This is a genomic window from Streptomyces sp. NPDC005648, assembly GCF_040605395.1.
In the GTDB taxonomy this organism is placed as follows: Bacteria; Actinomycetota; Actinomycetes; order Streptomycetales; family Streptomycetaceae; genus Streptomyces.
In genome coordinates this window covers 1-177,246 of the sequence record NZ_JBEXCS010000007.1, presented here as the reverse complement: position 1 = coordinate 177,246, position 177,246 = coordinate 1, and the positions used below count along the sequence as shown (strand labels likewise).

The window sequence follows — 177,246 nt, the reverse complement described above, 5'->3', positions numbered from 1 at the left end:
GTCTCGGGGAGACCACGGGGATTCGGATGGTGTCCGAGGGGGGACTTGAACCCCCACGCCCGATAAAGGGCACTAGCACCTCAAGCTAGCGCGTCTGCCATTCCGCCACCCGGACAAGGTGTCTGTCGTGCGGGGTTTCCCCCGCGGCGACGAAGGAAACATTACCAGGCTTTCGAGGGGCCCCGATCACCCCCTGTCGCGCCGCCGTCCCCGCGTGAACGGCGTGTGACGGGCCTGTCCCGGTCTTGGGGCGCGGCCCGGGTCGGGGAGAGGATGAGGGCAAGCACCAGCAGTGACAGCGGGAGGAAGCAGCGTGAGCGACACGGACACGACCAGGGGCGTCACCGGCGAGGACGAGGTCGTGGACCTCTGCAGCGAGCTGATCCGCTTCGACACCAGCAACTACGGCGACCACTCGGGCCCCGGCGAGCGCAAGGCGGCCGAGTACGTCGCCGAGAAGCTCGCCGAGGTCGGCCTGGAGCCGAGGATCTTCGAGTCGCACCCGGGGCGCGCCTCCACGGTGGCCCGTATCGAGGGCGAGGACCCGTCCCGGCCGGCGCTGCTGATCCACGGCCACCTGGACGTCGTACCGGCCCATGCCGACGACTGGACCCACCACCCCTTCTCCGGCGAGGTCACCGACGGGTGCGTGTGGGGGCGAGGCGCCGTCGACATGAAGGACATGGACGCGATGACCCTGGCAGTCGTCCGCGACCGGCTGCGCAGCGGGCGCCGGCCCCCGCGCGACATCGTGCTCGCGTTCCTCGCCGACGAGGAGGCGGGCGGTACGTACGGCGCCCGTCACCTGGTCGACCACCACCCGGACCTCTTCGAGGGCGTCACCGAGGGGATCAGCGAGGTGGGCGGTTTCTCGTTCACGGTGAGCGAGGAGCGGCGGCTCTATCTGATCCAGACGGCCGAGAAGGGCATGCACTGGATGAAGCTGACCGTGGCGGGGACCGCCGGGCACGGCTCGATGATCCACCGGGACAACGCGATCACCGAGCTGTCGGAGGCCGTCGCCCGGCTCGGCCGGCACCGGTTCCCGGTCCGCGTCACCAAGACCACCCGCGCCTTCCTCGACGAGCTCGGCGACGCGCTCGGCACCGAGCTCGACCCGGAGGACATGGAGTCGACGCTCGCCCGGCTGGGCGGGATCGCCAAGTTGATCGGCGCGACCCTCGGCAACACCGCCAACCCGACCCAGCTGGGCGCCGGTTACAAGGTCAACGTCATCCCGGGCGAGGCCACCGCGCATGTCGACGGACGCTTCCTGCCGGGGTACGAGGAGGAGTTCCTCGCCGACCTCGACAAGATCCTCGGCCCCAGGGTGAAGCGCTCCGACGTGCACTCCGACAAGGCGCTGGAGACCTCCTTCGACGGCGCCCTGGTCGAGGCCATGCAGTCCTCGCTGCTCGCCGAGGACCCCACCGCGAAGGCGATCCCGTACATGCTCTCCGGTGGCACGGACGCCAAGTCCTTCGACGACCTCGGCATCCGCGGCTTCGGCTTCGCGCCCCTCAAGCTGCCCCCGGAGCTGGACTTCGCCGGCATGTTCCACGGTGTCGACGAGCGGGTGCCGGTCGACGGCCTGAAGTTCGGCGTACGGGTGCTCGACCGCTTCATCGACGCGTCCTGACCCGTCCTGACCCATCTTGTCGTGTCGTGATCTCGGTAATCGGCTGCGTGTGCGGAACCGACTGAGAAGAGTGAATGCGCTCATAAGCTCGTAGCTCCATTACTCCCTCCTCGTTACAGGTGATGCGATCCGCTGCTTGGGGTCGCATTGCCAACAAGGAGGAATAATGATCAAGAAGGTCGTCGCTGCTGCGGCTGCCACCGGTGGTCTGGTTCTCGCGGGTGCGGGCCTCGCCGTCGCCGACGCCGGCGCTCAGGGTGCCGCGGTGCACTCCCCGGGTGTCGCTTCCGGCAACGTCGTTCAGGTTCCGGTGCACATCCCGGTGAACGTCTGCGGCAACACGGTCTCCGTGATCGGGCTGCTGAACCCCGCCTTCGGCAACACCTGCATCAACAAGTGACGCCGGCCCGCTGAGGCCGTCCGTTTTCACGCCCGTCGGCTCCGGAGCGCGCGCCATGCGCTCCGGGGCCGACCGGGCTTTTCACGATGATTCCAGGTCAGGAACGAAGGCAGGGGGGATTTCAGGAATGCGACAGGCAACCCGCAAGGGCCTGATGACGGTGGCGGCCGCGACCGGGGTGCTCGCCGCCGCGGGCGGCGCCGCGCACGCCGACTCCGGGGCGAGCGGCAGCGCCTCGGACTCACCCGGCGTGCTGTCGGGCAACACGGTGCAGGCGCCGGTGCACGCGCCGGTGAACGTCTGCGGCAACACCGTCAACGTGGTCGGCGTCCTCAACCCGGCCGTGGGCAACAGGTGCGTCAACACCGGCGGCGGCAGCTCGTCCCACGGTGGCCACGGTGGCCACGGCGGCTCGGGCCACGGCGGCTCCGGCGGCTCGCACGCCGGCGGCCACAGCACCGGCTCGCCCGGTGTGGGCTCCGGCAACCATGTCCAGGTGCCGGTCGACGTACCGGTCAACGCCTGCGGCAACAGCGTCGACGTCGTCGGTGTCGGCAACCCCGCCACCGGCAACGACTGCGCGGGCGGCGGCCATTCGAGCGGCGGGCACTCCACGACGCCGGGCGGCGGCCACGAGACGCCACCGGGAAGCGGGACGCCGGGACAGCCGGGGCAACCGGGGCAACCTGGACAGCCGGGCCACCCCGGTCAGCCGGGTACGCCGGGCGGTCCGGGCACGCCTTCCCAGCCCGGCCACCCCGGTGGCCCCGGTACACCGCCCGGCGCGGGCGGCCACACCCCGGGCGGCTCCTCGCACACCAACCACCCGGGCACCCAGTCGGTGAGCCGGCCCACGGCCGTCGCGCAGCTGGCGCACACCGGCAGCGACCTGCCGCTGGGCATCGTGCTCCCGGTCGGAGCCGGGGCGCTGCTCGCGGGTGCGGTGCTCTACCGCAAGGCGCGGGCATCGGCGTAGCACCGAGTGACACGCATCACGGAGCGGGCCCCGTCTCGGCGGGGCCCGCTCCGTTTCCGGCGATCATGTCGCCGTCTCAGCTCACCACGTGGCACGCACCTGGCGGATGATCCGCCGGCGCAACCGCACCCTGCGGCTGCCGTCGCGCATCAGACTGAGGCGGTCCAACTCCCAGTGTCCGTACTCGGCATGGTCCGTCAGCAGGCGTGTGGCGTCCTTGCGGGAGACCCCGCGCGGTACGTACACGTCGACAAATTCGTATTCCGGCATCGCATCTATTGTGCGGGCTGGGGCTCGGTACGGATAGCGTCTGCACTATGTCTGATGCTGCGCAGCCCACCGCTGCCGAGGTACGCGCCGCCGCCGAGGCGGTCAAGACCGCGCTCGACCGCCACCTGGCGGCCGTCGAACGCCGGTCCGGGGAGGACGACCCGGCGGTCTACGAGGCGTTCAACCTGCTGGCGGCGGCCGCCGAGGCGTACGACGAGCTGCTCTACGAACGCTACGACGAGGTCACCCCCTTCGAGATCCCCGGTGCGGAGGACGCGCTGCCGCCGTACACGGGCCCCGAGGAGCCGCACGCGGTGAGCGTGCTGATCCGTCGTGACTACGCCGTGGTGGAGCCGCAGCGGTTGCTGGCACAGGCACAGCGGGTGGAGGCGGCGGACGCGGACGACGGCGAGACGGCGGGGACGGTGCCGGGGGCGCTGGGCGTGCTGTTCGGTGAGTTCGAGCCGGACGAGATCGCCTCGCGGCACAAGGAGTTCGGGCTGGAGGAGGGGGACTCCACGCTGTGGGTGACGGCGGCGGACGATCCCGCCGAGGCGGGGGAGTGGCTGGAGGCGCCGTTCGAGGGGGTCGATCCGCAGCGGGTGGTGTGCCGGTTCGACGTCAGCGCGGTGTTCGACGACGAGCTGGACGACGACGAGGTCCTCGAGGACGAGGAACTGGAGCCACTGGACGCCGAGAGGTAGGACGGGTGTCTCGGGCGGCGGTCACGGAGTCCGGTCCGTGACCGCCGTTTCGCGTGCGGCGCGCGGTGTCCCGCGCCTCTCAGAGGTCGGCGGCCACCAGGGTCGCCAGACGGGTCGTGCGGGGCTTGGGCCCGGTCTCGGCCACCGCCCTGGGGAGGGCCTGCTCCACGCCGTGGACCACCGAGAGATGGCGGTCCGCGCGGCTGAAGGCCGTGTAGACCCAGGGGCGGGTCAGGGACTGGCCGGCGTCTGCGGGCAGCACCACGACCACCGCGGGCCATCTGCTGCCCGCCGCCTGGTGCGCGGTGAGGGCCCAGCCGTGCCGCAGCGACTGCTCCACCCGCTCCTTCGGTACGACGACGTCGGCGCCGGCGCAGGACAGGTGCAGGCCGGTCGCGTCGGCCTTCACCACGTGCCCGGAGAGGGTGCGCCCCGGGGCGGGGGAGTAGGCGACGCGGTCGCCGGGGTCGAAGCCGGCGAAGCGGCCGGGGCCCGGGTTGAGGCGTTCCTTGAGGGCCGCGTTCAGGGCGCGGGTGCCCGCGGCGCCGCCGTGGCCCGGGGTGATCACCTGGGTCTGTTCCGGGGGGATGCCGATCGCGCGCGGCACCGAGTCGGCGACCAGCTGCACGGTGCGGTGCACGGCCTCGCCCGCGTCCCGGACGGGCACGATCACGACCTCCTTGCCGGGGGCGTCGACCTGGTTCAGCTCGCCGACGCCGATGCCGGAGACCAGCTCGCCGAGGGGGCCGGGGTCCGGCACGCGTGAGGCGATCTGCGGGCAGACCCGGGCGGCCAGCAGATCCGCGAACACCCGGCCGGGGCCGGCCGACCACAGCACCGCAGGATCACCGGCCAGCACCAGCCGAACCCCGTCGGGCAGCGACTCGACGACCGACGCGGCCGTCTCGACGTCCAGTTGAGGCGCGTCGAGCACGACGAGGAGATCGAGGGCGAGTGCCCCGTCGGCGTCCCGCCCGGGACCTTCGGCGCCGGAGAGAAGGCCGGCGACGGTGGCGACCGGGGCGGCCGTGGACCCGCCCGGTCGGTCCGCCCCGCCCAGCAGCCCCGCGAAGCGCTCCCGGCCCACCGGACCGTGCGTCGCCGCCCAGGCCCGCAGTCCCAGATCGGCCGCCACCCGCAGCAGCGTCGCCGGTTCCGTCAGGGACGCCTCGCCGCCCGTGTGCAGGGTGACGCCGTGGCCCCCCGTCGCACGGATCAGCTCCGCCGTGGAGCCCTTCGCCGACTCCGCCGCCCGCTCCCACTCCTCCGCCGAACCGTCGTCCTTCGGCACCGAGTTGATCAGACGGGCCAGACCGTCGGCGAGGCTCTCCTCGGCGAGGGCATGGCGTTCGAGGCCGACGAGGACGCGGACGGGCCGTTCCTGGTCCTCCCCGGCGTCCTCGGTGTCCCCGGTGTGCTCGGCCGCCGGGGCACGGGGGTCGAGGGCGTCCTGGAAGACCAGCGCCTCACCCTCCGCGACCGCGTTCTGTACGGCCTCGTCGGCGTCCGGCACACCCCGCTGGGCCAGGGCGGCCGTGAGCGCCGGCATCTCCAGCGCGGTGTGCCCGGCCAGGGCCGCCTGCTCCAGCAGCCAGCCCGTCAGCGCCCGGCCCCGCCGCTCGTCGTCGGGAGCGGCCTCCCCGCCGAGCAGCGCCCGGGCGAAACCGTCGGCCTGCTCGGGCCGTACTCCGCCGACCCGCAGCAGCAGCCAGGGGTCGGCCCGGAGCCGTTCGTCGGCCCCTTCGCCCAGTGCGGCGGCGACCTGCGGGGCGAGCGAGTCCGGTGCGCCGCCGTCGGTCAGCACGCCCCGCACCGCGTCGACGGACTCCGCCGCGGGAGCCGCGGGCACGACGGCCTCGGGCGTCGGCCGCGGTCGCCGTACCGGCTCCGGAGCGGGCCGGCGCGGAGCGGGCTCGGGGTCGGCGAAGACGGTGGCCATCGGCTTCGTGCCGCTCTCCACGGCTCGCACGGCGGCCAGCAGATCCGCGGCCTTCCCGCTCAGCTTGCCCCCGGCCTCGACGGGCCCCTGCTTCTCGGCCTTCCGCCGCTCGATCCGCTCCCGCTCGACCCGCTGAGCAGCCAACTCCGCCTCAGCCTCCGACTGCCCGGCCGCCCCCTCACCACCCCCACCTTCGGCCCTGTCGCTCCCGCCACCCGAACTCCCGGCATCCGCGCCTCCGGTGCCTGCGCTCTCGGCACGTGCGTCGTCGGCATCTGCGCTATGGGCACCCGCGCCCTCGGCGTCTGCGCCTTGGAAGCCCGCGTCTTCGGCACCCGTGCCTCGGGGGCCCGTGCCCCTGGCCGTTGTGGCGGGCTTGTCGCTTTTCGTGGGTGTGTCCGCGGCGGTCTCGCCGGCCGGCGCCGTGGCTGCGGCTTCGGTGCGTGCGGTGTCAGGTGTGGGTCTCCCGCCGGCGTCCGCTCCGGCGACCTCGTCGCTCCCGGTCCGCGCTGTCTCGCCGGTGCCACGTCGGGCTCCGGCCGTGCCGTCGGCCTCCCGTGCGCCCCCTTCGGCGGTGTCGCCCTCCGTCGCGGCTTCCGGCGTCCCCGGCTCCGTCTCCTCAGGCTCCGTGCTCACAGCGTGCTCCAGTCGTGATCGGGATAGCGGTGCACGGGCGCCGACACATCGTCGAGCGCCCGGCAGATCTCGTCAGGAAGACTAAGGGCCTCCACTGACAATGCCGCCGTGAGCTGCTGCGCGTTGCGCGGACCGATGATGGGCGCGGCCACGCCGGGGCGGTCGCGGATCCAGGCGAGGGCCACCTGAAGGGGCGTCACGGCGAGGCCGTCCGCGGCGGTCTGGACGGCTTCGACGATGTGGCTCGCGGTGTCGTCGAGGTACGGGGCCACGAAGGGCGCGAGGTGTTCCGAGGCGCCGCGCGAGTCGGGCGGCATGGCGTCGCCCCGGTACTTGCCGGTGAGGACCCCGCGGCCGAGAGGGGAGGAGGGGAGCAGGCCGATGCCCAGGTCGAGGGCGGCGGGCAGCACCTCGCGTTCCACGCCCCGCTGCAGCAGCGAGTACTCCAGCTGCGTGCTCGCGAGGCGGGTCCGTATGCCCGGTGCCGCCAGCTGCCAGGTCCCCGCCTTGGCGAGCTGCCAGCCGCAGAAGTTGGAGACACCCGCGTAGCGGGCCCGCCCGCTGCTGACCGCCAGGTCGAGGGCCTGAAGGGTCTCGTCGAGCGGGGTGGAGGGGTCGTAGGCATGGATGTGCCAGACGTCGACGTAGTCGGTGCCGAGGCGGGCGAGCGAGGCGTCGAGCGCGGAGAGGAGATGGCCCCGGGAGCCGTCGAAGCGGCGGTCGGGGTCCGGCACACTGCCCGCCTTGGTGGAGATCACCAGATCCCGGCGCGGGACGAGGCCTTCCATCAGGCGCCCCAGCAGGTACTCGGCCTCTCCGTCGCCGTACACGTCCGCCGTGTCGACGAGGCTGCCGCCCGCCTCCCAGAACGTCTTCAAGAGGTCCGCGGCGTCGTGCTCGTCGGTGTCCCTGCCCCAGGTGAGGGTGCCGAGTCCGATGCGGGACACACGAAGACCGGTCCGACCGAGATGCCTCTGCTCCATGAACGCCGACATTACTGGCCTGAACCAGCCGTGTGGGGGCCTGTGGACGAGCAGTTTCCCCACGGGGCGGCCTGGTCGGCGGGCCTGGTCACACCGTGCCGACCGGCGCTGTGCGCAACGCGACTGCCCGAGGTCGGGCGCCTCGCGCTACTGTCGTGACGACAGGGACGTTACTGATCGGTAAGGGGATCGGCATGCAGCTCGGGATCAACCTCGGCTACTGGGGTGCCGGAATGGACGCGGACAACCTCGCGGTCGCCAAGGAGGCCGACCGCCTCGGGTACGCCGTGTGCTGGGCCGCCGAGGCCTACGGGTCGGACGCGGCCACCGTGCTCAGCTGGGTCGCCGCCCACACCGAGCGCATCGACGTCGGCTCGGCGATCTTCCAGATCCCGGCCCGGCAGCCCGCGATGACCGCGATGACCGCCGCCACCCTCGACTCCCTCTCCGGCGGCCGCTTCCGCCTCGGCCTCGGCGTCTCGGGACCCCAGGTCTCGGAGGGCTGGTACGGCGTCAAGTTCGACAAGCCGCTGGCCCGCACGCGTGAGTACGTCGAGATCGTGCGCAAGGCCATGAGTCGCGAGCGGCTGTCGTACGAGGGCGAGCACTGGACGCTGCCCCTGCCCGGCGGCCCCGGCAAGCCGATCAAGCTGACGGTGCACCCCGAGCGCGAGTACATCCCGCTCTACATCGCCGCCATCGGCCCCAAGAACCTGGAGCAGACCGGCGAGATCGCCGACGGCGCCCTGCTGATCTTCCCCTCCGCCGCGCACCTGGAGGAGACGACCCTCCGGCACATCCGCGCGGGGCGTGAGAAGGCGGGCAGGACGATGGAGGGCTTCGACGTCCACCCGACGCTCCCGCTCGCGGTCGGCGAGGACAAGGACGTCACCACGCTCGCCGACGCCTTCCGCCCCTACACCGCCCTGTACGTCGGCGGAATGGGCAGTGCCAAGCAGAACTTCTACAACCAGCTCGCCCAGCGCATGGGCTTCGAGGCGGCCGCCGCCGAGGTCCAGGAGAAGTACCTGGCCGGCGACAAGCAGGGCGCCGCGGCCGCGATCCCGCACGACCTGATCGACCAGACGACGCTGCTGGGATCCGTGGACCGCATCGCGGACCGGATGAAGGAGTACGCGGCGGCCGGGGTCACCACCCTGAGCCTCAACCCCGCGGGCTTCACCCTGGAGGAGCGGATCGCCTCCCTGCGCGCCGGCACCGAGGCCCTGGAGCGCGCCGGCCTGGCATGACGTCTCTACGGCCGTGGTGGGGGCTCGGGGGTCTTCCCCGCCACGGCCGTCATGGGGAACAACGCGCCGTCGCGCGCGCGGTTACGCCTGCGAGGTGACTCCGTCGCTCCCTCTTTTGGCGGATTTGCCCCCGATACCTGTTGCGATGCGCCGGTTGGGCCATTTGACTCTTTCCATGCTTTCGGCCAAGAGTCTGTTCCAGGAGATCCTCGACGACGACCGGTCCTTCGCGCTGTTCTGCTCGATCGCCGCCAGCGGGGAGTCGCAGGGCGGCTGGGAGAACGGCCGGATCGCCGCACTCGTACCGGAGAGCGAGCGCGCCCTCGCCCCGAAGATCGCCCGCCACGGCGCCGACGAGGACAAGCACGGCCGGATCTTCAACGCCCTGATGAAGAAACGCGGTCTGGAGCCCGTCCCGGTGCCACCGGAGACCGACTACACCATGCTCCTGGAGCGGCACGGCATCGGCCTCGCCCACGAGAAGCTCAAGAGCGACGAGGCGCTGACCGCGCGGGACATCGTCACCTACCTCGCCCACAGCAGGGTCACCGAGCAGCGCGCCGCCGAGCAGATGGAACTCCTGCGCAGGCACTTCGCCGACCATCCCGACCTCGGCCGCGCGGTCAGGATGATCTCGAACGACGAGGACAACCACCTCGCCTACTGCCACGAGGAGCTGCTGCGCCTCGCGCACGCCGGTCACGGGCGTGCCATCCAGCACACCCTGCGGGAGTGCGCCCTCGCGGAGATCCGCGTCTACCGGGATGTCAGCCTCGCCGTCATGGACCACATGGGCCGCATCCTCGGCTGGCCCCGGGCCAAGTCGGCCGTCCTCGCCGCGGGCATCCACGCGGTGTACGCCTACGAGCGGTGCGCGGGCTGGCGGCGCATGGTGAGCCTGCGGATGCCGGAGCGGCGCGACGCCCTCAGCGGACCGGCGGGCCCGGCGGCCGAGTTCGCCTGAGCCGGACTTCCGAACAGGAGCCCGAGCCCACACCGGACTCCCGGCCGTCCCCGGACTCCCGGCCGTCCCCGGCCTACAGCCAGCCCCTGCGCTTGAACAGCCGGTACAGCAGCACCTCCAGGCCGGCCATCGCCAGGATCACCGCCGGGTACGACCACAGCCAGTGCAGCTCGGGCATGTGGTCGAAGTTCATGCCGTAGATCCCCGCGATCATCGTGGGGACCGCGGCCATGGCCGCCCATGCGGAGATCTTCCGCATGTCGTCGTTCTGCCGCACGCTCATCTGCGCCAGGTGCGCCGACAGGACGTCCGAGACCAGCCGGTCCAGACCGTCCACGGACTCGTTCACGCGCGTGAGGTGGTCGTTGACGTCCCGGAAGAAGGGCCGCGCCTTGTCGTGCACGAACGGCACCCGGACCCCGAAGACACCACCGCCCGCCAGCCGGTCCAGCGGCTGGGCCAGCGGGCCGGTCGCCCGGCGGAACTCCAGGATCTGCCGCTTGAAGGCGTAGATGCGCGACGCCGTGAGCCGTGAGCCCCCGGCCGTCGGCGAGAACACCTCCGCCTCCAGCTCCTCCAGGTCGGTGCCCAGTTCGCCGGCCACCTCCACATAGTGGTCGACCACGGCGTCGGCGATCGAGTACAGCACCGCCGTGGGGCCGTGCCGGAGCATCTCCGGCTCCTCCTCCAGCCGATGCCGTACGGCCGCGAGCGGCGCCTCCTCGCCGTGCCGTACCGTCACCACGAATGAGTCGCCGACGAACACCATGACCTCGCCGGAGGTGACGATGTCGTTCTTCGCCTCGTACCCGACCGGCTTGATGACCATGAACAGGGAGTCGTCGTAGACCTCCAGCTTGGGCCGCTGGTGGGCGGTGAGGGCGTCCTCGACGGCCAGTGGGTGCAGCCCGAACTCCTTGGTGACCCGGGCGAACTCGGTCTCCGTCGGCTCGTACAGGCCGATCCACACGAAGGCGTCCCGCCCACGACGGCACTGTGTGAGGGCGTCGGAGAGATCCGCCGGACCCTCCGTCCGGTGCCCGTCCCGGTAGATGGCGCAGTCGACGATCACGGAGCGTATTCTCCCGCCGTACACGCGTGGGCGCACCCCGCCGTGCGCCTACCCTTGGCCGCATGCCCACGTTGATCCTGGTCCGGCACGGACGTTCCACCGCCAACACCGAGGGGCTGCTCGCCGGGTGGACGCCCGGGGTGGCGCTCGACGAACGAGGGGCCGCGCAGGCCGCCGCGCTGCCCGGACGGCTGGCGGGGCTGCCCGTCGCCGAGGTGGTCAGCAGCCCGTTGCAGCGCTGTCAGGAGACGATCCGGCCGTTCCTGGACGCCCGGCCCGAACTGACCGCGCACACCGACGAGCGGATCGGGGAGGCCCACTACGGCGACTGGTCCGGCCGCAAGCTCGCCGAACTCAAGGACGAGCCGCTGATGGAGGTGGTCCAGGCCCATCCGTCGGCCGCGGCCTTCCCCGGCGGCGAGTCGATGCGGGCGATGCAGACCCGTGCCGCCGAGGCGGTCCGTGAGTGGAACGCGCGCGTGGAGCGTGACCACGGCGCCGACGCCGTCTACCTGATGTGCTCGCACGGCGACATCATCAAGTCCCTCGTCGCTGACGCACTCGGACTTCATCTCGACCTCTTCCAGAGGATCTCCGTTGAACCGTGTTCCATCACCGCGATCCGTTACACACGCCTGAGGCCGTTTCTCGTACGCCTCGGCGACACCGGTGACTTCGCGTCACTGGCGCCCCGCGAGGAACCCCCGGCCGGCGACGCGACGGTCGGGGGCGGTGCGGGCGCACCGTGATCGTCGGGAGCAGTAGGGTGAAGCGGTCGCAGTAGCGGCGTACCCATCCACGACTCCAGGAGACAGGACGTGTCCCGTCAGGTGTTCCTCTACGACCCCCCGGACCGTTTCGTGGCCGGTACGGTCGGGCTGCCCGGGCGCCGTACGTTCTTCCTCCAGGCCATCGCAGGCGCCCGGGTGACCAGCGTGGCCCTGGAGAAGACCCAGGTCGCCGCCCTCGCCGAGCGGATGGACGAGCTGCTGGACGAGGTCGTCCGGCGCAGTGGCGGCAATGCCGCGGTCCCGGCCGTGGCGCCCACCGAGATCTCCGACAGCGACCCCCTGGACACTCCCGTCGAGGAGGAGTTCCGGGTCGGCACCATGGCCCTCGCCTGGGACGGCGAGGAACAGCGCATGATCGTCGAGGCGCAGGCCCTCGTGGAGCTCGACGCCGAGTCCGAGGAGGACCTCGCCGAGGCCGAGGAGCGCCTGCTGCAGGACGAGGAGAACGGACCCCCGATGCTGCGGGTCCGGCTGACCGGCGCGCAGGCGAGGGCCTTCGCCAAGCGCGCCCTGGACGTCGTCAACGCCGGGCGGCCGCCGTGTCCGCTGTGCAGCCTCCCGCTCGACCCGGAAGGACACGTATGTCCGCGCCAGAACGGATACCGCCGCGGGGCGTGACGACCGACGAACCGCTCGCCGGTCTGCTCACGCACGGCGAGCTCACCGTCCGCGGCCGCATCCGTGAGGCGTCCAACGCGGCCCTGTACTGCACCGTCGCGCACGAGGGCCGCGAGGCGGCCTGCGTCTACAAGCCCGTCGCCGGCGAGCGGCCGCTGTGGGACTTCCCCGACGGCAACCTCGCCCGGCGGGAGGTGGCCGCCTACGAGGTCTCCGAGGCGACCGGCTGGGGGCTCGTACCGCCCACCGTGCTGCGCGAGGGGCCGTACGGCGAGGGCATGGTCCAGCTGTGGATCGAGGTGACCACCGAGGGAGACACGGCCGAGCTGCTCGCCCTGGTCGACGGCGAGGAGCCCGAGCCCGGGTGGAAGGCGATCGGGTTCGCCGACGTCGGCGACGACAGGACGGCACTACTGGTCCACGCCGACGACGAGCGGCTGCGCCGGCTCGCCGTCCTGGACGCCGTGATCAACAACGCGGACCGCAAGGGCGGCCATCTGCTGCCCACCGCCGAAGGCCGTCTCTACGGCATCGACCACGGAGTGACCTTCAACACGGAGAACAAGCTCAGAACCCTCCTGTGGGGCTGGGCGGGCGAGCCGCTGACCCCGGAGGCGCTGGAGGTACTCAAGGGCCTCCAGGACGCCCTGGGAGCCGAAGGAGCGCTGGCCGGCAGGCTGAGCGCCCTGATCACGGGCGCGGAACTCGACGCCACCCGGGCGCGCGTCGCCGTACTCCTGGAGACGGGCAGGCACCCGGAGCCGAGCGGTGAGTGGCCGGCCATTCCGTGGCCGCCGGTGTAGGAGCACACTGTGCCGTAGTGCGCAAGAACGCCTTACCGGCCATCCGGCCCGGTCCGGTTCGTATACGGAACATCCGTCCGGTTAGGCTCATGACATGCATGCCTGGCCCGCTTCCGAGGTCCCCGCCCTGCCTGGTCAGGGCCGCGACCTGAGGATCCACGACACCGCGACCGGCGGTCCGGTCACCCTCGACCCCGGTCCCGTCGCCCGTCTCTACGTCTGCGGCATCACGCCGTACGACGCGACCCACATGGGTCACGCGGCGACCTACAACGCGTTCGACCTCGTTCAGCGCGTGTGGCTCGACACCAAGCGCCAGGTCCACTACGTCCAGAACGTGACCGACGTCGACGACCCGCTCCTGGAGCGGGCCGAGCGTGACGGCGTCGACTGGGTCGCCCTCGCCGAGCAGGAGACGGCCCTCTTCCGCGAGGACATGACCGCCCTGAGGATGCTGCCGCCCCGGCACTACATCGGCGCGGTCGAGGCGATACCCGGCATCGTGCCGCTCGTCGAGCGGTTGCGGGACGCCGGCGCCGCCTACGACCTCGACGGGGACATCTACTTCTCCGTCGAGTCCGACCCCCACTTCGGCAAGGTCTCCCGCCTGGACGCGGCCGCCATGCGCCTCCTCTCGGCGGAGCGCGGCGGTGACCCGGACCGCCCGGGCAAGAAGAACCCGCTCGACCCGATGCTGTGGATGGCCGCCCGTGAGGGCGAGCCCAGCTGGGACGGCGGCTCGCTCGGGCGTGGCCGCCCCGGCTGGCACATCGAGTGCGTCGCCATCGCCCTCGACCACCTCGGCATGACCTTCGACGTCCAGGGCGGCGGCTCCGACCTCGCCTTCCCGCACCACGAGATGGGCGCCTCGCACGCCCAGGTGCTCACCGGTGAGTTCCCCATGGCCAAGGCGTATGTGCACGCCGGCATGGTCGCGCTCGACGGCGAGAAGATGTCCAAGTCCAAGGGCAACCTGGTCTTCGTGTCGCAGCTGCGCCGCGACGGTGTCGACCCCGCCGCCATACGGCTCTCCCTGCTCGCCCACCACTACCGGGCCGACTGGGAGTGGACCGACCAGGTGCTGGCCGACGCGGTGGCCCGGCTCGGCCGCTGGCGCGCCGCGGTCTCCCGCCCCGACGGCCCGCCCGCCGAGGCACTCGTCGAGGAGATGCGCGAGGCCCTCGCGAACGACCTGGACGCCCCGGCCGCGCTCGCCGCCGTCGACCGCTGGGTCGCCCGGCAGGACGCCGAGGGCGGTACGGACACCGGCGCGCCCGGCGTCGTATCGCGCGCCGTGGACGCTCTGCTGGGCGTGGCCCTGTAGCGAGGACGGACACACAAGAGGGGCGCTTCCCTCGCGGAGAAGCGCCCCTCTCGTGCGTCCCGGCGTGTGCACCGCCGCCGGTCAGATCCGCTGGATCCGCACGCTGCGCACGATGTTGGGGGGAAGTCGTCCGGGCGGCGCTCGTAGAGGGCGTCGTCCAGCGACTCGGCGCCGTTGCCGGCGCGAGATCCGGCACGGGGGCGGCGCTCGACGCGAGGGCCGACTGCCGCAGCCGCTCCTCGCTGCCGAACAGCGGTTCCAGGGAGAGCTGTTCGTCGCCGAGGAACATGTCGGGTCTCGGGGCGGCCGACGACGATCAGCTCCTGCTCCGGCGGTGCCCAAACCGGCCGGAAACTCCCGACACGCGAAGGGCGGTGCGCCGTGTTCGTCAGTCCTCGGACGACTCGTCGTCCTCCGCGTCCGGCTTCGGGGGCTTGGACGGCTTCGCCCGGGGGCCGGGGTTGTCCCGGAGATAGGACGTGCTGTCGCTGCCGTCCGCGGTGGCGTGCCCGCCGCCCGCCGGACCCGATCCGTCCCGCCGTCTCAGATACCGCTCGAACTCGCGCGCGATGGCCTCACCCGACGCCTCCGGCAGCTCCGCCGTGTCGCGGGCCTCCTCCAACGTCTGCACATACTCGGCGACCTCGCTGTCCTCGGCGGCCAGTTGGTCCACGCCCACCTGCCACGCGCGCGCGTCCTCGGGCAGCTCGCCCAGCGGGATGCGCACGTCGATCAGGTCCTCAAGGCGGTTGAGCAGTGCCAGCGTCGCCTTCGGGTTGGGCGGCTGCGACACATAGTGCGGTACGGCGGCCCAGAGACTGACCGCCGGCACGCCCGCGTGTGTGCACGCCTCCTGGAGGATGCCGACGATGCCCGTGGGCCCCTCGTACTTGGTCTCCTCCAGGTCCATGCGCTGCGCCAGGTCCGGGTCGGACGTGGTCCCGCTGATCGGGACCGGACGGGTGTGCGGGGTGTCGCCCAGCAGGGCGCCCAGGATGACCACCAGCTCCACGCCCAGCTCATGGGCGAAGCCCAGCAGCTCGTTGCAGAACGAACGCCACCGCATGGACGGCTCGATACCCCGGACGAGCACCAGGTCGCGCGGCTTGTCACCGCCGACCCGGACCACCGACAACCTGGTCGTCGGCCATGTGATCTTCCGCACCCCGCCGTCCAACCACACCGTGGGGCGGTTCACCTGGAAGTCGTAGTAGTCCTCGGCGTCCAGCGCCGCGAACACCTCGCCCTTCCACTCCCTGTCCAGATGCGCGACCGCGGTGGAGGCGGCGTCGCCGGCATCGTTCCAGCCTTCGAACGCGGCCACCATGACCGGGTCGATCAGCTCGGGAACCCCCTCGAGCTCGATCACCCAGGCCTCCTTCCGACGTGCCCTCGCTTGACCCACCAACCTTACGGCGTCCGGCGGGGGCGCCCGCAGCCCCCTTGCACGGGGGAGTGAACGGATCACTGCCCCGTCCGGGCCCCGCGAACACACAAGATCGCCACCCCGGACCACCCCCCGGCGCCATGATCCTCAGAGCGACGCCCTGAGCCACTGCTCCACGCTCGCGATGTGCACCGTCGCCCATGAGCGGGCGGCCTCCGCGTCCCGGTCCCGCAGGGCCGACAGGATCGCCCGGTGCTCGCGCAGGGTGCGGCTGACCGCGTCCTCCTGGGTCAGACCGCGCCAGATACGAGCCCGGGTGGTGGGGCCGGAGAGACCGTCGAGAAGGGAGCAGAGCACCGAGTTGCCGGAACCCTGCACGATGCCCCGGTGGAAGTCCAGGTCGCAGGCGACCAGCTCCTCCACCGACGGGGCCTCGCCGAGCTTGTCCAACTGGGCGGCGAGCGCGTCCAGTTGCTGCTCGCTGATCCGGGTGGCCGCCATCGCGGTCGCGGCCGGCTCCAGGATGCGGCGCACGGCCAGGAACTCCAGGACCGTGTCGTCGCGGTGGAAGTCGACGACGAAGCTCAGCGCTTCGAGCAGGAGCTGCGGGTCCAGGCTGGTGACATAGGTGCCGTCGCCCTGCCGTACGTCCAGGATCCGGATCAGCGACAGGGCGCGCACCGCCTCCCGCAGGGAGTTGCGGGAAAGGCCCAGCTCGGAGGCGAGCTCACTCTCCTTGGGCAGCCGGTCGCCGGGGCGCAGGGCACCGGAGACGATCATGCCCTTGATCTTCTCGATCGCCTCGTCGGTGACTGCCATGGCCGGCCTCCCTGTGGTTCACGTTTGCCGTAGAACATATGCCGTAAAGACATCCGATGTCTTACGTCATTATGGGGGTTCAGTCGGCTGACCGGGACGGCGAACGCTCAGGTCAGACGAGCGCCTCCAGTTCCTGGACCACCGCCGCCTCGTCCAGCGTGGTCAGCGCCCGGTCCCGCATCAGCACCCGCCCACCGGGCAGCACGAGACAGCCCGCCGCGTCGATGACGTCCGCGGCCGTGAACCGGGCCCGCACCTCCTCGGCCGTCCCCACGGCGACGATCTCGCCCTCATGGACGGCGACCGCCCCGTCCCGTACGACGGTCCCGGCCTCGTCGACGGTCAGTACGTCCCCGCCGTGCACCAACAGGTCGATGCTCATGCCGGACACTCCTCGGCCAGCAGACGCAGCGCCTCCAGCGACACCACCGCGCCGCGCTCGACGCCCGCCGCGACGACCTCGCGATGCGGGTCGTAGCCGCCGGTGCTCTCCTCGTCGACCAGCTCGTCCGCGTTCGCCCCGTCCACGACCAGCACGCCACCGGCGACCAGCCCCCGCAGCGAGGCCGTGACCAGCAGCGCGGACAACTCCATCTCGATGGCGGCCAGTCCGGCACCGTCGTAGGAGAACAGCGGGATCAGGCCCGGCTGGAAGGCCGCCCGTGTCCACACGATGCCCCGGTGGTGCGGTGCGCCGGCCGCACGGGCCGCGCGCAGCAGCGCGAACACCGCCTCGGGGGAGGAGACCGCCGGGTACTCCGGGGGCAGCAGCTGAGGGGTGACACCGTCGTCGCGGACGGCCGCCTCCGCGATGACGAGGTCGCCGTCCCCGATGCCCGGCTTCATCGCGCCCGCCGTCCCGAACCGCAGAAAGGTGCGCACCCCCGCGTCCGCCAGCTCCTGGAACAGCAGGATCGCGCCCGGCGCCCCCACCCCGTGCGAGGCCACGGTGACCGGCAGCCCCTTCCAACTCCCGCTGAACACACGGTACTCACGGTGGTACGACACCTCTTCGGCACCGTCGAGCAGCGCGGCGACGGCCGCCGCGCGCGCCGGGTCGCCGACGACGACCGCGCGCTCGGGCAGCCCCGAGCGCGGTATCCGGGTGATGGGCAGCAGGTCCTGCGTCATGAGGCGACTCCGATGGAAGGACGGGTACGGCGACGGCGCGCCGTCGAGAGGAACAGGGCGCCGAGCGTGACCACGTACGGCGCGGCATCGGTCGCCTGCTGGGGCAGACCGAGGCCCTGGAGACGGAAGCCGGCCGCCTCGGCGAGACCGAAGAGCAGCGCGGCCAGCAGCACCCCGACCGGCGCGGCACGGCCCAGCATGACGGCCACGACCGCGATCCAGCCGCGCCCCGCCGTCATGTTCTCGGTGAACAACGTGACGTTCCCGAGGGCGAGTTGGGCGCCCGCGAGACCGCACAGCACACCGGACACCAGTACGGCGGCGTACTTGTACTTCGCGGGGCCGACCCCGAGTGTCGCCGCCGCGTCCGGAGCTTCGCCGACCCCGCGCAGCCTCAGGCCCCACACATGCCGCGACAGCATCACCGCGGCCACCGGGACCGCGATCCACGAGAGATACGCGAGCGGGGTGAAGCCACCGACCAGCGGGAGCCCGGCGAGAGACGGGCTGTCAAAAGTGCCCTGCACACCGAAGACCGTACGCAGGAGGAAGCTGGTGAGGCCGACCGCCAGGAGATTCATGGCGATTCCGAGCACCACGGCGTCCCCGCGCAGCGTCACGGCGCCGACGGCCAGGATCAGCGAGTAGGCGGCGGCCGCGAGCGCGGCGGCCAGAACACCGAGCCAGGGGCTGCCGGTGAACCAGCTCGTGGCCACCGAGGTGAAGCAGCCGAGCAGCATCATGCCTTCGAGGCCGACGTTGAACACGCCCGCCCGCTCGCAGACCGCACCGCCCAGCGCGGCCAGCAGGATCGGGGTCAGCGCACGCAGCGCCGACATCAGGAGATCGGAGTCGAAGAACATCACACCGCCTCCTCGGGACGGCCGGGGCGACGGACGAACCAACGGCCGGGGAAGCGCAGTCGGGCCGCCAGGAACACGATCACCACGGCCTGCAGCACCTGCGTCAACTCGCGCGGCACCTCGGTCGTCCGCTCCATCGCCAGCCCGCCGACCTGGAGGACGGCGAAGAAGAAGGACGCGACGACCGTGCCGAGCGGCGCGGCCGCGGCGAGGAGCGCGGCCGTCAGGCCCGTCCAGGTGTAGCCCGGCGCGGTGAGCGAGCCGTCGACGAAGCGGTACGGGAAGCTCAACACCCCGACGGCGCCCACGAGTCCGGCCAGAGCGCCCGAGACCGACAGCAACTTCAGCGTCAGGACCCGGCGTTCGACACCGGCGTAGGCCGAGAAACGGGAGTTGAGACCGGTCATCCGGATCTCGTAGCCGAAGGCGGTGCGCCTGTCGGTGAACCAGTACGCGGCGGCCGCGAGGAGCACCAGCAGCAGTCCCACGGTCACCGTCGACTCACCGAAGGCCGGGAGCGCCACCCCGTCGGGCAGGGCACGGGTCTGCGGAAGGCTGGACCCGGGCTCCTTGAGGGGGTAGCGGGCCAGGTAGGAGGCGAGCGACACCGCCGGATAGCTGAGCAGAAGGCTGCTGACCAGGAGCGGAACGCCGAAGTGGTTCTGGCACAGAGCGGCCAGGACGGCGTATCCGGCGCCGGCCGCCATGCCCGCGAGGAGCGCCAGGACGACGGTGAGGGGTGCGGGCAGGGGTGAGTAGAGGCCGGTCACGGCCGCGGCGATGCCGCCGAGGACCATCTGGCCGTCGCCGCCCAGATTGATCAGCCCGGCGCGCAACGGGATCGCCAGCGCGAGGGCCATGCCGAGCACACTGGTGCCGGTGGTCAGCGTGGAGCCGATGCCGTCGCCGCCGAGCGAGCCGGTGAGGACCGCCTCGTAGGCCGAGACCGGGTCCGCGCCGGTGCCGACGAGGAAGAGCGCGCCGATGAGCACGCCGGCGAGGACCGAGAAGGTGATGGGGGAGCGGAGCGCTCCGAGTATGCGGTCGGTCATGTCAGTCGACGGCCTCCACGGTCGCGGTGGCGCCGGCCATCGCCAGCCCCAGCACCCGCTCGTCCGCCTCGTCCTTGCCGTAGGACGCCGTGATCCGCCCCTCGTACATCACCAGCACGCGGTCCGCGAGGCCCCGGATCTCGCTCAGTTCGGCCGAGACGAGCAGGACCGCGTGACCGGCGTCGCGGTAGGCGATCAGCTGGTCGTGGATGTTCTGGATGGCGCCGATGTCGACCCCGCGCGTGGGCTGCTCGACGAGCAACAGCGGTGCCTCATGGGCGAGTTCACGGCCGATCAACAGCTTCTGCAGATTGCCGCCGGACAGCGCCGAGGCGGGCACCTCGGGCGAGGAGGCCTTGATGCCGAAGCGTTCGACCAGCGTGCGCGCGTGTGCGCGGACGGCCGCGGGCGCGAGCAGACCGCGGGACGACAGCCTCGTACGGTGGTGTCCCATCGCGAGGTTGTCGGCGACCGAGGCCGCGGGCGCCGTACCGACCGCGTGACGGTCCTCCGGCACGTACGCCAGCCCGCGCGCCCGGCGTTCGGCGGCCGAGGCGTGGGTGATGTCCCGGCCGTCGAGCGAGACGCGCCCGGCGGTGACCGGCCGCAGTCCGGCCAGTGCCTCGATCAGTTCGCTCTGCCCGTTTCCGGCGACGCCCGCGACACCGACGATCTCCCCCGCCCGCACGGTGAGCCGGACATCGTGCACGGCGCCGGTCGACAGACCGCTCACGTCGAGGACGACGTCACCCGGTGCGCCCGGCGCGTGGACGCGGTCCAGCTCGACCGCGCGGCCGGTCATCGCGGCGGCGATCTCGTCCGCCGTCGTCTCGGCGGTGACCAGCCGGGCCACGACCCGCCCGTCCCGCAGGACGGTCACCCGGTCGCTGCCCTCCAGCACCTCGCGCAGCTTGTGCGTCACGAGGACGACCGAACGGCCCTGTGCGGCAAGAGACTTGAGGACCGTGAACAGGGCGTCCGCCTCCGCGGGCGTGAGCACGGCCGTCGGCTCGTCGAGGATGAGCGTACGGGCGCCCCGGTGCAGCAGTTTCAGGATCTCCACACGCTGCCGCAGACCGACCGGCAGCCCACCGACCCGGGCGTCCGGATCGACCGCCAGCCCGTGCTCCCGGGCCAGTTCACGCACCCGGCGCCGGGCCGCGGCCCGGTCGACCAGACCGAAGCGGCGCGGCTCGGCGGCGTAGACGACGTTCTCGGCGACCGTCAGCGAGTCGAACAGCTTGAAGCTCTGGTGGACCATGCCGAGCCCGGCGGCCATGGCGTCGGACGGGCTCGCGAAGTCCACCTCACGCCCGTCGACGCGGATCGAGCCGGCGTCGGCGCGCTCCATGCCGTAGAGGACCGACATGAGGGTGGACTTGCCGGCACCGTTCTCGCCCATCAGGGCGTGGATCTCACCGCGGCGGACGGTCAGGCCGACGGCGTCGTTGGCGAGCGTGCCGGGGAACCGCTTGGTGATTCCCCGGAGTTCGACGGCGACGTCGGCCTGACCGGCGCCCTCCGCGGCCTCAGCTCGCGGCGGGGTCATCGACCTTCAGCTCTCCGGAGACGATCTGGTCGCGCAGCGCCTTCACCTTCGTCAGCACGTCCTGGTGCTGGGCGATCACGCACTTCGAGGAGTCCACGCCGGCCTCCAGGCCGGTCAGGCTGATGCCACCCTCCTTCAGGCCGTAGGAGACGGTGGTGCCCGCCTTGCCCCCGAGGACCGCGTCGATGCCCTTCTCCACGGCGATGTCCGTGCGCTTGATCACATTGTCGACGACCGTGCCGGGCGACGAGGGGCACTGGTTGACGTCGACGCCGTACGCGAAGGCGCCCTTGGCCTTCGCGGCCTCGAAGACGCCGTAGTTGCCGGCCGCGGCCGCCGCCATGATCTGGTCGTAGCCCTTGGAGAGCAGCGAGCTCGCCTGTTCCTTGGCGCGGGCCGAGTCGTCGAAGGGGGACTGGCCGCCGACGAAACGCGTGGAGGTCTGCGTCGTGGCGGCGACCTTCTTGGCGCCGGCCGCGAACGGGTCGCTGTAGCGCCGGAACTGGGGCGTGTCGAGGACGTCGACCGCGCCGACCTTGCCGGACCTGCTGAGCAGGCCCGCCTCGGCGCCCGCGAGGTAGACGCCCTCGTGCTCTCGGAAGACCGCGCAGCTGACGTTCTTGAACGCCTTGGCGGTGCAGGCGTCGATCACCAGGAACTGCTGCTTCGGGTGTGCCTTGGCCTGCTGGGCAACGATGTCGGCGAACTCGAAGCCGACCAGCACGACGACGTCCGGCTTGGCGTCCACCGCGGCCTGCACGTTCTGCTGCTGGGAGGCGGTGTCCGTCGACTCGTAGACCTTCTGCGTCCCGTGGTGCCGCTCGGCCGCGTTCTCGACGCCGGTGACGGCGAGCTTCAGGAACTCGTTCTGACCGACCGCGTCCGGGGTGACCAGCGTGAACGAGGTGCCGCCGCTCTTGGCGGAGTCGGCGGACGTGTCGTTCTTGGCGGCGGCGTTGCAGGCGGTGGCGAGGAGCGCGGTGCCCGCCGCGAGGGCGGCGAACTGCAGGGCACGACGGTTTCTGCGGTGCATCGGGGACCTTCCGGAGGTACGGCGAAACACGCTCGGCAGTGAGCGCGTGAGAGAGGGATGCGACGGGGCGGTGGGGGAAGGCTCAGCGTCGACAGCCGTCACCGGCACAGCGGCCGAAGTCGAGGAACCGGCGCTTGGTGAGCAGCACGGGCTTCCTCCTTCGTCTCGGTGTGCGGACTGGGCGCTGGACTGTAACACCCGTTTCCAGACACCCGCCCGACTGTCTCGAACTGTGGTTCCCCCAGGTCATGTAGCGTGTTGGACACCATCGGAACATCAGGAGTGTCCCGTTATGTCCCAGGAACTGCGCGCCGTCGACTGGACCGGAACCGGCCTTGCGCTGATCGACCAGACCCTGCTTCCGCACCGCAACGAGACCATGATCGTCCGCGATGTGGACACTCTGGTGGACGCGATCCAGCGCCTCGTCGTGCGGGGCGCCCCCGCGATCGGGGCGGCGGGGGCGTACGGAGTGGCGCTCGCCCTCCTTCAGGGCGAGCGTGAGGGCTGGTCCGAGGCCGAGACACGGGCGGCCGTCGCCCGGATACGTGAGGCCCGGCCCACCGCGGTCAACCTGATGGTGTGCGTGGACCGGGTCATGACCCGTTTCTCCGAGGGCCTGGACGCCGTCGTCGAGGAGGCCGCGGCGGTCCAGCGCGAGGACGTCGAGGCCAACCGCGCGATGGGCGCGTTCGGTGCGGACTGGCTGCTCGAACGGGTGGGCGTGGAGCGGCCGTTGCGCGTCCTCACGCACTGCAACACGGGCGCGCTCGCCACGGCGGGCTGGGGCACGGCACTCGGCGTCATCCGCGAACTGCACGCCCGCGGCCGCCTGGAGGTCGTCCACGCCGACGAGACGCGCCCCCTGCTCCAGGGTTCCCGCCTGACCGCCTGGGAGCTGGTCCAGGAAGGCATCCCGCACTACGTCCAGGCGGACGGGGCCGCCGCCGGCACCATCCTGCGCGGCGAGGTCGACGTGGCGATCGTGGGCGCGGACCGCATCGCCGCCAACGGCGACACCGCGAACAAGGTCGGCACCGTGGGCGTGGCCCTCGCCTGCGCCGACGCCGGCATCCCGTTCCTGGTGGCGGCGCCGACGACGACCGTGGACCTGTCCACGAAGACCGGCGACGACATCCACATCGAACTCCGCGCCGAGGCCGAGGTGCTGGAGTGGGGCGGGGTACGGGTGGCTCCGGCCGAGTCTCGCGGCCACAACCCGGCGTTCGACGTCACCCCCGGCCGGCTGGTGACGGGGCTGGTGACCGAGCGGGGCGTGCTGGAGGTGTCGGCGGGGCAACTGCCCGGCGACCACCTCAAGTAGACGAAGAGATCAGGCGACGGCAAGGCCCCGAACCGGGGTGGCCCCTTGCCGTGTCTCAGCCCTCTGTGAGCTCCAACTCCAGGAGCCACTCCACGACTTCGGTGTGGTGCCGGGCCTGGCGCGGATCCGCACCCCACACATACAGCCCGTGGCCCGCGACGACCACGGCCGGCATCCGGGGGTTGCGCGCCTCCTCCAGCCGGTCGCCCAGCACCTTCATGTCCTGGCTGTTGGCGATGACCGGCAGGATCACCTCGACGTCGTGGGCCGGCTGCCCGACCCCCTTGAGCATCTCCACGTCCTTGAAGACGATCCCGCCCGGCTCACGCTTCCCCATCGCCACCGAGGCGACCGTGTGGACATGGACCACGGCCCCCGCCCCGGTCAGCGCGGCCACGCGCGCATGCAGCTCGGCCTCCGCGGACGGCTTGCCTCCCTGCACGGCGGCGCCGTCCTCGTCCACCAACACCACGTCGGCGGGCGTCAGTTCCCCCTTGTCGTGCCCGCTGGCCGTCACCGCGAGCCGCAGCGGTTCGCGGGACAGCACCACGGACAGGTTCCCGGAGGTGCCCCGCATCCAGCCGAAGGACGCGAAACGCGCTGACTCGGCGGCGAGGACCGCCCCCGCCTCCTCGAGGTCGATCGTGCTGATCTCGGCGGTCACGTGCTGCTCCTTGAAACGGTGATCTCGTCGAACGTCCCCGCCTCCGCGTGGTCGCCGACCCCCTGCTCGAAATACGGCTCCCCGGGCCGCCGGATCCCGACCGTGTGCCAGCCGGCCGCACGGGCCGCGTCCAACTCGCCGGGCCGGTCGGAGAGGAAGAGAAGACGGTCCGGCGCATGGCCGACCGCCTCGGCGATACGGCCGTACGACTCCGGTTCCTGCTTGGGCCCGGCGTTCTCGGTGTCGTACCACCCCGAGACCAGCGGCAGCAGATCGCCCTCCGGGCCGGCGGCGAACCACGCCCGCTGGGCGGCCACCGAGCCGGACGAGTAGACGTACAGCCGCACGCCGGCCGTGTGCCAGGCGCGCAGCCGGGGGACGACGTCGTCGTAGAAGTGCGAGACGAGGTCGCCGCGGGCGAAGCCCTCGGACCAGATGACGCCCTGGAGGGTCTTGAGCGGGGTCGCCTTGCGGTCCTCGTCGAGCCAGGCGTTGAGCGTCTTCTCGACACGGGCGTCGTCGGCGTCGGGGTCGCCGATCTCCGCCCGCACCTGCGCGACCGCCCGCGCCACGTCCGGATCACCGCTCCGCTGGGAGAGCAGTGCTCCGAAACGAGAGCGGGAGTACGGGTAGAGCACATCGACGACGAACCCCGTGGCGCTCGTGGTGCCCTCGATGTCGAGCACCACCGCGTCCACGTCGAACGCCAGGCCCCGCAGGCTCACTTGGCGGCCCGATCGGCCTGGTACCCGGCGGCGATCGTGTCGTAGTCCGGGAAGCGGCCGGCGATGGTCGAGCCGGTGAAGTTGCCGATCCAGCCGTCCTCCTCGTGGAAGAAGCGGATCGCGGTGAACGAGGGCCGGGTGCCCATGTCGAACCAGTGCGTGGTGCCGCGCGGGACACCCAGCAGGTCGCCCTTCTCGCAGAAGACCGCGTGCACCTCGCCGCCGACGTGGAGGTAGAAGATGCCGGAGCCGGAGACGAAGAAGCGGACCTCGTCATCGTCGTCGTGCGTGTGCTCCTGGAGGAACTTCTCGCGCGCGGCCTTGGCCTTGGCCGGGAACTCCGGGTCGTCGCTCGGGTGCAGACCGAGGACGTCGACGGTGGTGAAGCCCTCCTCGGCGTTCAGCTTGTCGATCTCGGGGCCGTAGGCGGCGAACACCGTGTCGCTGTCGGCGTCGAACGGGACGTCCTCGCGGACCGGCCACTGCTCGTAGCGCACACCCAGCGGCTTGAGCGCCTCGGCGATCTCCGCGGGATCCGAGGTGCGGCGCACCAGGCTCTCCGGGCCGGACTCGGGCCAGGTCGTCAGCAGGGTCATGGCAGCAACTCCAGTCGACTGGAAGGGAAGTCCGGATACCGGGACGAGCACCGGACGGGCGGGGAGGAAAGGGCGACGGCGGCGAACAGGGATTCAGCCGTGACACAGCGCGCCGGGACAGCGGCGCATGCGGGGCATGAGCAGCGCGGTCGCGCGAGTGGTCATCATCGGGGCCTCACTGTGCCGGGTCGGGTGCCGGTCCGGTGATGGTAACTCGGGCGACCGCCGCGACCAGGTGTGACGTAGTCGTCGTCTCAAGGATTGAGAAAGCGCGTTCATTCCTTTGACGCATGGCTGAAAACGTTCTCATGATCTGACCATGAAGACGCTGCTGCTTGTGCGGCGGCTGTACGTGGACCTGCTCCGTTCGACCACGGCCAGCTGTCGCTGACCCCCTCCGGAGCCCCGCCGTGCCCTGTCCGGGCACGTGTCCGCCACCCCTTCGCGTGCTGGCGCTCTTTTCGCCCTGCTCCGGTTCAAGCATCCCCTCCTCCCTTCTGCGCCACCCCTTGCACCTGGAGCCCCTCATGTCCCGTTCCCGTGTCCCCCTCGCCGCGCTCTCGCTGGCCTCCGCCTCCGCCCTGCTCCTGGCCGGCTGCTCGCAGTCCACGGACGCCTCCAAGGACACCGGCAACGCCGCCGCCTCGGCCTCCGCCGCCACCGGCAAGAAGCCCGCCCCCTTCGACAAGGGCGCCGTCAAGGTGGCCCTGGTCCGGCAGAGCGGCGCCGGCGACTACTTCGAGCAGTGGGGCAACGGCGCCAAGGCCCAGGCCAAGGCCCTCGGCATCGACCTGACGGTGTACGACGCCCAGGCCGACAACGCCAAGCAGGCCACCGACCTCTCCTCCGCGATCAACTCCGGCGCACAGGCGATCATCATCGACCACGGCTTCCCGGCGACCATCCAGCCCGAGATCGACCAGGCCGTGAAGAAGGGCATCAAGGTCGTCGTCTACGACGTCGAGACCAAGACCCAGGGTGTCGTCTCCACCGAGCAGGACGACGCCAGCATGGCGCAGGCCGTCCTCGACGTGATGGCCAAGTCGGTCGGCAGGAACGCCAAGGTCGGCTACGTCAACGTGGCCGGCTACGCGGCCCTCGACAAGCGGAACACCGTCTGGGCGAAGGAACTCGCCGCACAGGGCTGGAAGCAGCAGTTCAAGGTCGGCAAGGTCACCGACTCGACCGCCACCGACAACGTCCCCCTGGTCTCCGCCGCCCTCACCCAGCACTCCGACGTGACCGGCGTCTTCGCCCCCTACGACGAACTGGCCAAGGGCACGGTCCTCGCCGTCCAGAACAAGAAGCTCCAGTCCAAGGTGAAGGTCTTCGGCGCGGACGTCTCCAACGCCGACATCCAGAACATGACCGCGGCGAACAGCCCCTGGGTCGCCACCGCGGGCACCGACCCGTCCGCGGTCGGCGCGGCCGTCGTCCGTACCGCCGCCCTGGAGCTGGCCGGACAGCTCGACCAGGACACCGTCTCCTTCCCGGCCGTCGCCATCACCCAGGACTTCCTGCGCAAGAACAAGATCGAGAACATGGACCAGCTGCGCACGGCCCTGCCCGCGCTGAACCTCTCCAAGGTCAGCACCGCGGACTGGATCCCCAATGTCGCCCACTGAGGCTTCCCTCCAGGAGGTGCCGGCCGTCGCCCTGTCCGACGTCAGCATGGCCTTCGGCGGCAAGACGGTGCTCGCCTCCGTCTCGCTGGACATCGCGCCGGGCAGCGTGGTCGCGCTGCTCGGCGCGAACGGCGCCGGCAAGTCCACCCTGATCAAGATCCTGTCGGGCGTGCACACGGACCACGGCGGGCAGGTGCGGGTCGACGGGGAGCCCGCCGCTCTCCAGTCGCCGCTGGCCGCCCGCCAGTTGGGCATCCAGACGGTGCACCAGCGCATCGGCGAGGGCATCGTGCCCGGCCTCACCGTCGCCGAGAACCTGGTCTTCGAGGAGCTGGCCCAAAGGCGCGGCAACCCGTTCCTCAACGGTCGCCGGGTCCTCGCCCGGGCCCGCGAGATCCAGGCGGGCCTCGAACTGGACTGGAGCGACGCGCTCCTGAAGCAGGACGTGAGCGAACTCGGCATCTCCGACCGCCAGTTGCTCATCCTCGCCCGCGCCCTGGCCACCCGGCCCCGGCTGCTGATCCTCGACGAGCCGACCTCCGCGCTCTCCGCCGCCGAGGCGGAGCGCCTGTTCGCGCTCGTCGAGAAGATGCGCGAGGACGGCATCGCGGTCCTCTACGTCTCCCACCGCCTCGGTGAGATCGACGCGCTGGCCGACCGTCTGGTCGTCCTCCGGGACGGCCGTCTCACCGAGGACCAGACCAGGCCCTTCGACTGGGACGCGGCCCTGCGCGCCATGCTCGCCCAGGCGCAGGAGGCGGCCACGGCCCGCCCGGTGCGCGAAGGCGACTCGGGAGACGTCGTCCTGTCCCTGCGGGGCGTACGGCTCTTCGAGGGCCGCGCCCCGCTCGACCTCGATCTGCGCACCGGCGAAGTCACCGGCGTCGTAGGCCTGTTGGGCGCCGGGAAGACCGAACTGGCCCGCGGTCTGTTCGGCGCCGAGCCCTTCACCGCCGGCACGGTCGAACTGGACGGCAGGCCCTACGCGCCGCGCCGCCCCTCCGACGCCATCCGCGCGGGAATCCATCTGGTCCCCGAGGACCGGCACGCCGACGCACTGGTCCCCGGCTGGTCGCTGGCCCAGAACATCTCGCTGCCGTTCCTGAAGTCCTTCTCCCGGCTCGGGCTCGTCGACACCGCGAAGGAGGACGCGCTCGGCCGCGACACCATCCAGGCCCTCGGTGTCGTCACCCGCGACGAGCACAGCGCCGTCGAGGAGCTGTCCGGCGGCAACCAGCAGAAGGTCGTCGTCGGCCGCTGGCTCGCCGAGACACCGCGCGTCCTCATCCTGGACGAGCCGTTCAGAGGGGTGGACATCGGCGCCCGCCGTGACATCGGCCGTCGCGCCCGCGGGCTCGCCGCCGAGGGCTCGGCCGTCCTCGTCCTGTCCGCCGACGTCGACGAGATCCTCGAGATCGCCGACCGGGTCGTCGTCCTCGCCGGCGGTGAGATCCACCTCGACGCGTACGGCGAGGACGCGGAGCGCGACCGCGTCATCCAGACCATCTCCGCGTCCGTCTGAGTCCCTCCGACACCGGCCGCCGAAGGAAGCAGGCACCCATGACCACCAGCCAGAGCACCGAGGTCCCCGCCAAGGCGGCGATCCCGCCCGTGACCTCCGCCGCCGTACGCGTCCAGAACGCCGTCATCAAGTACGGATTCATCTTCGTCACGGTCGCGCTCTTCCTCTACTTCGCGCTGAGCGAGGGCTCCTTCCGCGAGTCGGCCACCCTCCTCGACACCCTGCGCTATGTCTCCGTGGCCGCCATCCTCGGCCTCGGCGTCACCCTCACCATGGCCGTCGGCGGAATGGACATGTCGGTCGGCGCGGTCGCGGGCCTCGGTGTCTCGGTCGCCGCCCAGACGATGGTCGTGCACAACCAGATCGGCACGGTCGCGATCGTCGCGGTCCTCGTCGCGGGCGCCCTCGCGGGCCTGCTCAACGCGCTGCTCATCGTCGTACTGAAGATCCCCGACATGCTGGCCACCCTGGGCACCATGTTCGTCATCCAGGGCAGCAAGCTCATCCTGGTCGACGGGCAGTCCATCACCCCCGGCATGACGATGTCCGACGGGCGGACGGCCCCCGGCACGTTCACCGCCGGCTTCCTGAAGATCGACCGCGGCACGGTCCTCGGCATCCCCGTCTCCGTCCTGATCTTCGGCGGACTCACGGTCGCCGCCTGGGTCTTCCTCGCCCGCACCCGCTGGGGCCGCGTCCTGTACGCCATCGGCGCCAACCCCGAGGCCTCCCGCCTGGCCGGCATCCGCGTCGGCGCGTACCGGGCCCTCGCCTACGTCATCTCCGGCGTCCTCGCCTCGATCGGCGGCCTGATCCTGGCGTCCCGCATCGGCCAGGGCGATGTCTCGGCCGGCACCTCCCAGCTCCTGGAGGCGGTCGCGGTCGCCCTCGTCGGCACGTCGGTCCTCGGCCGGGGCCGCCCCAACGTCTGGGGCACCGCCCTGGGCGCCGTCCTGATCGGCATCATCACCACCGGCCTGACCATCAAGGGCCTGCCGTACTACACCCAGGACGTCGTCGAGGGCGCGGTGCTCATCCTCGCCCTCGTCTTCAGCTTCACGTTGTCCAAGCGCCGCACCGCATAAGGAAGTTCGAGGAGTTCACCCGATGGGCTACCGCATCCTGGAGACCGACGACATCCCGGCCTACCTGCGCGAGCGCGGCCACTGGGACGATGTGAGCGACATCCACGTCCGCGAGGTGTCGGACGGCAACGTCAACCGTGTCTTCCTCGCCTCGAACGCCGCCGGCACCCGCAGCCTCGCCCTCAAGCAGGCGCTGCCCTGGGTCCGGGTCGCCGGCCCCTCCTGGCCGCTGAGCCCCGACCGCGCCGACGCCGAGGCCCGCGCCTACGAACAACTCGCCAAGGTCGCCCCCGACGAGATCCCGGCGATCCACGGCTACGACCGTGAGAACCACGCCCTCGTCATGGAGGACCTCTCCGACCTGGAGGTCCTGCGCACCCTCCTCAACGAGGGCGCCTCCTACGGCCCCCACACCTCCCCGCAGATCGGCCGCCTGGTCGCCCGACTCTCCTTCTCCACCAGCGACTTCGGCCTCGCGTCCGCCGAACGCAAGGCGCTGATCGCCACCTCGGTCAACCCCGAACTCTGCAAGATCACCGAGGACGTGGTCCTCTCCGAGCCGTACATCGAGCACGAACACAACCACTGGCACGAGGGCCTGGACGACCTGGCGGCGGAGTTCCGCGCCGACAGCCGGCTCCGCACCGAGGTGGCGGACCTCCGCCATGCCTTCATGACCGGCGCCCAGGCCCTCCTCCACGGCGACCTGCACTCCGGCAGCGTCATGGTCGGCACCCGCGAAGGCGCCCCCGTGGTCCGTGTCTTCGACCCCGAGTTCTCCTTCGTCGGCCCGATCGGCTTCGACCTCGGCCTCTACTGGGCCAACGCACTGGTGTCGGAGGAACGGGCGCGGGCACTGGGCACGTTGACCGACCACGGCGACCAACTCCGCCTCTCCTGGGAGGCGTTCGAGACGGAGTTCCGCCGGCTGTGGCCGACCCGCGTCGACACCTTCTTCGACGACGCCTACCTGGACCGCTTCCTGCGCCGGGTCTGGACGGATTCCCTGGGCTTCGCGGGCACGGAGATCATCCGCAGAATCATCGGCTTCGCCCATCTGACCGACCTCACGACGCTGCCCGATCCGGTACCCGCATCCCGTCGGGCCCTGCTGCTGGGGCGCGAACTGATCCTGCGGCGCGAGGAGTTGGCGGACGTGGACGCCGTACGCGCGGTCGTGGCCGCACTGGGCTGACCCGACGTCGCACCACCGAATGCGAAAGGGGCGGCTCCGTCTGCACGGAGCCGCCCCTTTCATGGGGGTCCCGGCCCCTGGGGGAGAGGGGCCGTTCCTCGGCGCGGTCGGCCCTGGTCGGGGAAGGGGCCGGTGCGCGGTCTACTTCTTGTCGAGCAGGTCCTGCACCCCGGCCCGGACCTCGTCCGTCGCCAGACCCCGGATCGTCAGCGTCGTACGGCGGCGCAGCACGTCGTCCGGCGTCTCGGCCCACTCGTGGTCCCGGGCGTAGACGACCTGCGCCCAGATCTCCGGGGCGTCCGGGTGGACGCGCTCGCCCAGCTCGGGGTTCTCGTTCGCCAGGCGGGCGATGTCGAAGGCCAGCGAGCCGTAGTGCGTGGCGAGGTGCTTCGCCGTGTCGGCGGCCATCCGCGGCCCCGGCGCCGGGTTGTCCACGAGCAGCCGGTGCGCGACCGCGCGCGGGTTCGCGACACCGGGCAGCGGCAGCTTCTTCGGCAGCGAGGAGATCGGCTCGAAGTCCTCGCCCAGGGGGTGCCCCGGCAGGGCCTCCAGCTTCTGCATCACCGTACGGCCGATGTGCCGGAAGGTCGTCCACTTGCCGCCCGCGACGGACAGCATCCCGCCACGGCCCTCCGTGACCACGGTCTCGCGCTTGGCCTTCGCCGTGTCGCCCGGCCCGCCCGGCAGCACCCGCAGACCCGCGAAGGAGTAGGTGATCAGGTCACGGCTCAGCTGCTGGTCGCGGACCGAGAAGGCGGCCTCGTCCAGGATCTGGGCTATGTCCTTCTCGGTGACCGCGACATCCGCCGGGTCGCCCTCGAACTCCTCGTCGGTGGTGCCGAGAAGGAGCATGTCCTCCCAGGGCAGGGCGAAGGTGATGCGGTACTTGTCGATCGGGGTGGCCAGCGCGGCCTTCCACGGGGAGGTGCGCTTGAGCACCAGGTGCGCGCCCTTGGACAGACGGATGGACGGCGCCGCGTTCGGGTCCTCCATCCTGCGCAGGTGGTCGACCCAGGGGCCGGTCGCGTTCAGGACCAGGCGGGCGTTGACGCCGAACTCGTCACCGCTCGTACGGTCCTTGAGGTCCGCGCCCGTCACCCGGCCCTTGGTGAACCGCAGCCCGGTCACCTCGGCGTGGTTCAGGACCACCGCACCCGCCTCGACGGCCGCGCGGACCGTCATCAGCGCCATCCGGGCGTCGTTCATCTGGTCGTCGCCGTACACGGCGACGGCCCTGAGGTTGTCGGTGCGCAGCTCGGGCACGTCCTGCGCCGCCTTCGCGGGGGACAGGAGGTGGCCGACGCCGTCACCGAACGCGGAGAGCGCGGAGTAGGCGAACACGCCCGCCCCGAGCTTCGCCGCGCCGTGCGGCCCGCCCTTGTACACGGGGAGGTAGAACGTGAGCGGGTTCGCCAGGTGGGGAGCCACCTGACGGGAGACCGCACGGCGCTCGAAGTGGTTCTCCGCCACCAGCTTCACCGCGCCGGTCTGCAGATAGCGCAGACCGCCGTGGAGCAGCTTGGAGGAGGCGGAAGAGGTGGCGCCGGCGAAGTCACCGGCGTCGACCAGAGCCACCCTGAGGCCGGACTGCGCGGCGTGCCAGGCGGTGGAGATGCCCAGGATGCCGCCGCCGATCACGAGAAGGTCGTACGACGCCTTGGAGAGCTGCTCCCGGGTCTCGGCCCGGCTCGGGTGGGAGCCGGAGGCCGGGTGCGTACCCAGGGCAGGCACGGACTGCAGGGTGGTCTGACTGGTCATTTCGGGTTCTTACTCCTCATCAGAGCTCTGTCGGAGCTCGCTCAGAGCCTGCCGAGCTCGGCGAGGGCCCGGTGAAGCCCTCGCCCGGCCCTCGTCAGCTCTCTTCGTCCTCGAGCCAGCCCATCGTCCGCTCGACGGCCTTGAGCCAGCTCTTGTACTCACGGTCGCGCTTCTCTGCGGCCATGTTGGGGGTCCACTCGGCGGCCCGGCGCCAGTTGGCGCGCAGGTCGTCGGTGCTGGTCCAGAAACCGACGGCGAGACCGGCGGCGTAGGCGGCGCCGAGGCAGGTCGTCTCGGCGACCATCGGGCGGACCACGGGGGCGTCCACGAAGTCGGCGAGGGTCTGCATCAGCAGGTTGTTGGAGGTCATACCGCCGTCGACCTTGACGGCCGCGAGCTCGACACCGGAGTCCTTCGTCATGGCGTCGGTGATCTCACGGGTCTGCCAGGCCGTCGCCTCCAGGACGGCGCGCGCGAGGTGCGCCTTGGTGACGTACCGGGTCAGGCCGGCGATCACACCGCGGGCGTCGGAGCGCCAGTACGGGGCGAACAGACCGGAGAAGGCCGGCACGAAGTAGGCGCCGCCGTTGTCCTCGACCGAGAGCGCGAGCGTCTCGATCTCGGCGGCGGTGGAGATCAGGCCCATCTGGTCGCGCATCCACTGCACCAGCGAACCGGTGACGGCGATCGAGCCCTCGAGGGCGTAGACCGCCTTCTGGTCGCCGATCCGGTAGCCGACGGTGGTGAGCAGGCCGTTGTACGAGTTGACCGGCTTCTCGCCGGTGTTCATCAGCAGGAAGGTGCCGGTGCCGTACGTCGACTTGGCCTCGCCCTCGGAGAAACAGGTCTGGCCGAACAGGGCCGCCTGCTGGTCGCCGAGCGCCGAGGCGACCGGGATGCCGCCGAGCAGGTCGCCCAGCTTGCCGCCGGTGACCTCGCCGTAGACCTCGGCGGAGGAGCGGATCTCCGGGAGGATGGCCAGCGGGACGCCGATGGACTCGGCGATCTTCTCGTCCCACTCCAGCGTGTGGAGGTTCATCAGCATGGTGCGGGAGGCGTTGGTGACGTCGGTGTAGTGCTTGCCGCCGTCGACACCACCGGTCAGGTTCCAGATGACCCAGGTGTCCATGGTGCCGAAGAGGATGTCGCCCGCCTCGGCGCGCTCACGCAGACCCTCGACGTTGTCGAGCAGCCAGCGGGCCTTGGGGCCGGCGAAGTAGGAGGCGAGGGGGAGACCCGTCTCGCGGCGGAAGCGGTCCTGGCCGACGTTGCGGCCGAGCTCCTTGCACAGGGCGTCGGTGCGGGTGTCCTGCCAGACGATGGCGTTGTGGACGGGCTCACCGGTGTTCTTGTCCCACAGCAGCGTGGTCTCACGCTGGTTGGTGATACCGATGGCCTTGATGTCGTCGCGGGTGATGCCGGCCTTCTGGATGGCTCCGGCGACGACTTCCTGGACGTTGGTCCAGATCTCGTTGGCGTTGTGCTCGACCCAGCCCGGCTTGGGGAAGATCTGCTCGTGCTCCTTCTGGTCGACGGAGACGATACGGCCGTCCCGGTCGAAGACGATGCAGCGGCTGGAGGTGGTGCCCTGGTCGATGGCGGCGATGAAGGGGCCGGCGGTGTGCGCGTCGGTCACTGTGTGCTCCTGGGGTTCCGTAAGTGAAGGGGACTGGTCTACCGGTGCTTCAGGCGAAAGCGACGTTGTAGATGCCCGCGGCGATGGCGCCGCCGATCAGCGGACCGACCACCGGGACCCAGGCGTAGCTCCAGTCGGAGCCGCCCTTGTTGGGCAGGGGCAGGAGGGCGTGCACGATACGCGGACCGAGGTCACGGGCCGGGTTGATCGCGTAACCGGTCGGGCCACCGAGGGACAGACCGATGGAGACGACGACCAGCGAGGTGATCAGGGCGCCCAGGACGCCGAGGCCGTTGCCGTTGTCGTTCAGGCCCTGGGTGAGGACCGCGAGCACCAGCACGATGGTGCCGATGACCTCCGTGGCGACGTTCTGCCAGGCGACGCGGACCTCGGGGCCGGTGGAGAAGATGCCCAGGACCGGGCCCGCGCCCTTCTCCTGCGCCTCGACGGCCTTGGCCGTGGTGGCCTGCGCACCCGGACCGCCGACGATCTCCTTGTCGGTGAGGTGGGCGTGGAACTGGCCGTAGTAGGCGACCCAGACCAGTGCCGCACCGATCATGGCGCCGAGCAGCTGCCCGCCCCAGTAGACCGGGACGTCGCTCCAGGAGATGCCGTTCTTCTTGAGCGCGAGCGCCAGCGTCACGGCGGGGTTGAGGTGGGCGCCCGAGAGGGGCGCCGAGGTGTAGACCGCCGTCAGCACGGCGAAGCCCCACCCGAAGGTGATGGCGAGCCAGCCCGCGTTACGAGCCTTGGAGGCCTTCAGCGTCACGGCGGCGCAGACGCCGCCGCCGAGCAGGATGAGTATGGCGGTACCGATGGTCTCGCCGATGAAGATGTCGGAGCTGGACACCCGCGACTCCTTTGTCCTTCGTCCAGGGGACCGAACCCCGGGTCCCTCCGGTGGTTCGAGCTGCCCTCGGGGGTGAGAGCGATGCCGGCCCTTGGCGTTGTCACACTCTAACGCGTATTGCCGGTAGGTGTTCGACAATGCCGACCGATGGACGGGAGTCTTGCCGGGGCGTTACACGCGCGTCAAGAGTTCTGTTGTCGAAAACACGATCGTTATTGATGGCTGTGAGCTGTCGATCTTGCTGGTCAGACGCGTACTGCCGGGTAACAAGCGCGTTCCGTACCGGCCGGATGGTTCGCCCGTTATGTCAGGGTACGGAGAAGGCCGGGACGCGCCACCGCGCCCCGGCCCTTCACGTCTGTTTCTCGGACTCCGACCCCGCTGCGACACGTCCGCCGCGATACGGCCCTCAGAACCGCCCCGCGCCCAGGTCCCGTGACACCGCGCGGGCGCAGTCCCGCACCGCCGCGATCAGCTCCGGGCGCAGCGCGTCCCTCTCGTCGGGCCGGCACAGCCGCTCCACCGCGCCCGTGATGCCCACCGCGCCCACCGGCATCCGCCGCCGGTCGTGGATGGGCGCGGCCACCGAGGCGACGCCCTCCCAGGTCTCCTCGACGTCGGCCGCGTACCCGCGAGCCCGGGTGATGTCGAGGATGTGCTCGACACCCTCCAGCTCGCACGTGGTGCGTTCGGTGAAGGGCTTGCGGTCGGCCTCGATCACCTCGCTGTGGGCGACCGGGTCGTAGGCCGACAGGACCTTGCCCAGGGCCGTGGAGTGCAGCGGCTGCATGGCCCCTATCTCCAGCACCTGCCGGCTGTCGTCGGGCCTGAAGACGTGATGCACGATCAGTACGCCCTGCTGGTGCAGGACGCCGAGATAGACGCTCTCGCCGCTGGAGCGGGCCAGGTCGTCCGTCCACACCAGGGCACGCGCGCGCAGTTCGTGGACGTCCAGATAGGTGGTGCCCAGGCGGAGCAGTTCGGCACCCAGCTGGTAGCGCCCGGAGGCGTCGTCCTGCTCGACGAAGCCCTCCTGCTGGAGCGTGCGCAGTATGCCGTGGGCGGTGCCCTTGGCGAGGCCCAGCGACGAGGCGATGTCCGAGAGGCCGAGCCGCCGCTCGCCGCCCGCCAGCAGCCGCAGCATCGCGGCCGCCCGTTCGAGCGACTGGATGTTCCGTGCCATCGCCGTACTGCCTCCGTCCCCTTTGATCCGCCGACGGGACTTCGTCATGCTGACGACACCGTCGTTCGGCAATGTCGAACACTACCGGTCCATGCCGACCCACCGCTAATACTCGTACGGCATCTGTTGTGTCACGTGTCTCCCGCCGGGTGTCCGTACGCCATCCAGGTCCGTCTCGTGGACGGCCCGACCGCCGGGTGGCGGACCCGGTTACCCTGGCCAGGTGCGCCCACCGCGGAGAGTTCCACGGGCCGCGCAAAGCCGACAGCCGTCGCACCATAAGGGAGCCCCTTTCATGGCCTCGTCGCCACTGACCCCTTCCGCCGACAGCCGGACCCGTGCGTCCGCGCTCCGGGACGCGCTCGCCACCCGAGTGGTGGTCGCCGACGGAGCGATGGGCACGATGCTCCAGGCCCAGGAGCCGACCCTGGAGGACTTCCAGCAGCTGGAGGGCTGCAACGAGGTCCTCAACATCACCCGTCCGGACATCGTCCGTTCCGTGCACTCCGCCTACTTCGACGCGGGCGTCGACTGCGTCGAGACCAACACGTTCGGCGCCAACCTCACCGCTCTGGGCGAGTACGACATCCCCGAGCGCGTCCACGAACTCTCCGAGGCCGGCGCCCGCATCGCCCGCGAGACAGCCGACGAGTACGCCGCCCGGGACGGCCGGCAGCGCTGGGTGCTGGGCTCCATCGGCCCCGGCACCAAGCTCCCCACCCTCGGCCACACCACGTTCACCGCGATCCGCGACGCCTACCAGCAGAACGCGGAGGGCCTCCTGGCCGGCGGCGCCGACGCGCTGCTCGTGGAGACCACCCAGGACCTCCTGCAGACCAAGGCCTCGGTCATCGCCGCCCGCCGGGCGATGCGGACCGCGGGCTACGAGGTCCCCCTGATCGTCTCGGTGACGGTGGAGACCACCGGCACCATGCTGCTGGGCTCCGAGATCGGCGCCGCGCTCACCGCGCTGGAGCCGCTCGGCATCGACATGATCGGCCTCAACTGCGCGACCGGCCCCGCCGAGATGAGCGAGCACCTGCGCCACCTCGCCCGCCAGTCCCGCGTCCGGCTGTCCTGCATGCCGAACGCGGGCCTGCCGGTCCTCGGCAAGGACGGCGCCCACTACCCGCTGACCGCGCCCGAACTCGCCGACGCCCAGGAGACCTTCGTACGCGAGTACGGACTCTCCCTGGTCGGCGGCTGCTGCGGCACCACCCCGGAGCATCTGCGCCAGGTCGTCGAGCGCGTCCGCGAACTCGCCCCGACCGAGCGCCACCCGCAGCCCGAGCCGGGCGCCGCCTCCCTCTACCAGACCGTCCCGTTCCGCCAGGACACCTCGTACCTGGCCATCGGCGAGCGCACCAACGCCAACGGCTCGAAGAAGTTCCGCGAGGCCATGCTTCAGGCCCGCTGGGACGACTGTGTGGAGATGGCCCGCGAGCAGATCCGCGAGGGCGCCCACATGCTGGACCTCTGCGTGGACTACGTCGGCCGTGACGGCGTCGCCGACATGGAGCAGCTGGCCGGCCGCTTCGCCACCGCCTCCACCCTGCCGATCGTCCTCGACTCCACCGAAGTCGACGTCCTCCGGGCCGGGTTGGAGAAGCTCGGCGGCCGCGCCGTCATCAACTCCGTCAACTACGAGGACGGCGACGGCCCGGAGTCCCGCTTCGCGAAGGTCACCCAGCTCGCCCAGGAGCACGGCGCCGCACTGATCGCGCTGACCATCGACGAGGAGGGCCAGGCCCGCACCCCCGAGAAGAAGGTCGAGATCGCCGAGCGGCTCATCGACGACCTCACCGGCAACTGGGGCATCCACGAGTCGGACATCCTCATCGACACCCTGACCTTCACCATCTGTACCGGTCAGGAGGAGTCCCGCAAGGACGGCATCGCCACCATCGAGGCGATCCGCGAACTCAAGCGCCGCCACCCGGACGTACAGACCACCCTGGGCCTGTCCAACATCTCCTTCGGCCTCAACCCGGCCGCCCGCATCCTCCTGAACTCCGTCTTCCTCGACGAGTGCGTGAAGGCCGGCCTGGACTCGGCGATCGTGCACGCGTCGAAGATCCTGCCGATCGCCCGCTTCAGCGAGGAGGAGGTGCAGACCGCCCTCGACCTGATCCACGACCGCCGCGCCGAGGGCTACGACCCCCTCCAGAAGCTGATGGCCCTGTTCGAGGGCGCGACGGCCAAGTCCCTCAAGGCCGGCAAGGCCGAGGAACTGGCCGCCCTGCCCCTGGAGGAGCGCCTCAAGCGCCGCATCATCGACGGCGAGCGCAACGGACTGGAGGCCGACCTCGACGAGGCCCTCCAGGACCGCCCCGCGCTCGACATCGTCAACGAGACCCTCCTCGACGGCATGAAGGTCGTCGGCGAACTCTTCGGCTCCGGCCAGATGCAGCTGCCGTTCGTCCTCCAGTCCGCCGAGGTCATGAAGACCGCCGTCGCCCACCTCGAACCGCACATGGAGAAGGTCGAGGGCGACGAGGCCGGCAAGGGCACCATCGTGCTCGCGACCGTCCGCGGCGACGTCCACGACATCGGCAAGAACCTCGTCGACATCATCCTGTCCAACAACGGCTACAACGTCGTCAACCTCGGCATCAAGCAGCCGGTCTCCGCGATCCTCGACGCCGCAGCCGAGCACAGGGCCGACGTCATCGGTATGTCCGGGCTCCTGGTCAAGTCCACGGTGATCATGAAGGAGAACCTGGAGGAGCTCAACCAGCGCGGCCTCGCGGCCGACTACCCGGTCATCCTCGGCGGCGCGGCCCTCACCCGCGCCTACGTCGAGCAGGACCTGCACGAGATCTACGAGGGCGAAGTCCGTTACGCCCGCGACGCGTTCGAGGGCCTGCGCCTGATGGACGCCCTGATCGGCGTCAAGCGGGGCGTGCCCGGGGCGACGCTGCCCGAGCTCAAGCAGCGCCGGGTGCGCGCCGCTGCCGCGACGGTCGAGGAGGAGCACCCCGAAGAGGGGCACGTCCGCTCCGACGTCGCCACCGACAACCCGATCCCCGCCCCGCCGTTCTGGGACACCCGCGTCATCAAGGGCATCCAGCTCAAGGAGTACGCCTCCTGGCTGGACGAGGGCGCCCTGTTCAAGGGCCAGTGGGGCCTCAGGCAGGCCCGCACCGGCGAGGGACCGTCGTACGAGGAACTCGTCGAGACCGACGGCCGCCCGCGCCTGCGCGGACTGCTGGACCGGCTGCAGACCGAGAACCTGCTCGAAGCGGCCGTGGTCTACGGCTACTTCCCGTGCGTCTCCAAGGACGACGACCTGATCATCCTGGACGAGCAGGGCAACGAGCGCACCCGCTTCACCTTCCCGCGCCAGCGCCGTGGCCGCCGGCTGTGCCTGGCGGACTTCTTCCGCCCCGAGGAGGCGGGGGAGACCGATGTCGTCGGCCTCCAGGTCGTCACCGTCGGTTCGCGCATCGGCGAGGAGACCGCCAAGCTCTTCGAGGCGAACTCCTACCGCGACTACCTCGAACTGCACGGCCTGTCCGTCCAGTTGGCCGAGGCGCTCGCCGAGTACTGGCACGCGCGGGTGCGTGCGGAACTGGGCTTCGCGGGGGAGGACCCCGGCGCCATGGAGGACATGTTCGCCCTGAAGTACCGTGGCGCCCGGTTCTCCCTCGGCTACGGAGCGTGCCCGAACCTGGAGGACCGCGCCAAGATCGCGGACCTGCTCCAGCCGGAGCGCATCGGCGTCCAGCTGTCCGAGGAGTTCCAGCTGCACCCGGAGCAGTCCACGGACGCCATCGTGATCCACCACCCCGAGGCGAAGTACTTCAACGCCCGCTGACCCCGGCCCCTCGGGGGCGGACAGGCACACATCGGCGCACGTCAGGGCGGCCCCCGGCGGTACACACGGTGTGCCCCGGACCGCGCCGGATAAACGAGGCGCTTCGCTCGCGGGCGACGTACACTGGTCGGTCCACTGCAGGCCGGTTCCCCAGCGGGAACCGGCCTGCTCGTCCCTCAAGGAGGTGCGTCGGATGACCAGTACGGTCCCCGCGCTCGGAACCCGTACGGCCGAAGGCTCAGCCCTGCAGGCCGTGCTCCTCGACATGGACGGAACCCTGGTGGACACCGAGGGCTTCTGGTGGGACGTCGAGGTCGAGATCTTCGCGTCCCTCGGCCACGCCCTCGACGACTCCTGGCGCCATGTCGTGGTCGGCGGTCCCATGACCCGCAGCGCGGGGTTCCTGATCGAGGCCACCGGCGCGGACGTCACCCTCGCCGAGCTCACGGTCCTGCTCAACCAGGGGTTCGAGGACCGCATCACCCGCGCCCTGCCGCTGATGCCGGGCGCCGCCCGGCTGCTCGCCGAGCTCTCCGAGTACGAGATCCCGACCGCCCTGGTCTCCGCCTCCCACCGGCGCATCATCGACCGGGTCCTCGGCTCGCTCGGCGCCCACCACTTCGCCCTGTCGGTCGCCGGCGACGAGGTGCGCCGCACCAAGCCGCACCCCGACCCCTATCTGTTCGCCGCCGCCGGACTGGGCGTGGACCCGGCCAGATGCGCGGTCGTCGAGGACACCGCGACCGGCGTCGCGGCGGCCGAGGCCGCGGGCTGCCATGTCGTCGCCGTGCCCTCGGTGGCCCCCATCGCACCGGCCGCCCGACGCACCGTGGTGACCTCCCTGGAAGAGGTCGACCTGGCTTTTCTGCGCGGATTGATCACCGTCTGATCACCGCCTGATCGGTCCGTGCACAGGGGGAATTGGCGTCCCGTCGTACGAAAGAATTCGAACCGCACAGGACGACCGAATTCCGGTGCCGATACGCGTCTTTGGGCGTGTGAGGTTCCCCACTTGCGCGAAGCTCGACAGCCCGGGGGAGGTGTGCTGCCCGCGCCCGTTTCGGGGCCCGCGGCGTGCCCTTGTGTCCCGATTGATGGAACGCTGCACTAATCCTTCCCCTGTCGGGTTTTCGGTCTGTCCACACCCGGTTTCACTGCGTGATGGCATCTCAACTCCGGTGACCTCGGGCCCCCGTGCAGGTGCGGACTAATCTCGTCGCGAGAACCACCGCCCTTACCCCCGTGTTCCGCCGCGACACCCCTGCATGCCGGATACACGGACCTGATCAGCTCTGGAGAAACACGAGCATGAACCGCAAGACTTTGGTGCTGCCGGCCGTCGTCGGCCTGCTCGCGCCCGTGCTCGCCGCCTGTGGCGGCTCCGGCAGCGGCAGCGGTGGTGGAAGTGCGATCGTCGTCGGTACGACCGACACGTTCACCGCGACCAAGGACGCCCCGGCTCCGCTCGACCCCGCCTACGCCTACGACGTCGGCACCTGGAACATCCTGCGCCAGACCGTGCAGACCCTGATGATCCAGCCCAAGGGCGAGGGCGACCCGGTGCCCGAGGCCGCCCAGAAGTGCGGCTTCACCGACAGCGGCAACGAGCGCTACGCCTGCACCCTGCGCGACGGCCTGAAGTTCTCCAACGGCGACAAGATCACCGCGGCCGATGTGAAGTACTCCATCGACCGCGCGCTCCGCATCAACGCCGAGGGCGGTCCGGTCGGCCTGCTGTCGACCATCGACACCATCGAGACCCAGGGCGACAACCAGGTCATCTTCCACCTCAAGACCGCTGACGCCACCTTCCCGTACAAGCTGTCGACGCCGGTCGCCGGCATCGTCAACCCCGACGACTACGAGAAGGACAAGCTGCGCGACGGCTTCGACGTCGACGGCTCCGGCCCCTACACGCTGTCGGCCGACGTCAAGGACGACTCGATCGTCAAGGCCACCTTCACCAAGAACCCCAACTACAAGGGGACGCTGACGGTGAACAACTCCAAGGTCGAGATGGTGTCCTACAAGGACGCCGCGGCCATGGGCGCCGCCCTGGACAAGGGTGACATCGACGTCATGACCCGCACGATGTCCCCGGAGCAGATCCAGAAGCTCTCCGAGGGCACCAACGACAGCGAGGACCTGGTCGAGATGTCCGGCCTGGAGATCCGCTACCTCGCCTTCAACACCGACGCCGCGTCGGTCAAGGACAAGGCCGTCCGCCAGGCGATCGCCCAGCTGGTCAACCGCGCCGAACTCGTCTCCAAGGTCTACGGCACCCAGGCCGAGCCGCTCTACTCCCTGGTCCCGGCGAGCATCACCGGCCACTCCAACTCGTTCTTCAACAAGTACGGCGACCCGTCCACCGCCAAGGCCAAGGCGCTGCTGACGAAGGCCAACATCACCACCCCGGTCAAGCTGACGCTGCACTACACGACCGACCACTACGGCTCCGCCACGGAGAAGGAGTTCAAGGTCCTGCAGACCCAGCTCAACAGCAGCGGGCTGTTCGACGTCAGCATCAAGGGCGACCCCTGGTCCACCTTCGTGCCGGCCGAGCGCAAGGGCCAGTACGACGTCTGGGGCATGGGCTGGTTCCCCGACTTCCCGGACGCCGACAACTACCTCGCGCCGTTCCTCGACACGGACAACTTCCTCAAGCTGCCGTACAAGAACAACAAGATCATCAACACCCTGATCCCGGAGTCCCGCCGCGAGGCCGACCGGCTCGCCGCCTCCTCCAGCCTCACCACGATCCAGGACCTCGTCGCCGACGACGTCCCGATCCTTCCGCTGTGGCAGGGCAAGCAGTACGTGGCCGCCCGCGACGACGTCACGGGCACCGCCTACGCGCTGAACTCGTCCTCCACCCTCCAGCTGTGGGAGCTCGGCCGGGGCGCGAGCTGATCTCCCTGCCCGGGGCCCGGGACGTGGCCCCGGGATCCAGATAACCGACGACAAAGGCATATGCATGCGTTTGCGCAACCAGTGGCCAGTCCTGCCCATCGTGGCGGGGCTGGCCTCCGGCCTGTTGACCGGGTGCGGGACGAACAGTGGCGATTCCGGGGGAACCGGCTCCAAGGTGGTCATGGGGATGTCCGACGACGTCCTCGCCACCGACCCCGCCTCCGGCTACGACCCCGGCTCCTGGCTGTTGTTCAACAACGTGTTCCAGTCGCTGCTCAGCTTCCCCGACGGAGGCACCGAGCCCGAGCCGGAAGCCGCCAGGGCCTGCGCCTTCACCGATGCCTCGACCAAGGTCTACCGGTGCACGCTGAAGGACGGCCTGACGTTCAGCAACGGTGACTCGCTCACCGCGCAGGACGTCAAGTTCTCCTTCGACCGGATGCTGAAGATCAACGACGACGCCGGACCGGCGATCATGTTCCCCATGCTGGACAAGGTCGAGACCCCGGACCAGAAGACCGTCGTCTTCCGGCTGAAGGTCCCCGACGCGACCTTCCCGAGCAAGATCGCCTCCGGTGCGGGCTCCATCGTCGACCACCGCCAGTACGACGGCGGCAAGCTGCGCGAGGACGGCAAGGCGGTCGGCTCCGGACCCTACAAGCTGGACTCCTACGGCGACGACGAGGCCGTCTTCTCCGTCAACGGCACCTACAAGGGCAACGCCGAGCCGAAGAACTCCGGCGTCACCCTCAGGTTCTTCCACGGCGACCAGGCCAAGCTGAAGAAGGCCCTCCAGGACGACAAGATAGACATCGCCTACCGGGGCCTGACCGCCAAGGACGTCGCCGACATCCAGAACGCCGACAACAGCTCCGCCGTCGAGGTCGTCGAGGGCAGCAGCGCCGAGGTCCAGCACCTGGTCTTCAACATGAAGGACCCGGTCGCCGGAAAGCTCGGCGTACGCAAGGCCATCGCCTACCTGCTCGACCGCGACGCCCTCATCAAGGACGTCTACCAGGGCACCGCCACCCCGCTGTACTCGATCATCCCGGCGGGCATCGCGGGCCACAACACGGCCTTCTTCGACACCTACGGCGCCAGCCCCTCACCGGCCAAGGCCGCCGCCGCCCTGCGGAACGACGGCATCGACGGCAAGGTCAAGCTGACCCTCTGGTCCACCCCGTCCCGCTACGGCCCGGCCACCGACCAGGAGTTGAAGGCGATCGCCCAGCAGCTCAACGCCAGCGGCCTGTTCGACGCCGACGTGAAGTCGGTCGCCTTCGGCCAGTACGAGAAGGACATCGCCGCCGGCAAGTACGGCGTGTACGTGAAGGGCTGGGTGCCGGACTACCCCGACGCCGACAACTTCACGGCCCCCTTCTTCGGCAAGGGCAACGTACTGAGCAACAACTACAGCAACAGCACCATCACCAGCACCCTGATCCCGCGCACCGCCGCCGAGAGCGACCGCGCCGCGACCGACCAGGACTTCGCCCAGCTGCAGGACATCGTCGCCGACCAACTGCCCGTCCTCCCCGTCTGGCAGGCCAAGCAGTACGCGGTCACCCGAGACAACGTCTACGGCCTCGAGTACTGCCTCGACGCCTCGACGGTCTTCCGCTTCTGGGAGCTCAGCAAGGGCTGACGGACCCCACCGAACGACGCACTCCTCTACCGCGCCCTCCCTCGTACGACGACGGAGGGCGCCCCCTTGAGACAGGGGCACCCTCCGCCGTCGTGGACCCTCAGGCGCTCACTGCGCGCCGGGGCGCACCAGTCCGCTCTCATACGCGTACACCGCGGCCTGCACCCGGTCGCGCAGCCCCAGCTTCGTGAGCACATGCCCGACATGCGTCTTGACCGTGGTCTCGCTGACGAACAGATCGGCCGCGATCTCGGCGTTGGACAGCCCGCGCGCCACCAGCTTGAGCACCTCCACCTCGCGCTCGGTGAGCGTGTGCAGCGTGTCCGGCACGGGCTCGTCACCGGACGGCAGATGCGTGGCGTACTTGTCGAGGAGGCGCCGGGTGATGCTCGGCGCGAGCATGGCCTCGCCGGCCGCGACCACCCGGATCGCCTGGACCAGCTCATTGGCCGGGGCGTCCTTGAGCAGGAAGCCGCTCGCCCCCGCCCGCAGGGCCTCCACCACGTACTCGTCGAGGTCGAACGTCGTCAGCACCAGCACCTTCGCCGGGCCGTCCCGCCCCGGCCCGGTGATCTGCCGGGTCGCCTCCACGCCGTCCATCCGGGGCATCCGGATGTCCATCAGCACCACGTCGGGCTGCAGCGCCCGCACCTGGTCCAGGGCCTGGAGGCCGTCTCCGGCCTCGCCGACGACCGCGATGTCCTGCTCCGCCTCCAGAATCATCCGGAAGCCGGTGCGCAGCAGCGGCTGGTCGTCGACCAGTAGGACGCGGATGGCCACGTAATTCTCCTTCGCTAGTCCGGCCCCATTCTGCCCTGCGCGACGTCATCGGACCCGACCGCCCTCACCGTCACCGGCAGCGGATAGGGCGGGGGAGTGCCGCCGAACTCCGGGCAGTGCGCCTGGTGGTCGCACCAGCCGCACAGCTTGGTCGGGCGCGGCCGCCAGTCGCCGGACTCGGTGGCCTGCCGGATCGCCTCCCACAGCGCGAGCAGCTTGCGCTCGACGCGCTCCAGGTCGGCCAGGACGGGGTCGTAGGTCAGCACCTCCCCGCTGCCCAGATACACCAGCTGGAGCCGGCGCGGGATCACCTTCTTCAGGCGCCACACCACCAGGGCGTAGAACTTCATCTGGAACAGCGCGCCCTCGGCGTACTCCGGCCGGGGTGCCTTGCCCGTCTTGTAGTCCACGATCCGCACCTCGCCGGTGGGCGCCACGTCCACCCGGTCGATGATCCCCCGCAGCCTCAGCCCGGAGTCCAGGTCGGCCTCGACGAACAGCTCCCGCTCGGCGGGCTCCAGCCGGGTCGGATCCTCCAGCGTGAACCAGCGCTCGACGAGCCGCTCGGCCTCGCCCAGCCAGCGCGCGAGCCGCTCGCCCCCGGGATCGTCCGCGAACAGCTCCTCGACCTCCGGCCGGTTCTCCCGCAGCCGGTCCCACTGCCCCGGAATGAGCGACTTGGCTCTCGGCGCCGTCCGCTCCACGGCCGGGGCGTCGAAGAGCCGCTCCAGCACCGCGTGCACCAGGGTGCCCCGGGTCGCCGCCTCGCTCGGCTTCTCCGGCAGCCGGTCGATGACGCGGAAACGGTAGAGCAAGGGGCACTGCATGAAGTCACTGGCCCGCGAAGGAGAAAGACTCCCAGGCACCCCACCCCCACCCCGCCCCGAGCCCCGCACACCCACGCCCCCGGCTGCCGCCCCCGTCTCCGCCCCGGCCCCCGGCTCCGTCACAGCCGGCGTGAGCGGTGTCGGCCCGGCCGCCGTCTCCGCCCCGGCTGCCGCCGGCTCCGTCCGGGTTGCCGTGGCCGGTTCCGCAGCCTCTGGCTCTGCCCCGGTTGTCACCGCGGGTACTGCCCCGGCCGCTGCCGGAGCCCTCACCGCGGACGTCGTTCCCGGCTCCGGCGCGGCGGGTGTGAGCCGCGTCGGCTCGGGCGTCACTGTCGCGGCCTCCTCCGTGGCTGCCGGCAACGGCTCCGCCCCGGACGTCCCCGCCGCTGCCGTCGGCGTTGTCGTCTTCGCCGCCGGGGCGGGCACGACCGGTGGGGCCGGCTCCGTCGTACCCCCGTCGTGGGCCTCCGCCACGCCCTCCGCGCTCGTCTCCATGTCCCAGACCTTACGGCCCGCCACTGACAGTGACCCGCACTCGTGGCCGGGACGCCCGAGGCGGCTGGTGAAACACAGGGGGTGCCGGGGCGGAACGCGGTGCGACGGCCGCATACCATCGACCCCAGACCCTTCCGCCCGTCAGGCGCGGGAGACGCTTCGAGCGAGGGGACATCGTGGACGAGAGCGGCGGGAGCGGGCGACCACGCCCCGGCACCGACGAGCCGACGCCGGCCGACGCGCAGTCCACGGACGCACGACGGACCACCCCGACCAGGGACGCCGCCAAGGGAGACCCCTCCATGGGCAACGACACGGACGCGCCGACCACACCCACCGACGAAGCCCCCGAGACCGCGGACACAGGCAACTCCGACCGCCATGACCGCGTCGTAGAAGGCGTGGACAGTACGCATGCCGGTGAGGCGGTCTCCCGGGAGGAAGACGAAGAGGGCGGCCTCGCCTCCGACGCCGGTCACCGGCACGGCGACGCGCGCCCCGACGACGGCTCGGGCCCGACCGGCCCCGCACCCGCACCCCAGTCCGACGACACCTCCTCCGGCAACCGCCCCGAGCCCCCCACGGCCGACACCCACCCCGACCGCACCCTCGCCCACTCCGGCGCCAAGCCCCAGCCGCCGCAGCGCCCCGAATCCCCCCGAGGCGGCCTCCTCATGGGCCGCCCCTTCGGTGTGCCCGTCTACGTCGCCCCCAGCTGGTTCCTCGTCGCCGCCCTGATCACCTGGGTGTTCGGCGGCCAGCTCGACCGTGTGCTGCCCGAACTCGGCGCCGCCCGCTACCTGGTCGCCCTCTTCTTCGCGGTCGCCTTCTACGCCTCCGTCCTCGTCCACGAACTCGCCCACACCATCGCCGCCCTCCGCTTCAAGCTCCCGGTCCGCCGCATCCAGCTCCAGTTCTTCGGCGGCGTCTCCGAGATCGAGAAGGAGGCCGAGACCCCCGGCCGCGAGTTCTGGCTGGCCTTCGTCGGCCCCCTCCTCTCCCTCGTCCTCGCCGGGATCTTCTACGTCGCCATGCAGCCCGTGGAGCCCGGCACGGTCCCCGGCGTCCTGCTGGCCGGCCTCATGATCTCCAACCTCATCGTGGCCGTCTTCAACCTCCTGCCCGGCCTCCCCCTCGACGGCGGCCGCATGCTCCGCGCCGTCGTCTGGAAGATCACCGGCAAGCCCATGAGCGGCACCATCGCCGCCGCCTGGGTCGGCCGCGCCCTCGCCGTCTCCGTCCTGATCGGCCTCCCGCTCCTCACCCAGTCCGGCGCCCTCGGCTCCACCGCCGAGGACAGCGTCGGCATGGACACCGTCACCGACGCCCTGCTCGCCGCGATCCTCGCCGCGATCATCTGGACCGGCGCCGGCAACAGCCTCCGCATGGCCCGGCTGCGGGAACACCTGCCGGAACTGCGCGCCCGCAACCTCACCCGCCGCGCCGTCCCCGTCGAGACCGACACCCCCCTCTCCGAGGCCCTGCGCCGTGCCAACGCCGCCGGCGCCCGCGCCCTGGTCGTCGTCGACTCCGAAGGCAACCCCCTCTCCCTCGTCCGCGAGGCCGCCATCGTCGGCGTACCGGAACACCGCCGCCCCTGGGTCGCCGTCAGCGGACTCGCCCAGGACCTCACCGACGGCATGCGCGTCTCCGCGGAACTGGCGGGCGAGGACCTCCTGGACGTACTCCGGGCCACCCCGGCCACCGAGTACCTGGTGGTCGAGGAGACGGGCGAGATCTACGGCGTCCTGTCCGCGGCCGACGTGGAACGAGCCTTCGTCAAGGCCATGGCCCGCCCCAACTGACCCCCGCTCTCCTGAAGCCGTGCTCCATCCTGTTGGTCGGCGGCCTCCGCAAACCCCGGTAGGCTGGTCACATGTCCGAACCGACCGGTGCCGCCCGCAGGCGCGGGCCCTTCAAGGTCGGGGACCAGGTTCAGCTGACCGACCCCAAGGGCCGCCACTACACGTTCACGCTCGAGGACGGGAAGAACTTCCACACCCACAAGGGTTCCTTCCCGCACGACGAGCTGATCGGCGCTCCCGAGGGCAGCGTTGTCCGCACCACCGGTAACGTCGCCTACCTCGCGCTGCGCCCCCTGCTCCCCGACTACGTCCTGTCCATGCCCCGCGGGGCAGCCGTCGTCTACCCGAAGGACGCGGGGCAGATCCTCGCCTTCGCCGACATCTTCCCCGGCGCGCGCGTCGTGGAGGCCGGCGTCGGCTCCGGCTCGCTCAGCAGCTTCCTGCTGCGCGCCATCGGCGACCAGGGCATGCTGCACAGCTACGAGCGCCGCGAGGACTTCGCCGAGATCGCCCAGCAGAACGTGGAGCGCTACTTCGGCGGCCCGCACCCCGCCTGGCAGCTCACCGTCGGCGACCTCCAGGACAACCTCTCCGACACCGACGTCGACCGCGTCATCCTCGACATGCTCGCCCCCTGGGAGTGCCTGGAGGCCGTCTCCAAGGCGCTCGTCCCCGGCGGCATCCTCTGCTGCTACGTCGCCACCACCACCCAGCTCGCGCGGACCGTCGAGTCCATCCGCGAGATCGGCTGCTTCAACGAGCCGACCGCCTGGGAGTCGATGATCCGCAACTGGCACATCGAGGGCCTCGCCGTCCGCCCGGACCACCGGATGATCGGCCACACCGGCTTCCTGCTCACCGCCCGCCGCCTCGCCGACGGCGTCGAGCCGCCCATGCGCCGCCGCCGCCCCGCCAAGGGCGCCTACGGCGAGGACTACGCCGGACCCAACGCCGACGGAGCCGGCCGCTGACGCGGCCGCACACGCAGCCAACGTAAGGGCGCTGCGGCCGAGTTCCCGGAACCCACCGGAACTCGACCACAGCGCCCTTCGGTTGACACCCCGCCACAAACCGGACCAATCCGGGAGTGCCGTGTCCGTCACCCCGTACCCCGCCGTTCCACCTCCCTGTGACGTGTGGCACGATGCGTGCCACCCCCACCGGCACAGCCCTCACAGGAGACACTCCTAGTGCAGCAATCCGCCGTTCCGGAACTGGCACACACGCACACCCGTCCGATCCACTGGGTCGCCACCGCCACAGCCGTGGCCGGAGTGATGGCCCTGTCGTCGGTCCTGCAGCCCAACCCGGCGACGGCAGCCCAGACGGCCGGCCACCAGACCAAGACCACCACCCGCCCCGCGGCCGCACCCGGCACCGCCGGCGTCGACTTCCCCATCACCTGCGGACCGGTGAAGGCCGTCGTACAGAAGAAGGCCACCGGCGACCTCGACGGCGACGGCAACCCGGAGACGGTCGCCGTCGTCCACTGCGACGCCCCCATGGGCACCCCGCCCGACGGCCTCTACGTCATCACGCGCGCCTCAGACGGCAAACCCCGCGTCGTGGCCACCCTGATCGCCCCCAAGACCGGCGACACGGTCAGTGACTTCGCCGTACGCGACGGAGCGGTCACCGCCACCGTCCTCGGCTACTCGACCGAGGACATCCCCCGCTGCTGCCCGGACATCACCGACCACGCTAAGTGGCAGTGGAGGAACGGAGCGTTCGTCCGCACCACACCCGCCGGCACCCACAGCGTCTGAGGAACGTCCGCGTAACGCCCCCAGGGCATGTGAGAAATCAGACAGTCGTAACGCGTCGCACTCGACAACTCACTCCGTGTCAGGACCGTAGACCTCGACCCTGTCCGAAACTCGCCGTACATGAATGCAGTCGCCCGGACACTCCTTCGCCGAGTCCACCACATCCGTGAGAAGCGCCAGCGGCACGGGCGTTGTCGCGCCCCTGTCCTGCAACAGCTCGTCGTCCGCGCTCTTCACATAGGCCAGACCGTCCACGTCGAGCTCGAACACCTCCGGCGCGTACTGCGCGCAGATACCGTCGCCGGTACAGAGGTCCTGATCGATCCAGACCTCCAGCTCCTCGGCACCGATTCCGGCCTCCTGCTGCACGCTCATGTCTCCTGCCGTTTACAACTCGAGCCGACGGGAATCCCGCCAGCTCTGACGGGTGTTGAACAGTTCGACCCTACCTCCGGCAGCTTTCCAATCATGTTCGGTGGGTATTGAGCTGGCGTGAGGGAGAGCGCAAGGGTGAAGATCGGACACACCTCTACAGTCTTTGTGATCTAGGGGTTTCAATCGACACCCACCCAGGTAGGGTCTGGAAGCGTCCAGCTCCCCTTGGAGGAGGTGAGGACCGTGGCAGCCCACGACGACGACATGAACCGCGGCATCCGCCCGGGACGAGGGTCCGACGACCCGGCCGGGCAGATTGCCTACCTTGAGCAGGAGATCGCCGTCCTGCGACGCAAGCTCGCCGACTCTCCGCGACACACGAGGATTCTCGAAGAGCGGATCGTCGAGCTGCAGACCAACCTGGCCGGCGTGTCCGCCCAGAACGAGCGACTCGCCAACACGCTCCGTGAGGCCCGCGACCAGATCGTGGCCCTCAAGGAGGAGGTCGACCGGCTCGCCCAGCCGCCGGCCGGCTTCGGTGTCTTCCTGCAGGCCAACGAGGACGGCACCGCCGACATCTTCACCGGGGGCCGCAAGCTCCGGGTGAACGTCAGCCCCAGCGTCGACCTCGAAGAGCTCCGGCGCGGCCAGGAACTGATGCTCAACGAAGCGCTCAACGTGGTCGAGGCCATGGAGTTCGAGCGCGTCGGGGACATCGTCACCCTCAAGGAGATCCTCGAGGACGGCGAGCGCGCCCTGGTGCTCGGGCACACCGACGAGGAACGGGTGGTACGGCTCGCCGAGCCGCTGCTGGACGTCACCATCCGCCCCGGCGACGCCCTGCTGCTCGAACCCCGCTCCGGCTACGTCTACGAGATCGTTCCCAAGAGCGAGGTCGAGGAACTCGTCCTCGAAGAAGTCCCCGACATCGGCTACGAGCAGATCGGCGGCCTCGGCGGCCAGATCGAGGCCATCCGCGACGCGGTCGAGCTGCCGTACCTCTACCCGGACCTGTTCAAGGAGCACGAACTGCGCCCGCCCAAGGGCGTCCTGCTCTACGGGCCCCCCGGATGCGGAAAAACGCTCATCGCCAAGGCCGTGGCCAACTCGCTGGCCAAGAAGGTCGCCGAAGTGACCGGCCAGGCCGCAGGCAAGAGCTTCTTCCTCAACATCAAGGGCCCCGAGCTCCTGAACAAGTACGTCGGCGAGACCGAGCGCCAGATCCGGCTCGTCTTCCAGCGCGCACGGGAAAAGGCCTCCGAGGGCACCCCCGTCATCGTCTTCTTCGACGAGATGGAATCCCTCTTCCGCACCCGCGGCTCCGGCGTCAGCTCCGACGTGGAGAACACCATCGTCCCCCAGCTGCTCGCCGAGATCGACGGTGTCGAAGGCCTGCAGAACGTGGTCGTGATCGGCGCCTCCAACCGCGAGGACATGATCGACCCCGCCATCCTGCGCCCCGGCCGCCTCGACGTGAAGATCAAGATCGAGCGCCCCGACGCCGAAGCCGCCAAGGACATCTTCGGCAAGTACCTCACCGAACGCCTCCCGCTGCACGCCGACGACCTCGGCGAACACGGCGGCAGCAAGACGACCACCGTCGAAAGCATGATCCAGACGGCCGTCGAGCACATGTACGCGGAATCCGAGGAAAACCGCTTCCTGGAGGTCACCTACGCCAACGGTGACAAGGAAGTCCTCTACTTCAAGGACTTCAACTCCGGCGCCATGATCGAGAACATCGTCGGCCGCGCCAAGAAGATGGCGATCAAGGACTTCCTCGACCACAACGCCAAGGGCCTCCGGGTCTCCCACCTCCTCCAGGCCTGCGTGGACGAGTTCAAGGAGAACGAGGACCTGCCCAACACCACCAACCCGGACGACTGGGCCCGGATCTCCGGAAAGAAGGGCGAACGGATCGTCTACATCCGTACCCTCATCACCGGAAAGCAGGGCGCCGACACCGGACGCTCCATCGACACGGTGGCGAACACCGGTCAGTACCTGTAAAAGCAGGGCGGCTGCGGGTGCCCTAACCGGGGTACCCGCAGCCGACTGTTTTCCAGGCAACCAACCGGAACCAAGGCGAGCAAGGCAATGACGCAAATGATCTCCCCACCAGCGCAAAGCCGTTCTAGGCTCTTCGGTACCGCCGAGTCGCGCAGTGCGGGGACGGGCACCGCACACGCACCGGAGCGCCAGCGGTACTTGAGCGCCGCCCCCGACCGAGGGCGCCGCCGGGCAAGGAGGGCCGCATGACCGTACGGCGAGTAATGGGCATCGAGACGGAGTACGGCATCTCCGTCCCCGGCCACCCCAACGCCAATGCCATGCTCACCTCGTCCCAGATCGTCAACGCCTACGCGGCGGCGATGCACCGGGCCCGCCGGGCCCGCTGGGACTTCGAGGAGGAGAATCCGCTACGGGACGCGCGGGGCTTCGACCTCGCCCGCGAGGCCGCAGACTCCAGCCAGCTCACCGACGAGGACATCGGCCTCGCCAACGTCATCCTCACCAACGGCGCACGCCTCTACGTCGACCACGCACACCCCGAATACAGCGCCCCCGAGGTCACCAACCCCCGCGACGCCGTCCTCTGGGACAAGGCCGGCGAACGCATCATGGCCGAAGCCGCCGAACGCGCCGCCGCACTGCCCGGCGCGCAGCCGATCCACCTCTACAAGAACAACACCGACAACAAGGGCGCCTCCTACGGCACACACGAGAACTACCTGATGAAGCGGGAAACCCCCTTCTCGGACATCGTGCGCCACCTCACGCCCTTCTTCGTCTCCCGCCAGGTCGTCACCGGCGCCGGCCGCGTCGGCATCGGCCAGGACGGCCACGAACACGGCTTCCAGCTCAGCCAGCGCGCCGACTACTTCGAAGTCGAGGTCGGCCTCGAGACAACGCTCAAGCGGCCCATCATCAACACCCGCGACGAACCCCACGCGGACGCCGAGAAGTACCGCCGCCTGCACGTGATCATCGGCGACGCCAACCTCTCCGAGATCTCCACCTACCTCAAACTCGGCACGACCGCCCTCGTCCTGTCCATGATCGAGGACGGCTTCATCGCCGTGGACCTGGCCGTGGACCAGCCCGTCCGCACCCTCCACCAGGTCTCCCACGACCCGACCCTGCAACGCCTGGTCACGCTGCGCAGCGGCCGCACACTCACCGCCGTCCAGCTCCAGATGGAGTACTTCGAGCTCTCCCGCAAATACGTCGAGGAGCGCTTCGGATCGGACGCCGACGAACAGACCAAGGACGTCCTCGCCCGCTGGGAGGACACCCTCAACCGGCTCGAGAACGACCCGATGAGCCTCGCCGGCGAACTGGACTGGGTCGCCAAGCGCGAGCTCATGGAGGGCTACCGCCGCCGCGACGGCCTCGACTGGGACGCCGCCAAGCTGCACCTCCTCGACCTCCAGTACGCCGACGTACGGGCCGAGAAGGGCCTCTACAACCGTCTGGCGGCCCGCGGCCGTATGAAGCGGCTGCTGGACGAGACGGACGTCGAGCGGGCCCGTACGAAGCCGCCGGAGGACACGCGCGCGTACTTCCGCGGGCGCTGCCTGGAGCAGTACGCCGACGACGTCGCCGCGGCCTCCTGGGACTCGGTCATCTTCGACCTGCCCGGCCGGGACTCCCTCCAGCGGGTCCCAACCCTGGAACCGCTACGCGGAACGCGAAATCACGTCAAGGAGCTCCTGGACCGCTGTCGCACGGCGGAAGACCTGGTCAGGGTGCTTTCCGGCGGCTGACCGGGTACCCGGGCGGTCCCTCCCGGTCAGGGTGGAAAGTCCGCCGTCCGGGAATCATCGAGGTGGTCCTCGTACGTTGGAGAAACTGCAGGGCCATTGTCAGACCCGGCTTGTAGGGTCTGATCACCACCGATCGGCAGGAATGCCGACCTGCCGACCATGTCGGGCGAACTGAGCGGGGTGAGGGTTATGGCAACCAAGGACACCGGCGGCGGCCAGCAGAAGGCGACGCACTCGACCGAACAGGTCGAGGAGGAGACCCAGGAGGCACAGGGCTCCGAAGACCTCAAGGAGCGCCACGAGAAGCTGAGCGACGACGTGGACTCGGTTCTGGACGAGATCGATGATGTCCTCGAGGAGAACGCCGAGGACTTCGTTCGAAGCTTCGTTCAGAAAGGCGGGGAGTAGCCTTCGAATCGAAGGTTGCGAGGGTTACGGAGTTGGCAAACGAAGAGGGTGTGAAGCGTTGCTCGCGGTGCACATCAGTCAAGCCGCGAGCGGCCTTCGCCAGTAACAGGTCCGCCCGCGATGGGTTGCAGGCCTACTGCAAGGAGTGCTGGTCCGCCTATCACCAGGCTCGGCAACTAGCCAAAGGGAAGAATGTCCGACCCAGGGTCGAGACACCGGAGGGGCACAAGCACTGTCGTGGCTGTGGGGAAACCAAGCCGCACAGTGAATGGCATCGCAATGCCACAGCGTCGGACGGTCTTGCCACGTGCTGCAAGGCGTGCAAGGCCGTGCGGGGCAGGCAGGGGCATCTCAAGCGCCAGTACGGCATGACCGAAGCCGAGCGTGACGGAATGGTCGCTTCTCAGATGGGGCTCTGTGCGATCTGTTTGAAGGCTCCGGCTGTTCATGTGGATCACTGCCACAAGACGGGTAAGGTCCGTGGCGTACTGTGCTTCAACTGCAATTCGGCCATCGGCAAGTTGGAAGACGATCCCGACGTCGGCCGGCGTGCTGTTGCCTACCTGGAGGGAAAGACGTGGAAGCCAACACTCGTAGCACCGGGCGTCTACCAGCTGCCTTCCTGACGCCTGGGTCCTCCTCCTTCATGGACTTCCTGTCCGAGCACCAGCCCGAGATGCTCCCGGGGAAGCGGCAACTGCCGCCCACCCAGGGTGTCATCGAGGCGCCGCACGGCACGACGATCGTCGCCGTGACGTTCCCGGGTGGTGTGGTCCTCGCCGGTGACCGGCGGGCGACCATGGGGAATGTGATCGCCCAGCGGGACATCGAGAAGGTGTTCCCGGCGGACGAGTACTCGGCTGTCGGGATCGCCGGCACCGCCGGTCTCGCCGTGGAGATGGTGAAGCTGTTCCAGCTGGAGCTGGAGCACTTCGAGAAGGTCGAGGGCGCGCAGCTGTCCCTGGAGGGCAAGGCGAACCGTTTGTCGACCATGATCCGTTCCAACCTCGGCATGGCCATGCAGGGCCTGGCCGTGGTTCCTCTCTTCGCCGGGTTCGATGTGGACCGGGCGAAGGGCCGCATCTTTTCCTACGACGTCACGGGTGGTCGCAGCGAGGAGCACAACTACGCGGCGACGGGTTCCGGCTCGATCTTCGCGCGGGGTGCGATGAAGAAGCTGTTCCGTGACGACCTGACCGAGGACCAGGCGACCACGCTGGTGGTGCAGGCCCTGTACGACGCGGCAGACGACGACTCGGCGACCGGTGGTCCCGATGTCGCGCGCCGGATCTATCCGATCGTCACCGTGATCACCGAGGACGGCTTCCGTCGGTTGACGGAGGAGGAGTCCTCCGAGATCGCCCGCTCGATCCTGGAGCGGCGGCTGGAGCAGCCCGACGGCCCGCGGGCCGCGCTGCTGTAGCGGCGACCGGTCTTATCAAGGTGATCCAGTTGACTTCGACAGAAAGGGACGGATAACCGGTGTCGACGCCGTTCTATGTCTCCCCCCAGCAGGCGATGGCCGACCGGGCGGAGTACGCCCGCAAGGGCATCGCGCGCGGTCGCAGCCTGGTCGTGCTCCAGTACGCCGACGGCATTGTCTTCGTCGGTGAGAACCCGTCCCGTGCGCTGCACAAGTTCAGTGAGATCTATGACCGGATCGGTTTCGCGGCCGCCGGCAAGTACAACGAGTACGAGAACCTGCGGATCGGTGGTGTGCGGTATGCCGATCTGCGTGGTTACACCTATGACCGTGACGATGTGACCGCTCGTGGTCTGGCCAATGTCTACGCTCAGACGCTGGGCACGATCTTCTCCTCGGCGGGTGAGAAGCCGTACGAGGTGGAGCTGGTGGTGGCGGAGGTGGGGGAGACGCCGGACGGCGATCAGATCTACCGGCTGCCGCACGACGGTTCGATCGTGGACGAGCACGGTTCGGTCGCGGTGGGTGGCAATGCCGAGCAGATCAGTACTTATCTGGATCAGCAGCACCAGGAGGGCATGAGTCTCTCGGAGGGGCTCAAGCTGGCGGTCAAGGCGTTGTCCCGTGACACGAACGGCACGCAGCGGGAGATTCCCGCGGAGCGCCTGGAGGTCGCGGTGCTGGATCGTACGCGTCCGCAGGCCCGTAAGTTCAAGCGCATCGTGGGTCGGCAGCTGGCTCGTCTTCTGGAGGAGGGCGGGGCGGCCACGGAGGCCGAGAGCAGTGCCGAGGAGGAGGGTTCCGACGGGGAGTAGCCCGTTCGGTTCCGTCTCGCTTCACCCTTTCTGTGCCCCGGCCGCCGACGCGGCTGGGGCACAGGGGGTTCAGGAGGCGCTGGGCGGGGCTGTGGAGCCCCGTACGACCAGTTCGACGGGGATGTCCCCGGCGTCGGGTGTGCGGCCCTCCAGGACGGCGAGCAGGGCTTGCATGCCGCGTTCGCCGACTGCTTCCGCGTCGAGGCGGACGGTGGTGAGTTCGGGGTCGATCGCGGTGGCCAGGGCGAGGTCGTCGAGGCCGGTGACGGAGATGTCGTCGGGGACGCGCAGGCCTAGGCGGCGGATGGCCTTGTAGGCGCCGGCCGCGAGTTTGTCGTCGTCGCAGACCATGGCGGTGGGGTGGGGTCCGGGCTGTGCGAGGGCGGCTTCCACGGCGGTGAGGGCGGCTTCGATGGAGAGCGGGGCGTGGATCGTGCGGACCGAGGTGCCGGGGACGGCTGCTGTTCTGGCCGCGAGTTCCCGGGCGCGTACGTCGAAGGTCCAGGAGGCGACGTCGGCGGCGACGTGGAGGAAGCGGCGGTGGCCGAGGGTGAGGAGGTGTTCGGCGATCTGGCGGACGCCGTCGGTGATGTCGAGGTTGACGGTGGCCGCGCCGGGGCTGCCGTCGGGGTCGCTGTCGAGCATGACCAGGGGGAGCTGGTCGCCGCGGATCTCGTCGACGGCGTCGGCGGCCATGGAGGAGGCGATGACGCCGTCGAGGGCTGCCTGGGCGGAGGCGAAGGGGTCGCGGGCGGGGCCGATGCCGGCGGGGGAGGGGTAGAGGACGACGCCGAAGCCGTGGTCGGCGGCGACGCGGGCGGCGCCGGTGTAGACGCCGGCGAAGAACTCGTTGGTGAGTGCGGGGACCACGAGCAGGACGGTGCGGGTGTGGCCGAGGCGGAGGTTGCGGGCGGCGAGGTTGGGCCGGTAGCCGAGGTCGCGGGCGGCCTGTCGTACGCGCTGGGCGGTGGTCTCGGAGACGCGGCCGCGCCATTTGTCGCCGAGGACGAGGGAGACGGCGGCCTGGGAGACTCCCGCGGCCTGTGCCACGTCGCGGCTGGTCGGGCGCGTGCTGCTGCGTGCCACCGGTGGACCTGCTCCTTCGTCTGGACGTGTAACAGCGCACATGGTACGTATGGGAAGCGAAGTTATACGTAACACTTCATAGGGGAGGCGGGGCCATGGCCGCGGGGTACGCGGAGATCCTCAGGACCAGGCATGCCGCGCGTCTGCTGGCCGGCACGCTGGTGGGCCGGCTGCCGTGCGCCGTGGCCGCGATCGCCGTCGTGCTGTTCGTCCGCTCGGAGGGCGGCACCTACAGCCTCGCCGGCGCTCTCGCCGCGGTGTACGGGGTTGCCAACGCCGTCGGGCAGCCGCTGCTGGGCCGGCTGGTGGACCTGTACGGGCAGCCGCGCGTCCAGCTGCCGGCGGCGGTCGTCTCGGCGCTGGCCATGTCCGCCTTCGCCTTCGCCGGTACGGGCCCGCTGCCTCTGGCGTACGTGTGCGTGGCGCTCTCCGGGCTGTTCACACCGCCGCTGGAGGGAGGCCTGCGGGCGCTGTGGTCCTCGGTCCTGAAGAGCGAGGGGCAGGTGCAGACGGCGTACGCGATGGACGCGGTCGCGCAGGAAGTCATGTTCACCGTCGGCCCGTTGCTGGTGACCCTGTGCGTGTCGCTGTGGTCGGCGCAGGCGGCGCTGGTGCTCGTCAACGTGGTCGGGGTGCTGGGGGCGCTGTCCGTGGTGCTCTCGCCGCCCTCGCGCGCGTGGCGTTCGGAGCCGCGGGAGGCGCACTGGCTGGGCGCGCTGCGTTCACCGGGGCTGCTCGTCCTGCTGGGCGCGTTCCTGGCGGTGGGGATGGCGCTGGGCTCCATCGCGGTCGCGGCCGTGGCGTACGCGGACGACCATGGTGGGGACGCGGTGTACGGCTGGCTGATGGCGGCCATCGGCCTCGGCGCGCTCGTCGGCGGTACGGCGTACGGGGCGCGGCGGTGGAGCGGTGCGCCGGAGCGGCGACTGCGGGTGCTGGTCGCGCTTCTGGCGGTGTGTTACGTGCCGCTCACGCTGACGCCCGGTCCGGTGGCCATGACGGCGCTCACGGCGGTCGCCGGTCTCTTCCTCGCGCCCTGTCTCGCCTGTGCGTTCGTGCTCGTGGACCGGCACGCGCCGCGGGGGACGGTCACCGAGGCGTTCTCCTGGATCGTGACCACCTTCACGGTGGGTTCCTCGGTGGGAACGGGCCTCGCGGGGCCGGTCGTCGAGGCCGGTGGCGCGGTGTGGGGCTTCGCCGTGCCGGGTGTCGCGGGCGGCGTGTCGCTGCTGGTTGTGCTGGCCACCGGGCGGGTCCTCGCAGCTCCCGCCGCGCGGCGCGTCGTTGCGGCTTCATCGGAAAATGATCCAAACCGTGCTGCCGAACCCCGTTTCAGGTCAGGGGATCGGGCGTAATGTTCACTCATGGACCGCCGCATTTTCGGGCTGGAGAACGAGTACGGCGTCACATGTACGTTCAGGGGACAGCGCCGCCTGTCTCCCGACGAGGTGGCGCGGTACCTCTTCCGCCGTGTCGTGTCATGGGGCCGCAGCAGCAATGTCTTTCTGCGAAACGGCGCCCGGCTGTATCTCGACGTGGGCTCACATCCGGAATACGCGACACCCGAATGTGACAACGTGACCGAACTGGTCACCCACGACAAGGCCGGCGAACGCATTCTGGAAGGACTCCTGGTAGACGCCGAACGACGCCTGCACGAGGAAGGAATCGCGGGCGACGTCTACCTCTTCAAGAACAACACCGACTCGGCGGGCAACTCCTACGGCTGTCACGAGAACTATCTCGTCGCCCGCCACGGGGAGTTCTCCCGGCTCGCGGACATCCTCATTCCGTTCCTGGTGACCCGCCAGCTCCTGTGCGGGGCGGGCAAGGTGCTGCAGACGCCGCGCGGTGCGGTGTACTGCGTCAGCCAGCGGGCCGAGCACATCTGGGAGGGCGTCTCCTCGGCGACGACCCGCTCCCGGCCCATCATCAACACGCGTGACGAACCGCACGCGGACGCCGAGCGCTACCGCCGGCTGCATGTCATCGTGGGCGACTCGAACATGTCCGAGACGACCATGCTGCTCAAGGTCGGCGCGACCGACCTGGTGCTGCGCATGATCGAGGCGGGCACCGTGATGCGTGACCTGACCCTGGAGAACCCGATCCGGGCGATCCGCGAGGTCAGCCATGACATCACCGGCCGGCGCAAGGTGCGTCTGGCCAGTGGCCGCGAGGCCTCCGCCCTGGAGGTGCAGCGCGAGTACTACGAGAAGGCGGTGGACTTCTGCGAGCGCCGGGGCATCCGCACCGGCACCGTCGAGCAGGTCCTGGAGCTGTGGGGCCGCACGCTGGACTCGATCGAGGCCGAGGACCTCGACCGGATCGGCACCGAGATCGACTGGGTCATGAAGTACAAGCTCATCGAGCGGTACCGGGCCAAGCACAACATGACCATGTCCCACCCGCGGGTCGCGCAGATAGACCTCGCCTACCACGACATCCACCGTCGTCGTGGCCTGTACTACCTGCTCGAGAAGAGGGGTCAAGCAGCCCGTATCTGCAACGACTTGAAGATCTTCGAGGGCAAGTCCGTTCCCCCGCAGACCACTCGGGCCCGGCTGCGCGGCGACTTCATTCGCAGGGCCCAGGAACAGCGCCGGGACTTCACCGTCGACTGGGTCCATCTCAAGCTCAACGACCAGGCGCAGCGCACGGTGTTGTGCAAGGACCCGTTCCGGTCGGTGGACGACCGGGTGGAGAAGCTCATCGCGGGAATGTGAGCAATGTGAGCAACGCGTTCCGGTGAAACACCAGAACGCAACGCGGGCGCCGTACGTTTTCCGTGCGGCGCCCTTCTCACGCCGTAGAGTTGCGCGCACGCCAGTCCACAAGATCGACCGATACGAGGCCCCAACCGTGCGCCGACGCTCCCTACTCATCGCCGTACCCGCAGGATTCGCGACGCTCGCCGCTTGCGGCGACGACAAGAAGTCCGACTCGGCCAAGGCCAGCGACAGCGCGTCGCCCTCCGCCCAGGCCACCTCCGCCGCGCCACCGCCGAAGATCGTCGACGGTCCGCTGCCGGCGATCACCGCGGGTACCCGGTTCGGCGAGAAGCCCACCGTCGCCAAGGGCAGCGGCGATCCGTCGAAGAACCTCGCGGTGAAGACGGTGATCGCGGGCAGCGGCCGGACGGTGGCGGAGAACGACTACATCCAGGCTCACTACCTCGGCCAGGTCTGGGACACGGCGAAGGTCTTCGACAACTCCTACGACCGCAAGACGCCGCTGCTGATCCAGCTCGCCCAGGGCAGCATCATCGACGGCTGGCGCTATGCGCTGGCGGGCAAGAAGGTCGGCAGCCGCGTGGAGTTCTCCATCCCGCCCACCTGGGGCTACGGCACGGAGGGCAACGCGCAGGCGGGTATCAAGGGCACCGACACGCTGGTGTTCGTGGCCGACATCCAGGGCACGTTCAACGCGACGAGCTCCGCGAAGGGCACGAACGCCGCGCAGAGCGACGCGAACCTTCCCAAGGTCGGCACCAACACCGACGGCAAGGCGCCGTCCATCGACGTCCCCAAGGCCACCGCGCCGACCAAGCTGGTGGCGGAGTACGTCATCGAGGGCGACGGCGACGTGGTCGCCGCGAAGGACACCGTGCTCGTGCAGTACAAGGGCGTGCTGTGGGACGGCGGCAAGGAGTTCGACTCGACGTACAGCCGCAAGGCCCTGACGTCGTTCTCGCTGCAGCAGGTCGTCAAGGGCTGGGCCGACGGCCTGACCGGCAAGAAGGTCGGCAGCCGCGTCCTGATCGTGATCCCGCCGAAGCTGGGCTACGGCGACAACCCGCCGGCCGGCAGCGGCATCAAGAAGGACTCCGTGCTGGTCTTCTCGGTCGACATCCTGGCGAAGATGTAGCGCCCTCGGGGTGTAAGACTGTCGGTGTTGCCTTTCCGCAGACAAGCAGGAGCTAGAGACGTGAGCATCGAGAAGCCCGAGATCGACTTCCCCGAGGGCGAAGCCCCGAAGGACCTCGAGATCAAGGACATCTGGGAGGGCGACGGCGCTGTTGCGCAGGCGGGCCAGACCGTCACCGTCCACTACGTGGGCGTGGCCTTCAGCACCGGCGAGGAGTTCGACGCCAGCTGGAACCGCGGTACCCCGTTCCGCTTCCCGCTCGGTGGCGGCCGGGTCATCAAGGGCTGGGACCAGGGCGTGCAGGGCATGAAGGTCGGCGGCCGCCGCCAGCTGACCATCCCCGCGCACCTCGCCTACGGCAACCAGAGCCCGACCCCGGCGATCAAGCCGGGCGAGACCCTGATCTTCGTGGTCGACCTGATCGCCGTCTGATCACCTGATCCGACCGGACCCGATCATCCGGGGCCCATGCCTGCTCGGGCATGGGCCCTCGGCTTTTGCCGGGCCACCGCGGGGCGGTACGGTCATCGTTCGTAAGCACATAGGGAGGCGAAGGGCGTCGATGGCCATTGCCAAGGCCGAGCGGCTGATGAACCTGGCGCTGTGTCTGCTCGGGACGCGAAGGCCGCTGAGCAAGCGTGAGCTCCGCGAGTCCATCGAGGCCTATCTGGAAGCGAACTCGGATGACAGCTTCAGCCGTATGTTCGAGCGCGACAAGGACGATCTGCGCGAACTCGGGCTGGTCATCGAGACGGTCGAGAACCTGGACGGCGAGATGGGCTATCTCGCCCGCCGCGACAGCAACCGCCTTCCGCCCATCACCCTCGACGCCGAGGAAGCCGCCGCCCTGGGCCTCGCCGCCAAGGTGTGGCAGCAGGCCCGGCTGGCCGGCGCGGCCAGCGGCGCCCTTCAGAAGCTGCGTGCCGCCGGGCTGCCCGAGGACGTCGACCCGTACGAGGCCCACGGCGCCCTGGAGCCCCGTATCCCCGTCCACGAGGTGGCGTTCGAGCCGCTGATGCTCGCCTGCCGCGACCGCCGCCCGGTCGTCTTCGACTACCGCAAGGCCACCGCCGCGCACCCCGAGCCCCGGCATGTCGAGCCATGGGCGCTGGAGTGCTGGCGCGGGCACTGGTACCTGGCGGGCTGGGACCGCGACCGGGGCGCCGAGCGGGTGTTCCGGCTGTCGCGGATCACCGGCAAGGTGCGCAGCCGCAGCGGGCAGTTCACCGCTCCGGTCCCCGATGTGGTCACCGTGCGCGAGACCGTCGCGGGCTGGGCGGGGGAGACCGCCGACCGCTCCGCGCTGATCCGGCTGCGTTCCGGGGCGGGGTACCCCCTTCGGGCGAAGGCCACGGCGGTGCGGGAACTCGGGGACGGCTGGGACGAGTTGGAGATTCCGTACGGGCACGGGCTGGACGCCTGGCTGGTGGAGTTCGGGCCGGACGTGGTGGTCCTGGAGCCGGCCGAGCTGCGTGCGGACGTGGTGGACCGGCTGCGTGCCGTGGCCAAGGACTGAGGGGGAGCGGAGCAGGACAGTGGCAGGCAAACCGGTCAGGCCCGTCAACGCCATCGACCAGACCCGGCGGATGCTCAGCCTGGTGACGTATCTGAAGGAGCGCCCCGGGGCGCGGGTCGAGGACGTCGCGCGCGCCTTCGGCATCACCGAGGACGAGCTGGTCTCCGACCTCGATGTGCTGCCCATGTGCGGCACGAGTTTCCGGGGCGGTGATCTGCTGGACATCGACACCGACGGCGAGCGCATCTGGTGGCACAACCCCGCCGCGCTCGGCGAGGAGACCGCCGAACCGCTGCGGCTGGCCGCCGACGAGGCGACCGCGCTGCTGGTGGCCGCGCGCGCGGTCGCCACCCTGCCCGGGCTGCGCGAGGGCGACCGGCAGGCGCTGCTGCGCGCCACCGCCAAGGTGGAGACGGCGGCGGGCGAGGCGGCCGGGGCCAGCGCGCGGCTGTCGGTCACCTTCGAGGCCGAGGGAGGCGTCTTCGCCGACGTCGACCGGGCCATCTCCGAGCGGCGCCGGCTGTGGATCCGCTACTACTCGCCGGCCCGTGACGAGGTCACCGAGCGCGAGATCGACCCCATCCGCCTGGTCAGCGTCGGACACACCTATGTCGAGGCCTGGTGCCGCCGCTCCGAGGCGCGCCGCACCTTCCGGCTCGACCGGGTCGCCGAGATCAAGATCCTGGACGAGCCCTCCGCGCCGCCCGAGATCGAGCTCAGGGACCTGTCCCAGGCGCTGGTGCAGCCCGCCGCCGAGGATCCGGAGGTCGTCGTCGAGGTCGGTCCCGGTGGCCGCTGGGTCGCCGAGTACTACCCGCACGACAGCGCGGATGAGCTACCGGACGGCGGACTGCGTATTACCCTGCGCACCCCCGACCCGGCCTCACTGCGCCGTCTGGCGCTGCGGCTCGGACGCGACGGCCGTATCGTCTCGCCGTCCGATCTCGCCGACAGCGCCCGCCAGGCGGCCCGCGAGGCGCTCGCGGCCTATGACGGGGTCGAGGTGCACGCGGTTCACGACAGGCAGGAGCAGGAGCTTTGAGCGAGTCGTCGGTGTCTGGTGTGCAGGGGATCTCCGTGGCGGCCGCCTTCGCCGGGATGAGAAGCGTGGCCCCGGTGGTGTTCAAGGCCGGCTGCCCGGACTGCCGCAGCAGCTTCGAGCTCACCGCCGCCGCCCTGCGGCTGGCCATCGGCGCCACCAGCAAGAGCACCTTCTACTCCTTCACCTGCCCCGACTGCGGGGTCCTCGTCCGCAAGCCGGCCGGGGAGCGGATCGTCGAGCTGCTCACCGGCGGCGGGGTGCGCACCCTGCGGCTGCACTCGGCGACCTAGGGCGTGTTGCGAAAGTCCCGCCGCCCGGCCTGCCCTCCGGGCGGACGACGGGACTCTCGCAACACGCCCTAGCGGCCACGCGGAGGGTCTAGGCTCGGCGTCATGTTCTGGCCGATGTTCGCGGTAGCTGTGGGTTTTCTGGGCCTCGCCGTTCTCGGGGTGCTCGCCGTGCGGGTGTTCCTGGAGGCGCAGCGCCTCGGCAGGCAGGTCAGCGACTCGGCGCGCCGTATCAACAGGGCCGCCGAGGACCTGGAGCGCGCGGCCGTGAGTACCGCCCGCTCCGTCGACTCACTGTGACCGCCGCTGTGCGAGACGTGTGAGTCCTGGGACGCAGGCGTTTTGGGTCACTTCGGCCTGTCACCCGGACCACGGGGGCAGGTACGCTGCTGGTCGCGGCCCGGAGAACGAGGCCCGGACCGCGGACCGGGAGTACGCACGGGGATTGCCTCACGTTTACCCCTGAGCGTTACGATCGCTGACAACACGATCGATCGGACAGGTGTCCGACCGGTCGGACAGCATCCCACCCCCAGCCGCCTCGGTGAGAAGGTAAAGACTTATGTTCGGAAGGCTCGGCGCCCCCGAGATCATTCTCATCCTCGTCGTCGTCATCCTGCTGTTCGGCGCGAAGAAGCTTCCCGACATGGCGCGCTCGCTCGGCAAGTCCGCTCGCATCCTCAAGAGCGAGGCCAAGGCGATGAAGGAAGAGGGCAGCAGCACGGCCACCCCGGCCGGCCCGCCGAACACCGGTGAGCAGACCCCCGCCCAGCGCACCATCCAGGCCTCTCCCGGCGACGTGACCAGCTCGCGCCCGGTCACCGAGCCGACGGACACCACCAAGGCCTGACGCAGGGCCGGACCCGTCCGGCCTGCCGCATGAGATGAGGACGTGGGTTGCCCAAGTCTGCCCGCAAGCAGGAGAAGGATCCCGAGGGGCGGATGCCCCTTGCGGATCACCTTCGTGAGCTCCGCAACCGGCTCGCGAAAGCGATGCTGGCCATCGTCATCGTGACGATCGTCGCCGCCTTCTTCTACAACGACATCATCAACTTCCTCACCAAGCCGATCCTCGACTCGGTCGGCTGCGGGAAGTCCTTCGAGGAGCTGGCGAGCGCCGCCAAGTCCAGCGACACCGGCCAGCAGTGCGCCCGGATCACCATCAACGGTCTGCTCGCGCCCTTCACGCTGGCCCTTCAGGTCTCCCTGATGGCCGGTGTCGTGTTCGCCTCACCGATCTGGCTGTACCAGCTGTGGGCCTTCGTCGCCCCCGGTCTGCACCGCAACGAGAAGAAGTACGCCTACGGCTTCGTCTTCACCGGCGTCCCGCTGTTCCTGGGCGGTGGTTTCTTCGCGTACAAGGTGCTGCCGACCACCGCCAAGGTGCTGATCGACTTCACCCCGCACGGCGTGGACAACCTGCTGCCGCTGGACGACCTGCTGCAGCTGGTCACCCGCATGGTGATCGTCTTCGGTCTCTCCTTCGAGCTGCCCCTGCTGCTGGTCATGCTGAACCTCACCAGGGTGCTCACCGGCAAGCGGATGCTCGGCTGGTGGCGCGGCATGATCATGGGCATCACGGTGTTCGCGGCGGTCGCCACGCCCAGCACCGACCCCATCTCGATGCTGGCCCTCGCCGGACCGATCTGGGTCCTGTACTTCGGCGCGGTCGCGTTCTCGCTGACCAACGACAAGCGCAGGCGCCGCCGCGAGGAGGAGGGCCCCGCCGACGACGAGGCCTCCGACCTGGACCTGACCCCCGAGGACATCGGCGAGGTCGAGACCGTCTCCGCGAGCCGGGCGCTGCCCGAGCAGGCGAGCACGGACCGGGTCAACGGCTATGACGACGTGACCTGAGACCCCAGCGCGCCGGACCCCGCCGCGACAGACGGCGAGAGGTGCCCATGTCCCCCGTGACGTGGGCACCTCTCGGTGTTTGAGAGCCCGTCTTCCGGATAATGATCGTCCTGTTGTCAGTGGGGCCCGGTACGCTCGAAAGCACGATGACAGAGGACCTCTCTCCGGCCGAGCGGTATGCGGCTGCCCGTCAGCGCGCCGCCGAGCAGGCCACCGCGCTCGCCTCCTTCCGCGAGATGTACGACTTCGGCCTCGACCCCTTCCAGATCGAGGCCTGCCAGGCACTCGAAGCGGGCAAGGGAGTGCTGGTCGCGGCACCCACCGGCTCCGGCAAGACGATCGTGGGCGAGTTCGCCGTCCACCTCGCCCTGCAGCAGGGCAAGAAGTGCTTCTACACGACGCCCATCAAGGCGCTGTCGAACCAGAAGTACGCCGATCTGTGCCGCCGTTACGGCGCGGACAAGGTGGGCCTGCTCACCGGCGACAACAGTGTCAACTCCGAGGCGCCGGTGGTCGTGATGACCACCGAGGTGCTGCGGAACATGCTGTACGCCGGCTCGCAGACCCTCCTCGGACTCGGGTACGTGGTCATGGACGAGGTGCACTACCTCTCCGACCGGTTCCGGGGTGCCGTATGGGAAGAGGTGATCATCCACCTTCCCGAGTCGGTCACGCTGGTCTCGCTCTCCGCGACCGTGTCGAACGCCGAGGAGTTCGGCGACTGGCTCGACACCGTCCGCGGTGACACCCAGGTGATCGTCTCCGAGCACCGGCCCGTGCCGCTGTTCCAGCATGTGCTCGCCGGGCGGCGGATGTACGACCTCTTCGAGGAGGGCGAGGGCAGCAAGAAGGCCGTCAACCCGGATCTGACGCGTCTGGCGCGGATGGAGGCCAGCCGGCCCTCCTACCAGGACCGGCGGCGGGGCCGGGCCATGCGGGAGGCCGACCGGGAGCGCGAGCGCAGGCAGCGGTCCCGGGTGTGGACGCCCGGGCGGCCCGAGGTCATCGAGCGGCTCGACGCCGAGGGCCTGCTGCCGGCCATCACCTTCATCTTCAGCCGGGCCGCCTGCGAGGCCGCCGTCCAGCAGTGCCTGTACGCGGGGCTGAGACTGAACGACGACGAGTCGCGGGAACAGGTCCGTGCCCTGGTCGAGGAGCGCACCGCCTCGATCCCGACCGAGGACCTGCATGTCCTCGGCTACTACGAGTGGCTCGAAGGGCTCGAGCGGGGCATCGCGGCCCACCACGCGGGCATGCTGCCGACCTTCAAGGAGGTCGTGGAGGAGCTGTTCGTACGGGGCCTGGTGAAGGCCGTGTTCGCGACCGAGACGCTGGCGCTGGGGATCAACATGCCCGCCCGTTCGGTGGTGTTGGAGAAGCTCGTCAAGTGGAACGGCGAGCAGCACGCGGACATCACCCCGGGCGAGTACACGCAGTTGACCGGACGTGCGGGGCGGCGCGGGATCGACGTCGAGGGCCACGCCGTCGTGCTCTGGCAGCGCGGGATGAGTCCCGATCATCTGGCGGGGCTCGCGGGCACCCGCACCTATCCGCTGCGCTCCAGCTTCAAGCCGTCGTACAACATGGCGGTCAACCTGGTGGAGCAGTTCGGGCGGCATCGGTCGCGGGAGCTGCTGGAGACGTCGTTCGCGCAGTTCCAGGCCGATAAGTCGGTGGTCGGCATCTCCCGGCAGGTACAGCGCAACGAGGAGGGGCTCGAAGGCTACAAGGCCTCCATGACCTGCCACTTGGGCGACTTCGACGAGTACGCGCAGCTGCGGCGGGATCTGAAGGACCGGGAGACCGAGCTGGCCCGGCAGGGGGCGGCGCAGCGGCGGGCCGAGGCCGCGGTGGCGCTGGAGAAGCTGAAGCCGGGCGACGTCATCCATGTGCCCACGGGCAAGTACGCCGGTCTCGCACTGGTGCTGGACCCCGGACTGCCCGCCGGGCGGTCCAACGGACATCGTGGCTTCGAGCATCACGACGGGCCCCGCCCGCTGGTGCTGACGGCCGAACGGCAGGTCAAGCGGCTGGCCTCGATGGACTTCCCGGTGCCGGTCGAGGCCCTGGAGCGGATGCGGATCCCCAAGTCCTTCAACCCGCGCTCCCCGCAGTCGCGCCGGGACCTGGCCTCGGCGCTGCGGACCAAGGCCGGGCACATCCCGCCGGAGCGGGCGCGGAAGCAGCGGTCGCAGGCGGCCGACGACCGCGAGATCGCCCGGCTGCGGACCGCGCTGCGGGCGCACCCCTGCCATGGGTGCAGCGACCGTGAGGACCACGCCCGGTGGGCCGAGCGGTATCACCGGCTGCTGCGGGACACCTCGCAGCTGGAGCGGCGGATCGAGGGGCGCACCAACACGATCGCGCGGACCTTCGACCGGATCGTGGCGCTGCTGACCGAGCTGGACTATCTGCGCGGCGACGAGGTCACCGAGCACGGCAAGCGTCTGGCCCGGCTGTACGGAGAGCTGGACCTGCTGGCGAGTGAGTGTCTGCGGGCCGGGGTGTGGGAAGGGCTCGCACCGGCCGAACTCGCCGCCTGTGTCTCGGCGTTGGTGTACGAGGCGCGGGTGGGCGACGACGCGATGGCGCCGAAGCTGCCGTCCGGGAAGGCCAAGGCCGCGCTCGGGGAGATGGTGCGGATCTGGGGTCGGCTGGATGCCCTGGAGGAGGACTTCCGGATCACCCAGAGCGAAGGTGTGGGACAGCGGGAGCCGGATCTGGGCTTCGCCTGGGCCGCCTACATGTGGGCCTCCGGGAAGGGGCTCGACGAGGTGCTCCGGGAGGCGGAGATGCCCGCGGGGGACTTCGTGCGGTGGTGCAAGCAGGTGATCGATGTGCTGGGGCAGATCTCGGCGGCGGCGCCGGTCTCCGCCGAGGGCCCGACCGTGGCCAAGGCCGCGCGCAAGGCTGTCGATCTGTTGCTGCGGGGGGTTGTCGCCTACTCGTCGGTGGGGTGAGGGTCTGCCGGGCGGGCGCGGGTGAGCTGCGGTTCCGCGCGGTCCCCCGCGCCCGCCGACCAGGCCTTGCGCCCGCCGAGAGGGCTTGCGCCCGCCGAGAGGGCTTGCGCCCGCCGAGAGGGCTTGCGCCCGCCGAGAGGGCTTGCGCCCGTCGAAAGGGCTTGCCGCTAGCGTTCGTTCACGTAGGTGCGCCAACTGCCGTACGACGTGATGTCCTCGGCGTTCGTCAGTGCGCTCGGTTCGCACAGGAAGCCAGGGACGCTGGTGCCGTCCGCCAGTTCGACGCTGCCCAGGGCCATGGGGCGGGGGAGCGCCGTGAGGAAGCGGCCCAGCCCTTCGGCCGGCAGACGCCACACCTCTGCCTCTATCTCTGCGCCGCCTTCTCCCACGTGGACGAGGCCGGGCTTCGGCGGGTCCGTGCGCAACGCGTGCAGGCGGTAGAGCGGGGCCGTCGTGGTCGTTCGGTCGAGTCGGGCGCCCAGGGCCAGCAGCTGTGGATTCAGCGGCTGGCCGGTCAGATGCGCGCCCACCACCGCCAGCCGGGTCTCCGGCTGGAGCAGGGCCGCGATCCTCGCGAGACGCTCGTCCGTGAAGGCGGGGCCGATCAGCATCACGCCGAAGGGGAGCGCGTTCACCTCGCCCCCCGGTACGGCCACCGCCGCCAGGTCGAAGAGGTTGGTGGAGTTGGTGAAGCGGCCCAGGCGGGCGTTGGCGCCCAGGGGGTCGGCCGCCACATCGGCGAGGGTGGGGTGGCCGGGGGCCGTGGGGAGCAGCAGGGCGTCCGCGTCCGACAGTTCGGCCAGGGCGTGGGCGCGCAGGGCCGCCAGGCGGTCGGTGTCGGCGTAGAGCTGGTGGGCGGGGATGTCACGGGCCCGGGTGATGATGCCCGCGACGGTGGGGTCCAGGCCCTCGGCGCCGTCGGTGATCGCCTTGTCGACAAAGGCACCGACCGCCGTGTAGCGCTCGGCGACGAAGGCTCCCTCGTAGAGCATCGCCGCGGCCTCGGTGAAGGGGGTCAGGTCCAGGGTGTGGATGTCGGCGCCCGCCCGGCGCAGCCGGTCCACCGCGGCCTCGTACGCCTCCGCCCAGCCTTCGTCGAGCTCACCCAGCTGACCTGGGCGGGGGACGGCTATCCGCCAGGGGCCCGGGGCGCGTTGAGGCAGGGGCGGGAGGGCGCGGGCCGGTGGGGCCGTCATATGGGCGAGGGCCTGTTCGGCCTCGGGGAGGGTGCGGGCGAAGACGGTGACACAGTCCAGGGAGGCGCAGGCCGGGACCACGCCGGTCGTGGGGACCAGGCCCCGGGTGGGTTTGAGGCCCACGATGCCGTTGAAGGCGGCCGGGACCCGGCCCGAGCCCGCCGTGTCCGTGCCCAGGGCGAAGTCGACGAGGCCGAGGGCCACGGCGACCGCCGAGCCGGAGCTGGAGCCGCCGCTGATCCGGGTCGGGTCGTGGGCGCCCCGGACCGCCCCGTACGGGGAGCGGGTGCCGACCAGGCCCGTGGCGAACTGGTCGAGGTTGGTGGTGCCCAGGACTGTCGCGCCCGCGGCCCGGAGGCGGGCCACCACCGGTGCGTCCGCCTCGGGCTCGTAGGCGTACGACGGGCAGCCCGCCGTGGTGGGCAGGCCGGCCACGTCTATGTTGCCCTTCGCGGCGAACAGGCGTCCGGCGAGGGGCAGTCGCTCGCCGGCGGCGACCCGCTCGTCGATCGCTCGTGCCTCTGCCTCGACCTCGGGCCGAGGGCGCAGGTCGATCCAGATCTCGGGGCGGTCCACCGCCTCGATACGGGCGTAGGCGGCGTGGACACGGGTGAGAGCGGACATGGGGTGTTCCTCTTTCAGTTCGTCGCCGGGGCGAGGACCAGCAGTGCCGTTCCCGCCTCCACCTGGTCGCCCGGTCTGGCCAGGATCTCCGTCACCACGCCGTCCATCGGCGCGTGCACCCTGGACTCCATCTTCATCGCCTCCAGGGCGAGCAGGGGCTGGCCCGCCGAGACCGAGTCGCCGGGTTCCACGTTCAACTGCCATACGGAGGCGGCGAATTCGGCCTCCACCAGGCGGCCGCCCGCCGGGACGCTCACATCGGCGGGGGGCGCCGGCGGTGCCGAGGCCGCTTCCGCCCGGGCGAACTCGCCCGCCGCTTCCCAGGCGTCCCGCTCCGCCGAGAAGGCGGCCTGCTGGCGGGACCTGAACTCGGCTATGGAGTCAGCCTGTTCGGTGAGGAAGGTCTGGTAGCCGGCCAGCGAGAACGTGCCCTCCTCGATGCGCGGGACGAAGCGGCCGGAGGTGATGTCGGCCCGGAGGGAGAGGAGTTCGTCCGCGTCCACGGGATACCACTTGATGCGGTCGAAGAAGCGGAGCAGCCAGGGGGAGCCCGGCTGGAAGGCGCCGCGCTGCTGCCAGGGGGACCAGACCTGGGTGGTGCGGCCCACGAACTGGTAGCCGCCCGGGCCCTCCATGCCGTAGACGCACAGATAGGCGCCGCCGATGCCCACCGAGTTCTCGGCCGTCCAGGTGCGGGCCGGGTTGTACTTGGTGGTGACGAGACGATGGCGGGGGTCGAGCGGGGTGGCCACGGGGGCGCCCAGGTAGACGTCTCCCAGGCCCAGTACGAGGTATTCGGCGTCGAAGACCGTGCGATGCACGTCGTCGACGGTGGCGAGGCCGTTGACCCTGCGGATGAACTCGATGTTCCAGGGGCACCAGGGGGCGTCGTCGCGGACGCCCGCCATGTAGCGGGCCGTCGCCTCCCGGGTCGCCGGGTCGTCCCAGGAGAGCGGGAGATGGACCGTGCGGGAGGGCACGACCAGCTCGTGGGTGGGAGGCAGCGCGGCCGCCATCTCCCTCACCGTGGCGAGGAGTTCGTCCAGGGGGAGGCGGGCGGGGTCCGTCTGGATCTGCAGGGAGCGGATGCCGGGGGTGAGGTCTTTGACGCCGTCGGGGGCGTCCGCCGCGACCGCTTCCATCAGGGCGTGCACCCGCATGCGCAGGGCCAGGTCCAGCTGCATGGGACCGAACTCGACCAGCAGGTTGTCGTCGCCGCTGCGGCGGTACGTCACATCGCCGTCGCGGGCCAGGATGCCGCCGTCGACGATCGCGGGACGGGGCGCGCCGTCGGTCCGGACCGGGGCGAACTTCACGGTGTCGCCCGGGCGCAGCTGGCCCAGCTTCCAGCGCTCGGTGCTGAGCACCGTCGCCGGACAGACGAAGCCGCCCAGCGACGGGCCGTCCGGGCCCAGCAGGACCGGCATGTCGCCGGTGTAGTCGACGGCGCCGACGGAGTACGGGGTGTCGTGGATGTTGGACGGGTGCAGGCCCGCCTCGCCGCCGTCGGTGCGGGCCCAGCGGGGCTTGGGGCCGACGAGGCGGACACCGGTGCGCGCCGAGTTGAAGTGGACCTTCCAGTCGGCGGCGTAGAAGTCGTGGACGTCCTGTTCGGTGAAGAACTCCGGTGCCGCGTGCGGGCCTTCGGCGGCGCCGAGGTGCCAGACGGCACCGAACGGCGGGCGGTCCTCGGCGGGCACCGGGGAGCCGGCGGCGACCGTACCGCCGTGCAGGACGTCGCCGGTGCGCAGGGCCCGGCCGCCGTGGCCGCCGAAACGGCCGAGCGTGAAGGTGCTCGCGCTGCCCAGGAAGGGCGGGACGTCCAGTCCGCCGGCGAACAGCACATAGGTCCGCAGGCCGTGTTCGGTGGGCGCGCCGATCTCCAGTACGGCGCCCGCGGGCACGGTCACCGGCTCCCACTGGGGGACCGGTGTGCCGTCGACGCTCACCGGTGCCGGTGCGCCCGTCACACAGACCGTCGTCGGATGCGTGAACCTCAACGTCGGTCCCTGGAGCGTGCATTCGAGACCCGGGGCGCCCTCACGGTTGCCCAGCGCGCGGTTGCCGAGACGGAAGGAGCGGTCGTCCATCGGGCCGCAGGGGGGTACGCCGACCTGCCAGTAGCCGGTGCGGCCCGGCCAGTCCTGCACGGTGGTCAGGGTGCCGCCGGACACGACCTCGACACGCGGGGTGGGGTCGGTCACCGCGGCGAGCGTCGCGGTGGAGTGGGCGGCGGCCCGGAACGCCTCGTCGTCGAGGGCCGCGCGGACCAGGCCCAGGTTGGTCTCGATGCCGTCCACCCGGGTGCGGGACAGCGCCTCGTCCAGGCGGCGCAGGGCGTGGGCGCGGTCGGGGCCGTAGGCGATGACCTTGGCGAGCATGGGGTCGTAGGAGGTGGTGACCTCGGTGCCCGTCTCTACCCAGCCGTCCACGCGGACGCCGGGCGGGAACTCGACCCTGGTCAACAGGCCCACGCTGGGCCGGTGTTCGCGTGAGGGGTCCTCCGCGTAGAGGCGGGCCTCCACGGCGTGGCCGCGCGGGGCGCCGGGGTCGGTCACCACGTCGCGCTCACCCCGGGCCAGACGCAGCATCCAGGCGACCAGATCGACGCCGTAGATCTCCTCGGTGACCGGATGTTCCACCTGGAGGCGGGTGTTGACCTCCAGGAAGTAGGCCTCCTCGCGGGCGGCGTCGTAGACGAACTCGACGGTTCCGGCCGAGCGGTAGCCGACCGAGGCGCACAAGTCGCGGGCGGATGTGGCGAGTTGGTTCCTGATGCGGTCGGGCAGGCCGGGTGCCGGGGCCTCCTCCAGGACCTTCTGGTTGCGGCGCTGCAGGGAGCAGTCGCGGTCGCCGAAGGTGACGACCCTGCCCTCGCCGTCGCCGAAGACCTGTACCTCGACATGGCGGGCGTGCTCCACCAGGCGTTCCAGGAAGACTCCGGCGGAGGAGAAGGAGGCGGCGGCGACGCGTTGGACGCGGTCCCAGGCGTCGGTCAGTTCGTCGGCCGATCGACATGCCGACATACCGATGCCACCGCCTCCGCCGGTCGCCTTGAGCATGACGGGATAGCCGATCAGCTCGGCCCGCGCGAGCGCCTCGTCCAGCGATCCCAGCAGTCCGGTCCCCGGGGCCAGCGGCACTCCTGCCGCCTCGGCCGCCGCGCGGGCCGTGTGCTTGGCGCCGAAGAGTTCGAGCTGGTCCGGCGTCGGGCCCACGAAGACGATGCCGGCCTCCTCGCAGCGGCGCGCGAACAGCGCGTCCTCGGAGAGGAAGCCGTAGCCGGGGTGGATCGCCCCCGCGCCGGTGTCCTTGGCCGCCTTCAGGACCAGGTCGGCGTCGAGGTACGACTCCTTCGCGGGCGCCGGGCCGAGCCGGACCGCTTCGTCGGCGAGCCGGACGTGGGGGGCGGAGCGGTCGGGGTCCGAGTGGACGGCGACGGTGCGCAGGCCCAGTTCGCGGGCGGTGCGGATGATCCGTACCGCTATCTCACCCCGGTTGGCGACCAGGAGGGTGTCGAAGCTCATCCGGCCGCCCCGATCGTCATCTTCACCGCGGTCGGGTCGAAGCCGTTGCAGGGGTTGTTGATCTGGGGGCAGTTGGAGACCAGGACCAGTACGTCGCGTTCGGCGCGCAGGGTCACTTCGAGTCCCGGGGCCGAGATGCCGTCGACGATGCCGAGGGTGCCGTCCTTCTCGACCGGTACGTTCATGTACCAGTTGATGTTGGAGACCAGGTCGCGCTTGCCCAGGCCGTGGCGGGAGCCCTCGGCGAGGAAGTTGTCCACGCAGGCGTGCTGGGACCAGGTGTGGTGACCGTAGCGGAGGGTGTTGGACTCCTTGGAGCAGGCGCCGCCGACCGTGTCGTGGCGGCCGACCTGGTCGTCGACGACGGTCATGAGGGGGGTGTGCTCGTTGGAGAGCAGCACACTGCCCGTGGTCAGGAAGATGTTGCCCTGCGCGTGGATGGTGTCGGGCGCGCTGTAGCGGACCGATGTGTCGTGGGCGTCGTAGACGAGGAAGTCGACCGCCTGGTTGCCGTGCAGGTCGGCGATGGTGAGGGTCTCGCCCTCGCGGATCACGGACGACCAGGCGGCGCGGGCCGCGACGACGGTGGTACGCCCGGGCAGCGGTGTGTTCGTGCTCATGCGAGCCCCCTCGCGGCAAGGAATTCGGCGGTGTTGAGGAACGCGCGGCGGCCCTCGGGAGTGGCCTCCCAGAGCGGGTCGCCGGGTGGTGTCGGTGCCGCGCGCCAGGCCAGGACCTCCAGGGGGGTGCTGGTGTAGTCGGGGCGCGGGTCGGCCGGGTGCGGGACGTTGGCGATCAGCACCGTCAGGTCCTGCTCGGCGCGGAGCGTGACGCTCGCGCCGGGGCCGGCCGAACCGGTGAAGTCCAGGGAGCCGTCGTCGCGGACCTCGACGCCCTGGAAGAAGGAGAGGGACGGGGGCAGGTCGCGGGGCTCCAGGCCGTTCTTCGCCGCGGCCAGCTTGAACAGCTCGCGGCCCGCGGGGGACGGGGACTGGGGGGTGCCGTCGCCGTAGCGCTCGGTGTTGCGGACGAGGGTGGAGGTCCCGCACAGCGTGTCATGGCGTCCGGAGGTGTCGGCGGTCACCGACGCCAGAACGCGGCCCTGGTCGGACAGGAGCAGCCGGCCCTCGGACAGGTAGGCGTTCCACTGGACCTTGACCGTGTCGGCCACGTTCAGGCGTTCCCAGGGCCGGTCTGCCACGAAGAGGACCAGATGGGCGCAGGCGTCGCCGCGCAGGTCGGTCAGGCGCAGCTCGGTGCCGCGGGCCAGAACGCGGTGGGTGTAGTTGCCGCCCGCGACCGTCTCCGCCCAGACCAGATGGCCCGCCTCGCAGGGTGGGGCCGGCCAGTCGGCGGCCGGGACGACCGGCATCGCCTCCGCACGGGCGCCCTCCTGGGCGCGGGCGTGGTCTCGGGCTCCGTATGTGGTCGCTGTCGCCATCGCGGACCTCCGGCTGCGGGGTCGATTCGTCGATTCAGGTGCCGGGTTGGCTGTTCGCTCCCAGCGCCGTATTTCTGTCGCTCGACAGAAATTAGGAGCCGGGCGGGTCGGCGGCATTGCCCACGCGTTGCCGGTCGGTTACCGAGCCCTCACCGTGGCGGGTGCCGGGCTCTCGGCGGGTCGGTTGCTGAGCCCTTGCTGTGCCGGGTCCCGGGCTCTCGGCGGGTTGGTTGCTGGCCCTTGCTGTGGCGGCTGCCGAGCGCTCGCCGTGCCGGTTGCTGAGCTTTTGCCGTGCCGGGTCCCGGGCGCTCGCCGTGTCGGTTGCCGAGTTCTCGCCGGTTGGTCGCTGAGCCCTTGCCATGCCGGGTGCCGGGCGCTCGCTGTGCCGGTTGCCGAGTCTTCGCCGTGTCGGTTGCTGAGCTCTCGGCGGGATCGTCCGGAGATCGACGTGCGGGGCGGTGTGCGAGGATCGAACGCATGGGGACGACAGGTGGGCGCCGGGTCGGCCGGCCGAGGGCCGCGCAGCGGCCGGACAGCGGGCTCTCGCCGCGCGACGAACTCCTCGCGGCGGCCGCCGAGTTGTTCACCACCCGCGGCTACGCGGCCACCACCACACGGGCGGTCGCCGAGCGTGCGGGCATGCGCCAGGCGTCCATGTACCACTACGTCTCCGGCAAGGAGGAACTCCTCGCCGATCTCCTGGAGTCCACGGTCACGCCCTCGCTCGCGTACGCGCGCGAGCTGCTCGCCGACGACGCGAGCCCGGCCGAGGAGCGGCTGTGGGAGCTGTGCCGGACGGACGTGGAATTGCTGTGCGGCGGCTCGCACAACCTCGGCGGGCTGTACCTGCTGCCCGAGGTGCGGGCCGACCGGTTCGCCGGGTTCCATGCCGTGCGCGCCGAACTCAAGGACGCCTACCGGCAGTTGCTGGCCGCCACTGCGGCGGGCGGAGGGCTCGCCAAGAGCGAGCTGGAGCTGCGGACGGATCTGCTCTTCGGGTTGATCGAGGGCGTGATCCTCGTGCACCGATCCGACCCCGAGCGTTCCGTGTCGGTGTTTGCGGAGGCCACGGCGGACGCCGCCCTGCGTATCGCGGGCGTCTGAGGCGCCGTAGAAGTTACTGCCTGAAGGCGGTCTTCACCCGTCACAGCGAGTGAGTTTCGTACACCCATTCTTCGTGACGCAGTGTGTGCGAGTGAGGGCGCAGCGTGTAAATGGAGCTGAGAGTACTCGCTTCGCGCGCCCCTTTTCAGGTGCTTGCTGAATATGACACGGCGATGATCCGGTCGGACTAAGCTCGCCCGCAGCGCACCGAGTTGAGGTGTATTCGTGCGCTTGTTCCCCATATGTGATACTCCCAGCCGATTCGTTCAGAGGGCCTACATGGTGAGTGTTCAGTCCCCGCCCGGGCGCCGTGAACTTCCGTACGCGCGCGTGCTGTTGTTCCCCGCCATACTGATGGCCGCGGCGACCGGAGCCGCCGTCGCGGCGGTGGCCGAGCCGGCCCGTGCGGCCGTCGGCTGGTGCGGCGCCGTAGCGACGCTCCTGGTCATCGCGACGGCGGCCGAAGCGGTACGACGCGGCCGCGCCCTGCGCACCCTGCGTGACGAGAACGCCCGTCACACTGCGTATCTGGAACGGCGCATCGCGGGCCACGACCAGGAGATGCTCCGTCTCGCGGAGGAGATCACGCCGGCCGCGCTGAACTGGTTGCGCGCCGGAAATTCCCCCGGAGAGGTGATTCGCCGAATCGCCGACATCGACCCGAGCTACGGCCAACTTTCCCAGGGACAGCTCCGGTTGCTGAGGAAGGTGCTCGACATCGTCGACACCGAGGAAGCCCTGCGGGACTCCTCCCAGCGCTCCTTCGTCAGCATCGCCCGGCGCGTCCAGGCGATCGTCCACCAGCAGAACAAGGAACTGCGGGAGATGGAGGAGGACCACGGGCGCAACCCCGAGGTCTTCGACGACCTGCTCCGCATCGACCACGGCACCGCGCTGATCGGCCGCCTCGCCGACTCCATCTCGGTGCTCGGCGGTGGCCGGCCCGGACGCCAGTGGCCGGCGCCCGTCCCGCTGTACAGCGTGCTGCGCGGCGCCATGTCCCGCATCCTGGAGTACCGGCGCATCTCGCTCGACAACATCGCCAAGGTCAACATCGCCGGCATCTCCGTCGAGCCGGTCATCCACGCCTGCGCCGAACTCCTCGACAACGCCACGCGCTACTCGCCGCCGCAGACCAAGGTGCACGTCATCGCCAGTGAGGTGCAGACCGGTATCGCCATCGAGATCGAGGACGCCGGCGTCAGCCTCAGCGAGGAGGCGCGGGCCAAGGCCGAGCGGATGCTGGAGCAGGCCATGGCCGGTGTCGACCTCCAGGAGCTCGGCGACTCCCCGCGTCTGGGCCTCGCCGTCGTCGGCCGTCTGTGCAAGGCGTACGACATGCAGATCTCGCTGCGCTCCTCGGCGTACGGCGGCGTCCGCGCCGTCCTCGTCGTGCCGCGCGCGATGATGACCACCGATCCCGCGCCCGGCCTCGCCCACGGCGTCGGCGCGGCAGCGGCACCCAAGGTCGAGTTCGGGGGTCCGGAAGGTCCCAAGCGAGCCCCCAAGCGACGCCGCCCCACCAGCCCGCGCATCCCGGCAGGGGTGTCCATGGAGGACGAGGTCCCCGTCGTCACCGAGTGGACCGCGGGCGGACTGCCCCAGCGGCGCAGTCGGGTCAAGACCCCGCTCAGCGTGCGGATCGCCGAACAGGCCGCCGCCGAACGCGCCGAGCGGGAGGCCCGGGAAGCCCGTGAGGCCCGCGAGGCGCGCGAGGGGCGGCCCGCCTGGGCGACGCCCGCGCCGGAGCCGGAGCCCGAGAAGCAGGACGAGCCCGAACCGGGGCTCTGGGTCGAGGCGTTCTGGAACGGCCTGAAGGGCACGCCCGACCCGTTCGACACCCCCCAGCCGAACAACGAGCCGGCCCGCGTTGAGGCCGACGACGAGAGGGACCACAAGTGATCCAGCAGCGAGCCAACTTCGACTGGATGCTCAAGGATCTCGCCGACGGAGTACCGGGCATCGAGATGATCGTGGTGCTCTCCGCCGACGGCCTGCGCATCGCTCGCTACGGGGGCGATCCGGACGCGGCCGACCGCGTGGCGGCGGCCTGCGCCGGCCTGCAGAGCCTGGCCGGTGCCGTGGCCCATGAGATCCCGGACAGCGACGGCCGGATGAAGATGGTGCTCATCGAGATCAACGGCGGCTACTTCTATCTGATGGCCGCGGGCCCCAACGCCTACCTCGCGGTTCTCTCCGACGTGGTCGCCGAACCCGGGCTGATGAGCAACCGGATGCGCGACCTCGTCGTCAGAATCGGCGCCCATCTCACCAGTCCGCCGCGGCGCAACGGGCAGACCGTATGACTCCTCCGCAACGCCGACGGCGATTCGCCAAGGAAGTACCACCCCCGACACCTCTCGTCGCGGAAGGCGGAGAGGTCAAAGCCGGCAAGGAAGCCAAGGAGGCCAAAGAGGGCGATCCGAAGGCCCCGGAGCGGCTCTACGTGGTCGCCGGGCCGGACGGACAGCGAGCCGACCTCGACCTGGTCACCTTAGTCGTGGCCGGCGCCGACCCGCCGCCCTCCGCCACGCCGGAGCAGTCGGCGATCCTCCGGCTCTGCACGGCCCCCCTGTCGGTGGCCGAGCTCTCTGCCTATCTGAACCTGCCGTTCAGTGTGGTGACCGTGCTGCTCACCGAGATGCTGGCGGCCGAACTGGTGCAGGCGCGCGCCCCGGTCGTCCGGCAGGCGACGCTCCCCGACCGTTCCCTTCTCGAAGCGGTGATGCATGGACTTCAAAGGCTCTGACACCATCCCCGGACCACGCACAGAGGATCATCTGCCGCAGACGGCCCAGGCGGCGGTGAAGATCGTGATCGTGGGCGGCTTCGGAGTCGGCAAGACGACGATGGTCGGCTCGGTCAGCGAGATCAGGCCGCTGACCACCGAGGAGACCATGACGCAGGCCGGGATCGGGGTCGACGACAACTACGGCTCCGACACCAAGACGGCCACCACCGTGGCCATGGACTTCGGCCGTATCAGCATCACCGACCAACTGGTGCTCTACCTCTTCGGCACCCCCGGCCAGGAGCGCTTCTGGTTCCTGTGGAACGGCCTGTTCGAGGGCGCCCTCGGCGCGGTCGTACTGATCGACACGCGTCGTCTGGAGGTCAGCTTCGACGTCATAGGGCGCCTGGAGGAGCGTGGTGTGCCCTTCGTGGTCGCCGTCAACTCCTTCCCGGACGCGCCCCGTTACCCCGTCGACGACCTGCGCACCGCACTCGACCTGCCCAAGGAGATCCCGATCATCGAGTGCGACGCCCGCCGCCGCGCCTCCAGCCGGGACGTCCTGATGACCCTGATGCACTTCCTCCATTCACTGGCTACGGCTCGGGCGAACGTCTGAGCGACGGGGGAGAGGACATCAACTTTCGTGCCGACGGGGCCGATCCTCGCTCGTGCCAACGGGCCCGATCCGCTGTCGTCGTGCCAACAGGACCCCAATCCCTCTCGTACCACCCGGATCCACTTCATCTTCGGAACCTTCGGAGCGACCATCGTGAGCCGAGAACCCCTCTTCCCACCCACCACCCACGAACCCACCACCGCCCCACCCCCCGGCTGCCCCGCCCACGGCACCGGCCCCGGCGGACTGCGCCGGCTGTACGGGCCCGATGCGGAGGATCTGGGGGCGGTGTACGAGGAGCTGCGGGCGGAGCATGGGAGTGTGGCGCCGGCGTTGTTGCATGAGGACGTGCCCATCTGGGTGGTGCTGGGGCATACCGAGAACCTGCAGATGGTGGCTACACCCACCCGGTACACCCGTGACACCCGGCTGTGGACGTGTCTGCAGGACGGCACGGTCAAGCCCGACCACCCCCTCATGCCGATCGTCGCCTGGCAGCCCATCTGCTGCCATGCCGAGGGCGAGGAGCATCTGCGGCTACGCGGCGCGGTCACCGGTGCCATGTCGACCATCGACCACCGAGGCATCCGCCGCTACATCAACCGCGCCACCCAGCACCTCGTCAACAAGTTCTGCGAGGAGGGCCGGGTCGATCTGGTCAGCCAGTTCGCCGAGCACCTGCCGATGGCCGTGATGTGCGAGATCCTCGGCATGCCGGACGAGTACAACGACCAGATCGTGCATGCCGCCCGCGACATGCTCAAGGGCACCGAGACCGCCATCGCCAGCAACGCGTACCTCATGGACGTCCTGATGCGGCATGCCGTGCGCCGCCGGGCGCAGCCCGAGGACGACTTCACCAGCCACCTGATCAACCACCCGGCAGGGCTCACGGACGAGGAGGTCGGACACCACCTGCGCGTCGTCCTGATCGTCTCGTACGAGGCCACGGCGAACCTGCTCGCCAACGTGCTGCGCGTGGTACTCACCGACCCGGGATTCCGCGCCCAGCTCAACGGCGGTCAGATGACGGTGCCGCAGGCGGTCGAGCAGTCCCTGTGGGACGAGCCGCCGTTCAGCACCATTCTCCCGTACGTCGCCAAGCAGGACACCGAGTTGGGCGGCCAGCGCATCCGCAAGGGGGACGGCCTCATCCTGGGCATGGCGCCGGGCAACGCAGACCCGCGCGTCCGTCCCGAGCCCAACGCCAACATGTACGGCAACCGGTCACACCTGGCCTTCAGCGGCGGCCCCCACGAGTGCCCGGGTCAGGACATCGGCCGAGCCATCGCCGACGTCGGCGTCGACGCGCTGCTGACCCGACTCCCGGACGTCGAACTCGCTTGTGACGAGGATGAGTTGAGGTGGCGGGAGTCCATTTCCAACCGCCACCTCGTGGAACTCCCGGCGAAGTTCGCGCCGAAGCCCCAACAGGACGTCATGCAGCGGCCCTCCATCAACCCGTTGCCGCAGCAGCGCCCGAACGACTGGGAAGTCAGCAACGTGCAGCCGTCGGCCGCCACCGAACGTCCCGCAGCCTCGAAGCCCGCCGCTCCGACGCCGACGGCGATGCCCGAACCAGCTGCCCGACAGAACGTCTTCCGACGCCTCCTGCGCTGGTGGCGCGGCGACTGAGCCGACCGCACTCCGCACGTCTGCCCGGTACGTGACATCTACCCGTACCGGGCACGCTCGTTACTTGGGGCCTGGTGGCTCGATCCGGCTGACGGTATCGGGCCACCAGGTTCACGATCAGACGTACGAGGAATAGACTCCTCGCGGATCGAGCCTGCCCCACGTTCGCCCACCGGCCGGCATCGATCATTGCCTTGCCCCCTTTCTGTTCACCACCCCTCGTCACCTGTGCGCCGGCTCATTGCCACGAGCTCCGGCGCATCGGCGCGTTGAGCGGTGTGTGCGGCGAACGGACCGTTCGATGTGCGTGCGCGATCGCTTTTGCGCCCTCATGCGCCCCCTGTCGATCGCTTGCCTCGCGTGGTGGCCCTGCGTCTACTGATGACGTGGACCTCGTGAGAGCCGCCATGGGCACTGTTCACCGGGTTCTGAACCAACAACCGTCTAGGGGGCGTTCAAAAGCGTTCATGACTCGATCAATGGCGCCCACTACCGGTGCGGACCCAACTGCGATGTGATTAAAGGGCGTACCAGCAATGGCGGTACGACGCGTTCGCGCCATCACGGAAGGGGGAGGACCACAGCTCGTCAGCCGCAAGCACTCAGGCGCCGCAGACCTGGAGGAACTCGTGCACGCTGTGATCCCGACGTATCCGGAACCCGCCACCCCGAATCTGAGCCCGTACACCGAGAAGATCGAGGAGTACGTCCGCTCGCTCGGCGAACGGCTGGGGCTGGCAGAGACTCAGGGGGGCCGGGAACGGCTGGAGGCAGGCTACGGGCGCTTTGTCGCCTGGACCTATCCGGAAGCCTCGTTCCGCGATCTATGCCTCTGCGCGGAATGGCTCTTCTTCACTTTCATCCTGGACGATTTGCACACTCTGAAGGTCTACGACACTCCGGAGGCGTGGGCACCGGTCCACCGCCGCCTGATGGACATCATCGACACCGGGGAAGACCGGGCCCCCGCCAGGGAGCGAACTCCCTTCACGCAGGCGCTCACAGACCTTTCCGTGCGTACCGCTGAGAGGCTCTCACCCGCGCTGCTCAGGCGGTTGAACCGCCACCTGGACCTGTTCTTCCAAGGGTTCGCCGAGGAATCCGAGAATCGGTTCCGCGGTACTCCGCCGGGGATCGACAGCTTCACTCACACCAGGCGACTGTCCGTTGGCATGGAGTTCGGCTTCGACCTTGTCGAACTCAGCCTCGACACGGAGGTACCCGACGGCATATACGAGACAGGCCTGTTCCGCGAGATCATCGACGCCGCGAGCGATGTGGTCGCCTGGCAGAACGACCTGCATTCGGTGCACCTCGACAACAAGCGTGGCGATTTCCACAACGTTGTCATCGTGACCCAGCATGCTGTCGGCATTTCGCTGCAGGAAGCCATCGAATCGACCGTTGCGAAGGTGCGGAGGCGAGTGGCCGATTTCCTGGCAGCGGAAGAGCGACTCGTGCCCTTCTTGACGAGCCGTGGTGTGCCGTCCGGAGTCCGCCAGGAGATCCTGCAGGTCACTGCCGGAATGAGGCAGTGGACCAACGGATGTCTGGAGTGGTACGGGAACACCACCCGTTACGCAATGCCCTCGACCTTGGGTGAGGCGGATCAGCAACACGCTCACCTGCAGGTGCTCCTTCCGAGTCAGGAGCATGCATCGGCGTAGTGCGGCTCGGTGCACTGATTCGCCGACATCCCGGATCGACAAGAAGGGCCAACGCGCCATGGCAATGGACCATGAAGGCATCACACAGGCTCCAGGGGCACTGCCGATCGTCGGGCATCTGGTCCCCCTGCTCCGCGACCCGCTGCACTTCCTGAAAACCCTCGGCTCCCACGGTGACCTGGTACAGATACGGTTAGGTCCCCAAACGGCTGTCGTGGTGTGCCGCCCCGAGCTCGTGCAGGAGGTCCTTCTGCACGACCGCGTCTACGACAAGGGCGGACCCATCATCGAACGGATCGGGAACGCGCTCGGGGAGGGGCTCGCCTCGTGCCCCCACAGCGCCCACCGGCGACAGCGGCGCACCTTGCAGCCGGCTTTCTCACGCTCCTGCCTGCATGAGTACGCCGCCATCATGACCGAGCAGATCGAAACACTCACCACCGGCTGGAGCGAAGGACAGACTGTTGACGTAGCCACTCAGCTGTACACGTTCGCCAGTGGCACCATCGCTCGGACACTGTTCACCGCCAAAGCCGCGGAACCCGCGATAGACACCGTGAAGGAGTGTCTGCCGGACATCTTCCGAGGCATCTACCAGCAGGCCGTTCTCCCTCCCTGGCTGAACCGACTGCCACTTCCGTCGAACCTGCGCTACAAACGGGCCCGTAACCGCGCCTGGGCAGAGGTCAGCAAGACCATCAGCCTGTACCGGCAGGACGACGAGACTCACGGCGACGTGCTGTCGATGCTGCTCAAGACGCGTGACGACGCGGGAGGCGCCCTCGGCGATGCCGAGATCCACGCGCAGATCATGACCCTGCTGGTCGCCGGCATCGAATCCACCGCAGTGGCTCTCACCTGGGCGGCGCATCTCCTGTGCCAGTACCCCGACATCCAGGAGCGGCTGCGCACCGAGACGACCAAGGCTCTCGGCACCCGGACCGCCACCTGGGACGACCTCCCCCAGCTCGACCTCGCGCGTCGGGTCATCACCGAGACCCTGCGCCTGTACCCGCCCGGATGGATATTGACTCGGACGACCGCCACGGAAGCTCGGCTGGCGAACGCCGTGATCCCCCCGGAGACCACCCTGGTCTACAGTCCGTACCTCATTCACCACGACGAACGGTTCAATCCGCGCCCCGGCTCATTCGATCCCGATCGGTGGCTTCCGGAGGAGCAACACATGCGCGGCGCCTTCATTCCCTTCGGCGGAGGGGCGCGGAAGTGCATCGGCGACAACTACGCGATGACCCTGGCGACGCTGGCCCTGGCCACGATCGTGACCCGATGGCGGCTCTCGCCCGTCGACAGCCGACCCCCGAAGGTGGAACCCCGCATGACCCTGGCTCCGCACGACCTTCACGTACGGGTCGAGTGTGTGGAGCGCGAGCCCGCCCAGTCGTCGTAGGAGAACCAGGCCTGAAGTGCCCGCGCACTGCGGAACCGGTGCTCCACCCCGGTGACCGGATCGGTGAACTCCAGTGCCCGTGCCAGTAGTTGGAGCGGGCGCCGGAAGTCACCAGCCGGCACGGCGGCGGCCACCACCGGGTAGAGCGGATCACCGAGGATGGGCAGCCCGAGGGTGTTCATGTGGACGCGGAGCTGATGGGTCTGCCCGGTGTGCGGAGTCAATCGGTACCGGCCCAGACCGCTTTCCGCCCGGTGCCCGATCAACTCGACACGGCTCACGGCGTTCGGCTCGCCGGCCACCTCGTAAGCAGCGAGCACCCCTCGGTCCTTCACAATCCGGCTGCGCACGGTCCGAGGCAGAGCAAGAGCGGGATCGTACGGCGCCACCGCCTCGTACTCCTTCCGCACCCGCCGATCGGCGAACAGGGACTGGTATGCGCCCCGCTCCTCGGGCCGCAACGTGAACAGCACCAGTCCGGCTGTGAGCCGGTCCAACCGGTGCGCCGCGCCCAGCGTCGGGATGCCGAGCTCCCGGCGCAGTCGGGCGACGGCGGTCTCCCTGACGTGGCTGCCGCGCGGGATGGTGGACAGGAAGTGTGGCTTGTCGACGACCACGATGTGCTCGTCCCGGTGGACGACCTCCAGCGGGAACGGCACCGGTACCTCGTCGGGCAGTTCCCGGTGGAACCAGACGAACATGCCGGGTTCGTACGCCGCGTCGGATGCGACGGCGCGTCCGTCGACGCCGACTATCTCGCCCGCCTCGAACATCCTGTCGACCACCCCGACCCCGGCTCCACTCAGTCGCTCCACCAGGTAGGTGCGGACGGTGGCCCACGGCCCCTCGGCCGGCAGCCTGACTCGCACGGGATCCACTCCGTGCCGTTGAGGCAGCGGAGAGGGCGGGGTCCGTCGTCTGCGTGTCATCGCGATCAAGCCTACGGCCCCGGAAAACCCGTTGGACCGTCCGAGTACTCCCGGCAGGATGCGCACCATGCCCTACACCACCGCCCCCGTCCTGCCCCCGGGAACCCTCTCCCGTAGCCCCCAGCCCGTGCTCCCCACCGGTGACGGGCTGGTTCTGCGGCCCTGGCGGGGGCGGGATGTCGCTGCTGTGCATGAGGCCTTTCAGGATCCGTTGATGCATCAGTGGCACATCCGGCGCAGCGACTCCGAGGCGGAGGTCGCCGGGTGGATCGAGGGGTGGGAGAAGGAGTGGGAGGGGGAGCGGGACGCCCAGTGGGCCGTGGTCGACGCGGACAGCGATCGGCTGCTGGGCCGGGTCGCGCTGCGGAGCATCCACCTCGTCGACGGTCTCGCCAAGGTGGCGTACTGGACCACGGCGGCGGCCCGGGGCCAGGGTGTCGCCACTCGTGCGACGGCAACCCTGACCCGCTGGGCCTTCGAGGAGATCGGATTCCATCGCCTCGAACTCCTGCACGCGGTGGCCAATGAACCGTCCTGCCGGGTCGCCGAGAAGGCGGGGTTCGCCCTGGAGGGCGTCAAGCGCAGTGCCGCCTTGCACCAGGACGGATGGCACGACATGCATCTGCACGGACGGGTTCGGGGGGACTGATCACTGACCCCGTAGGGGAGGAGGGGGCCGGATTTCTAGGCCGCCGCCTCCTGCACCGGCCTCTCCGGCGACGTCGTTCCGGCGCCGGTCCGGTTTCGGTACAGCCTGAATGCGGCGCCCAGGATCAGCGTCGCCGCCAGGAACAGCACCGTGAACCACTGGAAGTACCAGTGCCCGCCCGCCGGGTCGTACACCGTGGCTCGGGGCCAGGCCAGGTTGAGGGTCATGAGGAGGCCGTAGAGGAGGGCGAGGGCGTTGACGGGGATGCCCCAGCGGCCGAGGGAGAAGAGCCTGGCGCCCGTCTCGTCGGTGCCCTCCGAGGTGAACTCGCCGCGCAGACGCCGTAGGAGAAGGGGGCCGGTGACCATCGCGTACGCCAGGTACAGCATCACGATGCAGGTCGTGCCGATGGCCAGGAACGCGTCCGGTGAGGCGAAGTTCAGCAGGAGCAGGGCCGCCGCCAGGACGCCCACCACCACGGCGGGGGCGCTGGGCATACCGGTACGCGGGTTGACGTGGGCGAGGCGCCTGGAGAACGGGAGCTGGCCGTCGCGGGCCATCGAGAACAGCATGCGGCAGGCCGCCGTCTGGATGGCCAGGGTCGCCACCGCGATCGCCACGACCACGTCGGCGAGCAGCGCCTTGCCCACCCCGTCGCCGAGGCGGCTGGTCAGGACGTAGCTCAGGCCGTCGACGCCGAGATGGCCGTCGGTGAGGCTGGGGGCGGCGAGCAGGCCGCCGAGGATGACCAGGCCGCCCAGGAGGCCGGCCGCGGCGAGCGCGGTGAGGATCGTGCGAGGCGCCGTACGCCTCGGGTTGTGCGTCTCCTCGCTCATCTCGCCCGCGCTGTCGAAGCCGATCATCACGTACGCCGCCGTGAACGAGCCGATGAGCAGGGCGCCCAACAGGCCCGAGCTCGCGGCGCCTTCGGTGTGGAAGGTGATGCCGGGCGAGCGCTTGGAGTGGGTCAGCAGAAGGACGATGATCAGGATCGCGCCGATGATCTCCGCGGTCACTCCGACCCGGTTGATCACCGACATCACCCTGTTGTCCACGATGTTCACGATCGTGGTCAGGACCAGCAGGATCACGCCGAGTACGGCCGCGTTGGCCGCGCCGTCCTGAGAGGTCACCGCCGAGTCGGTGCCCACGAGTTGGAAGCCCGACCAGATCGCCGGCAGCACCATCTGGAGGGCGAGCGCCGCCGCGGCCACCACCACGATCTGGCCGATCACCATGATCCAGCCCGCGAACCAGCCGAAGGTGACGTTCGACAGGCGCGACGACCACTGGTAGATGGCGCCCGAGATCGGGTAGCGGGCGGCGAGTTCCGCGAAGCACGCGGCCACCAGCAACTGCCCGACCAGTACCGCCGGCCAGGCCCAGAAGAAGACGGGGCCGCCGAACGCGTACCCGAAGGCGAAGAACTGGAAGACGGTCGTGAGGACCGAGATGAACGAGAAGCCGGCCGCGAAGGAGGCATAGCGGCCCAGGCTGCGGTGCAGCTCCTGGCGGTAGCCGAACTCGGCGAGAGAGCCGTCGTCCGGTGCGTGCGGGGGGTCGGGGCGTACGTCGGAGGGGGCGGTTGTCGTCACGGCGGCACCTGCCTTCGGCGCGGATCCTGAGTGGATTCCTGTCAGGCGACAGAAATTAGGGAGCGGCTGTTTCGCGCGCGTCACGCCGGTATGTCGGGGGCGGGCCCAAGTCCTCACGTGCTTGCTATGCACATCAAAACGCGATACATCGTGAGTGTTGACGAGCCTCGATGGATCGCGATATGTTCGGCTACGGATATTCGTGAGCGAGGTAATGGGTAAGGGAGGTGGCCCGTCGTGGTGATGAAGCGCCGCAAGCTCGGCAATCCGCTGGCGCTCGCCGTGCTGGTCACCCTCTGGCAGAAGCCCATGCATCCTTACGAGATCGCCCAGACCCTGCGCCGGCAGGGCAAGGACTCCAGCACGAAGATCAAGTACGGCTCGCTCTACACGGTCGTGCGGAACCTGGAGAAGCACGGCTTCGTCGAGGTCGCCGATGTCGAGCAGCAGGGCAACCGCCCCGAGCGCACGGTCTACCGGGTGACCGAGGCCGGTCGCGAGGAGACGACCGAATGGATGTCCGATCTGCTGGCCGAACCGGCCAAGGAGTTCCCGATCTTCGAGACCGCGCTGTCGCTCATCGGGGTGGTCCACCCGGACGACGTCGTGCGCCTGCTCGCGGAGCGGGTGAAGGCCCTGGACGTGCAGGCGGCCGGCGCCCGCGGGGCCCTGGAGAAGCTGTACGAGACCGTCCCCAGGCTCTTCCTGGTGGAGGTCGAGTACCAGTTGCACATGACCGAGGCGCAGGCGGAGTGGGTCCGCGGCTTCCTGGAGGAGATCAGGAAGGGCTCGCTGCCCGGCGTCGACGGTTGGCGGCACCTGCATGAAACGGGGGAGCTGCCACCCGAGTTCACCCAGTGAGGAACGACCCCGGACGAGCTGTTGCAGCAGCCCGGCCGGGGTCTCGAACCCCGAACTGACTCCGCCGTGCGGCAGGCCAGGCGATCGAGGTGCGGCACACCCAGGATAGCCCGGCGCTCCCCACGCGGATCAGTTGTCATCCGCTCACTCAGGAGCTGTCGTCATGAGTAGTACCCGTGCGCCCGCCGTGGAAGCGCGCCGCCTGATCAAGACCTACCCGGGCGATGTCACCGCCCTCGCCGGCATGGACGTCACCGTCGAACCGGGCACCGTCTTCGGCCTCCTCGGTCCGAACGGCGCCGGCAAGTCCACCACCGTCAAGATCCTCACCACCCTCGCCCGCCCCGACTCGGGCACCGCCACCGTCGCCGGGCACGATGTGCTGCGCCACCCCGACCGGGTGCGCCGCGCGATCGGAGTGGTCGCCCAGAACTCCGGAGCCGACCCCGTCGCCACGGGCCGCGAGAACCTCCAACTCCAGGGCAGGCTCTACGGCGTGAAGGGCGCCGCCCTCGGCGTCCGCGTGGAGGAGTTGCTCGACCGCTTCGGCCTCGCCGAGGCCGCCCGGCGTCCGGTCAAGACCTACTCCGGTGGAATGCGGCGCCGCCTGGACGTGGCCCTCGGCCTGGTGCACCGGCCCGAGGTGCTGTTCCTCGACGAGCCGACGACGGGGCTCGACCCGGAGGCCCGCACCGCCATGTGGGACGAGATCGACCGGCTGGCGGGGGAGGAGGGGCTGACGATCCTCCTCACCACGCACTACCTCGACGAGGCCGACCGGCTCGCCGAGCGCATCGCCATCGTCGACCGGGGCCGGGTCGTGGTCGAGGGCACCCCGGACTCCCTCAAGGGGGAACTCCGCGGTGACGCCGTCCACCTGGAACTGGGCGAGGCGGTCGGCGAGGCCGGGCGGACCCTGCTCCAGGGCGCCATCGGTCAACTGCCCGGCATGCACGAGGTGCTGATCGACGGCCGCCGGATCAGTGTCCGCGCCGACGACGGTGCGACCGCCGTGCCCGCCCTGCTCGCGGCCCTGGAGCGGGCCGGGGTCGGGGTCGCCGCCGCGACCGTCGCCCGGCCCTCCCTCGACGACGTCTACCTCCGTTACGCGGGCCGCCGTTACTCCGAGGCGGACACCGAAGCCACCGGGAACCTCGTCCTCGCCGGAGGTGCGCGATGAGCACGGCCGTCTCCCAGACCTGGTACATGACGCAGCGTCAACTCATGGTGTTCACACGCCAGCCGGCGTACGCGATCATCACTCTGATCCAGCCGGTGATCTGGCTCTTCCTGTTCGGCAACCTGTTCAAGAAGGTCGTCGAGCTGGGCGGCTTCGGCACCACCACCTACCTCACCTATCTCGTCCCGGGTGTGGTGGTGATGAGTGCGCTCAGCTCCAACATGTGGGCGGGCATGGGCACGCTGGAGGAGATCCAGCGCGGCACCCTCAACCGGTTCCTGACCACACCGGTCAGCCGGGCCGCGCTGATGAACGGCAACGTCGTCAACAACGGCCTGGTCACCGCGTTCCAGTCGGTCGTCATCGTGCTGCTGGCCCTGGCGGGCGGTGCCGACTACCCGGGTGGCGTCGGCGGTGTCGCGATCCTGGTCCTCGCCGCCGTGCTGCTCGGCACCGTCTTCGGGGCGCTGTCCAATGCGCTGGGGATGCTGGTGCGGGAGCGGGAGTCGATCATCGGCATCAACACCTTCCTGCTGCTGCCACTGACCTTCCTGTCGAGCGCTTTCATGGCGCCGTCGCAGATGCCCTCCTGGATGCGACACATCGCGGACTTCAACCCGCTCAACTGGGCGATGGTCGCGGGCCGTTCGGCCCTGTCCGCGCACCCCGACTGGGGCGACGTGCTCAGCCGGGGAGGGGCGCTGCTGGCACTCGCGATCGCGGCGGTGTGGCTGTCGATCCGGACGTTCCGGTCGTATCAGCGGTCGGTGTAGGCGCGAATCAGCGGTCGGTGGAAGCGCGACTCGGGGGTCGGTGCAAGCGTGACTCGGCGGTCGCCGTAGGCGCAACAGAAAGCGGCCCGCGCCGGTGCGCGGGCCGTAGTGCCGTGCCCGGGACTCCGAGCTGCGGAGGGCGGAGCCCGGGTCAGGCCGCCGGGGCCCCCTCCTGCTCCGACTCGATGCGTGCGTTCCACTCCCGCTTCGACGCCTGCCAGCCGTCCTCGTTGTGGCCGAGGCGCCAGTAGCCGGAGATCGACAGGTCCTCGCGGGGGATCTGCAGCTCGACACGCAGCAGTTGGCGCAGCTCCTTCACGAAGTGCGCCTCGCCGTGGACGAAGGCGTGCATCCGGCCCTCCGGGAACTCCAGCGCCCGTACGGTCTGGGCGAGCAGATCGCCGACGGGCCGGTCTCCGCGGTGCAGCCAGACGACCTCCACGTCGGAGTCGATCTTCTGCTCCTCCTCGGGGCCGGACACCTCGATGAAGGCATGGGCGACGGCACCCCCGGGGAGCGACTCCAGGGACCGGGCGATCGCGGGTAGAGCGCTCTCGTCACCGGCGAACAGATGCCAGTCGGCGCTGAGATCGGGCGCGTAGGCGCCGCCCGGGCCCATGAAGCGCACGGTCTCGCCCGGCTGGACGCGCGCCGCCCACGGGCCGGCGAGGCCCTCGTCGCCGTGGACCACGAAGTCCAGGGTCAGTTCGAGGGACTCCGGGTCGAAGGCCCGCACGGTGTACGTCCGCGTCACCGGCCACTGCTCGCGCGGGAGTTGTTCCCGGATGCGCTCCATGTCGAAGGGCTCGGGATAGGTCACGCCCTCGGCCGGGGGGAACAGCAGCTTCACATAGTGGTCGGTGCAGGTGTCGGCCGTGAAACCGGCCAGCTCCTCGCCTCCGAGGACCACGCGCTGCATGTGCGGGGTCAGCCGTTCTGTGCGGACGACCTGCGCGGAATGGGGCTTCCGCGGCCTCCGAGCCGGACGTTCTGCCATGACGGCCTCCCATGCTTTCTGGCTTAGGCTTACCTAAGTTAGCACCCCTCCCCCGGGTAACACTTTAAAGAGAGTTATATTTCCGGAAACGAGAACGTCGTTTACGTGCCGAGCGTGCTCAGTAGCCGGTGCAGTGAGCCGCCCAGCCCCCAGCGCGCCCCCAGCTCGGCCAGCCCGGACGGGTCGCGCGGAGTGTGCGGCAGGGCGGTGTCCACGTCCGGCAGCGGGACGTCGTCGGCGACCTTGACGACCTTCGGGGCGACCGCGACGTACGGCCGCGCCTCGTCGAGCCGCTTGCGCTGCGACGGTGTGAGCTTCGCCTTCGGATCGTCCACCGCGGCCATGATCCCGGCCAGGTCCCCGAACTCGGCGAGCAGTTTCGAGGCCGTCTTCTCGCCGATGCCCGGCACACCCGGCAGACCGTCGCTCGGGTCGCCGCGCAGCAGCGCCAGAGCCGCGTACCCCGGCCCGTCGACCCCGTACTTCTCGCGCAGCCACGCCTCGTCGGTCAGCTGCAGCGAGCCGACGCCCTTGAGGGGGTAGAGGACGCGCACCCCCCGCTGGTCGTCGACGAGTTGATAGAGGTCGCGGTCGCCGGTCACGATGTCGACCGGGATCTTCGCGCGCGCCGTGAAGGTGCCGATCACGTCGTCCGCCTCGTACGGCTCGACGCCCACCCGCGCGATGCCGAGCGCGTCCAGCACCGCCTCGATCACCGGCACCTGTGGCGACAGCGTGTCCGGCACCTCCTCCTCGTCCGGACCCGCCTCGTGCTCCTCGGCCACACGGTGCGCCTTGTAGGAGGGGATGAGGTCGACCCGCCACTGCGGGCGCCAGTCGGCGTCCATGCAGGCCACCAGATCGCTGGGGCGGTGGTCCTTGACCAGGCGGTCGATGAATTCCAGCAGTCCGCGCACGGCGTTCACCGGAGTGCCGTCCGGGGCCTTCACGGACTCCGGGACGCCGAAATAGGCGCGGAAATAGAGCGAGGCGGTGTCGAGGAGCATCAGTCGTCCGGTCACGTCTCGCATCATGCCGTACAGGACTGACAGTCACCCGTCGGTGAGCAGCCGGCGTCCGCGCGGCTCGGCCCGTCGCCGCCCGGCTCCGCCGTAGCGGGCGCCGCGGTTCGTGTCCACGACACGAACGGAATCCGGCCAACCACACAGCGCTACACCAACCCCCGAGGTCGGCCGGCCACATCACCGTCCCCGCTGTTCACGCTCTTCGGAACCGAGGAGAAATGCGGACCCGAAGCGTCCAGGGAACTGGTCTACTGACGAGAGTTGGCGAATTGACCGCACGCGCTGTTTACGGGTGTGTGACGGTCGCATGAAACAGTTTGCCGAACCTGCGTAAGGTGCAGAGAACTCTTCAGAAGCAGAGCACTCCTCAGGAGTGCCGGGACCGACGAGCGAGGGAGGGAGCCGGAGCGATGGGCGACCACAAAGACGACCACAAGGAACAGCCGCTGCGCGTGGGCGCGGCCGTACGGCGCAGGCGCCGCGCGCTGGAACTCACCCTGGCCGCCGTGGCCGAGCGCAGCGGTCTGTCGGTCCCCTTCCTGAGCCAGATCGAGAACGACCGGGCCCGCCCCAGCCGTACCTCCCTGGAGAAGGTCGCCGACGCCCTGCGTACGACGGCCGTGGAGCTCCTCGCCGCCGCCGACCCGGCGTGCAGCGTGGACGTGGTGCGCGCGGAGGGTCCGGAGCCGGGTCCCGAACCGCGTGTGCGCTCCCTGGTGCGCGGTCACCACCAGATGCACGCCTCGGAGTTCATCGGCGACCATGAGGCCGGCCGTGAATTCCAGTACCGCAACGACCAGTTGATGTTCGTCGCCGAAGGCGCCGTGGAGATCGAGGCGGAGGGCCGCGCCTACCGGCTGGGCCGCGGCGACACCCTGTACCTGACGGGTGGCGTGCGCCACCGCTGGCGCGCGACCGTGCCCGACACCCGCCTGCTCGTGGTCGCGGTGGCCGAGCACGTCGAGGCGGTCCAGGACCGGCAGCGGTAGTGCCGCCGCGGGTCGTCTCGCTGGTCCCGTCCCTCACGGAAGCCGTGGCGGTGTCGGTCCCCGGCGCCCTGGTCGGCGCCACCGACTGGTGCACGCACCCGGCCGGCCTGGACGTACCGCGCGTCGGCGGCACCAAGAACCCGAAGCTGGACCGCGTCCTCGCCCTCGCGCCGGACCTGGTGGTGGCGAACGCGGAGGAGAACCGCGAGGGCGATGTGGAGGCGCTGCGAGAGGCGGGCGTCGAGGTCCTGGTGACAGTGGTATGTGACATACCACAGGCATTTCACCAGCTCAGCGAGGTCCTCGACGCCTGCGGAGCACCCTCCCGCCCCCGCTGGCTGGACGAGGCCGAAGAGATCTGGACGACGCTGCGGCCCCCCGAGCGCCGCAGCACCGCGGTGGTCCCCGTCTGGCGTCGGCCCTGGATGGTCCTGGGGCGCGACACCTTCGCGGGTGACGTCCTCTCCCGCCTCGGCGTGGAGCACGTGTACACGACGCACCCCGACCGCTACCCCCGCGTCCCGCTCGAAGAGCTGCGGGCGGCCGCCCCCGACCTCGTGGTCCTCCCGGACGAGCCGTACCGCTTCACGGCCGAGGAAGGGCCGGAGGCCTTCCCCGGGCTGCGCTGCGCGCTCGTCAGCGGACGGCATCTGACGTGGTACGGGCCGTCGTTGACGCAAGCACCACACGTGCTGGGCGAGGCCCTGCGAGCAGCTCTCCGCTGAGCAGACCCCGCGCGGTGTGCAGGGCGGCGACGGCCCAGGCGGCGACGAGGACGCCGTACAGCCCGACCGCCAGCCAGTCGTACACGAAGAGGTCGAGACGGCGGGCCAGGCTCTCCGCCCCCGTGACACAGGTGCCCACCGGGAAGGTGAACGCCCACCAGGTCATGGCGAACCCCATTCCGTCCCGGCGGGCGCGTACGACATGAGCGGTCGCGAACGCCAGCCAAAGCAGGGCGAAGCCCATGACCGGCACGCCGTACAGCACGGCGAGCACACCGAAGCCCTCGCCGTACGGCGCCGCTACGACGCCCGGTGCCACGTCCGCGAACCTGCCGACGGCGGTGGTGGACTGCCCAAGGGGGCCCAGCACCAGGAACAGCGTCGGCGTGAGGGCGAGCGGCAGGGGCCCGCCGGTGACCAGCCGGGCGAAGACCAGCGGCAGCATCAGCAGCGTCGCGAACAGACTCAGCCCGAACAGCGCGACACACGCGAGAAGCAGGGTCTGACGCGGCTGCCCCGGCGGCAGATACGGCACCAGCGAAGGACCGAGCGCCGCGGACACCATGGGCGCGACCAGCGGCAGCAGCCACACGGGCGTGGCCTGACGGGGCTCCACCCTGTGTCGTACGGCCATGAGGTACGGGACCGCGACGGCGGCCGCCAGCCCCACGACCGTCCCGGCGGTGAACAGCACGGCGTCGAGCGCGAGGGCCGCGCCGAGTCCGATCCAGGGCCGGCCGGCGGTGAGGGCGCCGCCGCCGACGGCCAGCAGGGCCATGGCGAGGCAGCCGTAGAAGGGAGCGGTCGCCGGGTCGAGGAGGTGGGCGCGGGCCTGGTCGCGGTGGTGGTGCCAGTGCAGGGCGCGGGCGACGAGGAGGGTCAGCAGAAGGGCGAGGGAGAGCGCCCAGACGGCCGCGCGGACGGTGCGCAGGCCGGGGACGCCGAGGGGGAGGGTCGCTCCCGCGGTGGCGACTACGGCGGTGCCCATGACGGTGGCGTACCAGTTGGGCCCGAGGTGACGGACGGCGGTGACCATGTGTCCACCGTCTCGCCGGGGGGCCGCGGCGACCAGGGACTCTGTCTCTATGGGGACATAAACTGGGGTTATGAGCGAGGCGGAGGAGCGATCGGACACCGCGCGTCCCGTGCCCGGCGGGACGCTGGCGCACCGGGTGCCCGATCTCGGGGCGCTGGAGCTGCTGCTGGCGGTGGCGCGGCTGGGGAGTCTGGGCGCGGCGGCTCGTGAGGTGGGGATCACCCAGCCGGCGGCGAGCAGCCGGATCCGGTCGATGGAGCGGCAGCTCGGGGTGGCGCTGGTGGACCGTTCGCCCCGGGGGTCCCGGCTGACCGACGCCGGGGCGCTGGTGACGGACTGGGCGCGGCGGATCGTGGAGGCGGCGGAGGCCTTCGACGTGGGCGCTCAGGCGCTGCGGGACCGGCGGGACTCGCGGCTGCGGGTGGCGGCGAGCATGACGATCGCGGAGTACCTGCTGCCGGGGTGGCTGCTCGCGCTGCGGGCCGGCCGGCCCGACACGGCGGTGTCCCTGCTCGCGGGGAACTCGGCGGCGGTGGCGGAGCGGTTGCTGTCCGGGGAGGCGGATCTGGGGTTCGTGGAGGGGGTGAGTGTGCCGCCGGGGCTGGATTTCGCGGTCATCGCCCATGACCGGCTGATCGTGGTGACGGCGCCCGGGCACGCGTGGGCGCGGCGCCGACGGCCGCTGGAGGCCTCGGAGTTGGCGGCCACCCCGCTGATCCTGCGGGAGGAGGGCTCCGGGACCCGGCAGGTGCTGGACGCCGCGCTGGGCGGGCTCGCCCGGCCGCTGATCGAGCTGTCCTCGACGACGGCGGTGAAGGCGGCGGCGGTGAGCGGCGCCGGGCCTGCGGTGCTGAGCGAACTCGCCGTGGGGGAGGAGCTGGCGATGCGGCGGCTGGTGCGGGTGCCGGTGGAGGGGGTCGCGCTGGCACGGGACCTACGGGCCGTGTGGCCGACGGGGCATCGGCCGGTGGGGCCGGCCCGAGAGCTGCTGTCCCTGACCCGGGGTTAGCCGAACCGCCTTGGGGGCTGCGCCCCCAGACCCCCGCTTCGGCCTGAACGACCTCGTCCTCAAACGCCGGACGGGCCGGGTGGTGCGGGCTCGGCGTCGAGTCGTGCCGTCCCCGGGGGTGGGTGGCGGTTGGGAGGTGCGGCTGGTTGTCGGGCGTCGGGCGTCGGGCGGGGTGGGAGGTGTGGGGCTCGGTGGTGAGCGGTGCCGTTCTGCGGCGGGTGGGTGGGGTTCGGGATGCCGGTGGCCGTATGGGTCGGCGGTGGCCAGTCGGGCCCGAGACTCCGCTGGTGTGGCGCTGTCGACGTCGGGGTGAGCCGTGCGAGTTCGGCCTCGGTCTCGGGCGGGGCGAATCGGGTTATGAGGGCTTGTCGTCGAGGTAGGCGCGGATGATCGACTCGAAGTCGGGGTCGGGGTGCAGGCCCAGGCCTGCCGCTCGGGTGTGGTCCACCGCCGCCGGCCAGGAGCCGACGATGGACTCGGTCGTGGGGTCGGGGGCGATCGTGACCAGGTCGGCCACTTGCGAGCCCGCGACGCGGCGCAGGGTGGTCAGCATGTCGGCCACCGTGACCGAGAGGGCGGGCAGGTTGACGGGGAGGGCGCCCTCCAGGCGGCCGGGGCCCGTGCCGCGTTCGACCTCGGCCAGGCGGAGCAGGCCCTCCACCGCGCGTCGCGGTGAGGACAGGGCCACCCGGAGGCCGGGGCGGACGGGGCAGATCGCCGGGACACCGGCGAGGGGCTCCCGGACGATGCCGGACAGGAACCCCGACGCGGCGGCGTTCGGCTTGCCGGGGCGGACCGTGACCGTCATCAGACGGGCCACCCGCCCGTCGACGAACCCGCGCCGCGTGCAGTCCGCGATCAGCTGCTCGCAGATCAGCTTCTGGGTGCCGTAACTCGTGCGGGGCAGGGGGAGCGTCGACTCGCTGACCGTCGCGGGCAAGGGGAGGGCCGGGTCGCCGCCGTAGACCGCGACGCTGCTGGAGAAGACGAGACGCGGCACCCGGCCGCCGGACGCCGACTGGGTCCTGGCTGCCTCCAGGAGGGCGCGGGTCGTGTCCACGTTGGCGCTCATGCCCAGGTCGAAGTCCGCCTCGCACGCCGCCGACACCGCCGCCGCGAGATGGATCACCAGGTCGACGGGGTCCGCGAACACCTCGTCGAGACGGTCGGCCAGCGCGCCGTGCACCACCTCCACCAGCGGGTCGGCCCACACCGGCGACTCGGGCCGTACGACCTGGTCCACGAGCACCAGACGGTCGATCGCCTCCCCACCGAGGGCGCGCCGCGCGAGCAGCGCGGCGGCGACCCGCCCGCCCAGAAAACCGAAGCCGCCCGTGACGACGATCCTCATCCGCTGTCTCCTACGCGAGTGTCCGACGCACCACAGCCTGGCCCCCGAGGCCGTCGGCGTCCACACGTCCGTGCCGGCGAAAAGCGGTGGCGGGGCCTGTCCTGCGGCCCCCACCATGACGTCCATGAACCCCACCGCCCCGCCCGCCACAGGCGTCCGCGTCCCCTGGGAGCGGCTTCCCGCCGAGGTGCGTGACGCGGTCGCCGGCGTGCTGGGCGGACCCGTCGTGCGTGCCGAGACCCAGTCCGGCGGTTTCTCGCCCGGCGTCGCCACCCGCGTCGCCACGGGCGACGGCCGCCGTGCCTTCGTCAAGGCGGTCAGCGCGCACGCCAACCCCCAAAGCCCGGACATGCACCGCGCCGAGGCCCGTCACACCGCGGCCCTGCCGCCCACCGTCCCGGCACCCCGTCTTCTCGGTACCTACGACGACGGCACCTGGGTCGCGCTCGTCCTGGAGGAGGTCGACGGACGACAGCCCCACGTCCCTTGGCGGCGAGCGGAGTTGACGCGAGTGCTCGACGCGGTGGCGGAGCTCGGCCGTACCCTCACACCCTCACCCGTGGCCGCCCCGCCGGTGGCCGAGGACCTGGCCGAGGCCTTCTCCGGCTGGCAGCGGCTACGGGACCGGCGGACAGGGTCCCCGCCCGGGCGCCTCGACGACTGGACGCTCACCCACCTGCCGCTGCTCGCCGAGCTGGCCGCCGGATGGGCCGACGCCGCCTCGGGCGACACGCTCGCCCACGGCGACCTGCGCGCCGACAACATGCTGCTCACCGCCGGCGGCCGCGTCGTGTTCGTCGACTGGCCGCACGCGGTGCGCGCCGCCCCCTGGTTCGATCTGCTCCTCATGCTGCCCTGCGTCCGGGCCCAGGGCGGACCGGACCCGCAGGAGCTGTTCACCGCGCACCCGCTCGCCCGGGACGCGGCCCCGGACGCCGTCACCGCCACACTCGCGGCGCTGGCCGGCTACTTCGTGGAGCACTCCCTGCTGCCCCCGCCGCCCGGCCTGCCCACCCTGCGCGCCTTCCAGCGCGCCCAGGGAGCGGCGGCGACGGAGTGGCTCAGGACGCGGCTCGGACGAGGGCCTGCATGACGCGGAGGTCCTCGCCCATCTCGGGGTGCCACTGGACGCCGAGCACCCAGCGGTCCGCGGTCGGGACCTCCACCGCCTCCACCGTCCCGTCGGCCGCGTAGGCCGACGGCATCAGACCGCTGCCGAGCCGGTCCACGGCCTGGTGGTGGTACGTCGGTACGGAGACCTCCTCCGGGGCGATCTCGGCGTAGCGCGTGCCCGGGACCGGCTTGACGGAGTGCCGGCCGAAGACGCCGACGACCTCCGCGTGGCCGTCGATGTGCTGGACGAGGGTGCCGCCGAGGGCCACGTTCAGCAGCTGCATGCCCCGGCAGATGCCGAGCAGCGGCACCCGCGCCGCCAGGGCCGCGTCGATCAGCGCCAGCTCCCAGGCGTCCCGGGCCCGGGCCGGCGGACCGGTGCGGGGATGGGGTTCGGCGCCGTAGTGGACCGGCTCCACGTCCGGGCCGCCCGCGATCACCAGGCCGTCGAGCCGGGCGACGGTCGCCGCGGCCAGTTCCGGAGCGTCCGGCGGAACCATCGCGACCAGCCCTCCGGCCCGCTGGACGAGGCGCGGATAGCCGACCGGCAGCAGCGCGGCCTCCAGTTCCCAGGCACCCCAGCGCGCCCCGGCCTCCAGATATGTACTGACGCCGATCAGCGGTCTGCCCGCCATGCGCCCTCCCGAACTTTAATGGACTGAAATCATACCTTTTCTCAGGAGTGCCCTGCGGGGCAAGGCGCGGCGCAGTGACGCCTCGCACGCCGGGGCCGCGTCCCGACGCACCGGGTACCCTCGCGCGCCGGGGCCGCCGCCCCCGGTCACGCCAGAAACCCCCGCAGGAGTGCCGCCGTCCCCGAGCAGTGCTCCCGCATCATTTCCCGTGCGCCGTCCGCGTCCCCGTCGAGGACCGCCTCGACCAGGGCGATGTGCTGGCGCTGGGAGTGTTCGAGGTTGCGGACGAGGAGGGGGATGCAGTCGAGCAGGTCGTTCACCGAGGCCCGTACCGCCGCGTACTGGGCGGTGAGCGTGGGTGAGCCGCAGAGCTCCGCCAGGGTCAGGTGCAGCAGGGTGTCCAGGCGGCGGTAGTCGGCGAGCGGCGCGTCATGGGTGCGGGCCAGCGCCTCGCGCAGCCGGTCCGCCTGGTCGTCGGTCAGCCCGTGCGTCGCGCACAGACCCGCCGCCCCCACCTCCAGCACCTCCCGGAAGCGCAGCACGTCCTCGATGTCGACCTCGGTGATCCGGCGGCGCAGCTCGTCCTCGCCGCCCGCGTCCGTGCGCGGCAGGACGAACGTCCCGCCGTAGCGCCCGCGACGGGACTCCACCAGGCCCTGGTCCTGGAGTACCTTGAGGACCTCGCGCAACGTCACCCGGCTGATCCCCAGCCGCTCGGCCAGTTCCCGCTCGGCCGGCAGCCGCTCGCCGCCCGGTACCAGGCCCAGTCGTACGACCTGGAGGATCTGCTCCAGCGCCTCCTCGAAGCCGTTGCCCGCCCGCACCGGCCGCAGCACCGGCGTCAGCCGGTCGTCGAGACTGCCGTCCTGATCGAGCGACATCCCGCCGCACCCCCTTCCCAAGCAAAGGTTCTCCCGAATACCTTATGGCTTCCGGCTGACCGTAGAAGCCGAAGGAGGCTTTCCCGTGGCAGACCGCACACCCCCGCTCTCCGTCGAGGAGCTGCACGCCCTGGTCGCGAGCGGTGAGATCGACACTGTCGTCCTGGCCTTCCCCGACATGCAAGGGCGCCTCCAGGGCAAGCGGTTCGCCGCGCGCTTCTTCCTCGACGAGGTCCTCCACCACGGCACCGAGGGCTGCAACTACCTCCTCGCCGTGGACACCGAGATGAACACGGTGGACGGGTACGCCATGTCCTCCTGGGACCGCGGCTACGGCGACTTCGCCATGCACCCGGACCTCAGCACCCTCCGGCGGGTCCCCTGGAACGCCGGTACGGCCATGCTCATCGCGGACCTCGCCTGGAACGACGGCTCACCCGTGGTCGCCGCCCCCCGCCAGATCCTGCGCCGCCAGCTCGACCGTCTCGCCGAACACGGCTTCACCGCCAAGGTCGGCACCGAGCTGGAGTTCATCGTCTTCAAGGACACCTATGAACAGGCCTGGGACGCCAACTACCGAGGGCTGACGCCGGCGAACCAGTACAACATCGACTACTCGGTGCTGGGGACCGGGCGCATCGAGCCCCTGCTCCGCCGTATCCGCAACGAAATGGCGGGCGCCGGGCTCACCGTCGAGTCCGCCAAGGGCGAGTGCAACCCCGGCCAGCACGAGATCGCCTTCCGCTACGACGACGCCCTCGTCACCTGCGACCAGCACGCCATCTACAAGACCGGCACCAAGGAGATCGCCGCCCAGGAAGGCGTGTCGATCACCTTCATGGCCAAGTACAACGAGCGCGAGGGCAACTCCTGCCACATCCATCTCTCCCTCGCGGACGCGGCCGGCAACAACGCCATGCCCGGGGACGGGGAGGGCGGCATGTCGGACGTCATGCGGCACTTCCTCGCCGGACAGCTGGCGGCCCTGCGGGACTTCTCGCTGCTCTACGCCCCCAACATCAACTCCTACAAACGCTTCCAGCCGGGATCCTTCGCCCCGACCGCCGTCGCCTGGGGGTACGACAACCGCACCTGCGCGCTGCGGGTCGTCGGCCACGGCCGCTCGATGCGCTTCGAGAACCGCCTGCCCGGCGGTGACGTCAACCCGCACCTCGCCGTCGCCGCGCTGATCGCGGCCGGGCTGCACGGCATCGAGCAGAAGCTGGAACTGCCCGAGCCCTGCGCGGGCAACGCCTACGCGGCGGAGTTCGAGCACGTCCCCACCACCCTGCGCGAGGCCGCCGAGCTCTGGGAGAACAGCCCGATCGCCAAGGCCGCCTTCGGCGACGAGGTCGTCGCGCACTACCGCAACATGGCACGCGTCGAACTGGACGCCTTCGACGCCGCGATCACCGACTGGGAGCTGCGCCGCTCCTTCGAACGCCTGTGAGGCCCTTCTTGTCTGCCGAGCACCAACTCGCCGAGCACGAACTCGTCGTACTGAACCCGGCCACCGAGGAGGTCGTCGCCACCGTCCCCGCCGCCGACGCGGCCGAGGTGGACGGCGCCGTCGCCCGCGCGGCCGTCGCCCAGCGGTCCTGGGCGGCCGCCGCCCCCGCCGACCGGGCCCGGATGCTGCGCCGCTTCGCCGACGTCGTCGACGCGCACACCGAGGAACTGGCCCGGCTGGAGGTCCGCGAGGCGGGCCATGTCCTGGGCAACGCCCGCTGGGAGGCGGGCAACGCCCGCGACCTGCTGCTGTACGCGGCCGGCGGCGCCGAGCGCCTCCTCGGCAAGCAGATCCCGGTACCCGGCGGCTGGGACGTCACCTTCCAGGAGCCGCTCGGCGTGGTCGGCGTGATCGCCCCCTGGAACTTCCCGATGCCCATCGCCGCCTGGGGCTCCTTCCCGGCGCTCGCCGCGGGCAACGCGGTCGTCCTCAAGCCCGCCGAGACCACCCCGCTGACGGCCCTGCGGCTGGCCGAACTGGCCCTGGAGGCGGGCCTGCCGGAGCATCTGTTCCAGGTCGTCCCCGGGTACGGCCACATCGCCGGCCGTGCCCTCGTCGACCACTCCGACGTGGCGAAGATCGTGTTCACCGGCTCCACCCGCACCGGCCGCGAGGTCATGGAGCGCTGCGCCCGGCTGGTCAAGCCGGTCACCCTCGAACTCGGCGGCAAGAGCCCCAACATCGTCTTCGCCGACGCCGACCTCAAGACCGCCGTCGACCCCTTCTCGTTCCTGGACAACTCCGGCCAGGACTGCTGCGCCCGCACCCGGATCCTGGTCCAGGAACAGGTGTACGACGAGGTCCGCGAGCTGCTCGCCGACGCGCTGACGTCGGTGGTGGTGGGCGACCCGGCCGACGAGAAGACCCAGATGGGGCCGCTGATCAGCCGTCAACAGCTGGACCGGGTGCGGTCGTTCGTGCCGGACGAGGCACCCGCCCTGCGGGGCGGCGCCCCCGACGGACCGGGCTTCTGGTTCCCGCCGACCGTCCTCACCGGGGAGCGTCACGACTCCGACGCGGCCCGCGAGGAGATCTTCGGTCCGGTCGCCGTCCTCCTGCCCTTCACCGACGAGGCCGACGCGATCCGCCTCGCCAACGACACCCCGTACGGACTCGCCGGCTCCCTGTGGACCCGCGACCTGGGGCGCGCCCTGCGTGTCTCGCGGGCCGTCCGCGCGGGCAACCTGTCCGTCAACTCCCACTCCAGCGTCCGCTACTGGACCCCCTTCGGCGGCTTCAAGCAGTCCGGCCTCGGGCGCGAGCTCGGCCCGGACGCCCTGACCGCCTTCACCGAAACCAAGAACGTCTTCATCAGCACGGAGGCCTGAGCCGCTCATGAGCGACAAGACCGAGCAAAACATCTGCCGCCGTCTCGTCGGCCGCACCGCCGTCATCACCGGAGCCGGCAGCGGCATCGGCCTCGCCACCGCGCGCCGGCTCGCCGCGGAGGGCGCGCACGTCGTCTGCGGCGACGTCGACGACACCCGTGGCAAGGCGGCCGCGGACGAGGTCGGCGGGATCTTCGTGAAGGTCGACGTCACCGACCCCGAGCAGGTCGAGGCGCTGTTCAGGACGGCGTACGACACCTACGGCAGCGTCGACATCGCCTTCAACAACGCGGGCATCTCGCCGCCCGACGACGACTCCATCCTGGAGACCGGCCTGGAGGCCTGGAAGCGCGTCCAGGAGGTCAACCTCACCTCCGTCTACCTGTGCTGCAAGGCCGCCATCCCCTACATGCGGCGGCAGGGCAAGGGCTCCATCATCAACACGGCGTCCTTCGTGGCCCGTATGGGCGCGGCCACCTCCCAGATCTCCTACACCGCCTCCAAGGGGGGCGTCCTCGCCATGTCCCGCGAACTGGGCGTCCAGTTCGCCCGCGAGGGCATCCGGGTCAACGCCCTGTGCCCGGGCCCGGTCAACACCCCGCTCCTCCAGGAGCTGTTCGCCAAGGACCCCGAGCGGGCGGCCCGCCGCCTGGTGCACATCCCCGTCGGACGGTTCGCCGAGGCCGAGGAGATCGCCGCCGCGGTGGCCTTCCTGGCCAGCGACGACTCCTCCTTCGTCAACGCCACCGACTTCCTGGTGGACGGCGGGATCTCGGGCGCGTACGTCACACCCCTGTAGGCCGGATCGGGCGGAACGGTGCGGTCCACGCGTGCGCGGCAACTGCTCGCGTGGACCCCGGGGCCCTCGAGCGAAGGACTCAGAGGAACGTGTGGCCTTCGCCGCGGTAGGTCGGGACGGTCGCCGTCACCGCGTCCCCCTCCACGAGGTGCAGCAGCTCGAACCGCTCGCACAGCTCTCCGGCCTTGGCGTGCCGGAACCACACCTTGTCGCCGAGCAGCAGATCGTCGGCGGGGGAGCCGAGCAGGGGGGTCTGGACCTCGCCGGGCCCCTCCTGGGGGTCGTAGCGGAGTCCCTCGGGCAGGTGGGGGACGGGGAGCCGGTCGCGTCCGGGGGCGCCGGAGGCGGTGTAGCCGCCGCCGAGGACGGTCACCACCCCTACCCCCGGCCTGCGCACCACGGGCTGGGCGAAGAGGGCGGCCGGACGCCCGCTGAAGGACGTGTAGTTGTCGAACAGCCGAGGGACGTACAGGCCGGAGCCCGCGCCGATCTCGGTGACGGCGTCCTCGGCGGCGGTGGTCTGCACACTGCCCGTGCCACCGCCGTTGACGAACTCCAGATCGGGCACGACGGCCCGTACCGCGCGCACCACCTCACCGCGGCGCTCGGCGAGTTCGCGGCGGGCGGTGGCCTGCATCAGCCGTACGGCACGGGACCGGAGGGGCTGTCCGGCGACGGAGTCGCCCACACCGGCGATATGGCCCTCGTAGGCCATGATCCCGACGACCTTGAAGCCCGGGCGGCGGGCGACCGTACGGGCGAGGTCGGCGACCTGGGCGGGCGAGTGCAGCGGCGAGCGCCGGGCGCCGACCCGTACCCGTCCCCCGAACAGCTTCAGTGAGGTGTCCAACTCCAGGCAGACACGGATGACTTCACGCCCGCCGTCACGGGACTCGTCGATGAGGCGGAGCTGGGCGGGGTCGTCGATCATGACGGTGACGGCCGCGGCGAGCTTGGGATCGGAGGCCAGTTCGGCGAAGCTGGCCCGGTCGGCGGAGGGATAGGCGAGCAGCACGTCCTCGAACCCACCGCGCGCCAGCCACAGCGACTCGGCCAGGGTGAAGGACATGATGCCGGCGAAGCCGTCCCTCGCCAGCACCCGCTCCAGCAGCGCCCTGCAGCGCACGGACTTGCTGGCGACGCGGATCGGCTTGCCGCCGGCCCGGCGGACGAGGTCGTCCGCGTTGGCGTCGAAGGCATCCAGGTCGACGATGGCGAGAGGGGCGTCGAGGTGGGCGGTGGCCCGGTCGTAACGGGCCCGGTCGGCGGCGCGCGCAGTCATGAACGAAGCCTGCCAGACAGGATTACCGCAGGGTAGGGGGACGTTCCGGGCAGATGCCCCGGGGGCGCGGACCGGTTCCCGTTCTGACAGCGGCAAGCCGTAGAGTGACGCGCACGTACGGCGGAACGGATGCGGTCGCAAAGTCCGTGCCGGGATGCCGGTCCGTCCGTGCGGGTATGCCTGCCCGGGACGGACCGACCACGCCGGTCCGGCGCAGATCGATTGAGCGCAGGGACGACGGCCCGCGTACGAGTAGTCGGCCTGGGGGTAAGAGGAAACGGGGGGCGCATGAGCACGGAAGCGCAGCACGCCTCCTTTCCGCCTCGACCGTCCCGGCCGCCGACCGTGGGAGACGGTACGGAGAGCGGGGCGCCGGGTGCCGGGGCCGCCGCATCGGCCGACCGACCGGGAACCGAAGCCGAGGGAACGAACGCAATGACCGACCGGCCGTCGCCGGAGGCTTCGACGCCACGGGGTGCGGGCGCGTCGGCGCCCGCGGGGGGTGCGGGTGGAGCATGGTCCCCCTGGAGAACCGCCAAGCCCTTCGACGCCTTCGGAACCCGCCCCGCTCCGGCGGGTTCCCGCACGGGCGCAGACACGCCCCCCGAACCCCAGCCGGCCTCGGGCACGGAGCCGAACACGCCCCCGAGAACAGCCGACACCGCCGCACACACCGGTTCGGGCACACGGCAAGGCGCGAACGCACACGCCGGTTCGGGCACACAGCAGGGCGCGAACGCACACGCCGGTTCGGGCACGGGGCAGGGCGCGAGTGGGCCCGCCGGGTCGGGTACAGGCGCGGGCGCGGGCGCACGTAACGGCGCCCCCGGTGCGGGGACGACCGCGAACGGGTCGGGAGTCAACGCCCCGGGCGACCAGCCCCGCGTTCCCCGCCGCCCCGCGCACATGCCCGGCTCCCCGGCCCCGCAGACCCCGCCTCCGCCTCAGGCCTCGGCGCGTTTCCCGGACACACCGCCGCCGGTGCGCCGCGAGCCGCACACCGACAGCGCGGCTGCGGCGCGGCCGTCGGGCACCGCCGTGCCCCCGCGCCCGTCCCACCGCCCGACGACGCCCCCGAGCGACCCCGCACAACACCGAAGCACCCCGACCCCGCCACCCCCGAGCACCCGCCCGACTCCCACCCCCACACCTCCCATGCCGACCACCCCCCCGCCCTCCGCCCGGCCCGGCTCGACCCACCGTCCGGGCCCGGCCGTGCCGCCGGGGGAGTGGCCCGCGCCGGGGATGGCCGAGAAGAGCGGTGAGCGTCCGGGTGCTTCCGGCTCGGCCGCCCACCCGGCTTCCGGCTCGGCCGCCCACCCGGCTTCCGGCTCGGCCGCCCACCCGGCTTCCGGCCGGCCCGGTTCGACCCACCGTCCGGGGGCGGCTGTGCCCCCGGTGCCGGAGGAGCGGCCTGGTCCCGGAGGTGGGGAGCGTCCGAGTGCTTCTGTGCCGGGTGCCCGCCCGGGCTTCGGTCAGCCCGGCTCGGCCGCCGGTCCCGCTCCTGCGGGGGTGGGCTCCGGTGGTCGTGCGGATGGGGTGAGGACTTCCATGCCCCTGCCGCGGACGGGCTCCACGCCGTCCGCCGCGGGCACGGCGGTGTCCGCGCCGGAGGGCCGTTCGGTTTCCGCCGGCCCCGCGGCCGGCACCCGCCCGGGGGCCGTGGGGGGTGGTCCCGGCGGGATCGGGATGCCGGCCGGGCCCGTGGGGGCGCCCGACGCGCGGGGTGTGGCGCCCGATCCGGCTCTGTCCTGGAGTGCCCCTGGGCCCGGTGGCACCAGGCCCGTCGTGTCGTTCGGGGAGCCCGAGGTGTACGACGAGCGGGCCCGCTCCCGGGTGCTCGGGGCGCGCCTGCGGTCGCGAGGGGCCGGGATCGCCGCCTGTCTCGTGCTCGGGCTGGGGCTCATCGGGGGCGCCGCGACCGGGAGTTGGCTGGTCGGAGGAGACGGGGACGGCGGGGAGCAGAACGCGTTCGCCGCCGCGCGGGGCCTCTGGCACAGCGTGCCCGTCGACGACCTGTTCCCGAGGACCGTCGCCGGACAGGGCGCAGGCCCCGGTGGCGCCGACCGGACCTGGATCCGCGTCGCCGTCGCGCCCGACAGCGGATGCACGGGCGCCTTCGATCCGCTGCTGAGCAAGGCGCTCGCGCCCGTGGGCTGCCAGCGCCTGGTGCGGGCCACCTACACCGACGCCACCCAGAGCTTCGTCACCACCGTCGGCCTGGTCTTCACCAAGGCGGACCAGACCGCCATGTCCTCCCTCGCCAGACGCTTCCAGGACGAGAACCTCGGCACCCGCGCCGACCTCATGCCCCGCCCCTTCGCCGCGAAGAACACGACCGCCGCCCGCTTCGGCACCAAACAGCGCGCCTCCTGGACTCTCTCCGTCCTCACCGACGCCCCCGTCGTCGTCTACGCCGTCTCCGGCTGGGCCGACGGCCGTACCGTCGACACCCCCCAACCCGCCGAACAGGCGGAGCAGTCCGGCGCCACCACACCCCCCGCCCAGGCCGGCCTCGGCAACGAGGCCCAGGGCCTCGCCGACCGCATCGAACGCGCCCTGAGGAAAGACGTGAGCACCCCGCCCTCGGAGCGGCCGTCATGAGACGCCGTTCCGCCGCCCTCAGCGCCCTCCTCGCCGCGTCCCTCGCGCTCGTCCCCAGCACCGCGGCGCACGCGGACGGCATACGCGCCCAGCAGTGGGCCCTCGACGCCCTGCGCGCCCAGCAGGCCTGGCAGATCACCAAGGGGAGGGGCGTCACCGTCGCCGTCCTGGACACCGGCGTCGAGGCCGACCACCCCGACCTCGTGGGCAACGTCCTGCCGGGCAAGGACATGATCGGCTTCGGAGCCACGGAGGGGCAGCGGGCCTGGGCCCGGCACGGGACCGCCATGGCCGGCATCATCGCCGCGCACGGCCACGGTCCCGGCGACGCCGACGGCGTGATGGGCATCGCCCCGGAAGCCAAGATCCTGCCTGTCCGCGTGATCCTGGAGGACGAGGACGCCGCCCGCGGCAAGGCCCGCTCCACACGCGGCAACGCCCTCGCCGAAGGCATCCGCTGGGCCGCCGACCACGGGGCCGACGTCATCAACCTCTCGCTCGGCGACGACTCCGCCTCCGCCCACCCCGAACCCGCCGAGGACGAGGCGATCCAGTACGCCCTGAAGAAGAACGTCACCGTCGTCGCCTCCGCCGGAAACGGCGGCGAGAAGGGCGACCACGTCTCCTACCCGGCCGCCTACCCCGGCGTCATCGCCGCGACCGCCGTGGACCGCTTCGGCGTCCGCGCCTCGTTCTCCACCCGCCGCTGGTACGCCACGGTCACCGCCCCCGGCGACAAGATCGTCATCGCCGATCCCGACCACAGGTACTACCAGGGCTGGGGCACCAGCGCGGCCTCGGCGTTCGTGTCGGGCGCGGTGGCCCTCGTCAAGTCCGTCCGCCCCGGCCTGACCCCGGCCCAGATCAAGCAGCTCCTGGAGGACACCGCCCGGGACGCCCCGGTCGGCGGCCGTGACGACTCCCGCGGCTACGGCATGATCGACCCGGTCGCCGCCCTGAAGGCCGCGGTCCGGATCGAGCCGAAGCAGCTGCAGCCGGCCGCGTACGGGCGGAAGTACTTCGGCTCCGGCCCGGACACCCCCAAGTCCGAGGCGGGCACCAGCGACTGGGCGGCCCCGGTCGCGGGCGGCCTCGGCGGTGTACTGCTGGTGGCGGCCGTGGTGCTGTGGCGGGGCCGCCGCCCGCGCCACGACGGTTTCTAGCGGCTGTTTCCGTTACGACGAGGCGGTGGCCGAGGGGGAGGCGGACGAGCGGTCGCCTTCCCCCGCGAAGACCGAGACCGCCGCCTTCGCCGCCGCCTCGACCAGCGAAATGCCCTTGGCCTGGGTCGAGTTGCCTTTGGAGAGCACCGCCACCAGACAGTCGTGGCCGTCGACCGTCACCCGGCCGATGCTGTTGATGTCCCACAGCCCGGTGGTGCTCCGCGCCAACCAGCCGTTCTTCAGGGCCCACCGGGAGCCGTCCGCCGCCGCGGACACACCCCAGTGCTGGTCGGCCTCTATCCGCCCCATCAGCTCCTGGACGTACGCCCGCGAGGCCGCGCTCAGCTTCGAGTCGTCCCCGAACACCTGCTTGAGCAGCGTGAGTTGATCGGCCGCCGTGGTCTGGGTGAGCCCCCACAGCGCACCGTCGCCGCCCTGCGTGTGCGTCAGCCCGAGCCGCTTGTTCGCGGCGTCCAGTCCCGCGGCCCCGCCGATGACGTCCCACAGCGCCGACGCGGCCGTGTTGTCGCTGTTCTCGATCATCGTGGTGGCGTACGACGTCTCCGTCGCCGTCAGATGCCGGCCCTCGTCCTGCGCCCGCAGCAGCAGCGCCGCCAGGATGTCGACCTTGACGATGCTCGCCGTGTCGAAGGAGCCGCTCCCGTGGCCGGCGCTGTCGCCGGAGGCCAGGTCCAGCACCGCCACCGAGACCTTCGCCCGCCCCGCGACGGGCACCGCGTCCATCGCCTCGGCCAGCAGCGCGTCGTGGTCGACGGCGGCGGGCTGTGCCACGGGTTCCACCGATTCCTCCCCGTCGGCCGTGGCCGAGGAGGAGGCCGACGTCGCCGACGATACGGGGCCCGCACCCGAGTGCGCCCGCGCCTTCACATACACCGTCCCGGCGGCCGTACCGCCCACGACGGCGACCACGGCGAGGGCAGTGGAGAGCAGACGGCGCGTCCTGGACGGACGAGCACGGCGGCTGAGACGGGCTCTGGAGGACTCCATGCCCGCGATGCTCGGGGCGGTGACTGTGCGCCCCGTTAGACGGACGTTAGATGTGTGTCAGGGAAATCTGAGAAAGCCGTGAAGGCGGTGAACCACCGGTTTCCGGCACCGCACAAGCCCAGCAGCATCCCCCCGATATCCGCCCGATAGGGTCGGTGACCGTGGCGAACAAGAACATTCCCGACCCCGGCTTCTCCGACGACGACGGCTCCGCCGACCCCCGGCTGAGCGCCGCGCTCGCCGCCTGGGCCGAGGACCGCACCGCCGTCGGCCCGGTCCTGGCGGCCCTCAAGGGCGCCCGGCTGCTGGTCCCCGTGGTCGCCGTGCTCGGCGAGGTCGAGGAGGACGAGAACGGGCTGCGCCGCGAGAAGACCAGCGACATGGCCGTGCCGACGCTGAAGGCCGGATCCCGGACGGCCCTGCCGGCCTTCACCTCCACCGACTCGCTGGCCCGCTGGGACCCGGCGGCCCGCCCCGTCGCCGTACCCCTGCACCAGGCGCTGCAGGCCGCCGCGCACGAGAAGGCGGACACGGTGGTGCTCGACCTGGCCGGGCCGGTGCCGTTCGAGCTGGCGGGACCGGCGCTCCTCGCGCTCGCCGAGGGCCGTACGACGACCGATCCGCTGGCCGATCCGGCCGTCCGGGAGGCGGTACGGGCCGCGGTCGCCGCCGAGTCCGCCGTACTGCGCGCGCACCTCGGGCCCGGAGAGGCCGACGGCACCCTGGCCCTCGTACTCGATCCGCGGGCCGTTCCGGGAGAGGCGGCGCAGTCGGTCGCGCGGCGGCTGGCCGCCGACGAGACACTGAGGGCCCGCCTGGTGCGCGGCCTCGACCTGGCACTCCTGCCGGCCGGGACGACGCCTCCGGGCGAGCCCTTGTACGTACGCGGCTGATCGATCCGGCCGGTGGAGCCGGCCACGCCCTAGCCGTAGACCGGGCCCGTGTACTTCTCGCCCGGGCCCTGGCCCGGCTCGTCGGGGACGATCGACGCCTCGCGGAAGGCCAGCTGGAGCGACTTCAGGCCGTCGCGCAGCGGGGCCGCGTGGAAGGAGCTGATCTCGGTCGCGGAGGCGTCGAGCAGACCGGCGAGGGCCGTGACCAGCTTGCGGGCCTCGTCCAGGTCCTTGTACTTGTCGCCCTCCTCGGTCAGACCGAGCTTCACGGCGGCGGCGCTCATCAGGTTTACGGCGACCGTCACGATCACCTCGACGGCGGGGACCTCGGCGATGTCGCGGGTCATCTCGTCGAAGTCGGGAGAGCCGGCGGAGTCGGTGGCGGCGGGAGGGGTGTCACTCATGCCTCACACGATAGGCCCCGGTGCACGCCGGTTCGCACCACCCCCGGAGTGCTGCTAACCTTGTGTGACGACCGGCTGGACACCCGTATGCGGAAGTGCGTGTGCCCGGCCCACAAGTGGAGGCTCCGATCTCCCACCCGACCGCCCCCAGGGACGGCGGGTCACCCCGGTCAGGCGGCCACCATCGTTCCGTACGGACGATGGAGTCGCCCGAAAGCGCGCCCCGCGGCTTCGCGGCGGTGCTCCGGCAGTGTATTTGGAGCCCCGTCTGTGATCGTCCGGGGCATTTTTTGTGCTTCGGCGCGGTTAGGTCTGTCGAAAAGAGACAAACGCGGCTGTCCGCCAGACCGCCGTGTGGTGCTAACCGAGGAGGATCCATCAGCGCCGAGCCCCGCATCAACGACCGGATTCGCGTTCCCGAGGTGCGACTTGTCGGTCCCAGTGGCGAGCAGGTGGGCATTGTCCCGCTGGCCAAGGCACTGGAGCTTGCGCAGGAGTACGACCTGGACTTGGTCGAGGTCGCGGCGAACGCCCGTCCGCCCGTGTGCAAGCTCATGGACTACGGGAAGTTCAAGTACGAGTCGGCCATGAAGGCCCGTGAGGCGCGCAAGAACCAGGCGCACACGGTCATCAAGGAGATGAAGCTCCGGCCGAAGATCGACCCGCACGACTATGACACCAAGAAGGGTCACGTCGTCCGGTTCCTCAAGCAGGGCGACAAGGTCAAGATCACGATCATGTTCCGTGGTCGCGAGCAGTCCCGGCCGGAACTCGGCTACCGACTGCTGCAGCGTCTCGCGGAGGACGTCCAGGACCTCGGTTTCGTGGAGTCGAACCCGAAGCAGGACGGCCGGAACATGATCATGGTTCTCGGTCCGCACAAGAAGAAGACCGAGGCGATGGCCGAGGCCCGCCAGGCGCAGGAAGCCCGCAAGGCAGAAGCGAAGGCCAACCCCGGCAAGTCGCAGAACGCCGCGGACGCCGAGATCTCCGACGAGATCGTCGCCGAGGACACGGTCGAGGCTCCTGCCGAGGCTTCCGCCGAGGCGTGATCCACGGGGCGCGAGCCCCAGGACGTAACCGATACAACAGCGACGTTCCACCGTGCCCGGTTTTCACGACCGGGCACCGGAACGCCACCGACGAGGAGAGAACGGCGCTATGCCGAAGAACAAGTCGCACAGCGGTGCCAGCAAGCGCTTCAAGGTCACCGGCTCCGGCAAGGTGCTCCGTGAGCGCGCCGGCAAGCGCCACCTGCTCGAGCACAAGTCGTCCCGCGTGACGCGTCGCCTCACCGGCAACGCCGAGATGGCCCCGGGCGACGCCGCGAAGATCAAGAAGCTTCTCGGCAAGTGACGTACCCGGCGCGTGATCAGTAGATCTCCTCGCGCCGTACGTCTGGACCGGGACCCCATCGATTCCGGGCCGTGTGAGTCCAACCACGGCCCCGCTACAAGGAGTTAAACAAGTGGCACGCGTCAAGCGGGCAGTCAACGCCCACAAGAAGCGCCGGGCGATCCTCGAGCAGGCCTCCGGCTACCGCGGTCAGCGTTCGCGCCTGTACCGCAAGGCCAAGGAGCAGGTCACCCACTCGCTGGTCTACAACTACAACGACCGCAAGAAGCGCAAGGGTGACTTCCGCCAGCTGTGGATCCAGCGCATCAACGCCGCTGCCCGCGCCAACGGGATCACGTACAACCGCTTCATCCAGGGTCTGAAGGCCGCGAACGTCGAGGTCGACCGCAAGATCCTGGCCGAGCTCGCCGTCAACGACGCCACCGCGTTCGCCGCGCTGGTCGAGGTCGCGCAGAAGGCGCTTCCGGCCGACGTGAACGCCCCGAAGGCGGCCTGACGCCGGGCTCAGAGCCGACGTGACATGAGGGACCCGCAGGCTTTCGGGCTTGCGGGTCCTGTTGTGTAGTTGTGTAGTTTCCGAAAGCGAGCCACAGCCCCATGCCTGCAGCCAGCCCCGAGCTGATCTCCCCCCGTTCCCCCCGTGTGTCCGCCGCCCGGCGGCTCGCCCGGCGGAACTTCCGGGGGAAGGAGCGGCTGTTTCTCGCGGAGGGGCCGCAGGCCGTGCGGGAGGCCGCCGGACATGGGCTGGTGGAGCTGTTCGCCACCGTCGAGGCCGCCGAGCGCTACGCCGACATCGTGGGGGAGGCCCGGGCCGTCTCCGCCCGTGTGCACCTCGCCTCCGAGGACGTCATCGCCGACATCTCGACCACCGTCACCCCGCAGGGGCTCGTCGGGATCTGCCGGTTCGTCGACACGCCCTTCGAGGAGATCCTCGCCGCCCGGCCCAAGCTGGTCGCCGTCCTCGCCCATGTGCGCGACCCCGGTAACGCCGGGACCGTCCTGCGCTGCGCCGACGCCGCCGGGGCCGAGGCCGTCGTACTGACCGACGCGTCCGTCGATCTCTACAACCCCAAGGCGGTACGGGCGTCGGTCGGGTCGCTGTTCCATCTGCCGGTCGCCGTGGGGGTGCCGGTCGAGGACGCGGTCGAGGGGCTCAGGAAGGCGGGGATCCGGGTCCTCGCCGCCGACGGCGCGGGCACCGACGACCTCGACGACGAGCTCGACAAGGGGACCATGGGCGGGCCGACCGCATGGGTGTTCGGGAACGAGGCGTGGGGGCTTCCGGAGGAGACCCGCGCGCTCGCGGACGCCGTGGTGCGCGTTCCGATCCACGGGAAGGCCGAGAGCCTGAACCTCGCCACCGCGGCCGCCGTATGTCTCTACGCGTCGGCCCGTGCACAGCGCGCCTCCGGAGGGTGCCGCTCCGTCACCGGCAGCTGAGGGGCTAGTAGGGTGACCAGCTCAGGGGGCCACCCGCACCGTCTGAGAGGTGGGGTTTCGGGGATGAGCGTCGGCACGAGCAGGCCACGGGGAGCACAGGACGTGCCGCGTGTGCCCGCGGCCCGGCACGGTGATCCCACCGGGTTGGGCATCGACCCCGACGAGCTGCCCGACGGTCTCGTCGTCGCCGACGAGCACGGGCAGGTCATCTGTTTCAACGCCGCCGCCGAGCGCATCACCTCCCTGCCCGCCGAAGGGGCCCTCGGACAGCGGCTGGAGAAGGCGCTGCCATTAGAGGACCTGGAGGGCCGGCGCTGGTGGCAGCTGACCGACCCGTACGGAGGGCTCGCCATCCGAGTGCGTCAGCCCGAGCGGAACCTCCTGCTGCCCGGCGGCCGGGAGGTTCTCGTGTCCGCGCGGTACGTCCGGGGTGAGCCCACCGGGCCCGTCCGCCGTGTCGTCGTCTCCCTGCGCGACACCGAGGCCCGGCGGCGGACCGAGGGCTCGCACGCCGAGCTGATAGCCACCGTGGCCCATGAGCTGCGCTCGCCGCTGACCTCCGTCAAGGGCTTCACCGCGACCCTGCTGGCCAAGTGGGAACGGTTCACCGACGACCAGAAGCGCCTGATGCTGGAGACCGTCGACGCCGACGCCGACCGGGTCACCCGGCTCATCGCCGAGCTGCTCGACATCTCGCGGATCGACAGCGGACGGCTGGAGGTGCGGCGCCAGCCGGTGGACATCGGCGCGGCCGTGGGACGGCACATCCAGGCGTACGTCGCCGCCGGGCAGCCCGCCGACCGGTTCCTGCTCCGGCTCGAACAGCCGCTGCCCGCCCTGTGGGCGGACCCCGACAAGATCGACCAGGTGCTCAGCAACCTGCTGGAAAATGCGGTGCGGCACGGCGAGGGAACCGTCACCATCGACATCACGGCCACCGAGTCCCCCCGCGAGGGCGAGGACACCGGCACGTCGGTCACGGTGAGCGACGAGGGGCCCGGCATCCCGGAGGAGTCCATGAACCGCGTCTTCACCCGCTTCTGGCGGGGCAGCAAGCGCGGCGGCACCGGCCTCGGGCTCTACATCGTCAAGGGCATCGTCGAGGCCCACGGCGGCACCATCACGGTCGGCCGAGGCTCCCAGGGCGGGGCGGAGTTCCGATTTACGTTGCCCGTGGCGGCCCCGGCGTATCTCACCTGAGAGCCGGAGAGCGGCCACGGGCGCATTCGCACACCTCCACCCCGTTAGACTCGGCCTTTGGCACCTTTGTGTCCTGCACACGGCCCTGTGAGTGAGTCGGTGACGGGACCTCCAGCCAGCCAATCGGAAGCACGGGAAGAGATGTCGGCACCGAATAAGTCGTACGACCCGGTAGAGGTCGAGGCCTTGAAACCGGAAGAGATCGAGCGCATGCGGGACGAGGCGCTCGCCGCCTTCGCCGCAGCGAGCTCCCTCGACGCGCTCCAGGAGGCAAAGGTCGCCCACACCGGGGGCGCCTCCCCGCTGGCCCTCGCCAACCGCGAGATCGGCGCCCTGCCCCCGCACGCCAAGGCCGCCGCCGGCAAGCTGGTCGGCCAGGCCCGCGGCGCCGTGAACAAGGCCCTCGGCGCCCGCCAGACCGAGCTCGAGGCCGAGCGGGACGCGCGGGTGCTGGTCGAGGAGTCGGTGGACGTCACGCTGCCGTACGACCGTGTACCGGCCGGCGCCCGCCACCCGCTGACCACCCTGTCGGAGCGCATCGAGGACGTCTTCGTGGCCATGGGCTACGAGGTCGCCGAGGGCCCGCAGGTCGAGGCCGAGTGGTTCAACTTCGACGCCCTGAACATCGGCCCGGACCACCCGGCCCGCGGCGAGCACGACACCTTCTTCGTGCAGGGGCCGGACGGCGGCACCGAGTCCGGTGTCGTGCTGCGCACCCACACCTCGCCCGTGCAGATCCGCTCCCTGCTGGAGCGTGAACTGCCGGTCTACGTGATCTGCCCCGGCCGCGTCTACCGCACCGACGAGCTGGACGCGACCCACACCCCCGTCTTCCACCAGGTCGAGCTGCTCGCCGTGGACGAGGGCCTCACCATGGCCGACCTCAAGGGCACCCTGGACCACATGGTCCAGTCGCTGTTCGGCGAGGGCATGAAGACCCGGCTGCGGCCGAACTTTTTCCCGTTCACCGAGCCGAGCGCCGAGATGGACATGCTCTGCTACGTCTGCAAGGGCGAGTCCGTCGGCAACCCCGACCGCCCCTGCCGGACCTGCTCCTCCGAGGGCTGGATCGAGCTCGGCGGCTGCGGCATGGTCAACCCGCGGGTGCTCACCGCCTGTGGTGTCGACCCGGAGAAGTACAGCGGCTTCGCCTTCGGGTTCGGCATCGAGCGGATGCTGATGTTCCGCCACAACGTCGAGGACATGCGAGACATGGTCGAGGGTGACGTCCGGTTCACCCGGCCGTTCGGGATGGAGATCTGATGCGGGTCCCGCTTTCCTGGCTGCGGGAGTACGTCGACCTGCCGGCCACTCAGACCGGGCGTGACGTCCAGGCCAAGCTCATTTCCGCGGGCCTCGAGGTCGAGACCGTCGAGCACCTCGGCGCCGACCTCAAGGGCCCGCTCGTCGTCGGCCAGGTGCTGACCATCGAGGAGCTGGAGGGCTTCAAGAAGCCGATCCGCTTCTGCACGGTCGACGTCGGGCAGGCCAACGGCACCGGTGAGCCCCAGGAGATCGTCTGCGGCGCCCGCAACTTCGCTGTCGGCGACAAGGTCGTGGTCGTCCTCCCGGGCGCCACCCTGCCCGGCGGCTTCTCGATCGCCGCGCGCAAGACCTACGGCAGGACGTCCCACGGCATGATCTGCTCCAGCGACGAGCTGGGCATGGGCGACGACGGCACCCACGGCATCATCGTGCTGCCGCCGGAGACCGAGGTCGGCAAGGACGCCGTCGAACTGCTGGAACTGGTCGACGAGGTCCTGGACATCGCCGTCACCGCCAACCGAGGCGACTGCCTGTCCATCCGCGGCGTCGCCCGCGAGACCGCGATCGCCTACGGGCTGACGCTGCGCGACCCGGCCCTGATCGACGTACCCGGCCCGAACGCGTTCGGCTACCCGGTCCAGGTCTCCGACCCGCACGGCTGCGACCGCTTCACCGCCCGCACGGTGACCGGGCTCAGCCCCGAGAGCCGCTCCCCGATCTGGCTCCAGCGCCGTTTGCAGAAGGTCGGCGTCCGCCCGATCTCGCTCGCCGTCGACGTCACCAACTACGTGATGATGGAACTCGGCCAGCCGCTGCACGCCTACGACCGCTCCCTGGTCCAGGGCACCATCGGGGTGCGCCGCGCCGAGCCCGGCGAGAAGCTCGTCACCCTCGACGGCGTGGAGCGGAAGCTGGACGCCGAGGACCTGGTCATCACCGACGACCGCGGCCCCATCGGGCTCGCGGGCGTGATGGGCGGTGCCAACACGGAGATCGCCGACCACGCGGAGGGCGAGGGCACCACCGACGTGGTGATCGAGGCCGCCCACTTCGACGCGGTGGCGATCGCGCGGACGTCCCGCCGGCACAAGCTCTCCTCGGAGGCCTCGCGCCGCTTCGAGCGAGGGGTCGACCCGCAGGCCGCGGCCGCCGCCGCACAGCGCACGGTCGACCTCCTGGTGCTGCTCGCGGGTGGTACCGCAGAAGCCGGCGTCACCGAGGTCGTCGCGCCGTCCGCCCCGCACATCATCACCGTCGCGGCCGACCACTCGGACAAGGTGGCCGGCGTCGATTACGGGCGCGAGACCGTCGTACGGCGGCTGCAGGAGATCGGCTGCGACGTGTACGGGCAGGACGAGCTGATCGTCACCGTGCCGTCCTGGCGCCCCGACCTCCAGGAGATCAACGACCTCGCCGAGGAGGTCATCCGCCTGGAGGGCTACGAGAACCTGCCCTCCACCCTGCCCAAGCCCCCGTCGGGCCGCGGCCTGACCCACCGGCAGCGGCTGCACCGCCGCGTCGGACGGGCGCTGGCCGGAGCCGGCTACGTCGAGGCGCCGAGCTACCCCTTCGTCAGCGAGCAGGTCTTCGACCAACTGCTGCTGGAGGCCGACGACCCGAAGCGACGCGTCGTCAGGCTCACCAACCCGCTGAACGACGAGGAGCCCGCGCTCCGTACCTCGCTGCTGCCGGGCCTGCTGGGCGCGCTGCGGCGCAATGTCGGCCGGGGCTCGCACGACCTGGCGCTCTTCGAGACCGGGCTGGTGTTCCACCCGCGCGAGGGGCAGCGGGTCGCCGTCGCCCTGCCCGTCGACCGTCGTCCCACGGACGAGGAGATCGCCGAGCTGGACGCCGCGCTTCCGGAGCAGCCGCGGCACATCGCCGCCGTGCTCGCGGGCGCCCGTGAGCAGGCCGGCTGGTGGGGCCGGGGCCGTCCCGCGGACTGGGCCGACGCCGTCGAGGCGGGGCGGGCCGTCGCCCGTGAGGCCGGTGCCGAACTGATCGTGCGCAAGGGCCAGTACGGGCCCTGGCACCCCGGCCGCTGTGCCGAGCTGGCCGTCCTCGTCGACGGTACGGAGACGGTCGTCGGGCATGCCGGTGAGCTGCACCCGCGTGTGGTGAAGGCGCTGGGGCTGCCGGAGCGGACCAGTGCGGTGGAGCTGGACCTGGACGTCCTGGAGTCCGTCGGCAACGACACTCCGCAGGCACCCTCCATCTCCACGTTCCCGGTGGCCACGCAGGATGTCGCCCTCGTCGTCGACACGTTCGTGCCGCAGGCCGAGGTCGAGGCGGCGCTGCGGGAGGGGGCCGGTGAACTCCTGGAGGGCATCCGGCTGTTCGACGTGTACGAGAACGCGGAGCAGCTCGGTGACGGTCGCAAGTCCCTGGCGTACGCGCTGCGGTTCCGGGCTTCCGACCGGACTCTCACGGTCGACGAGGCCTCTGCCGCGCGTGACGCGGCGGTGGCCCTCGCGGGCGAGCGGACAGGAGCCGTGCTGCGCGGCTAGATGAGCGGTTCGCCACGCCCCTGGGGCGTGGGCGTTCCCTCGTTCGAGTGACAACTGCGGGTGATCTGGTCCTGCCAGGCCATGCGCTCGACAGAATCGGACCGGCCTCTCGGGGTCGGTCCGATCTGTGCTTTCGGGGCCTGTATGGGGGGCCATCGGCATGATCCGCGTCAGGGCTGGGCTTTCCTGCAAGCGCTTGTTCTCCTTGGGGCTGCCCATGGTGTGGGGGGCCATGGCGATCACCTACAAGCTGGCCTGTCCGCTGGCCCGGGAGAACGGGCTGGGGGCGCGGATCCTCACCAGTGCCGTGTTCTTCGCCGTGGGGACCGGGCTGATTCTGCAGGTGCGGCACGCGTTGACGCGCGAGCTGCGGGAGATCCGGGAGGTCGCCGGGGCCGCGCAGCGGGTGCTGCTGCGGCCGGTGCCGGCGCGCGTCGACGGGCTGAATCTCGCCGCCGCCCAGCTGTCCGCCGACCGGGGCGCGGTCATCGGCGGCGATCTGTACGAGGTCATCGCCACCGAGCACGGGGTGCGCGTGGTGATGGGCGATGTCCGCGGGCACGGGATCGCCGCCCTCGGCACCGCGGCCGCCGTACTCGGAAGTTTCCGCGAGGCCGTGCACGACGAGGCCGAGTTGGGGTCGGTGCTGCGGCGGCTGGAGCGGGCGCTGGGCCGGCATCTGCGCGAGCGGGCGCGCGGCGAGCATCCCTCCGCCGGAGGGGAACCGGACAATCCGGTCGCCGAGGAGTTCGTGACCGTACTGCTGCTGGAGATCCGGCCGGACGGCGAGGTGCGGGTCCTCAACTGCGGGCACCCGTGGCCGTATCTGCTCAGCGGGGCGCGGGCGGAGCCGCTCGCCGCGGTCGAACCGCTGCCTCCCCTGGGGCCGTTCCCGTTGCCCGCCGAGCTGCCCGCCGTCTCCTGCGGTCAACTGCTTCCCGGCGACTCGCTGTTCCTGCACACGGACGGTGTCGAGGACGCCCGCGACGCACGTGGCCGGTTCTTTCCCCTGTCGGCCGTGCTGGCGAGGGCGGTCGCCGCCGGCCCCGTCTCCCCGCAGTCGGTCCTGCGAGCCGTCCTGGGCGCGCTGCTGCGCCACACCGGAGGACGCCGTCCCTCCGACGACGTCGCCGTGCTCGTCCTGCGCAACGACCGCCGCACCGTCCCGTGCCCGCCCGGCGAACCGGTCGGACACCGGGCGCACCGCCTCACCTGACCGGCCCCCACGGCGCACCCGGCGCTCCCGCATGGCCCACTGTCACGCGCCCCCGAGGGGCGCGGGGAACTGCGCAAAACCACCGTCGACCCGCAGCCGACAGCGCACCCGCGGGCCCCGGCGCCCGGTCGCTCGGTCCTGCAAGCGCAGCGTCGGCGCGCCGTCCGCTCGCCACGGAGTGTCGGGCAGGCAGCGAGGCGGACGGCGCGGAAGCGGGCCGCCGCACTGTACGAGGGGGAGCCGGCGGCCCGGCCGGCCTCTTGCGAGGCATTTCAGTCAACCGGCTGGAAACTCTCCGCGACAGTGCGCGCACGCTGCGGATTCTGGTACTCCGTTCACACCCCGTGTGAAGCCGCTCGCACTAGTCTGACGGCACCGAGGTTCCCGGGGGGCATCCATGCAGCCCAACACTCTGCTCGACGCGATTCTGGACGAAGCCGGGATCTCGCACGCGGGGCTGGCGGCACACGTGAATCAGGCGGGCCGGGCACGCGGGCTCGCGCTGCGCTACGAACACACCGCCGTGGCGCGGTGGTTGAAGGGGCAGCGGCCGCGCGGGCAGGTGCCCGACCTGATCTGCGAGGTGCTGGCCGGGCGGCTCCATCGGCCGGTCACCCTGGACGACATCGGGCTGGGGGTGCCGGGGGAGCCCGCCACCCCGCACGGCACCTCCCTCTCCGGCTTCGTCGAGCGGGCCACCGCCCTGTGGCGTTCCGACGAGCAGCAGCGCCCGCACATCCTGGGCGCGCCCGCGGTGACCGGTACGCCCGCGGTGATGCCCGTGTGGGAGTGGGAGAACCCGCCCGAGGACGTGGATGTGTCACGCGGCGGGCGGCACCGGGTCACCCCGGCCGATCTGGAGATGCTGCGGGCCGCCCGGACGCACTACGAGCAGATGTACCGGAAGGCCGGCGGGATCGCGACCCGTACCCGGATCGTGGGGTTCCTCAACGCCGAGGCCGCCCCCCTGCTGCGCGGCAGCTACACCGACGCGACGGGGCGTCAATTGCACCGCGCGACGGGTGGGTTGGTGGCGATCGCCGGCATCTGCGCCTACGACTCCGACGCGCACGGGCTCGCCCAGCGCTACTTCCACCAGGCACTGCGGCTCGCGAAGGCCAGCGGGGACCGGGGACTGGGCGCCTATGTGATCGCCCTGCTGGTCAACCAGTCGCTGTTCATGCGGGAGTACCGGCAGGCCGTCGCCTTCGCCGAGGCCGCGCTGCGGGCCGCCGGCAAGCACATCACCCCGGCGCTCGCCTGTGACCTCTACGCGATGCAGGCCAAGGCGTACGCCCACCTCGGCGACGGCACGACCGCGCTGTCCTGCATCCGGCGTGCCGAGCAGGCCGCCGAACGCATCCGGCGCGGGTACGAGCCCGACGAGACCGGCTATGTCCAGCCGGGGCTGGTCAACGTGCAGGTGGCGGAGGCGCTGCTGAGCCTCGGGGAACTGGTGGCGGCGGGGGAGCACGCCGCGGCCGCCGTGGACAATCCGGCGCACGACCGGGGGCGTGTGCACCGGCTCGCCATGCTCAGCACGATCGAACTGCGCCGCGGCAACGCGGACAAGGCGGTGGCCACCGCGGTGCAGATGGCCGAACAGGCCCGCGGAATGGAGTCGCAGCGGCTGCGCGACAGACTCCGGGCGGTCCGCGAACACCTGGTGCGCAGTGGCTGCGCGGGCACCGCCGAGGCCGCCGAACTCATCGACGGCGCCCTGCGCGTACCGCTGTAGACCGGTTTCGGGCGCCGCCGTACCACAGTCCCTGCTGCGATATTGCCACTTACTCGACGGAAGGTGGCAGAACCGTGCAGTGGACGAAACAGAACGAACAAACTGTGTACGCAAACCGCTGGTTCACCGTCAACCTGGCAGATGTGGAACTGCCGGACGGGCGGCACCTGGACCACTTCCTGATACGGCTGCGGCCCGTCGCCGTGGCCACGGTGGTGAACGAGGCCAATGAAGTCCTCCTGCTGTGGCGCCACCGTTTCATCACCGACAGCTGGGGGTGGGAACTCGCCGCGGGCGTGGTCGAGGACGGCGAGGACATCGCCGCGGCGGCCGCCAGGGAACTCGAGGAAGAGACCGGATGGCGGCCGGGACCTCTGCGGCACCTCATGAGCGTGGAGCCGTCCAACGGCCTCACCGACGCCCGGCACCACATCTTCTGGTCGGACGAAGGGGAGTACGTCGGCCACCCCGTGGACGACTTCGAGTCCGACCGCCGGGAATGGGTCCCCCTCAAACTCGTCCCCGACATGGTCGCCCGCGGCGAGGTCCCGGCCGCCAACATGGCGGCCGCCTTACTGCTCCTGCACCACCTCAGGCTCGGCCAGGACGACCAGCCCTGATGCTCCCCCACACCGTCCTGGTCCTGCCCTCTAGCGGCCCAGGACCTGCCAGATCGTCGTCACGAGCGCGCCCACCGCGGTCAGTGTCGCTATCGCGGGCAGTGGCCAACGGGCGTGCTCCAGCGCGACCATACGTGCGCTCAGGTCGTCGATCTCCTTGTCCGTCTCCTCCGTACGATGGTTGAGCAGGGCCAGTCCTCCCTCGACGCGCGCGTAGGCGACATCGAGACGACGGCGTAACTCTGCGAGTTCTCCATGGACCACGGGATGCTCGGGGTCGGCGGTCACGAGTCCGCTCCTTTCCGTAGTCGACACATCCCTTGCATGCGCATGAAGAGTCAACTCGCCTGGTGGGTGCGTGGGGAGCGTGTGCGAGCGGCATATGCGGGCCCGGCGCGCACACGGGGAGTGAATGCCGCGGGCCCGGAGCTCCGAAGAGCGCCGGGCCCGTGCCGGTCGCACTGTGTAACCGGCACTCTGGAGGATGCGGGGTGCGGTCAGCCGTAGGTGTAGAACCCCGAGCCGGTCTTGCGGCCGAGCCGGCCCGCGTCGACCATGCGCTGGAGCAGCGGGGGAGCGGAGTAGAGCGGCTCCTTGTACTCCTCGTACATCGAGTTCGCGATGGAGACGATGGTGTCCAGGCCGATCAGGTCGGACAGCCTCAGCGGGCCCATCGGGTGGGCGCAGCCCATCTCCATGCCGTTGTCGATGTCCTCGCGGCCCGCGATGCCCGACTCGAACATCCGGATCGCGGAGAGCAGATACGGCACGAGCAGCGCGTTGACCACGAAGCCGGAGCGGTCCTGGGCACGGATCGCGTGCTTGCCGAGCAGCTTCTCGGCGAAGGCCTGGGCGCGGCTGATGGTGCCCTCGGAGGTGGTGAGGGCGGGGATCAGCTCGACCAGCTTCTGCACCGGGGCCGGGTTGAAGAAGTGGATGCCGATGACATGGTCCGGGCGGGAGGTGGCGACCGCCAGCTTCACCAGCGGGATCGAGGAGGTGTTGGAGGCCAGGATCGCGTCCGGGCGGGTCACCACCTGGTCGAGGACCTGGAAGATCTCCGTCTTGACCTGCTCGTTCTCCACGACGGCCTCGATCACCAGATCGCGGTCGGCGAACTCGCCCAGGTCGGTGGTGAAGCTGAGCCGCGCCAGCGTCGCGTCCCGCTCCTCGTCGCTGATCTTGCCCCGCTCGGCAGCTTTGGCCAGGGAGTTGAGCAGCCGGGTCCGGCCGATCTCCAGGGCCTCCCCGGTGGTCTCGGCGACCTTGACGTCCAGACCGGACCGGGCGCACACCTCGGCGATGCCCGCTCCCATCTGGCCGCAGCCGACCACCCCGACGCGCGAGATGTCTCCCGCTCGGAAGTCCGTCACTTCGTCCCCTTCGCTGATCCACGAATCCGGCAGGTCCCCCGGTGGTTCGGTGCCTGCCCCAAACCTGCACGTTACCTCCGGCGATCGTTGATCGATCGTTCGGGTACCGCGTGGCAGGCTGACGCGGGAGGTGGCCCGGGTCGAGAATCGCGCGCGGGCTTCGTACATCGGCACTTGGAGGTAGGGGAATGCTGCACCGGAGGTCTCGGCTGTCGCGGCGGGCGTTCGCGGTGACGGCTCTGTCGGCTCTCGCGGCGGGGGGCGGTGCGGTGGCGGCGAGCGAGGCGATGGCGGGCGGCGCCATGGGCGGGCCCCGACGGGTCCCGAGGGCGATGCGGGGCGTGTGGGTGGCGACCGTCACCAACCGGGACTGGCCCTCCAAGCCGGGGCTGAGCGTCTCCCAGCAGAGGGCCGAGCTGATCGCCATCCTCGACCGTGCCGTCAAGGACCGCCTCAACACCGTGGTCTTCCAGGTGCGTCCGACCGCGGACGCGCTGTGGCCCTCGCCGTACGAACCCTGGTCGCAGGTCCTCACCGGCACCCAGGGCAAGGACCCGGGCTGGGACCCGCTGGGCACGGCGGTCAAGGAGGCCCACGCCCGCGGCCTCGAACTGCACGCCTGGTTCAACCCGTACCGCATCGCGAACCACACCGATCCGACGAAGCTGGTCGCCACGCATCCCGCGCGCAAGCACCCGGACTGGGTGGTGACGTACGGCGGGAAGATGTACTACAACCCCGGGCTGCCGGCCGTCCGCGCCTTCGTGGAGAAGGCGATTCTCGACGCGGTGCGCAAGTACCCCGTCGACGCCGTGCACTTCGACGACTACTTCTACCCGTACCCGGTGGCCGGCCAGACCTTCGACGACGACGCGGCCTACGACCGCTACGGCGCCGCGTTCGCGAACCGGGCCGACTGGCGCCGCGACAACATCGACAAGCTGGTGCGCGAGACGGCGGCCGGCATCAAGCGGATCCGTCCGACGGCGCAGTTCGGCATCAGCCCCTTCGGCGTGTGGCGCAACAGCGCGAGCGACCCTAAGGGCTCCGACACGCGGGCCGGTGTGCAGACGTACGACGATCTCGGCGCGGACACCCGCAAGTGGGTGCGGAAGAACTGGATCGACTACATCTGCCCGCAGATCTACTGGAACATCGGCTTCGCCGCCGCCGACTACGCCAAGCTGGTGCCCTGGTGGGCGGAGGTCGCCAAAGGCACGGCGACCAGGCTGTACATCGGCGAGGCCCTCTACAAGGCCGGCGACCCGGCGCAGCCCGCCGCCTGGCAGAACGCGGCGGAACTCTCCAGGCACCTCGCCCTGGCCGCGACCCATCCCCAGGTGCGCGGACACATGTTCTTCGCCGCCGCGGACGTGGCGACGGACCGGATCGGCGCGATGGCGAGGGTGATCGCCGACCACTACCAGCAGCCGGCGAAGCCCCCGAGCTGATCGCTACTGCCGGATCTCCCTGTGGCGGATCTCGGTGTCGGGGCCGGGGGAGCAGATGCCCGTGTGCCCGTCCTCGAATCGGACACGGTACGGAGGGTTGCCCTCCTGGCCCATGACTTCGACGATCTCGCCGACCTTGTCGTTCTGGCCGACCACCCTGCCGTGCTGGACAAGCTGGTCACCCACGGTTGCACGCATCTTCGACGCCTCCTCACCAGGTGCGGGAGCAGCGGTCCGTGGCCTTGAGTCTACGGCGCTCAGCGGGGGTGGGAAGTGGGCCCGGCAAGGCCCCTCACCCCCGCGCCCGCTGGGTGACGGCGATGCACACGAGCACCGCCGCGGCCGTCAGCGGAGCGGCCACCGTCAGGTGCTCGCCCAGCAGCAGCACCGACCACACCAGTGTGAGCAGCGGCTGCGCCAACTGCAACTGGCTGGCCTTCGGGATGCCGATGGCCGCCATGCCCCGGTACCAGACCACCAGCCCCAGGAACTGCGAGCCGGCCGAGACCCACAGCAGCCCGGCCACGCCGTGCGCGGTCAGCCGTACGGGCTCGTACGACAGCGCGACCGCGGCGGCCGGCACGGCGAGCGGCAGACACAGCACCAGCGCCCACCCGATGACCTGCCAGCCCGGCATGACCCTGGCCAGCCGGCCGCCCTCGGTGTAGCCGGCCGCGCACACCAGCAGGGCGCCGAACAGAAAGAGATCGGCGGACGTCAGCGCCCCGCCGCTCTGCTGCACGGTGAAGCCGACGACCGCGGCCGCGCCCGCGAGCGCCGCCGTCCAGAAGGTGCGGGAGGGGCGGCTGCCCGTGCGCAGGGCGGACAGCAGCGCGGTCGTCAGCGGCAGCAGGCCCACCACCACGGCGGCATGGGCGGTGGTGGAGGTCCGCAGGGCCAGAGTGGACAGGAGCGGGAAGCCGACGACCACTCCGGCGGCGACGACCGCGAGCCCCGCCCAGTGCCCGCGCTCCGGCACCGGGACACGGAGCCCGAGCAGACAGGTGCCCGCGATGACCGCGGCGAGCACACAGCGCACCGCGACCAGCGACCAGGGACCGAAGCCCTCCAGCCCCCACGCGGTGGCGGGAAAGGTGAGCGAGAAGGCGGTGACCCCGAGAGCGGCCTGAAGAGTGCCGGTACGGCGACCGGCAGCCACGGCGGCCGGGCCGGCGCCGCCGTGGCCCGACGAGGTGACCGCGCCGTGGGAGTCGGTGGTGACCGCTATCGATGTAGCGGTAGTAGCGCTACTGTGTGCTCTCATGCAAGAGCGTAGCAGTGTCGACGAACTGGCGAACCAGCTGAAACGAGAACTGAACCGCTACTCTCCAGGTGGAAAGCTGCCGTCCAGCCGTGCCCTGGTCGAACGCTTCCGGGTGAGCCCGGTGACCGTCGCGCGGGCCCTGGCCCAGCTGGCCGCCGAGGGCCTGGTGGTGACCCGGCCGGGAGCCGGCGCCTTCCGTGCCGAGCCGCGCGGCACCGCCGCCCCCGCCGGCGACACCTCCTGGCAGGAGGTCGCGCTGACCGCCGACGGCGCAGGCGATCTCGTACCGCGCACGGTCGACGCGGCGGGCGTCGTGGTGACCCTCGCCGCCCCCGCGCCCGGCGTCGTCGAGTTCAACGGCGGCTATCTGCACCCCTCGTTGCAGCCCGAGCGGGCGATGGCGGCCGCGCTGTCCCGCGCCGGCCGCCGCCCCGGCGCCTGGGGCCGGCCGCCACTGGACGGCCTGCCGGAGCTGCGGGAGTGGTTCGCCCGGGGTGTCGGCGGCGGAGTCTCGGCCGCCGGGGTCCTGATCACGGCGGGCGGCCAGTCCGCGCTGACCACGGCGCTGCGCGCCCTCGCCCCGCCCGGCGCTCCGGTGCTGGTCGAATCGCCCACCTACCCCGGGATGCTGGCGATCGCCCGCGCGGCGGGACTGCGTCCCGTCCCGGTGCCGGTGGACGCGGACGGGGTCAGACCGGCCCTCCTCGCGGACGCCTTCCGTGCCACCGGCGCCCGGGTCTTCGTCTGCCAGCCCCTGTTCCAGAACCCGACCGGAGCCTTCCTCGCGCCCCACCGGCGCCCGGAGGTGCTGCGCATCGCCCGCGACGCCGGCGCGTTCGTCGTCGAGGACGACTTCGTACGGCGGCTCGTGCACGAGGACGCCGGACCGCTGCCGACACCGCTCGCCGCCGAGGACCCCGACGGAGTCGTCGTCCATGTCTCCTCCCTCACCAAGGCGACCTCGCCCAGCTTCCGGCTCGGCGCCCTCGCCGCTCGGGGGCCGGTCCTGGAGCGCCTGCGCGCCATCCAGATCGTCGACACCTTCTTCGTCCCCCGCCCGCTCCAGGAGGCGGCCCTGGAACTCGTCGGATCGCCGGCCTGGCCGCGTCATCTCCGGGCGATCTCCACGGAGTTGAAGACCCGCCGCGACACGATGACGGCGGCCCTGCGCCTGCGTCTGCCCGACCTCGCGCTCCCGCACATCCCGTCGGGCGGCTACCACCTCTGGCTCCGCCTCCCCGACGGCACCGACGAGCCGGCCCTCACCGCCGCCGCCCTCCGAGCGGGCGTCGCCATCACCCCCGGCCGCCCCTACTTCAGCGCCGAACCCCCCGCCGCCCACGTGCGGTTGAGCTTCGCGGCGGTGGCGGGTGCGGGGGAGATCGAGGAGGGGGTGCGGCGCCTGCGGACGGCCTGCGAGGAGGTCATGCAGCCGGTCTCCGGCCGGGTGGCACCGGTGTGGTGACACCCCGGCTCCCACCGAAAACCACTCGACGACCCACCACCCCACCTGCGAGCCTCCCGCCATGAACGACACCAGCGCCCCGCCCCTGCCCGACGGCTACGAGCTCTCCACCGACCCCGGACGTCTCGACGTCGACCGGGTGCACCGGTGGCTGTCCACCGACGCGTACTGGGCGATCGGACGGGCGCGGGAGAAGCAGGAGCGGGCGATCGCCGCGTCGGTCAACTTCGGGGTGTACGAGGTGGTTTCCGGGGATCAGGTGGCGTATGCCCGGGTCGTCACCGATCAGGCCACCTTCGCCTGGCTGTGTGACGTCTATGTCGATCCGTCCGTGCGGGGCAAGGGTGTCGGCACCGCCTTGGTCGCGGCCGTGCGCGCGCACCTGGAGCCGTTCGGGATGCGCCGCGTCATGCTCGCCACCCGGGACGCCCACGGTGTGTACGAGAAGGTCGGCTTCAAGGCCCTGGCGCAGCCCGACATCTGGATGGCGCTGGAGTTCGGGTGAGGCGGGGGCGGGTGGGGCGGGTTGGGTGAGGCGGTTCGGGCGGGTTGTCCGGCAAGGTCCTGACCCTGAAGTAAGTTTCCGGCAACCCTCGGTGACTCCTAGGTAACGCCCCTTGACCTGCCTACCTGTACGACCCACCATCACCGCATGCAACTCAGGGCCACTTTCGTCGCCGCCGCGCGCAGCTCCCCGCTGCTCGCCGAGCGCTTCGAGGACGACCGTCCACTGGACCAGGCCGGCTGGGACGAGGTGCAGCACGTCGCCCATGAGCTGATCCCGCTCGCGGCGGCCGAGCTGCGCTACTGCTCGCCCACGCCCCGCAGCCGTGCCACCGGCGACGCCCTCGGTTACCAGCCACTGGTCCAACTCGCCCTGCGCGACTGCGACATGGGTCGCTGGCGCGGGCTCACGCTGGGGGAGGCGATGGCCCGGGAACCGGAGGCGGTGGACGCCTGGCTCACCGACGCGCGCGCCACCCCGCACGGCGGTGAGTCGCTGGTGGCCTTCATCACCCGCGTCGGCGAGTGGCTCGACACCCGGCCGGACGACGACGGGGGCCGGATCGTGGCGGTGGCGGAGCCGTCCGTCATCCGCGCCGCCCTGGTGTACGCGCTGAAGGCGCCGCCCGCGACCTACTGGAACATCGACGTACGTCCGCTGTCGACGACCACCGTCACCGGGCACGCCGGCCGCTGGAACCTCCGCTTCGACGGCTCCCCGGCTCATCGCACACGCGCGTAGCCGGTCGTCAGCACCAGGTCCTTGGCGGGCCCGCACACCCGCCACACCGTCCGCCGGCGATCGCCGTCCAGGACGGTGAACTCGCCGCGGTAGAGGTCGGCCGAGCAGGGGTGGTCGGCGACATGACGGCCGGTGGTGAGATCCAGGTCGTGGAAGGGGCGGCCGTCGGCGAAGCGCACCTCGGCCGTGCCCGGTGAACCGCCCGGCAGGAAGCGCAGAGTGCGCTCGGCGGGCCGCGCGACGCCCTGCCACGTGAACATGCCGGACTCCTCGTGCAGCAGCCCGCCACCCGGCCACGGGCTGAAGACGGTGGCGCCCTCGAAGCGGCCTTCGGCGCCGCTCGCGAGATCCCGCACGACACGCTCCACCCGCCACCGCCCGGCGAGATGCGCCAGCACGTCGGGGACGGGCCACCAACCGCCCGTCCTCAGGCCACGATCCATGCCGTCGACCCTGCGCGCTCCGAGTTCACCGTCAAATTACGCATCGGGTAATTTCTGTTTCCCGGCCGTTCATCATCGTTTCGAATTAGAGCTCGGGTGTTATTCGGAACAGGCATTACCACTTCCTGTGGGCGGCGCAACCGATGGGAAACTCGATCCGTCTAACCCCGCGAATCGATAACCCGCGGGGAGCAGCAAGAAATGAATGGGAACGCACCGTCACGTCCGGACAGGAACAGGACGTGAGAAGAACGAGCTCCCCGATCCGGCCGAGGCCGGCCGCGGCGCTACTCGCGGCCGCCGTGACGGCCGTCGTGTTCTGCGCCGCCGACGTGCCGGCCCGCAGCTATCCCTTCGGCCCCCGCACCCGCGACGTCAACGACCTCGGCAACCAGTACGTGCCCTTCCACGCCCACCTCTGGGACCTGCTGCACGGCAGGGCCGACGGCGGTCTGTTCGTCAACTGGCAGTCCGGGTACGGCTCCAGCTTCCTGCCGGACCTGGGCACCTATGTCAGCAGCCCCTTCGCCCTGCTCGTCGGGGTGTTCCCGCGGCACGAGATCGACCTCGCCGTGTATGTGATCACCCTGCTGAAGACGGCGACCGCGGGCGCCGCCATGGCCTGGCTGCTGCTGAGTCTGCGCCGCGGGCGCTGGTGGGCGGCCGGGCTGCTCGGGGCGTCGTACGCGCTGTGCGGGTGGAGTGTCGCGGACGCCGCGTACAACCCGATGTGGCTGGACGGGCTCGTCGCGCTGCCGCTGCTGTGCCTGGTCGGCGAGTGGACGATCCGGCGACGCCACCCGCTGCTCGGCGTGCTGGTCGTGGCCCTCGCCTGGATCGCCAACTTCTACACCGCGTACATGGCCACCCTCGCCGCCGGTCTCGTGCTCCTGCTCCGCCTCCGGCTCACCGACCTGCCGACCCGGCGGCGGCTGCGGGCCGCGGGCCGGGCCGCGGTCACCGTCGCCCTGGGCATCGGTCTGGCCGCGCCGCTGGTGATCGTCGTCTACTTCGGCACCCGGCACGCCTATCCGGGCCGGGTCGTGCGGTTCAGCCCGGTGCCGGCCCAGGACCTGCTCGCCCGTCTGCTCCCGACGACGTACAGCTTCGGCAGCCCGGCCCTCTACACCGGCACCGCCGCGCTGGTGCTCGCCCTCGCCCTGCCCTTCCACCGGGCGGTCCCGCGCCGGGTGCGCGTCGGCTGGACCGCGCTGGTCCTCGCCGTCACCCTGTCGCTGCAGTGGGCGCCGACCCATCTCCTCTGGCACGCCTTCGCCACCCCGCAGGGCAGCCCGTACCGGCAGGCCTTCGTCCTGTGCGCGCTGCTGGTGATCGCCGCCTGGCACTCCCTCTCGTACGGCGTCCCGGACCGGCGGGCGCTGGGGGCGGCCGGTGCGCTGCTCGCCGTCATCGCCCTGGTGGCGAGCCGGAGTTCGCTGGTGAAGCCCGTGGGGTGGCCGGTGGTGGTGCTCGCCGCGGCCGGCGCGGTGGGCGGCCTGGTGCTGCTTCGGGCGGCGGACGCCGGCCGGCCCGCGAGCGCCCTCGTCCCCCTCCCAGCCCGCCGCCGCGCGCTCTTCGCCTGGCTCGCCGTGGCCCTGCTCTTCGGCGGTCAGTTCGGCGAGGCCGTCACCACCTCCGCCCTCGCCACCCGGGTCCGCTACGGGCGCATGGACGACTACGCCACCTGGGGAGCCCGGCAGGAACAGCAGGCGGAGGCGATCGCGCGGGCCGACGGCTGGCCCCGCTACCGCACCGACCCCGGCCGTGAGCAGACCGTCGGCAACGACCCCCTGATGGTCGGCGGACAAGGCGCCCAGTACTACAGCAGCCTCACCTCCGACGTCCTCAGCCGCACCCTCACCGCCCTCGGCGGCGGCTGGACCTCGCGGGGCCGCAGTGTGCAGAGCCTCGACAACCCCGTCACCGACGCGATCTTCTCGGTCGGGGCGCGGGTGCGCTCGCCGATCGACCCGCACCAGACGTATCTGCCGCAGATCGGCGACCGGTTGAGCGTCACCCGGCAGGATGTCCCGCCCCTGGTGACCGTACGCAGCGCCCCCGAGCAGGCGCCCTTCGGCTCGTCGCCCTACCGGAACCAGGAGTCGCTGCTCGGCAGTCGCGTCTACACCGTGCCCCCGATCAGGGTGTACGACGACAACGGCAACCCCCTGACCGAGAAGGACTGGATCGGCTCCGGGAGCGCCCTCACCAAGCCGTCGATCACGGCCGACTGCCCCGCCGGCAGCGAGGTCTTCCTGTGGGCGCCGCGCTACTCCGGCGTGGTCCGCCTCGCGGACCGCGCCGTGCTGTTCCGCTCCAAGTACCCGCGCAACCGCGCCGCCATGGCATCGCTCGGCCCCGCCCCGGCCTCCGGACGGGTGCGCATCCGGCTGACCCCCGACCGCACCGGCCGCGTCCCGCGCGGAGCCGTCGGCTGTCTCGACACCGCCCGCCTCCGCACCGCCGTGGCGCGTCTGGAAGCCACCGGCGCGACCCGGGTGACCGTCTCCGGGGCCACCGTCCGGGCCCAACTGCCCAGCGGCAGCAAGGGGCTTGCCGTCGTCGCGGCGCCCCGGATCTCCGGCTGGCGGTGTGCCACGGGGGGCGGGGACGCCGTACCGGCGAAGAGCTACCACGGTCTGATCGCCGTACCCCTCGACGGCTCGTCGACCAGTCTGACCTGCACCTTCCATCCGCCCGGGCTGCGGCTCGGCCTGACCGTCGGGGCCGGCTCGCTGCTGGCCCTGCTCCTGCTCGGCGTCCTTGGCGCCGTCCGCCGACGGCGGGTGACGCAGCCGCCGCCCACCACCACTCGACCGCTCGAACGCGTGACCGTCTCCCGGGGGGAACTCCCGTGCTGATATCGATCGTCGCACCCTGCTACAACGAGGAAGCCGTCCTCGAACGCTTCCACGGCCAGGTCCAGAAGATCGCGGACGAACTGCTGCCGCTCGGCCACGACATGGAGTTCGTGTACGTCGACGACGGCAGCGCCGACCGTACGCTGCCGGTCCTGGAGCGGCTGGCCGACCGCGACCAGCGGGTCCGGTACGTTTCCTTCAGCCGCAACTTCGGGAAGGAGGCAGCCCTGTTGGCCGGTCTTCGGCACGCCTCCGGTGACTGCGTGGTCGTCATGGACGCCGACCTCCAGCACCCGCCCGAGCTGATCAAACGCATGGTGGAGCTGCGCGGCCAGGGCTACGACCAGGTCATCGCCCGCCGCACCCGCACCGGCGACAAGCTCACCCGCACCCTCACCGCCCGCCTCTACTACCGGCTCGTCAACCGTCTCGTCGACGTCGAACTCGTCGACGGTGTCGGTGACTTCCGGCTGCTGTCGCGCCGGGTGGTGGACGCGGTGGTGGACCTCACCGAGTACAACCGCTTCTCCAAGGGGCTGTTCGCCTGGGTCGGCTTCCCCAGCACGACCTTCGAGTACGAGAACGCGGCCCGCGAGGCCGGCCGCAGCTCCTGGAGCCTGCGCAGCCTGCTCAACTACGGCCTGGACGGGCTGCTTTCCTTCAACAACCGCCCACTGCGCGCCGCGCTCCACCTCGGCATGGTGCTGCTCACCATCGCCGGGCTGTACACGGCGTGGATCGTCGGGGCCGCGCTCGTCAACGGCGTACAGACACCCGGCTATGTCACGATCATCACCGCCGTCACCGGACTCGCCGGTGTGCAGATGGTGATGCTCGGTGTGATCGGGGAGTACACCGGCCGGATCTACTACGAGGTCAAGGGGCGCCCGCACTTCCTGGTGAAGGCGACGAACGTCAACGACGGCGAGCGAGCGAAGGACCTCATTCCCTGATGTCCCGGCAACTGCTCACGTTCGCCGTGATCGGTGTCGTGAACACCGGCACGTATTACGGCCTCTACCTTTTGTTTCTCCTATGGGTGCCGTATCTCGTGGCGCATGTCCTCGCGACCGCGCTGAGTATGGTCGGTTCCTTTTTCCTCAATGCCAGGTTCACCTACCGGACACCTCCCACCTGGCGGAAATTCCTGTTGTTCCCCCTCTCCAATGCCACCAATTTCGTGGTCACCACGATCGGCCTGTACGTCATCGTCGACATCCTGCACGCGGGGAGCCGCTTCGCGCCGCTGCTCGCCTCCCTCTGGGCCATTCCGGCGACCTTCGTCGTCTCCCGCTGGGTGATGCTCCCCAAGGGCGCTCCGTACAATTTGGATCCGAACGACGTCTGAGGTCCGATGTGCCCCTGTGGCGCGAAGGAGTGTGCCCGTGCCCGGCCGGCAGTCCATCACCCAAGCCGAGAAGCTGGCGGAGGCCAAGCTCGGCGGCATCCCCGTCCGCCATGAGCAGATGGCCGCCGTCGCCAACATCTACCGGGCCGCCTCCGCCGTCCGCCAGCACCTGGAGAACTCCGTGCTGCGCGGAGCGGACCTGACCTGGACGGCGTTCGTCGTCCTGTGGGTGGTCTGGATCCGGGGCGAGTCGGAGACCCGGCACGTGGCCGAGGAGGCGGGGATCTCCAAGGGCACGCTCACCGGGGTCGCGCGGACACTGGAGAAGCGCGGCCTGGTCACGCGGTCGGGCCACCCCACCGACGGCCGGCTGGTGCTGCTCAGCCTCACCGAGGAGGGCGAGGAACTGATGCAGCGGGTCTTCCCGGCCTTCAACGAGGAGGAGGCCTTCGTCACCGCCCGCCTCGACGACGAGGAGTGCCGTGGCCTCGCGGCGAGTCTGCGGCGCGTGGTGCTCCAGGTCGAGGAGGACGGCGAGGAGCGCCGCCGTCTGCTGCTGGACGGTGCCGAGCCCGCGCCGCGGCGCAGCGGGCGACGTCCCAAGAGCTGAACGTCAGGCGCGGGCCGCCCGCACGACCGCGTCGAAGAGGCCCTGCTGGGCGGGGTTCGGCCTGACGCAGGGGCGCTCCGCGTCAGGCCGGGCCGAGGACGCAGAACTCATGACCCTCCGGGTCTGACAGGCACGTCCACGGGACGTCGCCCTGGCCGAGGTCGAGATCGATGGCCCCGAGCGCGCGCAGCCTCGCCACCTCCGCCGCCTTGTCGTCACCGGGATACGGCAGCAGGTCGAGATGGACGCGGTCCGGCACGCCCTTGCCGCCGGGCGTGCGGAGGAACTCCAGAAACGGACCGTCACCCTTGGCGGAGCGCAGCGACGCGTGGTCGTCGGCCACCTCGTGCACGGCCCAGTCCGTCGCCTCGCCCCAGAACCGGGCCATGGCCCGCGGATCGTCGCAGTCGACGACCACCGCGGCGATCGGCCCGGTGTCCCGGTAGATCTCCCGTGGCTCCAGCACACAGAACTCGTTGCCCTCCGGATCGGCGAGGACTGTCCACGGCACCTGGCCCTGGCCCACGTCGACGGGCGTCGCGCCGAGCGCCCCGAGCCGCGCGACCAGCTCCGCCTGATGGGCCGCGGAGGTGGTGGCGAGATCGAGGTGCGCTCGGTTCTTCACCTCGCTCTTGGGCTCCGGCACGGGGACGACATCGATCCCCACACCGACCGGCTCCGGCCAGACCAGCCCGCCGCCCGGTCCCGTGTAGGTGGTCACCCCGGGGCTGTGGACACTCCAGCCGAGCGCCTCGGCCCAGAACCGGCCGACCGCCGGCGCGTCGAGGGCCTTGATGTTCACCTGAACGGGTCGCAGTGCCATGCGGGCGATCTTATGGGCCCGCTGCATAGTGATCCATGGGATTGCATAAAACTGCGGCGAAACGTATAGTCATGCCATCCAGAGGAGGATGACATGGCGGTACGTGCGGCAGTGGCCGGAGCGAGTGGATACGCGGGCGGTGAGGCCCTGCGGCTGCTCCTGGCGCACCCGGAGATCGAGATCGGGGCCCTGACCGGCAACTCCAACGCCGGCCAGAAGCTCGGCGCGCTCCAGCCGCATCTGCTGCCGTTGGCCGACCGGGTGCTCCAGGAGACGACCCCCGAGGTCCTCGCCGGACACGACGTCGTCTTCCTCGCCCTGCCCCACGGCCAGTCCGCCGCCGTCGCCGAGCAGCTCGGCCCGGACGTCCTCGTCGTCGACATGGGCGCCGACTTCCGGCTGAAGGACGCCGGCGACTGGGAGAGGTTCTACGGCTCCCCGCACGCCGGGACCTGGCCGTACGGCCTCCCCGAACTGCCGGGTGCCCGCGCCGCGCTGGAGGGGTCCAAGCGCATCGCGGTGCCCGGCTGCTACCCGACGGCCGCCACCCTGGCCCTCTTCCCGGCCTACACGGCCGGCCTCGCCGAGAACGAGGCCGTGATCGTCGCCGCCTCCGGGACCTCCGGCGCAGGCAAGGCCGTCAAGCCGCACCTCCTCGGCAGCGAGGTCATGGGCTCCATGTCGCCGTACGGCGTCGGTGGCGGCCACCGGCACACACCCGAGATCATCCAGAACCTCGGCGCGGCGGCCGGGGAGCGGGTCTCCGTCTCCTTCACGCCGACCCTCGCGCCCATGCCCCGCGGCATCCTCGCCACCTGCAGCGCGAAGGCGAGGCCCGGCGTCTCCGCGGAGTCGGTCCGCGCCGCCTACGAGAAGGCCTTCGCCGACGAGCCGTTCGTCCATCTGCTCCCCGAGGGCCGGTGGCCCGCCACGGCGTCCGTCTACGGTTCCAACGCCGTTCAGGTGCAGGTCGCGTACGACGAGGCCGCCGGCCGCATCATCGCGATCAGCGCCATCGACAACCTGACCAAGGGCACCGCGGGCGGTGCCGTACAGAGCATGAACCTCGCCCTCGGTCTCGACGAGACCACCGGGCTTTCCACGATCGGAGTCGCACCGTGAGCGTCACGGCAGCCAAGGGATTCACGGCGGCCGGCATCGCCGCCGGGATCAAGGAGAACGGCAACCCGGATCTGGCCCTCGTGGTCAACAACGGCCCGCGCCGCGCCGCCGCCGGTGTCTTCACCTCCAACCGTGTGAAGGCCGCGCCGGTGCTGTGGTCCGAGCAGGTGCTCAAGAGCGGCGAGGTCTCCGCCGTCGTCCTCAACTCCGGTGGCGCCAACGCCTGTACGGGCCCCAAGGGCTTCCAGGACACGCACGCCACCGCCGAGAAGGCCGCCGAGGTGCTCGGCCGGGGAGCGATCGAGGTCGCGGTCTGCTCGACCGGTCTCATCGGTGTGCTGCTCCCGATGGACAAGCTGCTCCCGGGAGTCGAGACGGCCGCCGCCCAACTCTCCGAGCACGGCGGCGAGAAGGCCGCCATCGCCATCAAGACCACCGACAGCGTCCACAAGACGTCCGTCGTGACGAGGGACGGCTGGACCGTCGGCGGCATGGCGAAGGGCGCGGGCATGCTCGCCCCCGGCCTCGCCACCATGCTGGTCGTCCTCACCACGGACGCGGCACTCGACGACGACGTACTGGACAGGGCACTGCGGGCCGCGACCCGTACGACCTTCGACCGCGTCGACTCCGACGGCTGCATGTCCACCAACGACACGGTGCTGCTGCTCGCCTCGGGCTCGTCCGAAGTCACCCCGGAGTACGAGGAGTTCGCGGAGGCCGTGCGTGCCGTCTGCGACGACCTCGGCCAGCAGCTGATCCGGGACGCCGAGGGCGCCAGCAAGGACATCAGGGTCGAGGTGGTCAACGCGGCGAGCGAGGACGACGCCGTGGAGGTGGGCCGCTCCATCGCCCGCAACAACCTCCTCAAGTGCGCGATCCACGGCGAGGACCCCAACTGGGGCCGCGTCCTGAGCGCCATCGGCACGACGAAGGCCGCCTTCGAGCCCGACCGGTTGAACGTCGCCATCAACGGCGTCTGGGTCTGCAAGAACGGCGGAGTCGGCGAGGACCGCGAGAAGGTCGACATGCGCTACCGCGAGGTGCACATCGTCGCCGACCTCGCGGCCGGCTCCGAGACCGCCACCATCTGGACCAACGACCTCACCGCCGACTACGTCCACGAGAACAGCGCCTATTCGTCATGAGCACCACGCGTAAGCACACCGCGCTCCCCAAGGCCCAGATCCTCATCGAGGCGCTGCCCTGGCTGGTCAAGCACAACGGCAAGACGGTCGTCATCAAGTTCGGCGGCAACGCCATGATCGACGAGGACCTCAAGGCCGCGTTCGCCCAGGACGTCGTCTTCCTGCACCACGCCGGGCTCCGGCCGGTGGTCGTGCACGGCGGCGGCCCGCAGATCAGCGCCGCGCTCGACAAGCACGGCATCGTCAGCGAGTTCAAGGCCGGCCTGCGCGTCACCACCGAGGACGCGATGGACGTCGTACGGATGGTGCTGGCCGGGCAGGTGCAGCGTGAGCTGGTCAATCTGCTCAACCAGCACGGGCCGCTGGCCGTCGGGCTGACCGGCGAGGACGCGCACACCATCACCGCCACCAAGCACCAGCCCGAGATCGACGGGGAGTTGATCGACATCGGGCGGGTGGGCGAGATCACCGCGATCGACACGGGCGCGATCGAGGCACTGCTCGCCGACGGCCGTATCCCGGTCATCTCGTCGATCGCCCGTAGCCAGGACGACGGACATGTCTACAACGTCAATGCTGATACGGCGGCTGCGGCACTCGCTGCCGCGCTGGGCGCGGAGACCCTCATGGTCCTCACCGACGTCGAGGGTCTCTATGAGGACTGGCCGCACAGCGACGAGGTGATCAGCCGCCTCACCGCTTCCCAACTGGAGAAGCTGCTGCCGGAGTTGAGCTCCGGCATGGTGCCGAAGATGGAGGGCTGTCTGCACGCCGTGCGAGGCGGCGTGACCACCGCCCGGGTCATCGACGGCCGGGTCCAGCACTCGATCCTGCTGGAGATCTTCACCGATGAGGGCATCGGCACGATGGTCGTGCCGGACGCCGTGGAGGGGGACGACGCCGAATGACCGCCAACGAAGAGCTCACCCAGCGGTGGCAGGGCTCGCTGATGAACAACTACGGCACCCCGCTGCTGCCCCTGGTGCGCGGCGAGGGCGCCAAGGTGTGGGACGCCGACGGCAAGCGGTACCTCGACTTCGTCGGCGGTATCGCGGTCAACGCGCTCGGCCACGCCCACCCGGCCGTCGTCGAGGCCGTGAGCAGGCAGATCGGTTCGCTCGGCCATATCTCCAACTTCTTCATGGCCGACCCGACGGTGACCCTCGCCGAGCGGCTGCTCCAGCGCTTCGGCCGGGACGGCAGGGTCTTCTTCTGCAACTCCGGCGCCGAGGCCAACGAGGCCGCCTTCAAGATCGGCCGGCTGACCGGGCGGACGCATGTCGTCGCCACCGAGGGCGGCTTCCACGGCCGCACCATGGGCGCCCTCGCGATGACCGGCCAGGAGGGCAAGCGCACCCCGTTCCTGCCGCTGCCCGGTGACGTCACCCATGTGCCCTACGGCGACCCGCAGGCGCTGGCCGCCGCGGTCACCGAGAACACCGCGCTGGTGATCCTCGAACCGATCCAGGGCGAGATCGGCGTCGTCACCCCGCCGCCCGGCTACCTCAAGGCGGCCCGCGCGATCACGGCAGCGAACGGTGCGCTGCTGGTCCTCGACGAGGTGCAGACCGGGGTCGGACGCACCGGGCACTGGTTCGAGTACCAGGCCCACGAGGGTGTCCTGCCGGATGTCGTCACCCTCGCCAAGGGCCTGGGCGGCGGGCTGCCGCTGGGCGCGACCGTCGCCTTCGGACGCGCCGCGGAACTGCTGCAGCCGGGCCATCACGGCTCGACCTTCGGCGGCAACCCGGTCGCCTGCGCGGCCGGACTCGCCGTTCTCGACACGATCGCGAACGACGGGTTGCTGGAGAACGTCAAGCGGCAGAGCGAGAAGTTGCGGGACGGGGTGGAGGCTCTGGGCCACCCGTTGATCGGCCACGTCCGGGGCGCGGGTCTTCTCCTGGGTATCGTGCTCACCGAGCCGAAGGCGCCCCAGGTGCGCCAGGCGGCTCAGGAGGCCGGGTTCCTGGTGAACGTGCCCGCCGCGGACGTCGTACGGCTGATGCCGCCGCTGAATCTGGGCGACGACGAGGTGGAGGCGTTCCTCGGGGCGCTGCCCGGAATCCTGGACGCGGCCCACGGGGACGGATGAACACCGGAGAGATGAGACGTCGATGACTCAGGCGCAGGACGACGCACAGCACGCCGGACCTGCCGTGCCGCAGACGCGGACCGCGCGGCACCGCCGGATCGTGGACATCCTCAACCGCCAACCGGTGCGGTCCCAGAGCCAGTTGGCGAAGCTGCTGGCCGACGACGGTCTGACGGTCACTCAGGCGACGCTGAGCCGCGACCTCGACGAGCTGAACGCGGTGAAGATCCGCAACACCGACGGTGACCTGATCTACGCGGTGCCGAGCGAGGGGGGTTTCCGGACCCCCCGCGCGCCGCTGGGGGAGTCGGCGAAGGAGGAGCGGATGCGGCGGCTCTCCCAGGAGCTGCTGATCTCCGCCGAGGCGTCCGCGAACCTCGTGGTGCTGCGGACACCTCCGGGGGCCGCGCAGTTCCTGGCGTCGGCCATCGACCAGGCCGAGTTGCACGACATCCTCGGCACGATCGCGGGTGACGACACACTGCTGTTGATCAGCCGCGACCCCACGGGAGGCCACGCGCTGGCCGACCATCTGCTGAGGCTGGCTCAGAACGGCCACTGAGCGGGCATCAGCCGAGCCGGGATGCCAGGCCCCCGGTGCAGCGCACCTCGTCGCCCGCCGTGATCAGCAGGGCCTCCACGTCGGGCAGCGACTCCAGCCAGCGCAGGCCCTCCCGGGAACCCATCGCGAAGGCGGCCGTCGCCCAGCAGTCCGCCCAGGTGAGCTGCGGGGCCACCACGGTCACCGCCACGAGGTCGGTGACCGCCGAGCGGCCGGTCCTCGGGTCGACGATATGGGCGCCGCGTTCCGCCGTGCCCGAGGTGGCCACCGCCAGCTCGTCCGCGCCGGCCGCCGAGACCACCGCGGCCAGACCGCCGGGGCGCAGCGGGTCCGAGACGCCCACGCGCCAGGGACGGTGGGCCTCCGGTGAGCCCAGGAGCTGGACGTCACCGCCCCCGTTGACGCTCACCCCGCTCGCGCCCGCAGCCCGGATCCGCCGTGCCGCGCGCTCCGCGGCCCAGCCCTTGACGATGCCCGTCGGGTCCAGCCGTCTCTCGTAGCGCATGCTGAACCAGCCGTCGCTCACCCGCTCGGCCTCGGCGCCCAGTTCGAGCACCTCGGCGACCTCGGGGTCGCACTCCTGGACCGTCAGCTCACCCCGCGCCAGCCGGGAGACCTGGCTGTCGTCGCGGTAGGTGCTGAACACCTCGTTCACCCGGTGCAGCTCGGCGATCGCTTCACCGAGCGCCGCCTGCACCGCACCGGGCTCCCCGCCGCGGACGTCGAAGGAGAAGACGGTCCCCATGACCTCCTCCGCGTGCCGACGCACCGCGACGGGAGTCTCCGCCGGCTCGGCCACCGCCTCAGCCACCGGCCTGGTCCAGCGCCGACTGCAACGACTGCTTGTAGCCGCCGCTGGTGTAGGTGGCGCCCGAGACCGAGTCGATCTGCGCGCTGCCCGCCGCCACCGCTTCCTGGTTGAGCTTGGGGATGGCCAGCGCCGTCTTCTGGTCGCTCAGACCGCCCTTGGGCGCCTGCACCGCCTCCGCCTTGGTGATCTTGCCGTTCGCGACCGTGATACGGACCTGGACCGGGCCGTACTCGGTCTGCGCCACGCTGCCGGTCACCGTCTTGGCCTGAGCGGCGCCGGAACCGGTCCCGGCGCCGGAGCCCGAGGAACCGGAGCCGGAGCCCTGGGAGGCTCCGGCGGAGGAACCCTGCGCCGGAGCACTGGCCTTCATCTTGTCCAGCGCCGACTGCAGCGACTGCTTGTAGCCGTTGCTCGTGTACGTCGCCCCGGACACCGAGTCGATCTGCGCGCTCTGCGCGGCGACCGTCTCCTGGGTGAGCTTCGGGATGGACAGGGCCGTCTTCTGGTCGCTGGTGCCGCCCTTGGGCGCCTGGATCGCCTCCGCCTTGGTGATCTTGCCGCCCGCGACGGTCAGCCGGACCTGCACATTGCCGTACTGCGTCTGGGCCACGGCACCGTCGATGGTGCCGTTCGCGGAACCGGTTCCCGAGGTGCCGCCCTGCGGCGACTCCTGGCCGGCGACCGTCTGCTGCGGTGCCGCGCCGGCCGCCTGGGCGTTCGGGTCGGACGCCGGCTTGAGCGACAGCATCAGGACGACACCCGAGACGGTGGCGGCGGTGGCCAGCACGACACGCCGGATGGGGTGACTCTTCTTCATTGCTACCCAAACTCCTGAAGTCCCGTCGCTCACATCTCGAACGACTCGTGATGGATGCGGCGGGCGGGCACTCCCGCGCCGCGCAGTGCTTCGTACACGGACTGCGCGAACCCGGCCGGGCCGCACATGAACACGTCGTGCTTGTCGATGTCCGGCAGCTTCTGCCGCAGCCGGTCCGCCGAGATGTCGGGGCGCTCCCCGTCCGGGCTGTTGACCGCGTACATCAGCCGGGCACCGCGGTCGTCGGCGATGGCGGCGAGCTCGTCCCACAGGGCCAGGTCCTGCGTGGTGTTGGCCCGGTAGAGGAGGGTGATGTCACCGGCCGCGCCGGGCAGCGTCTCGAACAGCGCCCGCATCGGCGTGATGCCGACACCGCCCGCCACCAGCAGCACCTTGCCGCGGCTGCGCCGCTGCGCGGTCATCGCGCCGTACGGCCCCTCGGCCCACACCCGGGTGCCCGGCGTGAGCTCCCGCAGCCGCTCGCTGTGGTCACCGATCGCCTTCACGGTGATCCGCAGCATGTCCGGACGGGGCGCCGCCGACAGCGAGTACGGGTGCGAGCTGAACCGCATGCCCGGCGCGAGGAACCGCCACCGGAAGAACTGTCCGGCCTGCGCGCCCATCCGGTGCAGCTTCCGCCCGCCGATGAGGACGGACACGATGCCCGGCGCCTCCTCGATGACCGCCTCGACGCGCATCCGGTGGCGCATGTTGAGCCGGATCGGGGTGAGGATGCGGTACCAGATCACCAGTGCGGTGACCGACCCGTACAGCGCGTACCAGAAGGTCTTCGCGGCGGGTTCGAGGGCGAAGTCGTTGCCGGTGGTGATCTGGTGCCAGAAGGTCAGGAACACGGCCCCGTACGTCAGCAGATGGACGTGGTACCAGGTGTCGTACGGCAGCCTGCGCCGCACCGGACCGATCGAGGTCAGGCCGATCAGCACGAACAGACCGGTGCCGATGGCCGCCTTGCCCATGTCGGGCAGCTGGTTGATGGAGTCGATGGTCTGCTGGACGATGTCGCCGAGCGACTTGCCGGCCTGCAGCGCGTAGCCCCACATGATGAGGAAGACGTGCGCGAAGACCAGACAGAGCGTGTAGCGGCCGCTCATCGCGTGCCAGCGGGCCACCCGGTCGGAGCCGACCCGGCGTTCGAGGGCGGGCACCCGGGCCATCTGCAGGACGACCAGTGCCATCAGGTAACCGGCCAGCAGACCGGTGATCCGGCCCGCGTTGAGGATCTTGCCGTTCTGGTCGGCGATGGACGGTGTGTTCATCCACCAGAGCCACAGCACGCCGACCGCGCCGGCGAAGACGGCGAGCAGCAGGACGGTCGCCGGGGAACGGCGCGGGCGGATGCGGCGCATCGTCTGGCGGCGGGCGGCGCGGCCGCCTGCGAGCGTGGTGGTCACTGTTCCTCCGGGGCGGGGGCAAGGGGGTTGGCGTGGTCCCTTGGCCCTGAGATACGTGCCGCGCCGCCCGTGTGTTCAGCTGCCCGCCGAGTCCAGCGCGGACTGGAGTGACTGGCGGTAACCGTCACTCGTGTAAGTCGCCCCGGAGACGGTGTCGATGCCGGCGCTCTGGGCCTGCAGGGCCTCGCTGCGCAACTGGGGAAGGGCGTAGCTGTTGATCTCCTGGTCGCGCGGGTTGTCCGTGGGGTACTGCACCGCCGTCACGTCGGTGAGCTTCCCGCTCTTGATGGTGATCTTCACCTGGACGGGACCCCACCGGGTCTGGATCGTGCTCCCGGTGACGGTCTTCGTGCCGGTGGTGGTCGACCCGCCAGAGCCACTTGAGCCACCTGTGCCACTTGAGCCACCTGTGCCGCCTGAGCCGCCGGACGCGCTCGAACTGCTGGAGGGCGCCGGCACCGCCAGGGCGGCCGTCGGCGTGGTGTGCGGCTTCAGGGACAGCAGCAGCACCATCCCGGAGACGGTGGCGGCGCTCGCCAGCACGATCCGGCGCAGGGGGCGGTTCTTCTTCAGCGCGTGCACTTCTACGGCCTCACAGGTCTCAGAATTCGAACGACTCGTGGTGGATGCGGCGGTCCGGGACCCCGGCGGCGCGCAGCTCCCCGTACAGATCCCGGGCGAACCCGTGCGGACCGCAGATGTAGACGTCGTGGCCGGCCAGGTCGGTGACGCTCGCCCGCAGGGACGCCGCGGTCAGGCTCGGGCGCCGGCCGTCCGGCCCGTTGAGGGCGTACAGGACCCTCGCGCCGCGCCACTGGGCGATGGCCTCCAGCTCCGCGCCCAGAGCCAGGTCCTCGGCCGTACGGGCCCGGTAGACGAGCGTGACCTCGCCGGGCAGGGTCTCGAACAGGGCCCGCATCGGCGTGATGCCGACACCGGCGGCGATCAGCAGGGACCTCGCCGAGGTCTGCAGGTCCTCGGTCATCGAGCCGTACGGCCCCTCCGCCCACACCCGGGTGCCGGGCCGCAGCAGGGAGATCGCCGCGCTGTGGTCGCCGAGCGCCTTGACCGTGATCCGCAGCAGGTCCGGGCGGGGCGGCGCCGACAGCGAGTACGGCGTCGACGTCCAGCCCATGCCCTCGCCCAGGAACCGCCAGCGGAAGAACTGCCCCGGCCGCGCCCCCATCTCGTCCAGCCGCCGTCCGTGGACGACGACCGAGAACACGCCCGGCGCCTCCCGGTGCACGGACCGCACCCGCATCCGGTGGCGCAGGTTCAGCCGCACCGGGGCGAGGATCCGGAACCACAGCACCAGCGCGGCCACGCCGAGATACAGCGCGTACCAGGCGGCCGTGGCGAGCCGGTGGCCGTTGAACTCGTTGCCCAGCACCAGCTGGTGGCTGAAGGCCAGGAACACGGCGCCGTAGGTGAGCAGGTGGACGTAGTACCAGAACTCGTAACTGGTCCGGCGGCGCACGGCGCGTGCCGAGGTGATGCCGACCGCGAAGAGGATCACCGTGCCGGCGGTGGTCCTGAGCATCTCCGGATAGTCCGTGACCACGGTGACGGCCTCGTGCCAGAACGTGGCGTGGTCCTGGGCCGCGTACCCGAGCAGGATCAGCACGACGTGCGCCACCAGCAGGCAGACCGTGTAGCGGCCGGCCATCGCGTGCCAGCGGGCCACCCGGTCCGAGCCGACCCGGCGCTCCAGCAGCGGCACCCGCGCCATCAGGCCGACCAGCACCGCGCAGGCGTACCCGCACAGCAGCCCGGCGATCCGCCCGGCCCCGGTCAGCCAGCCCGCGGCGCCGACCACCGAACCGGTGTCCGCCCACCACATCGCGACCACGGCGGCCGCACCGGCCCACAGCAGCGCGAGCACGGCGCCCGCGGGGGAGCGCCGCACGGGCGGCGCGACCTGCGGTGCCGCCCTCCGCTCGTACACGGTGGTCATATATGCGTCCTTTCACCTGTCCGGGACGCAACTGTGCCTCCACAACCTCTGAGCACCCTCTGAACGGGACCCTCACCGAGCCCACTCAGAGGAAACTCAGAGCCTCGCCCGGTGTGTGACGCGGGCGCGAGGGGCGATCCTGGGGAGGAGATGAACACCACCAGATCCGGCCGTCCCGCCCTCACCCGCCCCGACGGCACCCCCCTGCGCGTCCTCGTCGTCGACGACGACCCCGATCTCGCCGAGGTGCTCTCCGGCGCCCTGCGCTACGAGGGCTGGCAGGTCCGCGCGGCCGGCGACGGCGCCTCCGCCCTCACCGAGGCCCGCGAGCTGATGCCGGACGCGGTCGTCCTGGACGTGATGCTCCCGGACACCGACGGCTTCTCGGTGCTGCGCTCGCTGCATGCCGTGAAACCGGATGTCTGCGTCCTCTTCCTCACCGCCCGGGACGCGGTCGAGGACCGTATCGCCGGTATCACCGCGGGCGGCGACGACTACGTCACCAAGCCCTTCAGCCTGGAGGAGGTCGTCGCCCGGGTCCGCGGTCTGCTCCGGCGCGCGGGCATGGCCCGCCGGCTGGAGGAGGGCCCCCGCCTCACGGTGGGCGATCTGGTCATGGACGAGGACTCCCGTGAGGTCACCCGCGCGGGTGAGCTGATCGAGCTGTCGCCCACCGAGTTCGAACTCCTGCGCTTCCTGATGCGCAACCCCCGCCGCGTCCTCAGCAAGGCCCAGATCCTCGACCGTGTCTGGTCCTACGACTTCGGAGGCCGCGCCCATGTCGTCGAGCTGTACATCTCCTACCTCCGCAAGAAGGTGGACGCGGGCCGTGAGCCGATGATCCACACGGTGCGCGGCGCCGGGTACGTGCTCAAGCCGGGGGCGGCATGAGAGTGCCGTGGCGGCGCCTGCCCCGGCCGCGCACCCTGCGGGCCCGGCTCACCTTCGGCCTGGTCGTGCTGCTCGCGGTCAGCTGCGCCGCGGTCGGGGTGGCCGCGGTGCTCGAGCTCAACGGGTTCCTCCTCAGCCGGCTGGACCAGCAGCTGACCGAGGCCGGGAACCGGTTCGCCGTGAGTCTGGAGCACAAGGGTCTGCCCGACGACCACGACGGCGACGAAAACGGCGACACCCGGCGGCAGTCCACCGGCACCCTGGGCGCCCGGCTGGTCGACGGGACCGTCACCGACGCGGCGGTCGTCCGGTCCGACGGCATCCAGCACGTCCCCCTGAGCGCGGAGGACAAGGAGAAGCTCGCCGGGATCGCCCCCGACGGCAGGGGGCACACCGTCCGCCTCTCCGCCCTGCACGCCTACCGGGTCGTCTACTCCCGAGGCGCCGACGGAGACGTACTGCTCACCGGCCTGCCCCTGGAGCCGGTGGAGGCCGCGGTCCACCGGCTGGTACTGGTCGCGGCGATCGTCTTCGGCGCCGCCCTCACCGTCACCGGCGTGGCGGGCGCCCTCTGGGTCCGCTGGTCGCTGCGTCCGCTCAGCCGGGTGGCGGCCACCGCCACCCGGGTCAGCGAACTCCCGCTGGCCAGCGGCGAGGTGGCGCTGCCGCCCCGGGCCCCCCGGGCCGACCCGCGCAGCGAGGTGGGCCAGGTGGCGGGCGCCTTCAACCGGATGCTGGGCCATGTCGAGGACGCCCTCACCAAGCGGCACGCCAGTGAGGAACGCCTGCGCAGCTTCGCGGCCGACGCGAGTCACGAGCTGCGCACACCGGTGGCCTCGGTCCGGGGCCACGCGGAACTGGCCCTGCTCCACCCGGGCCCGGTTCCCCCGGAGATCACCAGAGCCCTCGAACGCATCGCCGCGGAGTCCTCGCGCATGGGCGAGATGGTCGACGAGATGCTGCTCCTCGCCCGCCTGGACGCGGGCCGTCCGCTGGAGCGTCACCCGGTCGACCTCACGATGCTGGTCCTGGACGCGGTGACGGACGCCCGCGCGGCGGGCCCCGAGCACCGCTGGACCCTGGAGCTGCCCGAGGAACCGGTCACCGTCCCCGGCGACGCCCACCGCCTCCACCAGCTGCTGGCCAACCTGCTGGCCAACGCCCGGCTGCACACACCCGTCGGCACGAAGGTCACGGTGACCCTGGAGCAGGCGGAGAGTTCGGCCGTGCTCAAGGTCCACGACGACGGCCCGGGCATCCCTCAGGCCCTTCAGCCGGGAGTCTTCGAACGCTTCACCCGCGCCGAACACCGCCGCCGCCCCGGCGCGGTGGGCGGCGGGGCGGGGCTGGGGCTGTCGATCGTGGCGGCGGTGGCGGAGGCCCACGGGGGAGAGGTGGTCCTGGACAGCCGCCCGGGGTCGACCACGTTCACCGTCCGGCTCAGTACCGGGTGATCGCGGTGCTGCCGCCGGTGGTGCCGATGGCGATGTGCGGCTTCTTCCCGGCGGACGCCCACTTGAGGATGGCCTGCATGGCGGAGCCGGGCACCGAGACACAACCGGCCGTCGCCCCGCGCCCGTTGACATGGAGGAAGATCCCGGCGCCGCGCTGCCGCACCGGCCTGTGGTAGTTGAACCCGATGACCATCGCGTGGGCGTACTGCGTCTCGTACGAGGCGAGGCGCTCCGACTCGGACGCCCGGCAGTCGGCCGGCCGCGGCTCGGTCCAGCGGTTGTAGGACTTCGAGGCGTTGTCCTCGCACCACCATGAACGCGCGTGCACGGGAAGGTACTTGTACGACGTCCCGGTCGGCGCTGCCTTGATGCCGAACGCGAAGGGCAGGTCGTACAGGCCCGTGGGGGTCGTCGAGGTGTTCTGCCTGCGTGCGGTTCCCTCGACGAGGCCCTTGGCCCCGAACCGCGCGCCGGCCGAACCGGCCTTCACCCACTGCCCGTCGCGCAGGCTCCACCAGGTGAGCGTCCCGGTCGTCGCGCTCGTCCCGGCGGCCACGGCGGTGATCAACTGGGTACCCCCGCCCGTGTCGGCCATCCGGGCGGGCAGCGGGGGGCTCGCGGCGGGCGCCGCGGAGGCGGCGCCCAGCACCAGCACGGAAGCACACACCGACGCACCGGCGCCCAGAAGCGATCGCATGGCTCAGACCGTAGACGGCGCGACCGGCGACGGCAGCCGGGTTGGCCCATCCGGGCCCGTCTCCTGCCGTGGCCGCCCCGGCCGGCGCTCCTTCGGGGCGGCCACAGCGCCTGTCACGTCACTTGGTGAGCGTGCAGGCGGCCAGGGAGTCGAGGCCGGTCGGCTTGGCCGCCGTACGGCCGATCGCGATGGCGATCCGGTCGACGGTCGACTTCCGCTTGTCCGCCAGCGGGCCGAGGATCGCGTTCTGCACGAAGTTCGGTCCGCCCTGGCCGACCGTGTCGACCAGGCGCTTGTTGGCCTCGTCGATCTGGGTCTGCAGCAGGGTCAGGTTGCGGGTGACCTCGGCCTGGGCGGAGGCCGGGATCGCCGGAAGCTTGGAGGCGACGTCCGGGCAGGAGATCGTCCCGACGGCGGCGGCACCGGTGCCGGACGCCCCGTTCGCCGCGGTGGAGGCGCTCGCGCCGGCCGTGGCGGCCGCACCGGAGTTGGCGTTGCCGGTGTTGGCGTTGCCCTTGCCCGTGTTGCCCTTGCCCGCGTTGCCCGCGGCCGCACCCGCCCCGTTCAGCGCGCAGGGCGCCAGGGAGTCGAGGCCGGTCGGCTTGGCCGCCGTGCGGCCGATGGCGGTGGCGATGCGGTTGATCGTGGCCACGCGCTTGTCCTTGAGGGGGCCCAGGATGGCGTTGTTCACGAAGTTCGGTCCGCCCTGGCCCACCGTGTCGACCAGGCGCTTGTTGGCCTCGTTGATCTGCGTCTGCAGCAGGGTCAGGTTGCGGGTGACCTCGGCCTGGGCGGAGGCCGGGATCGCCGGAAGCTTGGAGGCGACGTCCGGGCAGCTGATGGTGCCGGGGGACGCGGCCAGGGTCCGCGCGTTGTTCGTGCTGCCCTTGGACGGCGTACCGGCGAGGGCGGTACCGGCGATGATCGCCCCGGACAGGGCCACAGCGGCGGCGCCGCCGAGGATCACGACGCGACGCTTGTTGTACTTCGGAAGAGCCCTGGACATGCGGCTGCCTCACTCGGGTGTCGGGTGACAGGTGTGTCACTGCTGTGTGGCTGGGGTGTACAAACGCGGCGCCTGCGTTCGGCGAGAGGTACGGGAAAGCGGTTACGCATGTTCAAGCGCTCCTTAAATTGACGATTCATGCAACACTCTGCATACTCATGCATAGCTAGTCTGTCGTCGGAGATCCGAGCCACCCACCAACCCTCCCTAGGAGCGACGCAAGTGAGCAGCAACAGCGGTGACGTAAGGCTCTGGGGCGGCCGTTTCGCCGACGGTCCCGCCGAGGCCCTGGCGAAGCTGTCCGCGTCCGTCCACTTCGACTGGCGGCTGGCGCCCTACGACATCGCCGGTTCGCGCGCCCACGCCCGCGTGCTCAACAAGGCGGGTCTGCTCACGGACGACGAGCTGACCCGGATGATCGAGGGCCTGGACCAGCTGGAGGCGGCGGTCGCCGACGGCTCCTTCGTGGGCACGATCGCCGACGAGGACGTCCACACCGCGCTGGAGCGGGGTCTGCTGGAGCGCCTCGGCCCCGACCTCGGCGGCAAGCTGCGCGCCGGCCGCTCCCGCAACGACCAGGTCGCGACCCTGTTCCGGATGTACCTCCGCGACCACGCCCGCACGATCGGCGGTCTGATCGCCGACCTCCAGGACGCCCTGGTCGGACTGGCGGAGGCCCACCCGGACGTGGCGATGCCCGGCCGCACCCACCTCCAGCACGCCCAGCCGGTCCTCTTCGCCCACCATGTCCTGGCCCACGTCCAGTCCCTGTCCCGGGACGCGGAGCGGCTGCGGCAGTGGGACGAGCGCACGGCGGTCTCCCCGTACGGCTCGGGCGCCCTCGCGGGCTCCTCCCTCGGCCTCGACCCGGAGGCGGTGGCGAAGGACCTCGGCTTCGAGCACGGCAGCGTCGGCAACTCCATCGACGGCACGGCGTCCCGCGACTTCGTGGCGGAGTTCGCCTTCATCACCGCGATGATCGGCGTGAACCTCTCCCGGATCGCCGAGGAGGTCATCATCTGGAACACGAAGGAGTTCTCCTTCGTGACCCTGCACGACGCGTTCTCCACGGGTTCGTCGATCATGCCCCAGAAGAAGAACCCGGACATCGCCGAGCTGGCGCGCGGCAAGTCCGGCCGGCTGATCGGCAACCTGACGGGCCTGATGGCCACCCTCAAGGCCCTGCCCCTCGCCTACAACCGCGACCTCCAGGAGGACAAGGAGCCGGTCTTCGACTCCATCGACCAGCTGGAGGTCCTCCTCCCGGCCTTCACGGGCATGATGGCCACCCTCACCGTCCACCGAGACCGTATGGAGGAACTGGCCCCGGCCGGCTTCTCCCTCGCCACCGACATCGCCGAGTGGCTGGTCAAGCAGGGCGTCCCGTTCCGTGTCGCCCACGAGGTCGCCGGAGAGTGCGTCAAGGCGGCCGAGGCCGAGGGCAAGGAACTGGACGAGCTGACGGACGACCAGTTCGCCAAGATCTCCGCCCATCTGACCCCGGAGGTCCGGTCGGTCCTCAACGTCCCGGGCGCGCTGGCTTCCCGCGACGGCAGGGGCGGCACGGCCCCGAGCGCGGTCGCCGTCCAGCTGGCGGAAGTGAAGGAGAACCTGGCGGCTCAGCACCGGTGGGCGGAACGCCCCTAGGAGCGCGGGGCTGTAGTGAATTCGCGGCTACCGCCGCGTGGGCGCGACAAGCCACCACGCACCCGCACTCGCCGGAAACACCTTGTCCCGCACCCGCCAGAAACACCTTGCCCCCACCCCCTGAGGCGAAAGGGCATCCCGAGTTACGTTGTCGGTATGCCCTTCGCCCGCCTCGCCACCGCCACCACCCCCACCTGCCACATCGGCCTGGGCCTCGCCGCGGTCGGCCGCCCCGGCTACATCAACCTCAACCGGGACCACGACCTCGGACTCGCGGAGAACCGCAGCGTCGAGACGCTCCGCGCCCGCACCCACGAACTCCTCGACGCCGCCTACGCCCAGGGCGTCCGCTACTTCGACGCGGCCCGCTCCTACGGCCGCTCCGAGGAGTTCCTCGCCGACTGGCTGAACGCCCGCCCCGACACCACCGACATCGTCATCGGCAGCAAGTGGGGCTACACGTACACCGCCGGCTGGGCCACCGACGCCGAGAAGCACGAGGTCAAGGACCACAGCCTCGCGACCTACGAGCGCCAGCGCGGCGAGACCGCGGACCTCCTCGGCGACCATCTGGACCTCTACCAGATCCACTCGGTGACCCCGGACAGCCCGGCCCTGACCGACAAGGACCTCCACGCGAGGCTCGCGGAGACCGCCGCCGAGGGCGTCACCATCGGCTTCTCCACCAGCGGCCCGGCCCAGGCGGACGCGATCCGCGCCGCCCTCGCCGTGACGGTCGACGGCGAGCCCCTCTTCCGTGCCGTCCAGTCGACGTACAACGCCCTGGAGACCTCGGCCGCCCCCGCCCTCGCCGAGGCGCACGACGCCGGCCTCACGGTGATCGTCAAGGAGGGCATGGCCAACGGCCGCCTCGCCGGCCCGAACGCCCCGCAGGCCCTGAAGGCGGTGGCCGAGGAGACATCGCTGGGCTGTGACGCGGTCGCCCTCGCCCTGGTCCTCCGTCAGCCCTGGGCGGGCGTGGTCCTCTCCGGCGCCGCGACCCTCGGACATCTCTCGTCCAATCTGCACGCGGCGGTCGTGGACCTCGACGAGGACCAGCTGAGCCGCCTCGCGGCGCTGGTGGAGGAACCGCAGGTGTACTGGCGGACGCGAGCCGGCCTGCCCTGGCACTGACGATCAGCTGCTCGTGCCCACGTCCATGAGTCAGGCATGCCCAGAGTGAGACATGAATGTCTCACATGGGTTACTGTTGTCTCATGGCTGTCGATCGCGACCACGTACTGCGCACCGCCGCCGCCCTGCTGACCCGCAAGTCCACCGCCACGATGGACGAGGTCGCCAAGGCGGCCGGCATCAGCCGTGCCACGCTGCACCGCCACTTCGCGGGCCGTGACGCGCTCGTACGGGCGCTGGAGTCGCTCGGCATCGCCGAGTGCGAGGCGGCGCTGGACGCGGCCCGCCTGGACGAGGGCCCCGCACCCGAAGCGGTACGGCGGCTCGTCAAGGCCCTGGAACCGGCCGCCGCCCTGCTCGCGTTCCTCTACACCGAGAACCAGCTGTTCGAGGGCGAGGGGCAGCACGAGGGCTGGACCAGGATCGACGACCGTATCGCCGCCCTCTTCCGCCGCGGCCAGGCGGCGGCCGAGTTCCGTATCGACCTCACCCCCGCCTGGCTCACCGAGGCGCTCTACGGCCTGCTCGCCTCCGGTGCCTGGGCGGTGATGGAGGGCCGGGTGGCCCCCAAGGACTTCACCCACATGATCACCGAGCTGCTGCTCGGCGGCGCACTGCGACAGCACACCCCCCAGAACCCTTCCCGAAGAGAGGAATCATGACCAGCACCCTGCAGCCGGCGTCCACGACCGAGGCGGTGAAGCGCCCGGGCCGCTGGCTCGCGCTCTCCGTCCTCGTGCTCGCCGTGCTGCTGGTGGCCGTCGACGCGACCGTCCTCGGCCTGGCGACCCCCTACATCAGCGAGGACCTGAAGCCCTCCGGCACCCAGCTCCTGTGGATCGGGGACGTCTACTCCTTCGTCATCGCCGGTCTGCTCGTCTCGATGGGCAGCCTCGGCGACCGCGTGGGACGCAAGAGGATCCTCCTCGTCGGCGCCACCGCGTTCGGCGCGATATCGGTCCTCAACGCCTACGCGACGACACCGGAGCTGATGATCCTGGCCCGCGCCCTGCTCGGCGTCGCGGGCGCCACCCTCATGCCGGCGACCCTCGCCCTGATCCGCAACCTCTTCCCCGACCCGCGCGAGCGCAGCCTCGCGGTGGGCATCTGGGGCGCGACCGCCTCCGCGGGCACGGCCATAGGCCCGATCGCGGGCGGCTTCCTGCTCGAACACTTCTGGTGGGGCTCGGTCTTCCTGATCAACCTGCCCGTGATGGCGGTCCTGGTCCTGGTGGGCGTCCGCACCCTCCCGGAGTCCCGCAACCCGGACCCCGGCCCCTGGGACCTGATCAGCGTCACGCTCTCCCTGGTCGGTGTCATCGGCGTCGTCTACGCCGTCAAGGAAGCGGCGAGCCACGGGTTCACGTGGCCCACACTCGCCGCGGGCGCCGTGGGCGCGGCCGCCCTGATCCGGTTCGTCCGCCGCCAACTCACGCTCCCCACCCCGCTGCTGGACATGCGCCTGTTCCGCCACCGGGGCTTCAGCGCCGCGGTCCTGGCCGACCTGCTGACCATCCTCGGCCTGTCCGGACTGGTCTTCTTCCTCTCCCAGTACCTGCAACTGGTCCAGGGCAGGCGGCCGTTCGAGGCCGGTCTCGCCGAACTCCCCGCCGCCGTGGGCGCGGTGGCGGCGGGTCTGATCGCGGGCCGGGCGGCCCGGCGCCTCTCGGTCCGCGCGGTGGTCGCGGGCGGGCTGGCCGCGGTGGGCGCCGCCCTGGCGACCCTGACCCTGATCGACGAGTCGACCGGCTACCCGCTCCTGGGCGCCGCGCTCCTGGTCGTCGGGGTCGGCGCCGGCTTCTCCTTGACGGTGACCTCGGACGTCATCCTGTCCTCGGTCCCGAAGGAACAGGCGGGCGCGGCGGGCGCCGTCTCGGAAACGGCGTACGAACTGGGCGCGGCCCTCGGCATCGCCGTACTGGGCTCGATCGTGACGGGTGTCTACCGCGGCTTCGCCGCTCCGGCGGGCACGCCGGCGGGCGCACACGAGTCACTCGGGGGAGCGGTGGAAGCTGCGTCGGGCATGCCGACGGCCGCGGCGCGGGACCTGCTGGCCGCAGCCCGAGAGGCCTTCGTCGACGGCCTGTCGATCGCGACGGGCGTCGGAGCGATCGTCCTGCTGGTGACGGCGGTCGCCGCATGGTTCATGCTGCGAGGTCAACGGCTGGGCGACGCCGCTTCCTGAGGGGCGCGGGGCTGTGCCGATGTGTCGCTGCGCCGGGTGGGCGCGACCAGCCACGACGGACCCGCACCCGGCATACGGCCGAACCGCGTTGAGGTGCTACGCCGCCTTGGCCTTCGTCGCATACATGTCGACGTACTCCTGCCCGGACAGCCGCATGACCTCGGCCATCACGGAGTCCGTCACGGCCCGCAGTACATACCGGTCCCGGTCCATCCCGTCATAACGGGAGAACTCCATCGCCTCGCCGAACCGGACGGTGACACGCCCCGGACGCGGCATCCCCGCACCCCCCGGCTGCAGCTTGTCCGTGCCGATCATCGCGAACGGGACGACGGGCGCCCCGGTCATCATCGTCAGCCGGGCGATCCCGGTGCGACCCCGGTACAGCCGTCCGTCGGGCGACCGCGTGCCCTCGGGGTAGATCCCGAAGACCTTCCCCTCCTCCAGCACGCGGCGCCCGGTCATCAGGGCCGCCACCCCGCCGTTCGCACCGTCCCGGTCCACGGGGATCATGCCGACGCCGGTGAAGAACCAGGCCATGAGCCGGCCCTTGAACCCCTTGCCGGTGACGTACTCGTCCTTGCCGATGAAGAACACCTGCCGGTCGCACACGAGCGGAAGGATCATCGAGTCGATGAAGGTGAGGTGGTTGCCGGCGAGGATCACGGGGCCGTCCCCCGGGATGTGCTCCACACCCTCCACCCGTGGGCGGAACATCAGGCGCATGATCGGTCCGAGCACTGCCTTGATGAGCGCGAAGCGGGACAACGGGCCCTCCGGTGTCAAGGGTTTCGATTGAGTCTGTGCAGGTGAGGACGATACTCCCGGTCCCCGGGGTCTCGCACATCGGGTTCACCCAGGTCTTACGCACTGTTGACGTACGTTTACCTGCGGTGACGTGCCGTTGCCCGCCGGTAACCGGGCCGGAACGATGTGACGGACGTCGCGTCCACCGAAACGGACGTCGCGTCCACCGAAAGGGTGAGCCGACCACACGTCAAAACCTGCCTCCTCATACGACATCACGCGTCACCCGCGTGTTCCGGCCAAGGCCTCCCTCGCGTCATGTCCACCCACCTACGATCGGCCCGCATCCAGAAGCCGACGTCAGGGGAGGCGCTCATGGCAACGCAGGAGAACGAGCAGACAGGCGGCACCGGGCGACGCGCGCTCCTCGGCGCGGCGGTGCTGGGCGCGGGCGGAGCCGTACTCGGCCTGTCCGGCACGGCGAGAGCCGCGGGCACCGGGCACGGGGGCCAGGGCGGGCTGAAGAGCCTGCCCAGGCCGACGATCATCGGTCACCGCGGCGCCAGCGGCTACCGGCCCGAGCACACCTTCGGCTCGTACGAACTGGCCCTGGACCTCGGCGCGGACGTCGTCGAGGCCGGCGACCTGGTGCCCACCAAGGACGGCCATCTGGTCTGCCGCCACGAGCCGGAGATCGGCGGCACCACGAACGTCGCCGACCACCCCGAGTTCGCCGGGCGCAGGACCACCAAGCTCCTGGACGGCGTCTCCACCACCGGCTGGTTCACCGAGGACTTCACGCTCGCCGAGCTCAAGACCCTGCGCGCGATCGAGCGCATTCCGGCCAATCGCCCGCACAACACGCTCTACAACGGCCGCTGGGAGATCCCCTCCTTCGAGGAAGTCCTCAAGTGGCAGGACGAGCAGACCCGCAAGCGCGGCAAGCAGGTCTGGATCTACCCCGAGACCAAGCACCCCACCTACTTCCGCAAGCTGGGCCTGGGCCTCGAGGAGCGGGTCGCCAAGCTGCTGCACAAGCACGGCAAGGACAAGCGGAACTCGCCGGTCATCCTGCAGTCCTTCGAACCGAGCAGCATCCAGCGCCTCAACACCCTCGTCGACAACCCGCTCGTCGTGCTGCTCTCGGCGGCCAACACCCGCCCCTGGGACTTCGTGGAGGCGGGCGACCCGCGCACCGTCGCCGACCTGATCACCCCGAAGGGCCTCAGGGAGATCGCCGGTTACGCGCAGGGCCTCGGCCCCACCCTCGACCTGATCATCACGAAGAAGGCGGACGGCAGCCTCGACCAGGAGACCACCCTCGTCTCCGACGCGCACAAGGTCGGCCTGATCCTGCATCCGTACACCATGCGCAACGAGAACCCCTTCCTGCCGGCGGAGTTCCGCAAGGGCACCGACGCGGACGGCTACGGCGACCCCTTCGGCGCCTTCAGGAGGTACTTCGCCACCGGCATCGACGGCGTCTTCACCGACAACGCCGACACCGGCGTCCTCGCCCGCGCGGACTTCGTCAACGGCTGAGCGGCCGACGCCGGTTGGGGTGATCATCGGCCGCCCGGGCAACCCACGGCCCGGGCGGCCGCGTCGTGCCGCGTATGACACACGAGCTAGTCGCCACCCTGCGCCCCCTGCTCACCGCCGAGGCCTCCGCGGAGGCACATGCCTCCGGAACCGAGTCCGCCGACCTGGAACAGGCGGTCTGGCTACGGCTCCTGGAGCGCCTGGACGCGGACGGCCCGCCCGTCGACCCGCCCGGCTGGCTGCGCCGCGCCGTCCGCTCCGAAGCCCGCCGCAGCCGCCGTTCCGCCCGTCATGAACGGCCCTACGCCACCGAGCCCGCCGCCGACACCGACGGTGACCCGGCCCATCTGGCCCTGGCCGCCGCCCGTCGCCGCGCGCTGCGGGACGCGGTCCGCCGGCTGCCCGGCCGCTGCCCCGGTCTGATGGAGGCCCTGCTCTCCCCGAAAGACCTGACATACCGGGAAATCGCGGGGGAGTTGGGTATGTCACAGGGAAGTCTGGGTCCGGAACGTTCCAGATGCCTGGGATGTCTCCGTCGTTTGCTCACACCGGAGGTTGCGGCGCGCGAAGGGCGGGGATAGGAGTGAGGGACAACGTGGCGATCAGGTGAGCGGGAGGCGTGCGCACATGGGCATGAGCGTGACCATCTCGGTGGCGACCGAGCAGGATGCAGAGCAGATCTTCAGGCTCCAGTACCTGTGCTTCCAGAGCGAGGCGGCGCTGTACGGCAACTACCGCATCGACCCGCTCGTCCAGACCCTGGACTCGGTCCGCCAGGAGGTGGCCGCCGACTGCGTCTTCGTGGCGCGGCTCGGCGAGGAAGTGGTCGGCTCGGTGCGCGGCCGGGTCACCGAGGACGGCTCCGCCGCCATCGGCAAGCTCTGCGTCCACCCGCGACTGCAGGGCCACGGCATCGGCGCGCGACTGCTGCGCGCGGCCGAGACGGCGCTCGTGGAGGAGCGCGGCGCCACCAGCTTCCGGCTGCACACCGGCCACCGCAGCGAGGGCAACCTCCGGCTGTACCGCCGGGTCGGCTACCAGACGGTGGGCACGTCCCAGGGCGCGGACGGCGTACCGATGATCGTCCTGGAGAAGCCGGCCGGGGCGTACGTCACTACGGCGTGACGGTGCGGTTTCTGCGCAGCCAGTACAGCGCGGAGACCGGCAGCAGCACCGGGATGAAGACGTACCCCATGCCGTAGTCGGACCACACCGTCGCGTCCGGGAAGGCCGACGTGTCGACCAGCGTCCAGGTGCCGACGATCAGCACACCCGCGAGTTCGGCGGCGCAGCAGATCTGCGCCGCCCTGCGGGCCGTCTCCCCGCCCCGCACCAGCGTGTACGTGATGAACCCGTAGACGACACCGGCGACCGCGGACAGCGAGTAGGCGAGCGGGGCCCGGTCGAACTCGGTGGCGATCTGGTAGACGGAGCGCGAGAGCGCGCCGACGACCATCACGCCGTAGAACCAGAGCAGCAGCATGCCCGGCCCGCTGATCAGCCGTGTCCTGGTCGGCTTCTCCTCCGTCACGGCCACCTCAGCCTCCCCAGATGTCATAGAGCCGCACCTCCAGCACGGCCAGCACCACACCGCCGGCGGCCACCGTCACCGAACCCCAGCGGGTGCGCTCCGCGAGCGACATGAAGCCCGCCGCCGGCACGCACGCGAACGCGCCCAGCAGATACGCCACGAAGATCGTCGTCCCCTGCTCCGGCTTCTCGCCCCGCGCCAGCAGCACGATCCCGACCACCAGCTGCACCACGGCCAGCAGCGACACCACGGCCATGCCGATGAAGTGCCAGTCCTTGGTCGGCTGGTCCCGATAGGCGGCCCAGCCGCACCAGGCGGCGAGCAGCAGCGCGGCGACCCCGGTCACCAGGGTCAGGACGGTGAGCATGTCGTGACCTTATTACGGCGGAAATGGTCCACCGCCGCCGACCCCTGTCCAGCGCTGTCCGCCATGTGGACAGCGCGTTCTTGGTCGCTTCGATACGTCTGCTTTACTGATCGCATGACCACGACGAGCTGCCGCACCCTTGCGACCGAGGCGACCATGACGCCCGGTGCTCGTTGTATGTGTCGAATGCGCGCCTTCTAGAGGGCCCCCGCACCACCCCTGAGCCTCGCGCCCCGAAGCGAGCCGCCGCGGCATGTCCGTACGGCATGGACCCGTACGAGACCGGGCCGCCCGCGCATGACTCTCCTCCCGTACCGGGGCACACCCACGCCCGCGTACTCGACAACGACGGAAACCCCTGTGATCACGACAACGGACCTGACCAAGGTCTACCGCTCGCGCGGCCGTGAGGTCACCGCCCTCGACGGCGTCGACCTGCACGTCCGCGAAGGCGAGGTGTACGGCGTCATCGGCCGGTCCGGCGCCGGCAAGTCCTCGCTCATCCGCTGCGTCAACCTGCTGGAACGACCCACGTCCGGGACGGTCACCGTCGCCGGACAGGACCTCACCGCCCTCGCCGGGCGCGGCCCCCGGGCCGGCAAGGAGCTACGGCAGGCGCGCAGCCGTATCGGCATGGTCTTCCAGCACTTCAACCTGCTGTCCTCCCGAACCGTCCAGGACAACGTCGAACTGCCGCTGGAGATCCTCGGGAAGTCGGGGAAGGAGCGGTCCCGCAAGGCTCTGGAGCTGCTCGACCTCGTGGGGCTCGCCGACAAGGCGGGCGCCTACCCGGCGCAGCTCTCCGGCGGCCAGAAACAGCGTGTCGGCATCGCCCGCGCCCTGGTCGGCGACCCCAAGGTGCTGCTCTCCGACGAGGCGACCAGCGCCCTCGACCCGGAGACCACCCGCTCCATCCTCCAGCTGCTGCGCGACCTGAACCGTCAACTCGGCCTGACCGTCCTGCTCATCACCCACGAGATGGACGTCGTGAAGTCGATCTGCGACTCCGCCGCGCTGATGGAGCACGGCCGGATCGTCGAGTCCGGGACGGTGAGCGAACTGCTCGCGACCCCCGGTTCCGAGCTGGCCTCCGCGCTCTTCCCGGTCGACGGCGAGGCCACCGCCGACGACCGCACCGTCGTCGACGTCACCTTCCACGGCGAGGCCGCCACCCAGCCGGTCGTCTCCCGCCTCTCGCGCACCTACAACATCGACATATCGATCCTTGGCGCCGCCATCGACACCGTCGGCGGACTCCAGATCGGCCGGATGCGCATCGAACTACCCGGCCGCTACGAGGACAACGTCGTGCCGATCGGCTTCCTGCGCGAACAGGGCCTGGGGATCGACGTCGTGGGCCAGGAGCCCGTTCTGCTCGTGGAGGGCGCCAAGTGACCTGGTCGGAAATGTCGCCGCTGCTGTCCGAGGCGTGTGGGGACACGCTCTACATGGTCGGCTGGTCCACGCTCGTCGCCGTCGCCGGCGGGCTTCCGCTGGGCATCCTGCTGGTCCTGACGGACCGGGGCGGGCTGCTGCAGAACGTCCTCGCCAACAAGGTGACCGGACAGATCGTGAACGTCGCCCGGTCGATGCCGTTCATCATCCTGATGGTCGCGCTGATGACCTTCACCCGCTGGATCACCGGCACGACCATCGGCCGCGAGGCCGCGATCGTGCCCCTCGCCATCGGGGCGATCCCGTTCTTCGCGCGTCTCGTCGAGACGGCTGTCCGCGAAGTGGACGGCGGGCTCGTGGAGGCCGTGCAGTCGATGGGCGGCAACACCTGGACCATCGTGCGCAAGGTCCTCGTACCGGAATCGCTGCCCTCGCTGATCGCCGGCACCACCACCACGATCGTCGCCCTGATCGGCTACTCCGCCATGGCCGGCACGGTCGGCGCCGGCGGACTCGGTGACATCGCCATCCGCTACGGCTACCAGCGCTTCGAGACCGAGCTGATGTGGATCACGGTGGCGATCCTCGCCGTCGTCATCTCGCTGATCCAGTTCGCCGGCGACTTCGCGGCCCGCTCCCTGCACCGGCGGGGCGGCAGCTCCGGTCCGGCACCGAGGCTGCGGCTGCTGAAGGCCAAGGCGTAACCCCTTCGCGGACTCTCCGCACCCCTTCACAGACTCCCCGCACCACCCATCGCGGGGTCGCTGCACCCATATGGAAAGGCACTTTTCGTGCGTAACACCACAAAGCTCAGCACCGCCGTCCTCGCCGCCGGGGCCCTCACCTTCGGGCTCACCGCGTGCGGCTCGGGCTCGGACTCGGCGTCGGGCTCCTCCGGCCACACCGGACCGCTGGTCGTCGCCGCGAGCCCGACCCCGCACGCCGAGATCCTGAACTACGTGAAGGACCACCTGGCGAAGAAGGCCGGACTCGACCTGGAGGTCAAGGAGTTCCAGGACTACATCGTCCCGAACACCGCCACCGAGGACGGCTCGGTGGACGCCAACTACTTCCAGAACCAGCCCTACCTCGACGACTTCAACAACAAGCGCGGCACCCACATCGTGCCCGTCGTCACGGTCCACCTGGAGCCGCTCGGCCTCTACTCCCACAAGGTCAGGAAGGCCGACGCTCTCAAGAGCGGCGCGACGATCGCCGTCCCCAACGACGCCGTGAACGAGGCGCGCGCCCTGAAGCTGCTCGCCGCCGACGGCCTCATCACGCTCAAGGACGGGGCGGGCAGCGAGGCGACCCCGCAGGACATCGCCGAGAACCCCAGGAACCTCGAGTTCAAGGAGGTCGAGGCGGCCCAGACCGCCCGCTCCCTGGACGACGTGGACGCCGCCGTCGTGAACGGCAACTACGCCATCTCCGCCGGCATCAAGCCCGCCAAGGACGCCCTCGTCCTGGAGTCCGCGAAGAACAGCCCCTACGGCAACTTCCTCGCGGTCAAGAAGGGGAACGAGAAGGACCCCCGGGTGAAGAAGCTCGCCGCGCTCCTGACGTCCCCCGAGGTCAAGAAGTTCATCGAGGACACGTACCAGGGCTCGGTCATCCCCTCGTTCTGAGTCTCGGTCCACTGCACGTATACGGCGTATCGCCACGCACGGGGTCCACTTGCTCACCGGCCGTGGACCCCGTCGTGCGTTTCGGCGGCCTCATGCTGCATGCTGGGCAGTTCAGCAGGACTTGAAGGTTTTCCGAAGGTTACGGAGCGGCGCATGAGTAGCACCTTCCCCAACATCTCCATCAGCACGGAGCGGTTGGTGCTGCGTCCCCTCGACGAGGACGATGTGCCCGCCCTGACCGAGATGATGAACGACGAGCAGGTCGGCGCCTGGACGGACGTGCCCCAGCCCTACTCCCAGGACCAGGCCCGCGCCTGGATCACCGAGCACGCGCCCGCCGAGCGGGCGTCCGGCCGCGGCCTCGACCTCGCCGTCACGGAGTTCCTCACCCAGCGCCTGGTCGGCGTCGTCCGGCTCACCAGGACCAACTGGCACGTCCGGTCGACCGAGTTGTCGTACATCATCGCCCCCTGGGCCCGTGGCGAGGGCTATGCCTCCGAGGCCGCGCTCGTCACCGCCCAGTGGCTCTTCGGCGACCAGAAACTCGAGCGCGTCGAGCTGCGCACGGCCGCCGACAACACCGCCTCCCAGCAGGTCGCCCAGAAGATCGGCTGTATCAGCGAGGGAGTGCTGCGCAACGCCTGCATAGCGCGCGTCCGCGCCGAGGACGGCACCTGGAGCGACGTGCGCACCGACTACATCGTGTGGAGCCTGCTCCCCGAGGACCTGGACGGGGCGGGCGAGCAGCTCGCCGACTCCGGTGGTTTCACCTTGTTCACCGACTGGAACTGAACCCAGGTACCCTCTCGGAGCCCGAGCTGCGCAAACCCCCTGGAGACCGACGACTATGGCCGACCGCGTCACGGTGATCGGCTGGGACGGCTCGCCGCTGACCGCCGCGGCGTGCTCCGCCCTGGGCGCCGCCACCCTGGTGGCCGGTGCCGCCCACCACCTGGCGCTGCCCGAGGTGCCGCCCACCGCCGAGCGCATCCGCCTGGGCAGTGTCGCCCTCGCCGCCCGCCGGATCGCCGGCCACCGCGGTACCGCGGTGGTGCTCGCGGACGGCGACCCCGGGTTCTTCGGAGTCGTACGGACCCTGCGGGCGCCCGAGTTCGGCCTGGAGGTCGAGGTCGTCCCCGCGGTCTCCTCCGTCGCCGCCGCCTTCGCCCGCGCCGGAATGCCCTGGGACGACGCCCAGGTGGTCGTCGCACACCGACGCACCCTGCGACGCGCGGTGAATGTGTGCCGCGCCCATACCAAGGTCGCCGTCCTCACCTCACCCGGCGCCGGCCCCGCCGAACTCGGCCTGCTCCTCGAAGGCGTCCACCGCACCTTCGTCATCTGCGAGGAACTGGGCACCGAGCGGGAACGGGTCACGATCCTCACCTCCGACAAGGTCGCCGACCACACCTGGCGCGACCCGAACGTCGTCATCGTCATCGGCGGCACCAGCGGCGCGGCCGACGGCGGCGGATGGATCGCCGGCCGCGACCCGGCCGTCGCACCGCGCGGCTGGACCCTGCCCGCCGAGTCCTACGGCGGCCTCATGGGTGAAGGGGAACTGGAACCGCTGCGCGCGGCCCAACTCGCCCGGCTCGGACCACGCGTCGGCGACCTCGTCTGGGACATCGGCTGCGGCAGCGGAGCCTTCGCCACCGAGGCCGCCCGGGCCGGTGCGGCCGTCATCGCCGTCGACAGCGACCCACGGGCCTGTGAGCGCACCGAGACCAACGCACGGGCCTTCGGCGTCCAGCTGCAGACCGTCCGCGGCACCGCCCCGCACGTCCTGGAGATCCTCCCCGAACCCGATGTCGTCCGCGTCGGCGGCGGGGGAGCCGCCGTGCTCTCCGCGGTCGCCGACCGCCGCCCGCAGCGCATCGTCACCCATGCCTCCACGCGCGACGCCGCCGAACTCCTCGGCCGCGACCTGACCGAGCACGGCTACGACGTCGAGTGCGCTCTCCTCCAGTCCGTCGAACTCGACACACGGGCCTGGACGGAGAAGGAGCGAAGCGTGGTGTTCCTGCTCAGCGGCGCACTCCCGGAGCGCGGGGCATGACACCGTCCGCGTCCCAGTGATCCTGTTTTCTGCCGTCCCGGTGATCCTGTAGTCGTACCGCTCGCGGTAGGCTGGCCGACCGTTGTACCGCACCCGGTGGCCCGGCACTTCGTTCGCCAATGTCCGGAAAACGCGCCCCTTTTGGGGTGGGTGTGGTACGGCAGAACCGGAGGACGCGCAACGTGGCGCAGTCCACAGCGGGCCGTCGCGGATCAAGCTGTCGCGAGGGTGGGACGACCGGGACAATGCCACTGAATGGCTTTGTCGCCTTTTATGGGCGGGTCGTTCGTGCCGCTGGGCACGCATGCTCGTTCTTCACTGCGGGGGCGGTCGGTGCGCCGTTCCCGGTGGGCTCGACCGAGAAGCACTAACCGATGGGCGAGGGGTACGCATGACCGACACCGGCCAGGTCCCGGGCGAGGGACTGCCGGAGAACTCAGGCATGGTGGAGCAGCCGGGCGTTCCCGCGCACGGTGCGTACACCTACCTCTCCGAGACCACCGCCGAGGACGAAGACCTGTTGCTGCTGCCGGGTGCGCAGAGCCCCTGGGGCAACGAGGTCGCCCCGCCCGCGCCCGAGCCGGTCGTCGAGACCGTGCACGAGCCGGGCCCGCACGAGATGGCCGGCCGCGACAGCGGCTCCGTCGACCTCGGCGGCGTCCGCCTCCCGAGCGCGCCGACCACACCGATCCCGCCCATCACCCCGCGCCGTCCGCTCCACCTCGGCCCGCCCCTCCCCGACACCTCCGCCAGCCCGGTCCGCTCCCTCGCCGACCGCGGCCCCGCCGGCGCCCCGGTCCGACACCCCGGCCCGCCGACGGTCGGCACCGAGTACCTCGACGCCACCCAGGTCCGTGAGATGCCCCCGCAGGGCGCGGTCCCGTGGAGCGCCCAGGCGCCGGGCGCGGTACAGGCCCCGGTGAGCACCGAGGCACAGGCTGCCGAAACGGTTGTTCCGCAGCAGCAGCATGGCGAGCCGGTGGGCGCGGCCCAGGCCGTCATGGCCCGCATCGCGACGGAGGCGGAGGCCGGCGCGGCATACGGCGGCCCCGAGAGCACGGAGGTTCCCGCCGGGGCGTCTGCTGTGGAGGGCGACCAGGTTCCTGTGGGGGTGTCCGCCACGGAGGGCGCGCACGCCGCTTGGGCCGGGGAGCAGGCCGGGGCCGCTGTCGGCGGGCTGCCCGCGGCTGCCGGGCATGTGTCGGGCGGGTTCCCCGCGGATTCCGCGCATGCGGTCGGTACGGTCGCCACTGCGAGCGCGTCCGTGGCGCCGGGCGATGCGGGCGGCTTCCCGGTGGAGGCGGGCCAAGCGGTCGACGCCGCTCTCGCAGCACGGTCGGGCCATGCCCCGCAGCCCGGACACGATCCCGCCGCAGCCTCCGGCCTCCCCGCGGACAACGGCTCCGTCGCCGATGGCGGACAGACAGTCGCGGGCGGGTTCGCCGGGGAGGGCGGCGAGCAGGTCGCGCAGGGCGCCGTCGACGGCCCGGCGCGGCCGACTCCGGATGCCGGGCTCGCCCCGGACGGCGGGCTTCCCTCGGATGCCGGGCTCCCTTCGGATGCCGGGCTCGCTTCGGAGCCCGGCCCGGTCGAGGCGCCGCTCGCTGCCGAGTCCGGTGCGGTTGCTGTGACGGAGGCCGACGCCCACCCTGCCCACGGCGCGGACACGGGTTCGCTTCCTGGAGCCGCACACGCCACTGAGGGCGTGTCGTCAACTGAGAGCGCGCAGTTCACCGAGGCCGTCGTACCCGGCGAGGGGGTCGCCTCCGGTGACGCCCCGGTCGCCGACGGTTCCGCGGCAGGTGGTGCGCGGGTCGCCGGAGGTCTCGTCCCCGGCGGTGTTCAGACCGCCGAGGGTCTTGTCCCCGGTGGCATCGTGGCCGGTGGCGCGCAGTTCGTGGAGGGCGCTGGGCCCGAGGGCGCGGAAGTCGTCGCGGTCGCCGCTCCCGAGTCCGCCGCGCTCGCCGATGCGGGGACGCCCGAGTCGGGGCAGTTGCCCGGGGCCGGGACGCCCGAGTCGGGGCAGATGCCCGGGGTCGGAGCGATCGAGCCGGGGCAGATGCCCGAGGCCGCGGCGCCCGAGTCGGGGCAGATGCCCGAGGCAGGGGCGCCTCAAGCGGTGCGCCTGCCGGAGACCGTTGTGCCTCAGGTCCCCCAGCCGACGGTGGCCGCCGGGGCCGAAGCCCCGCAGCCGCACGAAGCCCTTGCTCCCGAAGCTCCCCAGGCGCCGGGTTCTGCCGCACTCGACCCCACCGGTGCCGACCACCCGGCCACTCCGGCCGATCAATCCGTCGTCGGCGTCGGCCCCATGGCCGCTCCGGCCGATCATTCCGTCGGCGGTGTCGGCCACCCGGCCACTCCGGCCGGTCTCCCCGGCTCGTACGCCGACCACCTGGCCACCCCGGCCGACCAACTCGCCCCCGCCCACGCGTCCGGCGCAGACTCCGCCGAGGTCGCCGACCCGGCCGTACCGGTGCACGCGGCCGGCCTCGCCGTACCCCCCGAGTCGCCGGAAGCCGGCCTCTTGTCGGCTCACCGTGTGACACAGCCCCCGCAGCCGACGGACGCCTCCGCGGCACCGACCGGAGACGCCACCATCACCACCGATCCCTCCTTCCCGCCGGCCCCGCAGGTCCAGAGCCCGCACGGGATGCCCGGCGCCGACGCCGCCGCCCCACACGGCGACGCGGGCGCGCACGCCGGCCCCCTGGCGGAGCAGGCGGAAGCCGTCCAGTCTCCGGCCGACGCCCCCCAGCCGCTCGCGGCGAACGCAGCGGAGCCCGCGCCGGGGGACACACCGGAGGGCGCCACCGGCGTCGACCCGGCCGGACCGCCCCCGCAGCCCCGACCCGACGAGCCGCTCGGGCAGTTCGTTCCCGTGGAGGGTTCGGTCCCGACCACCCCCCATCTCGCGCCGACCCCGCCCCACGCGCTCGTCCTCCCCACGGATGAGGCGCAGGCGGCCGGCGCCACGGTCCCCGCCCCCCGCGAGGCCGACCCCGAACTCGTACAGCGTGCGGACGACCTGGACACCCGGGCCGCCGACCAGGAAGAAGAGAGCACGGCCGCAGTGGAAGACGTACGCCAGTCCACCGGTCCGGCCGCCCCCGCCTACGACGAGGCGGAGCGCGAGGCCGTGATGAAGGTGATGCGCGAGCGCCGGGACATCCGCAACGGCTTCCGCAGCGACCCCATTCCGCACGAGGTGCTGCTGCGGGTGCTGGAGGCGGCCCACACGGCGCCCTCCGTCGGCCACTCCCAGCCCTGGGACTTCGTCGTCATCCGCTCCGCCGACACCCGGCGCAACATGCACGAACTGGCCATGCGGCAGCGGGACGCCTACGCCAAGTCCCTCCCCAAGGGCCGGGCCAAGCAGTTCAAGGAACTGAAGATCGAGGCCATCCTCGACACCCCCGTGAACATCGTCGTCACCGCCGATCCCACCCGCGGCGGCCGGCACACCCTCGGCCGGCACACCCAGCCGCAGATGGCCCCGTACTCCGCCGCCCTCGCCGTCGAGAACCTCTGGCTCGCCGCCCGCGCCGAAGGCCTCGGCGTCGGCTGGGTCAGCTTCTTCGACGAGCGGGAGATGGTGCGGGCGCTCGGGCTGCCCGAGCACCTCGAGGTCATCGCCTACCTGTGCGTCGGATACGTGGACGAGTTCCCGGACGAGCCCGAGCTGATCCAGGCCGGCTGGTCCAAGCGCCGCCCGCTGTCGTGGGTCGTGCACGAGGAGACGTACGGCCGCCGCGCGCTGCCCGGCGAGGAGCCGCACGACCTGCTCGGCGAGACCGTCGCGCAGATCCGCCCGCTGGACGCCAAGGCGCTCGGCGAGGCCTGGGAGCGGCAGAAGCGGATGACCAAGCCGGCCGGCGCGCTCGGCATGCTGGAGATCATCTCCGCGCAGCTGTCCGGGCTCTCCCGCCAGTGCCCGCCGCCGATCCCGGAGCCCGCGGCCGTCGCGATCTTCGCCGGCGACCACGGTGTGCACGCCCAGGGCGTCACCCCCTGGCCGCAGGAGGTGACGGCCCAGATGGTCGCCAACTTCCTCGGCGGCGGCGCGGTCTGCAACGCCTTCGCCGGCCAGGTCGGCGCCGAGGTGTGCGTGGTGGACGTCGGTGTGGCCACCGAACTCCCCGCGACCCCGGGCCTGCTGCCCCGCAAGATCCGCGCGGGCACCTCCGACATGACCACCGGCCCCGCGATGACCCGTGAGGAGGCCAAGCTGGCCATCGAGGTCGGCATCGAGACCGCCCGCGACCTGGTGGCGGCGGGCAACAAGGCCCTGCTCACCGGTGAGATGGGCATCGCCAACACCACGGCCTCGGCTGCCCTCATCTCCGTGTTCACGGACACCGACCCCGCCGAGGTCACCGGCCGCGGCACCGGCATCAACGACGAGACGCTCGCCCGCAAGACCGATGTCGTCCGCCGCGCCATCGAGCTCCACAACCCGGACCCGGCCGACCCCATCGGGGTACTGGCCGCGATCGGCGGCTTCGAACACGCGGCGATGGTGGGCCTGCTGCTGGGCGGCGCCTCCCTGCGCACCCCCGTGATCCTGGACGGCGTCAGCGCCGGAGCCGCCGCCCTGGTCGCCCGCGCCATCGCCCCCGAGGTCCTCGCGGCCTGCATCGCGGGCCACCGCAGCGCCGAGCCCGGCCATGTGGCCGCGCTCAACAAGCTCGGCCTGCGCCCCCTGGTCGACCTGGACCTCCGCCTGGGCGAGGGCACGGGCGCCCTGCTGGCCCTCCCGCTGGTGCAGAGCACGGCCCGGGCCATGCACGAGGTGGCCACCTTCGACTCCGCGGGCGTGACCGAGAAATGACTCCGTACCGGGGTGGGGTACGCGCCCCCGCGTGCACCCCACCCCGGCCGTACGCTGAATCCCCACCGTAAAATTCGCACGTCAGGGCTGCTCCAGCGCCGTAGCGCCCATCGCATTGCCAGGACGAGGAGCCGCACCTCATGGCCGAACACCCCGCCTACCCCGTAGGCCTTCGCCTCACCGGCCGCAAAGTGGTCGTCCTCGGCGGTGGCCAGGTCGCCCAGCGCCGCCTTCCGGCCCTGATCGCGGCGGGCGCGGACGTCCTTCTGGTGTCTCCGCAGGCCACCCCGTCCGTCGAGGCGATGGCGGACGCGGGCGAGATCACCTGGCACAAGCGGCCGTACGACGACGGTGATCTGTCGGACGCCTGGTACGCGCTGATCGCCACCAGCGACGCGGAGGCGAACGCCCGGGCCTCCGCCGAGGCGGAGGCGCACCGCGTGTGGTGCGTTCGCTCCGACGACGCCGACGCCGCCACCGCGTGGACCCCGGCCACCGGCACCAGCGAGGGCGTGACGGTCGCCGTCCTCACCACCGAGGCCCGTGGCCGCGACCCCCGGCACACCGCCGCCATCCGCGACGCGGTCGTCGCGGGCCTGCGCGACGGCACCCTGGTCGCCCCGCACCACCGCACCCGCACCCCCGGTGTCGCCCTCGTCGGCGGCGGCCCCGGCGACCCGGACCTGATCACCGTCCGCGGGCGCCGTCTGCTCGCCGAGGCCGACGTGGTCATCACCGACCACCTCGGCCCGCGCGACCTGCTCGCCGAACTCCCCCCGAGCGTCGAGGTGATCGACGCGGCGAAGCTGCCGTACGGCCGCTTCATGGCCCAGGAGGCCATCAACAACGCCCTGATCGAGCACGCCAAGCAGGGCAAGTCGGTCGTCCGTCTGAAGGGCGGCGACCCGTTCGTCTACGGCCGGGGGATGGAGGAGGTCAACGCGCTCGCCGAGGCCGGCATCCCGTGCACGGTGGTGCCCGGGATCTCCAGCTCGATCTCGGTGCCGGGCGCGGCCGGTATTCCGGTCACCCACCGCGGTGTCGCGCACGAGTTCACCGTCGTCAGCGGGCACATCGCGCCCGACGACGAGCGCTCCCTGGTCGACTGGCCGTCCCTCGCCAAGCTCACCGGCACGCTCGTGATCCTCATGGGCGTGACCACGATCGGGAAGGTCGCGGAGACGCTCGTGGCGCACGGCAAGTCGCCGGAGACCCCGGTCGCCCTGATCCAGGAGGGCACCACCGCCGGCCAGCGCCGCGTGGACGCGACCCTCGCCACCGTCGCCGAGACCGTCCGCACGCGGGAGGTCAAGGCGCCGTCGGTCATCGTCATCGGCGAGGTCGTGAGGGTGGGCCCGGGAGCGTCGGCGTAACCCCGGGTAACCCAACCCGTTCCCAGCCGTTGGCACCGCACCCAGGACAAGGCAGTATCACCCTGTGGCCGATCTCATCACCGTAGAGGATCCCGACGACCCCCGCCTGCGTGACTACACGGGCCTGACCGACGTCGAACTGCGCCGCAAACGAGAACCCGCCGAGGGCCTGTTCATCGCCGAGGGCGAGAAGGTCATCAGACGGGCCAAGGACGCCGGCTACGAGATGCGCTCGATGCTGCTGTCCGCGAAGTGGGTCGACGTCATGCGCGACGTCATCGACGAACTGCCGGCCCCGGTCTACGCGGTCAGCCCGGAGCTCGCCGAACAGGTCACCGGCTACCACGTGCACCGCGGTGCCCTGGCCTCGATGCAGCGCAAGCCGCTCCCCACGGCGACCGAGCTCCTCCAGACCACGCGCCGGGTGGTCGTCATGGAGTCGGTCAACGACCACACCAACATCGGCGCGATCTTCCGCTCGGCGGCGGCCCTCGGCATGGACGCGGTCCTGCTCTCGCCGGACTGCGCCGACCCGCTGTACCGCCGTAGCGTCAAGGTCTCCATGGGCGCGGTCTTCTCCGTTCCCTACGCCCGCCTCGACACCTGGCCGAAGGGTCTGGAGTCGGTCCGCGAAGCCGGTTTCACGCTCCTCGCGCTGACGCCCGACGAGAAGGCGAAGTCCCTCGACGAGGCCGCCCCGCAGAAGATGGACCGGGTGGCCCTGATGCTGGGCGCCGAGGGCGACGGCCTGTCCACACAGGCCCTCGTCGCCGCCGACGAATGGGTGCGTATCCCGATGTCCCACGGCGTCGACTCCCTGAACGTGGGCGCCGCGGCCGCGGTCGCCTTCTACGCGGTGGCCACCGGCCGCCCTCAGGGGTAGCGCCGTGTCCCAGGGGGAGGCGATCGTCGCGATCCTGCGCCGGGCGGACCGCCTCCTGGCCGTCCGCCGCGGCCCCACCGTCTCGCGCCCCGGCTACTGGCAGCCGCTCAGCGGCAAGGTCGAGCCGGGGGAGAGCCAGGAGGAGGCCGTGGTGCGGGAGGTCCGGGAGGAGGTCGGCCTCATCGCCGCCCCCCTGGCCAAGGTCTGGGAGTCGGAGACCGACGACGGCCTCTTCCGCCTGCACTGGTGGACGGCGGACGCTCCCGTCGGCGAGGTGGTCCCCGACCCCGTGGAGGTCGGCGACTTCCGCTGGGTCACCCCGGAGGAGTTCCTGGCCCTGACCCCGGTCTTCGACGGCGACCGCGAGTTCTTCGAACGCGTCCTCCCAGGCCTACCCCCGCCCGACTGACCCGCCGGCGCTTTCGCGGCCCGGTCCGTCGCACTGCGATTGGCCTGGCGCCCTCGTCCCGTCCGCCGGGGAGGTCCGAGTGCGATGGTTGCGGGGGCGGTTGTGCGGCGAGGGTGGTCCGAGCGCGATGGATCGCGGGGCGGTGTCGTGGCCCGGGTGGTCCGAGCAGCCTGGTTCCGGCGGTGAGCTCGGCCGCTGGGCTGTCTCGGTGCGATTGGCCCGGCACCGGTCCCGTCCCGCCGGGACGGCTCAGCTGAATGGGCGCTGACCCGGCTCCGCCTGCTGGTGCTGTTGCTGTCGTACGACACCGGCGTCGCCTCCGAGTCCGCGCGCCGGGCCCTGGCATCCCTGGGCCGCGGCGATACCCAGCGCCACCAGCAGGGTCACGACGACGAAGACGAAGAGCCGCTGGCGCAGCAGCCTCGGGTTGGCGGGGCGCCGGCCCGTCCCGGTGGTCCTGGGTGCCGGACGTCCGGTCCCGCTGCGCGGCGCGGGCCGGCTTCCGCTGCCGGAGCGGGTGCCGTTCCGCGAGGCGGGCGTGGGCCGGGCCCCCGGGCGGGAGCCGCCCCGCGAGGAGGGCGCCGTACCACCGCGCGAGGACGGAACAGAGCCGCCCCGCGGCTGGTTCGCGCCCCCGGCCGGCGCACCGCCGCCCCGCGAGGGGGTGCCGCCCTGCACGGGCGCCGACCCCCGCGGCGACGACGAGACACCCCTCGGCGGGGGAGTCCCCTGCGGCCGCCGACGCTGCTGCTGCTCACGCAGAGTCTCCGGGTAGGTGTCCGCGAGCCGCCCGGTGGGCCGGTCCGCCTCGCTCGCACGGGGCGAGGGCGGCCGCACCTCGCCGAGCCCCTGGGACTCACGGGCCGCGATCTCCTTCAGCCGCAGTGAGAGCTGAAGCGTGCTGGGCCGGTCCTCGGGATCCTTCGCCAGACAGGCACGCACGAGCGGAGCGAGAGCGTCCGGTACGCCGTGCAGCTGGGGCTCCTCGTGCACCACCCGGTACAGCATCACCTCGGAACTGCCATGTCCGAAGGGCGAGTCGCCCATCGAGGAGTACGCCAGGGTCGCCCCGAGCGAGAACACGTCGGTGGCCGGAGTGACGGCGGCGCCGCGCACCTGCTCGGGAGCGAGGAAGCCGGGGGAGCCGACGGCCGTGCCGACATGGGTGAGCGTCGAGGCACCCGTGGCCCAGGCGATGCCGAAGTCGATGATCCGCGGCCCCTTGGGGGACAGCAGGATGTTGGACGGCTTGAGGTCCCGGTGCACCACCCCGGCCTCGTGCACCGCGACGAGCCCCTCCGACAGGGCGGCCCCCACGGCCGCGACGTCGGCCGCGCCGAGCGGCCCCTCGTCGGCGACCTTGTCGTGCAGCGAGGGCCCGGGCACGTACTGGGTGGCGAACCAGGGCCGGTCGGCGTCGAGATCGGCCGCGACGAGCCGGGCCGTACAGCCACCCCGGATCCGCCGGGCGGCCGAGACCTCCCGGGCGAACCGCGACCGGAACTCCTGATCCTCCGCCAGGTCGGGCCGGATGACCTTCAGCGCGACCCGCTGCCCCTTCTTGTCGGAGCCCAGGTACACCACGCCCATACCACCCGCGCCGAGCCGTCTGTGAAGCCTGAACGAGCCGACGACGCGCGGGTCCTCGCGCCTCAGGCGCATCATCGCCATGTTCATCCCCGCTGCCCGGTCCGTGTGACGTGGCACAGCTTACGTTTCCAAGGCCGCCCGCGCGCAGAGGCCGCGCCCTCCGGCCCAGATGGATTGTCAGTGCCGGGTGGGAGACTTGAAGGGTGGTCAGGGGGCGCGGACGCAGCCGGACTTGCCTTTCACCGTGCTTCCAACCACCCATCACAGAAGGGGGATTGAACCCGTGAAGGGTGACCGTGTGGAGATAGTGGTGGACGCGGGGGACACGACCCGCACCTATGAGGTGGTGGCGAGCAGGGCGGGCCGCAGGGTGGAGACCGCGGTGCGTCGAGGTGTCGTGGAAGTGAGCGAAGTCACCCGCAGCGGCTCGGTGGTCCGTACGGCCCGTTTCATGGCCACCCGGGTCCTGGCCCTGGTCGAACAGCCCGTCCCCAGGGAGGACAGCTCGGAAAGGCCGGTGCACGGCGGGCGTCCCCTCGGGGAAGACCCTGAGACCTAGGACTTCGTCTCCACCCAGGGGAGTACTCCCCGGCCTGCGGCTCATCCTCCGGGAGGCCCGGCATTCGGTACGAGGGCATGACGTGCGAAGGGCGCCGGACGCCTAGATTTGAGGTCAAGCGGCGGGTGCAGCACTCGTCCCCCGAGGTCAGACACCCGCCGCTGCCAACGACAACTGAGTTCGGTCAGGAGAGGGACCATGGCTCTGACGGCACCGCGGACGCATTTCCGCACACAGGAGCGCACAGCGTTCCGCCCCCGCCGCACGGGCCGCCGCCACCCCTTGGTGGCGACCCTCATGGTCCTCCCCCTGGCGGCCCTGCTCTTCTTCGTCTTCGACGGCTGGGAGACAGTGGCCACACAGGCGTCGTCCGTGGGCGTGATGCTGGGGCGCTGAGCGGCGACCCCAGGCCCGGAAGAGCGGTCCGGGCGGGGACATCAACCCATGAAACCCCGTGGGGACGGGGGTGCGGCGGACGGCAAAAATGCCGGCGCAGCTGGGGAGCTGCGCCGGCATTGCTCTGCCCGCACACAGTCACGTCACGGGGACCGGCGCCCGGGCGCACGGCACCGTACCCTCACGGCAGACCCACACCGCCCAGGGAGTTCCGTGACCGTCACCCCCTTGCTCTCCGCCCTCACCACTCGCGCCGAGGCCAAGGCCCACTCCCGCACGCCCTCCTGCCCCTGCGGCGCCCCGGAAACCCTCGCGGACCGGCCCGACGCCACGGTCGTCCGCCACGCCGACACCGTCGCCAAGGCCCACGCCCCCGACACTCCCCTCGCGGCCCTGGCCCCCCGGCTGGCCACCGCCGCCCACCTCCCCGACCTGTTCCTCCCCCCGCTCGGCTCCACCCCGGTCCAGCTGCACGGACGCCTGGTGACGTTCTGGCCCTACGGCACCCCCGTGGACCCGGACGATCCCGACGCCGCCCCCTGGGAAGCCGCAGCCACCCTCCTGGCCCGCCTCCACCGCACACCCGCCCCCACCCCTTTGCCACCCATGCGAGGCCCCACGAAGGCGGCCCGGGCCATGGCCCGCCTGCTGGCGATCGCGCCGACCACGCCCCCAGCAGTGCACGACGCACCCTCACCCGCCGAGCCGACCCCCCGCCGCCCGACGACCCATTCACCCTCATCCGCCCTCCCCACCACGCCCCCAGCACCCGGCGACACACACCCGGCCGCCGCGCGGACCGGGCCCCCGACGTCCGGCGGCTCAGGCTCGGCCCCCGTGCCGACCCCGCGTCCAGCTCCCGGCGAGGCGCACCCGGCCCCCGCGCGGACCGGGCCCCCGGCGCCCGGCGGTTCGCCCTCGGCCGGCGCGTCAATGGGGTCCGATGCCCGGGTGTCTGTTGCGATGCCCGCGCCCGCCGCAGGAGGAGGCCGTTGTGGAGTGACTGTTCCTGCGGGGACGGTCGGCCCGCCGCTGCCTGCTCCGGCGGCGGGCGGTTCGCCTTCAGCCGCCGCGCCGAGCGGCTCCGATGCCCTGGCGTCCGTTCCGATGCCCGGGCCCGCCGCAGCAGGAGGCGTCTGCGGATTGACTGCTCCTCCGTGGACCGCCGAGCCGCCCCTGCCCACTCCGGGGGCCGCAGCCTCGCCCCCTCCCACCCCGGGGGCCGCAGCTCCGCCCCCTCCCACCCCGGAGGCCACCGCCTCGCCCCCTCGGGCCCTCAGCACTCCGACCGAGCCCGCCCCCCACCTCGCCATACCCGTCGTTCTCCAAGCCTGGTTCACCCTCCCCGCATGGGCCCGTGGTGAGGCCCCCATGCCGGACGACGCCAGCCTCTGCCACGGGGATCTCCACCTCGGCCAGCTCGTTCGGCACCCTGCCCCGGACGGGCCCTGGCTCCTGATCGACGTGGACGATCTCGGCACCGGTGTCCCCGCCTGGGACCTCGCCCGCCCGGCGGCCTGGTACGCCTGCGGGCTGCTCCCGCCCGACGAGTGGGCCCGTTTCCTCGGCGCCTACCGCGCGGCGGGCGGCCCGGCGGTTCCCGCCGACGGCGACCCCTGGCCCGCCCTCGACGTCCCGGCCCGAGCCCTCACCGTGCAGACCGCCGCCCGAGCCGTCACCAAGGCCATCACCGAGAACCGCCCCCTCGACGAGATCGAGGTGTCCGTGATCGACGCATGTGCCCGAATGAGTTCCCTCCCGCCGGAGTTGCCCCCGGCTTCCGCGAAGTAGGGTGCAACCGACCGCAGCCGGACGGAGTCTGTCCTGGCGTAACGCGAAGCAGGACCGACGGGCGAGGAGTTGAGCCGACGATGCAGTGTCCGAAGTGCCATGCGCCGATGCACACGTACAACCGCAACGGCGTCCAGATCGAGCAGTGCAGCGGCTGCCGCGGGATCTTTCTGGACTACGGCGAGCTGGAGGCGCTGACCCGCCTGGAGTCCCAGTGGTCCCAGCCGGCCCCGCCGCCGCCCGCCCCGCAGGCCTACCCGGCCCCGCCCGCGCCCGCCTGGGGCGCCCAGCACGGCGGCCATGGCGGTGGCCACTACGGCGGTCACCACGGTGGCCACCACCGGCACAAGAGCTTCGGCCACATGCTGTTCTCCAGCTGACAGCAGCCCCGGTCGACCGACAGACGAAGAAGCCGTCCGGTTCCTCGGGGAACTCGTCGTCGTCCGTCTCCGCGGGGAGTTCGTCCGACGCCAACTCCTGG

The 177,246-nt window shown here is 71.1% G+C and carries 159 protein-coding genes, 1 tRNA gene and 3 pseudogenes; 107 read left to right on the top strand and 56 right to left on the bottom strand.

The genetic code is table 11. The features are described 5' to 3' along the window. Positions 1-27 precede the first annotated feature (27 nt). Positions 28-115, bottom strand: a tRNA-Leu gene (locus tag ABZT17_RS06520). Positions 116-313: 198 nt separating this feature from the next. Here ABZT17_RS06520 and ABZT17_RS06515 point away from each other — a divergent pair. The 3 genes from ABZT17_RS06515 to ABZT17_RS06505 all read left to right on the top strand — a co-directional run bounded on the left by ABZT17_RS06515 (position 314) and on the right by ABZT17_RS06505 (position 3,015). Beyond that, positions 314-1,639, top strand: a complete 1,326-nt coding sequence (locus tag ABZT17_RS06515) for a M20/M25/M40 family metallo-hydrolase (RefSeq protein ID WP_356344450.1) — start codon at positions 314-316, stop codon at positions 1,637-1,639. A 166-nt stretch (positions 1,640-1,805) separates the two neighbouring features. After that, on the top strand, positions 1,806-2,039 hold the full coding sequence (gene chpH / locus ABZT17_RS06510; RefSeq protein WP_356344448.1) for a chaplin ChpH: 234 nt from the start codon (positions 1,806-1,808) through the stop codon (positions 2,037-2,039). Between the two features lie 127 nt (positions 2,040-2,166). Continuing rightward, entirely contained in the window at positions 2,167-3,015 is an 849-nt protein-coding gene (locus ABZT17_RS06505; RefSeq protein ID WP_356344445.1) for a chaplin, read from the top strand. An 81-nt stretch (positions 3,016-3,096) separates the two neighbouring features. Here the strand turns inward: ABZT17_RS06505 and ABZT17_RS06500 are convergent, their stop codons facing one another. Then, complete coding sequence (locus tag ABZT17_RS06500) at positions 3,097-3,285, bottom strand: DUF5703 family protein (protein ID WP_007380901.1); 189 nt, start codon at positions 3,283-3,285, stop codon at positions 3,097-3,099. A 47-nt stretch (positions 3,286-3,332) separates the two neighbouring features. Here ABZT17_RS06500 and ABZT17_RS06495 point away from each other — a divergent pair, with 47 nt between their 5' ends. Beyond that, entirely contained in the window at positions 3,333-3,989 is a 657-nt protein-coding gene (locus tag ABZT17_RS06495; protein WP_356344443.1) for a hypothetical protein, read from the top strand. Between the two features lie 79 nt (positions 3,990-4,068). Here the strand turns inward: ABZT17_RS06495 and ABZT17_RS06490 are convergent, their stop codons facing one another. Together ABZT17_RS06490 and ABZT17_RS06485 are read right to left on the bottom strand one after the other, a co-directional pair. Beyond that, a complete protein-coding gene (locus tag ABZT17_RS06490) occupies positions 4,069-6,564 on the bottom strand; it encodes an ATP-binding domain-containing protein (protein WP_356344441.1) in 2,496 nt (831 codons plus the stop codon). Beyond that, the gene (locus ABZT17_RS06485; protein WP_356344439.1) at positions 6,561-7,547 is read right to left on the bottom strand and encodes an aldo/keto reductase; all 987 of its coding nucleotides are present in this window, start codon (positions 7,545-7,547) and stop codon (positions 6,561-6,563) included. The genes ABZT17_RS06490 and ABZT17_RS06485 overlap by 4 nt, the downstream gene beginning before the upstream one ends. A 194-nt stretch (positions 7,548-7,741) precedes the next feature. Here ABZT17_RS06485 and ABZT17_RS06480 point away from each other — a divergent pair, with 194 nt between their 5' ends. Both ABZT17_RS06480 and ABZT17_RS06475 read left to right on the top strand, forming a co-directional pair. Further along, on the top strand, positions 7,742-8,797 hold the full coding sequence (locus tag ABZT17_RS06480) for an LLM class F420-dependent oxidoreductase (RefSeq protein ID WP_356344436.1): 1,056 nt from the start codon (positions 7,742-7,744) through the stop codon (positions 8,795-8,797). Between the two features lie 175 nt (positions 8,798-8,972). Continuing rightward, entirely contained in the window at positions 8,973-9,761 is a 789-nt protein-coding gene (locus ABZT17_RS06475) for a ferritin-like domain-containing protein (protein WP_356344434.1), read from the top strand. Between the two features lie 73 nt (positions 9,762-9,834). Here the strand turns inward: ABZT17_RS06475 and corA are convergent, their stop codons facing one another. Then, positions 9,835-10,833: a magnesium/cobalt transporter CorA gene (corA, locus tag ABZT17_RS06470; protein WP_356344431.1), complete on the bottom strand. Its 999-nt coding sequence runs from the start codon at positions 10,831-10,833 to the stop codon at positions 9,835-9,837. Positions 10,834-10,895: 62 nt separating this feature from the next. Here corA and ABZT17_RS06465 point away from each other — a divergent pair, with 62 nt between their 5' ends. The 4 genes from ABZT17_RS06465 to mshC all read left to right on the top strand — a co-directional run bounded on the left by ABZT17_RS06465 (position 10,896) and on the right by mshC (position 14,369). Next, positions 10,896-11,582, top strand: coding sequence for a histidine phosphatase family protein (locus ABZT17_RS06465; protein ID WP_356344429.1), 687 nt, complete (start codon positions 10,896-10,898; stop codon positions 11,580-11,582). A gap of 69 nt (positions 11,583-11,651) precedes the next feature. Continuing rightward, on the top strand, positions 11,652-12,242 hold the full coding sequence (locus ABZT17_RS06460; RefSeq protein WP_356344427.1) for a DUF3090 domain-containing protein: 591 nt from the start codon (positions 11,652-11,654) through the stop codon (positions 12,240-12,242). Continuing rightward, positions 12,206-13,045, top strand: a complete 840-nt coding sequence (locus tag ABZT17_RS06455) for an SCO1664 family protein (RefSeq protein WP_356344424.1) — start codon at positions 12,206-12,208, stop codon at positions 13,043-13,045. Before ABZT17_RS06460 ends, ABZT17_RS06455 begins: the two co-directional genes overlap by 37 nt. Positions 13,046-13,139: 94 nt before the next feature. Then, positions 13,140-14,369 carry a cysteine--1-D-myo-inosityl 2-amino-2-deoxy-alpha-D-glucopyranoside ligase gene (gene mshC, locus ABZT17_RS06450; RefSeq protein ID WP_356344421.1) on the top strand — a complete coding sequence of 410 codons (1,230 nt, stop codon included), beginning with the start codon at positions 13,140-13,142 and terminating at the stop codon, positions 14,367-14,369. 388 nt (positions 14,370-14,757) lie between these two features. Here the strand turns inward: mshC and ABZT17_RS06445 are convergent, their stop codons facing one another. From ABZT17_RS06445 to ABZT17_RS06410, 8 genes and pseudogenes are all read right to left on the bottom strand, one after another. After that, complete coding sequence (locus tag ABZT17_RS06445) at positions 14,758-15,738, bottom strand: PAC2 family protein (RefSeq protein WP_356344419.1); 981 nt, start codon at positions 15,736-15,738, stop codon at positions 14,758-14,760. Positions 15,739-15,903: 165 nt separating this feature from the next. Continuing rightward, on the bottom strand, positions 15,904-16,575 hold the full coding sequence (locus tag ABZT17_RS06440; RefSeq protein ID WP_356344416.1) for a FadR/GntR family transcriptional regulator: 672 nt from the start codon (positions 16,573-16,575) through the stop codon (positions 15,904-15,906). Between the two features lie 193 nt (positions 16,576-16,768). Next, positions 16,769-16,957: pseudogene (locus ABZT17_RS06435) on the bottom strand (amidohydrolase); the annotation flags it as partial. Next, positions 16,954-17,706, bottom strand: a complete 753-nt coding sequence (locus ABZT17_RS06430) for a purine-nucleoside phosphorylase (RefSeq protein ID WP_356344414.1) — start codon at positions 17,704-17,706, stop codon at positions 16,954-16,956. The pseudogene ABZT17_RS06435 and the gene ABZT17_RS06430, both read right to left, overlap by 4 nt. Further along, entirely contained in the window at positions 17,703-18,569 is an 867-nt protein-coding gene (locus tag ABZT17_RS06425; RefSeq protein WP_356344412.1) for an ABC transporter permease, read from the bottom strand. The genes ABZT17_RS06430 and ABZT17_RS06425 overlap by 4 nt, the downstream gene beginning before the upstream one ends. Beyond that, the gene (locus ABZT17_RS06420; RefSeq protein ID WP_356344410.1) at positions 18,569-19,621 is read right to left on the bottom strand and encodes an ABC transporter permease; all 1,053 of its coding nucleotides are present in this window, start codon (positions 19,619-19,621) and stop codon (positions 18,569-18,571) included. Before ABZT17_RS06420 ends, ABZT17_RS06425 begins: the two co-directional genes overlap by 1 nt. 1 nt (position 19,622) lies before the next feature. Next, complete coding sequence (locus tag ABZT17_RS06415) at positions 19,623-21,170, bottom strand: ABC transporter ATP-binding protein (RefSeq protein ID WP_356344407.1); 1,548 nt, start codon at positions 21,168-21,170, stop codon at positions 19,623-19,625. Further along, on the bottom strand, positions 21,151-22,203 hold the full coding sequence (locus ABZT17_RS06410) for a BMP family ABC transporter substrate-binding protein (RefSeq protein ID WP_356344405.1): 1,053 nt from the start codon (positions 22,201-22,203) through the stop codon (positions 21,151-21,153). The genes ABZT17_RS06415 and ABZT17_RS06410 overlap by 20 nt, the downstream gene beginning before the upstream one ends. A gap of 292 nt (positions 22,204-22,495) precedes the next feature. On the opposite strand from ABZT17_RS06410, the gene mtnA reads away from it, so the two are divergent. Beyond that, entirely contained in the window at positions 22,496-23,527 is a 1,032-nt protein-coding gene (gene mtnA, locus ABZT17_RS06405; RefSeq protein ID WP_356344403.1) for an S-methyl-5-thioribose-1-phosphate isomerase, read from the top strand. Positions 23,528-23,582: 55 nt separating this feature from the next. On the opposite strand, the gene mtnB is transcribed toward mtnA, so the two are convergent. Genes mtnB through ABZT17_RS06390 form a run of 3 tightly spaced genes read right to left on the bottom strand, consistent with a single transcriptional unit; the run spans position 23,583 to position 25,512 of the window. Continuing rightward, complete coding sequence (gene mtnB / locus ABZT17_RS06400; RefSeq protein WP_356344400.1) at positions 23,583-24,191, bottom strand: methylthioribulose 1-phosphate dehydratase; 609 nt, start codon at positions 24,189-24,191, stop codon at positions 23,583-23,585. After that, positions 24,188-24,916, bottom strand: a complete 729-nt coding sequence (gene mtnC / locus ABZT17_RS06395; protein ID WP_356344398.1) for an acireductone synthase — start codon at positions 24,914-24,916, stop codon at positions 24,188-24,190. Before mtnC ends, mtnB begins: the two co-directional genes overlap by 4 nt. Continuing rightward, complete coding sequence (locus ABZT17_RS06390) at positions 24,913-25,512, bottom strand: cupin (RefSeq protein ID WP_356344395.1); 600 nt, start codon at positions 25,510-25,512, stop codon at positions 24,913-24,915. Before ABZT17_RS06390 ends, mtnC begins: the two co-directional genes overlap by 4 nt. Before the next feature lie 527 nt (positions 25,513-26,039). On the opposite strand from ABZT17_RS06390, the gene ABZT17_RS06385 reads away from it, so the two are divergent. Genes ABZT17_RS06385 through mtnK form a run of 4 tightly spaced genes read left to right on the top strand, consistent with a single transcriptional unit; the run spans position 26,040 to position 30,939 of the window. Beyond that, entirely contained in the window at positions 26,040-27,137 is a 1,098-nt protein-coding gene (locus ABZT17_RS06385) for a substrate-binding domain-containing protein (protein WP_356344393.1), read from the top strand. Continuing rightward, the gene (locus tag ABZT17_RS06380) at positions 27,124-28,659 is read left to right on the top strand and encodes a sugar ABC transporter ATP-binding protein (RefSeq protein ID WP_356344391.1); all 1,536 of its coding nucleotides are present in this window, start codon (positions 27,124-27,126) and stop codon (positions 28,657-28,659) included. The genes ABZT17_RS06385 and ABZT17_RS06380 overlap by 14 nt, the downstream gene beginning before the upstream one ends. 38 nt (positions 28,660-28,697) lie before the next feature. Further along, complete coding sequence (locus ABZT17_RS06375; RefSeq protein ID WP_356344389.1) at positions 28,698-29,744, top strand: ABC transporter permease; 1,047 nt, start codon at positions 28,698-28,700, stop codon at positions 29,742-29,744. A gap of 22 nt (positions 29,745-29,766) precedes the next feature. Then, a complete protein-coding gene (mtnK, locus tag ABZT17_RS06370) occupies positions 29,767-30,939 on the top strand; it encodes an S-methyl-5-thioribose kinase (RefSeq protein ID WP_356344386.1) in 1,173 nt (390 codons plus the stop codon). A 141-nt stretch (positions 30,940-31,080) separates the two neighbouring features. Here the strand turns inward: mtnK and ABZT17_RS06365 are convergent, their stop codons facing one another. The 4 genes from ABZT17_RS06365 to ABZT17_RS06350 all read right to left on the bottom strand — a co-directional run bounded on the left by ABZT17_RS06365 (position 31,081) and on the right by ABZT17_RS06350 (position 36,366). Next, complete coding sequence (locus ABZT17_RS06365; RefSeq protein WP_356344384.1) at positions 31,081-32,697, bottom strand: glycerol-3-phosphate dehydrogenase/oxidase; 1,617 nt, start codon at positions 32,695-32,697, stop codon at positions 31,081-31,083. A gap of 94 nt (positions 32,698-32,791) precedes the next feature. After that, on the bottom strand, positions 32,792-34,333 hold the full coding sequence (gene glpK, locus ABZT17_RS06360) for a glycerol kinase GlpK (RefSeq protein ID WP_356344382.1): 1,542 nt from the start codon (positions 34,331-34,333) through the stop codon (positions 32,792-32,794). A gap of 49 nt (positions 34,334-34,382) precedes the next feature. Further along, positions 34,383-35,183 (bottom strand): MIP/aquaporin family protein, encoded by an 801-nt coding sequence (locus ABZT17_RS06355; RefSeq protein WP_356344379.1) that lies wholly within the window; start codon positions 35,181-35,183, stop codon positions 34,383-34,385. 409 nt (positions 35,184-35,592) lie between these two features. After that, a complete protein-coding gene (locus ABZT17_RS06350; RefSeq protein WP_356344377.1) occupies positions 35,593-36,366 on the bottom strand; it encodes an IclR family transcriptional regulator in 774 nt (257 codons plus the stop codon). Between the two features lie 295 nt (positions 36,367-36,661). Here ABZT17_RS06350 and metH point away from each other — a divergent pair, with 295 nt between their 5' ends. From metH to ABZT17_RS06330, 4 genes are all read left to right on the top strand, one after another. After that, positions 36,662-40,183 (top strand): methionine synthase, encoded by a 3,522-nt coding sequence (gene metH, locus ABZT17_RS06345; RefSeq protein ID WP_356344374.1) that lies wholly within the window; start codon positions 36,662-36,664, stop codon positions 40,181-40,183. 193 nt (positions 40,184-40,376) lie between these two features. Then, positions 40,377-41,072 (top strand): HAD family phosphatase, encoded by a 696-nt coding sequence (locus ABZT17_RS06340; RefSeq protein WP_356344372.1) that lies wholly within the window; start codon positions 40,377-40,379, stop codon positions 41,070-41,072. Between the two features lie 419 nt (positions 41,073-41,491). Further along, positions 41,492-43,093, top strand: coding sequence for an ABC transporter substrate-binding protein (locus ABZT17_RS06335; protein WP_356344369.1), 1,602 nt, complete (start codon positions 41,492-41,494; stop codon positions 43,091-43,093). Positions 43,094-43,157: 64 nt separating this feature from the next. Next, complete coding sequence (locus ABZT17_RS06330) at positions 43,158-44,738, top strand: ABC transporter substrate-binding protein (protein ID WP_356344367.1); 1,581 nt, start codon at positions 43,158-43,160, stop codon at positions 44,736-44,738. A gap of 108 nt (positions 44,739-44,846) precedes the next feature. Here the strand turns inward: ABZT17_RS06330 and ABZT17_RS06325 are convergent, their stop codons facing one another. Continuing rightward, entirely contained in the window at positions 44,847-45,518 is a 672-nt protein-coding gene (locus ABZT17_RS06325) for a response regulator transcription factor (RefSeq protein ID WP_030179609.1), read from the bottom strand. Positions 45,519-45,532: 14 nt separating this feature from the next. Next, on the bottom strand, positions 45,533-46,420 hold the full coding sequence (locus ABZT17_RS06320) for a RecB family exonuclease (RefSeq protein ID WP_356344468.1): 888 nt from the start codon (positions 46,418-46,420) through the stop codon (positions 45,533-45,535). A gap of 596 nt (positions 46,421-47,016) precedes the next feature. Here ABZT17_RS06320 and ABZT17_RS06315 point away from each other — a divergent pair. From ABZT17_RS06315 to ABZT17_RS06305, 3 genes are all read left to right on the top strand, one after another. Beyond that, entirely contained in the window at positions 47,017-48,645 is a 1,629-nt protein-coding gene (locus tag ABZT17_RS06315; protein WP_356344365.1) for a site-2 protease family protein, read from the top strand. Between the two features lie 71 nt (positions 48,646-48,716). Beyond that, positions 48,717-49,616 (top strand): tRNA (adenine-N1)-methyltransferase, encoded by a 900-nt coding sequence (locus ABZT17_RS06310; protein WP_356344363.1) that lies wholly within the window; start codon positions 48,717-48,719, stop codon positions 49,614-49,616. A gap of 219 nt (positions 49,617-49,835) precedes the next feature. Next, positions 49,836-50,411: a hypothetical protein gene (locus ABZT17_RS06305; protein ID WP_356344360.1), complete on the top strand. Its 576-nt coding sequence runs from the start codon at positions 49,836-49,838 to the stop codon at positions 50,409-50,411. A gap of 69 nt (positions 50,412-50,480) precedes the next feature. Here ABZT17_RS06305 and ABZT17_RS06300 read toward each other — a convergent pair whose 3' ends face one another. Continuing rightward, entirely contained in the window at positions 50,481-50,786 is a 306-nt protein-coding gene (locus ABZT17_RS06300; protein WP_356344358.1) for a ferredoxin, read from the bottom strand. A 243-nt stretch (positions 50,787-51,029) separates the two neighbouring features. Between ABZT17_RS06300 and arc the strand changes: the two genes are divergently transcribed. The 6 genes from arc (at position 51,030) to prcA (ending at position 57,199) form a co-directional block, all read left to right on the top strand. Continuing rightward, complete coding sequence (gene arc, locus ABZT17_RS06295; protein WP_356344356.1) at positions 51,030-52,796, top strand: proteasome ATPase; 1,767 nt, start codon at positions 51,030-51,032, stop codon at positions 52,794-52,796. 245 nt (positions 52,797-53,041) lie between these two features. After that, entirely contained in the window at positions 53,042-54,553 is a 1,512-nt protein-coding gene (gene dop / locus ABZT17_RS06290; protein ID WP_356344354.1) for a depupylase/deamidase Dop, read from the top strand. A gap of 189 nt (positions 54,554-54,742) precedes the next feature. Then, the gene (locus tag ABZT17_RS06285; RefSeq protein ID WP_356344465.1) at positions 54,743-54,961 is read left to right on the top strand and encodes a ubiquitin-like protein Pup; all 219 of its coding nucleotides are present in this window, start codon (positions 54,743-54,745) and stop codon (positions 54,959-54,961) included. A 32-nt stretch (positions 54,962-54,993) separates the two neighbouring features. Continuing rightward, positions 54,994-55,587 carry an endonuclease VII domain-containing protein gene (locus ABZT17_RS06280; protein ID WP_356344352.1) on the top strand — a complete coding sequence of 198 codons (594 nt, stop codon included), beginning with the start codon at positions 54,994-54,996 and terminating at the stop codon, positions 55,585-55,587. Next, a complete protein-coding gene (prcB, locus tag ABZT17_RS06275; protein ID WP_356344349.1) occupies positions 55,539-56,384 on the top strand; it encodes a proteasome subunit beta in 846 nt (281 codons plus the stop codon). Before ABZT17_RS06280 ends, prcB begins: the two co-directional genes overlap by 49 nt. Before the next feature lie 59 nt (positions 56,385-56,443). Continuing rightward, complete coding sequence (gene prcA / locus ABZT17_RS06270) at positions 56,444-57,199, top strand: proteasome subunit alpha (protein ID WP_356344347.1); 756 nt, start codon at positions 56,444-56,446, stop codon at positions 57,197-57,199. A 69-nt stretch (positions 57,200-57,268) separates the two neighbouring features. On the opposite strand, the gene ABZT17_RS06265 is transcribed toward prcA, so the two are convergent. Further along, complete coding sequence (locus tag ABZT17_RS06265; protein ID WP_356344344.1) at positions 57,269-58,285, bottom strand: LacI family DNA-binding transcriptional regulator; 1,017 nt, start codon at positions 58,283-58,285, stop codon at positions 57,269-57,271. A 95-nt stretch (positions 58,286-58,380) separates the two neighbouring features. Here ABZT17_RS06265 and ABZT17_RS06260 point away from each other — a divergent pair, with 95 nt between their 5' ends. The 11 genes from ABZT17_RS06260 to ABZT17_RS06210 all read left to right on the top strand — a co-directional run bounded on the left by ABZT17_RS06260 (position 58,381) and on the right by ABZT17_RS06210 (position 69,814). Next, positions 58,381-59,640, top strand: coding sequence for an MFS transporter (locus ABZT17_RS06260; protein ID WP_356344342.1), 1,260 nt, complete (start codon positions 58,381-58,383; stop codon positions 59,638-59,640). Positions 59,641-59,649: 9 nt separating this feature from the next. Further along, on the top strand, positions 59,650-61,011 hold the full coding sequence (gene pafA, locus ABZT17_RS06255) for a Pup--protein ligase (RefSeq protein WP_093909061.1): 1,362 nt from the start codon (positions 59,650-59,652) through the stop codon (positions 61,009-61,011). Positions 61,012-61,147: 136 nt separating this feature from the next. Then, entirely contained in the window at positions 61,148-62,152 is a 1,005-nt protein-coding gene (locus tag ABZT17_RS06250) for an FKBP-type peptidyl-prolyl cis-trans isomerase (protein WP_356344339.1), read from the top strand. A gap of 60 nt (positions 62,153-62,212) precedes the next feature. Then, positions 62,213-62,584: an FKBP-type peptidyl-prolyl cis-trans isomerase gene (locus ABZT17_RS06245; RefSeq protein ID WP_356344337.1), complete on the top strand. Its 372-nt coding sequence runs from the start codon at positions 62,213-62,215 to the stop codon at positions 62,582-62,584. Between the two features lie 130 nt (positions 62,585-62,714). Further along, the gene (locus ABZT17_RS06240; protein WP_356344334.1) at positions 62,715-63,668 is read left to right on the top strand and encodes a WYL domain-containing protein; all 954 of its coding nucleotides are present in this window, start codon (positions 62,715-62,717) and stop codon (positions 63,666-63,668) included. A gap of 19 nt (positions 63,669-63,687) precedes the next feature. Further along, entirely contained in the window at positions 63,688-64,710 is a 1,023-nt protein-coding gene (locus tag ABZT17_RS06235) for a WYL domain-containing protein (RefSeq protein ID WP_356344332.1), read from the top strand. Beyond that, a complete protein-coding gene (locus ABZT17_RS06230; RefSeq protein ID WP_356344330.1) occupies positions 64,707-65,000 on the top strand; it encodes a hypothetical protein in 294 nt (97 codons plus the stop codon). Before ABZT17_RS06235 ends, ABZT17_RS06230 begins: the two co-directional genes overlap by 4 nt. Positions 65,001-65,102: 102 nt before the next feature. Then, positions 65,103-65,297, top strand: a complete 195-nt coding sequence (locus tag ABZT17_RS06225; protein WP_356344327.1) for a hypothetical protein — start codon at positions 65,103-65,105, stop codon at positions 65,295-65,297. A gap of 262 nt (positions 65,298-65,559) precedes the next feature. Then, complete coding sequence (gene tatA / locus ABZT17_RS06220; protein WP_356344324.1) at positions 65,560-65,847, top strand: Sec-independent protein translocase subunit TatA; 288 nt, start codon at positions 65,560-65,562, stop codon at positions 65,845-65,847. A gap of 47 nt (positions 65,848-65,894) precedes the next feature. Beyond that, complete coding sequence (gene tatC, locus ABZT17_RS06215) at positions 65,895-66,854, top strand: twin-arginine translocase subunit TatC (protein WP_356344322.1); 960 nt, start codon at positions 65,895-65,897, stop codon at positions 66,852-66,854. A gap of 101 nt (positions 66,855-66,955) precedes the next feature. Then, positions 66,956-69,814: a DEAD/DEAH box helicase gene (locus tag ABZT17_RS06210; protein ID WP_356344320.1), complete on the top strand. Its 2,859-nt coding sequence runs from the start codon at positions 66,956-66,958 to the stop codon at positions 69,812-69,814. Between the two features lie 167 nt (positions 69,815-69,981). Here the strand turns inward: ABZT17_RS06210 and atzF are convergent, their stop codons facing one another. The 4 genes from atzF to ABZT17_RS06190 are packed head-to-tail and all read right to left on the bottom strand — an operon-like array spanning position 69,982 to position 76,602. After that, on the bottom strand, positions 69,982-71,634 hold the full coding sequence (gene atzF, locus ABZT17_RS06205; protein WP_356344318.1) for an allophanate hydrolase: 1,653 nt from the start codon (positions 71,632-71,634) through the stop codon (positions 69,982-69,984). A 14-nt stretch (positions 71,635-71,648) separates the two neighbouring features. After that, positions 71,649-75,161: a 5-oxoprolinase/urea amidolyase family protein gene (locus ABZT17_RS06200; protein ID WP_356344315.1), complete on the bottom strand. Its 3,513-nt coding sequence runs from the start codon at positions 75,159-75,161 to the stop codon at positions 71,649-71,651. Continuing rightward, entirely contained in the window at positions 75,158-75,781 is a 624-nt protein-coding gene (locus ABZT17_RS06195; RefSeq protein ID WP_356344313.1) for an urea amidolyase associated protein UAAP2, read from the bottom strand. Before ABZT17_RS06195 ends, ABZT17_RS06200 begins: the two co-directional genes overlap by 4 nt. Further along, on the bottom strand, positions 75,778-76,602 hold the full coding sequence (locus tag ABZT17_RS06190; RefSeq protein WP_356344311.1) for an urea amidolyase associated protein UAAP1: 825 nt from the start codon (positions 76,600-76,602) through the stop codon (positions 75,778-75,780). The genes ABZT17_RS06195 and ABZT17_RS06190 overlap by 4 nt, the downstream gene beginning before the upstream one ends. 477 nt (positions 76,603-77,079) lie before the next feature. On the opposite strand from ABZT17_RS06190, the gene ABZT17_RS06185 reads away from it, so the two are divergent. The 8 genes from ABZT17_RS06185 to ABZT17_RS06150 all read left to right on the top strand — a co-directional run bounded on the left by ABZT17_RS06185 (position 77,080) and on the right by ABZT17_RS06150 (position 85,769). Then, positions 77,080-77,706 (top strand): helix-turn-helix domain-containing protein, encoded by a 627-nt coding sequence (locus tag ABZT17_RS06185; protein WP_356344308.1) that lies wholly within the window; start codon positions 77,080-77,082, stop codon positions 77,704-77,706. A 279-nt stretch (positions 77,707-77,985) separates the two neighbouring features. After that, positions 77,986-79,608 (top strand): ATP-binding protein, encoded by a 1,623-nt coding sequence (locus ABZT17_RS06180; protein WP_356344307.1) that lies wholly within the window; start codon positions 77,986-77,988, stop codon positions 79,606-79,608. Further along, positions 79,605-80,012, top strand: a complete 408-nt coding sequence (locus tag ABZT17_RS06175) for a roadblock/LC7 domain-containing protein (protein ID WP_356344304.1) — start codon at positions 79,605-79,607, stop codon at positions 80,010-80,012. The genes ABZT17_RS06180 and ABZT17_RS06175 overlap by 4 nt, the downstream gene beginning before the upstream one ends. After that, on the top strand, positions 80,009-80,455 hold the full coding sequence (locus tag ABZT17_RS06170) for a DUF742 domain-containing protein (RefSeq protein WP_356344302.1): 447 nt from the start codon (positions 80,009-80,011) through the stop codon (positions 80,453-80,455). The genes ABZT17_RS06175 and ABZT17_RS06170 overlap by 4 nt, the downstream gene beginning before the upstream one ends. Further along, a complete protein-coding gene (locus ABZT17_RS06165; RefSeq protein ID WP_356344299.1) occupies positions 80,436-81,056 on the top strand; it encodes an ATP/GTP-binding protein in 621 nt (206 codons plus the stop codon). Before ABZT17_RS06170 ends, ABZT17_RS06165 begins: the two co-directional genes overlap by 20 nt. A 153-nt stretch (positions 81,057-81,209) precedes the next feature. Then, the gene (locus ABZT17_RS06160; RefSeq protein WP_356344297.1) at positions 81,210-82,691 is read left to right on the top strand and encodes a cytochrome P450; all 1,482 of its coding nucleotides are present in this window, start codon (positions 81,210-81,212) and stop codon (positions 82,689-82,691) included. Between the two features lie 629 nt (positions 82,692-83,320). Next, positions 83,321-84,358, top strand: coding sequence for a hypothetical protein (locus tag ABZT17_RS06155; protein ID WP_356344294.1), 1,038 nt, complete (start codon positions 83,321-83,323; stop codon positions 84,356-84,358). Positions 84,359-84,416: 58 nt separating this feature from the next. Further along, a complete protein-coding gene (locus tag ABZT17_RS06150) occupies positions 84,417-85,769 on the top strand; it encodes a cytochrome P450 (protein WP_356344292.1) in 1,353 nt (450 codons plus the stop codon). Here the strand turns inward: ABZT17_RS06150 and ABZT17_RS06145 are convergent. After that, positions 85,721-86,698 carry an RluA family pseudouridine synthase gene (locus ABZT17_RS06145; RefSeq protein WP_356344289.1) on the bottom strand — a complete coding sequence of 326 codons (978 nt, stop codon included), beginning with the start codon at positions 86,696-86,698 and terminating at the stop codon, positions 85,721-85,723. The genes ABZT17_RS06150 and ABZT17_RS06145 overlap by 49 nt on opposite strands. Before the next feature lie 67 nt (positions 86,699-86,765). On the opposite strand from ABZT17_RS06145, the gene ABZT17_RS06140 reads away from it, so the two are divergent. Beyond that, positions 86,766-87,347 (top strand): GNAT family N-acetyltransferase, encoded by a 582-nt coding sequence (locus ABZT17_RS06140; protein WP_356344286.1) that lies wholly within the window; start codon positions 86,766-86,768, stop codon positions 87,345-87,347. 35 nt (positions 87,348-87,382) lie between these two features. Here ABZT17_RS06140 and ABZT17_RS06135 read toward each other — a convergent pair whose 3' ends face one another. After that, the gene (locus tag ABZT17_RS06135; protein ID WP_356344283.1) at positions 87,383-88,942 is read right to left on the bottom strand and encodes an amino acid permease; all 1,560 of its coding nucleotides are present in this window, start codon (positions 88,940-88,942) and stop codon (positions 87,383-87,385) included. A 243-nt stretch (positions 88,943-89,185) separates the two neighbouring features. Here ABZT17_RS06135 and ABZT17_RS06130 point away from each other — a divergent pair, with 243 nt between their 5' ends. From ABZT17_RS06130 to ABZT17_RS06120, 3 genes are all read left to right on the top strand, one after another. Continuing rightward, the gene (locus ABZT17_RS06130) at positions 89,186-89,803 is read left to right on the top strand and encodes a PadR family transcriptional regulator (RefSeq protein ID WP_356344463.1); all 618 of its coding nucleotides are present in this window, start codon (positions 89,186-89,188) and stop codon (positions 89,801-89,803) included. Between the two features lie 163 nt (positions 89,804-89,966). Further along, entirely contained in the window at positions 89,967-90,983 is a 1,017-nt protein-coding gene (locus ABZT17_RS06125) for an ATP-binding cassette domain-containing protein (protein ID WP_356344281.1), read from the top strand. Next, a complete protein-coding gene (locus tag ABZT17_RS06120; protein WP_356344278.1) occupies positions 90,980-91,756 on the top strand; it encodes an ABC transporter permease in 777 nt (258 codons plus the stop codon). Before ABZT17_RS06125 ends, ABZT17_RS06120 begins: the two co-directional genes overlap by 4 nt. A 151-nt stretch (positions 91,757-91,907) precedes the next feature. Here the strand turns inward: ABZT17_RS06120 and ABZT17_RS06115 are convergent, their stop codons facing one another. Both ABZT17_RS06115 and ABZT17_RS06110 read right to left on the bottom strand, forming a co-directional pair. Next, positions 91,908-92,753, bottom strand: a complete 846-nt coding sequence (locus ABZT17_RS06115) for a siderophore-interacting protein (protein WP_356344275.1) — start codon at positions 92,751-92,753, stop codon at positions 91,908-91,910. 101 nt (positions 92,754-92,854) lie between these two features. Further along, complete coding sequence (locus tag ABZT17_RS06110; protein WP_356344460.1) at positions 92,855-93,784, bottom strand: 5'-3' exonuclease; 930 nt, start codon at positions 93,782-93,784, stop codon at positions 92,855-92,857. A gap of 404 nt (positions 93,785-94,188) precedes the next feature. Between ABZT17_RS06110 and ABZT17_RS06105 the strand changes: the two genes are divergently transcribed. Next, positions 94,189-94,767 (top strand): XRE family transcriptional regulator, encoded by a 579-nt coding sequence (locus ABZT17_RS06105; RefSeq protein WP_356344273.1) that lies wholly within the window; start codon positions 94,189-94,191, stop codon positions 94,765-94,767. Further along, positions 94,767-95,492: a helical backbone metal receptor gene (locus ABZT17_RS06100; RefSeq protein WP_356344271.1), complete on the top strand. Its 726-nt coding sequence runs from the start codon at positions 94,767-94,769 to the stop codon at positions 95,490-95,492. The genes ABZT17_RS06105 and ABZT17_RS06100 overlap by 1 nt, the downstream gene beginning before the upstream one ends. On the opposite strand, the gene ABZT17_RS06095 is transcribed toward ABZT17_RS06100, so the two are convergent. Further along, positions 95,404-96,528 carry a TDT family transporter gene (locus tag ABZT17_RS06095; RefSeq protein WP_356344268.1) on the bottom strand — a complete coding sequence of 375 codons (1,125 nt, stop codon included), beginning with the start codon at positions 96,526-96,528 and terminating at the stop codon, positions 95,404-95,406. The two genes, ABZT17_RS06100 and ABZT17_RS06095, sit on opposite strands and share 89 nt — an antisense overlap. 70 nt (positions 96,529-96,598) lie before the next feature. Between ABZT17_RS06095 and ABZT17_RS06090 the strand changes: the two genes are divergently transcribed. After that, entirely contained in the window at positions 96,599-97,537 is a 939-nt protein-coding gene (locus tag ABZT17_RS06090) for a LysR family transcriptional regulator (RefSeq protein WP_356344266.1), read from the top strand. 355 nt (positions 97,538-97,892) lie between these two features. Here the strand turns inward: ABZT17_RS06090 and denD are convergent, their stop codons facing one another. Beyond that, positions 97,893-98,888, bottom strand: coding sequence for a D-erythronate dehydrogenase (gene denD / locus ABZT17_RS06085; protein WP_356344264.1), 996 nt, complete (start codon positions 98,886-98,888; stop codon positions 97,893-97,895). Between the two features lie 124 nt (positions 98,889-99,012). Between denD and ABZT17_RS06080 the strand changes: the two genes are divergently transcribed. Beyond that, complete coding sequence (locus tag ABZT17_RS06080; RefSeq protein WP_356344262.1) at positions 99,013-99,981, top strand: aminoglycoside phosphotransferase family protein; 969 nt, start codon at positions 99,013-99,015, stop codon at positions 99,979-99,981. On the opposite strand, the gene ABZT17_RS06075 is transcribed toward ABZT17_RS06080, so the two are convergent. Both ABZT17_RS06075 and ABZT17_RS06070 read right to left on the bottom strand, forming a co-directional pair. Continuing rightward, positions 99,950-100,636 carry a gamma-glutamyl-gamma-aminobutyrate hydrolase family protein gene (locus tag ABZT17_RS06075; protein WP_356344260.1) on the bottom strand — a complete coding sequence of 229 codons (687 nt, stop codon included), beginning with the start codon at positions 100,634-100,636 and terminating at the stop codon, positions 99,950-99,952. The two genes, ABZT17_RS06080 and ABZT17_RS06075, sit on opposite strands and share 32 nt — an antisense overlap. 146 nt (positions 100,637-100,782) lie before the next feature. Then, the gene (locus ABZT17_RS06070) at positions 100,783-101,517 is read right to left on the bottom strand and encodes an FCD domain-containing protein (RefSeq protein ID WP_356344258.1); all 735 of its coding nucleotides are present in this window, start codon (positions 101,515-101,517) and stop codon (positions 100,783-100,785) included. A gap of 85 nt (positions 101,518-101,602) precedes the next feature. Between ABZT17_RS06070 and ABZT17_RS06065 the strand changes: the two genes are divergently transcribed. The 3 genes from ABZT17_RS06065 to ABZT17_RS06055 are packed head-to-tail and all read left to right on the top strand — an operon-like array spanning position 101,603 to position 105,154. Continuing rightward, a complete protein-coding gene (locus tag ABZT17_RS06065; protein ID WP_356344256.1) occupies positions 101,603-102,967 on the top strand; it encodes a glutamine synthetase family protein in 1,365 nt (454 codons plus the stop codon). Positions 102,968-102,975: 8 nt separating this feature from the next. Further along, complete coding sequence (locus ABZT17_RS06060) at positions 102,976-104,355, top strand: aldehyde dehydrogenase family protein (protein WP_356344254.1); 1,380 nt, start codon at positions 102,976-102,978, stop codon at positions 104,353-104,355. Positions 104,356-104,362: 7 nt separating this feature from the next. Next, complete coding sequence (locus tag ABZT17_RS06055; protein WP_356344252.1) at positions 104,363-105,154, top strand: 3-oxoacyl-ACP reductase; 792 nt, start codon at positions 104,363-104,365, stop codon at positions 105,152-105,154. 79 nt (positions 105,155-105,233) lie between these two features. On the opposite strand, the gene ABZT17_RS06050 is transcribed toward ABZT17_RS06055, so the two are convergent. After that, positions 105,234-106,436, bottom strand: coding sequence for an amino acid deaminase/aldolase (locus ABZT17_RS06050; protein WP_356344250.1), 1,203 nt, complete (start codon positions 106,434-106,436; stop codon positions 105,234-105,236). Between the two features lie 1,788 nt (positions 106,437-108,224). On the opposite strand from ABZT17_RS06050, the gene ABZT17_RS06045 reads away from it, so the two are divergent. Further along, the gene (locus ABZT17_RS06045) at positions 108,225-109,040 is read left to right on the top strand and encodes a hypothetical protein (protein WP_356344248.1); all 816 of its coding nucleotides are present in this window, start codon (positions 108,225-108,227) and stop codon (positions 109,038-109,040) included. Continuing rightward, positions 109,037-110,203, top strand: coding sequence for a type VII secretion-associated serine protease mycosin (gene mycP, locus ABZT17_RS06040; protein WP_356344246.1), 1,167 nt, complete (start codon positions 109,037-109,039; stop codon positions 110,201-110,203). The genes ABZT17_RS06045 and mycP overlap by 4 nt, the downstream gene beginning before the upstream one ends. A gap of 12 nt (positions 110,204-110,215) precedes the next feature. On the opposite strand, the gene ABZT17_RS06035 is transcribed toward mycP, so the two are convergent. Continuing rightward, a complete protein-coding gene (locus tag ABZT17_RS06035; RefSeq protein ID WP_356344243.1) occupies positions 110,216-111,211 on the bottom strand; it encodes a serine hydrolase in 996 nt (331 codons plus the stop codon). A gap of 161 nt (positions 111,212-111,372) precedes the next feature. Here ABZT17_RS06035 and ABZT17_RS06030 point away from each other — a divergent pair, with 161 nt between their 5' ends. Continuing rightward, positions 111,373-112,104, top strand: coding sequence for an SseB family protein (locus ABZT17_RS06030; RefSeq protein WP_356344241.1), 732 nt, complete (start codon positions 111,373-111,375; stop codon positions 112,102-112,104). A gap of 29 nt (positions 112,105-112,133) precedes the next feature. On the opposite strand, the gene ABZT17_RS06025 is transcribed toward ABZT17_RS06030, so the two are convergent. Then, the gene (locus ABZT17_RS06025) at positions 112,134-112,508 is read right to left on the bottom strand and encodes a DUF1844 domain-containing protein (RefSeq protein ID WP_356344239.1); all 375 of its coding nucleotides are present in this window, start codon (positions 112,506-112,508) and stop codon (positions 112,134-112,136) included. Positions 112,509-112,885: 377 nt separating this feature from the next. Here ABZT17_RS06025 and infC point away from each other — a divergent pair, with 377 nt between their 5' ends. From infC to ABZT17_RS05975, 10 genes are all read left to right on the top strand, one after another. Further along, positions 112,886-113,560, top strand: coding sequence for a translation initiation factor IF-3 (gene infC, locus ABZT17_RS06020; protein ID WP_356344458.1), 675 nt, complete (start codon positions 112,886-112,888; stop codon positions 113,558-113,560). 109 nt (positions 113,561-113,669) lie between these two features. Beyond that, the gene (gene rpmI, locus ABZT17_RS06015) at positions 113,670-113,864 is read left to right on the top strand and encodes a 50S ribosomal protein L35 (RefSeq protein WP_004933563.1); all 195 of its coding nucleotides are present in this window, start codon (positions 113,670-113,672) and stop codon (positions 113,862-113,864) included. 112 nt (positions 113,865-113,976) lie between these two features. Continuing rightward, on the top strand, positions 113,977-114,360 hold the full coding sequence (gene rplT / locus ABZT17_RS06010; RefSeq protein WP_004933571.1) for a 50S ribosomal protein L20: 384 nt from the start codon (positions 113,977-113,979) through the stop codon (positions 114,358-114,360). A gap of 101 nt (positions 114,361-114,461) precedes the next feature. After that, positions 114,462-115,304 carry an RNA methyltransferase gene (locus ABZT17_RS06005; RefSeq protein WP_356344237.1) on the top strand — a complete coding sequence of 281 codons (843 nt, stop codon included), beginning with the start codon at positions 114,462-114,464 and terminating at the stop codon, positions 115,302-115,304. Positions 115,305-115,367: 63 nt separating this feature from the next. After that, positions 115,368-116,504, top strand: a complete 1,137-nt coding sequence (locus tag ABZT17_RS06000) for an ATP-binding protein (RefSeq protein WP_356344235.1) — start codon at positions 115,368-115,370, stop codon at positions 116,502-116,504. A 141-nt stretch (positions 116,505-116,645) separates the two neighbouring features. After that, positions 116,646-117,767, top strand: a complete 1,122-nt coding sequence (gene pheS / locus ABZT17_RS05995) for a phenylalanine--tRNA ligase subunit alpha (RefSeq protein ID WP_356344233.1) — start codon at positions 116,646-116,648, stop codon at positions 117,765-117,767. Continuing rightward, positions 117,767-120,277: a phenylalanine--tRNA ligase subunit beta gene (pheT, locus tag ABZT17_RS05990; protein WP_356344231.1), complete on the top strand. Its 2,511-nt coding sequence runs from the start codon at positions 117,767-117,769 to the stop codon at positions 120,275-120,277. The genes pheS and pheT overlap by 1 nt, the downstream gene beginning before the upstream one ends. 160 nt (positions 120,278-120,437) lie before the next feature. After that, entirely contained in the window at positions 120,438-121,493 is a 1,056-nt protein-coding gene (locus ABZT17_RS05985; RefSeq protein WP_356344229.1) for a PP2C family protein-serine/threonine phosphatase, read from the top strand. A 397-nt stretch (positions 121,494-121,890) separates the two neighbouring features. Next, positions 121,891-123,231 carry a transcriptional regulator gene (locus ABZT17_RS05980; RefSeq protein ID WP_356344227.1) on the top strand — a complete coding sequence of 447 codons (1,341 nt, stop codon included), beginning with the start codon at positions 121,891-121,893 and terminating at the stop codon, positions 123,229-123,231. Between the two features lie 74 nt (positions 123,232-123,305). Then, positions 123,306-123,851 carry an NUDIX domain-containing protein gene (locus ABZT17_RS05975; RefSeq protein WP_356344225.1) on the top strand — a complete coding sequence of 182 codons (546 nt, stop codon included), beginning with the start codon at positions 123,306-123,308 and terminating at the stop codon, positions 123,849-123,851. Positions 123,852-123,881: 30 nt separating this feature from the next. On the opposite strand, the gene ABZT17_RS05970 is transcribed toward ABZT17_RS05975, so the two are convergent. Both ABZT17_RS05970 and ABZT17_RS05965 read right to left on the bottom strand, forming a co-directional pair. Beyond that, a complete protein-coding gene (locus ABZT17_RS05970) occupies positions 123,882-124,139 on the bottom strand; it encodes a hypothetical protein (protein ID WP_356344223.1) in 258 nt (85 codons plus the stop codon). Between the two features lie 209 nt (positions 124,140-124,348). Continuing rightward, positions 124,349-125,224: a 3-hydroxybutyryl-CoA dehydrogenase gene (locus ABZT17_RS05965; protein ID WP_356344221.1), complete on the bottom strand. Its 876-nt coding sequence runs from the start codon at positions 125,222-125,224 to the stop codon at positions 124,349-124,351. A 188-nt stretch (positions 125,225-125,412) separates the two neighbouring features. On the opposite strand from ABZT17_RS05965, the gene ABZT17_RS05960 reads away from it, so the two are divergent. Then, complete coding sequence (locus tag ABZT17_RS05960; protein WP_356344219.1) at positions 125,413-126,675, top strand: family 10 glycosylhydrolase; 1,263 nt, start codon at positions 125,413-125,415, stop codon at positions 126,673-126,675. A 3-nt stretch (positions 126,676-126,678) separates the two neighbouring features. On the opposite strand, the gene ABZT17_RS05955 is transcribed toward ABZT17_RS05960, so the two are convergent. After that, the gene (locus ABZT17_RS05955) at positions 126,679-126,873 is read right to left on the bottom strand and encodes a DUF1918 domain-containing protein (protein WP_356344217.1); all 195 of its coding nucleotides are present in this window, start codon (positions 126,871-126,873) and stop codon (positions 126,679-126,681) included. A 94-nt stretch (positions 126,874-126,967) separates the two neighbouring features. Continuing rightward, positions 126,968-127,939, bottom strand: a complete 972-nt coding sequence (locus ABZT17_RS05950) for a DMT family transporter (RefSeq protein WP_356344215.1) — start codon at positions 127,937-127,939, stop codon at positions 126,968-126,970. On the opposite strand from ABZT17_RS05950, the gene ABZT17_RS05945 reads away from it, so the two are divergent. From ABZT17_RS05945 to ABZT17_RS05935, 3 genes are all read left to right on the top strand, one after another. Further along, a complete protein-coding gene (locus ABZT17_RS05945) occupies positions 127,938-129,404 on the top strand; it encodes a PLP-dependent aminotransferase family protein (protein ID WP_356344213.1) in 1,467 nt (488 codons plus the stop codon). The genes ABZT17_RS05950 and ABZT17_RS05945 overlap by 2 nt on opposite strands. A 61-nt stretch (positions 129,405-129,465) precedes the next feature. Continuing rightward, a complete protein-coding gene (locus ABZT17_RS05940) occupies positions 129,466-129,909 on the top strand; it encodes a GNAT family N-acetyltransferase (RefSeq protein ID WP_356344211.1) in 444 nt (147 codons plus the stop codon). A gap of 147 nt (positions 129,910-130,056) precedes the next feature. After that, positions 130,057-130,650 (top strand): histidine phosphatase family protein, encoded by a 594-nt coding sequence (locus tag ABZT17_RS05935; RefSeq protein WP_356344209.1) that lies wholly within the window; start codon positions 130,057-130,059, stop codon positions 130,648-130,650. Here the strand turns inward: ABZT17_RS05935 and ABZT17_RS05930 are convergent. Then, positions 130,632-131,093, bottom strand: a complete 462-nt coding sequence (locus tag ABZT17_RS05930) for a DUF6314 family protein (RefSeq protein ID WP_356344207.1) — start codon at positions 131,091-131,093, stop codon at positions 130,632-130,634. The genes ABZT17_RS05935 and ABZT17_RS05930 overlap by 19 nt on opposite strands. Before the next feature lie 242 nt (positions 131,094-131,335). On the opposite strand from ABZT17_RS05930, the gene ABZT17_RS05925 reads away from it, so the two are divergent. From ABZT17_RS05925 to ABZT17_RS05910, 4 genes are read left to right on the top strand one after another with little or no spacing between them, the layout of a single operon-like run. Continuing rightward, positions 131,336-133,954, top strand: coding sequence for a YfhO family protein (locus ABZT17_RS05925; protein WP_356344205.1), 2,619 nt, complete (start codon positions 131,336-131,338; stop codon positions 133,952-133,954). Then, on the top strand, positions 133,948-134,907 hold the full coding sequence (locus ABZT17_RS05920) for a glycosyltransferase family 2 protein (RefSeq protein ID WP_356344203.1): 960 nt from the start codon (positions 133,948-133,950) through the stop codon (positions 134,905-134,907). The genes ABZT17_RS05925 and ABZT17_RS05920 overlap by 7 nt, the downstream gene beginning before the upstream one ends. Beyond that, entirely contained in the window at positions 134,907-135,302 is a 396-nt protein-coding gene (locus ABZT17_RS05915; RefSeq protein ID WP_356344201.1) for a GtrA family protein, read from the top strand. The genes ABZT17_RS05920 and ABZT17_RS05915 overlap by 1 nt, the downstream gene beginning before the upstream one ends. Before the next feature lie 37 nt (positions 135,303-135,339). Beyond that, positions 135,340-135,912: a MarR family transcriptional regulator gene (locus ABZT17_RS05910; protein ID WP_356344199.1), complete on the top strand. Its 573-nt coding sequence runs from the start codon at positions 135,340-135,342 to the stop codon at positions 135,910-135,912. An 82-nt stretch (positions 135,913-135,994) separates the two neighbouring features. On the opposite strand, the gene ABZT17_RS05905 is transcribed toward ABZT17_RS05910, so the two are convergent. Beyond that, entirely contained in the window at positions 135,995-136,735 is a 741-nt protein-coding gene (locus ABZT17_RS05905) for a VOC family protein (protein WP_356344197.1), read from the bottom strand. Positions 136,736-136,828: 93 nt separating this feature from the next. Between ABZT17_RS05905 and argC the strand changes: the two genes are divergently transcribed. From argC to ABZT17_RS05880, 5 genes are read left to right on the top strand one after another with little or no spacing between them, the layout of a single operon-like run. Next, positions 136,829-137,857, top strand: coding sequence for an N-acetyl-gamma-glutamyl-phosphate reductase (gene argC, locus ABZT17_RS05900; RefSeq protein WP_356344195.1), 1,029 nt, complete (start codon positions 136,829-136,831; stop codon positions 137,855-137,857). Beyond that, positions 137,854-139,005 (top strand): bifunctional glutamate N-acetyltransferase/amino-acid acetyltransferase ArgJ, encoded by a 1,152-nt coding sequence (gene argJ, locus ABZT17_RS05895; RefSeq protein ID WP_356344193.1) that lies wholly within the window; start codon positions 137,854-137,856, stop codon positions 139,003-139,005. Before argC ends, argJ begins: the two co-directional genes overlap by 4 nt. After that, the gene (gene argB, locus ABZT17_RS05890; RefSeq protein ID WP_356344191.1) at positions 139,002-139,913 is read left to right on the top strand and encodes an acetylglutamate kinase; all 912 of its coding nucleotides are present in this window, start codon (positions 139,002-139,004) and stop codon (positions 139,911-139,913) included. Before argJ ends, argB begins: the two co-directional genes overlap by 4 nt. Then, complete coding sequence (locus ABZT17_RS05885) at positions 139,910-141,097, top strand: acetylornithine transaminase (protein WP_356344189.1); 1,188 nt, start codon at positions 139,910-139,912, stop codon at positions 141,095-141,097. Before argB ends, ABZT17_RS05885 begins: the two co-directional genes overlap by 4 nt. A 22-nt stretch (positions 141,098-141,119) precedes the next feature. Next, the gene (locus ABZT17_RS05880) at positions 141,120-141,659 is read left to right on the top strand and encodes an arginine repressor (RefSeq protein WP_356344187.1); all 540 of its coding nucleotides are present in this window, start codon (positions 141,120-141,122) and stop codon (positions 141,657-141,659) included. A 7-nt stretch (positions 141,660-141,666) separates the two neighbouring features. Here the strand turns inward: ABZT17_RS05880 and ABZT17_RS05875 are convergent, their stop codons facing one another. The 5 genes from ABZT17_RS05875 to ABZT17_RS05855 all read right to left on the bottom strand — a co-directional run bounded on the left by ABZT17_RS05875 (position 141,667) and on the right by ABZT17_RS05855 (position 146,653). Then, positions 141,667-142,404, bottom strand: a complete 738-nt coding sequence (locus tag ABZT17_RS05875; protein ID WP_356344456.1) for an FAD:protein FMN transferase — start codon at positions 142,402-142,404, stop codon at positions 141,667-141,669. Between the two features lie 58 nt (positions 142,405-142,462). Next, positions 142,463-143,287: an FMN-binding protein gene (locus ABZT17_RS05870; protein ID WP_356344185.1), complete on the bottom strand. Its 825-nt coding sequence runs from the start codon at positions 143,285-143,287 to the stop codon at positions 142,463-142,465. Between the two features lie 29 nt (positions 143,288-143,316). Then, entirely contained in the window at positions 143,317-144,699 is a 1,383-nt protein-coding gene (locus ABZT17_RS05865; RefSeq protein WP_356344182.1) for a ferredoxin reductase family protein, read from the bottom strand. 75 nt (positions 144,700-144,774) lie between these two features. After that, positions 144,775-145,281 (bottom strand): FMN-binding protein, encoded by a 507-nt coding sequence (locus ABZT17_RS05860; protein ID WP_356344180.1) that lies wholly within the window; start codon positions 145,279-145,281, stop codon positions 144,775-144,777. A 19-nt stretch (positions 145,282-145,300) separates the two neighbouring features. Beyond that, on the bottom strand, positions 145,301-146,653 hold the full coding sequence (locus tag ABZT17_RS05855) for a ferredoxin reductase family protein (RefSeq protein WP_356344178.1): 1,353 nt from the start codon (positions 146,651-146,653) through the stop codon (positions 145,301-145,303). Between the two features lie 150 nt (positions 146,654-146,803). Here ABZT17_RS05855 and ABZT17_RS05850 point away from each other — a divergent pair, with 150 nt between their 5' ends. Together ABZT17_RS05850 and ABZT17_RS05845 are read left to right on the top strand one after the other, a co-directional pair. Beyond that, the gene (locus tag ABZT17_RS05850) at positions 146,804-147,544 is read left to right on the top strand and encodes a response regulator transcription factor (protein ID WP_356344176.1); all 741 of its coding nucleotides are present in this window, start codon (positions 146,804-146,806) and stop codon (positions 147,542-147,544) included. Continuing rightward, entirely contained in the window at positions 147,541-148,998 is a 1,458-nt protein-coding gene (locus ABZT17_RS05845; RefSeq protein ID WP_356344174.1) for a HAMP domain-containing sensor histidine kinase, read from the top strand. The genes ABZT17_RS05850 and ABZT17_RS05845 overlap by 4 nt, the downstream gene beginning before the upstream one ends. Here ABZT17_RS05845 and ABZT17_RS05840 read toward each other — a convergent pair. Next, the gene (locus ABZT17_RS05840; protein ID WP_356344172.1) at positions 148,985-149,695 is read right to left on the bottom strand and encodes a L,D-transpeptidase family protein; all 711 of its coding nucleotides are present in this window, start codon (positions 149,693-149,695) and stop codon (positions 148,985-148,987) included. The genes ABZT17_RS05845 and ABZT17_RS05840 overlap by 14 nt on opposite strands. A gap of 118 nt (positions 149,696-149,813) precedes the next feature. Then, positions 149,814-150,701: a hypothetical protein gene (locus ABZT17_RS05835; RefSeq protein WP_356344170.1), complete on the bottom strand. Its 888-nt coding sequence runs from the start codon at positions 150,699-150,701 to the stop codon at positions 149,814-149,816. 222 nt (positions 150,702-150,923) lie between these two features. On the opposite strand from ABZT17_RS05835, the gene argH reads away from it, so the two are divergent. The 4 genes from argH to ABZT17_RS05815 all read left to right on the top strand — a co-directional run bounded on the left by argH (position 150,924) and on the right by ABZT17_RS05815 (position 155,667). Beyond that, positions 150,924-152,348 carry an argininosuccinate lyase gene (gene argH, locus ABZT17_RS05830; protein ID WP_356344168.1) on the top strand — a complete coding sequence of 475 codons (1,425 nt, stop codon included), beginning with the start codon at positions 150,924-150,926 and terminating at the stop codon, positions 152,346-152,348. Positions 152,349-152,504: 156 nt separating this feature from the next. After that, entirely contained in the window at positions 152,505-153,482 is a 978-nt protein-coding gene (locus ABZT17_RS05825; RefSeq protein ID WP_356344166.1) for an aldo/keto reductase, read from the top strand. Positions 153,483-153,565: 83 nt separating this feature from the next. After that, on the top strand, positions 153,566-154,144 hold the full coding sequence (locus ABZT17_RS05820) for a helix-turn-helix domain-containing protein (RefSeq protein ID WP_356344164.1): 579 nt from the start codon (positions 153,566-153,568) through the stop codon (positions 154,142-154,144). Further along, on the top strand, positions 154,141-155,667 hold the full coding sequence (locus tag ABZT17_RS05815) for an MFS transporter (protein WP_356344162.1): 1,527 nt from the start codon (positions 154,141-154,143) through the stop codon (positions 155,665-155,667). The genes ABZT17_RS05820 and ABZT17_RS05815 overlap by 4 nt, the downstream gene beginning before the upstream one ends. 96 nt (positions 155,668-155,763) lie before the next feature. Here ABZT17_RS05815 and ABZT17_RS05810 read toward each other — a convergent pair whose 3' ends face one another. Further along, entirely contained in the window at positions 155,764-156,435 is a 672-nt protein-coding gene (locus ABZT17_RS05810; RefSeq protein ID WP_356344160.1) for a lysophospholipid acyltransferase family protein, read from the bottom strand. 354 nt (positions 156,436-156,789) lie between these two features. On the opposite strand from ABZT17_RS05810, the gene ABZT17_RS05805 reads away from it, so the two are divergent. The 3 genes from ABZT17_RS05805 (at position 156,790) to ABZT17_RS05795 (ending at position 159,081) form a co-directional block, all read left to right on the top strand. Then, on the top strand, positions 156,790-157,956 hold the full coding sequence (locus tag ABZT17_RS05805) for a glycerophosphodiester phosphodiesterase (protein WP_356344158.1): 1,167 nt from the start codon (positions 156,790-156,792) through the stop codon (positions 157,954-157,956). A gap of 74 nt (positions 157,957-158,030) precedes the next feature. After that, entirely contained in the window at positions 158,031-158,537 is a 507-nt protein-coding gene (locus tag ABZT17_RS05800; protein ID WP_356344156.1) for a sigma-70 family RNA polymerase sigma factor, read from the top strand. Between the two features lie 46 nt (positions 158,538-158,583). Beyond that, positions 158,584-159,081: a GNAT family N-acetyltransferase gene (locus ABZT17_RS05795; protein WP_356344154.1), complete on the top strand. Its 498-nt coding sequence runs from the start codon at positions 158,584-158,586 to the stop codon at positions 159,079-159,081. On the opposite strand, the gene ABZT17_RS05790 is transcribed toward ABZT17_RS05795, so the two are convergent. Both ABZT17_RS05790 and ABZT17_RS05785 read right to left on the bottom strand, forming a co-directional pair. Continuing rightward, a complete protein-coding gene (locus tag ABZT17_RS05790; protein ID WP_356344152.1) occupies positions 159,071-159,493 on the bottom strand; it encodes a hypothetical protein in 423 nt (140 codons plus the stop codon). The genes ABZT17_RS05795 and ABZT17_RS05790 overlap by 11 nt on opposite strands. A gap of 1 nt (position 159,494) precedes the next feature. Continuing rightward, positions 159,495-159,854, bottom strand: coding sequence for a hypothetical protein (locus ABZT17_RS05785; RefSeq protein WP_133044934.1), 360 nt, complete (start codon positions 159,852-159,854; stop codon positions 159,495-159,497). A gap of 360 nt (positions 159,855-160,214) precedes the next feature. On the opposite strand from ABZT17_RS05785, the gene ABZT17_RS05780 reads away from it, so the two are divergent. From ABZT17_RS05780 to ABZT17_RS05740, 9 genes are all read left to right on the top strand, one after another. Continuing rightward, complete coding sequence (locus ABZT17_RS05780; RefSeq protein ID WP_356344149.1) at positions 160,215-161,249, top strand: ATP-binding cassette domain-containing protein; 1,035 nt, start codon at positions 160,215-160,217, stop codon at positions 161,247-161,249. After that, the gene (locus ABZT17_RS05775; protein ID WP_356344147.1) at positions 161,246-161,953 is read left to right on the top strand and encodes a methionine ABC transporter permease; all 708 of its coding nucleotides are present in this window, start codon (positions 161,246-161,248) and stop codon (positions 161,951-161,953) included. The genes ABZT17_RS05780 and ABZT17_RS05775 overlap by 4 nt, the downstream gene beginning before the upstream one ends. A gap of 87 nt (positions 161,954-162,040) precedes the next feature. Further along, a complete protein-coding gene (locus ABZT17_RS05770; protein WP_356344145.1) occupies positions 162,041-162,877 on the top strand; it encodes a MetQ/NlpA family ABC transporter substrate-binding protein in 837 nt (278 codons plus the stop codon). Between the two features lie 153 nt (positions 162,878-163,030). Continuing rightward, the gene (locus ABZT17_RS05765; protein ID WP_356344143.1) at positions 163,031-163,669 is read left to right on the top strand and encodes a GNAT family N-acetyltransferase; all 639 of its coding nucleotides are present in this window, start codon (positions 163,031-163,033) and stop codon (positions 163,667-163,669) included. A gap of 55 nt (positions 163,670-163,724) precedes the next feature. Further along, positions 163,725-164,936, top strand: a complete 1,212-nt coding sequence (gene cbiE, locus ABZT17_RS05760) for a precorrin-6y C5,15-methyltransferase (decarboxylating) subunit CbiE (RefSeq protein WP_356344141.1) — start codon at positions 163,725-163,727, stop codon at positions 164,934-164,936. A gap of 391 nt (positions 164,937-165,327) precedes the next feature. Beyond that, positions 165,328-169,764, top strand: coding sequence for a nicotinate-nucleotide--dimethylbenzimidazole phosphoribosyltransferase (gene cobT / locus ABZT17_RS05755; protein ID WP_356344139.1), 4,437 nt, complete (start codon positions 165,328-165,330; stop codon positions 169,762-169,764). Between the two features lie 140 nt (positions 169,765-169,904). Next, positions 169,905-171,137, top strand: a complete 1,233-nt coding sequence (cobA, locus tag ABZT17_RS05750; protein ID WP_356344137.1) for a uroporphyrinogen-III C-methyltransferase — start codon at positions 169,905-169,907, stop codon at positions 171,135-171,137. 64 nt (positions 171,138-171,201) lie between these two features. Then, complete coding sequence (locus ABZT17_RS05745; RefSeq protein ID WP_356344135.1) at positions 171,202-172,020, top strand: RNA methyltransferase; 819 nt, start codon at positions 171,202-171,204, stop codon at positions 172,018-172,020. Between the two features lie 4 nt (positions 172,021-172,024). Continuing rightward, on the top strand, positions 172,025-172,429 hold the full coding sequence (locus ABZT17_RS05740) for an NUDIX domain-containing protein (RefSeq protein WP_356344133.1): 405 nt from the start codon (positions 172,025-172,027) through the stop codon (positions 172,427-172,429). 249 nt (positions 172,430-172,678) lie between these two features. On the opposite strand, the gene ABZT17_RS05735 is transcribed toward ABZT17_RS05740, so the two are convergent. Further along, on the bottom strand, positions 172,679-174,106 hold the full coding sequence (locus ABZT17_RS05735) for a protein kinase (RefSeq protein ID WP_356344453.1): 1,428 nt from the start codon (positions 174,104-174,106) through the stop codon (positions 172,679-172,681). A 196-nt stretch (positions 174,107-174,302) separates the two neighbouring features. Between ABZT17_RS05735 and ABZT17_RS05730 the strand changes: the two genes are divergently transcribed. The 5 genes and pseudogenes from ABZT17_RS05730 to ABZT17_RS05710 all read left to right on the top strand — a co-directional run bounded on the left by ABZT17_RS05730 (position 174,303) and on the right by ABZT17_RS05710 (position 177,145). After that, positions 174,303-174,578, top strand: a complete 276-nt coding sequence (locus ABZT17_RS05730) for a hypothetical protein (RefSeq protein ID WP_356344131.1) — start codon at positions 174,303-174,305, stop codon at positions 174,576-174,578. Between the two features lie 198 nt (positions 174,579-174,776). After that, on the top strand, positions 174,777-174,974 hold the full coding sequence (locus ABZT17_RS05725) for a hypothetical protein (RefSeq protein WP_356344129.1): 198 nt from the start codon (positions 174,777-174,779) through the stop codon (positions 174,972-174,974). Between the two features lie 213 nt (positions 174,975-175,187). Continuing rightward, positions 175,188-175,628: pseudogene (locus ABZT17_RS05720) on the top strand (aminoglycoside phosphotransferase family protein); the annotation flags it as partial. A gap of 588 nt (positions 175,629-176,216) precedes the next feature. Then, positions 176,217-176,765: pseudogene (locus ABZT17_RS05715) on the top strand (phosphotransferase); the annotation flags it as partial. 80 nt (positions 176,766-176,845) lie between these two features. Continuing rightward, a complete protein-coding gene (locus ABZT17_RS05710; RefSeq protein WP_356344127.1) occupies positions 176,846-177,145 on the top strand; it encodes a zf-TFIIB domain-containing protein in 300 nt (99 codons plus the stop codon). Positions 177,146-177,246 lie beyond the last annotated feature (101 nt).

Coding starts and splice junctions, on each gene's coding strand:
- cobA (WP_356344137.1), top strand. CDS start 169,905: ATGGCCGAACACCCCGCCTACCCCGTAGGCCTTCGCCTCACCGGCCGC.
- ABZT17_RS06210 (WP_356344320.1), top strand. CDS start 66,956: ATGATCGTCCTGTTGTCAGTGGGGCCCGGTACGCTCGAAAGCACGATG.
- ABZT17_RS05785 (WP_133044934.1), bottom strand. CDS start 159,854: ATGCTCACCGTCCTGACCCTGGTGACCGGGGTCGCCGCGCTGCTGCTC.
- ABZT17_RS05940 (WP_356344211.1), top strand. CDS start 129,466: ATGAACGACACCAGCGCCCCGCCCCTGCCCGACGGCTACGAGCTCTCC.
- ABZT17_RS05840 (WP_356344172.1), bottom strand. CDS start 149,695: ATGCGATCGCTTCTGGGCGCCGGTGCGTCGGTGTGTGCTTCCGTGCTG.
- argC (WP_356344195.1), top strand. CDS start 136,829: ATGGCGGTACGTGCGGCAGTGGCCGGAGCGAGTGGATACGCGGGCGGT.
- ABZT17_RS06440 (WP_356344416.1), bottom strand. CDS start 16,575: ATGGCAGTCACCGACGAGGCGATCGAGAAGATCAAGGGCATGATCGTC.
- ABZT17_RS06165 (WP_356344299.1), top strand. CDS start 80,436: ATGGACTTCAAAGGCTCTGACACCATCCCCGGACCACGCACAGAGGAT.
- ABZT17_RS06415 (WP_356344407.1), bottom strand. CDS start 21,170: ATGACCCCGCCGCGAGCTGAGGCCGCGGAGGGCGCCGGTCAGGCCGAC.
- ABZT17_RS06365 (WP_356344384.1), bottom strand. CDS start 32,697: ATGACCAGTCAGACCACCCTGCAGTCCGTGCCTGCCCTGGGTACGCAC.
- mycP (WP_356344246.1), top strand. CDS start 109,037: ATGAGACGCCGTTCCGCCGCCCTCAGCGCCCTCCTCGCCGCGTCCCTC.
- ABZT17_RS06385 (WP_356344393.1), top strand. CDS start 26,040: ATGTCCCGTTCCCGTGTCCCCCTCGCCGCGCTCTCGCTGGCCTCCGCC.
- ABZT17_RS06185 (WP_356344308.1), top strand. CDS start 77,080: ATGGGGACGACAGGTGGGCGCCGGGTCGGCCGGCCGAGGGCCGCGCAG.
- tatA (WP_356344324.1), top strand. CDS start 65,560: ATGTTCGGAAGGCTCGGCGCCCCCGAGATCATTCTCATCCTCGTCGTC.
- ABZT17_RS06080 (WP_356344262.1), top strand. CDS start 99,013: ATGAACCCCACCGCCCCGCCCGCCACAGGCGTCCGCGTCCCCTGGGAG.
- ABZT17_RS05850 (WP_356344176.1), top strand. CDS start 146,804: ATGAACACCACCAGATCCGGCCGTCCCGCCCTCACCCGCCCCGACGGC.
- ABZT17_RS06120 (WP_356344278.1), top strand. CDS start 90,980: ATGAGCACGGCCGTCTCCCAGACCTGGTACATGACGCAGCGTCAACTC.
- ABZT17_RS06475 (WP_356344434.1), top strand. CDS start 8,973: ATGCTTTCGGCCAAGAGTCTGTTCCAGGAGATCCTCGACGACGACCGG.
- ABZT17_RS06465 (WP_356344429.1), top strand. CDS start 10,896: ATGCCCACGTTGATCCTGGTCCGGCACGGACGTTCCACCGCCAACACC.
- ABZT17_RS05870 (WP_356344185.1), bottom strand. CDS start 143,287: ATGAAGAAGAGTCACCCCATCCGGCGTGTCGTGCTGGCCACCGCCGCC.
- ABZT17_RS05820 (WP_356344164.1), top strand. CDS start 153,566: ATGGCTGTCGATCGCGACCACGTACTGCGCACCGCCGCCGCCCTGCTG.
- atzF (WP_356344318.1), bottom strand. CDS start 71,634: ATGTCCGCTCTCACCCGTGTCCACGCCGCCTACGCCCGTATCGAGGCG.
- ABZT17_RS06480 (WP_356344436.1), top strand. CDS start 7,742: ATGCAGCTCGGGATCAACCTCGGCTACTGGGGTGCCGGAATGGACGCG.
- ABZT17_RS06505 (WP_356344445.1), top strand. CDS start 2,167: ATGCGACAGGCAACCCGCAAGGGCCTGATGACGGTGGCGGCCGCGACC.
- ABZT17_RS06110 (WP_356344460.1), bottom strand. CDS start 93,784: ATGCGAGACGTGACCGGACGACTGATGCTCCTCGACACCGCCTCGCTC.
- ABZT17_RS06380 (WP_356344391.1), top strand. CDS start 27,124: ATGTCGCCCACTGAGGCTTCCCTCCAGGAGGTGCCGGCCGTCGCCCTG.
- ABZT17_RS06285 (WP_356344465.1), top strand. CDS start 54,743: ATGGCAACCAAGGACACCGGCGGCGGCCAGCAGAAGGCGACGCACTCG.
- ABZT17_RS06350 (WP_356344377.1), bottom strand. CDS start 36,366: ATGGCACGGAACATCCAGTCGCTCGAACGGGCGGCCGCGATGCTGCGG.
- denD (WP_356344264.1), bottom strand. CDS start 98,888: ATGAGGATCGTCGTCACGGGCGGCTTCGGTTTTCTGGGCGGGCGGGTC.
- ABZT17_RS06455 (WP_356344424.1), top strand. CDS start 12,206: ATGTCCGCGCCAGAACGGATACCGCCGCGGGGCGTGACGACCGACGAA.
- ABZT17_RS06300 (WP_356344358.1), bottom strand. CDS start 50,786: ATGAGCGTGCAGCAGGAGGCCGGAATCGGTGCCGAGGAGCTGGAGGTC.
- ABZT17_RS06115 (WP_356344275.1), bottom strand. CDS start 92,753: ATGGCAGAACGTCCGGCTCGGAGGCCGCGGAAGCCCCATTCCGCGCAG.
- ABZT17_RS05765 (WP_356344143.1), top strand. CDS start 163,031: ATGAGTAGCACCTTCCCCAACATCTCCATCAGCACGGAGCGGTTGGTG.
- mtnK (WP_356344386.1), top strand. CDS start 29,767: ATGGGCTACCGCATCCTGGAGACCGACGACATCCCGGCCTACCTGCGC.
- rpmI (WP_004933563.1), top strand. CDS start 113,670: ATGCCGAAGAACAAGTCGCACAGCGGTGCCAGCAAGCGCTTCAAGGTC.
- ABZT17_RS06005 (WP_356344237.1), top strand. CDS start 114,462: ATGCCTGCAGCCAGCCCCGAGCTGATCTCCCCCCGTTCCCCCCGTGTG.
- ABZT17_RS06495 (WP_356344443.1), top strand. CDS start 3,333: ATGTCTGATGCTGCGCAGCCCACCGCTGCCGAGGTACGCGCCGCCGCC.
- ABZT17_RS05945 (WP_356344213.1), top strand. CDS start 127,938: ATGCAAGAGCGTAGCAGTGTCGACGAACTGGCGAACCAGCTGAAACGA.
- ABZT17_RS06420 (WP_356344410.1), bottom strand. CDS start 19,621: ATGACCGACCGCATACTCGGAGCGCTCCGCTCCCCCATCACCTTCTCG.
- mtnA (WP_356344403.1), top strand. CDS start 22,496: ATGTCCCAGGAACTGCGCGCCGTCGACTGGACCGGAACCGGCCTTGCG.
- ABZT17_RS05725 (WP_356344129.1), top strand. CDS start 174,777: ATGGCTCTGACGGCACCGCGGACGCATTTCCGCACACAGGAGCGCACA.
- ABZT17_RS06125 (WP_356344281.1), top strand. CDS start 89,967: ATGAGTAGTACCCGTGCGCCCGCCGTGGAAGCGCGCCGCCTGATCAAG.
- ABZT17_RS06025 (WP_356344239.1), bottom strand. CDS start 112,508: ATGAGTGACACCCCTCCCGCCGCCACCGACTCCGCCGGCTCTCCCGAC.
- pheT (WP_356344231.1), top strand. CDS start 117,767: ATGCGGGTCCCGCTTTCCTGGCTGCGGGAGTACGTCGACCTGCCGGCC.
- ABZT17_RS06500 (WP_007380901.1), bottom strand. CDS start 3,285: ATGCCGGAATACGAATTTGTCGACGTGTACGTACCGCGCGGGGTCTCC.
- ABZT17_RS06425 (WP_356344412.1), bottom strand. CDS start 18,569: ATGTTCTTCGACTCCGATCTCCTGATGTCGGCGCTGCGTGCGCTGACC.
- ABZT17_RS06310 (WP_356344363.1), top strand. CDS start 48,717: ATGTCCGAACCGACCGGTGCCGCCCGCAGGCGCGGGCCCTTCAAGGTC.
- mshC (WP_356344421.1), top strand. CDS start 13,140: ATGCATGCCTGGCCCGCTTCCGAGGTCCCCGCCCTGCCTGGTCAGGGC.
- ABZT17_RS06195 (WP_356344313.1), bottom strand. CDS start 75,781: ATGAGCACGAACACACCGCTGCCCGGGCGTACCACCGTCGTCGCGGCC.
- ABZT17_RS05955 (WP_356344217.1), bottom strand. CDS start 126,873: ATGCGTGCAACCGTGGGTGACCAGCTTGTCCAGCACGGCAGGGTGGTC.
- argB (WP_356344191.1), top strand. CDS start 139,002: ATGAGCACCACGCGTAAGCACACCGCGCTCCCCAAGGCCCAGATCCTC.
- ABZT17_RS06055 (WP_356344252.1), top strand. CDS start 104,363: ATGAGCGACAAGACCGAGCAAAACATCTGCCGCCGTCTCGTCGGCCGC.
- ABZT17_RS05915 (WP_356344201.1), top strand. CDS start 134,907: ATGTCCCGGCAACTGCTCACGTTCGCCGTGATCGGTGTCGTGAACACC.
- cobT (WP_356344139.1), top strand. CDS start 165,328: ATGACCGACACCGGCCAGGTCCCGGGCGAGGGACTGCCGGAGAACTCA.
- ABZT17_RS05960 (WP_356344219.1), top strand. CDS start 125,413: ATGCTGCACCGGAGGTCTCGGCTGTCGCGGCGGGCGTTCGCGGTGACG.
- ABZT17_RS05710 (WP_356344127.1), top strand. CDS start 176,846: ATGCAGTGTCCGAAGTGCCATGCGCCGATGCACACGTACAACCGCAAC.
- ABZT17_RS06430 (WP_356344414.1), bottom strand. CDS start 17,706: ATGACGCAGGACCTGCTGCCCATCACCCGGATACCGCGCTCGGGGCTG.
- cbiE (WP_356344141.1), top strand. CDS start 163,725: ATGGCCGACCGCGTCACGGTGATCGGCTGGGACGGCTCGCCGCTGACC.
- ABZT17_RS06410 (WP_356344405.1), bottom strand. CDS start 22,203: ATGCACCGCAGAAACCGTCGTGCCCTGCAGTTCGCCGCCCTCGCGGCG.
- ABZT17_RS05835 (WP_356344170.1), bottom strand. CDS start 150,701: ATGTCCAGGGCTCTTCCGAAGTACAACAAGCGTCGCGTCGTGATCCTC.
- ABZT17_RS05930 (WP_356344207.1), bottom strand. CDS start 131,093: ATGGATCGTGGCCTGAGGACGGGCGGTTGGTGGCCCGTCCCCGACGTG.
- ABZT17_RS05800 (WP_356344156.1), top strand. CDS start 158,031: ATGACACACGAGCTAGTCGCCACCCTGCGCCCCCTGCTCACCGCCGAG.
- ABZT17_RS06225 (WP_356344327.1), top strand. CDS start 65,103: ATGTTCTGGCCGATGTTCGCGGTAGCTGTGGGTTTTCTGGGCCTCGCC.
- ABZT17_RS06180 (WP_356344307.1), top strand. CDS start 77,986: ATGGTGAGTGTTCAGTCCCCGCCCGGGCGCCGTGAACTTCCGTACGCG.
- ABZT17_RS06075 (WP_356344260.1), bottom strand. CDS start 100,636: ATGGCGGGCAGACCGCTGATCGGCGTCAGTACATATCTGGAGGCCGGG.
- pafA (WP_093909061.1), top strand. CDS start 59,650: ATGGACCGCCGCATTTTCGGGCTGGAGAACGAGTACGGCGTCACATGT.
- ABZT17_RS06035 (WP_356344243.1), bottom strand. CDS start 111,211: ATGGAGTCCTCCAGAGCCCGTCTCAGCCGCCGTGCTCGTCCGTCCAGG.
- ABZT17_RS05905 (WP_356344197.1), bottom strand. CDS start 136,735: ATGGCACTGCGACCCGTTCAGGTGAACATCAAGGCCCTCGACGCGCCG.
- ABZT17_RS06150 (WP_356344292.1), top strand. CDS start 84,417: ATGGCAATGGACCATGAAGGCATCACACAGGCTCCAGGGGCACTGCCG.
- ABZT17_RS06090 (WP_356344266.1), top strand. CDS start 96,599: ATGAGCGAGGCGGAGGAGCGATCGGACACCGCGCGTCCCGTGCCCGGC.
- ABZT17_RS06260 (WP_356344342.1), top strand. CDS start 58,381: ATGGCCGCGGGGTACGCGGAGATCCTCAGGACCAGGCATGCCGCGCGT.
- ABZT17_RS05845 (WP_356344174.1), top strand. CDS start 147,541: ATGAGAGTGCCGTGGCGGCGCCTGCCCCGGCCGCGCACCCTGCGGGCC.
- ABZT17_RS05795 (WP_356344154.1), top strand. CDS start 158,584: ATGGGCATGAGCGTGACCATCTCGGTGGCGACCGAGCAGGATGCAGAG.
- ABZT17_RS05855 (WP_356344178.1), bottom strand. CDS start 146,653: ATGACCACCGTGTACGAGCGGAGGGCGGCACCGCAGGTCGCGCCGCCC.
- ABZT17_RS06390 (WP_356344395.1), bottom strand. CDS start 25,512: ATGACCCTGCTGACGACCTGGCCCGAGTCCGGCCCGGAGAGCCTGGTG.
- ABZT17_RS05825 (WP_356344166.1), top strand. CDS start 152,505: ATGCCCTTCGCCCGCCTCGCCACCGCCACCACCCCCACCTGCCACATC.
- ABZT17_RS05815 (WP_356344162.1), top strand. CDS start 154,141: ATGACCAGCACCCTGCAGCCGGCGTCCACGACCGAGGCGGTGAAGCGC.
- ABZT17_RS06140 (WP_356344286.1), top strand. CDS start 86,766: ATGCCCTACACCACCGCCCCCGTCCTGCCCCCGGGAACCCTCTCCCGT.
- ABZT17_RS06375 (WP_356344389.1), top strand. CDS start 28,698: ATGACCACCAGCCAGAGCACCGAGGTCCCCGCCAAGGCGGCGATCCCG.
- ABZT17_RS05985 (WP_356344229.1), top strand. CDS start 120,438: ATGATCCGCGTCAGGGCTGGGCTTTCCTGCAAGCGCTTGTTCTCCTTG.
- ABZT17_RS05935 (WP_356344209.1), top strand. CDS start 130,057: ATGCAACTCAGGGCCACTTTCGTCGCCGCCGCGCGCAGCTCCCCGCTG.
- ABZT17_RS06170 (WP_356344302.1), top strand. CDS start 80,009: ATGACTCCTCCGCAACGCCGACGGCGATTCGCCAAGGAAGTACCACCC.
- ABZT17_RS06105 (WP_356344273.1), top strand. CDS start 94,189: ATGGGCGACCACAAAGACGACCACAAGGAACAGCCGCTGCGCGTGGGC.
- ABZT17_RS06000 (WP_356344235.1), top strand. CDS start 115,368: ATGAGCGTCGGCACGAGCAGGCCACGGGGAGCACAGGACGTGCCGCGT.
- dop (WP_356344354.1), top strand. CDS start 53,042: ATGACCGTACGGCGAGTAATGGGCATCGAGACGGAGTACGGCATCTCC.
- ABZT17_RS05980 (WP_356344227.1), top strand. CDS start 121,891: ATGCAGCCCAACACTCTGCTCGACGCGATTCTGGACGAAGCCGGGATC.
- ABZT17_RS06340 (WP_356344372.1), top strand. CDS start 40,377: ATGACCAGTACGGTCCCCGCGCTCGGAACCCGTACGGCCGAAGGCTCA.
- ABZT17_RS06070 (WP_356344258.1), bottom strand. CDS start 101,517: ATGTCGCTCGATCAGGACGGCAGTCTCGACGACCGGCTGACGCCGGTG.
- ABZT17_RS06190 (WP_356344311.1), bottom strand. CDS start 76,602: ATGGCGACAGCGACCACATACGGAGCCCGAGACCACGCCCGCGCCCAG.
- chpH (WP_356344448.1), top strand. CDS start 1,806: ATGATCAAGAAGGTCGTCGCTGCTGCGGCTGCCACCGGTGGTCTGGTT.
- ABZT17_RS06240 (WP_356344334.1), top strand. CDS start 62,715: ATGGCCATTGCCAAGGCCGAGCGGCTGATGAACCTGGCGCTGTGTCTG.
- ABZT17_RS05805 (WP_356344158.1), top strand. CDS start 156,790: ATGGCAACGCAGGAGAACGAGCAGACAGGCGGCACCGGGCGACGCGCG.
- metH (WP_356344374.1), top strand. CDS start 36,662: ATGGCCTCGTCGCCACTGACCCCTTCCGCCGACAGCCGGACCCGTGCG.
- ABZT17_RS05880 (WP_356344187.1), top strand. CDS start 141,120: ATGACTCAGGCGCAGGACGACGCACAGCACGCCGGACCTGCCGTGCCG.
- ABZT17_RS06200 (WP_356344315.1), bottom strand. CDS start 75,161: ATGAGCTTCGACACCCTCCTGGTCGCCAACCGGGGTGAGATAGCGGTA.
- ABZT17_RS06335 (WP_356344369.1), top strand. CDS start 41,492: ATGAACCGCAAGACTTTGGTGCTGCCGGCCGTCGTCGGCCTGCTCGCG.
- ABZT17_RS06095 (WP_356344268.1), bottom strand. CDS start 96,528: ATGGTCACCGCCGTCCGTCACCTCGGGCCCAACTGGTACGCCACCGTC.
- ABZT17_RS06145 (WP_356344289.1), bottom strand. CDS start 86,698: ATGACACGCAGACGACGGACCCCGCCCTCTCCGCTGCCTCAACGGCAC.
- ABZT17_RS05875 (WP_356344456.1), bottom strand. CDS start 142,404: ATGGGGACCGTCTTCTCCTTCGACGTCCGCGGCGGGGAGCCCGGTGCG.
- ABZT17_RS06330 (WP_356344367.1), top strand. CDS start 43,158: ATGCGTTTGCGCAACCAGTGGCCAGTCCTGCCCATCGTGGCGGGGCTG.
- ABZT17_RS05735 (WP_356344453.1), bottom strand. CDS start 174,106: ATGAACATGGCGATGATGCGCCTGAGGCGCGAGGACCCGCGCGTCGTC.
- ABZT17_RS06050 (WP_356344250.1), bottom strand. CDS start 106,436: ATGACTGCGCGCGCCGCCGACCGGGCCCGTTACGACCGGGCCACCGCC.
- pheS (WP_356344233.1), top strand. CDS start 116,646: ATGTCGGCACCGAATAAGTCGTACGACCCGGTAGAGGTCGAGGCCTTG.
- ABZT17_RS06485 (WP_356344439.1), bottom strand. CDS start 7,547: ATGGAGCAGAGGCATCTCGGTCGGACCGGTCTTCGTGTGTCCCGCATC.
- ABZT17_RS05885 (WP_356344189.1), top strand. CDS start 139,910: ATGACCGCCAACGAAGAGCTCACCCAGCGGTGGCAGGGCTCGCTGATG.
- ABZT17_RS06130 (WP_356344463.1), top strand. CDS start 89,186: ATGAAGCGCCGCAAGCTCGGCAATCCGCTGGCGCTCGCCGTGCTGGTC.
- ABZT17_RS05950 (WP_356344215.1), bottom strand. CDS start 127,939: ATGAGAGCACACAGTAGCGCTACTACCGCTACATCGATAGCGGTCACC.